Raw genomic sequence first — 230686 nt, forward strand, 5'->3', positions numbered from 1 at the left:
TATCTTTTGATACCGCAAGGTCTCATTTAAAAAATATTTACCTGAAGTTACATGTGAATTGTGGCAAACAGGCCATCTCTAAAGTGCTTACCGAGCATATTCTTTAATGTTTTTATACTACCCAAAGATGTGATTTCAGGGTCAGGTCAATTGCTGCAATTTTGAGGTAATTATTTGAAACTTAAATCCATTTTCTTATGAAGAATTTTAATTATTTTTTATTTGTGATTACCGCAGTTGCGGTAGTTTTTACCTCTTGCAGCAAAGATGGACCAATTGGCCCTGCCGGGCCAGCGGGTACAACGGGAGCTACGGGCGCAACTGGTGCGGTAGGTGCCACTGGAGCTGACGGTACTAAAATTTATTCGGGCACTGTTGTCCCTGCTGCAACACTTGGAGCTAATGGCGATTTTTATCTTAATACCGCCACGAGCATGCTCTATGGTCCCAAAACGGCTGCAGGCTGGGGTACAGCCACAAACCTTATTGGCGCAACTGGCGCAACTGGTGCTACGGGGGCTACGGGTGCTACCGGTGCAACTGGTGTCGCAGGGTCTAAAATTCTCAGTGGTACCGGTGTTCCGGCAGCATCTGTTGGAAGTAATGGCGATTATTACCTTGATCCGGCCAATTATTTGTTCTATGGGCCAAAAGCCGGTGGCGCATGGCCTGTGCCCATTAATCTTAAAGGTGCTAAAGGTGATCCTGGAACAGCAAATGTGATTTACTCCGACTGGGTAACCCCAAGTACTTACACTAAAACTACCGTTTTTGGAACTGTCTATTTTACTGCTGACATTGCAGCTTCAAAAGTTACTCAAGCCATATTAGATCAGGGTACAGTAATTGTTTACGGCAAACTGAATGGTTACAACCCCGTTATATGGCCAACAGATCAGGTGGCAAACCTGCCTATTTCCATCACTTATATGAGCGGTGCGGTCTCTAATATTGATGTTTGGTCTGCATTGAACACAGTGGGGAGCATCCGAATTAGTCTGACCAGTTCAACAAATGCCTATGGTTCCATATCTAATGCTCATCAGTTCAGGTATATCATTATCCCTGGAGGAGTGCATACATTGTCGAATGTTAATTCCAAAAACTATGATGAGGTTAAGCAGGTTTTGCATTTAAGAGATTAAATAAGGGAGAGCTCTTTTTATGGAGTTGAATTTTTTCGAAAAACCCTTGAACTCTACTTCAAGGCTAACGATATCAGGTGCGCGAAGAGCGCACAGATCTCTGAGGCCTTTCCGCAGAGTTCAAGGGTTTTTCGTAGAAAATTGCAGAGGGAAGGGTGGGGAATGCAGGGGGGCAGGAAGACTATATTATGATGCACAATCGTTTTCGTAATGGTGAATTTTGATGTTTAATATTTTGTGCTATTTAAATAGCCGCTCGAATGACTGATTCTGTTAGTTGTTAAAGTAAGTATTTGTAATAAATAGTTAATAATAAAGTTTTTGTTGTTGTTGTTTTTAAAAATAAGGAAATCTTTGCTTGATTATATAAAGTGTTTGTGTTGTAAATGAACAGGTTATCAAACGTTTGCGTTAAAGTAAACTTGCGAAAGAAAACGGGTTTTAGTAGATTCATTAATTGTCTCCGTTATACTGAAGCAGGGTAAGAAACTTGAAGCGTCAGCTTGAGAAACAGATGAGGAGTTAAGCTGGGTAGTGGAGCTATAGACACAAATAAATTTTTAGGTGAATAATGGAATATGCGGTTTGGCGGATGCTAACCGCATTTCTTTTTTGGTTAAACTTTTGAAACTATTATTTCCGTAATTGTCAATTTGATTTCTAATTTTGAAGCACCTTATGAAAATTTGTTGCTTATATTTTTCGCTCTAGACCTGCCTTTATGCTAAAAGATATTTACCGGGAAAAATCCCCGCTAACAGACAAAGACTGCTTTTTAGTCTTCGATCGTGTGAAATCATCGTTTACTTTTCCTGTACATATCCATCCTGAATATGAATTGAATTTTGTGGAGGGGGCTGCCGGGGCGCAGCGGATCGTTGGTGATTCTGTGGAAACAATTGGTGATAAAGACTTGGTTCTGATTGCCAATCCGGAATTAAAGCATGCCTGGAAAAATGGTGAATGTACGTCTGATTATATTCATGAAATTACGATTCAGTTTCATCCATCGCTGATTAATCAGTACCTGGGTAAAAATCAATTTCAAAGTATACAGGAGTTGTTTTCCCGGGCTTCTAAAGGTATAATTTTTGGTGCTGGTGCCATTGATAAAATTCTTCCTGTTCTGAGGTTACTTACCATGGAGAGAGATGGATTCTATTCTGTGATGAAGTTATTGATGCTGTTGTATGAATTGTCTAAATGCGAGGACATCAGGGAGCTCTCCAGCGCGGCGTCTCTGAATATGTCTCCAAATGAAATTTTGATCAATAAACTGCACGGTTATGTTTCCAGGAATATTTCTGAGGTAATTTGCTTAACAGATGCCGCCGAAGCTTTAAACATGAGCCGTTCTACCTTTGCCCGTTTTATTAAGAATAATACGAAAATGAACTTCAGTTCCTATTTGTTCGATTTCAGGATAAATATGGCTATGGAAAAACTTAAAAAAAATGCTTCTATTGCGGAAGTAGTTAGTGAATGCGGATTTAATAGTGTTTCTTATTTCTATCGCGTATTTAAAAAAGCGAAAGGTTTAACACCTGCTGAATTCAGAGATAGTCACCAGAAGGACCAGATCATTATCTGATTGTGGTTGATGAAACAGAGAAGAGCATATAGTTCAATAGGATTGAGCGATTTGTGCAATTTGTTTTGATCTGTTGTTTTGTTTAAGGTTTTGTTTTTCAGTTGATTGTGATTTTGTGGCGTTCGCCGAAAATCAGATTTATGCCTTGAATTTTATTGCTGATAATGAAATGATTAACGCGGTTTGGCGTCATTGATGGCATACATGGTTTGTTTTGAGCCAAAATAAAGAATCAAAAGTTCAATTCGATTGAGCAAATCCTGCAATTTTCCGGTTTGACGAATACATAGTTTTATCCCAATTAACTACTTCGATTTAACCAAATGTAATGAGTATGGACTTATTTGTGTTTAAATACACGCATTCTGCCGTATACGCTCTGAATTCTTCCTGCATCATTGCAAAAAAAGCCAAGCAACATTAAATGAGAACAAGTCTATTAATTTTATTTTTAGTCAGTTTATGCCTTTTCGCAAGTGCACAACAGGCTATTACTGTGAAAGGCACGATAAAGGACAATGCCAATAATCCTTTATCTGGTGCTACTATCGTGATCAAGGGGAATACCGGGGCTGCCGGTGGAACCACATCGGATCTCAACGGGAACTTTAGCATTCAGGCACCTGAAGGCGCGGTTCTTATATTTTCATACGTTGGGATGCAAAAAACAGAAGCTACTGTTGGAAAATCAAAGACCATGAACATCGTACTTTCGGACGGCGATCAGCTGAATGAAGTTGTGGTAGTGGGCTATGGTACAGTGAAGAAAAAAGACCTGACGGGTGCTGTGGCTTCCCTAACCGGAAAAGAGATGCAGACTGACGTCGCTAAAAGTGCAAGTGGTGCATTGCAAGGCCGGATTGCCGGCGTAAGCGTGGCCAGCGTGAGTGGTCAGCCGGGAGCTGGTATGAGCATTAACATTCGTGGTTTAAGTTCGCTGGGTTCCAACACACCTTTGTACGTTATTGACGGAGTATACGGCGATATCAATATGGTTGACCCTTCTGATATTGCCTCTTTGGATGTACTCAAAGATGCTTCTGCAGCGGCTATTTACGGCTCGCGAGCGGCCAATGGTGTAGTTCTGATTACCACAAAAGGGGGTAAGAAAAATACACGTGCTTCTATTAGTGCCAGTGTATATTCTGGGGTGCAAACTATTGCAAAGAAACTGGATGTACTGGATGCGCAACAATGGAAAACCATCATGGGCCAGTCTGGTTATTTGCCAAAAGAGGCTATAAATTTTCAAGGAACGGGTACAAACTGGCAGGATGAAGTTTACCGCACAGCTCCTTTGACCAAAGCAAATGTTGGCATTACCGGAGGTTCGGAAACAGCAACCTATAATGTATCTGCTGGTTACATCAACCAGGATGGTATTCTGATCAATTCGGGATATGAGGCTTACAATATCCGCAATAAAAATACTTTTTCTTTTTTCAATGATCATTTGCGCATCGGTAACACTTTATTGTTAACTACAGCGGAAAGACAGGATAATCATTTAACGATAACGGATCCCTTGCGTCAAAATCCCTTACTTGGGGTATTAGATCCTAATCAGCTTGGTGGCTATGCTGGTATTTTACCCTGGATGAAAAACATGGACAATCCGGTAGGTGCTTCGAGGTTGTTTGACAACAGATTAAACAAAACGGATATTTTATTGAATGCTTATGCGGAGGTAGACCTGGGTATAAAGGGGCTGAAATATAAGTTGAATTACGGTTACAATAGAAATAACGGACGCAATTATAATTATAATGCACCTTATAACTTTGGATCGGGGGCGGTTCAGTCTAAATTAAACGAGTCGGCTTATTTTAATAACCAGTGGCTGTTGGAACATACTTTACATTATGACAATACGATTGGTAAGCATACCATATCTGCTTTGTTAGGCTATTCATCGCAGGAGAATTCTAACAGGTCTTTTGGAGCAGGACGGAGTGATATCCCGTTTGGAACCAATTCTATCGGTGCAGGATCGACTACACAACAGACAACCTCTGGAGATTTGCAGGAATATTCGTTGATTTCTATGTTTTCACGGGCGATGTACAGCTATGATTCCAGATATATGATGTCGGTATCGGTTAGGCGTGATGGTTCGTCACGTTTTGCTGATGGTCATCGTTATGGTGTATTCCCTTCAGTTTCTGTGGGCTGGAACATCATGAACGAGAAATTCTTTGCCAGTGCAAAGGATGCCGTTAGTGAGTTGAAAATACGGGCAAGTTATGGTAAACTGGGTAACCAGGAGATTGGTAATTATGCTACGCAAAGCATCAGCAGCAGCGGGATCAATTATATAGAAGGTGGTAACTGGTGGATGGGCAGCAACACCGGGGTAACCTGGGTATCTCCAAAAGACCTGACCTGGGAAGAAACACATACCAAAAACTTAGGATTGGATGCCAGCTTCTTAAAAGGCAAATTATCTTTAACTGCAGATTATTATGTTCAGGAGACTAAAAATGTATTGTTGAGTATCTCTATGCCTGGTTCAACAGGATTGAAAGGCAGCCCGACTATGAATGCCGGAACGATTCAAAATAAGGGTTTTGAGATGCTGTTGAATTATAAAAACAGTATTGGAGAGGTTAATTATTCTATTGGAGTAAATGCTTCTACAGTTAAAAACAAAATCACGGCGATTACTGTAGGTAGTGAAAAACAGGAATTTGCTGGCTACAATCCTCAAGGTGAGGGAACCATTACCTGGGCTAAACTTGGGGATCCGATTGGTGCATTTTATCTGATCAGGACCAATGGTATCTTTCAATCTGACGCAGAAGCACAAGCTTATAAAACGCCTGCCGGAAAAGTGATTCAGCCTAATGCTAAGGCTGGTGATATCCGATTTGTTGATTTTAATGGCGATGGGCAAATTACAGATGATGACCGTCAGTATGCAGGTAGTCCTTTCCCGGATTTTAATTATGGTATCCGTGGTAGTGTAAACTATAAAGGTTTTGATCTGGGGATCTTTTTTGATGGTATGAAAGGTAATAAGATTTATAACTATACCAGAGCGCGTATGGAGTCTATGAATGAGTTCACCAATTTTGGGGCAAACGTGCTGAATGCCTGGACGGATCAAAACAGGAATACAGATGTTCCCCGTTTTACGCAACAGGATGAAAACAAAAACAGCCGCCGCGTGAGTGACCGCTGGTTGGAAGATGGTTCTTTTTTCCGCCTGAAAACATTAGAAATCGGTTATACTTTCGATAATGGCTGGGTAAATAAGGCCCGTATGAAAAATTTCAGGCTTTTTGTAGCAGCAGACAACTTGTTTATTGTAACCAAGTATAAAGGATACAGCCCGGACCTTGGACAGAATGATGATCAGAATGGTGGTGGTTCCAGCACCATGTCGAGAGGAACGGATCACGGACGTTTCCCTGCCGCTAGAACGATCACAGCAGGACTTCAGGCAAATTTCTAAGCATTAACAGGAACAACTAAAAGAATACATCATGAAAACAAATATATTGAAGCAACTGTCGGTGGTTGCTATACTCACGATCTCCATGGGGGGATGTAAAAAAGACTTTCTGGATCATGTCAATCCAAATCAGGCCGTAGAGCAAACTTTTTGGACTTCTGAAGCCAATGCTCAATCTGCTATGGCAACGGTTTATTCTCCGATCCGCGGGCAAATGTATGGCTATTTTGGTGGATATACCGGATGGCATACCATGAACCGTGCAGATGATGTGTGGTTTATTTTAGGGGAGGAACTGCAAAACTGGGAGCCGGCTACTTATTCCAACACAGCGAATACTGCCGGAAGTGATTTTGATCAGATTTACCAGTGTATTAACCGGGCTAACGTGGTGCTGAAGAATGTGAAAAATGTGCCAATGAGTACGGATAAGATTAATTCGTTAATTGCTGAGGCGAGTTTTCTGAGAGGTTTCTCGTATTTCCTTTTGGCCAGCAATTTTGGCGATGTGCCTTTGCGCCTGATTCCTGCTTCTGAAAGCACGGAAGAAATTATGAAACCATCTTCTCCTGAGGAACAGATTTGGAAGCAGGTTGTAGAAGATTTCAAAGTAGCTAAAGAATATTTGCCAATTGTACGTCCTGCTGCTGAAGCAGGAAGGGTTACCAAGGGAGCAGCTATTGCTTATTTGGGTAAAACCTACAACTACATGAAGAAATATGCAGAAGCTGAAGCAGAATTGAGCACGATTATGAAAGCTCCTTATACTTATGATCTGGTGAGTAAATTCGAAGATAACTTTACAGAGAATACAGAGCTGAACAAAGAATCTGTATTTGAAATCATGTACAATGGCAGCTTTGGACAGGGCTCATGGGGCTCTGAAGAGGCAACAAGTACTCAAGGTTTTGTGATACCGAATTTTGTTGGTCCTCAGGGAACTGGTGGCTGGTTTAAATGGATGCCTACGGCTTCTGTTGTAAATGATTTCATGGCAGAACAAAGACCGGCGGGTTCGGATACTAAATTTGACAAACGGATGTACACTAGTTTTTTCTGGAAGTATTCTGATTTTGAAAATACATTGGCCGATGGGGCTTGGTTTGGAAATCAGTCTTTTGATCAGATCTGGGAAGCGAGTGCAACCAAACGCTTGAGAGGTGAGCCGGATTTCTCTACTGTTAATGGTAAAAAAGGTCGTTTTTTGATTAAAAAGTTTACCAATTTTTATAAAAACGTTGCCGATGCAAACAGTATGTACGATCAGCAAAATCAAAACAACAACCTCAGGGTGATGCGTTTTGCCGAAGTTTTATTATTACACGCAGAGGCGGCCATGAAGACAGGTAAATTGAGTGATGCGGCTAATGACCTGACGCGTATCCGGGACCGGGCAGGGCTTGCTGCCAAAACCTGGAGCGGTGTTGATGATTTATGGAAAGAAGTGATTCACCAGAATGAACTGGAGTTTTTCTTTGAAGGCCATCGTTTCTTTGACTTGAAGCGTTTTTATACCTATGACCAAATGAAACAAATTCTGGTACAGAATAAGAAGCAGGGTGCGTCGAATTTTCTGCCGAAACATTTTTATCTGCCTATCCCGCAGACGGAGTTGAATACGAATACAGCTATTCAGCAACATCCGCTGTGGAGATAATTTTAAAGCGGGGCAGGACAGTATTGGTGATGCTGGTCCTGCCGCTACTGCTGCTGGTTGCCTGTAAAAAGGATAAGACAGCGGAATCTTCCAAAGAGGGAACCTATGAAGCTTCATTGGAAAGTATGACGGAAAAGGGAAACTTACTCTTAAATTATGTAAAGGGAGATAAAGTTTATACGTTTAATTTTGAAACAGGAGCGGTAGAGGTACCAGTACAATCTATTCTTTCTGTAGAAGATCATCCTGATCAGTGGGCAACTGTGGTGAATTTTGCGGATAAAAAGAGTCTTTCTGTTCCCTCTAAAGGAAATGCCTTGGATTTTATGGTGAAGAAAGTAACTTTAGATCCATCAGGGTATAATCCATTGGCTGCAACAGTTGAGGTTTTTATGCCGGCCAGAGGCAGAATAAAGGTGATTATACAAAGTAAAACAGGTAAGAATGGCACTATAGAACATCTGTTTACGGCTTCAAATAACAGACAAATTATTCCTGTGCTGGGATTGTATGCCAATTATAACAACCAGGTTGATCTGGTTTTTACAGATATGAATGGAAAGGAACGTGGGCGAACACAGGTTAGCATACAAACAGCTCCTCTGAAGGTGAGTGCTTTTCCAACGTTTGAAGTAATTACCGCTCAAAAGGATCGTATGGAACCGGGACTCGACCTGGTGAGTTATTCTGGACAAAGTGAACTAGATACTTCATGTCCCTATATGATAGATTCGGATGGGGAAATCCGTTGGATTTTGTTGCTGAAGCAATCGCCCGATCTTAAGCGGTTTACAGAAATGATTGGTTTTAAGCGTTTGAAGAATGGGAATTTCCTTTCTGGTGATAAGGACGCATCACGTATTGTGGAAGTTGATATGATGGGCAACCTGATTAAGCAATGGGATTTAAATAAATTGGGTTATACTTTTCACCATGAAGTGACTGAGGCAGCCAACGGGAATTTTCTGGTTACTGTTTCTAAATCTGATGCACGTTTAGTGAATGGAAAACCGAGGATCAATGACCATATTATTGAGTTGAATCCTACTTCTGGTACTCTTGTAAAAGAATGGGATCTGGCGACTATGCTGGATACCTCCCGTTATGAGATCCATACTGATGTTTTGCCTGGTGACAATGCACAGACTGCCAGTAACTGGGCCCATAACAATTCAATAGCCGAACTTGGGACTGATTTAATGGCAACGGTACGTTTTCAGGGGCTCATGTCTTTTAACAAGGATGGAAATGTAAAATGGATCATCTCGCCTCACAAAAACTGGGGTACTGCTTATCAAAAATATCTGTTGTCTCCTGTGGATGAATCTGGCAGGGCTGTAATTGATCCTAAAGTAATTTCTGGGGAAACCGGGGCCAGTGGATTTGATTGGGCATGGGGCCCGCATACGCCGGTTTTAATGCCCAATGGTCATATTCTGGTTTTTGATAATGGTTATTATCGTCATTTTCAGCCCAATTATATTAATGGTTCAAGCTATAGCCGTGTTGTTGAATATAAAGTGGATGAAGCGTTAAGAACCGTACAGCAGGTGTGGTCTTATGGACAAGAAAGAGGGGCGAATGGTTTTGCTTCGGCACGTTCTTCTGTACAATACTTAGCTCAAACAGGACATGTTTTATTTTGTCCTGGTGTTAACACCAAAACAAAGAATGGCTTTGGCGGGAGGATTGTTGAAATTAATCCTGGTACGAAGGAGGTGATTTTTGAGTTGGAAATAACTGATCCCAGTGCAAGCGCATTTCACCGGGTAACCAGGATGGAAATTTATCCGGGTAATCTTTGAAATAGCTAAGCGCTTTACCTCTGAATAGTTGGAAGTTTTGTTTGAATGGGCAGTCTTGGTTGGGCTGCCCTTTTTTTATAAAATCTTTTTAACTTATTTTTGATGAATAGCTGTTAAATATATTCTAATGAAAGAGAATAAATATGATGATCCGGCTTTTTTTGAGCAGTATGGAAAGATGAATCGTTCGCAAAAGGGACTTGAAGGCGCAGGAGAGTGGTATGTTTTGAAAACAATGCTTCCCGATCTTAGTGGAAAGGATGTGCTTGATTTGGGGTGCGGGTTTGGGTGGCATTGTAAATATGCAATTGAAAATGGGGCAAAATCTGTAGTTGGAATAGATATTTCTGAAAAGATGCTTGAAAAGGTAAAACAGATTAACAGCCGGGATGGAATTCAGTATGATAACGTAGCGCTTGAAGATGCTGTTTATTCACCGGAAACATTTGATGTCGTATTTAGCTCGTTGACCTTTCATTACATACAGTCATTTGAAAGGCTTATTCAAAATATTTATAAATTCCTTAAACCAGGAGGTTACCTGGTGTTCTCTGTGGAACATCCGGTTTTTACGGCTGAGGGGACGCAGGATTGGGCTTATAATGAAGCTGGTGAAAAGCTTTACTGGCCTGTGGATGATTATTTTAAGGAAGGAAAAAGAAATACTGAATTTTTGGGAGAAAAGGTATTGAAATACCACAGAACACTCTCTACTTACCTGAATGTACTATTAAAAGCAGGATTTAAAGTTACGGAAATTAAGGAACCGATATCGAGTGAGAAAATGTTGAAGGAAGTTCCTGAAATGAAAGAAGAACTCCGCAGACCAATGATGCTATTGATCTCGGTTCAGAAATAAGAAGTTTTGTTTTTGAATATGATTGTTCTAATTCTCCAGTAATAAGCTCAGTGTAACTGTTTCGCGCCAAAACACAAATAATAAACTAAATAATAAGCAATACCATAAAACATCGGTCCACCTTCTGGGCTTAAACCCGAACAGAATAATCATAAAAACAGGTAGGCCTATTGCATAAATTAAAAGGAAATTATAGATTTCGTTAAAGAAGTCGGAATAGTGGTCAGGGATTACTGCACAAATGATCAATTGTATTAGCCATGTTAGAAATGGTAATGAAATAGATAGTAAGGACTTATATAAGATTTTAATATCTGGAGAAAGAGGTTCCTTTGTTTTGTGGTTTTTTCTCAGTTTTATTACTATTGCAATGCAAAACAGAAGTAGGATTGCAAGGTGAAGGCCTTTAAATATTCTGGTTTGTTGTCTGGTATTGATACTTTTAGAAGAGGCTAATTTCGAAAATTTAAATTCTTCGATAAGCGTAGTTTCACCATTTTTGAAAGTCCTTTTGATGGAGGTATTCAGGGATGGATCAGTAAAAGTCCATACAGAATCCGCTATCCCATTTTTGAACTGGCCATCAATCAGGATTTGATCCTTACTTTTTCTTAAAAATTTACCATGCAAACGGCTTCCTTTGAATACCACATCATCCTCATAGTTATTGGTATGAATCTTTAGTTTGTTGATCTGATTGGGTGGGATAATTTTAGATTGGCCTGGCAGCTCCTTTAAAACTTTTTGGTCCAGATCTCTCAAATATAGGTTCTTGTTAAAATCATCATCTTTTACAGATTCTCTATTCAGTTCCATATAATCTATCTCAACGGCGAGCAGGTGATCAAATGGATGAAATTTAAAGCCCTGGTCTACGAAGTTGCTGTCAATTAAATGATCAGTTGAGTTAAAAAGGACATATTGTGGTTGTTCGAAACGTAGGAGTTGCCTTGGCATAGATGTGGCACAAAACGAAAAAAGTGTAATCAGTCCGGCAAGAGGTGCATTGAAATAGGTTTTTCTTTGAGCAATTGCATAGAGATACCAGCTGAATGGCAAGACCAAAAGTGCGAAGAGATCTGTAAGATCTATTGTTCTTTGGACAGGAAAAATATAACAACTAAACAAGTTGATGAACGTTTCGGAATAGCTGCTTTTCCAGTAAATAAAAAACAAACAAGTTAACAGGTAGATTGCGAATTTTCTTTTTGGAAACAGGACGGACCAAAATATAGGGAAAATAAACAATCCGCAAACGTCTGAGAGTTTCCCTGTTAATGAGTTGTGAAAAATTATTTTGAGATAAAGGTCATTTAAAAGCAGCAGAAATAAACAAACAAGAAAGGGAAAGGTGGTTAATGGTTTGAGATTTACTGACATACCTGTTTTTTTAACGTCTGTAATTAATACCCAAAAGAAAGTTTAGTAACCCCTTTTTGTGGGGAGTTTTACGATAGGCTATATTGTTTCGGCTTCAATCAGTAAGTATAATCTGGGCTGCCGGAGCGCTGGACGTATCCTGATTATGGTGAGTTGTTGCTGTTGAACTTTTATCCCGGCAGGCACTAGCAAAAAAGATGATTATGATCAGGTTAATAAGGTGCTTTGATTTTTTCATAGAGCTTTAAAGAGGTAAATCCTTCTCAGAAATCATTTGAAAATTGGTCTTGTATACTATGACCAAATTAACAAATGAAGCCAATTTATTAGCAATCATTATTTACCAGAATAGAGATACGCTTCATATTGCGAATAATTTATATGATGGTTATACGCAGGGGCTTAAGAAATCATGGAAATGGAAGTTACAGGCTTCCATTTCTATGGTTATTTCTCTGATATTATTTAGAGTTCCTTTCAAAGGCTAGTGTTTCTACTGAAAGGTATTGGGTCTTCAAAGCCACGAAATTGTCGACGTTCAATTTCTGGGTGTCGCCGATTTCCAGTGTATGATCGTCGGTAGATCCGCTTAGCTTTAAGTGGGCATGATCATGTAGAGAGGTGTATAGACCCTGAGTACTTGTGCGGAGATCAGCTTTGGCATTTCCTCTTAAGAATATCTGGAGGAATTTCGTCCTTAGCCAGCCTTCAGTTTTAACTATAGCATTGTCTTCTGCCTCAATTCTGTAGATGTCATTTACATAAATAAAGAGCTTGCTTGACTCTTGACTGTTACCGATAATTCGGAGTATGCCACCGTTCTTTATAACTTTTACACGACCTGTATTCTCATCGGTATAGGAAATGCTTTCAGGTAGCCCCTGAACCAAGATCACCTCAACATTTCCCTTGACGGAGATTTTTCGGATGGGAGTGGTATTGGAGGTTTTTATTGGGTTTTTATCTGTTGCGAAGACGCTTACTGGAAGGGTAGCTGTTATTAACAGCAGCGCTGTTAGTGCTCTTGTGATTTGGATTTTGATTGAGGTTTTCATGGTTATATTTAACTATTTGATGTCATATAGACCAAGCTTGTGCCAAATCGAAGTTATTTTTGTAAGTGTATGTTAATCAGTTTTTTATTTTTAGTTTTAATATTGTTATGTTCGTTAACGAACAGTTTATGAACGCGAACGAACAGTTGTGCAATGAGCTCTATTTGATAAAATGGTCATATGAATTTTCTGAATGATTGATCTGAAGATCTATTTTAATGTAACATCCAGATAAACAGAGTGACGCCCGTATGTTTCATAAAATGGTTTAAAAACTACGTCATCAATAGTGAATTCCAACTGCTGTGGATCACCCTTAATTGACTTACTGATATCCTGGGCATTTAAAGTTATTTTACGCCATTCTTTTCTTGCTTCTGGTTCCTGAGCCGCCAGTAAAACCGGTCCGTAAAACAGACTGGCTATGTTCTGCTGGTCCATAACCGGATCCAGGTGAAACTGGAACGGTATTTTCAATTCTATCCTATCGCCATCCTTCCAGTTTCGGCTTATTTTAAGATAAGTACCAGGATCGGCCTGGAATTTTTGTTCTATGCCATTGATCTTTACAAAAAATCCCCCGGTTGCCCAGCCCGGTACACGTACATTGACATCAAATTTTCCATTGCCGCGAATTGTCAGACTGGTATGGTCTTCATTTGGAAAACTTGTAGTTTGCTCTACTGTTATATTGCGTTCTGTCCATTTTAATGTAGACGGTATATATAGATTTACATAAAGCGCCTTGCCATCCTTACTTTTAAAGTAAATAGAATTTTGCAGTTTGGTGCTGCTCTCAATAGCCGTACCATTGCAACAGGTAAAACCTGTCATATCTTCATTACTAAATTGTTTAACAGATCCTGGTCTGAGGGGAACATGGTAGGTATTGGCGGGGCTGTCTTTAGCTACAGAGGCTAGAATATGGTTGTACAAACCACGCTCATAATAGTCCATTAACTCTGCACGCTGATCGAAGAGAAAAAGGTCGCTGGTCAATTTTAGCATATTGTATGTGGCGCAGGTTTCGTTCTGTCCTCCTGCGGAGAAGCCGTTTTCGTACAGTGTTGCGGGTTGACTGATGAAGCACTCCGCATTGGCTGGATTACGTGCACCTGCAACTCCTCCGATACTGTACATATAATCATTAACGGTCTTATACCAGAAGTTATCCGCAACCCTGTAATATTCCGGGCTATTGGAAACACGATACATTTCTATACTTCCTACAATCTGAGGTATATGTTGATTGGCATGCAGTCCACGAAAGGAATCAACATTTTTGGCCAGTCCTTGTGAATGTGCCGTATCGCCATAGAATACCTTAATGTTATCAAACAGTTGCGCTGTTTTTAGGTATTTCTTTTCACCGGTAATTCGGTACAGGCGGGCCATGGATTCATTCATACCTCCAAATTCTCCGGCAATGTACGTATTCCACATTTTGATAAGTCTCTCCTGAGGCAATTGACTTAAGCGTGCGTATACCCAATCGCTCATACCAGTAGCTGTTTCAAGCGCTTTTTTATTACCGCTCACTTCATATACGTCTATTAAGCCAGCCAGTATTTTATGTAAGGTGTAATAGGGGGCCCAAACCTGGTTTTTCTGCCCTCCGTACAAAGCTCCGTTTTCTAACATAATAAACTGATCGGGCGGATAGGCACTGATGAATCCTTTACCCCAGTTCCAATAATCGGTACGGATACCCTGATCACTAAGATCTGAATCAAAACCTGATTTTCCAGGGCCATATGGTACGGCTGTTGGGTCTGATACATATGTAGTGCCCGCATCTTTTGCCTTTCCTGATCGTTGTGATAACTGATAAAGAGTATTTACCATATACTCCATTTTCTCGGAGAAATTGGCCTGAAGTGCCTTATCATATCCTGTGCTGGCGTAGGCTTGTGCAATTGCCGTAAGATAATGCCCTGTAGCATGCCCTCTTAATTTGGTGTCCTGACTGTCCCATACGCCCAATGGTTTTGCGCCTTCTGGTTGCTTCTGACCAAATGCATGGCGGAACATATAAAGAAAGGAGTTAGGATCGGTCTTAGCTAATGTCCGTATAAATTTATCGCGATTTTCGATAAATTTGGTTTCGTGGTGGTGAGCATCGCTTTTCAAAGATACCTGATCCAAATTAAAGGTTTCCAATTTAGCCTCTGGTGTAGTCGATTTGCTGGATTCTTTTACTGTGACAAATGCTTTTGGTTGAAAATCTGTTCCGCTAACACGTCCGGTAACGGTATAGTGTCCAGGCTTAAGAACAGCGCTGTTTTCCGCAGGAGAGGGCCACAGGATACGTACTTTTGGACCTTTCATTTCATTCCGGTAGGTTCCCTGTAGATAACTTGGTAATCTGGGTAGATTTCCTACTTCAGTTTCCACTTCTACATCGGACACATGAACTAAATAAGTATTATACAACTGTGCCTCAGTTGGAGAAAAATGTGGCAGATCATCCTCACGCTTTCCGGTGTTTGCCGGACCTTCATGAACACCGCCCAGGGAATTGTTGTAAATTCCGGCAATTTGTCTTCTGCTTAAGGGAACACGATAAATACGGAAATCATGTATCAATGCATTAAGATTGGGATCTCCTGGCACCAGCGATTTTCCGATATAAAGTAGTTTTCTCTCTCCTGATTGCAGACCGAATACCTCTGTTAACTCTGTTGGAATATCTTTAGTTTCGCCTGCGGGCTTACCATTGACATAGGTGATCATAGACTTTGAAGGAACATCTATCACTATAACAAGATGAACCCATTTATTGACCTCAATTATGGGAGAAACCGCTCCATTTTTATTGCCCTTTTCTGCAGTTATTAGCGCCTGATAACCTTTTTGAGTATTTGTTCCAGCAGGGGCTGCAAAAAAATGTCTGCTGGCGTCTCTTCCGAAATCAAAAAAGCGTTGTCCAGGAAGATCTGAACGTAAGTATATCCATCCTGAAATGCTGAGCGATTCGATATCCTTTAGTGCTTCTCCCGGGATCGTAAGAAAACTGTTGTTATCTCCGGAGAGCGACAAAACTTTTCCAAACCGATTTTCATTGATGAATTTGACCCCGGTGCCCTGAAATTTAGCGTGTAAATTATTTCGGGACCAGTCTTTGACATCTCCGTCAAACACGTAGCGCGCAATCATTCCCGTCTCGCCGATTCCATCTAGTATCTGGTCTCCATTTTGTGCTTTCGCGATATTGTTACCCTGGATTAAAACAGCAATAAACAGGATGATACCCAAGAATTCTTTATACGTTTTCATCAGTATATAGTTTTATTTTTAGTGGTGATGAAGCTATCAGGATGGTTGGATAACTTTATCAGTTCCTTGTTCTTGTAAAACTATAAAGAATACGCAGGTACTATAGGTCTGTTTTTAACTAATAAATGCACAATATTAACCGCTTGTACGGTAAAGCTGTTAGTCACCACCAGCTTTTTGTTTAGCAAGCCCTTTATTCCGTTTATCACTTAAATATTTCCTTACAGGGATATCGTAAATTACCATGATGAGGTAAGCTGCTCCAGTAAGTAGTACGAGTGCGGTTATAATTATCAAAGATAGTTCCGTTGTGCCTACCTTATGACTTGTGTAGTAGTTACCGAACATCCATAGCACGGCATAATGCGTCATATACAATGGGTAAGAGATCTTTCCTGAAAAGACGCAAAACTTTTTCAAGCCAGGGGCTAAGGTAGCACCTGCACCCAAAGCGATCAGCAATGGAAAGTAAACAAGTACGACTAAAGGTTCCGATAACCAATTCCATTTTGAGGATGGCATTATAAACGCCAGGAATAATAATATAGCTAAGCCGATAAATCCCAGCTTGTTTTTGATGATCCAATTGGAACGGTAAATAAGTAGTCCGGCTAAAAAAGAATAGGATATCCTTGCGCTTCCGTCCCAAAAGGTTGGACCGCTCCAGCCGCCCAATAAATTGCCGGAGCGATAACTTACCAGGCAAATAGCTGCCGCGGCTAGTAGGGTTAAAATGATCAGCAAGCTGCGACGAATTCGATAAAGCACAAATGCGTAAACAATATTAGCAACATATTCCCAAAATAGAGACCATGCTGGCGCATTGAAACTGAATAGATTAAATCCGCGATCTTCTATTACGGGTAACGGTATAAGTAGTATCGAACACAAAAATGTAAGAATAATTTTACCGCTGCTGTACAATTCAAGATGACCCCCAAATGGGTCGAACAAAAATGCCAGAAGGCCTAATACAGATCCAGCTATAACCAGCGGGTGCAGTCGGATGACCCTCGATTTAAAGAACTCGAGCACGCCCATTTTTCCTATACGATCGTCATAAGCATATCCGATCACGAATCCCGAAAGACAAAAGAAGAAATCGACAGCTAAAAAACCGTGTCCGATAAAGTTCTGGCTGGAATCGGTGTAAGCCCATTCCATAAAATGAAATATGACAACGGCCCAGGCAGCAATGCCCCTTAATCCGTCAAGAATCTCAAAGTGTTGTTTTGTTTGCAGAATTGTCGTAGCAGTTTTGTTGGTCTCCATTTAAAATATATCGTATTGCGTAAAAACTAGTGAGGTAATCGCTCCTGATTTGTTGCTGCGCCAAGATATCCAGAATTAATAATCTAACCAAATTTATAAGTTAGCAAGGTAGACAGTTGATTGGGCAGTTGCCACGCTTTTTGGTAAAGAGTAGAGGTCTTGGAAGTAAAAATTTCAATAAATTCAGTAAAAATTTCTTTTGTACACTCCTTTTTGTCACATTTGAGAGGAAAGACCAAGCGGGTTACCAGATAGGAAATTAGTTTTGGCGTTTAAATACTCATGGATAGCATTTTTAAGGAAATACAAATACTAGGGGATATACCTTCATATTCCAAGCATGATAGGTTTGTTCAGGGCATTATTAATGCCGTCAACGGAAAGATCATTAATCAGAATGAAATGCTTCCAACAGTAAAGGTCATGATGAAGGAACTTGGCTTCTCCAGGCAAACAGTTATAAGGGCTTATAAAGAACTCATCGATAGGGGCATTGTAGAATCTAAAAACAGACAAGGGTATTTTGTAGGCGGCGGCAATACCGACAGGATAATGAATGTCGCATTGCTGATGTATAACCTGGATACCTTCGAGGAACAATTCTACCGGAGTTTTCGGCACGAGATTGGTCAGAAAGTTAGCCTGAATACCTATTTTCATCATGGTGACATCGAAATATTTGGTACCATTTTATCACAAATAAAAAGCAAATACGGGATGTATGTAATTGCGCCAATACCTCATCCTCAGACTAAAGAATTGCTGGAAATGATACCGCGGAACAAACTTTTAATTTTTGACCGTTTTGAGCCCCTGGATGGTATTTTTAACCATATTACACAAGAGTTTGGAAACTCTTCTTATGAAGTTTTCTCAAAGCTGGCACCCAGAATCCGGCAGTTCGATGAATTTATTTTTTATCACTCTCCAATCTCTTTGGATCCTAAAGAGATTGTTGGGTCATTTAAAAAATTCCTTAAAGATTTCAATATCAAAGGCCGTATCGAAAAGGAATATATCGCCGGAACAGTTGAAAAAGGGAAGGTGTATTTTACCTTGGATAACTTTGCACTATGGCAGATTATGAGAGATTGTATAGGCAAAAAACTTGAGCCTGGAAAAGACCTCGGGGTGCTCTCCTCCAATGATGAACCGGCGAAAGAAATTATAGGTATCACCACATTTTCTGCCGATTTTTCGAAAATGGGTATATTGGCCGGACGTGCAGTTTTAAAGCAACAAGATATACAGCTTACAGTACCGATGATCTTATTTGAAAGAACTACACTTTAAAGATCCATATGAATTGGATTATCGCCTCAAGTTTCTTGCTTTTTATTGGCTCAGTTGCCTTCATCTCATTGTATAACTCCAGGCGCAAAAAAGCGGATACTTTAAATCGTTTCTTTTTGGCCGACAGAAAACTTGCATTTTTCCAGGTTGGCTGCGGGTTACTCTTTACCAATATCAATACCTCTACCATCATAGGTGAAAATGAACTTGTTTATACCCATAATATGACGGTTATGGCATGGGGCGTCACCTCTGTTCTTGCCATGTTGCTGGTGTCTGAGTTTATTATGCCAATGTATATCCGGCTTGGTATTTCGACAACGCCCGATTTTCTCACCGCGAGGTATGACCGTAGTGTTGGGAAGATTGTATCGATGATATTTCTGTTCGGCTATATCATTAATCTGCTGCCATCCGTATTGTATAGTGGAGCTCTGGCCATGAACGGATTGTTCAACTTTTCAGCCGCATTTAATGTAGATTATAGCACCAGTATTTGGATATTGGTTTGGATACTGGGATCGGCTGGCTGTCTGTTTACTATGCTGGGCGGATTAAAAGCCACCACAATTTCAGAGATGTTATTGGGTATGGGCCTTTTTGCCGGGGGCCTGATGCTACCGGTTTTTGGGCTTAAATATCTTGGGCATGGCAGTATCCAACAAGGTATACATGTTTTGTTAACGAATCATAAAGATCATTTTAATAGTATAGGATCATCTTCTGACCCCATTCCATTTGGGACCCTTTTTACTGGTATGTTATTGGTGAATTTGTATTATTGGGGAACGGAACAGTACATTGTTCAACAGGCTCTGGCTTCAAAGAACCTCAAAACCTGTCAGAAAGGGATTGCGGTGGCCTGTTTAGGGAAACTGATCTCTCCTTTATTTTTGTGTGTGCCAGGCCTGATCGCAGTACATGTTTTCGCAGGCATGCAGAATCCGGCTGAAGTATTTCCTATGCTTAACCGCTTGGTGTCTCCACCTATTATTTCCGGATTTATTGCAGCGATAATTTTTGGTGCGGCCTTAACCACCTTTAATGCTGGTCTGAACAGTTCAAGTACCTTGTTTATACTCAATATATACAAACCCTGGCTGGAAAAGCGGTCGCAGATTGTTCCTGAAAAAAGACTGATCTGGAGCGCTAAGCTGTTTCAGATCATAGTTTGTTTAATTGCCATTATGATTGCGCCCTTGATTATTTTAGTTAAACACGGCTTTTATACCTATGTCCAAACCGTAAATGGTTTTTTTAATGTACCCATTTTCACCATCATGTTCATTGGTCTGGTTACCAGAAAAGTTCCACCCCTGGCAGCTAAAATAGGATTGACATTTTTCATTGTTTCTTATGGCTTGACTCAACTGGTCTTCAATATCCATATCCATTTTTTACATATTCTGGCAATTTTGTTTGTGATCACTTGTGGCATCATGCTCCTCATTGGCAAACTCTACCCCATGTCAGTGCCTTATCAACTCAAGACGAATAACTTAGTAGATCTTGAGCAATGGGAAAACAGACATTTCTATACCGGAATCCTGATCCTGTTGATGATATTGGTGTTTGTTGTTTTCTCTCCACTGGTTCTTGTAAAATAAAATTTGCAGATGCAAAAGTAATTATTTACTATTGTGATGTAGACCAGATTAGACCAGATGAACAAATTCTTTATTTGCTGCCCCAAAGGGGATGCGCGGATTGAACGTATACTGTATTTTGTTTCTTGCAGAGGCTTTTTGCTGGTGGTAGTTTTTACGAATGCAAATCAATTTCAATTCATATACTATGATTTTACGGCGATATAAATCGATCCTTTTGGTGTTTGTATTTTATGGATTTTCTTTTGCCTCGGCACAGGTCGGAAATGTAAATTTTAATTCCTCTGACAAAGACCTGGTACGTGCTTTTAACTGGGCCAAAGGCATGGCACTACATTATAAAGGAGCGGATGACCCAGTAGGCGCATGGTATGAAGCAGCACTCCCGTCGCGATATGCCTTCTGCATGCGTGATGCAGCACATCAGAGTATTGGTGCCGAGATACTCGGATTGGGCAGGGAAAATCTGAACATGTTTACTTTGTTTGCTAAAAATATTTCGGCCTCAAAAGATTGGTGTTCTTACTGGGAGATGAATAAATGGGGGAAGCCTGCACCCGAAGATTACAGGAGCGATAAAGAATTCTGGTACAATTTGCCAGCTAATTTTGATGTGCTTTTTGCGACATGGAGGCTCTATCATTGGACAGGGAATAAAGATTATATCAGCGATCCGGCCTTTGTACATTTTCAGGAAAAGACGGTTAAGGAATACATTGATACCTGGATGCTCTCTGCCGATTCTTTGTTAAAGAGACCAGCACATCTTCATACTCCGATTCCTTATGATGAGAAGGATTCTTTTCAGAGTTGTCGTGGGTTACCTTCCTACTCAGAGGGAATACCAAATCTGAGAACCGGAGTTGATCTTGTGGCTGCGCTTTATCGTGGGTTGCAAACCTATTCAGAGATACTTGCAGCGAAAGGAAAGCAGCAGGAGGCTAAATTGTATGCTCAGAAAGCCGAGCGCTACCGACTGCGGCTGGAGGCCGACTGGTGGAACAAAAGCCAGGCCTGTTATTTTGCCTATTACAGTAGCGAGGGACAATTCATCAATGATAATCCAGCCCCATTTCTGCTTTGGTTTGATGCCCTGAAAGATAGGTCGAGGGTTAAGGACCAGCTGGCACAAATTGCCGCAACAAAAGCCAATATTGAATGCACTTCCTATTATCCTTACTTGTTCTATAAGAACGGTGATTGGGACCAGGCAAGAAAATACATTCTTTACCTTTCAGATCCCGCTACGCCCAGAAGGGAATATCCGGAGGTTTCCTTCGGTGTGATCGATGGCATTGTACAAGGTTTTATGGGCATTAGTCCCGATGCCCAGGTAATGACAATAGGTAGTTTATTTAGAAGTAACAGCGGGGGCTTTGCTGCGGTCAATAATTTATCCGTGTTGCAAACCAAGATCAACCTTAGCCACAAGAATGGCCATCACTCGGCAATTTCCAATTTGGGAAACAAGTCTTTTAAATGGAAGGCTTCTTTCTCCGGAAATTACCGCTATGCAAATGTCAATGGAATTTTACTGACCACAAAGAAGCAGATCAGCAAAGATGGAAAAGTGATCAGTTGGGTGCAGGTGAACATACAGCCCGGAATGCACGTAGAAATTGATGCTAAATCCTAATACAATTTTTTAAACGATCAAAATAAACTCATGAAATCCCCGAAGAAGAAAGCCTTACTCACGTCTCTACTTTTAATTGTCAATTTGACAATATATAGCCAGGAAACAAACCTGCCAGAACAAAAGGACAGGTGGGTGATACAGCCAAATGGAAGTATAAACTGGCGTATAAATGAAAGACTGCCACATTCGGACCATATTGAGATGTCGGGTGAAAAGGTTTCTCTCTGGATTGCTTATCAAGTTGATCAGGCGGGCAGTATAAGATTAACCCGTAAGGTGGTTTTTCCAACCTTCCGGATGCTGCCCGATGAAACCAGGAGTCATATTACTTATACCTTTGAGGACAATGAATTGCCGAGGATGTACATCAACAACAAGCCGTTACCTGCATTAGTTACCAAAAACATTAACCATTCTGGTGTGATGCGGATCATGGCAGAAACCGGCAAACCGGATGGATTGAAAATTGAACACAGTCTGTTTCCTTCTGTGGATCAGCCTATGGTCATTGAAAAATTTGTTGTCACCAATACGGGAGACAAAACGATAACTCTGTCGATGGAGAAATTAAACCGTTCAGTGACAACTGATACACTGCGGAGCAAATCATCGCCGCATACGGTGGTGATGAAGACGCTGAATGAAGGTCGACGTGTTCTGGAACCTGGGCGGTCTACCATCTTTGCTGTTTGCTATTTCGCTACTGATCATCCCGAAAAGCCATTCTTTGCAGATTCAGATCTGGAGGAAAGTAACAGGGTTAAACGCATCACTGAGATCTTGAAACCCTTGCAACTGGAAACGCCGGATACAATTTTAAATACGGCTTTCGCTTTTGCGAAAATACGGGCCACTGAAAGCATTTTTAAGACCAAACGGGGATATCTTCATGGTCCGGGAGGGTTGGAATATTATGCTGCGATATGGGCAAATGATCAGGCTGAATATGTCAGTCCTTATTTTGCTTTTTCGGGAGATCGTATTGGCGTTCAGTCTGCGATGAACTGTTACCGATTATTTGCGACTTATATGAATCCGGAATACAAGCCTTTACCAAGTTCTATCGTGGCTGAGGGAGATGCGGTGTGGAAAGGGGCAGGTGATAGGGGAGATCAGGCTATGATTGCCTATGGTGCTTCCAGATTTGCACTTACCTATGGTAAGATCGACTCGGCAAAAGTTCTATGGCCACTGATCAGTTGGTGTCTGGAATATTGTAGCAGGCATATCAATGATCAGGGGGTGGTTGAATCGCAAAGCGACGAACTGGAAGGTCGCTTCCCTTCGGGAAAGGCCAATCTGTCTACCAACTGTCTATATTACGATGCCTTGGTTTCGGCATCGATGCTGGCCAGGCAATTGCACCTGCCTGAAAAGGAGGTTGAGGATTACAGGGCGCGTGCCAGCCGGCTTAAGCTGAATATCGAGAAGTATTTTGGCGCTTCTATAGGTGGTTTTGATACCTATAAATATTATGAAACGAATACGACGCTGCGGGCATGGATCAGTATGCCTCTTGCTATGGGAATTTACAATCGAAGTAAGGGAACCATTGCGGCTTTATTTTCGCCCCAGCTTTGGACCGCCGACGGTTTAGCGACAGAGGCAGGCAAAGAAACTTTCTGGGACCGATCCACTTTGTATGGGCTTCGTGGTGTACTGCAGGCGGGTGCAACAGACCAGGCTATGACGTTTCTTCGTTATTACTCGCGCCGAAGGCTTTTGGGTGAACATGTACCATATCCTGTTGAGGCCTATCCCGAAGGCAGTCAAAGACACCTTTCTGCAGAAAGTGGTTTGTATTGCAGGGTCTATATTGAGGGATTGTTTGGCATGAGACCTACAGGATTTAATAGTTTTAGCTGCACGCCAAGATTGCCTAAAGACTGGAAACAGATGTCATTAAAGAATATACATGCATTTAACACTGTTTTCGATCTGAGAATTGTACGGCAAAATAAGGATAAAATCGGGGTTATGGTAAGCAAAAAAGGAGATACGCATACTTACACCATCCCTGAGGGAGAAACGATTCAAATCAAATTATGAAGAATATATAAAACCAAATAAATAACCGAATTATGAACCTAAACAAAAAAATATGAACAGAAAGATACAAGTATAAAAAAATAGTCGGGTAACCCGTCCAATAAAAAGAGCCGGAAAGTGTTCCTAGCACCTCCCGGCAGATACTTGGGTTGCCATCAATTATTGAACAATCGACATTATTTTTTAACCCAAAGTTTTCAAAAATATGAAATTTAAATCAAAAGCCTGGCTTTTGCTATGGCCTTGTTCGCCCAAAATTTTACTCGGCCTGCCTCTTGCTGCACTGCTTGTTACCGTAGTTACAGGGCAGGTCAGCGCTAAATCCATTCTTAGTCCAATTCTGAGCTCCCCGGTAAATGCTGTTAAAATAAAAGGTAAAGTAACAGATGAAAAGGGATTGCCATTACCAGGTGTAAGTGTCCGGCTGAAAGGATCAACTAATGGTACAACAACAGATCCTAACGGTCATTACAGTATTACTGCACCAAACGACCAGGCCATATTGGTATTCAGTTACGTCGGCTTTATCAGTCAGGAGCAGAAAATAGGCAGTTCAACGACGTTAAATGTTGTTTTGGTTACCCAGAACTCCAACTTGAATGAGGTGGTGGTGGTGGGCTACGGTACCCAGAAAAAAGGAAGTGTTGTGGGTGCTGTCAGTACTGTAAAAGGGGAAGATGTGCTCCAAAATGCATCACCCTCTGTCTCTAACTCCTTAGCTGGACGTGTACCGGGATTGATCGTTAGCAACCGTTCAGGTGAACCGGGAAATGACGGTGCAAGTTTATTGATCAGGGGATTGAATTCCTTTGGTGGAGGTACGGGCCCCCTGGTTGTGGTTGACGGAATAGCCGACAGGGATCTGAATCGTCTTAACCCAGATGATATCGAATCTGTTACGGTTTTAAAAGATGCCTCAGCGGCAATCTATGGCGTCAGGTCGGCCAATGGTGTGATCCTGGTGACAACTAAAAGGGGTAAAACTGGTAAGGCCACCATTCATTATGATGGGTCATACAGCATCCAGCAATTGACCAGACTTACACATCGTGTGAATGCCTGGGAATATATGACTTATTTTAATGAGCTAAACCTTAATCAGGGGAACACTGCTCCTTATGCACAAAGTGAAATCGATAAATATAAAGCCGGCAACGATCCAAATTACACCAGTACAGACTGGATGGATGCTGTATTCAGAAAAAATGCGCCAATGAATAGTCATTCGCTTTCTGTCTCAGGCGGTGGCGAACAGGTGAAATATTATTTTTCTGCACAGACACTCGATCAGCAGAGTAATCTGAGAAATAGTGACCAGCGGTTTAAGCAATTCAACATCCGGTCGAATATCGATGCGACGATTTCACCGAACCTGAAAGTTAATCTCGACATCGCAGCCCGAAAAGAAAATAAGAATAACCCGGTGATGTCTTTGAGTCAAACCTTACATGAAGCGGTGAGCATGTATCCTTTCTTACCTGTGTACTGGCCAAATGGCTCTGCAAATGCCGGTGTGTCAAATGGTAGAAATCCGGTCATAATGACCTCTCCTTTAGCTGGCTATGACCATGCCAATTATTATACCGTAAATCCCACACTTGGATTTGACCTGAAACTACCCTATGTTGTTGAGGGTTTGTCGCTAAACGGTTATGCTGCTTTTGATTACAAATATGTGGAGGAGAAGACATTTCACCAACCCTGGGATGCCTATACTTACGATGCAACGACTAAAACTTATAGCAATCAGAGAGCCAGTACCAGTATTTTGAGCCTGGCACAGGATGCACAGCTCACCAATCAGAATACCTATTTCATCAAAATGGCTTATGACCACCAGTTTGGTAAGCATAGCATCAATGCTTTTGCCGGGTTTGAACAAACAACAACCAACTGGAATGATACCTATGCCTACCGTAGAGACTTGTTGAGTAATCAGTTGGATCAGCTGTTCACCGGAAGTGCAGTAGGACAGAATGCAACCGGTTCAGCCTCTCAGGATGGTCGCAAAAGTTATTTGGGAAGAGCGGCTTACGCTTATAATAATAAATACTTTGCTGAGGCTTCTTTCCGTTACAATGGTTCATTCAACTTTCCGGCCGATAAACGATGGGGTTTATTCCCGGCTATATCTCTGGGCTGGAAGATTTCTGAAGAAGATTTCTTCAAAGACAATATTAGAGGTGTAGACCAATTAAAATTTCGTGCTTCTTGGGGATTGATGGGTAATGATGCCGTTGCGCAGTATTTGTATGTAACCCGCTATCAGTTGGTACAGAATCCTGAGAATTATAGTTATTTTGGGGAGAACTACACGGAAGCAAAGAACCTGTACCTTTCTGCAACGCCTAACCCGAATATCACATGGGAAAAACAGGACACCAGGAACATTGGATTTGATGCCGCTTTCTTGTCCAATAAATTGACCGTTAGTTTTGATGCTTTCCGTTTTTTAAGGAGGGATATCCTGGCGCAACGTAACGCGTCAGTACCGCAATATACAGGTTTGTCGCTTCCACCGGAAAATATTGGCAAATCCCTTAACCGGGGTGTTGATTTTTCCATCAATTACAAGGAAACGAAAAACAATTTTAAGTATAATTTCGGGGCCAATTTTACCTACGCCAAGAGTAAGATCATCTTCCGTGATGAGTCACCGAATATCCCTGCCTGGCAAAAATCGACCGGTTATGCCATCGACTCCTGGTTAGTGTACCAGACAAAGGGAATTTACCATACACAGGCCGAGGTAGACAATTCTCCCCATATGTCGGGCGCAAAACCTGGTGATCTCTGGATCATGGATAAGAGTGGAGACGGGAATATCACCAGTGATGATATGGTCAGGATCCCTGAATCTGCTACACCAAAGATCATGTTTGGAGTTTTGATGGGTGCCGAGTACAAAGGAATCGGGCTTAACCTGGTCTGGTCGGGACAAGCAATGGCTAAACAAATGATTTTACCACAGTCGCAAGGTTCTTTGGTAGCACCTCCATATTATCTGTACAACGGACGCTGGACTCCAGACAATTCCAATGCAGAATATCCGAGGGCTTTTAATTCTACCGATCCACGAAACTCTGTATACGCTGATTTTTGGTTGAGAAATGCAGCATTTCTGCGTTTAAAATCAGTTGAGTTGTCCTACACCTTGCCGGCAAGCACTTTCGAAAAATATGGTATCGGTTCAGTGAAAATATTCGCCGGGGCCACCAATCTGTTTTCTTTTGACGGGATGAAGAAATATGGTGTCGATCCTGAAACCAACAACATCACAGGAATCAACTACCCGCAAACTAGAATTATCAGGTTCGGTTTAAATGTTAACTTATAAAAACGACATATATGAAAAATAAAATACTCATCTGTTGTTATATCCTATGTGTTATAATGACTTCCTGCAAAAAGGATGTCTTAGACAAAACACCACTTGATTCCTATACGGATCAATCTGTGTGGAACGATTTAAGTCTTGCAGAAGCTTTTACAAATAACCTGTACAATGTGTTGCCCAATGCAGAACACAACTGGGACAATACCACCAACAGGACATGGGCTTTATCTTCTGCCTGCGATGAAGCATTCAATAAATTTGATGATTATAATGCCTCAGTAATGAACTCCGGTTCTCTTACTCCCGACAACCTGGGTGTATTTGACATCTGGGGATCAACTTATAGTATCATTCAGAATTGCAATATCTTTTTATCCAAGATCGATAATGTTCCTGGCGATCCAGCACGACGGGACAGGTTAAAAGGCGAAGTGACTTATTTAAGGGCTTATGCTTATTTCAAATTGATCAGAGATTACGGTGGTGTTCCACTGATCACAAAGCCCTTTGATCTGAACAGTAATTTTGAAAGGAGCCGGAATACCTATGAGGATTGTTCAAGCTTTATCTCCGATGAGTTGGATAAAGCCGCAGGTCTTCTCCCTCTGCAACAAAGTTCCGCCAATTTAGGAAGGGCGACAAAAGCGGCTGCTCTTGCACTAAAATCGACGCTTTTGTTATATGCTGCCAGTCCGCAATGGAACGCAGCGAACGATATGGCGAAATGGAAAAAAGCTTCCGACGCGGCAAAAGCGGTGATCGATCTGAATGCATTTAGATTGTTCAGCGGTAATTATGCCGATTTGTTTACCACGCTAAATTCGGAATTGATTATGGTGAGGTTAACCAATAAACAGTATATGTGGAGCGCGTTCCAGGGGGTGGAGATGTTTTTATCGCCCAGCGGATTTCATGGATGGGCTTCATTTGCACCCAGTCAAAATCTGGTAGATGCCTATGGAACGGCAGATGGAAAAGACATTACCGATCCAACTTCGGGTTATGATCCACAGCATCCATATGCAAACCGTGATCCCCGCTTTTATCAGGATATTGTTTATGACGGAAGACCATATGGACAGCCTGCATTTTGCCAGGACAGATACGGCGTAGGAAGTACCAATGCAGCCGAGTTTTATGAGGGCGGATTGGATTCACCACAAGGCTGGGATAAATGGAACAATAGCGTAACTCGCTACACCTTTAGAAAATATTGTGATACGACCTATAACTTCAATGAAGAAACCCAAACCAATAAATTTTGGATCGTCAGCCGCTTAAGCGAAATCTATCTGAATTATGCAGAAGCCCAGTTTCGGCTTGGAAATAATGGTGCGGCCATCCAGTATCTTGATTTAATCAGGCAAAGGGCAGGCATCAAAAATCCACTTCCAAATAGCTTGTCGGGCACAGCACTTGAAAATAAGATCCGGAATGAAAGACAGGTAGAGTTGAGTCTGGAAGGACATCGTTACTATGATGTTCGCCGATGGAAAATTGCGGATGTTACCGAGAATAAACCACTAATGGGTGTGATTATAACCAAAAAAGCCAATGGTAGCAAGACTTACAATTACAGCCAGGTACAGACCAGGGTGTTTAAGCCTCAGCATTATCTGCTGCCTATTCCAAAAAGTGAAATTAACCGGACAAAGCTGGCTCAAAACCCGGGTTATTCAAATTAAACAAAAATGCGCAAATTAATAGTATTGGTACTCTGTATCTGGTGCTCTTTATCAAAGGCCCAAAAATTTGAAGAACTAGCCAAAAAACCACCTATGGGTTGGAATAGCTGGAACAAGTTTGAATGTAAAATTAACGAAACTATTGTAAAGGAAATTGCCGATGCTCTGGTAAAAACAGGTATGAAAAATGCCGGATATGAGTATGTCATTGTGGATGATTGCTGGCAGATCGGCCGGGATAGTTTAGGTAACATTATCCCTGATCCCGAACGATTTCCATCTGGAATAAAGAATCTTGTGGATTATGTTCATTCTAAGGGTTTAAAGTTCGGCATCTACTCAGATGCCGGTACCCAAACCTGCCAGGGTAGGCCGGGGAGTCGGGGATATGAATTCCAGGATGCAAGAGCTTATGCCAAATGGGGGGTTGACCTTTTAAAATATGATTGGTGCAATCATGGCAAACAAAATGCAGAAGCTTCATATGCCTTAATGAGAGATGCTATTTATAAAGCTGGTCGACCAATGGTGTTGAGTATCTGTGAATGGGGTACAAACAAACCCTGGGAATGGGGCGCGAGTGTAGGCCATACCTGGAGAACAACTGAAGACATCATCAACTGCTTTGATTGCAAGAATAACTGGGGAGGTCTGGGCGTATTGCAGATTATCGATGCTCAGGTTGAGATCGGAGGATATTCAGGACCTGGTCATTGGAATGACCCGGATATGCTTGAAATTGGAAATGGCGTTTTGACCACCAGTGAAGAGCGGTTGCATATGAGTATGTGGGCCATGTTTTCTGCCCCACTTATTGCAGGTAACGACATCAGGAACATGTCTGCTAAGACCAATGAGATACTGACCAATAAAGAAGTACTCGCTATAGACCAGGATAGTCTGGGAATTTCAGCAACCAGGTGGATGAAGTACGCTGACCTGGAAATATGGTTTAAACCATTAAGCGATAATAATTTTGCCTTCTGCCTTATAAACAGAAGCAATCAGCCCATAGTAATTAATCAGGATCTTAAAGCAACGATTAAGAATTATAAAGTTGATGGTTCTTACAAGGTCAGGGATGTGTGGAAGCGTCAAAACATAGGAACAACTACTGATAATATCAAAGGCACAATAGCTGCTCATGATGTACTGATGCTTAAATTAACAAAGAAATAGTTCTACTTAATTTGCCGATCTCAGAAAGCCCCGATTTTTTTTGGGGGCTTTCTGAGATTATGGTGTTTTAAACATTGGATTTCCTGAATGCATAAGTTAGAGCGACACTTAAAAGTAATGCTCCGGTGAAAGTCAGCGCAGCAGTCAGGGAAAAATGGTAAGCAATAAATCCGAGAAGTGCGGGCCCCGCGAGCTGGCCTGCATAACCCATAGTGCTTATTGCGGGAATAGCGGCTGAAGCGGGTATTCCTTTAAGCCTGCCGCCCTCGCTAAAGAAAACAGGTACTATGTTTGCTGCACCTACTCCCAGCAGTACAAAGCCTAAAAGGGTAGTGGGGATCCACGGGGTTGCCACGGCAATGAAAATCCCTGATGCAGCAATAAGGCCACCTGCAACCACTACTGTTTTTCCACTAAACCGCTCCACTATGCGATCCCCCAAAAGCCGCATGGCAGCCATTGAAATCGAAAATGTTGCATATCCAACTCCGGCAAGCTCTGCGTCTATTCCTCTGCTCTCTTTTAAAAACAGGGCACTCCAATCCAACATGGCTCCTTCAGACAAAAATATAGCAAAACATGCTGCTCCAAGAAAAATTACACTGGGACTAAACCATCCTGGTCTGGTCTTTGTTTTTTGTTCTTTATGTGTATTGTTCTCTGGTAAATTATCTTCGTAGTTTTTAGAAAACAGCGATTTATATTTTAATAGTAAAATGGCAATAAGCAGTGTCGATATTGAGATTGCGGCGGTTAACGGATTGAGCCCCGCTCTCATCAATAATCCCAGTCCCAAAGAGCCACATAGGCCACCAACGCTAAACAGACCGTGGAGAGATGACATTATCGGGCGTCCATACTGGTTTTGAACATGGATCCCATGAGAATTCATTGCTACATCAATAACGCCGATTCCTCCTCCAAAAATAAAGAGCGCAGCTCCCATCATCCAGGGGTTTGGCATTAATAACAACATAGGAAGGAAGGTGGCAGCGACCAATCCGGAAATTAATATAACTAGCCTTGTGCCATAACTCTTTGACAGATATCCACTCAGTGGCATCATCGAAATTGCCCCAGCCCCTAAAAGTAGTAACAATAGCCCAAGGTTCCCGTCATTAAGATGCAACCTTTCTTTTGCGAAGGGTACCATGGGTGCCCAGCTCGAGAGGGCCAACCCGCAAACCAGGAATATATATTGTGTGGCCTTTTTGGCTTTAATAGCTGTCTGATTATTATTCATATCGCAAATCAATGCAATAATTTGCAAAATTTCAAATTATTGCAAATAATAGGAATTGGAAAATACGTTTATTGCATCAATCAGATAAATCAGTAGTTGCGATTTAATTCCGAGTATTTTAATGATGTCGGGTTTCATGCAGTGACTGAAAGAATTATATTTGTAGGGAAATGATCAGAGAAAAACGGTTCGAGCATATAATCTCCAGTTTGAAGAATACAGGTACGGTGACCTATAGTGGGATGTCTGGAGACCTGTCAGTTTCCGAGGATACCATCCGCAGGGATATTGAATACCTGCACGAGAATGGCCTTTTGTCAAAAGTCAGAGGGGGAGCCATAGCACGAGATAAAAATCCTCTTTCCTTTCAGGACCGCAGTGATATTTACTCTACAGAAAAGGAAATAATCGGAATGAAAGTTCAGTCTTTACTGAGGACTGGGATGAGCGTTTTCATGGATGGAGGAACCACTATATGTGCGGTTGCAGAGTGTTTACCAACAAACACTTCATTGAGGGTTATAACAAATAACATAGCCCTGGTTCCTTTATTGTCACAGTTCCGGAGCATAGAGATCATTGTACTTGGCGGGAATTATGACAGGGATACGCAAACAAATACGGGAGCCAGAACATGTGATGAGGCCGCGGAGTTTGTTGTGGATCTTTATCTTATGGGCACCTGTGCGATCTCAAAGGATTTCGGTATAACATCGGCAATAAGAGAGGATGGGGCTGTAAAAAAAGCAATGTTAAAAGGTTCCAAAATGGTGGCTGTGCTCAGCAACAGCAAAAAAATAGGCAGCAATGAACCTTTTGTAGTCTGTGATCTCCAAAGAATTAATGCCTTGGTCACTGAACTTCCAAGTGATCATTCTAAACTAGATGAACTGCGCTTTAAGAATCTTAAGATTATTTAATTCTATACGATTCGATTATTAGCTTAGCCATTCATTGCAAATATGGCTTATTCTTTTTTTTGCGATTAATAGCAAATTTGCATATAATTGCACAAATGAAAAACCATTCCCATATTCTTAAATCAAAGCCACACTACCCAATTCTCGACGGGCTTCGCGGCATCGCAGCACTAGTTGTTGTCGGATTCCATATTTTTGAACCGAATGCAACCAGTTCTCTTGATCAGTTCATTAATCATGGATATCTAGCTGTTGATTTTTTCTTTATCCTTTCAGGTTTTGTAATTGGGTATGCTTATGATGACCGCTGGGACCGGATGACTTTATCTGGTTTTTTCAAGCGCCGCCTGGAGCGACTACAGCCAATGGTTGTTTTGGGTATGATTATAGGTGCTTGTCTGTTTTATTTTGCGGATTCACCAAAATGGCCCATGATCCACACCGTTCCCTTGTGGGCAGTTGTTCTAACGATGTTTGTAGGTTTTACCTTGATTCCTCTTCCTCCTTCAATGGATATCAGGGGATGGCAGGAAATGCATCCACTTAATGGCCCTGGTTGGTCTCTGTTTTATGAATATGTTGCAAATATCTTATATGCTATTGGTGTAAGGAAGTTCTCAAAAAGGGCTTTGGCTGCTCTTGTGATGGTTTCAGGTGGTTATTTGATCTATTATGCAGTGAATAGCAAAAGTGGAGACTTGATGGGGGGCTGGACATTGAATAGTGAACAGCTTATGATCGGATTTACCAGGTTGATGTATCCTTTCTTTGGGGGACTTTTGCTTTCGAGAATGATTGTCGTTTCAAAGATCAAGCATTCTTTCCTAATCAGCTCAATATTGATAGCATGTGTATTGTTTATGCCACGAATTGGAGGAGAAGATCACCGATGGATGAATGGACTTTACGAATCGTTCACCATCATATTCATCTTTCCTGCTATCATTTATATCGCTGCAAGCGGAACAGTGTCTAAAGGCATTGAATCTAGTTTATGCAGATTTATGGGTGAAATCTCTTACCCCGTTTATATCACACATTTTCCATTGATCTACGTATACTCTGCATGGCTGAGCAATCATCCTCAGGCAGATACGGGAATGAAAATTGTATACGGTTGCCTCACTTTTATTGGAGCTTTGCTTATTGGCTACCTTAGCTTAAGGTTTTATGACGAGCCTATTCGTAAATGGCTCCGAAAAAAACTTGGAAATGTATAAACTGTTACTGGCACTGACATAAGGTTGTCATCAGGCCATTCTATCTTTATATCAACAAATTCTTCTAATGCCTCAAAAAGGTAATTATTAGACATTTTAACAAAATAAAGAAAATATGAACCTTATTTCAATCAGAATTATTACCGAAGACATTAATCGTTTATTGGCATTTTACGAGTATGTAACCGAAACACAACTCACAAAGTATACGGAGGACTTTGCGGAGCTTCAAACTCCGTTTGGAACCTTAGCTATTGGCAGTACCAGAACTTTACATTTTTTTGGAGGTGATGATGTTGCAAAGGCAGCTCAGAACCGTACAGTGATCATTGAATTTAGAGTTACAGATGTGGATAAGGAATACGAAAGATTAGTTGACTTTCTTCAACCTTATGTGGTACAAAAGCCAACAACAATGCCCTGGGGGAATCGATCTCTTTTGTTTCGGGACCCAGATGGAAATCTAATCAATTTCTTTACGCCTGTTTCGCCCGAAGCGATCAGAAAATTTGAAGGCAAGGGTGTTGAGGTTTAAAACGATAGACGGGAATGGCTCGAGTCATTCCCGTCTATCGTTTTAAACCTCTTTTTTCCACTCGTGTTCAATATTTGTCATTAGCAAAGCATTATCAAATGTAAGAGACCCTTTAGGGAAAACTTTTTCGTTTTCGAAGAAACTTGATTTTACATTTAACACCTCCAGTGGCCTGACTTCCCAGTTATAGGTCTTTAATCTAAGCCCCTCATATTTATTTTTGTTGGGAGAATAACCAAGCTCGCCGCTTTTAAAGAAATTAGAAGCCTCTTGTAAAGTCTCAAAAATAGATTTGTTGCTAAATGTTTTGGTCTCAACAGCATCAATCAACGTTTCGGTGCCATCTGAACTTATAAAATCAATATGGTAATTTCCATTTCTCCCTGTTTTAGTTTTACCATTCTCATCCCACTCAACTGCAATTCTGTGCGCCCCATTTTCTGAGTTTATTCCCATAAATTCGGGTAAGCCCTTGGGCCTTATATTCTTAAGCCTGATGAGACAAATTCCTACAATAGCCCTTCCTTTATAGATAAGAGGTCTGAATGGGAAGGGGATAATTTTCTCAACAGCTGTTGGCTCAGCAGTAAAATTGATCAGGATTCGACGGTCTATATGACCATGTATAATTGGAATTTTCATATATTAAAAGCGAATTCAATTTAATCTTTGGCATAGCGAAAAGGACAAAATAGCCAAAATCAAATATAGACAAATTACGTGTGTACCTCAGTTCTTGAAGTAAGATTGGATAAGTGGTTGAACGTAGTGATACTCATCTATAGTAGATAATTATGTGTTAAATTTGTGTAGTTAATATCAGAGTAAAACAAACCATGGAAAAGGACTTAGATTTTTTTGAAATGATTTATTATCATTCTCTTCTTAAAAAAGAAGATTATAAAGAAATCTGTAATGCACATACTAAAGTAGAGTTTCAGCAAGGATCAATGCTTTTAGAGATAGGCAAAATCGCAAGGGAATTTTATATCATTGAAAAGGGGTTGTTCAGATCGTTTCTCTATGATTATAATGGCAATGAAACAACTACAGAATTTTATTGCCCAAAAGAAATACTAATTGAATCCCTTTCTTTATTTCAAAGAATGCCATCAAAAGAAAATTTTCAAACAATAACAGATGCCGTTGTTTGGAAAATCGAATATGATACCTTTCAAGAATTACTTCAGAACATCGAAGGATTTAGAGAATGGGGTAGGACCTGGGCCACGAGCCAGATCTTTATCCTAAAACAACGCTCAATTAATGTATTGACAATCAATGCTAAGGACAGATACTTGAACCTCATTAAAGAAAGGCCACAAATTATTAAACAATCTCCCTTAAAATACATCGCATCTTATTTAGGTATTACCGATACCTCATTAAGTAGAATCCGAAAGGAAATTTCTACCACATAGCTTTTCTTGTCATAGGACAAGTGCATTATTCTTTGCAACAATTAATTTTGACGTATCAAATCAATTTAAAAGCTAAAATAATGGAAAAAAATCACACCAATCCTGATAGCAGTGCAGTACGAACAGCTTTATGGAGGGCATTACACGTTCAAATTGATGCAAAGCCACCTATATTGGCAGATGAAATCGGTCTGAAATTGATAGACCCAACCGATGAATGGCAACAAAGGCCTGATATGAAGTTTACAAAACGTCTTCGCGCTTCTGTTGTCGCTCGCAGCCGGTTTATTGAAGATTTAATCATTGAACAGAGCACAGAAGGAACTAGTCAGTACGTTATTCTTGGTGCAGGACTTGATACGTTTGCATTCCGCAGACCAGACATTGCCTCCAAACTTCAGATATATGAAATTGACCAACCAGATACGCTGACTTGGAAACAACAAAGGCTAATTGAAATTGGTTTCGAAATCCCACAATACTTGCATTTTGTGCCGGTTAATTTTGAAGTCTCTTCCTGGTGGAAACAATTATTAAAAGCAGGATTTGACACCAGTAAACCCACTGTTATAGTTTCTACAGGGGTAACTCTATATCTAACAAAAGAAGCAATTATTGCATCACTAAAGGAAATGGCAGGGTTGGCATCGGGTTCAAAACTTGCTATGGCATTTTATTTGCCAATAGAACTTCTCGATGAAGAAGATAAATCTATGCAGGAAATAGCAGAAAAGGGGGCAAGAGCATCAGGAACTCCATTTGTAAGTTTCTTTGGCCAGGATGACATAATAACGATGTCTAAAAATGCAGGATTTAAACATTCAAGAACGATCTCAACAAAAGATATGGAACAACTATATTTTTCAGGCAGAACCGATAATTTAGCACCAGCGAGTGGGGAGGTATTTTTATTAGCAACAACTTAGATCTTGCTCATGGCCATCTACTTTTGATCGTTTCTGTTCTATGCAGCATTCCCCAATCAATCATTGAATCAATTACACTAGTTATACTCTTACCAGACTCTGTTAGAATATATTCTATGAGTACAGGAGTTTGATTGTAAACTTTACGTTCTACAATGCCATTAATTTCCAGTTCTTTCAATTCTTTTGACAACATCCTGGGTGTTATTTTATCGATATTGTCTTGTAAATCCTTAAAACGGGTTTTTCCGTGCAGCAGCGAGGCAATTATTGGGAGTTTCCATTTACCATTCATGACATTTAAAGTGTCGGTTAATGCCAGGACATAATGTCGTGGGCATTGCTGCACCTTATCTCTATCTATTAATTCCTTGAAATCACTCATAATAGTATTATATTTCTTAGTATACAAAAGTATAGTACTAATCTTTAATAACAAAGTATACTTAGTATATTAATATCACTAGGTTTACACCACAATAAAATTTAAAATATGATTTTAGTAACAGGGGCAACAGGTCAATTTGGCTCAAAAGTCATTGACCATTTATTGAAAAAGGGTGTTAGACCTTATGAAATTTCTGCTTTAGTAAGAAATGAAGTAAACGCAGACCATCTTAAAAGCATGGGAATTGAAGTGAAAGTTGGAGATTACACAGACTATGATTCATTGGTTAAGGCATTTCAGGGAGTAGAGAAACTGTTATTGGTTTCTAGTAACGATAGAGAAGCTGTCGAAAATAGGACTGTCCAGCACATAAACATCATAAGGGCCGCGAAAGAGGCCAATGTTAAATATGTTGTTTATACCTCTTTTGTGAGGAAAACAAATTTTGAGAATTCGTCAATAGCCGCCTTCCAGAATTCGCATGCACAAACAGAAGCGTATCTGATAAACAGTGGCATTGATTATACTATTCTTCAAAACGGCATTTACCTGGAAATGATACCAATTTTTGCCGGAGAAAAAGTAGTTGAAACCGGCGTCATATTATTTCCTGCCAGGGACGGTAAAGCAAGTTATGTTCTTCGTGAAGAGTTAGCAGAGGCTGCAGCACACGTATTAACAACAGAAGGACATCGAAAGCAAATTTACAGCTTAACGAATTCGACTTCTGTCTCATTTAGTGAGATCGCTACGGCCATAGCTATTCAGTTGGGAAAAGATATTAAATATCAATCTTTGGAAGTTGATGTATTTGAATCTAAACTGAAACAGCTTGGAGTTCCAGACTTGTATATTGGTATGTTTACTATGTGGGCTATAGCTCAGGCACAAGGAACAATGGATGTTGTGAATGATACATTAGAAAAATTCTTGGGTAGAAAACCTACCAGTATGTCTCAATTTATTGCTCAAGTTTATCAGACTTACATACCTCAAATAGCCCTGACTGTGACGGAAAAATGATTTTGTTAATACCCTCTTTACATTGTGAAGAGGGTTTCATCATCGGAAATAGTATGACTATCTTAAGTTATCCTTAGCCCATTGCAGAACTTCTATTGTCTCCATGTTCTGTTGTGCATTGAACGTTTTACTTAAACCTAAAACCCTGTTTCAGTTAATCGCTTATCTGATGCCCTAATTGTAAAAATCTTTTATAAATTAATTGAAATACTAAATTAATTAGTATTAATTTTGTTTACTTATTTTTATTACTAATAAAATGAGTAAATGTAAGGAGGGCGCTATGAATGCAAAACAAGAATTGGTTAACAAATTGCAAAAGGATATTCTTTTGTGGCAGGGCTTCAAGCCTCAGGGAATTGGAGCAGTAGATGCCATTGGTCTGGGAGAAATTGAAAAGGTCTTTCCAAACGGGGTTTTTCCAAAAAAGGCGATTCATGAATTTATTAGCCTGCTACCTGAACATTCAGCAGCCAGTGACGGCTTCATTGGAGGATTATTGTCAATCCTGATGAAGGACGGAGCAGCCTGTGTTTGGATCAGTACTGCGAGGAAGTTATTTCCCGTCTCACTTCGTTTATTCAATGTGGATCCTGAAAGGATTATTTTTATAGATGTCACAAGAGAAAAAGACGTGCTTTGGGTCATGGAGGAAGCTCTAAAATGCGAAAGCCTTGCGGCCGTAGTAGCGGAGTTAAATGATCTAAGTTTAATCGAATCCAGAAGACTACAGTTGGCTGTTGAGGAAAGTGGTGTGACAGGCTTTGTTTTGCGTAAAGATGCCCGAAAGTCAACCACTAATGTGGCAACTGCCCGCTGGAAGATCACTCCGGTTCCAAGTGAAACTGAGGATGGAATGCCTGGTGTAGGCTACCCGAGGTGGAACGTTGAACTAACTAAAGTTAGAAACGGCAATCCTGGAAGTTGGGTGTTGGAATGGGGAGGCGATAGATTTGTTGAGGTTACCAGGGTTCAGCAAACAAATACATGGTATAATAATGAGGAAAGACAAATTGGTTAAAAATGCAAAAACGATATGTTTCCATATGGTTCCGTCACTTGTTGACCGACTGGCAGCTTATACGTCAACCGGAACTGAAGGAAATACCTTTTGTTTTTGCTGCACCAGATCATGGTCGCAATATCATCACCGCTGTCAGCCCTCTGGCAATAGCACATGGCATTGAAGTTGGCATGCGTGCCGCAGATGCAAAAGCCCTTTGTCCGGAACTGCAGATGCTGGATGATAAACCTGGTCGGCCGGCTAAGTTGTTAAAAGGAATTGGTGAATGGTGTGTTAGGTATTCCCCAATAGTTATGATAGATGATTTCTCTGTTGATGGATTGATCATGGACGTGAGTGGCTGTCCCCATTTATGGGGTGGTGAGCGTGAATATCTTAAAGAAATTGTGTCCAGATTAAAAAGCAAGGGTTATACCGTACGTCTTTCCATGGCAGATACTGCCGGGACAGCCTGGGCAATATCGCGTTTCGGTACAGTTACACCGCTAATTGCTCCTGGAAAACATACCGATGCCTTACTTTCCCTGCCACCCGAAGCACTGCGCTTACCCGAAACTATTTTAACTAAATTACGTAAGCTTGGCTTTTACCAGATCAAAAGTTTTATTGGTATGCCGCGCTCGGTATTGCGAAGGCGTTTCGGAGAGGAATTCTTAGCCAGGCTTGGTCAGTCCCTTGGCACAGTCGAAGAAATCATTACCCCCATGCAAGTCCCAGTTCCTTTTCAGGAACGCCTGCATTCCCTGGAACCAATTAAAACCAGGAGCGGCATTGAAGTTGCAATCACCCGGTTACTCGGAAATTTATGCATGCGATTGAAAAATGAGGGAAAAGGACTGCGAACAGGAATATTGACTTGTTATCGCATTGATGGTAAAATTATACAGATTGATATCGGTACCAGCGGCGCTACACACAGTGTTCGTCATTTATTTAAACTTTTTGAACTTAAAATAGAACAAATACGCCCTGCTTTAGGTATCGAATTATTTGTAATGGATGCAACCAAAGTGGATGATGTAATACCCGGCCAGGAAGCACTTTGGGCGGGAAAACCAGGATTGAAAGAGGAGAGCGTTATCAGACTTTTAGATCGGGTGGCAAGCAAGGTTGGTGCAGAAGTAATTCACCGATATGTTCCTGCTATGCATTATTGGCCGGAGCGATCTGCAAAAAGATCTGCCTTGATTACTGAAATACTGGAAACAGATTGGCATGTCGATAAACCACGTCCTACCGAGCTACTTAAACAGCCTGATCCAATCGAAGTCATGGCATTGATACCTGATCATCCACCAAAATTTTTCATTTATAAGGGGATAAAACATTTGGTTGTAAAGGCAGATGGACCGGAGCGAATTGAGCGTGAATGGTGGCTGGACAAAGGTGAACATAGGGATTATTACCAGGTAGAAGACGAACAAGGGCAGCGATACTGGCTATTTCGTTCAGGTCACTATGGAGGTCAACAAAGATATCAATGGTTTATACATGGCTTTTTTGCATAGGAGGGATATATGGACTATAGCGAATTACAAGTGACTTCAAATTTTAGCTTCCTGCGGGGCGCATCACATCCGGATGAAATGGTTAATCAAGCCGCTGTATTTGGATATAAAAAGATTGCCATTACTGATCGAAATACCCTTGCAGGTATTGTACGGGCCCATGTCGCAGCTCAAGGAAAGAACATCCAGATCATTCCTGCCTGTCGCCTTGATTTATTGGATGGGCCAAGTTTACTCGCTTATCCAGTAGACAGAGAAGGATACAGTGAACTTTCTGCATTACTTACAAAGGGTAATCTCCGGGCAGAAAAAGGACAATGCCATTTGAATAAGACGGATGTTTATGAGCATGCCAAAGGTATTCTTTTTACTGTAGTTATGCCCAATCAGCTTAACCGCCACTTTAATTTTGAAGACTCGTTTGTTCAACACATTAGTGAATATAAACAGGCTTTAGATGGACAAGTTTATCTTTCTGCTACGCGCAGTTATTTAGGTAACGACGACAAATTGATTTTCAGGGTGGAGCAACTCTCCAATTGGTATAATATACCTGTTGTAGCCACCAACGATGTACATTACCATGAACCTTCGCGCAGGGAGCTACAAGATATTCTTACTTGTGTTCGGGAAAAGTGTACCATTCAGGAAGCTGGTTTCCGTTTACATCAAAATGCAGAGCGCTTTATGAAGCCTGTTGAAGAAATGCACAGATTATTTAGAAAATATCCTGAGGCGATTCGCAATACGATGGCTATATCTGAGGCATGTACATTTTCTCTCGATGAATTGAAATATGTTTACCCTGAGGAAATTAATCAAAGCGGTCGCAGTCCACAGGAGGAATTGGAATACCTGACCTGGAAAGGTGCCCATGAATTTTATGGAGAAGTGGTCCCTGAAAAAGTTGTAGGCATGATAAACTATGAAATGGATTTTGTAAAAAAAATGGACTATGCCAACTATTTCCTGTTTGTAGAGGATATTGTGCGGGAAGCACGTAGCAGAAATATACTTTGCCAGGGCCGTGGATCAGCAGCAAATTCAGCGATTTGTTTTTGTTTAGGGATCACCTCGGTAAATCCGATGAAGTTTGACATGCTGTTTGAACGCTTTATTTCCCCGGAAAGGAATGAACCGCCTGATATAGATGTTGACTTTGAACATGAAAGGCGTGAGGAGATCATCCAGTATGTCTACAATAAATATGGTCGTGACCGTGCTGCAATTGTTGCTACAGTTACACAGCTTCATCAAAAAGGTGCTATACGCGATGTTGGAAAGGCAATGGGACTATCGGTTGATACGATTAATCGCCTATCTGAACAGGGGGGGAGTCCACAAGATCCGCATTTGAAAAAGACACTGGAACTCACTTCTCTGATGATGGGTTTTCCCCGACAGCTTGGTCAGCATACGGGTGGATTTGTGGTTACTAATGGAAAGCTGACCGATCTCTGCCCCATATTAAATGCAAGGATGGAGGACCGGACAAATATCGAATGGAATAAGGACGATATTGATGCACTCGGCTTTTTGAAAGTTGATGTTCTGGCATTAGGGATGCTGACCTGTATCCGTAAAGGTTTTGATTTATGTAAACAACATTATGGGTTGAATTTGACTTTGGCCAATGTCCCGCAAGATGATTCTGCGGTTTACGATATGATCTGTTTAGCAGATACCTTAGGCGTTTTCCAGATTGAGAGTAGGGCACAGATGTCCATGCTTCCGCGGTTGAAGCCAAGGGATTTTTATGATCTTGTTATTGAAGTAGCGATTGTAAGACCAGGGCCGATACAAGGAGATATGGTTCATCCATATCTTCGCAGGCGAGATAAAAAGGAAACAGTTGAATATCCTTCGCCAGAACTGGAAGAAATCTTAAGCAGAACTTTAGGCGTACCACTGTTCCAGGAACAAGCCATGAAAATTGCTATTGTTGCTGCAGGGTTTACACCAGCAGAAGCTGATGGACTGCGGCGCAGTATGGCCACCTTCAAGTCTAAGGGCCTGGTCAATCAATATGAACGGAAACTTATTGATGGCATGATGAAAAAGGGATATACAGAAGAATTTGCCAAGCGGATATTCAAACAGCTGGAGGGGTTTGGTAGTTATGGTTTTCCAGAAAGCCATGCAGCAAGTTTTGCACTCCTGGTGTATGTGTCATGTTGGTTGAAGCATTATTACCCTGATGCGTTTGCAACGGCCTTACTCAATAGCATGCCTATGGGCTTTTATCAACCCGCACAAATCGTAATTGATGCGCAAAAACACAATGTAGAAGTTCGTCCTCCTGATATTAATTTTTCTACCTGGGATAATCTACTGGAAGAAAAATCTGGAGAATATTGTGCAATAAGATTAGGGTTTCGTCAGATCAAAGGCATTCGTGAAGAAGATATAGAGGTTTTGGTGAATTGCAGAGGAAAAGGTTTCCAAACAATTACTGGCCTAATGGATGCAGGCTTAACCATAACCTTACTGGAGCGTTTGGCCGATGCAGATGCATTCCGTTCTATCGGACTTGATCGTAGAAAGGCCCTTTGGGAAGTATCGGCATTGCAGGATAGACCAACTGAAATATTTAAAGGTCAGCCCTCAGAAAGTGTATTAGAAACACAGGTTGAATTGCCACTGATGACACCGGGCGAACATGTGGTTCAGGACTATGCTACAGTTGGACTGTCGTTAAAAGCACATCCGGTTAGCTTTGTTCGTCCGCAACTGGAAATGTTGCGTATTCTATCCACACATGCAACCAATAACGATGCGCAAAATGGGCAACTCGTTAAGGTGGCAGGTTTGGTATTGGTTAGGCAAAGGCCCGGAACAGCTGAGGGCGTCTGTTTCATCACCATAGAGGACGAAACCGGGTTCAGCAACCTTGTTGTATTTGAAAAACTATTTGAAAAATACCGCAAAGAAATCCTGCATTCCAAACTCCTTATGGTTGAAGGACGGTTACAACGCGAGGGATTGGTGGCTCATGTCATTGTTAGTAAATGCGTCGATCTGACCAAGTTGCTGGGGCGTTTAGTGCAAAGAGAACAGGAAGATCCTGATGATGTGTTTTATGGCGGAAGGAATTTTAAATAGTTCTTTGGAGAGTAAAGAAGAATGTTGACCCTTCACCAATGATACTTTCTACCCAGATATTTCCTCCGTTAGCACTAATAAATTCTTTACAGACCACCAGGCCAAGACTGGTTCCTTTTTCATTATTTGTACCCACTGTACTTACGTTATTCAAGCTAAATATAGCTTCTAAACGTGAAGGTTCTATCCCGATTCCACTGTCCCTGAACTGGAAAATGGCTTGATTGTTTTGATAGGCCTGTACCGATATATGGATAATCCCTCCAACAGTGGTAAATTTTATAGCGTTAGATAAAATATTGCGAACCAGAAAATCCAGATGATCTGCGTCACAAAAAACCTGCAGTCCTGGTTCAATATCCTGCTCAATAGAGATTGATTTCTGCGCAGCCATTTCCTTCAGCAGCAAAACATTGCGGCTGATTGCCTTTTCCGGACTGACATCACTCTGGTGGATCATAACCCCTTTTAGTTGCATTTGTCCCCAGCGTAAAATAAGATTTAGGGTATCCAGTGTAGTACCACACTGGGATTCCAGTTTTCTGAGCATAAGTGATTTTTCCTCCTCAGATAACCAGCCTCTGTTGACCAGTTCGAGAAAGCTAAGAATTGAACCTAGCGGACTTTTCAGGTCATGCCCAAGAATTGAAAACAGCTTGTCTTTTACATTATTCGACTGTATAAGGTCAGTATTGGCTTTGTTCATGCGTCGGTTCAAGTTCCTGATCTTAAAAAAGTAAGCACCCAGGATCAGTAGTAAGGCTATACTACCTGATATAATCCAGAACATGATTTTTTGTTCGAGCAATTGTTTACTATTTACAAACTTCAGCTGTTCAACCTTAGCCTGAGACTTGGTCAGCTCATACTGCGCCTGCAAATTGGATATTTTAATGGAAATATCCTTGAAGTAAAAACTGTCGGCGATGCTATATTGCTTGGTTCTTGCCAGATAGGCCGCTTTATAATCTCCTGATTTTTCAAGCAGAGCGGGAATATGTGACAAGGCTTCAAGAATCTGTTTATTGGCTTTCTTAGTTTGTCCTACGGTTAGTGCCTGCTGAAAATAATTTAGGGCTATAGCCGGTTTAGAAGGCTCGTAGCTTTCTGCAAGTGCCATCAGGCTCTGGAATTCCCGGAGGCTATTACTGATCTTTCTCGATTTCAGTAAGGCTCCTTTCTGAAGTTCAATGGCTTTTGCTATTGCTCCTGATTTTGCATATACCTGGGCCAGTCCAATGGTAAGGGAAATATTTAACCCCATCATTTCAGGATAATTGCTTTGGCTGATGCCCTTTTCAAAGTAGTAGATGGCTTTGGACATTTCACCCGTTTCCCTGTAGGCGGTTCCAAAGTTCAGACAGGTATTTAACTTCAGGCTTGAGAAGGGAAGGGTATTGCCGATTGCTTCAGCTTGCTTGTAATAAGAGATCGCACGTTGGTAATTATGGCGGAAAGCATACACTTCACCAAGAGTAATATACGACTCCATAATCCCGCTCTTATCCTTATGTTGCTCACTTATCTTTAATGCCTGAAGAAAATAGGGAATTGCTGCTGCCGAATTGCCTTTCCTGTTTTCCACAACGCCCAGGCGGATATTCTCTTTAACAATTCCTTTATAATTATTCAGGTGTTTGTAGATTTCGAGTGCTTCCAGGTAATGTTGCCTAGAGGATTCTGCATTACCGGAGTTATCATCGATCATGCCCATCTGGTTGTGCATCCTCGCTATACCTTCTTCATCTTTAGTCCTTTTTGCAAGATCCATCCCAAGATTCACAAAAAACAGAGCAGAATCCGGTTTATTATAGCGGTAATGAACGACTAACTTTTCATAGGCATTAATATCCAGCGCAGAAGGTTTTGACTTTACAGGTTTTTGGAAACCATAAAGTGTGTGAAAACAGCTTGGTAGAAAAAAGCAGATAAGGAACGTACGCAAAAATGACATAGCAGGATTACCAGGACAAGGTTGGCGCCAAAGATAATAGTTTGCTGTTAAAAGCAATGGTGTGAAATAGTTGAAAATATGATTTATGGTCTCTCTGAACCTTCCGCGAAGAGCTTCAGGTTCTGATGTTCGCACATTAAATCATATTTTCTTGGGTGCAGACCGGGTAGGGTGGTTAAAAGGAAAAGGAAAATTTTGATTTATGGTCTCTCTGGATCTTACAGGCCCTGATGTTCGCCCATTAAATCATATTTTCTTGGGTGTAGGCCGGATAGGGTGGTTAAAAGGAAAAGGATTATAATACCTGAGATGAATGAATCTTATTCAAAATACAGGTACATTTCTATCTCACTAAAAAGGCTTAAGTTTACAATAAGCCCATTGAAGGAAGGTCTGATAAAATTGATGGTCTGACTGGAGCCGACAGCCCAGTTGGATGTTAACCAATGCTCCCCACTTGCATTTTTAGCTATTAAAGAGATTAAATATCTTCTATCTTCCAGTAATTTTTTTTCCAAGACTATTTTGTCCTTTAGTACAAATCCGTAAGATTCTTTTCCTGAGTTGGATACGTTCTTGATTACAGGACTTGTGTAAATGACTTCCGCATTGGGTGGATATGCACCCTGAAATATTTCCTCTCCATTTTTTAGGAGCTGTATTTTAAGATAAACATCTGCATTTGCCGTTAATGGCCAGCTGGTATCTCTAAAGTTTGGATCCAAACTCCAATAAATCCTCTTTATGTTAATTTCTTTAAGCACCCTGTCCAACACCTTAACTTTTTTTGATACAGCGGTTTGTTTACCATTTTGTGCCTTTGCAGTTAAGGTAATAGTATAGGTGCCCGACTTAGGATAGGAAAGTACAAACTGATTGTTTTCAGATGTTCTGCCGTCGCCCAAATCCCAATGTACCGACGATGCGTTTTCTGCTGAACTGATCAGCATAGTAGTGTCAGTGGTAACCAAGGAAAATTCATTTGCCTGATTGTGGCTAAACGTAAAACTTGCAGTAGGTTGAAGTGTGTTGCTTTCTTTTTTGCATGCAGCAAACAAAGCGATTAGCGTCAGGGTAAATAAGAGCTTATTCATAGTTGTAAGAGTGTTTACTAATATAAAAGATATTCAAAATACATAGATTAACTTACTGTTATATAAGTGTTAATATCTTGAATAGGCATTAAAAAGAAAGAGGGCCAAGCTTGGAAACCTGGTCCTCATTTCTCATTAAATTAACGTTCTCTTCGTAAAAGAGAATAAATATTTCGATACTTTCACCTGAAATTTATACTTATGGAACATAAGGCGTTATCTATCAGGCCATTTATAGGGGCTGAGAATTTTGAGGTTTCTCGAAAGTTTTATACCGACCTGGGATTTGAAGAAACAGTGTTATCGGATAATATGTCTGTTTTTAAAAGTGGAATTACCAGTTTCTATTTACAGAACGCATATGTAAAAGAATGGATAGATAATACCATGGTTTTTATGGAAGTTGATGGGATTGAAAGATTTTGGGAAGAGCTTTTAGCATTAAACTTACCTGATAAGTACGAAAAAGTACGGTTAACACCTGTTAAGACTTTAGATTGGGGTAAGGAATGTTTTGTACACGACCCGTCTGGGATACTATGGCATTTTGGTGAATTCAGGGATAATAATTTTAAATTCAGTCCAGTCGCCGCTACTTTGTAAAGAAAATTTAAAATTGTGGTTATAGAGTATTTCTCTTGTTAACATCAGGCCAATACCCTGTCCATTTTTTGTGGTACTAAAGAAAGGAGAGAAGAGCTTAGAACTAACTTCATCTGAAATTCCTGGACCAGTATTGGCAATAGAAATCATTTTTGATGATGATGAAGTTTGAACACGTATGGTTCCCGATGGATTCACTGCTTCAATTGCATTCTTCAGAATATTAATAAAGACTTGTTCCAGTTGCTGATAATCTGCAGATACATGAAATGTTAACGCGTCTACTTCCCACAACCAGACCACTTCTTTTCTTTGAGCTCCTGTTTCCATCAGTAAGGCCACTGAACGTAGTAGTGAATTTAATTCAACCTGGTGAAAGATGGGTTCGGGAATCCGGATTACCCTTGCGAAACTGGACATTACCTCACTTAAACCTGTATTTCTACCGATTGAAATTTGCAACGCATTCTCGTAATCTTCCTGGTCTTCTTCATCCAATTGGTCTTTATAATTTAAGCAACTGTTTAAGAGGGAGTTTATTGCGCCTATGGAGTTGTTCACCTCGTGCGACATCATCTTGATTACTTTTTCGTAAGCATTCTTCTCCTTCAGGTAAATCTCCCGGGTCAGTTCCTCAATGGTAATAAAAGTTCTGGCATAGCCACGGTCTGTAAAGGTCGCTTTATGGCATTTATAAGACTTTATTCCATTCAGGTTGATTACTTTGGCTTCATTATTAGCTAAAAGCAGTAATTCTTGCGGAAGTTTGCCGTTGATCTGGTTTAGTGATTTTTCCAAAATCTCTGTTTGTGTCAAATCAAATATTTTCATAGCTGCCGGATTTACAGAGGCGATCATTTCATCAAATCCGAGTATGATGATCCCTGAAGGTGAAGCTTCAATCAATTTTCCCAGGAAAGAACTCTTTTCAACCTGCTGCAATCTTTCCTGTCTTAGCTGATCGATCATGAGGTTATACACATAAATCAGTTCATCCATTTCCGGATGACCTATAGTATTTAATTTTGCACTGAAGTCTTTATCCTTTAAAGATTCTATTCCCGAAGAGATGGTGTCAAAAGGCCGGCTTATCGCAGTGTATAATAAATAGGTTAGCCCCAATGAGATAAAAATTAAAGCTTCGCCGATCAGGAATGTCGTTCTGTTTACCGTATAAAACTCGGTAAGAAGATAAATAAATATTGTATGAATGGCAATTGCCCATAGCAAAACTTTAGTTTTGAGTTTCATAAGGGATATTGTACTTTTCCAGTTTGCGATATAATGTTCCTCTGCTTAAACCTAAAGCTTTAGCGACTCTGCTGATGTTGTTTTGATGGAAACTCATGGCATTTCTGATCATAGTAAGCTCCATTTCATCAATTGACAATGTGCCTACAGCCGGTAGTGTTAAAGCAGTATTGGACAGGCGCTGCTCTTCGAGGTGTTGTTCAAAGTCTTTTATTTTAAGTAGGTCTGTTTCACTAAGTAAAACAGTGCGTTCAATTAGGTTTTTAAGTTCACGGATGTTGCCAGGGAGGGGAAGTGATTTTAACCAGCTGAAGGTATTTTTATCAATTTGTAAGTTCGGCCTGTTGTAGATTTCCTTCAGGTTCTTCAGGAAGTAGTTAGCCAGAATTGGAATATCTTCGCTTCGTTCACGAAGTGGTGGTAATCGAATGATGATCAGATTGATGCGGTAGTACAAGTCTTCGCGAAACTTACTTTCTGTAATCATATCTCTTAAATCACGGTTGGTTGCACAGATTACACGGACATCAACTGCCCTTGTTCGGCTATCGCCCAGTACTTCGTATTTGCGATCTTGTAATACCCGTAAGAGTTTTACCTGGCTGTTTAGGTCCAAATCACCTATTTCATCTAAGAAGATGCTACCATTATCTGCAAGCCCAAACCTGCCAATCCTATCATTGCGTGCGTCGGTAAAAGCTCCACGTTTATGGCCAAACATTTCGCTTTCAAATAAGCTGGAAGAGATTCCTCCAAGGTTCACTTTTACAAATGCTTTATGTTTACGGGGACTGTTTTGGTGAATAGCTTCGGCAACAAGCTCTTTGCCTGTGCCACTCTCGCCGATAATGAGTACTGAAGCATCGGTACGGCTTACCCTTGCTATGGTTTGCAGCACTTCTAAGAGTTGCGGGTCTTCTCCTACGATGTTTTCAAAACCGTATAGTTCATTTAATTTCTTTCTGGTTAGTGCGCCTGGGGTATCTGGATCTGTAGATAGATCCAGAGCTGTTTTTAATGCATGCATCAAGTGAGCATTATCCCAGGGTTTGTTGATGAAATCTGAGGCGCCCGATTTCATTCCTTCGACTGCTAATTTTATGGTACCCCAGCCTGTCATTAAAATTACGGGTAGGGCTGGTCTGGACTCTTTAATTTGCCGAAGCATAGCCAACCCATCCTCACCGGTAGTTTCAAGGGAAAAATTCATGTCGAGCAGAACTGCCTCTATTGGCTTTTCTTTAAGGTGCTGTAGTGCTTCTTCAGGTCCATTGGCTTTAATGGATTTAAAGCCATTTTGTTTTAACAGGAGGCTCAATGAAGCACATACAGCCATATCGTCATCAATGATAAGAATCATAGGGAATAATTAAATAGATTTATTCTTCGTGTAAAGCCTCAGATGGGTTGAGCCTTGCGGCTTTTAAACTTGGATAAAAGGCACAGCTTAACATCAGCAGGTATAAAAATAAAGCAGCGCATGCTATACTTATACCTCCGTAATATCCGTTCATATAGGGTTCTAAATACTGCATAATTAACAATTGAACAGCGATCAATACGCCCGGTAAAATACCTAAGGTAGTAAGAACTATGGATTCCCCAAGAAATTGCTTCAATATATCAACTGGACTGGCTCCCATAGTTACTCTTAAGCCCACTTCTGCTTTTCGTTTAGACAGGTTGTAACTGAATACGCCGGAAATCCCCAGGAATACATTGATGACCAAAAATGCAAATACAATTAGCGTTACACTGAGTTGAATATAATCCATTTTCTGCGCATACTTTTTAACCAGTGTTAAGGATATATTTTGCTTAATCAGAATTTCTGTAACGCCAACCGAGGTAATGGCTTTCCTGATTTCGTCTTCCATCAACTGGAAATTATCAGTGTTTTTTGATTTAAGAAGGTATTTGTTGGCTGGTGTTTGTAATGGAAGAAAAAAACCAGGACTTAGATTAGCGGAGGTGTTTTCTCTGAAAATTTCCGAAATGCCAATGATAATGGAGGGCTTATTGTCTATCAAGATGGTTTTTCCAATAGGATTTTCATTTTTAAAATCCCGTTCAGCCAAATCTTCTGTAATTACGATTGGAATGGAGTTTAAAACGTAGTCTTTTGCCCCGAACCATCTTCCTTTTAATAGCTTAATATCCAGTACGTTTTGATAATACTCATCCACTTCGAATGCTAAAGCGTTGCTGACCTGTTGGTTGTATTTTATTTTTTCTTCTTTGCCCCACTGGTTAAATGGAATAACATGTGTGGAACTAACCAGTTCTATATCTTTAATAGACTGGAGTTTGTGCCTGATCAGGTCGTTATATTCCAGTTTCTTATTTTCTGGTATATTTTGAAAGTCGAGCTCTACCATCCAGGCATCTTCATAATTATAGCCTAATGGCCGGAAATAATTGCTTAACTTTTTCAAATTCAGTCCAAGGCAAAGAAATAGGGCTGTAAAGGTGATAAATAACTGAAGCAACAGAAAAAAATGCTTTTTCTTCTGGTTCATGATCATTTTAAATAGGTGCAAAATCATAAGGTGTTTCCTCCTTTCAAGGCGTAAATAACATTCATACGAGACATTTTCCAGGCTGGGTAAACTCCAGAGATAAGCCCCAGCAACAGACAGGAGAAAACACAGAAAGCAAATACCCGCCAGCTAATGATGAAGCTATCTGTTTGCATTTTGAATAAAGGGTCGAAAGTATTGATAAAATGTATGAGCAGCTGAGAGGCGTAAACAGATAGGCCGAGACCGATCAATCCGCCGATGAGGGTGATGATGATGTTTTCAATAACCAGTTGCCCAACCAGGTCGCCAGAGGTTGCGCCAAAGGATTTACGTATGCCGATTTCTTCGGCCCGTTCACCTATACGGGTGACATTGATGTTTACCAGGCTGATTGCTGGAATAAGCATGAAAAGTGTCAGGATAATGAGCACCACAATGGCGGTCTTCCCATATTCAGGTTCGTCATCATCAAAGGAACTGGTTTTAGAGAATTGTTCCAGAGCGGTAAAGGCCTGTACTTTTACAGAATCGGCGCCCGGAATTGTATTTTTTATTTTTAACCTGCTCCTTAATTCTGCACGTACTTTTCGTAAATCATCTGTTTTTGCCAAAAGCATTGCGCTGTATGTTCCTTCAACTGCTTTATCCGTGAGTTGAATATTGGCGTCGGTGCTATATGGAACATAAACATCCGAATAAATTTTGCTAAATGGAGTGGCCGATTTAACCACACCGATTACCTTATAGGACAGGCCTTGTATAGGAATAGTTTTGCCAATAGCGTCATTTTTATTAAAGAAATATGCTTTTGCTTTTTCGCTGATTACTGCAACCCGTGCACCTTTTTTTACCTCATTGCGATTGAAGGCTTTTCCTTCCAGGAATTTGAAATCTGTTATTTTCCAGAAGTTTTCATCGGTTAATTTGAGGGCATGTCCTGCGGTTTTCCCATTTAAAAAAGAAATAAACTCACGGGTTGTGAAATATGAAATCGTTTCGACACTTTCCAGGTTCCGTATGTTTTTTTGCAGAAAGGTTAGGCTTGGCATGGCATCGGTCCTTTTGTTGTTTTTATAAACCGATACCTTATCCAGTATCAGGGTTCTGTCACGCTTAACCTCGGGAGGATTTGCACTAACGATCTGATCAATAAAGGATGCGAATATAGTGATGATCATGACGGTGAGGCTAATGCCCAACAGCGTTAGTGCTGTATAATACTTCTTGCGAAGCATGACTTTAAAAGTGAGTTTTATATAGTTTTTCAACATAATATTTAAGTTTAGGTAGGTTAACTTATTTGCTGACCATCAAAGAAGTGGATAATTCGCTGTGTCTTTTTTGCCATGTGCTCATCATGGGTAACCATAACAATAGTTGTTTCGTCAATTTTATTCAGGTGTAGCATTAAATTCATTACCTCTTCGCCCATGGTGCTGTCCAGGTTCCCGGTTGGCTCATCGGCGAGCAGGATCTCTGGTTTTCCAATAATGGCGCGGGCAATGGCAACACGCTGGCGCTGGCCCCCGGAGAGTTGATTGGGATAGTGTTTGATACGGGCGCTTAAACCTACTTTTTCCAAAGCTTCAAAAGCTTTTTTACGTCGTTCTGTACTTGAAATGCCACTTCTGTAGAGTAATGGAAGCTCCACATTGTCTATGACCGAAAGATCATTGATCAGATGATAGCTTTGGAAAATAAACCCAAGTTTAAGATTTCTGAAAGCGGCCAGTTTTTTACGGCTAAATGAAGTAACCGATTGATTGTCCAGGCTTAGTGAACCGCTGGTTGGTGAATCCAGTAATCCCATGATATTTAACAGGGTACTTTTACCACAACCAGATGGTCCCATAATAGCCACAAATTCACCTTTATTAATTTTAATATTGATGTTGTTAAGCGCAGTAGTTTCGATGGTTTGTGTACGATAAATTTTTTCTATGTTTAATAATTGTATCATTTTGGTTTGGTTTAAAGATTAAAAATTACCATTAATTTTTTTATTTGTGACAAAATCATAAAGGGTCAGTACCCGAAGGTTGAAGTAGGCATTCCAAAAGCTTTTTAAAGAAAAAATATAATCCCGGCGCGCCTGGTCTTTCTCTTGTAAAGCGATGTTCAAATCAGTAATACTTAAATCGTTAAGCAGATATCTTTTTTTTGCGATTTCAAAACGTTCATTTGCAGTATGATTTGCCTCGGAATTGGTTTGCATTTGCTGTTTTATCATCTCCAACTGCCTCAGCGTGGTGTAAATTTCCTGTTCAAAATTTATTTCAGCTTGTTTAATTGTTGCCTCCACCAGTTTCCGGTTGGACTGTGCTGTTTTAATTCTCGAAGCTGAACGACCCCAATCCAGAATTGGGATTTGAAAACCCAGACGGATTTCCTGCTGGTCTTTGGCATTATTATAGATTCCGGGGAGTTGGTCGGCTACATTTGTTAATCCAAACGTCCCGTAGAGATTTACTTTTAGACCATTTTCTCCTTTTGCTTTTGCGATGTCTTTATCAGCTTCTAATAACGCCCGCTTAAATTCGATGGCTTTCTGCCTGTTATTTTTTGCTTGCTGAATGGCTACTTCTTTATCAACCTCAAAAGTCAATAAATTTTCTGGAAGGATGAGCTGAATTTGATTATTGGCCGCAAAACCAATAAAAGATTTCAATTGAAGGTCTGAGGTTTCAGCTTCTACATTAGCCTGGGCTACCGCTTTCTCTGCATTTAGAACGCCTAACTTCAACCGCAACAGCTCATCTTTTGATAGCCTTCCTAAAGCAGCTTTTCCTTCACCAATTTTGTAAATTGTTTGGTTATTTAACAGGTTTTTAGATGCGATGTCTTTGTTGATTTGAGCAATAAGTAAACTGAAGAACAGTTCCGATGCATCTCGCCCCACTAATTCTATGTCCTCGTTATATTTCCTTTGTGATTCTTCGTAGCGCAGTGGTTCAATTTTTTTATCCCAGGCCAGGGCGTTGAAAGCAAATAGGGGTTGGTTTAAACCAATGATTAGAGGATTTCCATTATAGCTGGTTTGTTTGCTGTTAAAATCTGAGAACCGGAGTACATTAGAACCCAGGAACAGTTGGCCGCCGGTTAATGCGATATTTTGTGTCAGCCCCAGATTTAGTTGTGAATTATCGTTGATCACAGGCTTAAACTGAACTGTTCCGTCTGGTTGGACCACAGGTATATTCGTTTTGCTAAATTGTGGAAGTGTTCCATCAAGCATGAGTTGAGGACTATAATTAGATTTAAAGGTTTTGTACTGCCAGTATTGATTTTCACGAATTGTGGCTGCCTGTACTGCTGCAGTTGAATGCGCTTTAGCTATCGTGATCACATCTTGCAGGTTTAGTTTTACAGTGTCGTTGAGACTCTGACTTTTTACCAATGCTGGCATAACAATCTGAGCAAGCAATATCATTGACTTAAGCATAGTTCTGTGTGTTGTTTAAGGTGGATTATTTGATCTTGACTTTGCTGAGGTGCATGAAATCCTGCATTTCTGATGTGATTACGGTTTCTCCAGCTTTTATACCAGATAGTATTTCTATATAATCTGAATTGCTTTCTCCGACTTTTACATTTCTTAATACAGCATTTTCGCCTTCCAGTACAAATAGTTTTTGTTCCTGGGATCCGTTAAAGGCCGGGCCATTTTTTACCCGTACGGTATGTTCTTTAAAGGAAGTAATTACAAAAACATCGGCCTTTAAATTAGAACGAAGTAGTTTTGAGTTTTTGTTGTTTAAGTTGATGGAGAACTTTACTGTGCCATTTTCAACTGCGGGTTGCACGTTGCTGATACTTCCCCTAAGATCGGTGTTGTTGATTCTTATTAAAGCCATTCTGCCAGCTTTGACTTCATCGGCATAGGTGTCGGAAATACTCGCTTCTACTTTAAAACTGCTCAGATCTGCAATGCGTACGAGTTCTTCGCCTTCATTAATTTCTGCACCAATTTTATTGTTAACCCAGGTGATCACCCCACTTCGGGGGGAAGAGATAGAGGCGTTTTTTAGTTTGTCGCTAAGACCCTGGATATCTTTTTCACGGATGTTGATTTCGTAGCCAAGACTTTTTAGGTCTGCCTGCATGGTTGCCTTTTGATTATCAATCTGATTTTTGATTTGTTTTAGTTCCAGTTGTGCTACATGGAGCGTTAACCGGGCTTGTTTTACGTTTTCGTCTGTACTTCCGCCAATATCTAAGAGGGATTGTTCATGAGATAATGCAGTTTCCAGGCTACTGATCTTCATTTGCTTTATAGCATATTGCGTTTTTAGTTCATCAAGGCTTTTCTGGAGTCCTAGAGATAACTGATCTATTTTATTGCGGTTTACGTGTTGTTCCTCATTTAATTTTTCATAGGCGAGTAAAGAGGCTTCTTTGTTTACCCGTAAAATGGATTGGCCTGCCTGGACTTTTTCTCCGGCATTAAATAATACTTGTTCTATTTTAGCAGTTACAGGAGAACTGATGGTTACCTCGTACTCGGGAGTAATAATTCCTGATGCAGGAACGGTTGCCTCGATAACACCTGTTTCTGCAATTGACGTGGTGAAGGTACTTCGCTTAACAGAAGGCTCTACTATGCTTTTAAATTTAATAAAACCAAAAGCGATAACAGCCAGGATAAGTATTGCAATGATGTATATTTTGTTTCTGCGCCGGGCTTGCTGTTTGGCTGAAATTTCACGATCCATAATTTAATTGTTTAGATCCTGTATTTCAATGAAAGTGCCAGAGATAAGTTCCTTGTATTTAGTGTGTTATGTTTTTGTGTTGGAGTTGAATTGTTTCATTGTGGACACTGTGTTTTAAATTGAAACAGTTAATACATCTTCAGTTAAATCTATTTAACCAAACGATTATCAAATCTTTAAATACAGCTTACGCAAACGGTTGTGTTCAGAATTGGTTTGTTATCCTGATAATTTATAATTAGAATTGTTTCTTATGGTATCTCCCGATGATTAATTAGTTTTATGATGAAGTCAAGAGATTTTGAAAGATTGTATTCCCTGTACTACGCTTCAGTACGTGATTTCATCAAAAAATATGCTTACTCAGCAACGCTGGCTGAAGACCTTACGCAAGAAGTTTTTATAAAAGTATGGGATCACCGGGATCAGCTTGAAGATGTGACCTATCTTAAAACTTATATATTCACTATGGCCAGGAACCATACCTTTACTGCATTGAAAACCATCAGCAGGTCTAAGGAATCCTTAAATAATATGGTATGTGAAATCCCGGTTTTGCAAACCTTTGCAGATGATGATCTGCAGGTCAAGGAATATATGGACTTTATCACCCAGGTTTTGGAGCGCATCCCATCCCGGTCGAGAACAATTTTTAAGCTCTGCAGGGAGGAAGGAAAGAGCTATGCAGAAGTAGCAGAAGACCTCGGAATCTCTAAAAATGCTATAAAAAACCATATGGTAGGCACCATGAAAATCCTGAAAAATGCAGTAGAGGATAGGTTTGGAATTCCACTCAGTGTATTCTTATATATTCTTTTAAAATAAATTTTTCTTTTTTGCTACCCTACCTTTCTTATTTATAGTCTAACCTGAAATGACTCATATGAGAGAAGCTGCATTATATAAAAAACTGGTTGAACGTTACATCGAGAAAAAACTTTCCTCCGAGGAACTGGAGGTGTTTTATCATCTGCTGGATGAGGGGAAACTGGATAATTATATTCTCGATGCTATGGATGAGGACATTGCAGTAATACCTGAAAAGCCCAAAGTCCAATTGCACAGATTCTCTTTAAGTAAAGTTATTAAAATTTCTGCTGCGGCCTGCATTCTTGTTGCAGTGGGTGTGGCATTTTTTATCAGGCAAACTAAAGTTTCCCATGAATCTTTTGTACAGATAGAAGACAAAGCACCAGGGGCTCAAAAAGCTACACTTGTACTTGGGTCGGGCGAAACCATCGACTTGAATAATGCCCCCGATGGTCAGATAAGGACATCTGAAAACGTGAGTATCGTTAAGGACCAGGACGGACGGATCAGTTATAAAGGAAAAAGGGATCCGTCTGGTGGAACGGATGCTTTCAATATGATAAAAGTACCTAAAGGAGGCCATTATGAAATTAGTCTGGCCGATGGTACTCGGGTATTTTTAAATGCTTTTTCGACACTCACCTTTCCAAGTGTGTTTACCGGGAAAGAGCGTCTGGTAAAGTTAACGGGAGAAGCTTATTTTGAAGTTACACCAAGTTTTAAAGCGGGGGGGAAGGCCTTTGTTGTAGAAACAGGGAATCAAAAAGTGCAGGTGGTGGGAACCAGCTTTAATATCAATGCTTACACCGATGAACCATATACCAAAACAACCTTGTTGAAGGGGAAAGTAAACGTTCTGACCTCTGCCGGAACCACTAAGCTGGTTCCTGGGCAGCAGTCCAGCATGGATTTTAAAGGTGTAACTACAGTGGCAAACGTTGATCCAGAAACCGCTTTAGACTGGAAGAACGGAGATTTCATTTTTGTGAATGAAAGTCTGAGAAGTGTAATGAGAAAATTAAGCCGCTGGTACGATATGGATGTTGTATACGAAAAAGGAATTTCAGACGAAACGCTAAGTGGTCAGATTTCAAGAAATAAAACGCTTTCGCAGGTGCTTCAATTGTTATCTCTGTCTGGCGATTTTAACTATAAGCTGGATCATAACCTGTTGCATCTGTATCCAAACACCAAAGCAGTCAAATAATCCAACTATAACAACCAAACAACAAAACAATATGAAAGAAGAATCAGGTTAATCAACAGACCTCAATACCATGCTACAGGTACTACCAATACCTCTGGCATAGGATACGGGACAACGAAACAAATTTGTGAAATCAATTTAATTAAACCCCAAGTTTAACAAATATGAATAATTTTTATTCTGAACAGCCAACAGGCTATAGTCTGTCTGTTGGGCATGTTATGGTATTGTCGCCCATGAAATGGACTGCAGTACCCAAACATTTTATTAAGGTCATTTTATACATGAAACTGATTATATTTTTTCTGGCGATTACATGTTTACAGGTTTCAGCCTCGGCATTGGCTCAGAAAATTACTTTATCCGAAAAGAAATCCCCCATGGAGGAGGTATTGAAAAAGATCAGAAAGCAGGGAAAGGTGGATTTTATCTTCAAAACGAAGAGGATGCAAATAACAACCCCAGTAACCATACAGGTGAAAGGGCAGGAGCTGGATGAGGTGTTAAAGCTAATTTTTAAGGATCAGCCAATAGATTATGTTTTTGAAAACAGCTGGATTGCAATCATTGATAAAATGCCTGTAAAAAAGGTATTAGAGGAAGTAAGTCCGGTAGAAGATCAGCAACATACTGTTTCTGGTCGGGTAACAGATGAGTCTGGTATCGGCATACCGGGGGCAAGTGTAACAATTAAAGGGACAAAAAACGGAACCTCCACGGACCCCGATGGAAACTTTAAGATCTCTGCCAAAAGTGAGGATGTATTGCTGATCAGTTTTACGGGGTATACCAGTCAGGAGATCCAGATCAGGAACCAATCGATGATCAATGTGCAGATGAAGGAGGAGCATAAAGTATTAAGCGAGGTCGTGGTTGTGGGTTATGGCTCGCAAAAAAAGCAAAACATAACGGGCTCCATTGCTATTGTGAAAGGCGAGGACCTCAAGAATGCCACATCTCCGAATGTGAGTAGTCTTTTACAGGGCAAAGTTGCAGGTTTGGAAGTTGCGAACAGCAGTGGTAAACCCGGTTCTACACCAACCGTTAAAATACGTGGAGTAAGTTCTATCAGTGCTTCCAAAGTGCCTATTTGGGTAGTAGATGGGGTTATACAGCATGACGTGCCCAACCTGAACCCATCGGATGTGGAGTCTATTTCTGTGTTAAAAGATGCGTCGTCTGCAGCATTATATGGTTCAAGAGGTGCAAATGGCGTTATCGTGGTCACAACCAAGGCGGCTAAAGAGGGAAAAACAGCCATAGTGTTCTCTAGTAAAACCGGAGTGTCGAATTTTAATATGGCCCAGTTTAAACTGATGGATGGACAACAGCTTTATGACTACTGGGGCAGTTTTGCCAATCAGAAGGATCTGCCAGACTGGTATAAAAGTAACTTGCTACAGACCAATACCGATTGGGTGAAACTGGGTACCCAGCATGGTCTTACGCAGGATTATAATTTATCGGTTTCTGGTGGGACAGAAAAAGCCAGGATTTATGCGGGGGGGAACTATTTTAAAGAAAATGGTTCTGTGAAAGGAATGAGTTTTGATCGTTATACCGGAAGGCTAAACCTGGATTACCAGATCTCGGATAAGATTACTTTTAGCCCTAAGCTCTATACAAGCTATAGTCAAACAGCCGACCGACAGCATAGTATAAATGCGATGTTTACTTACTTGCCTTGGGATAACCCTTATACGGCAGAGGGTAAGGTGGTGAATGCGCAGGCGGCCGGATCCAATTGGAGAGGCAGGGATCTTTCTAATTACCTGTATGATTTACAGTGGAATTATAGCAATAGCGGTCGTTTAAATGCGATGGCGAATGCAGATCTTAGTTATAAGATCCTCCCTTTTCTGGAATTTAAATCGACCAATAACATTACCTATTATTCTACCAAAGGGCTGGTTTATACAGATCCACAATCTATTGCAGGACTGGCAGACAATGGCCGCATACAGAATTCCAATGCCTACAGGACAACGCGGTTTACCAACCAGATGCTTACTTTTAATAAGGTTTTTGGGAAGCACAGCCTGAATGCTTTGGCGGCTTATGAATTCAACGATTATAAATACGAGGATAATTCAGCTACAGGAAAGGGTATTGTACCCGGTATTACGGTATTGTCGGCAGCTTCGACTGCCCTTGGTGTAACCGGGGTTAAAAACGATTACGCGTTCCAGTCCGTTTTAATGAATGCCAATTACAGTTATGCAGATCGTTACGTTCTCCAGGCTTCGTTTAGAAGGGATGGTTCGTCTCGTTTTGGATCAAATTCTAAGTATGGTAGTTTTTACTCTGTAAGCGGTGCCTGGAATATACACCAGGAGGCCTTTTTTAAATCGACCGCTGTGAACTATCTGCGTTTGAAAGCTGCCTATGGTGGGGTGGGTAATACGCCAGAGACACTTTATCCTCAGTATGAGTTATTTTCGGTGAACGCCCAGTATAATGGAAGGCCTACTGCATTTCCATCTGCGTTGGGAAACCGGAACCTGACCTGGGAAAAAACATATGCTACTAATATTGGCCTGGAGGCTGGGCTCTATAACCGGGTAAACTTTACTTTGGAATTGTATCACAAAAACACCTCTGGCTTACTGCACTTTATTCCTCTTCCATATATTTCCGGTTATAACGGCTACTGGGACAATATTGGCCGTGTGCTTAATAAAGGACTGGAGTTAACAGTTGATGCAAAAGTGATCAAAACAGAGGCGCTGACCTGGAATTTAAACTTTAATCTGGGTTTAAACAGGAACAAGGTGAAGGAATTGTATGGTGGGAAAAGACAAATTAACGGGAACCAGGTCATCGAAGAGGGGCAGGATATCAATACCTGGTATATGCGTAACTGGGCTGGTGTGAAGCCTGAAGACGGTACACCGCAATGGGAGATCTTGGATCCGAACACCGGCGCTAAAACGCTGACTGGAAACTATGCTCAGGCTTCATTGCAGCGCGCAGGAAATGCCACACCAAAATATTTTGGTGGTGTCAACACAGATCTGAATTATAAGAACTGGTCACTGTCTGCCAACCTGGCCTTTACACAGGGTATTCTGGTTTACAATGCAGGCCGGGAATTGTTTGACAGTGATGGTGCTTATGCAACCTATAACCAGATGCAGTTAAAGGACGGCTGGTCAAGATGGACACCTGAAAATCGCAATGCTACACATCCACAAGCATTCTACGGAGGTAATAATCGTTCGAACGGGGTTTCTACCCGCTATCTGGAAGATGGATCTTACCTGCGTTTAAGGAATGTTGCCTTGAGTTATAAAATAAATAACCGGCTTTTAGACCGGTTGAATGTAAAAGGGATTACAGCCAGCATTGCGTTAGATAATGTGTTCACAATCACCAAATATTCAGGATTAGACCCTGAGGCTGCAGCCAATGGTGACAACAATTCACCTTATCCTCTGCCTAAAAGGATAATGTTCGGTATTGATGTTAAATTTTAAATTTTCAAGACATGAAACCATTTATATACATATCATTCCTATCCCTGCTTTTGATGACTGCTTCCTGCAGTTTAAACAAAACGCCATATGATTCCCTGACACCCGATGGATTGAATAATTCTCCAGGGAGTTTAAGATCTGCTACCGACGGCAATTATGCGAGGCTTAAAACCATGGCTCTGGGCTGGTACCGCATACAGGAGTTTCCCGGTGATAACGTTTCTTTGAGTGGGGTAACAACGTCTCACCTCATCTATTTGTACAATTACCAGCGTATCCCAACCAATAGTTTCGCCAATTCCTTCTGGCAGAATTCTTATCAAGTCATTGTTGCGGCCAATAAGATCATTGAAACAGTTCCCGCAGGGCAATCGGCAACAAATGATCAGCTTTTAGGTGAAAACTACTATCTGAGGGCATTACTTCATTTTTCGCTCTGCAATGTTTTTGGTCGTCCTTACAGCCATGGAACGCAAAACCTTGGTGTACCTGTTAAAATTGATGCCGACCCGAATAATCATCCTATACGTTCTTCCGTAGGAGATGTTTATAAACAAGTGGTTGCGGATCTGAATAAAGCAATTGGCTTGATGAATACTTATAAGGGTAGTGTATATGCCTCCAAGGAAGCTGCCTGGGCATTGCTTTCCAGGATTTATCTGTATATGGAAGATAACCAAAAAGCCATTGAATATGCCGACAAGGTCATCTCTTCAGGACGCTATACTTTGTTGCCAACTGCAGATCTGGCCAATTATCCGGTTTTTAAACCAGAAGATAATAAGGAAACCATATTTGCAGTAAAATTTATTCCAGACCAGGACCTGGCAGATAACGGCTGGAGTAATATTGGTTCTATTTATTCAACGATCAGCGGGGTTGGATATGGAGAAATGTACGCATCGCAAAGCTTTTTGGAGCTGGTGCAGAGATATCCCCAGGATGTGCGCAATAGATTTATTTCACCACTATATTTAAATAATGGAAAGGAGTGGGCTATTTACTCCAATTCTGCTTCACAATATGTTAAGGTACCTCTTCTGAAAGAAAACGGCCTCTATTATTATACTGATCAGAACAACCAGAAACAAGCAGTGGAAAAGGAGAGCGGAGTTTCTGGCCTTCCTGTGTATTCGATCAAACTGGCCAATAACTCCAAAAAAGTAGTAAGGGTAGAACCAGAGGTAGATATGCGCAACGGATATCCTAAGTATTTTATCATAAAGTGTTCGCGTCAGGAAGGGCAGTCTCAACTGTGGTCACCAATTATTTCCAGGCTTGCAGAAATGTATCTGAACAGGGCAGAGGCCAATGCAAAGCTGGGCTTTAACGATGCGGCACTGGCAGATCTTAACTTGATACGCAAGCGGGCAGGGATTCCTGATCAAGGGGTGTATACGCTCCAAAATCTGCCATCGGGGCAATCCTTACTAGACGTTGTACTGGACGAGCGGCGCTTGGAGCTGGCCTGGGAAGGACACCGTAAGTTTGATATTTTTAGGAACAAAAGAAATCTGGACCATAATTTCCCTGGTGTGCATTTAACTGGAAACGGGGCAATAAGGGATGTGTCGTGGCAGAGCAATGCAATTGTAGAATATATTCCTGAATCTCAAATACTGGTGCATAAGGGGCTCCAGCAAAATCCATAACATCAACAGGTTAAAAATGCCGGAAATGCTACCAACATTTCCGGCCAAATACCTGGGACAACGAAAACAAATTTTGTGAAATCAATTCTATTAAACCCCAAGCAGTACCAAATATAGGAATAATCTATATTCAACAAAGCTGAAGAGACTATCGTTTACAATATTTAAAAAACAATCTAAATCTGATGAAAGAAAATTTATTAAAGGAGAACAGAAGAACATTTCTCAAAGGGGGGCTTGTTCTTGGCGGGCTCGCTTTGCTAAGCCCGGAAAAGGTAATTTCCAGCCCTGCCCATACACAAGATGATGAATTTAAGATTCTTACGGGACCTTACTTGCAGACTAACTTTGGGAACAGCATTTCTATTTTATGGATTACGAGTAAAAACAGTGCCAGTTGGGTAGAGTATGGTGAGGCAGCAGACAAAATGGACAAAAAAGCTTATGGGAGAAGCGAATTGGGCTTAAAGCCCGCAGGTCGTTTAAATTGCGTGAAGCTGGAAAACCTGCAGCCTGGTGCTACCTATTTTTACAAAATTGTCTCCAGGGAGATTAGCGATTTCCAGCCTTATAAGCTGACTTATGGAGATAGTATTTCTGGTGCTACCGAAAGTTTTGTCAATACAAATGTTGCAAAAGAGGAGATTTCGTTTGTCATGATCAATGATATTCACGACAGACCGAAGTCTATTCCTCAGCTGCTGGACCTCGATAAAGGGAATAAGCGCGATTTTATTTTCTTCAACGGCGATGTTTTTGATTACCAGACGGATGAAAAACAGATTATAGATCATATGCTTCAGCCCTGCGTGGACTATTTTGCGAAAACCACACCATTTGTTTATGTGAGGGGGAACCATGAAACCAGGGGGAAATTTGCCCGTGATTTTGCAGCATATTTTGACCATGTGGGCTATACTGCATTTACCTTGGGCCCTGTCCGTTTTGTGATCCTGGATACCGGAGAAGATAAAGAAGATACACATCCCGTATATGCTGGTATTGTAGATTTTGACCGGTATAGAGAAGAGCAGGCTGTTTGGCTTGAGCATGAAGTTAGCCGTAAAGAGTTTAAAAATGCACCTTTCCGTATTGTGATGATGCATATCCCCCCTCGTTATTCTGGTGATGCGCATGGGGCTGTTCATTGCACACAATTATTTGAGCCGATTATGAACCGTGCAAAAGTAGATTTGGTATTAAGCGGTCATACACATCAGTATAAAGTTCATGGGCCGGCTCCAAAGCTGAATAATTACCCGATCATTATTGGTGGTGGGCCGAGGGATGGTTTCAGGACTTTAACTAAGATTACTGCAAGCAGGAAACAGGTGCAGGTGAGTATGCTGGATGATTCTGGCAAGGAGGTCGGGGCATATACGGTAAGGCGTAAATAGGGTGTTTTTGTGAAACAGTACGATGAGTCGGATGCATTCAGCTCATCGTGCTGTTTCTTCTTATTCTTTTATCCAGTTGAAGCCAGAGGTAACCAGCGTAAAATCTTTTCTGGTTAGCTCAACACTTACAGAATCTTTATAGAATTTACCTCGTAAGCTTAGGTGATCTGGACTTGGAATGGTATAGCTGAAATGATGGGTAGAATTGTCGTTTGAAAAATTAATCTCTATCCTTTTCTTGAGGGTATCAACATGGATCTTTCCCCGTTCCATATCATCATTTCTATATCTGAGGCCAGACTCATATTCAGCGCCTATCAGTAAGAGCTTCCAGCCCAAGTCGGTGGGCGTTGTTTCGTCGTTTTTTGTAATAGAATCTATACGGTAGGCGCCATACAGCGGAGGTTTAGACATCATATTCGCGTAAGGTTCCTTCATATCATACATGTGGGCAATCCCTGTAGCTAGTGCCAGAATAATAAAGGCATATTTCAGCATATATTTAGCGTACAAAAGCCATTTCTTCTTGATGCCGGGTGCAGGCATGATTTTTAATGCGACAGCTTGTCCTTTAAAAAAGAACGCGATCAGGCGATTGAAATTTGGTATAAGCAGGAAAAGACAAAAAATAAAAAGTGCAGTGGAGAGCATTTTTACAGGTACATTATAAAAATAGTTTATTGCCATAATGTTTGCCGTTGTCATTAGTGATAGAAATGCTCCAATCGTTACTGTTTTTCTAAAAAACAGCAGGCAGGCAAATAACTCCGCAATTCCTATGAACAGATTATATCCTTTAGAAGCTCCAAAGAAGTTCCAGGCTAAGCCCATTGAGTTGGATTCACCATAATTTTGCGTAAGCTGTATAAGGCTGGGGAATGGAAATTGCGTTTTAGCGAATTTAACCAATCCATAGTTCAGGAGCATGGTGGCCAAATAGAAACGAATGGCTACGGTGAGCCAATAATAGAGTTGGTTATAATGAACAGCTTTCCGGTCAATTACAGTCCATATGATTGTTCCTATTATAGAAAATAAGGCCACCAACAGGAGGGACACATAATGAAATAATGTATCACCACTTCCACTATAATGCATGGATGCATCTTTAAGCAGGCCTAGATATTGTTTTGAAAACCATGGCACAAACTGTTGAAACAGTCCTAAAGGATACTTTAATGCTAATATTAATAAAGGGGAAACACCATTATTAAAAATAATTATAAAAAGAAAGAATGCTAGAAAGACGAATCTGAAGCTTATCTTTTGTATTCGGCTCCAATGGTTTTCCAGCTCTAAAGTATTGTCCATGTATGCGCAGTATTTCTTGAGGGTTAAACTAAAATGCAGTTAATATCACAGGTAGGCATATAGCCAGTGGTTTTGGATATAGATGGAAAGATAAATAATTTGCTTCTTTTGCCGGTGGTTCTTTTATAAGTTTTTATATATTCGTTTTTATAATCGTCAATAAGACGTTTAAATAACCAAATTATATGAGAAAACAGACTGCATGCAAAAGCTATAAGATCATCATTGTTGTTTTGTTTATAGCGTCATTTGGTACTGCTTTTGGGCAAACCAGCTTGCAGCCATTTAATTTAACCGCAGTCCGCTTGCTCGACGGGCCATTTAAGCAGGCACAGGAAACCGATAAAAAATATATGCTTTCGCTGGATCCGGATCGGCTTTTAGCACCATACTTAAGAGAGGCCGGCTTAAAACTAAAAGTGGCATCATACGGGAATTGGGAAAATACGGGGTTGGACGGGCATATTGCAGGGCACTATTTATCGGCCCTGGCTTTAATGTACGCCTCTACAGGTGATACAAAAATTAGGGACCGGATGGAATATATGATTGCCGAACTGGATAAATGCCAGGAAAAAAACGGCGATGGGTATTTGGCAGGTATTCCAGGGGGGAAAGAAATCTGGAAGGAGATTAAAGCCGGGAATATACACTCGAATAGTTTTTCGCTGAATGGAAAATGGGTGCCATTATATAATATCCATAAAATTTATGCAGGTCTTTACGATGCTTATGCGGTTGCCGGTAATGCAAAAGCAAAACAGATGCTTATTAAACTGACTGATTGGTGCATAGACCTGGTTTCCAATTTATCCGATCAACAGGTACAGGAACTTTTAAAAAGCGAACATGGTGGATTAAATGAAACTTTCGCACATGTTTATGCCATAACAGGTGATCAAAAATACCTTCAATTGGCCAGGCGGTTTTCGGATCGCTCTATTTTAAATCCACTGTTAAAGCATACAGATGCTTTGAATGGTTTGCATGCGAATACCCAGATTCCTAAAGTGATAGGTTTTGAACAGATTGCCTTGTTGGATAAAGATGCCGATTGGGCAAAGGCCGCTGCTTTCTTTTGGAAAACTGTAGTAGAGCACAGAACGGTAGCCATTGGCGGAAATAGTGTGAGGGAGCATTTTCATCCAGCCAATAACTTTTCTACGATGACCGAATCGCGGGAAGGCCCCGAAACCTGCAATTCTTACAATATGTTGAAACTGACCAAACAACTATTTTTGGCTGCGCCCTCTAACACTTACCTCGACTACTACGAACGTACACTCTACAATCACATCCTGTCTTCACAAAGACCGGAAGGTGGCTTTGTGTATTTTACGTCTATGCGACCTGGACATTACCGCACCTATTCCAGCCCACAGGAAAGCTTCTGGTGCTGTGTAGGCTCAGGGCTGGAGAACCACGGTAAATATGGAGAACTGATTTACGCGCGCAGCAAGAATGATGTGTACGTCAATCTTTTTATTCCTTCTATCTTAAACTGGAAAGAGAAAGGTATTCAGCTTACGCAGCAAACCCGTTTTCCGGAAGCTGAAAATACTTCCCTCAAATTCAACTTACAGAATAAAAAGCATTTTACTTTATATTTTCGGTGTCCACTTTGGGTAGAACAAGGAAAAATAACTGTTTTGGTGAACGGAAAAAAAATATCTACTACAAGCGATGCGAGAGGGTATGCCAGTATCGACCGTGTTTGGGCTACTGGTGATGTGGTTGATATTTCATTGCCGATGCATACGACTACGGAGTTTATGCCGGATGGCTCTGATTGGGTGGCCTTTCTCCGTGGGCCGATTGTACTTGCTGCGGCTATGGATACTTTAAGTCAGCCCAATTTAACGGCCGATGGCAGTAGGATGGGGCATATTGCTTCAGGGCCTCTGTTGCCGATCAGTGAGGCCCCGCTTGTTACCGGAGTTAAAAATACGCTGGCAGATGAAATTACATTGGCGGATCAGAACAGCTTGACTTTCAATGTTCAAAATGCCATTTATCAGCCCAAATATAAATCATTGAAGTTAGTTCCTTTTTATACTTTGGCCGAAAAACGGTATGTGGTGTATTTTCCTTACAGCAATCCGGAAACTTTACCTGAACGAGCCAAGGAGATTAAACTGGCGGAAGAAGAAAAAATGAAAATTGAACAGCAAACTGTCGATCTGGTGAATGTAGGAGAACAGCAACCGGAATCTGACCATAACTTTAAGGGCGAACAAACAGATAATGGAATTTATCAGGAAAGGCATTTTAGAAATGGAAAAGGGTGGTTTAGTTATGTGCTTAAAAATAAAGATCTATTAGCCAATAAGTTCGTCTTAATCTATTCTGGGAAAGAAAAAGATAGGGATTTCTCTATTTTGATCAATGGCGTTCCAATTGAAAATGTAAAATTAGATGGAGCCAAAGGCGATGTCTTTTATACGCAAGAATACCATATTCCAAAAGAACTATTAAAGACAAATGTAGAAGTGAAATTCGTTGCAGGTCAAGGATCGGCTATTGCGAATATATATGAGGTTAGATTGATGAAATAGAGGATAGTTCCTACTCTGGATAAAAGTGTTATCTCCTATAAATGGATAAGACACATTAAGCTATGGTACTGAAGCAATCATGTCACTAATGGCATTCTGGTTTTGAAGTTTAAAATAATTCGCTTTTAAATGCATGACTTGCTAACCACATTCTGATTTTATATAATACTTTTGCAGCCGAAAAGATCATATAGATCATGTTTAGCAAGAATTTGGTGAATTGGGATAATGTAAAAACCAGGCTGACCCGCTTGATTTATGGAGAGTATTTTACAGATGCATTGCGCAATACAGCATCGGTTGTACTGCCAGTTGTTCTGTTGTTTTTTAATCACCAGGCTCACGCTGCAATAGGGGTTGGGGTAGGTGCACTGCTGATTAGCTTAACTGATGTTCCCGGTAATAAAACGAATAAATTTAAAAGTGCTGTTGCCTGCATTATAACGTTCTCTTTAACTGCATTCATTATTTCTTCTTCACTCCATCATCCCTGGTTTACAGCCAGCGGTATTTTTCTGTTGTCGTTCATCTTCTCGATGCTCGCAATTTTTGGGTACAGGTTTGCATTAATGGGTACAATGGCATTGATATTGGCTATTTTTACACTTGGCCTGCATCCAGAAGACCCTTTGTTGTTTAGCTGGTATATTTTTCTCGGCGGATCCTGGTATTACCTGATCAGCTTGCTCCAGATCATCATCTGGCCTTACCGTTCACTCCACCAGGCCATTTTTGAGTGTATTACCAGTACAGCTGCTTTCCTGAAATCAAAAGCAAATTGTTATAATGCAGATGTTCCATTAGAGGAATGCTATCAGGAAAATATTGCTTTACACATCAAAGTCAGTGAAAAGCAGGAATTGATCAGAGAACTTCTGCTTAGTGATAAAACGGCTATGAAGCCGACCAATGAAAGAGGGCAGCAATTGTTGAGAACAGCCATAAGCGTAATTGATTTATATGAGCAGGTCACAGCCATACATTACGACTATGCTTTTGTGAGAACAGCTTTAAGTAAAACGGGTGCTTTAAGCCTGATCATAGAGTTGATTGAAATTCTTGCCGAAGAAATGAATGTACTGAGTGGTACTTTCCTTAGGCCATCCAGAAAAGCACAGCAATCGCTTCGTTTGATCAAGTTTGAACAGGTTAAAACCTCTTTAAGAAATTATGTAATAGCTGAAAATGAGACAAATGCATCTATTCTTCTGAAGGTTCTTAAAAACCTTGAAGATATTGCTTTGCATATACAGGTTATTAGAAAAGATCAACCTATATCGGCGATTCATCCTGATCTTAAATGGAATGATATTGCTTATGAAGATTTTTTACCTCCTCAGCTTCTAAAACCAGGTTCATTAAAACAACATTTCTCCTTTAGCTCTCCAATTTTTAGGTTTTCTTTAAGGTTGGCATTTCTGTGTTTAGGCGCTTATTTGATTACATTTCTATTTCCATATGGAAAATATAGCTACTGGATGCTGCTGACCATTGTCATTGTTGCAAAACCCAGGTTCGGACTGACATGGAAAAGAAATATTGAACGTTTATCGGGTACTTTTATTGGCGCAGTCCTTGGACTGGTTTTATTGCTGATCATCAGACAAGAATCCGTACTACTTAGCCTTTCCGCATTTTTTCTGCTTGGTTTTTTTACATTCAACCGCATTAAATATGTGGTCAGTGTAATCTGCATTACTGCAATGGTTATTCTTTGTCTAAGTATTTACATTGGTCATACCGATTATATTATTACTGAGCGTATTGGTTATACTATTGCAGGATGTGCGATGGCCTTTCTTGCTGCTTTTCTTTTTCCAATATGGGAGCTTAAGGGGCTTAAATCATTGATATCAAATATCCTTGATGCCAATATTAATTATTTAAATAAGGTGATTGCAGAGCTGTGGGGAGAAGGGATCGGAATTACAGAATCCAAGCTTGCCCGCAAAAGTGGCTATATCCAGCTGGCTAGGTTTTCTGAAGCGCTTCATTATATCCACCTGGAGCCTAAGGGTAAAAGTATTGATATTCAGGGTATCCATAAAATTCAAATTCTCAATTACAGGATCAATGCGATTATCGCTTCACTCTCCCTGTCGGCAAAGCAACAGGATCAGTTGGATTCTGATCGTCTTACCGTAGAACATGTTGTCAAAAACTTAGATTATTGTCTTAAAAAAAGTCTTTTATTAGATCTTAAAAGAATCAATACAGAGGTGCATTGGTCAGAAAATGAGATCAATAGCAGTAATGAAGGTACATTGCACCATCAACTCCATCTTTTGTTATCATTATCATCGGTACTGAAGACCCATTTCAGTTAATGTTATTTAAGTATACCCTTGTGTCAGAGGAATTTATTAAATTAGGCCTTAGAACTTATAACATAAAAACAAATGAAGAAATTAGTATTACTACTACTTGTGCTGCCATTTATGGGTATTGCACAGGAAAAAGGAACCCATTTTGAACATGGGGCAACCTGGCAACAGGTAAAAGAAAAAGCAAAAAAAGAAAATAAATACCTTTTGGTAGATTGTTTTACCACTTGGTGCGGTCCTTGTAAATATATGAGCAGCACTATTTTTCCGCAGGAAAAGGTGGGGGCATTTTTTAATAGGAACTTTGTGAATGTAAAGGTGCAGTTTGATAAAACAAATGGTGACAGCGAAGAGGTTAAAAGCTGGTATGCTGATGCTGATGCGATCAACAAGGCTTATAAGATTCAGGCTTATCCAACTTTTCTGATCTTTGCTCCAAATGGTGAACTGGTACATCGTATTGTTGGCGGTGGAGAAGCAGATCAGTTTATTGCTAAGGCCGAGAAAGCACTGCACCCGGAAACGCAATATTATACCCTGTTGAAAAAATACGAAACAGGAAACAAAACTCCGGAAACATTAAAACAACTTGCTTTTGCTGCAGAAGAGGCTTATGACAAGGAAAATGCAGGCAAACTGGCAGCAGCTTATCTGGATACACAGAAAGATTTGTACACCAAGGAGAACCTGGAATTTCTAAGCAAATTTACTGATAATAGTAAGAGTAAAGGTTTTCAGTTACTGCTTAAAGATCCTAAGAAGGTAGATGCTGTACTTGGAAAAGGTAAAGCTAATGCTGTGCTGGGCGGAATCATCCTTCAGGAAGAAGTTTACCGGTACCTTAGAAATCCCAAAGCAAACCTGGATTCTTTGATTGCTGTTGCAAAGACAAAATATCCTGCTGTAGATATGGGTCAGCAAACAGATCTTCTTCGGGTTCAGTTTTATCAGAACACAGGTAACTGGTCTAAATTCCAAGCTGCTGTATTAGCGTATATGGGTAAATATGGGAAAGAAACAAATGGACAGATGCTCAACAGTTTTGCATGGACAATTTTTGAAAATTGTAAAGATCCGGAATGTGTTGCACAGGCCCTTGCCTGGAGTAAACGAAGTGTAGATGAAACACAAAGCAAAGAACCTGCTTTTTTGGACACCTATGCTAATCTGCTATATAGAACCGGAAAAAAAGATGAAGCCATTGCTGTGCAGCAGAAAGCTATTGCATTAGTTCCGGAAAATGAGAAAGGAACTTATCAGACTACCCTTGATAAAATGCAAAAAGGTGAGAAAACCTGGGTAGAAAAGTAAGATAAATATATAACCTTTTACTGGGGGGCGTTGCATCTGACGCATATCTTGTTGGGGTCTTGTTGGGATAAGGGTACCTTTTACCCCAACAAGACTCCACCCAGACCCCAAGCAGATTTAGGGGGGGCTCTATTTAAGCCATAATCTGCTATAATTTCTATTATATCCTTCAAGAACCAAAAAATGACACTGATTTAAATTTATTTTCTTTGTTATGTTTGTTTAGTATATGTATTCTTTGTGTATTTTTACTATACTTTATTTGAGTTCCAAAATTGAAAGATAGAATGATGAAAAACGAAAACCGAAGATATTTTCTGCAAAAGCTGGCGCTTGGTGCATTGGTGGTTAGTCCGGTTCAAAAACTATTTGCCCAAACAGACCGTGTGCAAACTGTAATGAAATCAGGTAAAACAAAGATCAGGTTTGGTGTGATCACAGATTTGCACCATGATCTGATTTATGATGGCTTAGATCGCTTGTCTGCCTTTATAAGTGAAATGAACAAGGAAGTGCCTGATTTTATCATACAGATGGGAGACCTTTGTTTTCCTAAAAAAGAGAATCTCCCATTAATGGATGTCTGGGCTAAATTCAAAGGCCCCAGCTACCATGTGATTGGAAATCATGATACCGATGGGGGCTATACCCGTGATCAGGTTGTGGAATTCTGGAAAGCCAAAGCGAAGTATTATTCTTTTGATGCCAATGGATTTCATTTTATTGTTCTGGACGGTAATGAGCATAATCCATCACCAGACCGGCCAGCCGGCTATGCACGTTTTATTTCCAGAACACAATTGGATTGGCTAAAAAAAGATCTTGGCGAAACAACACTACCTACCATTGTATTTTGTCATCAAGGCTTGGATAATGATGCGGGTGGATTGGAAAATGGTACTTTGATGCGGTATACCTTGGAGCAGGCAAATCTAAAGAATAAACACAAAGTATTTATGGTGCTGAGCGGCCACCATCATCAGGATTACTATAACCATATTAATGGCATACATTATGTGCAGATTAACAGTGCATCCTATCAATGGCTGGGCGATAAATATAAAGAGATCCGGTACTCCGAGGCTGTGGATAAAGTTAAACCTATGTTGAAATATACGGTGCCTTATAAAGATCCTTTGTGGGCAATGGTAGAGATTGGTCAGGATGGAACTATTCGAATTGAAGGAAGGCGATCTGTTTTTGTGGGATCCTCTCCTGAAGCACTGGGTGTAGATTTGACAGATTATATTTATCCCATTGTGCCGTTTATTTCAAACAGAAGCCTTAAAGCATAAGTTCTGTAATCTTTTTTTGGAGGTTATTTATGTAGTGCTTACTTTTGGTAAATATTTACGTAAATACTTACCTATATGGCGCAAAACATTATCAATGAACTTGGCCCTTTAGCCATTGGTTCTAGAATGAGACGGCTTTATGACGTTTTATCTAAGGATGCAGCAAGGATATATGAAGATCATGAGTTGCAATTTGACATCAAATATTTCATTTTATTTTTTCTGATCAGTAAGAGAAAACAGATCGGAATAATGGATATTGCTGAAGAACTTAGCCTTACCCATCCTGCTATCATTCATTTAGCAAAAGACTTGGAAAAGAAGGGGTATATAGAATCTGTAAGTGCTCCGGGGGATAGCCGAAAACGGCTGCTTCAACTCTCTGCTAAAGGTAAAAGAAGTCTTCCGGCCTTTAAAAAGGTATGGGAAAAGCTGAATGATTTAAATGAACAGCTTTTTGCTCAGCAACACCAGTTGCTGCAAACGCTTGAGGCAATAGAAAAAACCCTGGAGGAAACATCTTACTATAAAAGATTTCAAAATGTTGGAACTCGATAATCCTACCTGGTATGCCTTAACCAGTACACATCAGCCTTTTGGTATCGGGACAAGCAAGGCTAAACGATATCCCGCAAATGTTTTGCCCTTTGTGGGCTTCGATACAGATGCGACTGACCCTTTGGAAACGCTTCAACAGGAGGTCAGGCCAGGGGAAGTTATTTACATTATCGGTGAACTCCCTAAACTTCCCCCTTCATGGGTGATATTGGGTGAGATTGATGGGGACCAAATGGTTTGCGAGAAATTGATTGATGTTAAATATGAGGATGGCATTGAACTGTTGAAATTAGGTGTGTCAGATATTCCGGAAATGTATGAGCTGATCAATAGTGTTCAGCCTGGTTTTTTTAAGGAAGATACAGCAAAAATTGGAACTTACTATGGCGTCAGGGTAGAAGGAAGGTTGGTTGCGATGGCCGGTGAAAGACTTAAAATGACGGGTCTAAGTGAGGTAAGTGCTGTATGTACACATCCGGATTATACAGGAAAGGGCTATGCCGGCCAATTGGTTTCGTTGGTGGTTAAACAGATGATTGCAGAGAATAAGATTCCTTTTTTGCATGTAGTGAGCAGTAATGAAAGGGCCATTAAGCTCTATGAGAGACTCGGTTTTGTGAAAAGAAGAGGCATTAGCTTTTGGAAGATTCAAGTTGGAAACCGGGAGTGACATTTCCTGAGCAAGGTATAGAGTAGCTCTGGATTGCAAATTTGCTTCCTGATTTAGGAGGCAAATTTTTGTTTACAGTTTAGGATGTGTTAAAAAAAACTGTAACTATTGAAAATTGTGATAAAACTATTCTATATTCGTAGTATGTTCGAACATATGAACAAACTATACTATTCGATTTAAAAATTATCAAATTATCAATGGAATCTATTCAAGCAGTACGAAAAACAACACAACCTTTATTACCTCTTACCAGTTCTTCTCCTTCTCTTCCATCTTATAATATAGTTCCAACTTTTAGTACGCAATATGCGGTGCAAGCCGGTTATGACACCCTGGCTCAAAGTTTGTTAAGTGAAAAAACCGTAATCATTGATGGTTTTGGTGGCGTATTATGGGATTCGTTCAGAATGAATTTACAACGCTGTTTTGATGGTTATGGCAAGAAAGTATTGTGGTACGATATAGATTCCTCTTTAAAAAGCCCCAAAGAAATCAATGCATTGATCAGTGCTCACTTAAATGGCAACGATCCGGTATTTGGAAATAAATACAGCGGTAACCTCATTGATTTTTTTGACAAAGAGAAATTGCCACTATTAACAACCAATGACAATATTGACCTTCACATTGTTTATGGAACAGGTGCTGCGTTGAGTAATTGGCAGGGACCAGTTATTTATTTAGATGTCCCTAAAAATGAAATCCAGTATCGTATGCGGGCTAAAAGCATTGCTAATCTCGGATCTGAAGAAGTACTTGAGAATACCCAGATGTATAAACGGTTCTATTTTGTAGACTGGCCAGTATTAAACAAACATAAAGAGGTGTTGCTTTCTAAGCTTGATTATATAGTTGATGAGCAGCGTATCGATGAAATTACCTGGATGAAAGGGGACGATTTCAGAAATACACTGGACTGTATGTTTGAACAACCTTTTAGGGCAAAGCCTTGGTTTGAGGCCGGCATATGGGGTGGAAATTGGATGAAGGAAAGATTTAAAGGACTACCTCAGGAGGAGATAAATTATGCCTGGTCTTTCGAATTAATTACACCCGAAAATGGAATTGTACTGGAAGGCAACAAACACTTGCTTGAAGTTTCTTTTGATTTCCTTTTATTCCGCAATAATTATAAAATGCTGGGAAAAGCTGCTGGCAGGTTTGGTAATGAATTTCCAATCCGTTTCGATTTTCTCGATACCTATGACGGAGGAAATCTTTCTATTCAGTGTCATCCAAGAACCAAATATATTCAAGAGCATTTCGGGGAAACGTTTACCCAGGATGAGACCTATTATATTTTGGATTGTGAGCCAGACGCCGATGTTTATTTAGGCTTCCAGGAGGACGTTAATCCGAATGAGTTTAAACAAGCACTGCTTGAAGCGCAGAACAATGGCGTTGAACTACCGATAGAAAAATATGTGCAAAAGCATAAGGCGCATAAGCATGATTTATTTCTCATTCCAAATGGAACTGTCCATGCTTCTGGTAAAAATAATATGGTGCTGGAAATTAGCAGTACACCCTATATTTTTACATTCAAAATGTACGATTGGCTCCGTTTGGATCTTAATGGAAACCCTCGGCCTATTAATATTGAGCATGCATTTAACAATTTACACTTTGAATACAAAGGGGATTATGTGCCTGCAAATCTGATCTCGCACCCTAAGTTAATGAAGGAATGGCCTGGAGGGAGAATGCTGAAATTACCTACTCATCCAGAACATTTCTATACGGTTGACCGCTATGAATTTGATCATGAAGTTATTATATATACGGATGGACAATGTCATATTTGTATGTTGGTTGAGGGGCAATCTGTTGAGGTGAAAGTTGGAACTGGAAATTCCGTATTTCAATATGCTGAGACATTTTTGATTCCTGCAGCTGTTGAACAATATACCGTTCGCAATTCTGGAACACAAAAAGCCTTCTTAGTGGTGGCTTATGTCAAAGAGATTTGCTGTTAAAATTGAACCCAAATAATATAACCAAATTAAACTATTATGGAAAGAACAGGCGCAAATTATTTTATTTTTCTCATTACATTAATTGCTGCATTAGGAGGTTTTTTATTCGGTTTTGATATGGCCGTGGTGAGCGGTATTATCGAGCCTTTAAAATTGCAGTATACCTTGTCATCTGCACAGGAGGGGTTGTTTGTTTCGTGTGCCTTATTAGGTTGTATTGGTGGTGTGGCTTTTTCGGGTTATCTCAGTGATAAAATCGGCAGAAGAAAAGTATTGTTCATTTCTGCAGTATTGTTCTTGATCAGTGCGGTTGGCTTTTCATTTTCAGAGGTATATCCGATGTTGATTTTCTTCCGTATTCTTGCAGGTATTGGGGTAGGTGTGGCTTCCAATGTCTCCCCGCTCTATATTTCAGAGGTAGCACCTTCGCAAAGAAGAGGTAGATTGGTTGTTTTTTACCAGCTTGCCATTACTGTTGGGATTTTGGCTGCTTATATCAGCAATTTATTTTTACAGGGTTATGCTACGGCCAATGCGGGAAGTGGTGAGGGGTTGTTTCACTGGTTCTTTGTGGAGAATGTTTGGCGGGGAATGTTTATTGTTGGGGTTATCCCGGCAGCTGGATTTTGCTTGTTGCTGCTCATCGTGCCCGAAAGTCCACGCTGGTTGGCGCAATATGGTAGAAATGAAGAAGCCCTGGCGATTCTTAGTAAAATAAATGGAGAACAAACGGCACGCGTAGAGCTGGATTCTATTAAAGAGATGGCGGGTCAAAAATCAGGTGGCTATAAAGAGTTACTGCGTTTGCCGCTAAGGAAATTGTTAACGTTGGCAGTAGTGCTTACAGCATTGTCGCAGTTCAGCGGGATCAACGGCGTAATTTTTTATGGACCTACCATTTTAAAGTCGGCAGGTATTGTGACCAGCGACGCCTTGTTTTATCAGGTTATCCTGGGGTCGGCCAATGTGATTTTTACCTTTATAGCCATTTCAAAAGTGGATACCTGGGGGCGTAGACCTTTATATATTGTTGGTTCCTTGTGTGCCGCCCTTGCTTTGGCATTAACAGGAGTGTGTTTCTTAATGAATGTCACAGGATGGTTCATGTTGTTTAGCATCATTTTGTTTCTTCTATTTTTTGCATTCTCTCTTGGACCATTAAAGTTTGTGATTTCAACAGAAATATTCCCCACACATATCAGAGGAACCGCTTTGTCCATGTGTATCATGACCATGTGGGTGTCTGATTGGGTGGTGAACCTGTTATTTCCTATGATGAGGGACGGCTTTGGTATTGCGACCACATTCTTTATATTTTCCTTCTTTTGTCTGCTTTCCTTCCTATACGCAAAAAAGAAATTGTTTGAAACAAAAGGTAAAAGCCTGGAAGAAATTGAGAAAGCCTGGAATTCAGAAGTAAAATAGATCATGAAGATACAATTCTATTACCCGAGATGGGGTTCCGAGGATATAGACTGGAACGATTTCTGCCGAAATGTAAAACAGGCAGGGTATGATGGTATTGAGGCTCCCGTTCCTGAAGATCCAAAAGAACAGGCGATCATTTTGGAAGCATTGAAAAATAATGGTTTGCAGTTGATTGGTCAGTATTATCAGTCTTTTGAAAAAGACTTTGAAGTTCATAAATCCAATTACATAAAGCAGTTATATATCCTCGCTTCTGTGAAGCCACTAAAAATTAATGCACAAACCGGTAAAGATTATTTCAGTTTTGAACAGAATGCCGAATTGTTTGCTGTTGCGGGTGCAATTACGAAGGAAACAGGTATCACAATTTGTCATGAAACACATCGCAATAAGGCTTTATTTGCAGCTCATATAGCACAAGTGTTTTTAAAAAGCTTACCTGACTTAAAAATAACGGCCGATTTTTCCCATTGGTGTAACGTAGCTGAAAGTTTACTCGAAGATCAGGAAGAGGCTCTTGCTCTTGCCTGCGAAAAAGTGGAACATGTTCATTCCAGGGTAGGGCATCAGCAAAGCGCACAAGTGATTGATCCACGCTTACCGAAATTTAGAAACGAATTGGAAGCACATTTGAAATGGTGGGATAAAATTGTAAAAGGATATCGGGACCGCGAGAAAGAAGAATTAACCATTACAACCGAGTTTGGTCCTGCTCCTTATATGATTCATTCGCCTCTTACAGATAAGCCTATAGCCAGTCAATGGGATATTAATGTATATATGATGCATTTGCTGAAAGAAAGATATGGTAAATAATAATTACTTTATAATAAGTTATCAAAATAGCGATTATGGGAAATTTAAACTTTTCTAAAGATTTAGCAGAATACAGTCATCCAATTAGTGCGTTGTTTGATCAGCCTAAGACTGCAAAGGAATGGGAGCCTTACATCTTGTCTGAGGAGCAAATTGCTTCTTTTAAAAAGGATGGGTTTGTAAAGGGGATCCAGGTTCTGTCAGAAGAACAAGTGGACCTGCTGAATATGGAGCTGGTTAAATTGCAATCTTTGAGCGATGAAGACAAAAAATTGTTTTATCACTACGAAAGTAATGAGTCTGAAGATCCGAATAAAGTGCTCTTTCATGCTATTGGTGCCTGGCGTTTGACCCCTGGATTTCACGATTTATTGTGGGCACCGGCATTTCGTATGGCTGCCTATCAGTTGTTAGGGCAATCTTTTAGAATTTTTCATGATCAGTTGTTTTGCAAACCAGCCAGACATGGAGGGGTGGTGGCCTGGCATCAGGACTTTTCCTATTGGACATTCACTAAACCGATGCACCATCTTACTTGCTGGATTGGCCTGGATGATGCCAATAAGGAAAATGGCTGCCTGTATTTTGTTCCGGGGAGCCATAAATGGGGACTGCTGCCTATTACAGGTTTAACGGGCGACATGGATGCGGTAAGGGCAATATTGAATACGGAACAATTGGACGCATTTGAAAAAAGAGTGCCAAATGAGTTGCCGAAAGGATTTGCCAGTTTTCATCATCCACTGACGATGCATGGTTCTTATGCGAATATTTCGGATCGCCCCAGAAGGGCAACCGTTCTTAACGCGATGAGTTATCATACATTAGGAAATACGGCAGAATATCACAGATTGAAGGCTCTGGAAACTTTTCCAGAGATGCCTCAGGATCAAGTTCTTGGTGGTAATTTTTTTCCACTGTTATTTGATGGTGATAAAGAATTAGAGGGCTTGGAAAAAGCTATTCCTAAAGTTGACTATAGGGAGTTGTATCATCAGATTTAAAATCGTTCTGACAATGCTGTTACCCGGAAATAAAATTACTAATCTATTTAAAAAATGAAACGTTTCATCTTTGGTTTACTTCTGCTTTTACCAGTCGGTACTCGTTTGTTTGCTCAAACAAATAACAATAAAGTAAAGGAAGTGATTGTGGTATTTAAAACCCATTTTGATATTGGTTACACCGATTGGTCGGAAAATGTTCGATACAATTATGCCAATTCTATGATTACAAGTGCTTTGAATACGGTGGAGAAATCAAAGTTTTTACCAAAAGATCAACAATTTAAATGGACAATTTCGGGTTGGCCAATGAAAGAGATTCTTTCAAAAGCGAAACCTGATGTCAAATTAAGAGTTGAACAGGCGATTAAAGATGGAAGCTTTTTTGTTCACGCCTTGCCCTTTTCTATGGAAACAGAGTCCAGCGATTTAGAGCCATTGGTACAGTCGTTGGGCTATGCTTCAAAGATCAGCAGGGAGGAGGGCTTACCGCTTCCGATAGATGCGAAAGAATCGGATGTTCCAAGTCATTCCTGGATTATGCCTACGATGTTGAGTAATGCTGGTATAAAGTTTCTGCACATTGGGTGTAATCCTGCATCAAGATCGCCGGAAGTTCCATTGTTGTTTTGGTGGGAAGGCCCGGATAAATCAAAATTGATGACTTTCTACTATGGAGAATATTATGGAACGAGCCCGGCGCCTCCAAAAGACTGGACGCACAAAACCTGGCTGGCTCTTATTCAAACCAATGACAACAGTGGGGCACCTAGTTTTGAAGATTACAGAGAAACCCTGAAAAATATTGAAAAACTGAATCCGGGGGCAATAGTTCGTGTGGGAAGTATGGCCGATTTCTACAATGCAATTAATAAGGAAAATCCAAAGTTGATTACCGTAAAAGGTGATATGCCGGATACCTGGATTCATGGCTACATGTCGATGCCACGCGAAATGAAATTAAGCAGAGCATTGAGTAAATCCACATTGAATTTGGAAGCTTTCAGTACGCTTTCTTCGATTTGGGGAAGGAAAGCTGAAGAGCCGATACAAGCTATTGTGGATCAGTCATTAGAGAATATTACGCTGTTTGACGAGCATACCTGGGGTCTGGCGATGAGCCACGGGCATTCGGGTTATTGGGCATATGGTAAAGAGTTTGAAAAATTGCGTGCCAAAGGATATTATGATATTATCGAATATTCCTGGAAAGAGAAAGGTGATTATGTGACGGGTTCAGAAAAATTAATTCTTCCAACCTTTAGCAGGGAAATGAAAAGACTGGCAGCTTCTGTAAATGTAGAAGGTGATCGCATTGTGGTTTATAATCCATTGCCATGGGAACGTAATGATATGGTAACTGTCCAAACAACTACAGCTTTCAAAAAAAACCTGAAAAATGTGGCAACTGGAGAAATTGTTCCGATCATTAAAAATAAAAATATTCTGCAATTCCAGGCCAATCACATTCCGGCAATGGGATACACTACTTTCGTTTCAACCGATGAGGAAGGAGTTACTCCTGCATCGAATCTTTCCTTCGATGCAGAGAATGCAATGATGGAGAATGATTTTTTTAAAATCATATTTGACAAAGAAAGTGGAACCATTAAATCTTTGATCGACAAGAAATCAAACAAAGAAATGGTCAATGCAAATTCTGATTTCAAATTTGGACAATATGTAAACGAACGTTTCGCCAAAACACAGACCGATAAATATGCAAAGGATTATATCAAAGCAGGTTGGAATTGGGCCTATGCAGAATTGGGACGCATCAATCTTGACGATACGCCTTACAAGAAGTCATCTGGTAAAAATGCAGTAATTGAATTTTCGAAAGATGCTTTATCGGTTACAGCGAGTATAACTTTTAAAGGAGATGCTGAGTTGAACCATAATTATTCAATGATTTTTACCTTATTTAAAAATAAGCCAAATGTAGAGGTAATTTGGAGTATCAATGGAAAACCTGCCGATCCTTGGCCAGAAGGCGGATGGATTAGTTTTCCTTTTAATATTGAAAATGCGAAGTTTAAATTGGGCCGTTTAGGTGCTGTTCTCGATCCAGCGAAAGATTTTGTAAAAGGTACAAATTTAGATTATGGTTTTATAAACACAGGGGTTGGCATATTGGATAAAAACAATCAGGGATTTGGTATTACTTCCCCTGATGTGCCTGGTGTAAGTTTAGATCGTCCGGGATTATGGAAGTATTCTACTGATTTTGTGCCACAAAAAGGAAATGTGTTTTTCAATTTGTACAACAACCAGTGGAGTACCAATTTTACAGAATGGGTAGAAGGTTCGTGGACTGCAAAATTCTATATCTGGAGCATTGGTCATTATACCGATGGTAGTTCAATTGTGGTTCCTTCGGAAGAGATCAGAAATCCATTGATCGTGAGTTATACAGGTGGAGCAGCGGGAAAACAAACGGCTTCTTCAACAGGAGTTTCTGTGTCTGAAAAAGGAGTTTTAGTCACTTTCTTTGGGAAAAACCGGGATGGAGAAGGAGATATCATTCGTTTGTGGGAACAGAATGGTAAAACAAGCCTTTGTACAGTTACACTCCCTGTTGGCAATACCTATAAATTGGTACAGCCTTGTAACCTGAGAGGAGAAAAAACAGGGAAGGAAATGTCTATCAAAAATAATGCGTTCGAGGTTAAGATGAATGCCAATCAGCCAGTTTCTTTCATTTTATTTTAAAGATCATAAACAACAACAATATGCCATCAAATACTATTTACTGTGCGGTTAAAAACGGGTTTTTAATGCTCATAGGCCTGTTGCTCTCCAATCAGGTACAGGCACAAAAAGAAGTTCCTTATTTTGGCAAGATCCAATGGGTTAACGGTTATGCCAAAGAGATTAAGGGAGAGAATATCAGTTATGATTCTGCTTTCCCGGATTATGCAACCATGGCTTTACTGACCAGATGTACCGATGGACAAAAGGTAATCGAATGGGAAACGGCTCCGGTTCCACAAAAAACAAAAGGGAAGTACGTTTACTTTAGTTGGGTTGCTGCACATTCATCGGGCAGCAGTGGAGGTGCACGAAATTTTGATTTATATCTGAATGATGAAAAATTACTGACTTTTACCACTTTGCCTGCTCATAAAACACCAGACTGGAAGTTTGCTGCCGCCGACAGCTCTGCCTTGGTTTTTCATCAAACTAAAAGAGACGGCGCAAATGATGCTCATGGATTGTCCTATCTTCGTTTGCCGACGAGCAAACTTAAACCCGGAATGCCAGTGAGACTTAAAATTGTTGGACAGGCACAAAACAGTAATGACTGGTATATGACTTTTAAATTCTCATTTGAAGAAAAAGCGGATATCTATCCCAGACCATTTTTATTAAAAGACGGAAAGCAAATCATTACAGTGACAACTTTGCATTTTGGCAAAGAGGAGCCGATGACCATTGATATTAAGGGCCAGGAATCACATACATTTCAACTTCATGATGGCGTAAATCAATTTGACATTCCTGTCAATCCGGTTTCGAAAGAGGACAGTGTAATGGTTAATATTGCAACCGGGAGCAAAGTATTGATCCATAAATTTATTGCGCTGAGACCTGTAAAGTACCGCGTTTTGCATTTTATACACCATTCACATACCGATATAGGTTATTCTCACCTTCAGCCGGAAGTATTAAAGATTCATATAAAGAATATTGATGATGCTTTGCGGATGATTGAGACGACAAAAAACCTTCCGGAAGAGGCCCGGTTCAAGTGGAACATTGAATCGTTATGGGTGGTTGAGAATTACATGAAACAAGCCAGTCCCTTACAAAAAGAAAAATTTATACATGCAGTAAAATCGGGAAGTATTTGCTTGTCAGCTTTGTATGCCAATATTCTGACAGGTCTTAGTGAGCCAGAAGAAATGTTTCATTATACGGATTATGCAAATCAGTTAAAGAAAGATTATGGATTGGTTATTAATAGTGCAATGATTTCCGATGTGCCTGGTTTTGCATGGACAACAGTAACCGCCTTGTCTAAAGGTGGGGTTCGGTATTTTTCGAGCGGTCCTAATTTTATGGGCGAAAATCATCCATACCTGGGAGACAGGGCCGGGTATTTTGTTAAAACCTGGGGAGATAAGCCGGTTTGGTGGGCTTCTCCTTCGGGCGAAGAAAAGGTTCTGTTCTGGACTGGTGCAAAAGGCTATTCATCATGGCATGGAACGGCTCCTGGAGGGATATTTAAAAGAGGCGCTGGTAAAATTGCGGCTTATCTGAATGAACTGGATAAGAATAATTATCCTTATGAAATGGTGCAATGGCGCTATAATGTGGTTGCAGATAACGGGCCAATTGATACGGCGATTTCTCGTTTTGTTGATCAATGGAATAAGAAATATTCCTCTCCGAAAATTGTATTGAATACAACGGATAAAATGTTTGAAGAATTTGAGCAGAAGTATGGATCTCAGCTTCAGGTGGTAAAAGGAGATATTACTCCATATTGGGAAGACGGGGCAGCTTCTACGGCCGCTGAAGAAGGGAAAAACAGAGTGAACAGCTTGCGTTTGCAACAGCTGACCACACTCTATTCCATGTTAAATCCAAAGCAATACAACCATGAAAGGTTTTATGAGGCCTGGAAAAATATCATTATGTTTCATGAACATACCTGGGGCGCCCATAATAGCATCACGGAGCCTGATGTTCCTTTTGTAACTGAACAATGGCGCATTAAGAAGCAATTTATGCTCGATGCGGATGAAGAAATTCATTCCCTGGAGAAGGATTTGTTGCAACCCTTCAACAATACCAAGTCAAGAAAAATCGCTGTCTTCAATACCTTGTCATGGAAGCGAAGCGGACCTGTTGTCCTGCCGGCTGACACTAAGGCCAATGCAGTCAAAGATGCATCCGGTAAATTACATCCGCTCCAAAAATTGAGCAATGGGAATTATGTATTTATTGCCCAGGATGTTCCTCCTTTGGGAACGGCAGTATATGAGCTATCAGATGCGGAAGCGCCAGGGGCACCTTCTAAACTTAAGTTAACAGATCAAACGCTTTCCAACGGGAATGTAAGTGTGCAATGGGATAAGACAAATGGCAGCTTGCTGAAACTAAAACTCGATAATGACTTTAATTATGCCGGTGTTTTTAACAGTCAGGGATTAAACAGTTATTGGTACGTAGCAGGTTTAAACCCTGCTGATGCGGCTACAAATGCTAATGTACAAGTAAAGGTAGTGGAAAATGGTCCGGTACTGAAGTCTGTCAGCATGGTTGCCCAAGCTCCAGGTACGAATAAACTTGAGCGAAGAATAAACTTGTACGCGGAAAGCGATGAAATTGAAGTTGAAAATCTAGTTGACAAAAAAGCGATCCGTGATAAAGAAGCTGTTCATTTCGGATTTCCTTTCCATGCATCTTTTGATCAAACCATAGTAGATGCCGGTTATGGTTCTATGCACTATCTAACCAATCAATTACCTGGCTCAAATATGGATTATTTATACGGGAGGAGATGGCTGGATGTAAATTCATCAGATAAAGGTGTCCAGTGGATGCTGCTTGAAGCGCCTCTGGTGGAACCGGGTGCTATGATCGATGAACGGCGTACTGTAGCTCCCGGTCATAAAGAATGGAAAAAAGAAGGTGCCCCAACTTCAAATTGGTTCAGTTACGTGATGAATAACTATTGGCATACCAATTACAAAGCTGATCAGGAGGGGATAGCCCGTTTCAGATATGCATTAAGGCCTCATGGTCAGTTTAGTTATTCTGAAACTGAAAAAATGGGAATGGCATTTACTCAGCCCTTATTGGCATTGCCGGTCAATGGACCTGTGTTCGTTAAAGGAGGGTTATTTGAACTGACCGATAATCATATCGTAGTGACCAGTGTAACACCTCAGCAGGATGGAGGTTTTATGATTCGACTTTACAATCCTGAAACACTACCTCAACAAACCAGAATTCAATGGCATAGTATAAAGCCATCGCAACTTGTGGATAAGAGCAGTGGAAAAGTATTTCAAGCGAATGAAACGATCACATTAAGTGGGATGGGAGTTATGGATCTGATGTTCAAAAAATAGTTGTAAACCAAAAGAATATGAAAAAAATTAGCTTTCTTTTTATCATCTTGATCCAATACCTCAGCGTTTCGGCACAAGAAATAGGCCTGAAGAGTGAAGGTCTGAACCTGAGTTTGTCTGCCAAAGGGCAACTTACTACATTGTCGAATCCTGTTTCGGGTAAAAATTATTTGGCAATGGGTGAGAAAGCCCCTTTGCTCAAAATCAGGGTAGGTGACAATTGGTATGAACCCACAGATGCGACTTTTAAGTCGGGAATTATTTATCTTATTTATTTGCCCGTAAAAATTACAGCTCAGGTAAAGGTGGTTCAGAAGAAAACACATTTAACTTTTGAACTGATTAAAATTGATGCAAATGATAAAGTGAATGCTGTTATATGGGGACCTTATCCAACGGTAATCAGCAAAACCATTGGAGAAGTTGTAGGTGTAGTTCGTGATGGTGAATACGCTATAGGCATCCAGGCCTTGAACCCAAAAACTCTTGGTGGTGTTTTGAAAAATTCTGAAGGATCTGTAGAAACGACGGGATCCCGTGGTTCTACAGCTGTGGCACAACCCTATGGAAGCAGTTTGCAGGCTTTTAGCTTGGATCGTTCGGAGGACAGAAAACTAACCGTTTGGGGGCGTCCGGAAATGCCTGTAAAGGCAATTTCCAATGAAACAACATTGGGTTCAAAAATTGCGCTCTTTGGCTGCGCTGAGCCACAGGTTTTATCGCGTATTGGTGCAATTGAATTGGCAGAAGGACTTCCTCATGCACTGATAAATGGTGTTTGGTTTAAACAGTCGCCTGAAACAGGAAGGGCGTACCTGATTTCTGATTTTGATGAAACGACGGTAGATGCGATGTTGGATTATACACAACAAGCGGGCCTGGCTTCACTTTACCATGAAGGGCCATTCCAATCCTGGGGCCATTTTATTTTGGATCCAAAGTCTTTTCCGAATGGCATTGCCGGTATGAAAACGTGTGTGGATAAGGCGACAAAAAAGGGCATTCGGATTGGGGTACATACCTTAAGTACCTTTATCAATACCAATGATCCTTATGTAACACCCATTCCTGATCAGCGCCTTTCGATGACCGGTTCATCAGTTCTGACCGAAAATATAAGTGCTACAGCAGGTGAAATACCAGTGGCTTCCGACCAATATTTTAGGGATATTAAATCCAGTACACTACATGCTGTAAAAATTGGAGATGAAATCATTCGTTTTAGAGCGGTTTCGGCACAAGCTCCTTATAAGTTATTGGATTGTCAGCGCGGGGTATTTGGTACAAAGGTGTCTGATCATTCTAAAGGGGAAAAGGCTGGGATGTTGTTCGATTATCCTTATAATACCCTTTTTCCAAATTTCGAATTGCAGCAGGAAATAGCGGGCAATCTGGGTCGTTTCTTTAACCAGACAGGTGTTTCGCAGATGGATTTCGATGGACATGAAGGTTGTTTGTCATCGGGAGAAGGGGATTACGGGATACAGATTTTTGCAGATAAGGTGATTAAAGATACTAAGCATACCCTGGTTAACGGTACCAGTCGGTCTAGTCATTATTATTGGCATCTTTGTCACTATTGGAATTGGGGCGAGCCGTGGTATGGGGGATTTCGTGAGTCTCAAGGTGATTTTCGTTTAGAAAACCAGCCCTTTCTGGAGCGCAATTATATGCCTAATATGTTAGGATGGTTTCTACTCTCTTCTACAACTACAGCAGAAGATATCGAATGGATGATGGCTCGTGCGGCTGGTTATAATGCTGGTTTTGCCTTGGTTGCCAGATATAAAAATCTTCAAAAAAATCCAAATACAAGCCAGTTACTGGCTTTAGTTAAGCTTTGGCAGGAGGCCTACAGATCAAAAATTTTCTCTGCCGACCAGATTGTCCGATTGAAAAATCCGGAAAATGATTTTCATCTGGAAAGAAATCAACAGGGATGGAAACTGTATCCATTTAAGAAATACAAGTTTGAGCATGAGAAAAAAGTCCTTCAACCAGGAGAACCAACTTTCTCGCAATGGGAGTTTGCAAATAATGATACTGAACAGCCGCTCAATTTTACCTTAACTTTTATGGGCAAAGAAGGAAGTATTAGTAATCCATGGATAGAAATTGACGGGTATTTCAAACTGGAATTACCAGGTGAATATGAAGCAGGAAATTCAGTTGTTTGTGATGGAACGCATATTAAACTCTACAACAAAAAAGGTGGTTTCGTGAGAGATATTGCTTTGAAACAAGCAATCCCAAGTCTTAAAACCGGAAAGCATGTCATAAAATTTGATTGCGAGTTTCCTGAAGAAAAGGAATTATCCAATCGGTTCATTGTTAAAACGCTTGGTAATGCAGAAACTATTTCAAAATAACAACATATAAACTTAGGATTCTGACATGCGAAATTTACTGTTTCTGTTTTTTGTGTTTGCAACTTTGAGTTCGCTGGCGCAAACTCCTGCTGCAACAAAATTATCCGAACGGGGTAAAGAATATCATGTATCAATAAGTGGCAATGATACAAACGACGGGAGCAAAGCAAAGCCATTTAAGACCATTTCAGCCGCCGCCAATATAGCGATGGCTGGTGATGTGATTACTGTTCATACAGGAGTTTATCGTGAGCAAATTACTCCTCCGCGTGGGGGCAATTCAGAAAATGAACGAATTGTTTACCAGACCGGAAAAGGAGAAAAGGTTGAAATTAAGGGCTCGGAGATTGTAAAAGGCTGGAAAAAGACAGAGAATGATACCTGGGTTGTGAAAATACCGAATAGTTTCTTCGGGAATTTTAACCCCTATAGTGATTTAATCCGGGGCGATTGGTACTGGCCACCTAAGGGCAGCAGGTTTCATACCGGAGCCGTGTATCTTAACGGCGATTGGTTGATGGAAGCCCTGTCGAAGGAAAAAGTAGATCAAACAGCTGAGGAAAAGAAACCCCTCTGGTGGGCAAATGTAGATGCAGAAAACACTACAATCTGGGCCCAGTTTAAGAATGTAGATCCGAACAAAGAAACTGTTGAGATCAATGTTCGTCAAAAGATTTTTTATCCTGAAAAGCCCTTTACCAATTTCATTACTGTTAGAGGCTTTACCATGGAACATGCAGCCACCAATTGGGCACCACCTACAGCAGAACAGATGGGCTTGATTGGTACGAATTGGAGCCGGGGCTGGATTATTGAAAATAATATTGTCCAATATTCAAAATGTGTGGGTATTGCATTAGGTAAACACGGAGATGCTTTCGATAATAAAGAAACCGAATCGGCAGAAGGCTATGTGGGTACCATCAACAGGGCCTTAAAATTTGGGTGGAACAAAGGAACAATTGGCGGACATCTGGTGCGCAACAATACGATAGCCTATTGTGAACAAACGGGAATTGTGGGAAGTATGGGTTGTGCATTCAGTATTGTAGAGGGGAATACCATTCATGATATTCATGTCAGAAAATTATTTGATGGTGCGGAAATGGCGGGCATAAAATTTCACGGTGCAATAGATGTGCAGATCCGCAACAATCATATCTATCATACCAATATGGGCATATGGCTGGATTGGATGGCACAGGGTGTGCAGGTGAAAAGCAATTTAATGCACGACAACGGGTTGGATATTTTTTTGGAAGTAGATCACGGGCCTATGCTGGTGAGCAATAATATTCTATTGTCTAAAACCAATTTGCTGATGAACTCCAGTGGTGCCGCATTTGTACATAATATCTTTGCCGGAAAAATGGATGTTATTTCTTATGATAGTCGTTTAACGCCTTATCATAAGCCCCATTCTACCTACGTTGTCGCATTGCATGATAACCCTGCTGGCGACATTCAGTTTGTGAACAATTTATTTGTGGATGGGGGGAACGCCGGTCAATACAAAAAGAACATCCTGCCGGTAACTTTTGATGGAAATGTATATGTAAAGGGTGCAATAAGGGCAATTTCGGGTAATAAACAAAGAAGTTTTGGTGAGATCAGTGCCGAGGCTAAAGAGAAGATGAAAAACGTAACAGATAAGGATGCGGAGGAAAAAAATTTTATTGCTGATGAAAATTTTGATGCAGGTACAAAACTGACAACAGAAGGTCATAACCTGTTTTTGGAAATCAGGTTGGATAAAAGCTGGCTAAGTCAACAAAAAAGGAAACTGGTTACCACAGCATTATTAGGTAAGGCAATTGTTCCCAATTTGTTGTTTGAAAATACAGATGGCTCAAAAATAAAAATTGACATGGATTTTCTGGGTAATCCAAGAAACCTGGCCAATCCTTCGCCAGGTCCTTTTGAGATTACAAAGAATGGAAAACAAAAGATAAATGTATGGCATGAGCAGAGGTGATTTTCTCACCGAACTTAAAATTTGAGTATTCCCAAAAGTTTAGATGACATAAAATTAGTGGAAGAAAAAGTATCAGAATAGGAGAAAAAACCATTCAAAAGATACTTTGCCTTCCACTAATTTTATGTCAAACCTGGAGCTGGAGATTTAATTCCATAGACTGGTTGGTTAGAGTAGCTAATTTTTTTCTAAATATAAATTAACTAAAAAATCAATTTCTATGACATTTAAAACAATTAACATCTCCTTGCTTGCAGTGATTGCGCTTGGGGCTGCAAGCTGCAAAAAGAATTCTGCAGAAGAGCTGATCTCAAAAGGACAGGGTCTTAAAATGTCTTCAAAGACATCAACAACGGCTGCTCTTGCGGGTGGCGCAGACATTACTTTGAACTGGGACCAAACCTACCAGCGTATTGATGGCTTTGGAGCATTTGGCGGCCGTATTGTCCCTTTTTTTGAATCTCCGAAACGGGATAGTATCATGGGTTACCTATGGGGGCAACAGGGTTTACAGCTAAACATTGTCCGCGGTAAAGTACTGCACACGTATGCTTTTAATAAGCAAACAGGTGTAGTCACTATTAAGCCTGCAGGGACAGATATCAATGTTGATGTAACCAGCAGTGCTTATACTTCTCTTACAGATGTTCAGAAAGAACAATTGGGGCAATTATGGATCCTGAAAAAAATAAAGGAACGGTACCAGGTTCCAATCACTATTGCCAGTACCTGGACTCCACCATTGTCGATGAAGACCAATACCAGTAGTGAAAGTGCTAAAGGGTTTAATGGATTAAATTTTAACACCAGTTCTACTGATTTTGCAAATTACCTGGCGGGTTTTGCAAAAGCGTTTCAAACTGAAGGCGTGAACTTTTATGGAATATCTCCTTGTAATGAGCCTGAGAATGTGTTTTCAGACTGGGATGCGTCTTATTGGAACTCCAGTCATCTCGGTCAATTTGTAACCAATAACCTCAGGCCGGCCTTGAATCAGCAAGGATTAAACGGCACAAAGATCATTTCATCAGAGAATGCAGCATGGGGGACGGCTAATTCTTTCCTTGCTGGTATGGATAAAAGTAATGTGGATATCCTGGCTGGACATGGTTACGTTGAAATGGGGGATCTGATTTTAGGTAAACGAGGCCTGAACCAGAACCCGGTAACCTGGAATTATGCAACAGGAAACAGACCGGTTTGGATGACAGAAACTTCTGATGATAGCGGTAATTATGATAACACGATTACAGGTGGGTTGAAATTTGCGACGAGTATGCATAAGTTTATGTCAGAATGCAATGTGAATGCCTTTATATACTGGCTGGGTATGTTGGCCATCAGAAACAATGAATCTCTTATTTGTACCAATGGTGACGGCTCTCTGGATTTTCCAAAGACCTATGATGTAATGGGGCAATTTTCCCGCTATGTGCATGCCGGATATTTTCGCTTCGGGGCAACGGTGCAGAACAATTCGGATCTCAAGGTCTCTGCTTACAAAGATCCGGCAACAGGTAAATTCAGCCTGGTCGCCATTAATCCTGGTACGCAAACCATAACGACCACCTTGCACCTTCAGGGATTTTCGGCCGGAACATTAAACAGCTATCAGACAACAGGGACCAGCAGCGCGCACTGGCAGCAAGGCAGCCCACTTACAGTAGCCTCAGATGGCAGCTTTACTTTGAGTATCCCTGCGCAGAGCGTGATTACTTTTACAGGTCAGAAAAACTGATTTAGAAAAACAGATTGCTCTCGTTAATAAAAGGCCGGTAAAACGAATCGTTTTGCCGGCCTTTTATTCCATAGGTTACCTTGATCTTTTGAATTAATCACTAAAATTTTAGTATTATTGAAATAAGCATCCTTTTATTTTAAAAGCGTATGATCTATTAAAATAAAGAAGACTTAAATTCTAACCTATGAAAAAAGACATCGAAAAATACCTTGCAGAACCTGGAACTAAGATATCCTTTAAAGACTATGCAACCAGTTATTCCGGAAAATTGGATAAGGAAGACGGACTAATGGAGCTTCAGGAGGCTAAAGACAAATTAGACGATTTTCAGGAAACGCTGTATGCGGCAAATTCCCGCTCCTTGCTTGTCATTTTCCAGGCAATGGATGCTGCAGGAAAGGACAGTGCTATAGAGCACGTGATGTCTGGATTAAATCCACAGGGTTGTCAGGTCTATAGTTTTAAAACGCCAAGTGCAGAAGAGTACAGTCATGATTTTTTATGGAGGCATTATAAAGCCTTGCCCCAAAGTGGGAAAATTGGCATTCATAACCGTTCTCATTATGAAAATGTACTGGTATGTAAAGTTCATCCCGAGTATATCCTTGCAGAGAATATTCCTGGTTATACCGATGTTAAGAATATAGATAAAGATTTCTGGCAGAAACGTTACGAAAGCATCAGGAATTTTGAACAACATCTCAGCAGGAATGGAACCGTGATATTGAAATTCTTCCTGTATGTTTCTAAAGACGAGCAGAAAGCTCGTTTTCTGGACAGGATTAAAGACCGTACAAAGAACTGGAAGTTTTCAGAGGGGGATATTGTAGAGCGTCAGTATTGGGATAAATATATGGAAGCTTATGAAGAGGCGATCCAGGAAACCTCTACAAAAGAAGCGCCCTGGTTCATTATTCCTGCAGATAAAAAGTGGTATACCCGTTTGGCCATCAGCCAGATCATTGTTGATACCCTGGAGAAAATGAAGCTTGAATTTCCAGTCTTGCCAAAAGACAAGACCGAGAAATTGAAAGACATAGAAAAACGCTTACTGGAAGAGGAATAAGCGATTTATTTTCTGCTCAGTTCATAGGCATAGATCATTTTGCCCAGGTTTTTCATGAAAGGATAACAGATGGTTTCATACTCGTATTTTCCATCGTTGAAGATGCCGTCTTCATTAGATTGAACCACTGCTGTCAAAAAGAATTCGACCTGGTGCCTGCTGTCTTTGAAATAAGCATTGTCAATGATGAAGCCGTAAGAATCGCCATATTTATTAAATATTTTGAGGTCAGGCAGTAGTGTTGCGTCTTTTTCCCGTCCGTAATACAGCATTTTAGCATAGGTTGGCCAAAATTCTTTCGGGTCATATTTTGGATAATCACTTTCTGTAGGCAGTTTACTCATATAGGTATAGATCAGCTTATAATCTGAAGGACTAAGGTGAAAACGTTCATTTGCCGGATAAGCTTCTGGTGCAATCAGCCTTTTCATTAAAGATTGCTGGTCGGGAACGGAGAAGGCGTTTTTGTTTTCGAGGCTGAAGGGCTTATTGACCAGATGTTCACTGCTGTCTAAATAGGCTTTTCCCATTAAGGTGTTGCTGAGCCGCAGCGGATATTCTTTAGGATCATATTGTGCTGGCTGACTGTAGACCAACTGCTCTCCATTATAGAACCGGATGGGATTGGTGTGCTTAGCAGGTTCTCCAGAATCTCCTATGGCCAGACGGTTTAATATCCGGCTGTTCCTTAAACTATATTTCTTTAATTTGGCATTGATTTCTGCTCTTCCAATAAATTCAAACAATCGGTTAAAGGCATCATTGTCACTGGTGAGCAGGATTTTTTTGATATAATGCTCCAAAGAGGGCAGCCCGTTTTCAGCCGTTAGATCTTGGTGTACCTTAGTTTGGCCCTGGAAACTGCTGTCTGTAAGCATCGTACTCCGTGCCGTCAGACCTTTTATCTTCAAATCGTTCAGTTTCTCTAATGCGAATATCACTGCGGCGAGTTTAACTGTACTGGCCGGATAGAAATAATGGTGCGCATTGAGATTGTAGCTGTAGGATTTAAATATAGGTTTGTTGTTTTTATCCCTATTGATCTGAGTATACAATACCTGAACTTCGTGCTTTTGCGGATGATCCAGAACAGTTGAAAACAATTCTGGTTTGGATTCCATCATTTTTTTTAAAAATACAGTGTCTGTTTGCTGTGCCATGGTATTCAGGCTGAATATGCCGAGTAAAAAGGTGATGTTTTTAAACATATTAAAGGTTTGTTGATCCTTTAAAGATAACAAAATGAGATTTATTTGCGAAGGCTCACAAATTTGATACCTTTGCAGCGCTTTTGGTTCCTGGTATTGTAGAATTTCAGGATTAAAAGGGAATATGGTGTAAATCCATAACTGTCCCGCAGCTGTAAGCTTCAAAACGGAGGTCTAATTCTTCGCCACTGTTTAAACATAGGTTTAAATGGGAAGGCAAGACCTCCGGAAGTAAGTCAGAAGACCTGCCACCAGCATTAGAATTTCATAGCTTTCGGGGATTGAAGCTAGGAGTGAGTGCTTTATTTATGTATTTCATTTCTTTAATCTAACTGTTTGCTGTGGGTAATACTCACAACAAAAATGATAAGAACCAGAATTGCCTTTAGGGGTGATAAATATTGTTTTTATGCTTTTTTGGCTATACTATGGTTTCATTGTATCCGGCCAGAGGCACTTTTTGCGCAAAGCGATTCGCTGAAGAAAGCCAACGAGCTGAAAGAAGTGAAGATACAAGCGATTAAGCTCAGCCGCAGGCAAACGTCTTCTACGCCTTTACAAATTCTGTCTGGTGCAGACCTGGAAAAGCTAAATAGTTTATCTGTTGCAGATGCCGTCAGGTTTTTCTCTGGTGTTCAATTGAAGGATTATGGAGGTATAGGTGGGCTAAAGACCATCAATGTGCGAAGCATGGGTACCAATCATACAGCTGTTTTTTACGATGGTGTTCCCATTACGAATGCCCAAAACGGACAGGTAGATCTAGGCAAATTCTCCCTGGATAACATTGAAGAAATAGAACTCTATAGCGGTCAGAAAAGTGAGATCCTCCAGTCGGCGAGAGGTTTTGCTTCTGCCAGTTCGATTTACCTGAATACCCGGCAGCCAAAGTTTGAAAAAGGGGAACAGGACCATTTAAAACTGGCACTGAAAACAGGTTCATTTGGGTTAATTAATCCGTCTTTATTGTGGCAGCACAGGTTGAATGACCGTGTTTCTGCGAACCTGAGTACTGAATATACCCAATCAAACGGAAGGTATAAATTCAGGTACACCAATGGCGTGTATGATACGACAGCGGTTCGCAACAATGGAGATGTGGAGCGGATGAGGGTAGAGGCCGGGCTGAATGGGATATTACCCGACAGCAGTACATGGAATGCAAAAGTCTATTTTTATAAGGATCAGATGGGTTTACCTGGGCCGATTATTGGGAACAGGTTTGATTATGATCAGAGAAGCTGGAGCAGGAACCTGTTTGTGCAATCTTCTTATGCAAAGAAGATCACGGAGGCCTATCGTTTGAAGGCGCTGGCCAAGTATTCCAATGATTATACCCGTTATCTTGATCCGGACTTTGTAAATCTGGATGGTCTGTTAAATAACCGTTTTCACCAGCATGAGTTTTATCTGTCTGTGGCCAATCAATATGAAATCAACTCCTGGTGGACCACAGTGCTGTCTGGCGACTATCAGCTGAATACACTGGATGCAAATCTGGATCATTTTCCTTTTCCTACAAGACATACATTTTTGTTGGCATTGGCCACCCAGTTTCATTTTGACAGGCTGGACGTTCAGGCCAGCTTACTTGGAACATTTGTGGACGATAAAGTGAAATATTATACCGCTGCGGGTAGTAAACAGGAATTTACGCCAACCCTGATGCTTTCCTGGCAGCCTTTTGAGCAGAAAGAATTCAGGATACGGTCTTTCTTTAAAAGCATTTTTAGAATGCCAACCTTTAATGACCTTTATTACACTTTGATTGGCCGTACCAGCCTTAAACCAGAATACACCAAACAATACGATCTTGGCTTTACCTATGCAAAACTGTTTGAGAATACGGTACTCCGTTCCTTCTCCCTGCAAACAGATGCCTATTTCAACCGGGTGAAGGATAAAATTATAGCAGTGCCAGGAAACAATGGCTTTAGATGGAGTATGAAGAATTTAAATCTGGTTGATATTAAAGGAATCGACGTCAATATGCAGTCCGGCTGGAGTGTAGACCAAGAACTTCAGCTCAATATGGGCTTAACCTACACTTATCAGCAGGCACAGGATGTCACACCAGGCACAGCTTATTACAAAAATCAAATTCCATATATTCCATTGCACAGCGGTTCCTTTATGGGAGGGGCACAATGGAGAAATTATAGTTTCAACTACAGTTATATCTATACCAGTGAGCGGTACAACCAGGCAGCTAATATCCCGGTTAACTATGTGAAACCCTGGTACACGCACGATATCGCTTTCCATTACAATACCCTTATCGGGAAAAATAAAATCAGGCTAACCGCAGAAGCTAACAATCTGTTCAATCAATATTATGATGTGGTGGAGAATTTTCCGATGCCTGGCCGCTCTTATCGTTTCACCTTATCCTATCAGCTATGAAATACATGAAATTTTTAAAATATGGTATGATCATTATCCTCATGGTAGTTTTTTCATCCTGCCGTAAAGATCCTCAGCCCATTCCTGAAGAAATTACCAATACGCTATTTCCTGCAGAGCCAAATGCTAGGGTAAAAGGGATGTATGTCGTCAATGAGGGAAATATGAATATGAACAAGGCCTCATTGGATTATGTCGACTTTACCCAGGGACTCTACCGTAAGAATATTTTCAATCAGGTGAACCCGGATGTCACAAAAGGCCTGGGGGATGTGGCAAATGATATTGGGGTTTATGGCGCCAAACTCTATGTCGTGGTTAATATTTCCAATAAGATCGAAGTAATGGATGTTAAAACGGCGAAACGGATTAAAATGATTGACCTGGTGAATTGTCGTTACGTAACCTTTCATGGCAACAAGGCCTATGTGAGTGCGTACTTAGGCAAAGTAGGCGATCCTAAAGCGCCTCAGGGTATTGTAGCCGAAATAGATACGGCAACGCTTCAGATTACGCGTAAAATTGAGGTTGGACGCCAACCGGAAGAAATGGCTGTTGTAGGCAACAAACTCTACGTGGCAAATTCAGGAGGCTATAGTCCACCTAATTATGAAAGAACGGTATCCGTAATTGATATGGATTCTTTCACAGAGATCAAAAGGATTGACGTGGCTGTTAACCTCCACAGGTTGAAAGCAGATCAGTACGGAGACCTCTATGTAACCTCCAGGGGTGATTATTATGATATTCCTTCTAAGCTGTTTGTCATTGATACCAAGACCGATCTGGTGAAAAAGACATTTAATGTTGCTGCAAGCAATTTGGCAATAGATGGTGATAAAGCCTATGTCTATAGTACAGAATATAGCTATATCACAGGAGAGAATACCATTTCTTATTCCATGATCAATGTGAAGGACGAGACCATTATTCCCGGCAGTTTTATCAGTGACGGAACAGATAAGAAAATCAAAATACCATATGGTATTGCTGTACATCCAATAACTAAGGATGTTTTTGTAAGTGATGCTACAGATTATGTTACCCCCGGCAGATTGTATTGTTTCGGTCCTGATGGAAGGCAGAAATGGTCTGTAGAAACCGGGGATATTCCTGCCAGTTTCGCTTTTGTATACAAAACCAACTAATTCATAATTAAACAAGCAAATTTCTATGAAACTAAACATTTACTTAAGAGTAGCCGTAATTGGCCTGATCATTTTTACAACATCCTGTAAAAAAGACAAAACAACTGTTTTTCCAGACTTCAAGATGAATGTCGAAAACAAAGAGGTTGTTGGCGAATTAAATAAACCCGTTACATTTTCCGTTTCAATTACAAACGGAGTTGTTTTTAGCAGCGAATGGAAGCTGGATGGTGTGAGTGTGGGCACAACAACCAATTATGTTTTTACAGCGGTAAAGTCTGGAACTTACACACTGGAATATACCTCTAATTTCGATGGTGGACAATACACTTACCTATATAATTTGACCATAAATGCACCTGAGGTTCCGGTTACGGAGAAAAGCAATCCCTATGTTACCCAGTTGTTTGAATTTATGCCAGCACCAGGACAGTTTATAAATACCTCCCTTGCCAATGAAAGTACTGGAAAAGCCATTCTTGGAGGTCAATCGAACATGATCTGCCTGGGGGCCTGGGGAGGATATGTGGTGCTTGGTTTTGACCATACCGTTATCAATCAACCAGGTAAGGAAGACATTATGGTATATGGTAATGCGTTTAATAATTTTGCGGAGCCAGGTGTAATTTGGGTGATGCAGGATGAAAACGGGAATGGAAAACCAGATGATACCTGGTATGAAGTAGCTGGAAGTGAATTCAATAAAACAGGTTACAAAAGAGCATATTCGGTAACTTATACCCGTCCAACGCCAGTTACAGCCGATGTGCCATGGAAGGATAACCTGGGCAACACCGGAGTAGTAAAAACCAATGTATTCCATAAACAATCTTATTTCCCCGAATGGATAAAAGGCAATGAGTATACGCTGACAGGAACTTTATTGCCAAGTACCAATATAAACGAGAGCAATCCTTCTTATATCACTAGTTCGCAGTTTGCATGGGGATATGCAGACAATACACCTGGAGGCGATAAAATTGATATTGCCAATGCCGTAGACAGTAAAGGAAATAAAGTGGTACTGAAAGGTATCGATTTTATCAAGATCCAGACAGGCATCCAGTATAATATGGGCTGGCTTGGGGAGCAATCTACCGAAGTTACAGGGGTAGCTGATCTAAGTTTGTTAAAGAATTAATACCTTTAAAACCAATCAACAAAATGAATATTAAAAATTACGTATTAATCGCATCAGGATTAACTTTTAGCCAGATGATGCTGGTGAATGATGCAAAAGCACAAAAAGAGATCAAGCTGGATTCAGTGGTCATTAGCACCACTAAAAATGATCAGAAACAGTCGCAAACCGGTAAAGTAGTAACGATTATTGGAAGTGATGTCTTAGATCGCAGCCATGGAAAGAATTTGACAGACTTGTTGAATGAACAGGCCGGTATTGTTGTTGGCGGAGCCACGGGAAATGCCGGATTGAATAAAAGCTTGTTTGTAAGAGGGGCGGGGAGCGCCTATGCAGTTGTACTCATTGATGGGATTTTGGTGAATAATCCTGCAGGTGCTGCTTTTGATCTGCGGATGATCTCCATTGATCAGGTAGAACGTATAGAGATCCTGAAAGGTGGTCAGTCTACCATTTATGGATCTGATGCCGTTGCAGGTGTGATCAATATCATTACTAAAAAAGGTGGTAAAAATGGAAACAGCGTTTATGGTGTAGCCAGTTACGGAAGTTACAAAACCTATAAAGGAACTGTTGGAATTAGCAGCAAAGTAGATGATTTCTCTTATAATGTGGCTTATACCCAAGGTAAAACCGATGGTATTTCTGAGGCGGCTACTCCAGAGGGCAGTACTTCGGTTTTTGACAAAGATGGCAACAAGACAGGTGCTGTAAATGCAAATTTCTCTTTGCAGGCAACCAAAAACCTAAGCATCAGTCCTTTTCTCCGTTATTTCTACGGTCACTATGATTTTGACTCGGGAGCTTTTAAAGACAGCCCGACGAATAACTTTAAATTGAAACATTTTAACGGTGGTTTCAACACCAAATATGAGTTTGCAACTGGAAAGATTAACTTAAATTACAGTTATGAAGATTCTCAACTGGATTCAAAAGGAGATTATGGAACCAGTCTTTCTGAGGGTAAATTGAATTTTATCGATTTGTTTTACAACCAGAAAATTGGCTCTAAGCTGGATGTGTTGGTTGGTTTAGACAACAGAGCAACTAAATTCAGACTGAATGCTAATCAGCAACCATCTACAAACCTGTTTAGTACTTACGCTTCGGTTTTTATGCACGACCTGAGCATCTTTAACCTGGAAGTTGGCGGACGTTATAACAAACACAAACAATATGGTGAGAACTCTACTTTTAACATTACTCCGTCTATCAAAATCATTAAAGCGTTAAAATTATTTGGAACTTATTCGACAGCTTTCAAAGCCCCAACGCTGGAAAACCTGTTTGGAGCCTATGGAGCTAACTTAAACCTGACTCCTGAAAAATCGAAAAACTATGAGGCTGGATTTAACCTGAGTTTTGCAGATGATCGATATTCGTTACGTGTAGCAGGCTTTAAGCGCGATTTGACCAATGCGATTGTTTATGGAAACGTAGGTTATATTAATCAGGCAAATCAAAAAGCAAAGGGAGTTGAAGTAGAACCGGCAGTTCAAATAGGCGTTTTGCATTTTAAAGGCTACTATGCTTATGTAGAGGGAACTGAGTTTAACTTTGTAACCAACGCAGTTTCTGATTACCTGTTGCGCAGACCAAAGAATATTGTGGGCGTGAATGCTGGTGTTCAGGCTACTACAGCCTTGTATGTAAGTGCTAACTTTAAGTATAATGGAAAACGTCAGGATGGGGATTTTACCAATTATAAGGTAGTGGATCTGGCTTCTTACAAACTGCTTGATTTTTATGCTGAGTATGCTGTTGCTAAAAACCGGGTGAAATTTTTCGCCGATCTGAAAAATATTTTAAACGAAAAGTATACCGAGTTCTACGGCTATAATAGCATGGGCTTTAATATGAATGCAGGTATAAGTTTTAATATTCATTAAGAATTGGTATTTTTACATCTTCAAAATATAAACCAATATGTCACTAGAAAAAATCAACATCAGAAATTCTATTCTCATTCTGATTATAGTTGCTGCGGCAGCTACCCGTTTTTTACACCTGGGTAGTTTCAGTTCGTGGACCAATTTTACACCACTTGGTGCAATGGCCATGTTTGGAGGCGCTTATTTTTCGGATAAGGTAAAGGCTTATGCGGTTCCGTTAATTACACTTTTTGTAAGTGACCTGGTGGTAAATTATGCCTATTATCAAAAGATTGTTTTGTTTTATGATGGTGCTTTTTGGGTTTACCTGAGTTTTATACTGATGGTACTTGTGGGTACATTTATTAAAAAAGCCAATTTTACCAATGTTCTGATCGCTTCTGTGGTAACTGTATTTATTCACTGGATCGTTTCTGATATAGGAGCTGTATTAATGGTGGATTCGATGTATCCCAGAAGTTTTGCAGGCTACCTTCAGGCGCTTATAGGGGCTATTCCTTTTGAACGGAACTTATTGGTGAGCAATTTGGTTTACGGATTGCTGATGTTTGGTGGTTTTGAATATGCAAAAACGAAATTCCCTGCTTTGAGTTTTAACAAACAACAAGCGGTACAACATTCATAAAAATAAAATTAAATGAGCGAAGCCCTTTTGCACCAGTTGCAAAAGGGCTTTTTTTATTAAATTTGTGGTATGATAAAAATAGTTTCCTTTTTACCGGCAGCCACTAAGATGATTTACGATATGGGGCTGGAAGAACATCTGTATGGCGTTACATTTGAGTGTCCAAAAGAAGCGGCAGATCTACCTAAGGTGGTTCGTTGTGTGTTGGAAGGAAAGAACTATTCAAGTATAGAAATAGACCGGATATTCTCGGCCTCCAAAGCCCAGGGGAAGAGCCTTTACTGGGTAGATGAAGATTTGCTGGAAGAAATCAGTCCGGATGTGATTTTTACCCAGGATACCTGTGAGGTTTGTCTGATTGACACTGCCTGCACACTTTCTTCCATTCAGCATCTGAGCAAGCAACCCGAACTGGTCCAGTTGAGTCCAAATAACCTCGATGATGTTTTTAATTGTGCGGTGACCGTTGCCCGGGCAATAGGAAAAGAGGAAGTTGCTTTCCAATATCTTGCAGGATTAAAATCTGTGATGAACGCAATCCTTGACCGGTTGAGAGGGGCCGGAGCACCTTTAAAAAGAGTTATGCTGATGGAATGGATAGAGCCCATTTACAATTGCGGGCATTGGATTCCTTTTCAAATTGCAGCTGCCGGAGGCGTAGATATGTTGTCAAACCCTGCCGGTGACTCTGTTGTGAACAAATGGGAAAAGATCCAAAAATACAACCCCGAAGTCCTGGTTATAGCACCTTGCGGTTTTGATATCCGCAGGAGTGAAGAGGAAATGCATCTGCTCACCTCTAAGCCAGGTTGGAACGAATTAGAGGCTGTTAAGAATAATGCCGTATATCTTGCAGATTTCGATCTGTTTACCCAACCCAGTATTGGAACTTTGGTTAAAGGCGTGGAAGTATTGTCTTGCTTGTTCCACCCGGAAATCTTCCAGGCGGATGAGGCCTTGTCAAAGTACTTTAAGAAGTTTCAGACAGAGCTGATTTTAAAATAAAGTTAGTCCGGCATTCCAACCGAACCATCCTCTTGTATGGTTGCTGATCTCTGTAGAGTAATCGGGTGCTATCTGTTGTTTATAGCCGTTGCCACTGGAGCCCGGTGGCGCGCTGGAGTTGTAAACGGAATAGGCCGGACCTCCGAAAATGCTGAGGTTCTTAAACAATTTGACCTGCAGGTTAACCTGGTAACGCGTTAGTACATTGGAATGATCCCAGTTTCCCAGGTACAGAAACTGGGAACAAATCTCTGCGGCTATTGAAAAACGCTTTCCCATCAGGAAGTCGTGTCCAAAACCAATTCCAAAAGCTTTCACTTTTGCCGTATCCGAAAAATTCTGACCCAGCATCAGGATAGAATAGAATTTATCATTACCAAGTTTAACACTGGTATTATACATCCCGGTTTCATTGGTGGAAAGGCTGACCTTATGATAGCCGTTTTTTACAATGTTGATCAAACCGATGCTATAGCCATCAGATTGATCGGCAATATTAAGCAAGCCTATTTGTATACCTTTTAGTCTTTTAGTATAATTGATCAGACCGGACAGCTGGACACCATTTACTTGCTGCGATGTCAGGTTTAGTAGTCCTGCAGCCTGAAAACCACTCATGTCCCCATTCACCAGGTTCATAATTCCGGCCATCTGAAACCCAACTGCGTGTTTGCGAACGTGATTGAATATCCCTGCAGCCTGCAGTGTCTTGCTGTTTCCGCTTACTTCGTTCATGATACCTGCCATTTGCAAGCCTTTACTATCTCCAATTACCGTATTTAATATACCTGCAGCTTGTAAACCATTGAAGCTGCCCCCAACTACATTGAACAGACCTGCCATTTGAAGATATTGTGCGTCTCCCTTGTTCATATTGAACAAACCAGCGGCTTCAAAGCCGTTCAGGCCTGCCGTATATCCTCCAAACAGGTTTAAAGAGGCTTTATTTACAATCTGGGAGCTCATCATGCCATGCGAGCTCAGACCTGGGGTAATGGAAACCTGGAAGGGGCTGTTGGCAATAAAATCCGGGATATTCATACTTTGGATTCTTTGCTTGGATGAAACTAAAAACCGGCCTATTCCCATACGTTCCACCAGGTTGTTATTTGGACCACCTTTTCGTCTTTTACCGGTAACAGGATCGGTATCATCTGCATATCCTTCTGGTTTTATGGTGATGTTGGAGAGAAAGACCAGTGTGGTATCCCGGTAACTTTCCTTGCTGGCTGTTAAGATCACTTCATTGTAATCTCCACGGAAACGCAGCTTGAAATAGCCTTCATTATCGGTAAGCGTAGATTGCAGCAACCTTTTCTCATATACACTGGCCTGTTTTATTTTCAGTCCGGTTTTGGTGTCTGTTACATAACCGCTGATGAGGTAAAGCTTTTCTGCAGTGGTGATGTTGTCGGGTTCTATGGTGAGGTGCAATGCTGCTGAGCGGAGTATGATATACTGGCCTTCTTCTCGATAATCTATTTTTCCGTTAAACAGTTTGTCCAATACCTCTCTTACCGGGAGGTTTTGGGCAGAAAGGTTGACCAGGCTATCGGTTTTGAACAGGGTTCCCTGATAAGAAAAATAGAAGTTGGACGAGGTACTGATCCGGTTTAAAATGGATCCGATACTTTCCTTTTCTACATGTATATTTACCCTTCTGGACAAATTTCCCCCAACTGTGGGCTGTTGGGCCTGTACTTTACAGATGATCAGGGAGAGCATCAGGATTGCAGTTAATTTTCCTTTCATCATTAGCGGTTAGACAACAGGATCTTGCCCTGACTGCTTGTTGTTTTCAGATTTAAAGATTTGCAAATGATCCCTAAATTATAATCCAGTGAATTGTCCAGCTTTAACGTAGTACTTAGTGTCAGTTGTTGAACTTTTGGATCTTCAATGACTACATTGGCCTGATAGGCATCGTTCAAAGTTGTTGCAACGGAAGAAAGCGGGGTATTTTGCAGGATAAACAATCTGCTTCGGTAGTAATTGTACAGCTGATCGGTATTTTGCTGTTTCGTCAGGGCACCATTTTCTTCTGATATACGTACTTTCTCTCCCGGATGTAGTTCCACCTGTTCATTTTTGTAACTGACCTTTACGATACCCGTTTCTACAATGACTTCGGTTTGTTTGCCTGAATGCTTTACATTAAATGAGGTGCCTACTACTTTTACAGATACTTTATTGGCTTCTATGATGAAAGGTTTTTTCTTATTTGGGGTCACACTGAAAAATACATCACCTTGCAGCAAATGAATGCTGCGGTGTTCTTTGAAGTTGCTGGCAAAACTCAATACAGAGCGTTTATTCAATGTAAGTACAGAGCCATCCGGCAAAGTTTTGACCAGGACTTGCTGCCCTGCTTCTACACTTACATAAGATCCTTGACCAAATAGGGCCCAGGTGCCCCAGGCACCGGCCGCCAATAAAAAAACAGCCGCAATTTTCAACCATCCATAAGTTTTCCTCTTTAAGGGGATCACCTTAACTTCTGGTTTTTCTGCGGTCGTTTTTGCCTTAAATTTCAGCCAGGCTGCTTCTTCATCCACAGTACTTGTCCGTTCCAGTTTTTTACTGGTTTCCCAGATTCTGGAAAAATGCTCAAAATACGATTTGTTGGCCGGATCCTGATCTATCCACTGTTGCACCTCCGTATTTTCCCGGGCGCTGGTTTCGTTTAATAAAAACTTTACTAAAAGTTCGTCCATCCTGCTCATCCTAGTTCAAAAAATCTTTATAAAATATGATCCCTATTAAAATAAGGGCTAAAAAATCTACTAATTTTAACCTCAAGATCCTTAAGGCTTTGCCCATTTGATTTTCTATCGTTTTAATTGACAGACCAAGCTGTTCTGCAATTTCTCTGTATTTCAGTTCTTCAAAACGACTCATTTGGAAAATGGTCCGGCACTGTTCAGGGAGATCCTTCAGTGCTTCCTGAAGCTTCCATTCCAACTCATTCAATTCTGCCTTATGCGAGGCAGGTTCGCTATAGTTCAGGCTGAAAGCCGCATGTTCCTGGTAACGGGCCTTGACCTTCTCGTGCTTCAGGTAGTTCAAGGTATCGTTATGTACGCATTTATATAAATAAGCTTTTACAGAAAGGTCAATATTCAACAATTCACGCTTTTCCCAAAACCTCATAAACATATTCTGTACAATTTCTTCTGCCATTTCATCGTCTCTGATCATGGTGTTGACATAGACGTGCAGGGCTTTGTAATGGTCTTTGAATAACTTTTCAAAGGCCTGGTCATCATACAGACTGGTAGCCGGCCGGCTGGTGCTTTTGGTTAATTCCACTTTTTTATTTGTTGTTCAAAGATATCAGAATTTCGGTGCTGCAGCAATTTGTACTGAGGTGTCTTTGAACTTGTTTTTATATATTAATCCTTTGTAAAATTTCATTTCCATTGCTGTTTTGAATGGGGATCAGGTCTATATAACGGATCATGGGGAACCAGCGATAATGTTCATCCATGCTCACAAAAACCCTTTTTAACAAATAATCCTGTCCCTCATCTTTGATATAGATTCTGTACTGATGATCGGTTACTGATTTTTTTAAATACAGAGGCAATTGTTTATAGGCAATCAGGCGGATTTCATACTCGCCATTTCCAATTGGTTTAGTCAACAAGCCATAAGCATACTTCCTTTCTACAGGACTCAGTTCCCTTCTTTTGCCAGTGTCAGAATACCTGGTTAGACTGCTCTTTACGGGTTCCTTACTGCAGAGGGTACCATCTGCATTGTAATTCAATTCGTAGATAATTGTACAAACATCGTTTTCCGGAGTAACTTTGCGCAGTTCCTTTGGATAGACTTGTTCAAGTACGGAAGTGCACATCAGGAGTGTCAGACCAATGATCTTGATGATGTCCTCCCAGACATTCCTTTGTTTTAAGGTTTGTTTTTTTCTATAGAGCTTGTCTCTGTTTGCTGTACAGAACAAGATGAATTTCATCAGGAGGTAGCCTATGCGCACTGATGTAAATCTAATGACTTTCTTCTCTTTTTTTTCTGTTCCTGATAACATAAGATCTCTAGGTTTAATTGGAAAAGCCAGACCTGCGATTAGAATAAGACCTGTACCCCAGCGATGTACCCGAGGTATAACCCGGTAAACCGGCTGTTGTTGCTGCTGTCCCATCGTCTTAGGTAGCTGTGAACCATGTCTCTGCCTTCTTCACTACCGGTATTGATCAGGTTCAGTGAAGGACCTCCAAAAAGCTCTATACAGGAACTGACTCTCCAGGCTGGAAGTACTCTGATCGAAGATTTAAAGGTTCCCTCGCTTTTAAAGCGTGTTAAACCTGTTGAGGCTAGTTCCAAGTTGAGTCGAAAGGTATTGTAATGTAGCAGATGTGCACCTAAGCCAGCCTCAAAGGCATAAACTTCCTTGTCATTTTTAACATTATAACCTACACCCAGTATGCCATAAAGGAATTTTCCACCCGAACGGAAGGAGAGCATCAAGGTTTGGTTGTCGTCTATGCTGGTACTGATGCTTTTTTCGCCGTTTTTAATCAGGTTTAAAAAGCCAATTGGATAGTCTGAGCTGTCGGCCACGTTCATAAAGGCAGAGATCTGGGCACCTTTAACCTTTTTGGCTATGTTCATAAATCCGGAGATTTGGGTAGAGGTATTACCTGCTTCGTTCATGAAACCAGCCAACTGGAAGCCTTCCATGTTTTTAGATAAATTTGCAAAACCAGCTATTTGTGCGCCTCTCATGTCACCGGATATATTTGCAAAGCCGGCTACAGCAACGCCCTTACCCGAACCATAAGCATTCAGGAAGCCAGATACTGTTGTGCCTTCGGCACGATTACGTACGTGGTTGGAAAATCCTGCAACCAGTATGCCTTTGGAGTGATCACGGACTATATTACTCAGGCCAGCAACAGCAAGGCCTTCTTCTGCCGCGGATAGCCCGGCAATCAGGTTCAGAGAAAGGTTATTGGTGTCCAGTCCGGCTTTACTGCCGTTACTGCTCACCGGATAGACCAGCCCGATATGTACCTTGGTGCGTTTTCTGTCTTGTGCTTGTAGTGAAAATACGGTTAATGAAATTATAATGCCGCTTGTTATGGTTTTGAAACGAAAGGATAGGGGGTGTTTTTTGTAAAGTAAAGATTTCATTTGTTCTATTTTTGAGATGTGACAACAAACTCAGGTTTTACCCCTACGTGGTTATGCTTTTAATTCTGAAAATGGAAAATTTCACCCTGCTGCTTAGGGGCAGACGATATCAGGCGGGCTGAAGAAGCCCGCAGATCTCTGAGGCCGCCTCACCAGCAGGGTGAAATTTTCTGTAGCGAATTGCAGATATCGACCGCTTTAATACCTTTGTAAAGGGTAGGTAATGGATGATTTTGAGAGAAAGCTAAGCAGAAAAGACTTCGCTGTGCATTGATGGTTTCTATGGTGAGTATTTTGCAGGTAAGCGAACCGTTTTTTCTGTACCATTGTTTACGCCGGGTTCCGAATTTCAAAATTTGGTTTGGAAGGAATTGGAACAAATTCCTTTCGGTACAGCCAAATCGTATAAAGACCAGGCCATTGCTATTCAAAAGCCGGATGCTGTGCGTGCTGTAGCTAACGCAAATGGAATGAATCGTATATCGATACTTATACCCTGCCATAGGGTTATTGGCTCTGACGGCAAGTTGACCGGATATTGGGGGTGGAATATGGCGTAAACAATGGCTACTGGATCTGGAGAAGCGGTCTTATTGATCTTCTCGTTTTGCGAACTTAGCGTTAAAGATTTTAAAAAAGCGTATTTTTGAGCCTGTACCAACATAAAACGCATGGCAGATTTCAGGTTAGAGGTTTTTTATACAGTAGCAAAACGGCTGAGCTTTACCAAGGCTGCTGCAGCTTTATTCATTACCCAACCAGCTGTAACCAAACATATCCATGAGCTGGAACAGCAATACCAGAATAAACTGTTTGAAAGAAAAGGCAATAACATACAACTTACGGCTGCAGGCCAATTGCTGTTGGAACATGCTGAAACGCTGTTTGCGATTTACAGGACCATTGACTTTGAGATGAACGCCCTGGTACATAAAAAAGAAGGGAGTCTGCATCTGGGCGCCAGCAGCACGATCGCGCAATATGTTATTGCACCTATGTTAGCCAAATTCAGAAAGAAATTCAGTGACATCCAGCTTAAGCTGATCAGTGGGAATACTGGGCAAATTGAAAAATACCTGCTCGATAAAGATATTGAGCTCGGGATTGTGGAAGGAAAATCAAAAAACCAGGAAATTCAATATACAGAATTTATTAAAGACGAAATTGTCCTGGTCTGTGGTAAATACCATCCCTTAGCCAAGCAAGGAGAACTGGAAGCTGCGCAGTTACAGCAATATGCCTTTGTCCTTCGAGAGCAGGGCTCTGGAACACTTGAAGTTATAGATCACGCATTGAAAACATTGGGTATTAAACTTGCAGATCTCCCGGTGGAAATAGAATTAGGTGGTACTGAGAGCATTAAGTCTTATCTCGTCCATTCTGGTGCACTGGCTTTTCTCTCAATACATTCTGTTTTGAAAGAATTACAGACAGGGGTATTGCGGGTTGTTGAGGTAAAAGATCTGGCTATAGAAAGGAACTTTTATTTTATTCACCTGAAAGGAAAAGCAGATGGATTAGCTGAGGTTTTTATGCGCTACTCCAGGCAGCTGCATAACTTTTAGTTATGGCTGATCAGTTATAGGAATATGCTTCCAATGCCTTACCAGGGTAATTTTGCTTCATCAAAAACAACAAAATGAAGCTTATACATCACCCATCGTTTCCAAAATTTCTATATTTCTGCTGTGCCATTGTCTGTTTACTTCCCTGGATGACTCCGCCACTGGCCTTATTGCTTGGGATTTTCTTTGCGCAAGCAGTGGATCATCCCTTACCAACTTTTAACCAGAAAGCAACACAGCTTTTGCTAAAGATCTCTGTAGTGGGATTAGGTTTTGGCATGAATGTATATACCGCTATGAAAGTGGGTATGGAAGGTTTTCTTTTTACCATTGTTTCTATAGTGAGTATTCTGGGGCTGGGCTATCTGCTGATGAAGCTCTTAAAAATTAATCCTAAAACTTCTTTTCTCATCTCTGCCGGTACGGCTATTTGTGGAGGAAGTGCCATTGCAGCACTTTCTCCGGTGATGAAAGCCAATGAGAAACAGATTTCTGTTGCCCTGGGGACAGTTTTTATACTGAATTCTGTGGCGCTATTTGTTTTTCCGGTAATTGGCCACATTTTTCATCTTTCCCAGACTCAATTTGGGATGTGGTGTGCCATTGCGATACATGATACCAGCTCTGTGGTAGGGGCGGCAAGTAAATATGGAAATGAAGCCCTTCAAATTGCGACTACAGTTAAGCTGGCCAGAGCTCTATGGATCATTCCTGTAGCATTAGGTACAGCAATGCTCTTTAAAACGGCGAAAGCTAAGATTCAAATCCCTTATTTTATAGGTTTATTTGTACTGGCTATGCTAGCTAATACTTATTTTACGCAGCTCCATCCCTGGACTCCTTATTTGCTGATGGTCTCTAAAGCTGGCCTTACGTTAACACTTTTCTTCATTGGCAGTGGTTTATCTTTTGCTGTGATCAGGTCTGTTGGTTTCAGGCCTTTGCTGCAGGGGATTTCCTTATGGCTATTTATATCCTTGGCTGCATTAGGTGCTATTCTAATTATATAAAAATACCACAACAGGATGTAAGTACGGGCAGTTTTGGGGTGGTATCTTTGTGGTATAAAATTTAAAATTATGTCTGAGCACGCATCTATACAAACTTTATCACTTCCTGTACTGGGTATGACCTGTGCTGGATGTGCCGTTAGCGTACAGTCTATTATTGCGGCATTGCCCGGTGTCACTGGAGCAGAAGTTAATTATGCTACCCAGCAGGTTAAAGTAAATTATCATCCCCAGGAAACGGAACCTAAAGCCTTTAAAGCCGCCGTCCAGTCTGTAGGCTACGACCTTATCCTGGATGTGGAGGGTGCAAAAGAGAAACAGGAAGCCTTGCAATCTGAAAACTATAGCGCGTTAAAGAAACGTACAATTGCAGCGGCTGTATTGGCCTTGCCTGTGGTCATTATTGGCATGTTTCTGATGGATATGCCGTATGCTAATTATATTATGCTGGTATTGTCGACACCTGTTCTTTTTGTGTTTGGCAAAAACTTCTTTGTCAATGCCTGGAAGCAGGCCAAACATGGAATGGCCAATATGGATACTCTGGTGGCTTTAAGTACAGGAATAGCCTGGTTGTTCAGTGTATTCAATACTTTTTACCCTGAATTCTGGCATTCGAGGGGATTGCACCCGCATGTTTATTTTGAGGCTGCCGCCGTGGTGATCGTCTTTATCATGCTGGGCAAATTATTAGAGGAAAATGCCAAATCCAATACTTCAACTGCGATTAAAAAACTGATTGGTTTACAGCCTAAAATAGTTCATTTGATTACGGAATCAGGTGAGCAGGAAGTACCTGTCGCTCAGGTTCGTCAAGAGGACAGACTTAGGGTGCGGCCTGGTGAAAAAATCCCGGTTGATGGTCTGCTGTATGAGGGCAGCTCTTATGTAGACGAAAGTATGATTACTGGAGAGCCTGTTGCAGTATTGAAAGAAGCAGGCGCAAGGGTTTTTGCCGGAACAATAAATCAGAAAGGTAGTTTTCTTTTTCAGGCAGAAAAGGTAGGTGAGGAAACCATGCTGGCGCAAATCATTAAACTGGTACAGGATGCTCAAGGCTCCAAAGCCCCGGTACAAAAACTGGTTGATCGTATTGCGGGCATATTCGTTCCTGTGGTCATCTTCATTGCAATTCTTACCCTTGGAGCCTGGATGATCTTTGGTGGCGCTACTGGTTTTACCCATGGTTTAATGGCTATGGTTACTGTCCTGGTCATCGCTTGTCCTTGTGCGCTTGGCCTTGCCACTCCAACGGCCATTATGGTAGGGATTGGTAAGGGTGCTGAAAATGGTATTTTAATTAAAGATGCAGAAGCCTTGGAATCTGCTTATAAAGTGAATGCTGTGCTGCTGGATAAAACAGGCACCATTACAGAGGGGAAACCTCAGGTTACGGGAATGGCCTGGTCATCTGATGCATTGGGTAAGCAGGCAGAACTGGAAAAGATCTTTCTTGCTTTAGAAAAGCAGTCTGAACATCCTTTAGCTGAAGCGGTTGTGCGATATCTGGATAAGGAGGTTCAGGGTAGCCTGGATTTAACCGGCTTTGAAAGCTTAACAGGAAAGGGAGTGCAAGCTCTATTTGGAGAACAAGCTTATTTTGCAGGAAGTCATCGTCTTTTATCTGAATTTAAACTCGAAGTTCCTTTTGATTTGGTGCAGAAAATCAAAGAATTAGGTGATGGTCATCAAACGATTATTTACTTTGGCGGAGCAGGTAAGGTTTATGCAATTATTTCTATTGCAGACCAGATAAAGGCAGGCTCAGCTGCTGCGGTAAAGACTTTACAGGAACAGGGGATTACCGTTTATATGCTTACGGGAGACAATGAACAGACGGCATCTGCTGTTGCCGCGCAGGCAGGGATTTCTCACTATCAGGCCGAAGTTTTGCCTTCGGAAAAAGCAGCCTTTGTAAAGCAATTGCAGAAAGAAGGTAAAGTGGTGGCTATGGTGGGAGACGGTATCAACGATAGCCAGGCGCTTGCCGAGGCAGATGTTTCTATTGCCATGGGAAAAGGTTCTGATATTGCTATTGATGTAGCTAAGATGACATTGATTTCCTCAGACCTACAGCAGATACCTAAAGCATTACGTTTGTCAAAACAAACGGTTAAAACCATCAGGCAGAATTTATTCTGGGCCTTTATTTACAATGTGATTGGTATCCCGCTGGCTGCTGGTGTACTGTTCCCTGTAAATGGCTTTTTACTGAATCCCATGATTGCCGGTGCTGCTATGGCGCTCAGCTCTGTGTCTGTGGTGAGTAATAGTATCCGTTTAAAACTAGCAAAATTGAATTAATCATTAACTTTATAAAAACATGGAAACATTAAAATTCAAAACCAATATAAAATGTGGTGGTTGTATAGCAACCGTAACCCCTTTTTTAAATGATCTCGAGACTGTCCAATCCTGGAAAGTAGATGTAGATAATGCAGATAAAGTATTAACTGTTGAAGGAAGTGCAAGTGCTCCTGAAGTAATTGGTGTGTTGAACAAGGCAGGTTACAAAGCAGAAAAGATTTAAATATGTTGTTACACGTTAAAAATATGGTTTGTGATCGCTGTATACTGATTGTTCGTCAACAGCTGGAGAACTTAAATTTTAAGGTAAAGGACATTAGTTTGGGTAAGGTAGATATTGAACCAGAACCCATGGAAGAGCAGGTGCAAAATATTGCATCTGCTTTGCAGGTTCTGGGCTTTGAATTGATCGACAAACAAAAGGACCAGCTTGTAGAGCAAATTAAAACCAAGGTCATCGAACTGGTGCATTATTCCGATCTGAATGCCATTCATCAAAGCCTGATGACCCTGATCGCAGAGCAACTCCATAAGGAGTATACTTATCTGAGCCGCTTGTTTTCAGATGCGGAGGGAATTACAATAGAAAAATATATCATTCAGCAAAAAATTGAAAAAGTGAAAGAACTGATTCAGTATGGAGAACTGAATTTGAACGAAATTGCCTTTAAAATGGGCTATAGCAGCAGCGCCCATTTATCTACGCAATTTAAGTCGGTAACCGGACAGTCGCCAAGCCAGTATAAAGCAGCAGCCGGTCAGCAAAGAAAGGCTTTGGACCAGGTTAAATAAACCGGTCATGATAGGCCTTTTCCAGTGTTTCACGGTGCATAGGGTGGGCCAGACTGATGAGTGCTTTTGCTCTTTGTTTCAGACTAAGGCCAAAAAGATTCACTTTTCCGTATTCTGTAACCACCCAGTTTACATGACCCCTGGTGGTCACTACGCCTGCGCCTTCTTTCAAAAAGGGAACGATTCTGGAGATACCCTTAGAAGTAACTGAGGGAAGGGCTATAATGGGCTTTCCGCCTTGTGACAGGGAAGCACCGTGAATAAAGTCCATTTGCCCGCCAATACCCGAATACTGGTATGTACCCATGGAATCTGCACATACCTGACCGGTAAGGTCTAGCTCAATAGCAGAATTGATGGCAGTAACTTTCGGGTTTTGACGGATAATACTCGTATCGTTGGCATATGAAATGTCCATTACACGAATGCTGGGGTTGTCATTTACAAAGTCATACAATTTTTTGGTGCCTATCATGAAACCGGTAATGGATTTACCCCTGTTGATCTTTTTAAGACTGTTGTTAATTACGCCACTCTGGATTAGAGGAATGACACCGTCGGACAACATTTCTGTATGAATGCCCAGGTTTTTATGTCCGCTCAAATTCTTTAATACCTGGTCTGGAATGCCGCCTATACCCAGTTGTAGGGTTGCTCCATCTTCCACCAGGGAGGCAATATGTTGCCCGATGATGACCATGGCTTCTGTGGTTTTTGCTGAATAATCAACTTCAGGTAGTGCAGATTCATGCCAGACCAGTGTGTTGATTTTATTGATGTGTATAAAGCCGTCGCCATGTGTACGTGGCATATTGGGGTTTACCTGTGCGATAACGTGTCTGGCGGTATCTACTGCCGCTCGAGCGATATCTACAGAAGTTCCCAGCGAACAGTATCCATGTACATCGGGTGGTGAAACTTGAACCATAGCGACATCAATAGGTAAAAAACCTTCTTTAAAGAGTTTGGGGATCTGGCTTAGAAAAACGGGTACGTAATCTCCGTAGGAACTGTTTACGATGGCGCGTGTATTTGCCGATACAAAAAGGGAATTAAAGAAGAAACTCTCTTTATAGGTAGAATGATTAAAATCTGCTTCTCCTAAGGTGGTGATGCTGACAAGTTCTACTTTTTTTAGCTCCTGATGTCTTTGTTGGAGGGCTTTGACCAGGTGTACTGGAGTGGCTGCACTGCCATGAATAAATACCCGGTTGCCGGATTGTATCACGCTGACAGCTTCTTCTGCGGTAGTATATGTCGTGTTGTTCATGATTGTTGTTCTTAGCTAAAGATGGGAAAAATTACTTTACTATGCCATGATGAAAGTCATTCGGAAGGTATGATCGCTGTCATTCGTCAGAAGCTTTCTTTATTTTTATAAAAAGGAATAGTTCTTAACTTAATTCTTTTTAACAAGATATTGGATCTTTTTCCTCATTTCGGTAAATAAGTTTTAATTTTAATCGTTACTCTGATTAAACAATTCTGATGTACTATGAATGATCTGGCAGATATCCATAAGAATTTTGATGAGGAAGGCGTTTTAAAAGCACTCAATGATAGCAGGAAGGAGCTGGAGTTTGCGGTGAATGCGGCAGAGCTGGCTACATGGGATCTCAACACAAAAACGTATAAATTTAGCGGTAACCAAAGGCTGAAGGAATGGTTTGGACTTGGTGGGAATGGTGAGGATATTGATCTGACAGAAGCCATTAGTGTGATCGCGGCAAAAGACAGGCAGAAGGTGAGTGATGCCATCCAAAATGCGTTGCATTTTTCTTCAGGAGGTCTTTATAACATATCTTATACAATTAACAATCCACTATCTGGTAAAGAACGAATTGTGCTGGCCAGAGGGAAAGCACTTTTTGATGAGGACAATCGTCCTACAAGGTTTAATGGGATCCTGCAAGATATTACTGAAGAAACCAAATCCCGTTCCTTACTGGAAGATGCTGAAGAAAGGGCAAGGCTTGCAGCAGATGCAGTGAAGTTAGGTACCTTTGATATGAACTTGTTTACCAGCAAGATGTCTACTTCAGATCGTTTCAATGCCATTTTTGGATTTGAGGCCACGGCGAGCAGGGCACAATTTGCTGCGGTAATCCATCCTGATGACAAGGCCATCAGAATTGACGCACACAGAAGAGCTGTTGAAACCGGACAACTTTTTTATGAAGTGAGGGTAATCTGGCCTGATCAATCTGTTCGCTGGATAAGAGTGGAAGGTAAAATTTATTATGACGGGGATGGGAAGGCAGTAAGAAATATTGGTACTGTACTGGACATCACAGATAAAAAAAATACAGAAAAAGAACTACTATCTATCAATAAGCGGCTTCAGGCAGCTTTGGAAGAGCAGAAGAATCTGCAGCGGCAGAAAGATGATTTTTTAGCTATTGCAAGTCATGAACTGAAAACCCCGGTAACGAGTTTAAAGGCTTATACCCAAGTTATGCAGAAGATTTTGTTACAAAAAGGAGATGTGAAGGAGGCCGAGATGATGCTGAAGATGGATGCGCAATTGAAGCGTTTAACTAATCTTATTGGTGATTTGTTGGATGTAACCAAGATGAATTCCGGCAGGCTTGAATTTAACTCTTCAGATTTTGACTTCAATGGGATGCTGAGGTTTGTGATTGAAGAATTACAGCGTACAACGGATAAGCATATCATCAGGGAGCATTTTAAGGAAGTAGGTATTATTACTGGTGATGAAGAGCGGATTGGCCAGGTGGTCATTAACTTGATTTCTAACGCCATTAAATATTCTCCGGTTGAAGGTGTGATCAACGTATCCAGCGAAATCAAAGACAATGAAATTGTGGTATGTGTGGAAGACAAGGGAATTGGTATTCCTGAAGATAAACTGGAGAAAGTATTTGAGCAGTTTTATAGGGTGACAGGTCATTTGCAGCATACTTTTCCTGGTTTAGGTCTTGGTCTTTTTATTTCTGCTGAAATTATTAAAAGAGAAGGCGGTAAACTGTGGGTAAATAGTGCAGAAGGAAAAGGATCTACTTTTTGTTTTTCGCTTCCGCTAAAGAAGCCGAATCAAATTTAATTTGCTAATTTTATGAAATAAACCCTTTTTATGCCGAAACTTAAAGCTGTATTGTTTGATCTTGACGGTACATTAATTGATTCAGAATATTTTCATTTCGAGTGCTGGAATGAAATCCTCAAAACATTTTCTTACGAGATGACCTATGCAGACTGGTTAAAAGGTTATGCTGGTTTTCCGCTTCCTGTAAACAGCAAAAATATTAAAGAACGCTACCAGCTTGATGTTCCTTTGCAAGAGTTGATGACCTGGAGAGAACGAATGAGTATGACCGGATTGGAGACCAGGACGATCAATTTGATGCCTTATGCAATGGAAACTTTAACATTTTTTAAAGAAGAAGGGTTAAAGCTGGGGTTGGTTACAGCCAGTCCACAGTTTGAGGTGGACCTGATCTTTAAGAGAAACAACCTGGCTGATTTTTTTGATGTGATGGTAACCAGATCGGATGTGGTCAATTCCAAACCTGATCCAGAGGGTTATAATTTATGTGTATCTAAGCTTGGTGTTGAGAAGGAGGAGTGTATTGCTTTTGAGGATACGATAAATGGTTTACGGGCAGCTAAGGCCGCTGGCTTGATTTGTTATGCTATTCAGCAGGATGAAACGCAACATGAGAAGCTTTCTGTTGCAGATTCTATATTCCTGGATTTGGAAGAGGGGCGCAAGAAAGCGCATCTGTCGTTAATGCTATAAATAAAAAAAATTGCCGACAATTTGATTTGAACGTTGTTATATGTTCATGAAATCATTTGATGCAATTGTAATTGGCGCAGGACAGGCTGGTGTACCATTAGCCAAAAAGCTGGCAGCTGCAGGTTGGAAAACGGTTCTAATCGAAAAACGGTGGATCGGAGGAACGTGTATTAACGATGGGTGTACACCCACAAAGACAATGGTTGCCTCTGCAAGGATGGTCTATCTGGCTGGAAAAAGTAAAGATCTTGGCGTTGATATTCCTGCTTACAGACTCAACTTCAAGGCGGTCATGCAGCGTAAAGATCATTTGGTCTCGCTGTTCAGGGAGGGCGCTGTTCGTGGTATAGAAAAGACTCCAAATTTAAGTGTCGTGTATGGAGAGGCTAAATTTATAGCTGATCACCAGGTACAGGTAATGAAGGAAGACAGGGCTGATCTTTTTGAAGCTAAACATATCTTTATCAATACAGGTGCCTTGCCGTTTATTCCGAAAATTCAAGGGCTTTCTGAAATTAAATTTCTTACTTCTACTTCTATCATGGAACTGGAGGAAGTTCCATCTCATTTGCTGATCGTGGGTGGAGGCTATATAGGAATGGAGTTTGGACAGATGTTTAAACGGTTTGGTGCAGAGGTGACCCTGCTGGAACAGGGTGACCGTTTACTGCCACATGAAGATGAGGATGTTTGCAGGGAGATGAGTACTGTTTTTCAGGAGGAGGGTATAAAGGTGCTGCTACAGACCAAAGCTGTTAAGTTTGAAAATTATGGAGATGCCAGAATTCGGGTGACTACTTTAACAGACGGAGAGGAGGTAAAGCATTTGTGCAGTCATGTATTAATGGCTTCTGGAAGGGATCCACAAACGAGGATGCTTGGATTGGAAAATACGAATATTATTTGTGATGACCGGGGTTACATTAAAGTTAATGATCATTTAGAAACCGGTGTAAAAGGTGTTTATGCACTTGGTGATGTGAAGGGTGGTCCTGCATTTACACATATCGCCTATAATGATCATCTGGTGTTGATTGATCATTTGTTACACGGAGAGAAAAAAGGGATTAAGGGACGGTTATTACCTTATTGTATGTTCACAGATCCTCAGTTGGGGAGGGTAGGCATCAATGAGTTGCAGGCTAAAGAACTTGGGCTTGATATTGTAGTGGCTAAAATTCCAATGAAAAATGTGGCCAGGGCGTTAGAAAATGGGGAAACCAGAGGGTTTATGAAAGCCATTGCAGATAAAAAAACAAAATTGCTGCTTGGTGCAGCAGTAATTGGTGAACAGGGCGGCGAAATTATGTCTATCTTACAGATGGCTATGGTGGGGAAGATTACCTATGATCAAATCAGGAAAATGATCTTTGCTCATCCCTTATATGCAGAATCTTTGAATAACCTTTTTATGTCACTAGATGATTAAAGTTGAAAACCTGAGTAAAAAGTTTGATGGTAAATTTGCTGTCGAACGGATCAATTTTGAAGTTGCGGCGGGAGAGACACTGATTCTTTTAGGAACCAGTGGATGTGGTAAAACAACTACTTTACGTATGATCAACCGGCTGATCGAGCCTGATTCTGGTGAAGTTTATATTGACGAGAAAAATGTAGCTGGGCAGCAGCCGGAATTATTGCGACGTCATATGGGGTATGTGCTGCAAAATCATGGGCTGTTTCCTCATTATACAGTTTTGGAAAACATGTCTCTTGTACCTAAATTGTTGAAATGGGATAAAGAAAAGATCAGAAACAGGAGTATGGAATTGCTGGATAAATTGAAGCTGGACAGTGCATTGGGGAAACAATATCCTTCGGCTTTAAGTGGTGGACAGCAGCAGCGTGTAGGACTAGCGAGAGCACTCATGGCAGATCCTCCAATTTTACTTATGGATGAACCATTTGGTGCTTTGGATAATATTACCCGGGCAGATATACGCAAGGAATTTACCGAATTGGATGAGCTGGTTAAAAAAACAATCATTCTGGTTACGCATGATATACAGGAAGCATTTGAGATGGGGGACAAGATTTGTTTGATGGATAAAGGTAAGGTAATGCAGTATGGCACACCTGAGGAACTGCTGTTTAAACCCCAAAGTGCATTTGTCGCGTCTTTTTTGAAGGAGCATAAACTACTTCTAGAACTGAAGTTTCTAAAAATGGGTGAGCATACTGCCTGGGAGTTACTGGAACAGCTTGAGCCAGGTAAATTGAAGGAAATCTTATTGACTTCGGAGGAATAAGGCCATGGAAGAATCTCAGAGTTTAGGGCAGTTTATGATGCAGCAGTCTGGTAAGCTGATGAGCCAGACCCTAACGCATATCAGTTTGACCTTACTGTCCATGGTATTGGCTATCGCAATAGCTGTACCTTTGGGTATTTGGATTGCCAGGAATAGAAGGTTTTCCGGGCCTGTACTTGGATTTGCAGGAATTCTTCAGACCATTCCTAGTATTGCTTTATTGGGAATTATGATCCCGTTTTTAGGGATTGGTCCAAAACCCGCTATTCTGGCCTTGTTTTTATATGCACTGCTGCCAGTGATCAGAAATACCTATACTGGAATTACGGGGGTAGATCCAGTTGTGACGGATGCAGCTAAAGGGATGGGAATGAGTAAGTGGCAGATTTTAATTAAAGTAGAGCTACCGCTTGCTTTTCCGGTGCTGATGGCGGGTATAAGGACGGCTACGGTAATCAATGTTGGTGTAGCCACTTTAGCGGCTTATATTGCTGCGGGTGGACTTGGTGAGTTTATTTTCGGCGGCATTGCGTTGAACAATTCAAATATGATCCTGGCCGGTGCTATTCCGGCAGCTTTACTTGCCGTTATTCTGGACTTTTTATTGTCTCGTGTACAGCGACTGAGTTTAAAGCGTGTGAGAATGACTTATCTTCTATTGCCTTTCCTGTTTGTTTTATTTTGCTCTTTTTACTTTTTGCCATCTAAGATAGGCGGGCGGATGCTTGCAGGTTTTACCCCAGAATTTATGGGTCGGCAGGATGGATATCTAGGTCTGAAAGAGGTGTATAAATTGCAAATGGAAACTGTAGTCATCAGTGATGCAGTGAAATATAAGGCTGCTTATGAAGGAAAGCTGGATGTGATCGATGGTTATAGCACTGATGGGAGGTTAAAGGCGTTTGATCTGATTACCCTTGAAGATGACCAGCATATTTTTCCACCTTATTATGCTGCGCTGGTTGTAAGGCAGGGGGTATTAAAGAAGTATCCTGAGTTGGAAATGGTTTTAAATAAGCTCTCCGGTTTACTGAATGATGAAGAGATGACCAGACTGAATTATAATGTGGATAAATTGAAACAGAGTCCGGAGAAAGTTGCTTCTGATTTTCTGTCTGCACATCATTTGTTACAGTCTGCTTTGCCGGGTGGAAAGGGCCTGATCAGAATCGGATCAAAGGTGTTTGGGGAACAGTATATTCTGGCCCAAATGTATAAATTGCTGATCAGGGGATATTCCCATCTTGACGTGGAAACTAAAACAGGGCTGGGAGGAACTCAAATTTGTTTCGATGCCCTTAAAAACGATCAGATAGATCTTTATCCTGAATATACAGGGACTGGGTTGCTGGTGATTTTACATCCCTCACTATCTGTGCTTAACGGGATTCCAAAAGATAAAGATGCGGTGTTTAGTTATGTAAAAAAAGAGTTCGACCGTCAATTTAATCTCACTTGGTTAAAACCTATTGGCTTTAATAATAGTTATGCTTTAATGATGAGACGGAAACAGGCTGCTGATTTAAATATTAAAAGCATAACAGATTTGGTCCATTATATAAAAAAGAACTAATATGTCATTTTTGAAACAGTATCTGGCCGTAAGGGCCATGACCACCAGTATCTGTTCCGATCTTGAAAAGGAAGATTATGTGGTACAGCCGATTGTCGATGTAAGCCCGCCTAAATGGCATCTTGGGCATACAACCTGGTTTTTTGAAACCTTTATCCTCGGGCCTTTTTTTACAGGTTATCAGGTGTATAATCCAGAGTTTAATTATGTGTTTAACAGTTATTATGAGACAATTGGAGCCAGGGTGATCAGGACGGATCGTGGCAATTTAAGCCGCCCCACGGTGGATGAGGTGTACAGGTATCGTGCATATGTGGATGAGGCGATGTCACATTTTCTTTCCCGTGAACCGGAAGAAGATCATTTAAAAGAGCTGATCCTGCTGGGTTTAAATCACGAGCAGCAACATCAGGAACTGCTCTGGTATGATATCAAATATATTTTAGGGCATAATCCTTTATTTCCTCCTTATAGAAGAGAGAGCATCGAGTATGGGTTCTCTGCTGCAGGATCGAAAACGGCAGATGTAGAGGAAGGTATTTATGAGATTGGTTATAAAGGCAGTGATTTTTGTTTTGATAATGAACTGAATGCCCATAAAGTTTATATTCAGGCTGTTTCTTTGTCTGCTGAACTGGTGACAAATGCAGAATATGAGGAATTTGTAGATCAGGGTGGGTACAGGGATTTTAATTTCTGGCATGCCGAAGGCTGGGACTGGGTTCGGGATAATCATATTTGTGCACCTTTATACTGGCATCTGATAGATGGAGCGTGGTATCGCTACGGTTTATCAGGCCTGAATCGTTTAAAACCTGAGGAGCCTGTATGCCATGTGAGTTTTTATGAGGCCGCGGCCTTTGCCCAGTGGAAAGGGAGGCGACTGCCAACAGAATTTGAGTGGGAAGTGGCTGCAGATCAATTAAAATGGGGGCAGCTCTGGGAGTGGACCGAAAGCGCCTATTTGCCTTATCCAGGTTTTTCCAAAGCTCCCGGAGCTATAGGCGAATATAATGGAAAGTTTATGGTGAACCAGAAGGTGCTCAGGGGTGCTTCGGTGGCAACATCAGCATCACACAGCCGTAAAACCTATCGTAATTTTTTTCATCCCCATTTGCGCTGGATGTTCAGTGGCATCAGGCTCGTAAAGTAATTCGTATGAAGCAATTTTTAAAAGATGTACTCCATGATCTTGGAGAAACACCCAAACGATTGAATTCTAAATATTTCTACGATCATGCAGGGGATGGGATTTTTCAGCAAATTATGAATTGCGAGGAATACTATCCAACGAATTGTGAACTGGAGATTTTTCAACATAAGACAGCAGAACTAGCTACAGTACTCAAAAACGGCTTTGATACTTTTGATCTGATTGAAATGGGTGCAGGAGACGCAACTAAATCCAGTTATCTATTAAAGGAGATGCTTAGGCAAAAGTTTGATTTTACTTATATGCCTATTGACATCTCCGCAGATATGATCGGACATTTGGAAAAGAAATTACCTAAGGAAATAGATGGATTAAAAGTGAAGGGTTTGAATGGGGAATATTTTGACATGCTTACCCATGCCAGCCAGATTTCACCTAAAAGAAAGGTTATTCTTTTCTTAGGAGGCACCATCGGGAATTTTGAAACAGATGCTGCTCTTGAGTTTTGCAAGGAACTGAGGTCTTATTTACAAAAAGGAGACGTCTTACTGATCGGCTTTGATTTGAAAAAGCATCCCGATGTGATCAGAAACGCGTATAATGATGCTCAAGGTTTTACTAAAGCCTTTAATCTAAACCTGCTGAATAGGATCAACCGCGAGTTGGGTGGCAATTTTGCATTGGAACAATTTGATCATTATCCTTCTTATGATCCTGCAACCGGAGCCTGCAGGAGTTACCTGATTAGCCTTGTGGAACAGGAAGTCTGTATTGAAGGGAGGGTATTTACTTTTAGAAAGGATGAGTATATTTCCATGGAAATTTCTCAGAAATACAGCGTTGAGGAGACCGAATTAATGGCTTTTAAATCTGGCTTTAAACCTGTTAATCATTTCTTTGATTCCAGGAATTGGTTTCTTGATACGGTATGGCAGTGCGAGTAATGATTGTTTAATTAATGCCCCGATTTGGGTAAAAATGGGATTTTTTTTCTCTGTGTAGCCCGCCGGATATGAGGACAGGGGATTAAATGTAGTTAAGTTTTGATTGGCTTGGAATTTGAAAAGCTTATTACAACACTTAATAATAATTTATCCTAAAATGCATCCTGCTGCAGACTCATTTCATATTGCCAAAATGTTTGAGGACATAGATGACTATGCCATCATTTTTTTGGATACAGAAGGAAATATTGACAGCTGGAATGCGGGTGCGGAAAAAATTAAAGGCTATACTTCAAATGAAGTTTTAGGTAAGAATTTCCGGATTTTTTACACCCAGGAAGATATCATTAGCCAGAAGCCTGAGAAGATGATCAACGAAGCCATAAGAAATGGTAAGGCATTAGACGAGGGTTGGAGGGTTTGTAAAAATGGTCTTCGGTTTTGGGGTAGTATTCGGATTACTGCACTCTATGATGACCATGGGGAATTGATTGGTTTTTCTAAAATAACCAGAGATCTCACAGAAAAATTCAATACCCAAACTGCGATTGAAAAATATATGCAAAAGCTGGAAATCCAGAATAAGGAGCTTGAACAGTTTGTTTATATCGCTTCCCATGATCTTCAGGAGCCATTATTGACTGTCAGTAGCTTTATTGATTTGCTGAAGGAAGAGTATTCCGGTACAATTGATCCTACGGGTGAAATGTACCTTGGCTTTATTGCTCAATCTACAGAGCGAATGAGAAGTCTGATTAAGGGCTTACTCGATTATGCGCGTTTGGGCAAGAAAAAGGAAGTGGGAATGGTGGATTGTAATGCATTGATTGAGGAAGTTAAAATTGATCTTTTTTCTGTAATTGAGCCGAGCGGGGCAAAAATAATTTGTGGCAATTTGCCTGTAGTTAAAGGTTTCGCAACAGAATTGAGATTGCTTTTTCAAAATTTAATCAGTAATTCGCTTAAATTCAGAAAAAAAGAAGTTTCTCCAGTGATTCGGATTTCTGCGCAACCGACCAGACAAGGCTGGCAGTTTTCTGTAACGGATAATGGAATTGGCATAGAAGATCGTTTTAAGGAAAGGATATTTGTAATCTTCCAACGACTTCACAACAGAACAGATTATGAAGGGAATGGGATAGGTTTAGCACATTGTAAAAAAATTACTGAACTGCATGGTGGAAAAATTTCTGTAGAATCTTCTCCGGGAAATGGAAGCTCTTTCCATTTTACTTTAAACTTGCTTTAATCTGTGTTTTAGTAGCCTTGAGCGAGAATTGAAATACAAAATAGAATGTGATAATTTCCTGAAATCCGGTGTTTCAGGGTTGAGATAAATAAGTAGAATGAAAAAATATAAGGATTTGGACCGTGTTTTATTGGTGGATGATGAAATGTCGACAAACTTTTTGCACCGTAAAATAGTACAAACCTCAAATATTGATGTTGATGTGAAGGCGATTTCTTCGGCTTTTGAAGCCTTGGAGTATTTGAAGTTTATGTATGAGGGAGAAGAGCCAGAGGCGGAGATAAAACCTGGGATTATATTTCTTGATATCAATATGCCTGGTATGAATGGCTGGGAATTTATGAAGGAATATAAAAAACTTGATCTTTATAAGCGGGCAAAAATAGTAGTGATTATGCTCACCACTTCTTTAAATCCGGATGATGAGGAACTGGCTGCAAAAGACAATGAGATTGTAACTTTTATGCATAAGCCTTTAACCAGGGATTCCTTTAGCAAAATAGCGAGTAAGTACTTCGAACTGGATTCTGAAGTTTAAAAAGGTTTGAATAAAAAAGAGAGGCTGGTTCGTTAGAACCAGCCTCTCTTTTTTATTCAAACGATTAAGGATTAATACAAAGTGAATTCAACCCTTCTGTTTTTCTGACGACCTGCAGCAGTTTTGTTTGTTGCAATTGGTTGGTTTGGACCGTATCCTGTTGCTTCAATTCTGGATGCATTTGCACCTTGTGCTACCAGGTAAGTTCTGATGGCTTCCGCTCTTTCTTTAGATAGACGTAGGTTAGTTGCCATTGAGCCAGTATTGTCGGTGTGACCAGCAAGTTTCAAGCTAAAGTTTTTCTCTACCAATAACGCTGCAACTTTATTTAGCGTAGGATAAGATTTTGCTCTGATGGTGGCTTTACCCAAATCAAATTCGAGGTTTTTAATCGCTTCGCTTACTACTTTACGGTCAGCTTCAGTTACGATTACTTTCTCTTTGATAATTTGTCTAGGAGTTACTAATGGACATCCTGCGCCATCTACAACTGTTCCAGTTGGAGTTCCAGGGCATTTGTCAAATTTGTTAGCTACACCATCACCGTCATCATCACCCATTTCCTGGTTGTATTTTGCAACCAATGCTTCTCTGTCTCTTCTAGCATTTTCTTCCTGAGTAGATAAAGCTCTTCTCAGATCAGCACTTTCTGCAGCACTTTCTTCACGTAAAGCAGCGATTGCACTGTAGTTTTGCAATTGAGAAGTACCTTTTTTACCCAAGGCAATCTCTACCCCAGCGTGTGCATAAGAGAATCTGTCGTTGGCTGCTCCATTGTATCCATCAAATGTTTTGGATTTCATGAAGTTTACGTCGTAACCTAAATCAATGTTTAGTCCTTTTGCTACTCCAATTTTAAAACCCGCACCTACTGGCACAAACCAATTTTCTTTGTAACCTTCGCTTTGAGCGGCGCCACTTGCTACACTATAGTCAACATTAGCACTTGAAGACATATATCCAGCACCCACAGTTAGATATGGTGAGAATACACTGCGTTTATGGTTCATGCTTAGATTCGCTATTGTAAAGTTACCTTTTAAAGCTGCAGACCAGTCAATACGCGTTACGAAGTGCGACGCATCACTTTGAGCTGTAGTTAAACTAGGGTCATTACTTCTCATTCCTTTTACTTTACCAGCTAAAAAGTCTGCCTGGATACCAAATCCCGGAGTAATTTGTTTCTTAATGTAACCTCCGTAACCCCAGGCTTCTTGTGGCGTTTTATAATCTCCATTACTTCTTCCGTTGAAAGGAGTGTAGTGGGTAAGCATACCACCGTTTAAACCAATTGACCAGGTGCGAAAGTCTTTTTTGGAGAAGCGCGAAGTGGAATCTGCTGGCGTGTCTTGCGCAAACAGACTTGTAGATAATCCTACTAAGGATAATATCATTGCCGATTTTGTAATTTTTGAGTTCATCTTTTTATAGTTAGATATTAATGATCCAATAATATACTGGATTGACTAACCATAAGTAATAACCCTGCCAAAAGCGATTTTAACTTAATTTTTAGCTAAATCGCTTAATTATCAGTGTGTTGGTTTGGAGATGCCGATTTTGGGGAATGGAGTTGAATTCCCCGCTTCGGTGAAAAAACTGTATAGTATTTGCTACAAAATACCTTTTTTAACTTGACAAATCGAAGGTCTGTCCCTTCTGGGGGATGACCACATGGTATCCCTCGGTCTCCAGGGCTTCAGATAAACTCGACAGACTTTTGTCTTCTCCATGAACAAGGAATACCGTGTTTAATTTTGCTGGATTCTGAGATTTAACTGTATTGACCAGGTCGTTATGGTCTCCATGTCCACTCAGCAGATCGGTTTGCTTGATACTGGCATAGACCATCAGGTCGCGGTTTCTTAAGCGGACAATTGGATCTCCCCGTAATAAACGATTTCCCAAAGTTCCTTTTGCGCAATAGCCAATGAACAATATGGTGCAATAGTAGTTCTGTATGTTGTGGTACAGGTGGTCCTGAATACGTCCGCCTTCAAGCATTCCTGCGGAGGAGATGATGATACAGGGTTCATGATAGTTGGATATCGAGATACTTTCTCTTTTTTCTTCGACATAAGAGAGTTCCTTGAATTTAAATTCGTCTCCATGGCTGGTGTAGAATTCTTTAGATTCTTCATTCACCAACTGATGGTGCTTCCGGTAGATATCTGTGGCTGTGATGGCGAGGGGACTATCGACAAATATCTTTACCGGTGGAAGTAAGCCCTTGGTGAATATCTTATTTAAGGTATACACAAGAGATTGTGTTCTGCCAATACTAAAAGCGGGTATAATGAGTCGGCCAGGAAATTTAACACAAGCTTCATTTATGGTTTCGGTCAATTTCTCTTCGAGCGTGGTACCTGTACTGTGTAGTTTCCCTCCGTATGTGGATTCTGAAACCAGATAGTCAACTTCTGGCAAAGGTTCGGGATCTACAAGTACAGGATAGTTTTTTCTGCCGATATCGCCAGTAAAGGCTATTCTCTTTGTTTTTCCATCTTCTTGTACGGTAAGTATAACTGCTGCAGCACCTAATAAGTGTCCAACGGGTATAAATTGAAGAGAGATTTGATCTGTAATTTTGAAGGTTTTATGGAATGCAATGGTAACGAAGCGTTCTACCGTTTCCATTACATGTTTTTGAAGATAGAGCGGTTTTGGACCTGAGCTCTGTTTTCTTCCTCTTTTTCGGTGTGTTCGTTGTTGCTTGCTTAAAAATACATTTACAGAATCAAGCAATAAAATTTCTGTAAGATCGGCAGTAGGTGGCGTGCAAAGTACTTGTCCCTGGAAGCCCATGCGTACCAGGGTTGGTAGATTACCAGAGTGGTCAATATGTGCGTGGGTTAAAATGACAACATCGATGTCTGACGGATCGAATGGAAAATATTCATTTTCTTCCTGAAAAGTGTCTTTTTCATAATCCAGCCCACAATCGATCAATATATTATAGTGTTCAGTTTGTAGAAGATGCATACTTCCAGTTACCTGTTGCGCAGCTCCCCAAATCGTTAATTTCATATGCGTTATATCCTAAAACAATCTCCAAGATATTAAATTAATTAGGATTATCCTTAAGCCATTTCATCCAATTGTTTACTTTATAGCTATACTCAAGAAAATTAGGGACTTGAATACTGGAAATAATTTTCCACTCCCTGAGTTCGTCAATGAATTCGGGAGCTTCAAGATTTAATGTTCGGGTTGCTTCTGTATAAAATGTTTGCTTTTCCGGATGATCTGGACCGCAGGCATTATATAGATGCCCAAATGCACCATTGTGAATGATGTGCAGTGTAAGACCGATACAGTCTGTTAAGTGGATTAAATTAATTGGTGCCTTTCCGTTGGGTATGTTTTTTTTTCCGGCAAAGAAGCGTCCAGGGAGCCTGCCAGGTCCGATAAGGCCACCGAAACGAATAATTGTGGTTTCGAAGAATGTTGTGCCTTTCAATAGTTGTTCTGCCTGGAGTATCTGTTTTGCGGATGAAGTTTCTGGTCTGGGAATGGTGTTTTCATCGACAATCTGATTCTCTTCCTGATAAACAGAAGTTGAACTGATGTACAAAATTTGCGCTGTTTTATATTGTGTAGCGAGATCAGCAATTTTTGATATTTTCTTGGTGTAGGATAGAAGTTGATCGGAGTTTCTTTTTGGCGGAAGACAAACAATCACCAGATCTGATTTGAAAAAATCTGATGCGTCTATGGAATTGCCCGGATCAAGATTCAACAAGTAAGCGCTAATACCCGATTCGGTCAGTAATGTTAATTTATCCTGACTTGTGGTTGAACCTTTGACATGATGGCCTAGGGCCTGTAGTGCTTTTGCCAGTGGAAGGCCGTACCATCCACAACCCAAAATACTAATTGTTTTTAATTGGGAGGTTTGCATATAAAAAAGGGGCAATGCATAAGCAAACCCCTGGATATTTTAAAATAGTATGACTATAGAACGGTTACGTTTGAGGCTTCAGGTCCTTTTTTGCCATCATTAAGTTCAAACTCTACACTATCTCCTTCGTTTAGTTCTCTGAAAGAATCTCCTGCAATAGCAGAAAAATGCACGAATATATCTTTGCCTCCTTCTTCTGGTGTGATAAAGCCGAAGCCCTTTGAAGAATTAAACCATTTCACTTTTCCTGTTTTACGCATATTAATTATTATATATAGTTTGATGTGAAAGTACTGAAATAAAAATGAATATCGCAATTTGGTTAAATTGCTTCGGCTGCTACTGAGGCAAACCTTTTGGTTATGTCAATTGTTTCTTTTGTATAATACAGTTTAGAATTGTATAGTATACAGGAAAAGGAGGTCGATTATGAAAAAGCAAAATTTGGCTCGGAAGAAAAATATAAAGCATACAATCGCTGGTCAGGAAGACGGCGAAGAGAACCTAGGATTAGATGCTGATCATTCTTCTAATCCCTTGTATCATAGCTTGAACAGTGATAATGACTGGATTTCTCACAATCCGGATGGAGAAGAAGATCGTATGGATAGGAGTGGTTTTGAAGAGGAAAATTCTATCATGAATAAGTAAAAAAAAAGGTTTGGCATTATTTTGTTACAATACCTAGTCTATTGTTAAACTAACACGCAAAACAATGAAAAGGATAATATCAATTGTATTACTTACTGCTGTGGTGATGGCATCTTGCAGTAATAAGCAGAAGGAAGAAGAGGCAAGACAGGTTGCTATTAAAATGGTAAAGGATAGTTTAAGGCTTGACAGTTTTAAGAAAGCCGAAGTAGCCAAAAAGCAAGAAGAGCAAAGGCTGGCTCAGGTCGCGGAAGAAAAAAGGGAAAAAAGAACCTTGCTGCTTTCTGAGCAAAGAGAGGCGTCCGCTTCAAATGGGGTCGCTTCAGGTTCATCTTCTAGCGGGCAAACCGTACATAAAAAGAAAGGGTGGAGTGATGCAGCTAAAGGTACACTCATAGGAGGGGTTGCCGGCGCTGTGGGTGGTGCTATAATCGACAAAAAGCATGGTAGAGGTGCATTGATTGGTGGTGCTGCCGGTGCAGGTGCAGGATATTTAATTGGCCGGGGAAAGGATAAGAAATCTGGCCGGGTTCCGTCAAATTAGATTACAGACGATATAAAATTTTAAAAAGTCATGCAGAAAAGCATGACTTTTTCTTTTTATGGCATTTTTTTATGAATTCTGTGATTGGGGAGATATGACCTCAGCTGATTTTAGAATATGGGGAAATTACTCACCTATATATAATATGCCTAGACAACTCAATACGCAAACCTTATTATATAAGATACAGAAAATTAGCTTCCTGGTTTTTAAAGTGATGATTGTTCAAATATTCTCCATACGATAATCATCTTGGCCTGATTTTTTTATGCTTTTTGTGTAAACAACGCCATATGAAAAAAAAATACTTATTATTATTTACTCTTCTTTTATGCCTTTTTAGCTGTAAAAAAGATGGACTTAATGATCCTTTATCTGGAGTAGTTTTTAATAAAGAGGGAGTGCTTCGTGTAGAGTGCAATCAGTGTGCTGTCAATTACACTATATATGATCAAAAATTTAGTGCCAATATCGACAGCGGGAGTAAGGACCTTTCATTTTCCTATCTAGATGATGTGCAGTTGAAAACCCAATTGCTTTCTAAAGAGGATCAAAAAGTAAGAATAGTAATTATCGATGCTTCTGGTAGGATAATTTCTAATGAATTGAAAAATTTAAATCAGGGTCAGGTTCAGGAAAATACATTTAACATTAAAGGAAATTAATACAAGAACTTGCTCTTTAGCCTCGACTTAATTTAGGCTTGATTAATTTTTTAACAAGGATGATAAATTGGTTAAATTGTAATAGATAAATTTGTTATGTTTACAGATAAAAGAGGTATTTTTAGCTTACGTAGTAAATATCTGATATTTACCGCTATCGTGGAAAAAGGGCATGAATTGTTAGCAAAGTCTCTTAATATTAAACAACCAAACATGGAGAGCATCAAAGAAAAGACCAGGAAAAGTATATTGATTGTCGACGATGAACTTAGTATACTTAAGTTACTAAGCTTTATATTATCCTCAGAATATGATCTGGTGATCAAAAAAAGTGGTATTGAAGCCATTGACTGGCTGGAAGAAGGAAACGATCCTGATTTAATCATTTCAGATTTGATGATGCCGTATTTTGATGGCAGTACGCTAATTCGTAACCTTAAAATTAGTGGTTTTTACAGAAATACTCCGGTTATTTTACTGTCTGGATCTGATAATTTGCAAGAAAAAGTAAAAGAAATGCCTTTTAAGATTGACCATTTCATGGAAAAACCCTTCAATCCAGCCGAATTAAAAAATCAAATCGCCCAACTTATACAATGATGACAATTTCTGCAATCGACAAGCCACAGATCAATGCCAAGATCGTATACTTTGGAAATCTGCTTCGAAATATTATTTCTGAGGAGTTTAATGCTCATATTGAGTATTTAGATGACCAGAAAAGCTTTAGGTACTATTTCGATAATCAATCTCTGCTAAGCATTCCAGATATTATTTTAATCGAGGTAGATGACAATCCTAATTGTTTTGAACAGGTAAGGTATATTAAAGAAAATCCTTTTTTTCAAGGACTGATTATCGTACTCTTAGGGGTTAAAGAAAATAAGGAATGGAGAAGGGAAGCGCTTGATTTAAAGGTGAATGATTATTATACCTACCCCTTTCCATTGGAGGATTTCTGTGAGCGACTTAATTTTCTCGTTAAATTTAAATTGATCAAGCCAAAACTGATGGAATTGGCCCAGCAAACAGAACAAGTATACCAGGTTCCTTTAAGCAAAAGGGTTTTTGATGTCATCGTTTCGGGTTTGGCATTATTCTTTCTTTTGCCTTTGTTCTTAGTGGTTGCTTTACTCATCCGGTTGGAGTCTAAAGGTAAAGTGATTTATAAAAGTAAAAGAGTGGGAGCAGGTTATAAAATATTTGATTTTTACAAATTCAGGTCTATGAGACAGGATGCCGACCAGATGTTGAGTTCCATGGCAGATTTGAACCAATATGCATCAGAAGGTGACAACAAAACCGGAAAGACCGCTTTTGTCAAATTTAAGAATGATCCTCGCATAACAAAGTTTGGTTCTTTCTTAAGAAAAACCAGTATTGACGAACTGCCTCAACTCATGAACGTGTTTGTTGGTGACATGTCATTAGTAGGTAACAGGCCTTTGCCTTTATATGAGGCGGAGCAGCTCACCACAAATGAATGGTCTACCCGGTTTTTGGGCCCGGCAGGTTTAACAGGCCTGTGGCAGATTAGTAAACGCGGACAGAAGGAAATGTCCGAACGGGAACGGAAGGAGCTTGATAATTATTATGCAAATAATTATTCAGTTCTTTTAGACTTAAAGATAATATTAAAAACCATTCCTGCCCTGATCCAAAAGGAGAAGGTTTAACTTATAATTATTTAGTTAAGGAAATATTAAATACCTAAAAGATATAAAAACATGAAAACACTCTTTAAAATTACTTTAGGATCTCTCCTCTTCGCCAGCATCGGTAGCTATGCTCAAGAGTCAATTATAGGTGAGGTAAAGTCATCTGACCTGGATAAATATATTCAACTGGCCCTAGAGAACTATCCGAAGGTCAAAGTAATGGATGAAAGTGTCAAAAAAGCAAAGACCGATGTTTCCAGTAGCGCTATATCTTACCTTGACCTGTTTAATGCGTCTTATTTTTACAGACCGCAATCCAAGACGGTTTTGGATCCTGTTAACCCTTATAATGTGAATGGATTTCAGTTTAGTGTAAACTTGAATCTCGGAAATTTTCTTCAAAAACCTTATGCTGCAAAAAAGGCAAAATCTGATTATAAAATTGCACAATTACAAGCGCAGGATTTTAGATTAACTCTGGCTACAGAGGTTAAGAAAAGATATTATGCCTATATCCAGCAGCTAAATCAGCTTAAAATTTATACACAAAGCGTGCAGGATAACAAAAATGTAGCCGATAATATGAAGTATAAATTTGAAAAAGGTGAAGTACCCCTAGATACCTATAACCAATCCAGAATAAACTTAACCAGTGCGAGCACAGAAAAGATTCAAACGGAAGTAGCCTTACTTACTGCTAAAGATGCATTAGAAGAGATTATTGGAATGAAGCTTTCTGAGGTTAAATAATAATTAATAAAATCTTATATTTGTAGATGGACATTAAAGCATTTTTAAAACTTCTTAATAAGTATAAATGGATTTTAGTCTTGGTTCCACTCACGGCAGCCGTAATCACCTATTTTCTGGTTCGCAAACTTCCTAAAGAATATGCTTCTGAAGCACAGATCGCTACAGGTATTGTAGATCAGTCTAAACAAGTTGTTGTCGGATCAAATCAAAATGCTGATTACTTTAAAGTAAACCAGCAGTTTGCCAACATTATTGAAAGAATGAAAATGCAGAGGATCATGAGTATCCTGTCTTATCATTTAATTCTGCACGATCTGGAAAATCCGAAAACGGCTTTTAAATCTTACAGCAAAATTATAGACTCTTTGGGATCTGCTAATTTGCAGGAGGTTATAAGGATATATAGGGAGAAGCTCTTAAAAAAAGAGGTTCTTGCCGTAGGAGATAATCAAAATAAATTTAAACTTTATGATATCGTAAGCTCTATGGGCTATGATGGCGAGAGTATCCAAAAGAAGCTGAATATATACAGGCCAGACAATAGTGACTTTATAAATGTATATTTCGCGTCTGTAAATCCCCAGTTGTCTTCTTTTGTTGTCAATACTTTATCTGCGGAATTTATTAATAATTATGGACAGGATGTTAATGCTAACCAAAATAATTCTATAGAGTTACTTGATTCTTTATTGAAAAAGAAAGAAGTAGCTATGAACCAAAAAACGGCGGCTCTAAAGGAATTTAAGATGAAGAATGGGGTGTTGAATCTCGATAAGCAATCGGAGATGGTTTATTCCCAAATTTCGCAGAATGAGGAGCGTAAAGCTCAGGCCATCCGTGATATCCAGTCTAACCAAAGAGCTATAGCGGATATCAATGCTAAATTACGGGGCAATGGCGATGCATTTATGGGAGGGAATACAACAGGTGATAATAAAACTATTGTTAGTCTTAAAAACCAATTGAAGATTGCAAATGATGCTTATATAGATGGTAATTTTAAATTGAGTGACAAAAAGAAAATAGACTCAATTAGTAGATTGATTGACCGGGTAAGTGCTCGTATATCAGACAATAATGTTACTGATCCACAGGCTTCTAAGCAAGGGTTGATTCAGCAGAAATTGGCTTTGGAGACTACGGTTAGCCAGGCACAAGGTAGTATCAGATCTATTGATAATGAACTGTCTATGCTTAAAGCGAAATATAATACGATGGTACCCTTTGATGCGGGGATTCAAAATTATGAACGGGACGCAGAATTGGCCACTAAGGATTATATGACTTCCCTGGATACTTATAATCAAAATAAAACGCAGCAAAATGTTGCCCTGAAATTGCAGATCGCTCAGGTTGGTCTCCCCGGATTGGCTTTGTCTTCGAAGAAGGTAATGTACATTGCATTGGCTGGAATTTCGAGTTTCTTTATTTGCTTCTTTTCTGTGTTTATTCTTTTCCTTTTGGACCACACGATTAATAACAGACATCAATTGGCTTCTGCGACTAAATCACCTGTTTTAGGGCATTTGAATTATATAGAAAATACAGACCGGAATATCAGAAATATCTGGAAAGACAATAAAGATGAGGAGTACTCTACTTTTAAAGACCTGCTGAGATCGTTGAGATTTGAGGTGGCTGAGGCTTTTGCGAAGGATGGTAAAAAAATATTAGGTGTAACCAGTCTGGAGGAAAATGAGGGAAAGTCTTTTATTGCCGGAAGTTTGGTTTATTCCTTTGCTATGATGGGTAATAAGGTATTGCTGATTGGCGGAGAAACAAAAGTTCCCATGTCAGATTCTAAAGAGATTGCTATGCGACAGGATTTTCAAAGTTTTTTGGTAAAAAGAGAAATCCAGATCGAAGACCTGATTACTGTTTTGAATAAAAATGATGCTAGCTCTTCTTTGCTTGAAATGCAGAATGTAAACAGTTTGAAAAAAGGGTTTGAGGTTTTAAAGGAGCAGTTTGATGTTATTGTAATTGATGTGGATAGCCTTAAGGAAATTAATAAAGCGAAGGAATGGCTATTGTTCACTGAGGTAAATATTGCTGTATTTGAAGCTGGCAGGGCCGTAGCAGATGAAGAAAAAGAACTGATCAAATATATCCGGGAAAAACCAGGTTTTATAGGTTGGGTTTTGAACAAAGCTAAGTTAGCTTAGGCAAGCTGCTTCATTGAGGTTAAACGGAAAATAAAAAAATATCAATGATCCAGTTTTTATCTTCCTTATCGCAAACTAAGCGTATATGGGTTTTGTCCATCATAGGACTGATCATTTCTGTTGTGGTCAGTATATTAACCTATGTTAATCCTGTGGCACCTGTGGTGCTTATGCTTGTTGTATTTGTTATTGCCTATATTATCTTTTTATTTAGAGATCCATCCATAGGCTTGGTCGCATTGATTATTTATTGCTTTACTTTTGGAATATTTGGTAGAGAAGTGGGGGGATTGCCTTTTGGGATTGGAATAGAAGTGTTTTTATTGTTAGCCTGGTTTGCAATTGGAATTTTAAATAGAAAATATAATTGGAAGATACTGGACAATTCGCTGAACAAGCTCATGCTGGCCTGGTTCTTAATCAGTGTGGCAGAGATTGCCAACCCTGCCGGTGCCAGTATTATGGGCTGGCTCCAGGAAATTAGAAGTACAGCCCTTTTCCCACTACTATGTACGCCTTTGGTTTTTCTTCTTTTTAATTCAAAAAAGAAGATGGATATGGTTCTGATCTTATTCATTTGCTTGTCTTTACTCGCTACACTAAATGGGATTAAGCAGCTTAAAATTGGTCTTTCCCCTGGAGAACAGAAATTTTTAGATGATGGCGGAGCATTGACCCATTTGATCTGGGGACAACTAAGGGTGTTTTCATTTTATAGTGATGCTGGACAGTTTGGTGCATCTCAGGCTTCATTTGTATTGTTAACTGCGGTGTTGGCCTTAGGTCCGTTTAAAAAATGGAAAAGAGCATTGTTGGGTTTGGCTGCATTGTTGACTTTTTATGGAATGCTGATTTCCGGAACCAGGGGAGCATTGTTTGCTTTAGTTGTGGGAGCTTTTTTTGCTGTGTTCCTGACTAAAAATATTAGAGTGCTGCTGATTGGATCTGTTGTCCTTTTATCTTTTTTATTTGTATTAAAGTATACAAACATAGGGAACGGAAATTATCAGATTATGAGGCTGCGTACAGCAGTGGATCCAAAAGATGCTTCTCTGAATGTTCGTTTTATGAACCAGCAGGTTATTGGTGAATATTTAAAAACAAGACCATTTGGAGGTGGTTTGGGCGTTATAGGGAATTGGGGAAAGATCTACAATGGAGACAAATTTTTGTCTACAATAGAGCCCGACAGTTACTGGGTGAAGATTTGGGCGATGTACGGAATCGTGGGATTTATTCTTTGGTTTTGTATGATCATGTTCATAATGGGAAAATGCAGTGGGATTATCTGGAAGATTGAAGACAAGGGCTTGAGATATAAAAACATTGCGATGCTGGCAACCGCTGCTGGCTTGTTTTTTTGTAGTTATGGAAATGAGGTTATGAACTCTATGCCTTCCGCACTCGTTACCACCGTTTGTTTTGCTTTTATTTATCTAAGCCCTGGACTTGATTTACAGAAAAAAACAGAAGAAATGAGTAATATAGAAAGCAATACAGAAGAAGAGAATATTTATTCAAAAGTAAAGGAGGTAGGCAATGCCATTTGAACTTTTTATAATTCCTGGCCTGGTTTGTTTTGCAATTGCTTTTTTTAAAGAAATCAAGAATAAGTAGATGGAGTTACTTGTAACTGCTGGCGTGTTCTTGTGAATGAAATTTAATTTATAAATGACTAATGCTAGCATATGTCCTTAAAAGATAAGATAAAGTCGAATCCGAAATTAAAGAAAATAGCCCACTGGTTGTTGATTCCAAATAATGATCATCGGCCGCGCTTATGGGTAAGATTGTTTATCAATCCTTTTAAGCATAAGAAGGGGCCGGGCAGTATCATAAGGTGTAGTAGCAGAATGGATGTTTTTCCTTTTAATGACTTTCGACTTGGAGCAAAGTCAACGATTGAGGATTTTGCAACAATTAACAATGGCGTGGGGGATGTTCTTATTGGAGAGGGTAGTATGATCGGAATCGGAAGTGTTGTTATTGGCCCGGTAGATATAGGCAATAATGTAATGTTAGCTCAAAACATTGTAGTTTCGGGACTAAATCATGGTTATGAGGATGTAACACTACCTCCAAGTCTTCAAAAGGAGATTCGAAAGCAGATTATAATTTCAGATAATGTTTGGATTGGAGCCAACAGTGTGATTACCGCAGGCATCACGATAGGGAGGCATTCGGTTATAGGAGCGGGTAGTGTGGTGACCAAAAACATACCAGATTACTGTGTCGCTGTTGGAAATCCTGCTAAAATCATTAAAAGATATTCCGCAGAAACTGGAACATGGGAATCTGTAAAAAATTAAGTTAAATAATTACCTCCAGATAAATTGATAATTGTACTTTATGCATAACAGAGACTTCATAATTATTGGACAACAAGCCTGGGATACCACAATTGGTAGCAATTGTAAAAATATTGCATTGGAGCTTTCGCGGCACAATAGGGTACTCTATATCAACTCTCCATTAGACCGGGTTACATTGTATAGGGACCGGGCGAATCCTAAAGTAAAAAAACGTCTGGAAGCGATTAGGAATAAAAGAAATGAATTGGTTCATGTCCAAGACAATTTATGGAATCTTTATCCAGACTGTTTGGTAGAATCTATAAATTGGATTGGCAATAGTTCCTTCTTTGATTTTTTCAATAAAAGGAATAATTCCAAATTTGCGGAATCTATCAAAGAGGCCATTGAACAACTTGGGTTTAAGGATTATATTTTGTTCAATGATAATGAAATGTTTAAAGGGTTTTATCTGAAAGAGTTACTTCGCCCTTGTTTAAGTATTTATTATTCCAGAGACTATATGCTTGCCGTGGATTACTGGAAAAGACACGGAGCTAAACTTGAACCTTTATTGATTGCTAAGAGTGATATTTGTTTGGCCAATTCGCTTTATTTGGCAGAGTATTGTAAAACTTATAATGAACACTCGTTCTATATAGGCCAAGGCTGTGAACTGGAACTTTTTAAGATCAACGAAAATGCAATATCGCCAAAAGAACTTAAAAATATAAGTAAACCTGTTATCGGTTATGTTGGTGCATTGGAGCACATTCGACTGGATATTGAATTGATAAAACATATTGCGTTGAGTCGCCCTGATTGGACCATTGTATTGGTTGGCAGAGAGGATGAAGCTTTTGTGAGCAGCGATCTGCATCAGATAAAGAATATCATCTTTACAGGAATAAAACCTGTTGCTGAACTGCCGCTATACATACAGTTTTTTGATGTATGTATTAATCCCCAGTTGGTTAATGAGGTCACAATTGGGAACTATCCACGGAAAGTGGATGAATATCTCGCAATGGGTAAATCCACTGTCGCTACCGCAACAAAGGCTATGGAAATTTTTAATTCGCATGTTTATCTGGCAAATGGAAAAGAGGAATATGTTCAGCTCATTGAAAAAGCCATTGCTGAGGATTCGCCTCGCTTACAGACTGAACGGACTCACTTTGCTTCTACACATACCTGGGAAAATTGCATCAAAGAAATTTATAAAACAATTGAACTGATTACCGATAAAAAATAATATGAATTTGTTATACTGTGTTTTTTTTGCTGTTCAGATATTGGTAGGAATACATTTTCTTATGCCTTTGTTCTTCTATATTATAAGTCTACTTAAGAAAAAAAGGACTAATGTCGAGGTGGGTGGCGAAGCCGATTACGCAGTTATTGTTACCGCTTATCTGCAAGTTACGCAAGTTTCTTTTGCTGTAAATTCCATTTTGAAAGCCAGTTACAGCAATTATATCATTTATGTTGTTGCTGATAATTGCGATGTGAACGGCTTGCATTTTGAAGATCAGAGGGTAGTGGTCTTGCGGCCTGAAGAGGTTTTGGCGAGTAACACTAAATCACATTTTTATGCCATAAATAGGTTTAAAAGACCTCATGAGAGGTTAACTATTATAGATAGTGACAATCTTGTACATCAGGAATACTTCAATGAGTTGAACAAAGTATTTGACCAGGGGTATGAGGCAGTACAAGGCGTTAGGGCGGCTAAAAATCTCGATACCACCTATGCCTGTTTAGATGAGGCGGGTGATATTTATTATAGGCTTGTAGATAGAAAACTGATGTTCGAAGCGGGTTCGTCAGCAGCTTTGTCTGGTTCTGGAATGGCTTTTACCACTGCCTTGTATAGAAATTGCCTTGAAACAACGGAGATTCTCGGTGCGGGTTTTGATAAAATACTCCAGTATGAAATCATAAGCCGGGGTAAAAGGATCGCTTTTGCTGAATATGCGGTGGTTTATGATGAAAAGACAAGTAAAACAGATCAATTGGTCAATCAGCGCTCAAGGTGGATAAATACCTGGTTCAAATACCTTTTTCTCGGCGCTAAAATGATGATACGATCTATTGGGGGGCTGGATTGGAATCAGTTCCTGTTTAGTACAATGCTGTTAAGGCCACCATTGTTTATGCTCATTATGATTTCTTTTTTGTTTTTTATCCTTGACCTTTTTATAATGCCGGTTTTCGCTCTCTATTGGGTGCTTTGTGTTCTCTTGTTCATTGCAGCTGTTTTTTCTGCTTTATCTTATTTTCAGGCCGATGGGAGGATCTATAAATCTTTAAAAAACGCCCCTAAATTTATATATTTTCAAATTTTGGCATTATTAAAAGCCCGGAGAGCAAACCAAATATCAATAGCAACGGAACATTATCATGAAGAGAAGATAGATGATTCAAATAAAGTATAATTGAACCTGTAATTTCAATGGACAACTCTAAAAAAGAAATTAACAAGAATGAAAAGAAAGCTTAGGATAGGAATTGAGGTGCAACGTCTTTTTAGGGCAAAGAAGCACGGTATGGAAGTTGTTGCCCTGGAATTGATACGTGAAATACAAAAACTAGATCAATACAATGAGTATATTCTATATGCGAGGAACGATGTTGATGATCATTGCGTAGAAGAAACAGCTAATTTTAAAATCAAAAGACTTGAGGCAAAGTCTTATCCAGCCTGGGAACAGTTTACTCTTCCAAATGAGGTGAAAAAAGATAAGCTTGATTTTCTTCATTCTACCTGCAATACTTCGGCCCTTCGTTTATCTGTACCATTGCTGCTAACGCTACACGATATTATTTATCTGGAGAAAACGGACTTTAAAGGTACTTCATACCAGAACTTTGGCAATTTATACAGGCGGTTCGTTGTCCCAAGAGTTGTTAAAAAGAGTCAGTTGGTCATTACGGTATCCAATTATGAACGAGAGGTTATCTTAAATAAATTAAGATTATCCGATGATAAGGTAAAAGTGATTTACAATGCGGTAAGTCCGAAATTTAACGTTTCTTATTCAAAAGAACAATTAGAAGCCTTTCGTACAGCCCATGGTTTACCAAATGAATTTATTCTTTTTCTCGGAAATACTGCACCTAAAAAGAACACTGTAAATGTCATTAAGGCTTATGCAGAATATAAGTCAAATGTCCCGAATGGTCTTCCATTGGTTATTTTGGATTATGACAGGACGCTGGTTAATGAATTGCTGGCTAAATTAGGAAGGGATACCCTGGCATCAGATTTTATTTTCCCTGGGTATATACCATCTGAAGAGATGCCCTTACTTTATAATATTTCAAAGCTATTCTTATATCCCTCATTAAGAGAAAGTTTTGGACTGCCTATTTTGGAGGCTATGGCTTGTGGGGTACCGGTAATTACTTCGAATACGTCCTCCATGCCAGAAGTGGCATCAGATGCAGCAGTGTATGTTAATCCCATGAATTACCTTGAGATTAAAGATAAGATAGAAGAAGTTCTTGGCAATGGAGAACTACAGGTAGAAATGAAAAGAAAGGGATTAGTACGTGCTTCGGATTTTACGTGGAAAGCGGCTGCAGAGCAATTGCTGGCAATATACAGTAACATTGATTTAAAACAATAGTTTGTGGATATGTTTTTGACGCAGGATTTTTAAGAAAGATATGAATAGGAAAAAGGCCATTTTTAGGATATTTGGAGTATTCGTACTTGCATTTAGCGGAACTACTATATGGAAATTTTTTCAACTTAATAAAGTACCAGATTTAAAAAATTTGGAGAAGAATAGAAAATTGATCGCTGAAATTGCAGAGACGATTATCCCGTCGGGTGATAGCCCCGGTGCTAAAGATGTGCAGGTGGAAGATTTTATTATAAAAATGGTTAAGGATTGTACAGAAACGAGGTCGCAAAATAGCTTTATGTATGGGCTGGAGGAATTGAAGGAATATACAACTGAAAATTTTGGTAAATCTTTTCTGCAGTGTAACGAAAAGCAAAGAATAATTGCATTAACTCATTTCGAAAATAAGGACGATGCTGATCATTTTGTCCGTAAAATTAGGAAGAAAGTTATGGGGGACAGTTTTTTGATGACGATAAAGAACTATACCGTTATAGGATATTGTAGCTCGGAGTTGGGTGCAACCCACGGGCTTGCTTATGATTATATTCCTTCTAATTTTGAAGCTTGTGTGCCACTGAAGGCCGGCCAGAGATCTTGGGCAACCAAATAAACTTAAAAGATGAATTACATTAACAAAAAACAGGATTCTTATGATGCGATTGTCATCGGCTCAGGTATAACCGGAGGATGGGCTGCGAAGGAATTGTGTCAGAAGGGGCTAAAAACACTTCTTTTGGAGAGAGGCCGTGATGTTGTTCATATTAAGGATTATCCAACAGCGAATCTTAATCCCTGGGATTTTAATTACCGGTTAAATAATACCACTAAAGAAAAAGAAAGAAATCCGGTAAGAAGTGCTATTGCTGGCGAAGCAGATCGTCTATTTTTTGCCAGTGATGAAGAACACCCTTATTTACAGGAGAAGCCTTTTTTCTGGTCAAGGGGCTATCAAATAGGAGGAAAGTCTTTGGTTTGGGGGCGACAATGTTACAGGCTCAGTGATCTTGATTTTGAATCAAATTTAAAAAATGGCGTAGCTGTTGACTGGCCTATTCGCTATAAAGATCTGTCAGGATGGTATGATTATGTAGAGAAATACATAGGCGTAAGTGGACAATGTGAACATTTGGATCACTTGCCAGACGGCCATTATTTACCGCCTATGGAACTAAATTGTATTGAAAAACATCTTGCGGAATCGATTAAAAAGAACGACGAGCAACGCTTACTAACCATTGCCAGGGTTGCGAACTTAACCCGGGGATGGGACAATAGAGGGCCATGTCAAAACAGGAACTTATGTACCAGAGGATGTCCTTTCGGAGGGTATTTCAGTAGTAACAGTTCTACGTTACCGGCTGCAACCGCCACAGGCAACTTAACCATTAGACCTTTTTCTTTGGTGAGGGAAATTATTTATGATGAGAAACTTCAGAAATCTACAGGAGTTAGGATCGTAGACAGCAATACATATGAAGAATTTGAATTTTATTCGAAGATCATTTTTGTTAATGCCTCAACTATAGATACAACTTCTATTCTTCTGAATTCTATTTCCAAGCGCTTTCCCGATGGTTTTGGAAATGATAGTGGCCAGCTAGGACATAATTTAATGGACCATCACTCTTCTTCTGGTGCTTATGGAATTCATCAAGGATTTAAAGATCAATATTATAAAGGCAGAAGACCTTGTGGATTTTTAATACCGAGATACCGGAACCTTCATTCTTCAGATAAACATGATTTTATAGGTGGATACAATTTGCAGGGACATGGAGAGCGTCAGGAATGGAAAGACAGATCTATAGGATTAAAGGGCTTTGGTTCCAGTTTTAAAGAGCAATTGACCACTCCAGGTCCTTGGGCAGTTTGGATGGCTGGTTGGGGAGAGTGCCTTCCTTATTATGAAAATAAAGTCTCTCTTTCTACAGACCAAAAGGATAAATGGGGGCTTCCACTGATTAAAATCGATTTCTCCTTCATGGAAAATGAAAGGATAATGATGAAAGATATTCGTGAGAGTGCTGCCCGGATGTTGGATGATGCAGGATTTTCGGAGGTGGAACCATTTGCGTATCATAATCCAGGCGGCTCTACGGTACATGAAATGGGAACCGCTAGAATGGGAAAGGATCCTAAGACATCCGTACTTAATCAATTTAATCAGGTACACGCTGCAAAAAACGTCTTTATTACCGATGGAAGCTGCATGACGTCATCTGCCTGTCAAAACCCTTCGTTGACATACATGGCTTTAACGGCGCGGGCCTGTGCCTATGCGGTTAGTGAAATGAAAAGAGGGAACCTATAAAGAAACTAGATAGAATTAATTATTTTTACAAAGCTAATTCAAATTAAATGTCCATTAGACCATTAAGAGTTCCATCCTATATCATAGTTCAACAACATGAAGCTAAGTGGTTCTTAGATCACGTAGGAGACATTTTTAACGATTTACAGCGGTTTCACCACGAAAGCCCTGATGTGACAGTAATTATACCTGCTTATAATGAAGAAGAATCTTTATTAAGAACTTTATCTTCCTTATCAAAGACGATTACAAGCCAAAAGGTAGAGATTTTAGTGGTCAACAATAATTCTACCGACAGTACCCAAAGATTAATAGAGTTGGCGGGCGTTCGGTCTATTATAGAATATAAACAAGGTGTAAAACATGCGAGAAATGCCGGATTATTGGCGGCAAAAGGAAAGGTTATCATCAATGCAGATGCGGACTCTGTGTATAGTCCTTACTGGGTTGATTTATTGAGTCTTCCATTGCAGGATGAATCTATTGCCTGTGCTTATGGCAAATTTGCTTTTTTACCTTATACAGCATCCAAACGGATTTCCTATTTTTTATATGAAACCATGGGGGATGTATTTAAACGGGTCATCCAAAGGGACAAAGATGAGGCCATGTATGTTTATGGCTGCAGTTCTGCCTATAGAAAATCGCAGGGGCTTTCCGTTAATGGTTATGAGCATCCTCCTGGTTCAAATGAGGACGGTTATTTAGCACTTAAGTTGAGAGATAAGTATGGTCGTCTTCATCAAATTACTGATAATCGTTCATTAGTCTGGACATCCGATAGAAGACTTATGGAACAAGGGGGCTTGTTAAAAGCCTTTAGTGCCAGAGTTAGCTCCACATTAAAATAAATTAGTTAGACTGCTATTTAAGCTGGTACATTGATTATGAAATCAAAAATCGCATTTATATATAATATATTCAAGAGTAAACATTTTTTGTCATTGACAAGCAATGGTGTAAATGCTTTAATCGGCGTTGTCACTATCGGCATTCTCTTTCGTTATTTAACAAAAGAGGATATGGGAAACTGGGGCTTTTTTCTTACGGTTCTACTGTTAGTGGATACATTTAGGTCTGGATTTTTATCCACCTCTTTTGTGAAATTTTATGCTGGTTCAACTCAGGAAAGACAGTATGAGATTATAGGTTCGACATGGTATATAGGAATTATCATTACTATGATTTTTGTCATCATCAATATACCAGCTTATTTCGTTTCCCTCTATATCAAAGATACCAGTATAACCTTATTTTTAAGATTCTTTAGTATCAATTACCTTTTATCTCTTCCGTTCTTTATCTCCAATTGTATTTTACAGGGGAAACAGCGGTTTGATCGTCTGCTCATTCTTAATTTTACAAATCAAGGTTCCTTTTTAGGTTTGTTGTTAATAACCATCTTCCTTAAAAAGATAGATATTCATACGGTTCTCTACTGTTATCTTTCTGCAAATCTAATATCCAGTTTATTATCTCTGCTATTGGGTTGGGCAGATATTAAAAAAATAAAATACAAAACGAAAACCGGAATCAGGGAAATCTATAATTTCGGAAAATTCAGTGTAGGAACCAATCTGAGTGCAACATTGCTAAGTTCTACGGATTCTTTTATTATAAAATTGTTTCTAGGCCCTGCTTCACTGGCTGTTTATGGTGCTGGTATTAAGCTGATCGCTTTTATAGAGATTCCCTTAAGAAGCTTTGTATTTACGGCGATGCCGGGATTGTCGTCCCATTTTAATTCCGGGGCAAAATCAGACGTTCTCCAGGTGATGAAAAAATATATTGGGATGATTACCTTTGCCCTAATGCCACTCAGTATACTGGTGATTATTTTTGCCGACTATGCCATACTGATCTTAGGTGGGGCAAAATATGTAAACACGGAAGCACCTAACATTTTAAGGATATTTATGATCATTTCATTACTCTATCCGGCAGACCGTTTTTTTGGGCTGACATTAGACATAATCCATCTACCTAAAATAAACTTCCAAAAGGTGGTGTTAATGGTGATTGTTACTGTGGTAACCGATTGGCTGGCAATAAAGTTTACAGGTAGCATTTATGGTGTTGCAGCAGCTTCCATATTTTGCACACTTACAGGATTAATCATTGGTTTTTATGCTCTAAATCGTTACTATCAAAAGTTTACTTTTTTGGATATTTATAGTAATGGTTATAAAGAACTTATTCTCTTACTGAAAGACAATTATACCCGATTTTTCAAAAAAGCTAAAACTTAGTTTGTCTGAACGAAAATTGGTGTTTCCGTAACCCTTAGGAGGAGTTGCTGATTGTCGGTTTTTACCTTTTTTGATAACATTTCATTTGCTCCTGCTGTTGGTGTATAAATTGTCGCCTCTTTGATTTCTTTGTCCAATTTAAGTGTATAATCTTTTACGGTGCCTTTTTGGTCAGGAATAGTCAGAACATATATTTTTTTATGATCGGAAACGTATAAATCAACGATAGGGTCCATTGACAATGAACGCTGATAAATAAAATCCCCCATGAGTTTTCTGGTCTGAAATATATAATCTCCAGAGGCTCTTCTTTTTGTGTTTTCTATAAGTCCAGAGGAAGAATACTGAGTGGCATCCTGAAGATTTACATCATTTAGCATATAAAAAAAAGTGCGTTTAATGCCTTTTCTTGCATATAGCAGTGCTGTTCTCAAAATCCAGTCAGCCTGTGTATCATAAGTAGTTTTATTGCCTATAGCGAGAGCCCGTTGTGGGCTTTTATTATTCACGTCGAATCCGCATTCCGTTACCCATACAGGTCGGTTATCTGCATAATCTTTACTTAATTTAATAAACCTTGAGGCTACATCTCCAATATTTGACAGCTCAGGCGCTTTCCCCGATTTCCAGTTATCGTTAGCATATTGGTGGTAATTGATGACATCAAAACATAAAGTGTATTTCCCATCTTTTATACGGTTAATTCTGCACCAATCAATAATCCTTTTTACAAATTCCGGGTTAGGGTCTGCAATACCTGCCATAACTACTTTCATCTTTGGATCTGCAGTTTTTACGCCGGCATCTTTGCCAAGAGTTCCCATATGTCCATCATAAAATGCGGAAAGCTGGGCGGCATATTGTTCCGGAGATTGTTGTGCCTGAGGACCTTTCCAGTTTTTATCGGGCTCATTGCTGCATTCTATATAATCTAGCACGTTCAAGCCTATTTTTGGAGAACTTTCATAAGAGGGATGTTTAATCAGGTTCGGATCAATATCGGAGTTTGCTCCATATCGCGCTGCAAGTTGATACCCTGCCTTAGCCATAGATACATAGGATACAGGCATTGCTTTGTCACTTCCTTGTGGAACGGGTGTGTAGTCCCTTAAACTGCTGTAAGGATCTGAGGGGTTGTAATCTGAATAGGTCTTTCTCATCCAGCCTGGCATGATTTGAAGACAAATTAAAGACTGTATACCAAGCTCTTTGTTTTTTTGATAAATCTGGTCGTAGAAATTGAGGTTAAATACTCCTTCCTTTGGCTCTATTTTCTCCCAATCAAGGTAATGTCTAAACCCAGAGAAAGTACTGATTAATCCAACTTTGTCATTGTCAAGCTGATTTGAGCCATTGCCTTTAATATATTCCCATTCAAAGCCATTTATACCAAGCATATTCTTAAATGGAGCGGCGGCTTTAATTAGCTCCGCCTCATTTAAATCCAGGTTTGTTTTGTCTTCAATAGTTGCAGATATTGTTGAAGTTTTCTTACAACAGGAGCTATTTAATCCTAAATATAGAATAAGACCTAAAATATAAGGAGTCTTCATGCGGCTTTATTTGTTTATGATAAAGTAACGGTTTTTACTGAAGACTTAAAATTTAATTCTGATATCTTTATTCAACAGCACCTATTGAAGGTGAAGTTAAGCTCCTGGCTTTACCGTAATAATCGAAGTTAATGGCATTATTAGTCGCAGCGGCCAGGCTTGAACTAGAACTTTTGCCAGATAGTGAGGTTCCTGATTTTTTTGCAGAAGAGTTACTCGTCAAATAGAATGTCTGATCATTTTCTATACCAGCATCCTGATAAGTTTTGAAATACTTATTATTTGTACCTGAACCTTTAGTAGAAGATAGCTCATTCCAAAAATAATTAGTGTTGTTGTTACCAACCAATGTAAGCTGATATGAAAGGTTGTTGTAAATAGTACATGTCCCGCCATAAAGATTATAAAGATCCAGCACTTGTGCAGGAAAGGTTCCATATTTAGGAAGCAAATTCCCACAAGTGTTGTTAAACACTTGTGCATTACAGTAAGTGGTCTTGCCTGAAATCATATTCCTGTCAAAGGATTGTATCTCAAAGGCACCGTATTCTCTTGAGTTGGCAACAATATTGTTGAATATTAAGATGTCTTTGGGTGTTGTGCCTATACTATAAGCCCAAGCTCTGATGGCATTACCTTGATGATCTTTGACGTAGTTGTTATAAAATTTTCCATTTCCCTGTAAATAGAAAACACCATTATGATTGCTATTATCTTGGTTAATGTTTTGTACCTTATTGTTATGGATATCATAACTATCGGCGTTTTCTATAACTACAACACTACCAACTGTTCTGGAGTTTTTATAATTAATGTAGGCAATTTCTACATTTTTCATTAATCCGCTAACCACATTGCTTTCAGCAGATCCTCTAAACCTTATCAAGGTGCCAGTATTGTCACAATCTAAGTTCAGGAACTTTAAATTATTGGAATAAGAATTTGCAGATCCATCAAAGACCTTTTGCGAATTGTACTGAATTACGCCATACGTATTCAAGTTGGAGAACGAAATGTATTTTAAAGTAAAGTTGTTAATATCACCGTTGAGTTGTATAGAAGCTCCATCTGTAGTTCTATTTTTAAAAATGAACCCTTTATCTATGCCTTGGGTACCACTGCCACTGATAATTACATTTTTAAGATTAGAAATCCTCATTTGAACATTACCGTTTAACTCTACCAATCCATCGTTTTGGATGGTTGTAGTAAAATTATCATTGGAAATGTTGGAGATTTGTATATCTGCATAAGCGCCGCCCTTTATTTTAATAATGGTAGTCGAGGTGAGCTTTAAGGATTTTCCATCAATGACCAGATTCCCACTTCCGGTTCCCAAATTCAGAATTTTAGCATTAGAAGGGGTTGTCGTGCTGTCTTTCGGAGGAACAGGAACTGGTTTTTCCACAGGAGGAATTGGTACCAAAACCACATCCGGACTTTTTTTGCAGGAGGAACCGACAAGAATTAACGCTAAAGCAATAAAATACATTTTTGGGCTATCTTTCATATAAATTCTAAATATAATGGCTTCCAATGCCGCAATTGTAATAAAATTCATACAATAAATTGTAGCAAATACTTTTTCTCAAATTGTAAACCAGAGTGCGTAGATCAGTGTAATGGCTTAATTATTGAGTTGGGGAATGTTTTTCCCGGTTTTTGTGGATTGGGGAAGATGAAAATTATTTATCTTTATGACATTAATATTACAAATATATCCTGAATCAGCGTTATTTGGCTTTAAATAATGATATTGTTCAACTTATTTTTTAAGTTAAATAATTACACATTTTGTAGGTGTGTATATTTTTCTACATTATTCCCCAATTTTAAATTAGTGTTAAATTCTAATGATCTAAATGGTTAATAATTTTTGATTCTATGGTGATATCGAATTTCCTCGCAAACAACATTCCCGAGTTTTTAATAGCATATAAATCTTCTTCAAGAAGGATTTTTGGGTGAGCCTTTCCTTCAGACCAATCAATATATCTAAGGTTATTGTTGATGGTTTTTTCTTTAAAATCTGAGCCCATTATCAGGCTAGCTACTATAAACTCATCCGGAGACCAAGTATATTTCAGGAAAGAAATAAGGGAACGATTGTTTATTAATAATTCCGTTAAGTAGCTTGCGCAAGCTCCACTGATTGTCCACCAGGTAGAATTGCTACCACCGTATAGTTTTAATGGAATTGGAAACCTTCTTTTAGAACTGAAGGTATTTAATACGCTTTGGAGAACATATTTCCCCTTTAATCTGAAATCTGTAAAGTGAAATTTTTCATATCTGGAATTCGCATGTTTCCACCATTCAGATACGCTTGAATCGTCAAATGAAATAAAATTTATCCCTTTATGCTGGCTAAAGTATTCGAAGATATCTGAATTAGATTTTATAGGATAGTCCTGTCCACTTAGTAAATTGATAAAATCATAAGGTATGGAAGTAGAGAGAACTTCATTTAGAGAATGAAAAATAGCGTTTAAAAAGCTATATCCTCCCCAATTGCAGATCTGTCTGTTTTTTATGAAACGAACATTGTCTTCCTCGCTGATCATTTGAAAATGGCTTAAAGCAACTTTTTTATCAATATGAATGTATATATCGAATTGAGGGTGCTGTAATCTTTTAACCAGCCTCATAAGCTGTTCTGGATTTTTGTGTGCCATTATAATATGAGCGATGCGCATTCGTAAATAGTATAAAATTTAAGGTAATTTAAATGCTTTTCTGGCTATGGACTTAACAAATCTCCAAAAATCAGTCAGAATAAACAAAGGTTTTTGAGGGAAAAGTAACAGATGTATAGAAAGAACCAATAATACATTGGCATCTATCAAAGAGGCAGTAACAAGTAAAGATACAGGAAAGAAGACTTGATAATAGTCTGCCATGAGTATATGGAAAGACCTGTTTTCAGGAGAAAGGATAATTACGGCCTTATATTTAAATAATATACTGCGGAGCAAAGCCAGAATCACATAAATAAGCAAAAAAATTACAGGTAAAACTTGACCAATTACAAATAACATAAATGTAAGGGCTGCGAGCTCTAAAAGAAAGATCATGATCTCCATTTTTTTTAGTCGCTTTGGTTCCAGTCGGCTTGCATAGGTTTTAGTGTCTGTAAGAAGGTCGTTTTTCCTGTCCAGGTATTGGTGCCATAAAATTCCTCTTATGCCATAACATAAGGCCCATATGGCTGTGCTTGTAAACCAAATCCAGTCAACATTCGAATGAGCAATAAAACTGATACTACTGATGACTAAGAGACTGGTGAAGATATGGGATCCGGAGGCATCCGCAAAGACGCCCAAAAGACCTCTGTCCTTTAATCTTATCGGTTTAAAAGAATATAGCGAAAAACTGATCCAGGGAATTGAATACAAAAATATAGACCGAATATCGGGCAGGAGGTATAAAGTGCACATATAGCCGGCCAGTATACATAGGATCGGAAGTAACCAATGTAAATAGGAAGGCATGCTGGCCATTTTATTCTTTTTGCCACTGGCTTGGTCAATTTCTATGTCTGTAATATCATTAATGATGCTGACATAAATCGCTCCAATAATGATTGAAAATAATATAAATAGGAGGTGGGGCATTAAAGACAGGAAAGGTTCCTGAGTTTTAAGTGCCGTTGCATAACCAATGGCAAGTAGAGGTGGTAATTTGTACTCCCACCAATCAGCTGACCTTATGATTTTTTTTATCTCCAATTTATTGTTTCCTTTTTAGTTTGTCAGTTAAAAGTCTGACTTTTCGGTCGATTCCTGTCATGAAAATATGGGGTATGGTCCTTAGCGTGTAAGGTACACTTATAGAAAATGATTGCTTGAGTAGTCCAATTGAATTGGGAATATTTAAGTCCCGGATCAGTTTATGCTTCGACAACTCTATCAAACTGGCCATATATCTTTTTTGCATTTGACTCAATTCATTTTTCCTGAGCAAATGCTGGAATTTTTCCATTTTGATCTTTAGGTCTGCAATGTAAAGAAATTCAAGTACTTCGCTCCACTTTCTGCCATCATAGATATTTATTTCATCAATTCTCTTTTTCCAAAGCCTTTCAAGTGTAAAAGCAGCTTTACATGTACTGTTGGATAAAATCATTTCCAAATAGAGGCACCAATCATCTCCAATACGGATATCTTCATCCCAGCCAGAAACAATGGAAGATTTACGCATTACAACCGATGAGGAAGGGGAAGGGCAAGCTTTAACATACAGGTCGCGTAATTCTTCATTGTCCAGATTGATCCAGTGGTCATTTATTTTATGAAAGTAGGGTTTTAAGTAAGGGTCGTTATCTAAAAAGCTCCAGCTATTTCCTACTTTAGCTTCCTGTTCCCAATTTGCAAAAACAAAATCGAGTTGTTCGTTTTCCAGCTTTTCTACACAGAGTTTTAGAAAATCGGGAAACCAAATATCATCGGAATCAAGAGAGGCGATGATTGAGCCTTTTGTCTTTTTTAAACCAGAGTTTCTGGCAGCAGCCTGACCTTGGTTCTTTTGCCAATAGTATTCTATCTCCGGGTATGCTGCAACCAATTCTCTGGTATTGTCCACCGATCCATCATCAATAACAATGATTTGAATATTTTTATAAGTTTGACTAATGGCACTATTAATGGCCTCAGACAACTTATCTTCTCTGTTATATGTAGGAATAATTATGGAAACTAGGGGATTAGCGCTCATTGAGTAGTTGGGTTAAATCATTAGCGAAGTCTGTTTCAGGAGAAACAGGAAAATTTTCGGCAATATATAAGGAAGCTTTTTTTCCAATATCATTCCACTGATCGCGCATTTCCCATGCACGATCCATTGCCAATTCAAAACTCGTCTCGGTAGATTCGGAAATGAATCCGTTCCATCCATCCCGGATAATTTCAGCATTTCCGCCTGCATTGCTAACAATAACAGTCCGTCCGGCAGCCATGGCTTCTATCATAGACAATGGCAATCCTTCGCTTCTGGAGGGCAGCAACAGAGCATGATGCTTTTCCCATAAAGCATTGATGTTATTCTGATATCCGATAAACTTTACGTTGCTTACATGCAGGAGTTTTGCCATGTCCATTAAGCCTTGTTCATCGAGCCCGGTACCAATTAAAGAAATGGTTATTGGCCGTTGTTTCCATTTGTCTTTTGCCATAATCCGCAGAAGAAGATCCTGGCCTTTGTCTATTATAAAAAGTCTGGCAACACAAGCCAAGTGGTAACCATTTTCTGTGGAAGGGAAAGGTATAGGATTAACTGTCGTTTTAACTGGGTTAAAAACAATTTTGCTATTTGGGAGACGTTGACCAAACTGTTCTTCTGTCAATCTTCGATTTTGTGCAGAGACAAAAAAGATTTTTTCAGCTTTTAACAGTGTTTCTTTCATGTAAGTGCGGTCTGTTGGATATGGCCAGTAAAATTCTACCGCCTTCTGCGCAATAATAACATAAGGTATATTAAGCTGAATACATGGATAGGCATATTTTAACCCGTCAAAATTGATCCCCTGCGCTATAATTACAAGATCTGGTTTAGTAGATTTTATACTACGATAGAACATATTTATAGCATGGTCATCTAAATGCCTGTTAGTCGCTATCTTGAGGATTAGTTGACTGATTTTTCTAAATGATTTTTTAACAAATGAAATCTCTGGTTGAAGTTCCACCAGTTTAACACCAGAGGTCTTAAGTTTTATAAATTCCTGATGCTGTTGGTTGATTCTGGATTTATAAACTGTAACTGAAACATCTTTAAGCATAGGGATACTTTTTGCCCAAAGTTCCTCACTTCCTCCCCAATCATCTATGCAGCAAGTAAACAGCGATATTCGTTTTTTGATCTTCATTATATTCGACTGGAATTTAAACTTTCTTCTTTAAATAGTCTTGCATAATCTCCTTCCTGTGCCAATAATTCTTGGTCTGTTCCATGCTGAGATATTCTACCTCCAGATAAGACATAGATATAATCTGCATGCTTAACTGCGGAGTGTCTGTGGCTGATAATCAGTGCGGATCGCTTGTTAATCCGCTTTCTAAACGTGTCAAACAATTCCTTTTCTGCGATAGAATCAAGTGCACTTGTCGCTTCGTCGAATATTAAGAGATTTGCGTTGCTATATAAACTTCTCGCAATAGCCAACTTTTGCCATTGGCCGATACTTACTTCGTGACCGTCATCAAAGAGCCTCCCCATCATCGTATTGTACCCCTCTGGGAAATTTTTAATAAAATGGTGTGCTCCAGAATTTTGAGCAGCATTTATTATTTCCTCTTTGTCATAGGGTTTATCTAAATCCCCGAACTTAATGTTGTCTTCTGCCGAAACATTATATTTAACGAAATCTTGAAAAACAACACTGATGTGTTTTCGATAGGATAAGAGGTCAAATTCATTGGCGTTTACGTTATTAAGCATGATCCGGCCAGAGTTTGGCTCATATAATCTGCACAGCAATTTGATCAGCGTGGATTTTCCGGCACCGTTAAGGCCAACAATAGCAACGATCTTTCCAGATGGGACACTCAGATTAATGTTGTTCAGGGTGGGGCTGCTGGCATGTGGATAAGTAAAACAGACCTCCTTAAGTTCAATATTCGTGTCTAAAGACGAGTGTTTAACTTTGGTCTCCTGAAATTGCTCTTTTTGCAGGTCAAACAGCTCAAAGAGGCTGTTTATGAAGATATTATTGGCATATAGAATGGATATTCCTGAGGCAATATTTTGCATCAGGGTATAAGCTTGCGGAAAGGCCATCAGGAATAAAACAATATCACCGATACTTGTTTTTCCACTTACAGTACCAAGAGAGATATAACCTATACAGGTAAAAAAACCAATACTTGCAATAGAAGTTGTCAGGATTTCATTTAATGTACGGCGATAGCTGATCTTTAATTTTTGATCGGAAACTTCAAGCCTGATTTTTCTGTACAAATCCTTAAAATAATAGCCAAGGTTAAAGCTCCTGATTTCTTTTGCAGCCTGGTCGGATGTAATCAGATTGCTAAGATAAGCCGATTTACGTTCAAGCGCTGTATGTCTGATGCGCCATGTATTTTGTTTATCTGCAAAATAAATCCTGACAAATAAGGTGGGTAGTATGAATAACACTAATAGGGGTAAGAGCAACCAGTTAATCGTAACAAATAAAGATCCTACAGCACAAAGATTAAGGATGTTTTTAATAATTTCAATCATAGTGGTTACCACGAGATTGGGTCGGTCTGCACCAGCATCTTTTGCTCTTTTAAGAATATCAAAATATTCAGGACTTTCGTAATAGGAAAGATCCATTTGTATGGCTGTGTGATGAATCTTTTCATCTATATAATTGGCTACTTTAGTTGCCTGTACTTCAGTGGTATGTACGGACATTGCCCTTGCAATAGCATACAGGACAGCTATAGCTCCAGCTATGATAACATATTTCAGAATTACAAATTCGTGGTCTTTATTTAACAGATCGGTCTTGGAAATTTTATCAATTAGAATCTTCAGGGCATAAAAAGAACCCAAAAAGAGTATAGTTTCAGCAAGGATCATAACTAAAGAGATAATCATCCAGCTTTTTGCCGCAGACCAAACCAATGTTAGGGTTCTTTTAATATTAAGATTGGTTCTGAGAATTCTAATTTTTTGAATAATTGTTTGAACCATAGATATAAGACTGAGGCCGGCGTTTAGGGAAGCAATTGATGGCTAGTCATCAATATTGCATAATACGCAAATTTATAAAAAAAATATTCTATTCTCTCTTAAAACAATTTTTGGGAGATTTAGTTTAACTTAAGTTCCTTCTGCAATAAGAAAATCGCTGGTATTCTTTCCCTACAAAATATTATATTAGCATGATATTTGAATATTGGAACAAGCATGAAGAAAAAAAATACGCTTATTACCGGGGCAATTATTACCCTGGTCATTCTTTTTGTTGGCTGTGTTCAGGACAAAAAAGATTCGCTACATATTGAACAACTTCGAACCAAACAAACCAAGATAAAGGATATGTTTGGGGTCAATGGTTTTGAATGGGATTTTTATGATTCTAAATATAACTTTGATACGGCTAAATTTAATCTGATAAAGAATTTTAGTGGTTTTCGGCACTTTTTAGATTGGGACCGGATTGAGCCCGAAAAAGATGTATTCAGGTTCAACCATAAGCCTGAAGGCGGCTGGAGTTACGATGAGGTGTATCAAAGATGCCATCAGGATAGTATTTTGGTGCTGGTGGACTTGCAAACCACAGCAAGTTGGCTTGTGAATACCTACCCGGCTAGTAAAAGACAACGGGATGTCATGCCTATGGCTTATGGTGTGAATAGAAGTCAACCCTCTTCCTATATAGAAATTGCAAAAGCCGGTTTTCAGTTTGCTGCAAGATATGGAACGAATTCAAAAATTGATAAAAACCTGATTAAAGTGCCAAAAGAAGCAGAGCATCCGGTAATTGGATTAGGATATGTTCAATATATAGAAAGTGGGAATGAGCCGGATAAATGGTGGAAAGGCAAGGAAAGTGAGGAATCTCCTGAGGAGCATGCAGCACAGTTATCTGCGTTTTACGATGGTCATAAGGGAACTTTAGGGAAAGGAGTTGGAGTAAAGACTGCTGATCCAAACATGAAGGTTGTAATGGGTGGAATAGCCAAACCAAATGTGGAATTTGTTGCACGAATGGTGGAATGGTGTAAACAGAATAGGGGGTATAAAAAAGATGGCTCGATAGATTTATGTTTTGACGTGATCAATTATCATATGTATTCTAATGACTATACTGGTTGGTTTGCTAAATTTAAGAGTAAAAAGAGGGGTGTTGCGCCTGAAACGAATGATATGACAAAAATTGCCAATACTTTTACCGACCTCAGATCTAAGTTAGGTATAAATATTCCAATATGGTCCACGGAAACCGGCTACGATCTTAGTGATAAAAGCGTGCAAAGGGCAATCCCTATAGGTGCCAAAACTCAGGAAATAACACAAGCAGATTGGTTGATCCGTTTGGGGTTATTATATGCCAGACTGGGTATAGACAGAGTTTTTTATTATCAGCTCTATGACAATAACGATCCTGGTACAGATAATGGCACACCATTCGGATTTTCTGGTCTGGTAGAAAAAAATGGTAAACGCAGAGCCGCTGCAGACTATATTCATCAGATTACGGCCCTGATGGGGGACTATTATTATTTTAATACTATTAATCAAGATCCTATTGTTGATGTTTATCAAAAAGGGAAAAAAAGGATGTTTATATTAGTAGTGCCAGACGAAATAGACAGGAAAGAAAAATATCAATTAGATTTAAATCAAGCAAAAACGGCAATTATTCACCGATTGAAGCCCGGGTTTAATCAGATGACCAGCGAAGAAGTAAATACCAGTAACGGTATATTAGAAATAGAAGTAACTGAAACGCCTGTTTTTGTAGAAGCAAAATAAATTTTTTAAACATTCTCTTTAGCTCCGGCAAAAAACAACTACTTTCATAAATAAATGATTACAACTTCTATTATTACCGTCAATTTTAATCAATTACAGGTCACTATTGATTTCCTTAATTCAGTAAAAAAAAATACGATTACAGAACAGGTTGAGCTGATTTTGGTCGATAACGGAAGTGTACATGACTATGGTGATGAATTTAAAGCAGCCTACCCTGGATTAATTTATATCCGATCAGACGAGAATCTTGGTTTTGCTGGAGGAAATAATCTTGCCATTGATATTGCCAGAGGAAAATACCTCTTATTCTTAAATAATGATACTGAGATTACGGACAATCTTATCGATCAATTGACATCAGAATTGGAGAATAACCCGGATATTGGTTTGATTTCTCCATTAATTCTATACTATGAAAACCCTGAGATTATCCAGTATGCTGGTTTTACGGCAATGAATTACCTAACCTGTCGCAACAAAGGTATAGGAAGTATGGATCCAGATCGTGGGCAGTATAATCAGGACAGCAGGGAAACAGCCTATTGCCATGGAGCAGCTATGATGTGCCGCCGAAGTGACCTGAAAGACGTAGGTTTAATGGCTGAACAATTTTTTTTATATTATGAAGAACTGGACTGGTGTGAACGTTTTAGAAAAGCAGGAAAAAAGATCTGGTTTACCGGACGTGCCAAAATATATCATAAAGAATCTATGAGTGTTGGGAAAGAAAGTAGCATTAAAACCTATTTTATGACCCGCAACAGATTTCTTTTTATCCGGAGAAATACCAATTGGATGAATACTGTTTTATTTAGCGTTTATTATATTATCCTGGCCTGCCCCAAGCAAATTTATACTTATTTAAAAAAAGGAAGGAAAGACTTGGTGAAATGGGTGATTAAGGGGCTGGCCTGGAATTTTTCGAATAGAGCCGACAGCAATAAATTAGGTTACAAAATTTAAAAAAACAAATGATAATAATTTTCTGGGTCAGTTTATTCCTGATTTTTTACACATTTGCCGGATATGGCTTGGTGCTTTTTGTATTGATCAGAATTAAAAGGCTATTTAAAAAAACTGCAATTTATGAAACAACAACGCTCATGCCTACGGTTACAGTACTTGTTGCAGCTTACAATGAAGAAGATCTGATAGAAGAGAAAGTATTAAACACCATCAACCTGGACTATCCTAAGGAAAAGGTGCAGTTTATATTTATTACAGATGGTTCTACGGATAGAACCGCAGAACGAATCAGAAAATACAACGGCATAACGGTTTTACATGAAGACCAGCGTTCTGGAAAGATGGCTGCTATAAAGAGAGCCATTCCTTTTATAACCGGAGAGATTACCGTGTTTACAGACGCGAATACTTTTTTAAACAAGGAGGCACTGCTTGAGCTGATCAAACATTACCAAAATCCAAAAGTTGGTGCGGTTGCCGGGGAAAAAAGGATCATGGTGGGGGAAAAGGCTGATGCGAGTTCCGCAGGTGAAGGTTTCTACTGGAAGTACGAATCCATCCTAAAGAAATGGGATTATGAATTGTATTCCAATGTAGGGGCAGCAGGAGAATTATTTAGCATTCGCACGGCATTGTACCAACCGGTAGAATCAGATACAATTATCGACGATCATATGATAGCTATGCGGATTGCAGAAAATGGTTACATCATTGCTTACGAGCCTAAGGCTTATGCTATGGAAACGGCCTCTGCCGATGTCAAGGAGGAATTAAAGAGGAAGATTCGTATTGCGGCCGGAGGTATTCAGTCTATCTTGCGTTTAAAGAAAGCAGCCAATCCATTTCATTATCCATTATTTACATTTCAATACATCAGCCATAGAGTATTGAGATGGACAATTACCCCGTTTTTGCTCATCCTGGTTTTTATATTAAATGCATCACTTGCCTTTACAGGAGCAGGTACCGGGTATTTGCTGCTTTTTATTGCGCAGATAATTTTCTATTGTCTTGCCCTGACGGGTTATTTCTTTGAGAAGAATAACATCAGGATCAAGGTGCTTTTTATACCTTATTATTTCTGTGTTATGAATTATGCGGTACTTGCAGGTTTGATTAGGTATCTCCGAAAATCACAGAGTGCAGCATGGGAGAAATCACGCAGAAAATAATATCATATAGCTACTTTTTGATTCTGTCATCAATCGCGGACTGAAATACTTCCGCAAATTTCTGATCGTTTGGTGGAAAAAGAAAAGTCTTGTGATCACCGGTAACTTCATGGACTTTTAAACCTTTTTTTGCGTATTTACTCCAGCCCAAATAGGAAGGATCATCTAAGAAATATATACGCTTTTTAACTTTGAACAGATCAATCTTGATATCTAAGGGCTTCATAATATAATTGGAGAAGGCTTGATCATATTTCTTTGATACTTCTTTCTGGTAAGGAAATTCTTCTGGATGTTCTTTAATCGCATTTTTGTTAAGTTTCAATTTTATTATCTTAATTTGATACTGATATAGGTCTTTTGGATTTTTAATAAAGAGCTTCGAAAAGAAGAGTAATTTTTTAAATTGTCTGAACACCTTTTTTGAAAGTTCTTTAACTATAGTAGTATAGGAATACCGATCGCCAACATAAGTATCCAAAATCGCCAGCATTTTCACGTCTTTTCCAATTTCTAGAAAACCTTTTGCCATTTCATAAGCCAATATACCACCTGAAGAATAACCAGCAAGGAGGTAGGGACCTATGGGATCATTACGGAGGATTTCATCCTTATAATGCTTCGCAATACCTTCAATAGTATGATGTGGGTTTTTCTCTCCATTTAGGCCGAGTGCCTGTATTCCATATAAAGGCTGTTGCGCATTAATATACTTAGCAAGTGGATTAAAGACAAGTATATTCAAACCACTTCCATGTACAATATATATGGCCGGTTTTGTTCCGGATTTTTTGATATTTACCAAACAGCTCCAGTTTGGAGTACTTTTGATGTCTTTCAATAACCGGGCAAATTGTTCAATAGTAGGATTTTCAAACAGTGACGAAATTGGAAGACGTTTTCCGGTTTCTTGTTCTACCATTGATACCATGGTTAAAGCAGTTAATGAATCACCTCCAGAGTCAAAAAAATCAGTATCTGGCCCTAAGTCCTTTATTTTTAAAACTATTTCCCATATTGAAATCAGTGTTTTTTCAATTGAATTTTGTGTCGAAAGATCGATGATAGGTGATTTTTCCTGATCCATTGGTTCACTAATTATTTAGCGTAAAATAAATATTATATGATTATCTCTTTATGCTGTAGATGTTAAATTTAAGAATAATCCCAATATTGGAATTTGGTGCTCTCATTTGTACCTGAAACACTCATTATATGATGCTGATCAATTTTAAAGCTTTTTATATAATAATTGGTTTGATTTCTCATAACCGTTGAAGAAAGTGAGCAATCCAATTGATTTAAGTGATCGGTTAACCCTTCTCCTGTAGCTTTTAGAAGCGACTCCTTTCTTGTCCAAAGAAGATAGAATCTAATTCTCTCCTCATTTTTTTTCATGATAAATTGTTTCTCTTTCACAGAGAAACAATCATCCAGGAGGTTATCAAAATTAAAGTCTTCTCTTATATACTCCAAGTCTATACCAATTGGTCCGGGAGCTATTGCGATGACAATGTAAGCACCACTGTGACTTATATTGAATTCAACCCCATCTACCATTGGTTTTTTATTAGCAGACAGATGGAATTGAATTTCTGAGGGGGAAGTCAATAAGTAGCATGCTAATATAGAGCGTGAAGCAAACCTGCTCAACAGATATCTTGCGCTGTCTTCATTCCTTGCGAATTTCTTGGCCTTTAGCAATTCTTCCTCAGAAAGCACTTTAATATATTCTTCCTGGAATTTTAGATGATTCTGATTGATCCGGATTTTAAATACATGTATTTCTTTTTGATCTAGAACATCATAATTACTAAATGTCCTCCAATTCTGTTGCGGATTTAACAATCGCTCTATCATGATTTGTCCGTAAAAAAATTAGCTTTTCTTGTTAAGTGCTTCTTGAAATATTCTTGCAAATTCTTCATCATTAGGCGCATCTAAAAATGTTTTATGATCTCCGGGTACTTCATGTACAACCACAGCTTTTGCATATTCCTTCCAACCCATGTAGATAGGGTCGTCCAGAAAATATATTCTTCTTTTTACCCTGAATAAATCTACCTGAATATTTGCAGCTTCCATAATATAGTTATTATAAGCAATTTCATAACTTCTATATATTTCGTCGTCATAGTTGGACTCGTTTTCGAAAACCTCTTTTCCAAAGTTAAGGAGGTTCTTTAACTTTCGTTTTAGAACAATACATTGATAATCAAAAGTATCTTTAGGATTGGATAAAAATGCCTTTCCAAAAAAGTGGATTTTTCTGAATTGTCTAATAATTTTTCTTGCAAATTTATCTGCTTTAGTATCATTACGATCCCTTCCCCCCGCATACGTATCCAATATTCCTAACATCTTAATCTCTTTACCCATTTTTAGAAGTTTTTTAGCCATTTCGAAAGCCAACAGACCTCCAAAAGAATAACCCGCTAAAACATAGGGACCGTTAGGGTCATTGCTCAAAATTTCTGCTGTATACTTATCTGCAAGTTCCTCCATGGTGTAAACCAATTTAGACCCTTCCCTCAAACCCAAGCCCTGCATACCATAGAGAGGCTGGGCCTTGTCCATATATTTACCTAGAGGTGTAAAGATAAAGACATTCAGGCCACCACCATGTACCATATAGATTGGCGGATTACTGCCAGTACTTTTTATTGGAACTAAGGAATCCCAGTTCTGTACAGGTTCTTCCTTAGAAAGTAGGCGCGCAAGCTTTTCTATTGTAGAGTTTTCAAATAATGTGGTTAGTGGAAGTCTCTTACCCGTTTCCTTTTCTATGGCAACCATTACTTTTACTGCCAGTAACGAGTGTCCGCCCGCTTCAAAAAAGTCATCATTTACCTTAATATCTTCCAGTCCAAGCAGCTCAGACCAGATATCTGCAATGAGCTGCTCATTCGAAGTTTTTGGACGCCAGTTTCTTTCTGGGGTCAGAGACTTGGATTGAGCCTGAGGTTTTGGAAATGCATTTTTATCTATTTTGGCATTTGGAGTAAGGGGATAATTTTTTAATGCAATAAAGTCTTCAGGAACCATGTAAGATGGTAATATCTTATATAGATGTTCTTTCCATTTTTGAATAGTTTCCTTTGATAAGGGGATTTCATTTTTTGAATAAGGTTGCCGCACAAACTTTGTGATGGATGTGGGAGCAGAGTTGTCTTTGAAAGGATTTTGTGGTATGGTGTTGGTCAGGGATGTCGGAATAAAGACAACATTGTACAACCCGTCAGTTCCATCAGTTGTCCACCTGATATGTGCATTGTAATTGTTTTCCTCTGCCAGTTTCCAGATCTGATCGGGGTATATTCCTCCGTTCGCTTCTTCGATTTTAAGCTTAATGTCCTTTAGGGAAAGATCTTGGTCTGCATGATGCAACAATTGAAGTAACTGATAGTCCTTTGCAGTTCTTGCATTAAAAATATTCTTAACTTCTACAACAGAGTTGTTTTTTAAAAGCGTGGCTATTCCATCTGCAGAGTCCTTTTGCTGCCAATCTAATGTGATATCAGCCTGAACCTCTGAAAGAGGAGTCTCAATATAGATCCAAACATCATAGTGGTATTTTGTGGTTTCATTTAAAGACTGACCTTTTCTAAGTTGGATATTTACATGGCTTATCCGAGGGATAATTGAGGGTAAGTTGTAAAAAAAGCCGGGGTCTGCAACAAGTTCGTCTTCAATCCTTACTCTATTAAGAACAACCTCTTTAAAAGCGCTTAATTTGTTTCTATCTGCAGAATTGGGCAAATGGTCCATTGCATGACACATTTCAAGTGAATTTTTCCCTTGCATATCACCTATAAAGATGCAGCCACTATCTTTAATAGATGCAGCTGATTTCTTGATCACATCAATCAGGTATTCGATCCCTGGAAAATATTGCGCTACACTATGGATCAGTACCAAATCAAAGGATTGATTATCAGCAAAACTAAAGTCATTTGCTTCAGCAGCAGCAGCCTTAATATGCTTCCACTTTTCCGGCGATGCCAGAAGTTTTTCATTTAGTTTATCAATTGCAGTCTGAGCATAATCGGTTGCTAAATAATATGTTGTCTGTGGAGCAAGTTCAAATAATAATTGTCCTGCACCACTTCCAATTTCATAAATATTTTTGGATCTCAATGCTTTGATCCTTTCTACCGATGACTTTAGCCATTCTGATGATTGGAGTGCCAAGTCAGAACTGTTTCTATAATGTTCCAATAAGGTGTCATCCAGATTCTGCTCCGCAATATTTTGATCCTTATGCGCTTCAGCTCCGATATTATATAATGTATCCCATCTTTCTTTCCAGGAAAGATTTTCTTGTTCTGTCAGTTTTTCTTCCAGAAGCACATAAGCCGTTAGTTTTTTGTCAGTTGGCTGATCTTCCCTGGCAATTACTACAGCTTGTTTTATTCCGTCCTGAGCAGAGATTACAGCTTCAATTTCACCAAGTTCAATTCGATGTCCCCGTATTTTTACCTGCTGATCAATCCGGCCCAGACATAGGAACTCACCATTAGAAAGTTTTTTGCCCAGATCACCAGTGCGGTAAAAGGTTGTTCCATTGAACTTAGCGCCAGGTAGATGTGTAAATTTCTCCGCTGTGAGTTCAACTCTGTTTAAATAACCTTCAGCCACACCATCTCCACCAATATATATTTCGCCAACTGTTTCATCCGGTAATTGCTGTCTTTGTTCATCAAGGATATGGATTTGAGTGTTGTTGATAGGTAATCCAATGGTTATCGTCTGATCTTTTGATGAAATGCGTTTGATAGAAGACCATATTGTGGTTTCTGTGGGGCCATACATATTCCAGAGTTGTATACAACGGTCCAAAAGCTGGTTTGCAAGGTCTGCAGATAATGGCTCTCCACCAGATAATACTTTTAAATCATACATTTTCTGCCATCCGGAATCAATAAGCATTTGAAGTGTAGAAGGCGTGGCTTGGAGAATACTTATACCCTTTCTTTCCAAAAGCGGTAAAAGTAGGCGGCCATCCTTAATCGATTCAGAACTTGCTATAACAATTCTTGCACCAGTGATAAGTGGGAGAAAGAGTTCCAGCCCGGCAATATCGAATGAAATTGTGGTGATGGCGAGTATACAGTCCGATGGGGTAATACCCGGTGCGGTTTGCATGCTGGTTAGGAAATTAACCAGGTTTTTATGCATGATTTTAACACCTTTTGGTTTTCCTGTAGAACCGGAAGTGTACAAAACATAGGCAAGGTCATGTTCGCCGATATACTTTTGCCTGAAGGTTTTTTGGGTGTTAAGGTGATTCCATATCTCTTCAATAACAAATGGCTGGGCTCCGGTTTTGTATTTTTTATAGTATTCTTGAGAGATAAGAATGAATTTTGCAGATGAATCTTCCAGCATAAACTCAATTCTCTCCTTAGGATACTCCGGGTCAAGGGGCAGATAAGCTGCGCCGGATTTTAAAATGGCAAGTAGAGAAATAACCATTTCCAAAGAGCGATTAATGGCTACCCCAATAATATCGCCACTTTGAACACCATGGTCTATTAAATAGGAGGCCAGCTGATCTGACTTAGCCATCAGCTCTTTATAGTTTAATATTTGGTCTTCAAAATCCAGGGCTATATGTTCGGGATATTTCTCTGCAGCAAGGTAAATCTGCTGTATAAGGTTAATGTTACCAGGTACAGGAGCAATTGCAATAGATACTTTTTCATTAGAATATAATTCATTCTTAACGGGAACCAAGCTATCATTCTGCGTGTTTTCTGATAACATCGCTGCATGGAGAGGGAGTTCAGGCAGCGCAGCTACATTTTTTAAAAGTTGTTCAAACTCATTACTCATGGATTGAATACTAGAAGCTTTGAATAGCTGGGTATTATAGGTCCATTCTAATGAAAAAGTGCCTCGGGAACCAGTTGCATTAAGAAAGATTTCAAAAGTTTCGTAAGCTCTTGGATTTGAAAACAGATGATATTCTATATTTTCAAAAAACACCTGATTGTCCATCCCCATATCGATATTAAATACGACTGGGACAAGGGGGACCCTGGAAACATCTCTCTTAAGATGAAGTTCTTTGACAAGCTGACCAAAACTGAATTGCTGGTGGTCATAAGCATCAAAGAAGGCAAGTTTTCTTTCTTTTAAATAATTATGGAATGAAATTTCAGGGTCAATCTTACTTCTGATGGGCAACAAGTTTACGCAATGGCCTACAAGATCAAGATTTCCTGTGGCAGACTGACCTGACGCCGGAAGACCTACAATAATATCTTTTTGGCCACTTTTATGGTAAAGAAATACTTCAAATGCACTTAATAAGGTGTTTACGAAACTACTGCCTGCTTTATTTCCAGTAGCTTTTAGCTGATCCGTTAACTCTTTTGGCAGTGGGTGGTCTATTCTATGCGCTTTATATGTACGTGTAGACGGGCGTTTGAAATCGATAGGTAAATCCAGAACTGGAACATTGTTTTTGTAAAGATCCAGCCAGTAAGCTTCTGTTTCTTTGAAAAGATCGCTTCTTAGAAATTCAGCTTGTTCTAAAGCGTAACCACTAATTTGTGAACCTTTGCTTAAAATAGTTGGTTGCCCCTTTATATAAGCATTATATAGCTTACTGATGTCTTCTAAAATGATACCGATAGACCATCCGTCACCAATAAGATGGTGAATAACCAATGTGAAATAATGATGATGAGTTCCCAATTGATGAACATATGCTCTAAACAAAGGTCGATCTTCCAAACGGAAGGGGGTGGTCATTTGAATGTTTACAAATTCATCCAGGATCGCCTTCTGGTAGCTGGACTCTTTATCAGACAAGTCTTGAAAATGAAGGTCCGCAGTAAGTTCTTTATAAATCAGGAGGTGCTCTCCATTTGCACTGAGGGAGGAGCGGAGGGCTTCATGCTTTTGTACTACTTTCTGAAAAGCCTGATTGAAATAATCAAAGTTAAATTCCCCGTGTAAATCCAGTGATACAGATTCATTGTAGGCGAGGTTGGCATGGTCTCCTCCTATAAGGCAGGAAAGCCATATTTCCCTTTGTGATTCGTTTAGAAGGATTGTCTTATCCAATTCTTCGGCATTTGCAAATGGATTGTAATTTATCTCGTTAAAACTAATATTTGATCTTTTATCCATCATCTCCCTAATTAAATTCAAGTTTAAGAAACTTTCCTTCTTGATTAGGATCTGTAATAAACCAGGCTGGGTTACCAATCTCATCCTTACCAAGTTTTGCTCCTTTAACAGGAGGTTCATCTGCGTTAACGACTACCTTGTCCTGATCGAATTCTTCTTTTGAGAAATTTGGATAGGAAAAGAAACCACCCTGAATCATTTCATCCATACTTTCTGTAAAGCATTTAATGATCTTTTTTATATCATCATCAGACATAGCCTCAGTTATAAAGCAAGGAAATCCATCCAGGATGTGAATGCCTTTTTCTCTCATCAAGGTAAACATCAGTTCACTATAAGGGACCTCTTCATGGAATTTAACCTTCCATAAAGAACCATAATTTGCTATGAAAAAGGGAAGGTGCCTTTTCTCAATTTCCTTGTTTAAAGCTGCGGAGAGATCTTCACCTTTTTTGTTTAAGCCCGATTGTAGTTCCGGTCCTTTTTCTCTTAGGTAGGTTAAAGAAGCTTTTGCTGCAGCAAGTGCCAAAGGGTGACGCACAAAAGTTCCTGCAAAGTAAGTGACGCCAACCTCTGGATAAGACTGGTCTCCGTAATTCCAGGCACCTCCATCAAGCGCGTCCATAAACTGTTTTTTTCCTGCAATGACACCAATAGGGATACCCGCACCAACTACTTTGCCATAAGATGCCAGATCTGCGCGAATATCAAATATCGCTTGTGCACCTCCCGGGTGCATTCTGAACCCTGTAATTACTTCATCAAAAATAAGTGCTGCACCCGAAGAGGCGGTTACTGCACGCAACTCCTTTAAGAAATCAAGGGGAACAAACTCTGGTCTCCTGCTTTGTATAGGCTCTACCAAAACAGCTGCAATTTCATGCGCACGTTCTTTAATGATGGCAAGCGATTCTTCTGTGCCGTAATCAAGTACAAGGATATTTTGTACAGCTTCCGGCATAATTCCAGCTGCAGCAGGAAATGATTTCAGTTTTTTAGTCCCTCTAACCAGTACTTCATCAATGATACCATGATAAGAACCAGTGAAAGCAACAATAAGTGAACGCCCGGTAATGGTTCTTGCAATTCGGATGCAGCCTAAAACGGCTTCTGAGCCTGTGCTGCATAGGGCCGAACGATCAAAGCCTGTAAATTCACATACCAGTTTACTCACTTCTGCAGCAAGTTCATGCTGAGGGCCAACCTCATAACCTTTCTCTACCTGATCATGCATAGCTTCGCGGATAACATCAGGTTGATAGCCAAGTAAATTGGATCCAAATCCATTTAAAGTATCTATATATTCATTGCCATCCAAATCCCAAAGACGGCTGCCCCTTGATCTATTGATCACAATAGGGTAGATCAATTCTTTTGTTAGGGGCTTAAATCCAGATACGACCCTAGGATCTGCCATATAGGAACGGCTTTCTTGCGCGTAATTTTTACTTTTTATAGTTTTTTTGGTGTAACGTTCGGTTAGATCAGCCAGGAATTTCCGTTGATCCTGGTTTAACTCAGCAGACTGACGATCAATTTTTGGAGTAGCGCCAAAAGGTTTTTGTATCTCTACTTGTTCCTGCGCACTTAGATCCTGTTCCTCTGCAGATTTTTTAGGTGCTCCATGAGCAGCTGGCTGAACTGCAATGATTGGGGAGACAGAAGCAGCTACTACGGGTTGTCCATGCATGAGCATGACCTGTTTAGACAAGATCTCTAATTGCTGAGCAATAAGACCAAGTGCGGTATCATTTACTGGATTTGAATTGGAGTACTGCATATTCACAACAGGCTGAACGACAGTGGGTGATGGGGGCTGGTTATTCGCAGGGCTTTCAAATGCCTCTGGAGCCGTGTTTTGACCGATATAATCTGCCAGAAGATCTATGGAAGAATATTCTTCATTTAATTTTCTAAATGTAATGGGCAGGTTGAACTCTTTTTTTAAAGAAATGGCGACCTGTGTGAGCAGAAGAGAGTCTAATCCAATTTCCAGGAAATTTCTGTCAGATCCAATATTTTCCATTTCAATACCAGAAGCATCTTCCAGTACTTGTCTGATTTTTAATTTAAGGTTTTCGTGTCTCATTGTAAGAGAATTAATCGTTTCTATAGGTTTTTCTTGTGGTATTAGGGTAGTATTAACTGATGGTGTTGTGTGTATTTGTTTGATATCCAACCAATAGCGCTTCCGGTCAAACTGATAAGTTGGGAGATTTAAAATTACCCTCTTCTGATCTGCATAGTAATTATCCCAGTTGGGATTTAACCCGCAATTCCAAAGTTGTCCAAGCGTATTTAACAAGCTTGGGTAATCCTGATCTTTACCAGACAAACTCGGCAATACTGTTAAAGATGCCGAACGCTTTCCTGCTATTTGTTTTATGAGCGTGGTCATTGTTGTTCCGGGCCCGGCTTCCAGAAAAAGTGGAGAATCAAAGGTTAATATGGTCTCAATAGCTTTAGAAAATTGTACCGTATTTCTTAAATGATTAGCCCAATAATTTGCATCCTGCGCTTGTTCATCTGTCAAAAGTTTACCTGTTACGGTAGATACGATAGGTATCCTCGGTTTCGACAGTGGTATCTCGGCAACCACCCTTCTAAAATCTTCGACAATAGGGTCCATCATGGCAGAATGGAAGGCATGGCTTGTAAAGAGTGGTTTACTGATGATGTCTTTCGACTGCAGTAATTCACTCAATGCCTGAATCTGCTGATCTGGGCCAGCCACTACGCAAAGATAGGGGCTGTTTACAGCTGCTAATGATAGATCTCCACTCAATAATGGAGATATTGAGTCTGATGAGCTTCTTATGGATAGCATAGATCCCGAAGGAAGGCTATTTACCATAGCACCCCGGGTAGCAATTAACTTTAATCCTTCTTCCAGCGTAAAAACACCAGCTAAATGCGCAGCTACGTATTCACCAATACTGTGACCGCAAAGCATTGTAGGCACAATGCCCCAATGCATCCACAATTTAGCTAATGCATATTCTGCGACAAAAAGGGCAGGCTGTGTAAATCTGGTTTCACGGAGCAGGTCATTCGCTGCCTCAGTAATCTCTGGCGGAAAAATAATTTGACGAATATCCCTTTCCAGATATTCCTGTAACAACAACGCACATTGGTCTACCGCATTTCTGTAAACCGTCTCGTTTTTATAAAGGTCAGCGGCCATATTGAGGTATTGTGCACCCTGACCCGGAAAGGCAAATACAATTTCTCCCGGTAAACTTTCAAGTCTGTTCAGTTCTTGAGATAGAGGTTGATTCAGTTCCAATGAACGGATAGCCGAAGCGGTATCATTTGAGACCATAAACCTCCTGCAGCGAAAAGCCTCTCTTGACTTTTGCAGCGTATACGCCACATCGGCAAGAGGAACATTTTGATGCTTTTGAAGGTATTCAAGCAGGGCTGGGGCATAAGCATTCCTGCTGTTTTCTGATTTTGCAGACCAGTTCAGGAGTTCATAAGGCCTGCCGGGAGTGGAAATAGGTGCTGGTGCTTCGTCCAGATACTCTTCCATGACTACATGAACATTTGTGCCGCCAACCCCAAAAGAACTTATACCAGCAAATCTTTTGGCTGTTGACGTCCAGTTCGAAAATTCAGTCTGTACGAAAAAAGGACTGTTTGGGAAATCAATGTTTTTATTTGGCGATTGATAACCTAAAGAGGGAAGTAGTTTCTTATGGTAAAGGGATAAACATGTCTTGATTAGGCCGGTAACCCCTGCTGCTTGTGTTAAATGTCCAAAATTACTTTTTACAGAACCTATAGCACAGAATTGCCTATGCTCTTGAGGGCCAAATGCTTTCAGGAGACCTTCAAATTCAATAGGGTCGCCAATCGGAGTTCCCGTTCCGTGAGTTTCAATATAGGTGATTTCTGCTGGTGAAATGCCCGCATCTCTTATTGCCGAACGTATAGCTTCCGCTTGTCCATCGGTACTTGGTGCGGTAAAACTTCCCTTCCCGGCACCATCGTTAGTTGCGCCAACACCTTTGATGAGACCAAAAATCCGATCGCCATCCCTTTGTGCATCTTCCAGTCTCTTCAGCAAAACCGCACCTGCACCATCGCTAAACACGGTACCAGTTGCTTCATTATCAAAAGGACGGCAGTGTCCATTGGCGCTTAACATACTGCCTTCCTGATAAATATGTCCGCTGTATATAGGAGAAGTAACGCTCGAACCACCAGCAATAGCCATATAGCATTGACCGGCACGTAAGCTATTGACGGCTTCAGCTACGGCCAGTAAAGATGTGGAACATGCTGAGTTGACACTTACAGCAGGACCTTGCAGATTAAGATGGTAAGCTGTTCTTGAAGCCAGGTAGTCTTTTTCGTTAACCGTAAGTACTTGTAAATTGCCCTGACTTTCTATTTTTTCGGGATATTGTAATATATTGTTTACAAAGTAAGTGTTTGAGCCACTGCCCGCAAAGACTCCAGTTTTAGTGTGGCGTTTTGAGGAAAAATTTCCCGTTTTCTCCAATAATTCCCAGCAAATCTCCAGGAAGACCCGAAGTTGTGGATCCATCAGTTCCGCAAGTTTTATGTTCAATCCAAAAAATGCAGGGTCAAACTGATCTGCACCTTGAATGATCCCTCTTGCTTTTACATAGGCTGGATCATTTTTGATTGAATCAGGGATACTACTATCTATTTCCGTTTCATTAAAAAAGGTTGTCGTTTCTCTGCCCTCTGATAATATGGACCACAGTTCTTCAATACTGTTCGCTCCAGGAAATCTTCCTGCCATACCTATGACCGCGATATCTCCTGATAGAGCCGTTTTTAGCGCGGTGGGGTTGAGATCTTCCTCTTCAATCTGTTTAGAGCCAAGGAAGTCAGCTATACCCTTAATAAAAGGATATTGATACAGCTTGGTAATTGGTAATTCATAACTGAATTCATATTTGAGCGCTGCCACCGTTTTTTGGGCAAGCAGAGAATTTCCTCCCAAATCAAAGAAATTATCATAAACGCCAATCCGGTCATACCTGAACAGCTCCATCCAAACACTGGTAATATCTTTTTCCATCTGACTGCGTGGAGCCTGATAAATGACGCTTAAGTCGGGTCTAAGTAATTCAGGTGCAGGCAATTTAAGTCTGTCTACTTTTCCGCTGGTGGTTTTTGGGAGCTCATCCATCCAAACTACGCTAGAAGGAACCATGTAATCAGGAAGTAAATTCGAAAGCTGATTTTTTAGATAAAGACCATCTTTGTTGTCATTTTGTCCAACCACATAAGCAACAAGAGACTTTCTTCCAGGTTGATCCTCTCTCAATGCCACAGCAGCTTGACTAATATTTGCCTGCTGCATAATAGCTATCTCAATCTCACCAATTTCAACTCTATTGCCTCTTATTTTTACCTGACCATCTTTTCTTCCGAGAAATTCTATCTCCTTATTGTCCAGTAGTTTCCCCAAATCTCCCGTACGGTAGAGTCTTATGGAGCCTATTGACGGATGAGGCCAGTCAATAAACCGCTCGGCGGTCATTTCAGGCTGATGCAGATAGCCATTGGCCAGCCCGGGACCTGAAATAAATATTTCGCCTATTTCCCCATCTTTAACTAATTGTAAAGACTCGTTAAGAAAGTAGATAGATGAATTCGCCATCACACTACCGATAGTTGGAATAGAAGGCCACTCTAAAGCGTTTCCCGAAAGCTTTAATTCTGTAACCCATATCGTAGTTTCCGTTGGACCATAAACATTAACTAAAACACTGTCTGGTAACGAATTAAAGAAAGTTCTGATGGTAGGTGTAATCTTCAGTAATTCCCCGCCTGTAATGACTTCTTTTAGTTTTGAGGGAAAAAGGTGCTCTGCAACAGCCGCTTCAGTTAAATATTGTAAAGTGACATAAGGGAGAAAAGCTTTGTTTATCTCATGTTTGATCATGAATTTCAACAATTGCCCGGCATCCAGGCGAATATCTTCTTTTAGAAGAAACAAAGTACCCCCACTTGTCAGGGTTACAAAAATTTCTTGAAACGAAGCATCAAAACTTAAATGGCAGAATTGCAGCGACTTTAGGTTATCTCCTGCAAGCGCGTATTTATGCTGCCAAAATAGGAAATTGACGAGTCCCTTGTGCCCCAGAGATACCCCTTTTGGCTTTCCTGTAGAGCCAGATGTGTATAGAACACAGGTATTTATAGATTGAAAAGGTGCATGGGCAACCGGCCCTTGCTGCGCATCATCTGAAATTATGGTTTCGAGGTTTAAGTCTTGATAAACCGCTTTATTCTTCGATAGACTCAGGCAGGTTTTCAGACCCGAATCAGTTGCTATTTGTTGAAGTCTATGTTCAGGATAGCTAGGATCTAACGGCAAATAAGCTTTTCCTGCTTTTAAAATGGCCAATACTGAAATCACCATTTCCAGACACTTTGTGGTGTCTACGCCTATAATTTCCTGATCTCTCGCTCCGTTTAAAATACGATAAGATAATTGATCAGCTTGTGTATTTAATTCCACATAGGATAGAGATTCCTCTCCATATACCACAGCAACATTGCTGGGGTGGATATGAGCTGAAATTTCAAAAAGCTGATGAACAGTTTTTTCGTTTTCAGGATCTAACAATAGGATTTGATCTGTAGGCATGGCAGGAGAGTGGTGTTATCTTAAGGTTAAAGTATTTGGCTGAAAAAATATATCAATATTTCAATTAATATATTTTGTTGTTAATTTATTAATACAAAATATAAGCCAAATCGAAGTTCTCCCAATATGGAGTTTCTTTTTACAGAAAATCATATTCTTCAATCAGTATTAGTTCTACTCTGAATCAACCAAATTACTTTGACAAGAGATAAAATGCATAAAGGCCCTTTTGGGGGCCTTTATGCATTAAATATCATCATGAATTCATTTACCTATAATCAAGGAAATGAAAATAAACTAAAGATTACCTTTTTTCAGGAGGTGTGGACACGATTTCTCCAAATTCGTTTACATAAGCCATCATACTTTCCAGATCTCCACCTGCAGAATTTTGCTGGCGTTCCAGTTTACGTTGTTCTTTGTCCTCTTTCTTCTTTTGTCTATTTTTTTCCAATTGTTTTTTCATGAATGTAGCTTGCGACTTAGCCATATATTATAAATTGTTTAAGTAAGAAAATAACTTTTCTCTGGTGTTCCTTGTTCCGCCAATCTAAAAAGCAGGCTTTTTAAGAGCAAATTGACTTTGTGAAGAGTAAATTTCCCGGATGACAACGGATTAGAGATCCGGGATGGAGTTAAACCCAATCTTGGTGATGATGATTGGCAAGTATGTGTAGAGAATAGCTTAATAGTATTCCGTTCTATGCAAATATAAGAAATTTAACTGGAATATGGAAAGGCAGAAAGCAATAACTACCGCCCTACAGTAATCTGATATTGGATCACAGCTTTTGCCGCCATTATTTTTGTATTTTTTCTTCTCGCTTCTCCGGTAACCAAATAAGTAACATTTGAATTTAAGGTAGACTTGAGATCACCAGTATTGGTAACCGGAATACTAAGTCCTGTAGAATACAAATCAGGATTGTTGTTTAAAACGCCAACGGGAATCACATTGCCAGTTGCAGAGGATAGGCCTAAGGCAAGTGTCGAGTATACCCTTAGGTTGTTGTAGTTCGTTTGACTGGTGTCGGGTTTACTCAGTTTGATTTTGAAGCCGATAATATGCGCAGTCCGAAGATCAGCAATACTGAACTGCTCATTTGTTTGTGTTTTGATAATGTTATCCAAAGAAACAGTTGTACTGATGGAGGCGAGGTTCTGGCTGGTGCTAATGGTGTCTGTAACCACAGGGAAAGTGAAACTGATGGAGTCCGTCTCAATGTTGATGTCACGCTGGATACTTTCCTTTGTTCCACAAGACAAAATAAGGCTAACCAAAAGGGAGGAAAAGATAAATAGATATATGGATTTCATCAATGTTATTTTAATTTTTAAAGGTATCTTTTTAAAATCAAAAAAACGGATTCCAGGCATAATCTATAAAATCAGAATAAAATTTGGCGCTTTTAATGGACAGAATCATATTTTGTCATTGTATTTAAAATTTTGATAAACAAATAAGTTAGATCTATTTATGTGTATATAAACTTTATTTGAATCAGTTTTTTTTGTTAAATTTTAATCTAAAATACAAAATATAATTCTGTTTTACTTTTTAAGTATTTTATTTTCAGTGTTTTAAGTGTTTTTTATGAGCTAGTATTGCTGTCTATTGTAGGCTGCTGTAAAATCTGTCCTCATCAGCTTAAATCGTTCTACAACGGTAGCGATAAATACGTCGTCCAGTATCTGAAATATCTCATTTGCTCCCCCTCCACTAAGGTCAAGTTCGGATAATTTGTAACTCTGTTCCAGGGTTCCCTGTTCAAATTTTACAATGTATTTTTGGTTCATGTTAAACAAGGTGATTTTACAATCAGGATGTGGTAGTTCTGCAAGTACTCTCATTTTTTTATTGAATTAATAAGGCTTTTGCCTGGTCACACCAGGCAAAAGCGATTTGTGTTTTATTATAGTTTTACGCCCATTTCCTTAACCAGAAAATCAGCATGGTCAATTTTTTTGGCTACCCAAAGTACATAACGAATGTCTACCCCTATAGAGCGGCTATAGCTTTCGTTCCAGGCGTAATCATTAATAGTAGCTCCATAAGCACGATCAAAATTAACTCCGATCAGTTCTCCGTTTGCATTCATGATAGGAGAGCCGGAATTGCCTCCAGTGGTATCCATGTTGTATAAGAAAGAAACCGGAACATCATTTAGATCCTTTTTCTCAAAAGGCCCAAAGTCCTTATTGGTCCAGAGCGTTTTGATTGCGGCAGGATATCCAAAATCAGGATCACCCGAAGCACCTTTTTCGAGGATACCTTTAATCGATGTGTAAGGTTTCATGTAAGTAGCGTCGGCAGGAGCGTAACCTCTTACGTAGCCATAGGTCAAGCGTAAAGTGCTGTTTGCATCTGGGATAAAGTCTTTCTTTAAGAATTTCTCCTTAACATTCACGTAGTCACCCATTAATTTATTGAGTAAACCTTCTCTTCTGTCTTTTTCAGGCTTAAGCTCTGCAATCTGTTTGCCTAGATCTTTTTCCAGTAAAAGGAGGCCGTCATTGTAGGTGCTCAAAGCTTTTGGCGATTTAAGAAGCGTATTCAACACATAATCCTGATCCTTTAACTTACTTAGTTCAAAAGTATCCTTAAGATACCTGTTGATCGTTGTTTCGTCATTTGAGCCTTTACCTGTAACCTTATTTACAGCTTCCACCTTCTGATTTGGAGAGAACTTTGCGGCATCATTAAACATCCGGTTTAAAATATGTTTATCTACATCCAGATCATAAGCCTCATAAGTTCCGGCCAGGGATTTTTTGACCTGCTCTATATTCAGATCAAAAAAGGCCTGCTTTTGTGCAACTGGTTGTCCTTCGAGCGCGTCTTTAAAGCTATTTATAGTTCTGGATACCGACAACAAACTGGTTGAGGTGTAGATTTGTTGCAGCCAGAGATCGCGTTGCGCATCTCCATTGATGAGTTTGTATAAGTTGTCAATATCGCCCATTAAACTGCCGTATTTGGCTTTTAGGTCTACATTGCCGTTGATGAACTGAGCCATTGCGGCGTCTTCCTGTTTTTTCTGGCCAATCAGGTCAATTTCTCTCAGGCCCTGCAGTTTGCCTCTATAGTTCTTCAGTACGTTTGCATTACGTTTAATGCGGGTGGCCAGTTTAATTTCCGTGGCCTTGTCTTTCTTGCCTGCTTCCTCCATTGTCTTGTTCTGGAAATCATACAGTTCAGATACATAAGGAAGTACGAACTTTTGCTGGTATTCAATAAACTCCGAAGGGCGGTGGCGGAAAGTGCGGCCGGGATAACCTAAAATAAACACGAAATCCTCTTCCTTGGTGCCGCTGGCATTTACTTTCAGGAACTTTTTCGGAGAATAAGGGACATTGTCTTTTGAATACTTTGCCGGCTTACCGTCTTTAGAAACATAAGCCCGCATAAATGAAAAATCACCTGTATGGCGTGGCCAAACCCAATTGTCTGTTTCTCCTCCAAATTCCCCAATCTGGCGATTTGGAACATACACCAAACGGACATCCTGGATCGTTTTATAGCGGAACAATACGTAGGTTTTGCCAATAAACATTTCCGAAACCTCGGCCTTGATGCTGGGGTCTTTTTGTTCTGCTTCGGCCACAATATTCTTCATCGTATTGTTGATCAGCTGGAGTCTGCTTGCAGGGTCTGTCACTTGGGCGACAGCTCCTAAAATCCGGTCAGAAACATCTTCATAACTATCAGTTATACGGCATGTTAATCCTTTTGCTTCAATTTCCTCTTCATGTGACCTGGCCACAAATCCATTGTTCAAATAATCGTGTTCTGGCGTACTGGCTAGTTGCACTGCGCTAAACGCACAGTGGTGATTGGTGATGATCAGTCCTTCGTTAGAAATAAAAGATCCCGTGCAGCCGCCCACGTTAACCAGCGCATCGACCAGACTTGTTCCATTTGGGTTGTAGATCTCTTTCTGGTCAATTTTTAATCCGGCTTTCTTCAAGTCCAGTTTGTGGATCTCGCTTAGTGGGAACATCCCTTCATCGGGTGGTGTATAGCCCGATTGGACAATCCCAATGGCTAAAAGGGAGGTGAATAGTAGAGTTTTTTTATTCATGTGTCAGATACTAATGGTGATAATTTTCAAATCTAGTAAAATTTAGCCTTTTACATCCTGAAGACAAGCTTTAGCAGGGGAAATACCTAACTTTGATCTAAGAATTAAAACCTATGGCCGAAGATTTAAAAATTACAAGCAGTACAAATAAAAAAGACCAGTATGAATCCATATTGCCTCAGATTGAAGCCTTAATCAGCGGCGAAAATGATCTGATCGCAAACCTCGCCAATATCGCGGCTGCCCTGAAGGAACAATTCAATTGGTTCTGGGTGGGGTTTTATCTGGTTAAAGAAAATGAATTGGTACTCGGCCCATTTCAAGGACCGGTGGCCTGTACCAGGATTCAAAAGGGCAGAGGTGTTTGTGGGGCTTCCTGGGCCAAATCAGAGGTGCTGATTGTGCCAGATGTGGAGCTGTTTCCGGGACATATTGCCTGTAGTTCGGCCTCCAGATCTGAAATTGTCCTGCCCGTTTATCAAGGAAAGGAAATTATTGGTGTGCTCGATGTTGATAGTGAATATCTATCTCATTTTGATGATATTGATGAATTATATCTAAAGAAAATAGTGAGTTTTATACATGCATAAACTTCCCTTCTCTTTTTATCAGGACCATAACGTACTGCTCCTGGCGCAGCAACTTTTAGGAAAGCAGTTGTTCACCTTTAAAGAAGGCCAGCTCACCGGTGGTACGATTGTGGAAACCGAGGCTTATCATGGTGTAACCGATAAGGCATCTCATGCCTATGGAGGTCGGTTCACAAACAGGACCCAGACCATGTACCAGGCGGGAGGAATTTCTTATGTATACCTCTGTTATGGGATCCATTCACTTTTCAATGTCGTTACGGCAAGTCAAGATACACCACACGCAATTCTGATCCGGGGAATAGAGCCTGTAACTGGAATAGATATCATGCTGCAAAGACGAAAGATGCTAAAATTAAAGCCGAATCTCACAGCGGGCCCTGGAGCGCTTTCTCAGGCCTTAGGTATAGATAGATCTCTGAACGCTAAAGATCTTACGGGAGAGGAGCTCTGGATGGCTGATAATGGAATTTCTTTTCCGGCTGATCAGGTTGTTTCAGGGCCAAGAATAGGTGTGGACTATGCCGGAGATCACGCCTTATTACCCTGGAGATTTTATGTAAAAGGAAACCCATATGTCAGTAAACCACATATCTAGTATCTATTTAGTAAACTAATTTTAAACGTTTTATAATCATTGTTATATAAATAATAATTATAACCTAAATATAAAAAGAACAAACTGAACAGCCCTGTTTTATGGCGAAGCCTGTTACAATTACTAATTTGTAGTAGTAAAAAGGGCAAATATGATAAAAGTAGGAATCATCGATGTAAATCAACAGCGCAGAGGCATGATGCGCGTTCTCCTTGATGACGGTCATCAGCACGATTTAAAAGTTACATTTGAAGTGGGATCTATGGTCGAATGTAAAAACATCATTGCTGCCCAGGAGCCTAATGTTACCTTAGTGGATATTGAAGAGAACGGTATTGATGTCATTATTGAAATCTATCGCAAATTTCCTAATACCAATGTGGTTGTCTACAGTAATATTCAGGATCATAACACTGTAATATCTTGTGTAAAGGCAGGGGCAATGGGTTATCTTACAAAGGACACCTGCTTAAATGAAGTCATTTCCACAATCGTGACCACTTATAACGGGGGGTCAGTTTTCAGCCCGTCAATTTCAAGAAACTTCATTCAGCAAGTACAACAAGCTGTAGATCATCAGAACAATCTGAGTTTGAGGGAGCGTCAGATTGTAGAGGGCTTGAGAAACGGTTTAAGTTACAAACTGATCGGGTATAAATATGGAATCTCACTGGATACTGTAAGGCAGTATATCAAAAGGACATATAAAAAACTGAACATTAACAGTAAAGGTGAATTGCTTGCTCAGTTTAGGTAATCGTTTTGGTCATAAACGGGCAAGTGACATCAGAATAATCTTTTGGTGTTTGCTTATTTTCTCCCAGGTAACTGCCTATAAAGCCCTGGCTCAAATCAAGTATGACTTTGTGAAGGACACACTTGAGCTTAGAGGAGGTGAAACATTTTCTAATTTTCTTAAAATAAGCAATCCTTATAAGGAAAATGTTGCCCTGGTGCAAGATCCCGGATCGAAACAACTCAGCAGAGGTCTGTTGTCCTTGCCTGATACTTTGCTGCTGAAAGCAGGAGAGAGCAAAATCTTTCCGTTGAAGTATCTTGCAGACAGACAAACGATCAATAGTAATAACCAGGTTTTTACAGTTAAACTGTTGGCGCTGAATCCGAATATTCAGGTGCAGCCTTCAGCAGCTTTTAAGACCATACTGACCGATGTCAATGGACTTACCATTGGCACTGAGGAAGATGAAATCTATCTCAGCGAGATGAGCAATCAGGCGCAGGTTGTTGTGCGCTGCGCGAACAATGGTTTCATTCCGCTGACCTTCAGGATATTGTTGACAGGAATCCCGGATGGCCTGGAGTTTACGGGGCAAACAACAAATCTGACGTTGCAGCCGGGCTCACAACTGTTGCTGCCTTTTCTGGCCAGAAATAAATCAGCAAATGCCGCTGTAGATTTTACGGTTACCATGCAGGCTATGGACGAAAGTAACCATCAGCTCGCTGTAAAGGTGATCAGAATTCTGAATGTGAGCAGTGCGAGAAGAATGTCGAGTTCTGGTAACCAGCCGGGGGGAGTACTTCCAAATACCATTTCTCTTCATTACGCAAGTCTAAACCGTGGGTCTTCTTATTACCAGTTACAGGCGAACGGAAAATTGAATATGGGTCAAAGTTCTTCGCTTGAATACCGTTTGAATGCAGATGACTACCATCAGCCGGGCGCAAACGGAATTAACCTATACAACAGTTATTTGGATTACCAAACTAAAAGATGGGGTTTAAGAATAGGGAATATTTATGATAACCTGGATTTCCAGCTGGCCGGCAAGGGAGTTAAAGCCAGTGCAAAGCTAGAAGATCAAAGTGTACTTTCATTTTATGGAATACAGAACAATTACTTCATATACAATGGTCTAAACAACACTGTACCTGGAGGAAAGATTTATGCTTTGGATTATAGTCTGGAAAAAACAGCAACGACAAAACGGTTTACTTTTCTGCACAGCAGAGATCCTTTAACAGGATTAGATGCCAACCAGTTGAGTATAAAATCGTCTTTTAAGCTTAGTAAAAATGAGACTTTTGGATTTGAAGGCGGTTATTCCCTCGAGAATCAGAGTGATGGCAGCTCTTCGGCAAAACAAGGTTTTTCCGCCGGACTGAATTATGTACTGAATACGAAGGAGGTCCAGATTTCGGGAAACGGGTACTATAGTAATCCATATTTTACCGGTTTAAGGCGTGGGCTGTTCTTAATCGATTTCCGTGTTTCCACCCCGATAAGTGAGACGGGCAGTTTAACCGCACATGTAAATACGCAGGCAAATAATCCTAAATACCAATCCAGGTTAACCTCTATTTTTGACCTCGGGATCAACAAAAATTCCATCAATATTTATGAACTGGCTTATAATCTCCGGGCTGGTAAGCTATATTTTAATGTCGGGCCTTACTATATGGACCAGCACCTGGTTTCGAAAGGATTCTCTGAATTTGTGCCCATGCCAGCAGACTGGACCTCCAGATCATTCCGTATGGCAGCAAATATAGGATATAGCGGAGCTATAAACAGCTTCTCGCTCACTGCCGATTACGGTTATACCTTTCTGAATACTTCTGAAAAACCACCCGCTCCCTTTCAATCTCTAAAGATCACAGGAAGTTATACTATGCCCATTTTTGGGCTAACCGGTTATGCACAGTTCAATCCATATTATTTATCAGATGCACTTTCCTCTACCGAAAACCATCGTTACCGGCTGTATTCCATTGGACCCAACCTGCATTTCAATACACTTAAGAACAGTTTGACCTTTCAATTTGGCGGAATGTATAATTACTATGGTTTTACGAGCAGTAATAATTATTCGGCAAATGGTAGTTTTAGGTATCTGATGAAAGGGCATTGGGCGATTACCGGTGATGTACAGTATATCCTCACCAAACAGAATATATTGCCACTATTTTACAATCCCGAATTGAACATAGCCAACACCCTCGACCGGCAGTCTTATGACAACCGTCAGTTAAGGTTAGGTTTAGAAAAACAATTTGGCAGGCAAGGCAACGGCAGTTCAAAAAAACTAACGCTCGTTTATTATGAAGACAGGAACAGTAATGGACAGCGTGACCCCGGTGAAGCACTTGTAGCGGGTGTGCTGGTAAAAATAAACAACGACGCGGCATTAACGAACAGCAAAGGAGAGGTAACCTTCAGTGATATGAAGAAAGAGGCCTATGTAGCATCTGTGACCAATACCAAAGGATGGAGTTTGCAGGAGCCTACATCGGTATTCCTGGACAAGAATAAACGGCTGGAAGTGCCCTTAGTTAAAACACAGGCATTGAACGGCTGCGTTAAACCCCTTGCCTCAAAATATCTCAATGCACAGTTTGCACTGGCAGGGATTCGGGTAACAGCTGTTGATGCAGGAGGCCGTAAATATCAAACACTGACAGATGACCGTGGTGGATTCTGTTTTTACCTGCCCAGAAACAATTATACGGTCTACATAGACACCGAAGGAATGCCCTTTTCTATAGAGAATGGCAAAGAAGAAGTTTCCCTGACGGGAAAGCCAGTTGCACTTTTAACCTTTCTGTACAAAGACGAACATCGGAAAGTCGGAATAACAAGATTTTAATTAAGGGGCTACGATGGTGAAGGTGACTGTAGCATTGTAAGTTCCCGCAGGTTTATTCAGGAGGTTAGTGGTTTGTGTATTGGGCACCCGGAACTGCAGATTAATTGCCCGGTCGATGACAGGGTCTGCGCTGCTAAACAGGTTCTGGGCTGTAGTAGAGAGGATAATAGGGGTAATGCCGGTTTGGGTAGCAGTTCCTTCCACAATCATAACACTTGCAGGAATAGAATTGGCGCCTGAAATGAAGTTTCCGCTTGTCTTCACTGTAACACCATAGGGAACCGTTGCGCTCACTGTAATCGGATTGGGCATCGCTGTGGTTACTCCCTGGTTATAAGCTGTTGCAGTAGTAAAATTGAGGTTTACCGTGCTGACAGGAATGGTCAATTCAGACATTTTAGCAACTGTTAGCTGAACAGAGCTGTTGGTTGTGATGGAAGCCAGAGTAAGGGGGTAAGCTGAACTTTTCTTGGCTATCGTATAAACAATGGGCAGCGTATAGGTACCAGCCTGCATAAAATTAGCTTTAAGATCTGCGGCGCTGACACTTAATGTGTTGCTTAGGCTATTTTTATTGGTGACAACTACAGGTATACTACTTGAAGCAGAAATGGCCTGTGCAGTCGTAGAAATGTTAATTGCCGACCCTGCATAAGCTCCCGAAAGCAGTGAAGTCAGTTTTCCCGCTGGTACAACAGGAGTCGAATTGAAGAGTTGTGTGGTCGAGAAAGAAAAGGTACTGCTGGTTGAATTCAGAGACACATCTGTAGGTACAGTAGAAAAATAATCAAAAGTATTGGTGGCAGATACCCCACCACCTGTTCTGAAAGCAGATAGGGCATTGACGCTCATTGTGGTTGGCGTAGCAACGGCAGTATTGAGCGTAAGCAATGCAGGAACAACAATACTCAAGTCCTGGGTGGCCGGGCTGACATTCGTAAATGTAACAGGAGTCTTATAAGTTCCCGCCAGCCAGGCATTACCAGCGATGCCGATCCTGTAATTTACAGTTAAGGCTCCCCCGGTCGTTAAAACCGGGGCCGTGAAGATAGCCTGTGGCGTTTGGGAGAGTATAACTTCTGTAGCAGACCCAAGCAGGTTTAAGGCGGCTATAGAATTCACCTTGGGATTTACAACGTTGAGTGCCAGCGGTGCCGATGTACCTGTGGTAGTTGCTGGAAAATTTGCAGTAGTGGATTGGATTTTAATGGTCCCACCAAGAGCCAGCAGGCTGGCTGTGCCATTAGAACCTGTAGCGGTATAATCGTTCTGACCGGTGATGTTAATCGCCGGAATGGTCACAATTACCTGTGCATAGCTGCCTGCCACTGCAAAACAGCAGAGCAATATACTAAGGGCTATATGTAATCTCTTTTTCAGCAACTTTCAAATCATAAGTAGAACCTGCATCTAATAAACCTACTGCCAGGAATTTCCCTTTCAGGTTTGCCGGAATTTTCATCAATACCCATTGCGTAGCATCAGGTAGCATCGCAATAATTTGCGGGGCCACTTTTATTTCTTCCCCCGTTTCTTTATTGGTCAGTTCGAATTTTACCGTGGCATCCTTGTTAATGTCACCTCTGTTATGGATCTTCAGCGCTAATGTCCGTATTTTTACGCCATTCTGCTCTGTAATTCCATGATCGTCAAAAGCAAGGAATTCGAAATCCCCTGAATTTAAACCTTTTGGCGTATAATAAACCTGTACACCTACTTCCATCAGGATGTTTATTCCTATCGAAGTCCCCCTGGTCTGTGCAGCTTGCTGCTGTTTAACCTGGGTAAAAAATATCATACTGTGTGTTAATGTTTTCGCATCTTGGGGAATATTCAGCGAAACAATCACCTGCTTTGTTTCCCCCGGCTGGATTTCCACTGAATTTGAAGAAAGATTGATCCATTTTGCATTGGATTGCGGTGTTGTACCGCCATCATAATAGGATTTATTACCCAGAGAGTCCCGGTCCCAGTCCTGGATCCGGTTAATAAAAGACAGGACGGTAGAGGAATTATTGCTAAAGGTAATGGACTGACTAACCGTTTCGCCAGGACTGCCGCTAAAAACGAGGCGTGAAGGGGATACGGAAAAGCCTTGTCCCTTTGCATCAGTTAAAAGCGCAGAAACAAGGCTTAAGATAAAGATAAAGCTTAATCTCATTCAGGCAATTTATGGCTGTGTTACCGTATAAACTACGTTGGTTGTATAAGTACCTGCCGACATCGCCAGTAATGGTGCTGCTGTAGGAATTGCATAGTTGATATTGTAAGCTGTGCCGATTGTCGGACTGGCAGCACTTGCGATACTTTGATTGGTTGTGCTGAGCGTCGCAGTTGTATAAGTTGCTCCTGTGATCGTACTTGCATCTACAGAAATTTGCACAGCGCTCAATGGGGGCGTCGTGGTAGAAATCGTGTTAAAAACAGAATTTGCTTTTACGGCTACACTATAAGGTTTGTTGCTGATCACGGTGAAATGATTGGTCTTTGCAACGGTTTTACTAGAAGCGTAATCAGCAGCAGATGCATAAGTAAAAGTAACATCAGGAGTTGGCCCCAGTACAATTGAAAAGGCATCCGAAAGAATAAGGTTTACCGCCACAGTACCAGAAACTGCCTGCGCATTTGCTTTAGTGTTGGCGAAAGTGAGAGCGGCTAAAAGCGCACCAAACGTAAGTATTTTCTTTGTCATAAAATGTTTGTTTATCTACTTCAAAGCTAAGAATAAGAAAACCAGAAAGGTTCTCTGTAAAGACACATATTGATGTTACAATTCATAGTAAATGCTGTAAAAACATAGTTTGAAAAGTTCTCAAAAAAGGAAAATATTGGCTATGTTTGGGGCAATGAATTCCAACTACCATCTTCAGGCTGAAAATTAAGACTACACATGACTGATTGTAAATCACTTTCAGACGCTCAGCTGATCAAACTTTTGAAAGAAGGTAACCATAGTTCGTTTACGGAAATTTATAACAGATATAATACTTTATTATATATATACGCTTACAAGAAACTTCAGGATACAGAAAGCGCAAAAGATATCATTCAGGAAGTCTATGTGTATTTATGGAATTCGAGAGAAAGCCTGGAGATTCAAACCACCCTTTCCGGATATTTATACAAAGCAGTTTTAAACCGGATACTGAATGTATTTAGACATGTTGCCATTACACAGGAGCATGTAGCATCTTTTAAAGAAACCATTGATCAGGCTCCGGTGGGTACTGATTACCGCATCAGGGAAAAAGATCTGGCCGCGCTAATTGAAAAAGAGATCAATAACTTACCAGAAAAAATGCGGGAGATTTTTCAGTTAAGACGCCAGGAGTATCTTTCCAATAAAGAAATTGCTGAGCGTTTGGACATCTCAGAACATACCGTTCATACCCAAATCAAAAGAGCTTTAAAAGTGTTGAGAGGAAAGCTTGGACTAATGCTTTATATATATGCACTTTTAACAGGCCTGTTGAGATAACTTTCGTTGCTAGCTTTTGTCAGATGCTATTTTAACATTTAAGGTTTGATGGACAGCAGGAACTGACATATTCTTTAATCAGTAGACATAAAATATCAAATTCGTAAGCAGCTTGTAAATTTTTTGTCAAGTCCATTTGCATGATCTCATAAGCAAAGGACAGTACAGAGGTATATTGATCTTCAGTTTCAATTGACTTTAACATAATATATGAATAGGGACTTAAAGATATGTATTATCATTTTAAACTCATCAGGATGAAATATATTTAACAAAACCTCGATACCTTCTTGTCCCACCAGGTTTTTAAAGTTGTTGGGCAACCGAATTTGCCAACCACACCCTGGTTAATGAATAATTTAATTATCTGATTATCAGTGTTAAATAAAATATTTGAAATTTTTTTCACTTTCTTGTACCCGATTACATTTTTTGAAGTGTCTTTGTTGTGATTATCTTGATATAGATAATTAGAAAAAGATGAACGAACAACAGTCAAAAGATGTATTAGAAAGATTTCAGGCAGGGACAGACTCCCCGCAGGAAAATCAGCAAGTGCGCTATTGGCTGCATCATCTTCACGAAGATCAGTCTTCTGGTCTGTCAGAAACGCTTCTTAGAGATACCCACGATGAAATGTGGTCATCTATTCTTCTCCAAACTCAACCAACAACTACAGTTAAAACCACAAGGCTGCCTTTGCGCATTGTACTTGCAGCAGCATCAGTGGTCACTATACTTGGCATTTGTATATATTTTTTCACTAAAGAACCTTCGGACAATAGGTTTGCCAACAACATTCTTCCCGGAACTGATAAAGCCATGCTTATTTTAAGCAATGGCGATAAAATTAGTTTAAATGAAGCGAAGAATGGTGTGCTGGCCCTACAATCTACCATGAAAGTAATCAAGTCCGAAGGCGGAGAAATTATCTACACCTCTCGACCTGACCCGGCCCCGTACACCAACGGGGCCCGGAACCAGGAATCAGAAACAAAAAATGTAAACACCATGATTACACCCCGTGGTGGACAATATAAGCTCTCGTTGCCAGACGGCACGAAAGTATGGCTCAACGCTGCTTCAACTTTAACCTACCCCGTTTCTTTCGCCGGACGTAAAGAACGTAGAATTGAGTTGAAGGGCGAGGCCTACTTCGAGGTAGCAAAAGATAAAATGCATCCCTTTTTGGTGCAAAGCAAAACCCAGGTGGTAAAAGTACTGGGTACGCATTTCAATATTAGTAGTTATCCAGATGATACCAGTACGCAAACAACTTTAGCAGAAGGAAGCGTGTTGGTTAATATGGTTGCACTTAAACCCGGACAACAGGCTGTCAACTCAGGCTCCCTGATCAAAGTAAGGTCTGTTGATCCGGATGGTGTCATTGCCTGGAAAAATGGGGAGTTTTCTTTTAGAAATCAACCATTGGAGCAGATCATGAAACAATTGTCGAGATGGTATGACGTAGATGTTATATATCAGAACCAACAAACGGGAAGTCAGTTATTTGGTGGTACCATTTCTAAGTACAAAGACATTTCCCAAGTACTGCACATGCTGGAGTTGACCGGCGATGTTAAATTCAAAATGGAGGGAAGAAAAGTTTTTGTACAATAAAATCTTTATTCCTGTTTACCAGAATCATCAAAATTATGTAATTTGCAACAAAAAATGGGCTTATTGAAAAATAGGTCTTTTCCTATTTTGTTGATACATGCGCATACTTACTTCTATTATTTTTACTTTGTTATTGTTAACCGGTGTATCTGCTTTTGCCCAGAAAATAACCTATGTTAAAAAAGAAGTAACCCTTGCACAGCTTTTCAAAGAGATTAAAAAACAAACCGGGTTTAATGTGATCTGGAACGAAGAAAAGCTCAACGCAGAAAAAAGTATAAGCGTAAACTTCCACGACGCCTCTTTAAATGAGGTCATGAGCAAAGCCCTGACCAATCCTTCACTCAGCTTCACCATTACCGATAAAACCATAGTTGTTACCCAAAAGGAAGTTTCTTTTCTGGATAGGATCATGAGCCCGTTCCGGGAAATTAATGTCAGCGGCGTAGTGCGGGATGAAAATAACAAACCACTTTGGGCAGCTACCATAAAAGTTAAAAATAAGAACAAGTATGTCCATACAGACAGTCTGGGCAGGTTTACTTTAGAAGGAGTACGACCTGATGCTGCGTTGGTTGTTTCCTATCTTGGTTATCAATCCAGAGAAATCCGTGCGCAAACAGATGTAGGTACCTTAAAACTGATGATGATCAGTGGAAACCTGGAAGAAGTTCAGATTGTATCTACAGGTTACCAGACTTTGCCCAAAGAAAGAGCCACTGGTTCTTTTGTTCGGATAGACAAAGATCTATTGGACCGTTCCGTTTCTACAGGCATACTTGATCGCCTGGATGGGGTAACCAGCGGTTTGATCTTTACTTCGCCGGTAACCCGGCAGGTTGGACAGAGCGCTATAGAGATTCATGGGCGTTCCACCTTATTTGGCAATGCCGATCCATTGATTGTTCTGGATAACTTTCCTTATGATGGAGATCTGAACAACATCAACCCGAATGACATAGAAACCATTACGATCTTAAAGGATGCAGCGGCAGCTTCTGCCTGGGGTACACGTTCTGGAAATGGGGTGATTGTGATCACGACAAAGAAAGGAAGCTTAAACACCGCACCGAAGATTGGCTTCAATGCCAATGTAACCTTTGGTCAAAAGCCAAATCTATATTACAATCCTCAACCCAGTACTTCAGAAGTGATAGATGCGCAGCAATATTTATACAAACAAGGAGCATATAATGTTGACATTGGGAGCGGTTATAGGGCGCTTCCTCCAGCTGTAGAACTCTTCCGAAACCCTTCTGCTCCGGATTATGAAGCGAAATTGAATGCTTTACGAAACAACTATGTCAGGAATCAACTTTCTAAATATTTTTACCAGACGAGTATCGCCCAGCAATACCAAGCCAGTGTGAGTGGGGGAGGTAAACACCAGAAATATGCACTTTCGGCCGGATATGACCATAACCTGAGCAGTACAGTAGGAAATAGCTATAACCGAATGACCTTAAACGCCAGCAATAGTTTTTACTTTTTCAAAGACAAATTAGAGCTTTCTTCTAACCTAAGGTATACTGGTAGTAAAAACAAAACTATTCCATCCCCGTTTGTATCCTATCCTTATGACCAATTGGCCGATAGTAATGGTGATCCTGTTGCTGTCGCATATATTTTGAGTTTGCCTTATACTCAAACGGCAGGGAATGGAAAATTACTCAATTGGCTGTATAAACCTCTGGAAGAATTGCAAAACAGGTATAACACGATCAAAACTAATGTAGACAATTATAGAATTAACCTGGCCTTAAGCTACAAGGTGGTTGCGGGTTTAAAACTTTCAGCGGTGTACAACTATGAAAAAGGAAAATCTGATCGAAGTACACTATATGAACAAGCGTCTTACTACACCCGAAACCTGATCAATACTTATAGCCAAATTGATCCGGTAACTGGAAAGCTAATCCGCCCTATACCTCTTGGAGATATTTATGATGGTCAGCTTACGGATAGCAAATCTAAGAGTGGGAGGCTTCAGATTGATGAAGAAGTGCATTTTGGAAAACATGCACTGAATGCTATTGCAGGGGTGGAGATTAGGGAATTGAGTACGAGCGACAGCCAAAATATATTTTATGGCTATAACTCGCAAACTGGTGCGAATCTGAATTCCAGTTTGAATTTTACAGAGGACTATCCGCTTTTCTATGGCCCAGTTGGAAAAATACCCTCTAATTATAGTTCATATGGAACAGATAATCGTTTCTTTTCTTATTATTTTAATGGTGCATATACCTATGCTGACAAGTATATAGTTTCCTTGAGCGCAAGACAGGACGAATCCAATTTATTTGGCGTGAGTACCAATCAAAAAGGCGTTCCACTTTGGAGCGCAGGATTATCCTGGGTATTGAACAAGGAGCGCTTCTATGCCATAGACTGGCTGCCTTATTTGAAATTAAGGGCCACTTATGGTTATACCGGCAATGTAGACAACAACTTGTCGGCATATTTAACCACCCAGGCTGGCTCTATGAATACAAATCCTTACAATGCTCCCTACGCAATTGTGGTCAACCCTCCAAATCCTTCTCTTCGTTGGGAAAAGGTTAAAAACACAAATTTTGGCCTCGACTTCATGACTAAAAATGGCCGGATTAGCGGAAGTGTAGACATATGGCAGAAAAATGGCATGGACCTGATTGGAAATACGAGTGTTGCTCCACAAACCGGGATATCTATGTATATTGGGAATTCAGCCAATACCCTAACTAAAGGAATGGATTTTCAAATCAGTAGCAGAAACCTAATGGGGGCCGTACAATGGAATACCACTTTATTGTATAATCATGTAACCAGTAAGGTAACTTCTTATAAGGTCTCTAACGGATCAAACTTTAATGTGATTTCTGAAAATTATAAGAATCCGCTTGAAGGATTCCCTTTTTATTCTGTGTTTAGCTTTAAATATGCAGGTTTAAATAAGAATGGTGACCCTCAGGGTTATTTGAACGGCGTGCCGACTACAAACTATGCAGATATGTTTGGTTCTACCAACCGAAAAGAACTGGTATACAATGGTTCCGCAACACCAACCAGTTTTGGTAACCTAATGAATACATTTAATTACAAAGGAGTTGGCCTTTCCTTTAACATCTCTTATAGATTAGGTTATTATTTCCGAAGAAATTCATTCACGAGCACAGGAATAGCAGGTACGGACTATTCTTATGGTGACTATGAAGCTCGCTGGCAGAAACCTGGTGATGAAAACCACACTACAGTTCCTGCTCTGGTTTATCCATCTGCGGATAAAAGAGAGGATTTTTATCGATATTCAGATATCCTTGTTGAAAAAGCAGATAACATCTGTTTAAAAGATATTCGTTTAGATTATACCTTTCTTCAAAAGTCCAGGTTGCCATTTAAATATTTAAATGTCTTTACCTATATAGATAATGTTGGGATACTTTGGCGGGCCAATCACTATCACTTAAATCCGGATTATCCCAAACGTATTCCAGAAGTAAGAACAATCGCATTTGGACTCAGAGCAGGCTTATAATAAATGAATTTAAATTATTTAATGATGAGAAAACTTAAAAATTTGATTTGTATAGCGGTACTGCTCTCCATTTGCATTGCTTGTAAAAAGTCAGATTTTCTGAATAAAAAACCAAGTAGCGACATTACTGAACCGACAACTTTAACAGATTTCCAGCTTTTGCTGGACAATACAACAGTGATGAATTCGACTGGTGGTCTGGCGCAGGCTTCTGCGGATGATCAGATCGTCAGCTATCCAACTTACCAGGCTGCTACAGCTACCGAAAGAAACGCTTATATATGGAACAAAGATGTATACGGAGGTGATACGGGAATCTCAGATTGGAATTATCCATACCAAACTGTTTTCTACACGAATATTGTACTGGAAGGCCTGGTGAAATCAGATAGTGTATCCTCTACAAAAGCCCAGTTTTTAAAAGGATGGGCATTATTTTCCAGAGCTTTTGCTTTTTATAACTTGACCCGAACTTTTTGCAAAGCTTATGATGCGGCTTCAGCTGGCACTGATCTTGGTATTCCTCTAAGGTTATCCTCTGCGGTTGATTATGTGAAGCCAAGAGCGACATTAAGGCAAAGCTTCGATCAGATCTTTGCAGACCTAAACGAAAGCATAAATTTATTGCCTGCAGAACGGCCTTCCACTAATTTAAATAGACCCTCAAAAATAGCAGCTTATGCGTTATTGGCCAGAATCTCCCTGGACATGAGAAATTATACCGCTGCGGAGCAATATGCAGATCAAGCATTAACGCTATACAGCAAACTTATAGACTACAATACCGTTAGTCAATCTTCTGACTCCCCATTTTCCAAAACCAATGATGAATTGATCTGCAACTATGGGCAAGCACCTGTTTATTCCTATCTCACCGGAAGCCATTCTAGAGCTTTAAATAGAGTATCACCTCTTTTGATCAGTCTTTATGCAGCAGATGACCTTAGACTAAGAATCTTTTATGGTCAAAGCGTAGATGTTAGTTTTTACAAAAAAAGGGGCTATAATGGAAATGGTCTATATCCTTTTACGGGGTTGGCAACCGATGAGTTGTACCTGATCAAAGCCGAATGCCTGGCCAGAAGAAACGAAACACAATCCGCAATGGACAAGTTGAACCAGCTACTGATACTTCGTTTTGATAAAAGTAAAACCTATCGTGCTGTAACGGCCTCTTCACCTGCCGATGCTTTAACCAAAGTACTATTGGAAAGAAGAAAAGAATTGGTCTGGAGAGGATTGCGGTGGCATGACCTCAAAAGATTGAATAAAGAAGGCGCCAATATTACTCTATCGCGTACATTGAATGGTTCAACCTATACTTTACCACCCAATGATCCCCGTTATGTGTTTCCCATCCCCAATGATGAGATTGCTTTAAGCGGAATAGCACAAAATCCCCGCTAATTTAAAAGAGGGTGTATCCTCTCCAGCCTGTACTGAATTTATTTCAGGACCCCGCACTCGCTAGAAGCACGTGATACACCCCCTGTATTTAATTATTGCACATACAAACCTTTATATGACGATTGAACCGAAGGTGCTGCAGGAATAGCATCAACCGAAAAAGAATTGCCCTGATTGGAGCTATAACCCAAATAACACTTATTTTCAGCAGTACCTTCACAGTTATCCTGAACTGGAATGAAATTCACTCTTTGATAAGTTGAACCATCAACAAGCACATAATAAACAATCGTAAATTTCTTTTTAGGCGTAAAAGTGGTAAAAGCACTCATGCTTAATGCAACGCCAGCTGCAAAAAGACCAAATAATAATCTTTTCATAATAAGGGGTATAAAAAATGTTGGTTAAAACTTGCTGCATTTCTTTAAACAGGGCGCAACATTTCCCTGTATCTCTCACGAAATGTCCTATTTACTTGTGTAACCGAAGCCCGGCAATGGCAAGTACAATAAATCCAAGATTGAAGAAAATATGCTGCTTCCAGCTCAGCAAGCTGATCACACCCCCGCACATGCAAGGCAATGTCGCTCCTGAATTGATCATATAGATCAAATATACCGTAAACACAAGCATCAATGCAAGTGAAAGAATAAGCCCAAGTCTTTTGGTCCTATTCACCAAGAGCAAACCACTTAAAATGGTCTCTACTGCCGGAATCAGATAGGATAGGAGCACATGAAACGGACCAAGCAATGGCGATCTCCCTAATACCTTCATAAAGCTTTCATGTGTCATCAACTTATTCGACGCGGTATATACAAAAAGCATTATAAATATAAAGGTAATCACATCGAAAATGATTTCCTTTTTTTTTGTGGAGAGCGATAAGGCCGGTTTTTTATTAAATGTTGTTTCCATATCTTTAATATCAGGACTCAATTTAGTTTAAAATTCCATAAATAAATTTGGAATAAATGTATCATTTCAAACATCAAATAAGATTTTATTTAACAAAAGATAACATTAGCAGACTTAAAAATATCGAAAGGATAAGCCATGGAAAGCCTGGGTATAAGTTGTAGGAGCAGCGTTGTTGTCTAATTCCAGTTTTAAATTATCGAAATTGGCGAAGAACCGTTCCTCCTTAAATAATCATATTGTGCCTCATAATTGAGCTGACTATGTCCCGTTTGAAAACTTGGCTTAAAAACAGGGCTAATAATGAAGGGTTAATAGCAAAAAACAAATATATATTTGCCATAATGCAACAAATAAATGGAGTCTTAGTCTTATTAACGATATGTACTCAACCGACATCTTCATGATAACCAAGCCAAAAGCCCTGACTCTTTTTATATTACCGATTGTATCTTTCCTGGTTAACATCAACGCCATAAAAGCGCAGGTGCCCATAGATAGTATAAAAAAGGTCATCCAAAACGAGGTAGCTGGAAAAAGAAGCAAAAGCATCACAGTAGGAATTGTGAACATGGGAGGTAAACAGGTCTTTGCAGAAGGCATTAAAAGCGATGCAGATCCATCACTCCCTGATGGCAATACGATTTATGAAATAGGCTCCATCACAAAGGTGTTCACCTCATTGGTACTGTCCAAGTTGAGTTTAAGGCACGAGCTCAACCTGAATGATCCCATTTCCAAATATTTGCCTGCAGATGTAAAAAGCCCTTCCAAAAACGGTAAGGAGATTTCTTTACTTAGCCTTTCCACCCATAGATCCGGTATGCCACGCTTCCCATACAATGTTGACCCGAAGAATCTAGATCAGACCTATCAGGATTACACTGTAAAAGAACTTTATCAGTACCTATCAACTTTTAAACCACCCTATGAAATCGATAGCAGGTGGCGGTATTCAAACGTGGGCTACGGGATACTGGGAAATATGCTCTCAGTCATCGAAGAAAAAGACTTTGAAACGTTGATCCGAGACGAAATCACTATCCCCTTGCATCTAAATAATACCCTTATAACCCTATCAAAAAAACAAAAGGCTAACCTGGCCATTGGCCACGCAGAAACAGGAACCCCAGTAGGGCTTACAGAACTTGGCGCGATTGCACCAGGAGGCGCACTGTGTTCAAGCGTTGATGACTTGCTTGAATTCGCAGCAGCAAACCTGGCCCTTAAACAAACGGACCTTCTTCCCGCAATGGAACTAACTCATAAACTGCAGGCTAAAAAGGATGGAGATAATACCTATACCACAATGGGCTGGACACTTGTAGATAGCACAGGAAATGTTCTGTTCAAAGACGGAGGAATGCCAGGATACACAACTTTTATCGGAATAGATAAAAAGAACAAAATCGGCGTGGTGGTACTCTCCAATTCCAACAACACGGTGACTGATATCGGTAGATACATCCTGGAGCCAGGCCGTAAAATCAATCCATACCAATACAGCTGGTCACTTTTGGATACTTTGAGGTCAACCTACAAAAACAAAGGCATAGATGCCACACTTAGCTTGTATGGAAAGCTCAAAGTAAAAAAAGATAGCGGGCTCACTTTTAATGAAAACCAATTAAACTACCTGGGAAACGAACTTAGGACGAACAAAAAAATAAAAGAAGCCATAAAAATATACCAACTCAACCTCAAAGAGTATCCAAACAGTCTGTTGGCACTTGAAAGCCTTGGCGAGGCCTACAGACGAACTGGGGAGCTGCAAAATGCAAAAAACTGTTTTGAAAAGGCACTCTCCTTAGAACCACAGAATGAACACTGGATCTTCATACTAGGAAAACTCGACAGCAAAAAAATAAATAAGAGTTGAATTTATTCATAGGTTGTATGTTTTTTAACCTGGCTGATGTTCAGATTCTTCAGGTATTGTACAGCAACCCTAGTTGTTTTTGACATTTAAAAAATAAACGTGCGGAGCTAAACCCAAAACAGATCAAGTTACACTCCTGTTATTTGCTTGATTCAGTGGAGTTAATATCAAATATTGACATTAAATCACTGTCCAAATAAAGAGCAGTTTCTTTTACCGTTGGGATATCTCTGATCTCATTTCGTTTATATATGGCCATTGGTATTTCGACCGGCGCGTATTGATCTCTAATTTTAAAACTGATACCGCTAACTATTACCATATAACTCTTATTTTTCACCTCAACAGATACGTACGCATGCATTGGAGCTTTGAGTGTGCTGGTAATACCTTCCAGTTTAGCTCCTTCTTTCACTTTTACATAGTGGTCAGATAATTCACCCGTCAACCTCCCATCAGACAAAGTATCTATAATCTTGAAATTCTTTACGGAACTCAGAAACCGGTTTAGTTCTTTGCCAAGCTGATCTTCGTTCAACTTTGATTTATACATTTTCCTAAAAAAGAGCTTGGCATCTTTTAAATATATAGAGGTACCGTAATAGTTCAATTCTTGGGATTTTGTTCTTTGAGCATACGATGAGAAAGGCAGTAAAATGATTAAGAGCAGAATATATTTCATAACGAGCTTTTTTCCAAAGTTAAATGGTTAATTGTAAAAGTGTATGATAATTGTAAAAGAAGTTTATAGACTATTAGGAGAAGAAGCCAACAGTCATCAACATTTGGTGACCCTAGGTAGCCATTAGATTGATGTTGTAAAAATTATTTATCTGTAAATCAGTATTGTGTGTTGTTTTAGGCTCTTTTTTGTTGAGAAAAATCGCAATATTTGGCCCTAGGGCGCTGACAGTTGTGGTCCAAGTTGAGGCTTATTGCGATGTTTTTAATAATGTAATAATGGGTACTAAATATTAGGATTTTTTGGGGATGACAAATACAGAAATAAAATGAAAAATAAAGCACAAATTATTATTTTAGGGATAGGTTTCGCCTTCTTTATTGGATGGAACTTCTTTATGCTGAAAAAAAATAATAAAGAGAATTTGTCTTACAAATTTAACGGTATAGTCGAAAGCGTAAACTATGATGTAAAAGGCATTCCTAGTGTTGTAATTCAGGGAGATGAGTATTATTTAAGTGGCGGCTGGAATTTTGAGCATCTTATAGAAAAAAGAGATTCTTTGCAGAAGAAGGAGGGCGAAATGGTCGTGAAGTTGATAAAAAGAGACCGGAAAATTTATATTTTCAAAGATTGAAGGCTTTTTCTATTGTATTCATTTCACTCAATAGTGAAATAAACTGAAGCAAATGAAATTAGTAGTTGTGTGCGAATTGCAAATTATGTTTAAAATGAATTAATTGAATACGTATGTTGAAAGAGAATGAACGACAAGGTTTAGATATAGATACGTTTAGATACCATACAGGCAAATTTAAGTTGTCTGGAGATGGCGCCACAATAGTTGGAGGAGGATCGATTGTTGGAAGTTAATCTGTAGATGATATTCATAATCTGACATATCAAATTTTTGGTATGGGGTTGGCTATGGTGCGAAATATACAGGTGGTTATTCACAAACTCATACACAAACATCTCCATTTCTTATATTTGTAAATATGATTGGACTGGTACTTACCTCAGATTTTGGTGGATATAAACGGAATCGTTATCAAAAAGTATATAGATAGTGGTCAGCATTCTTGTCCCCCAGGATTGACCACCCCAAGCCGTAAAATATCACAAACTAACCAAAAAGAACATAATGGAACAAACAATTGACATTCAGAAACCAACCGAAAAAATTTACAAAGACAGAGCAATTTGGCTTGGGACATTTTTAGGTGGACCTCTAGTTGCCGGTTATTTCATTGCCGAAAACTTTAAAGTTTTTGGCGAATATGATAAAGCAAAAAAAACTTGGATTTACACAGTTATTGCAACAATAATACTTTTCGGAGGGATATTTTTAATCCCAGACAATGTAAAAATTCCAAATCAAATTATTCCGTTAATTTATACTGGTATTGCCTCCTATTTACTTAAACACTTTCAAGGGCAAAATATTGAAATTTATATAAATTCAGGTGGGGAATTTTTCAGCTGGTGGCGGACAGTTGGTATCGGACTAATCGGTCTTGTAATAACATTTGTATTGATTTTTGGTTTTGCTTTATTGTCAGACACAACTTCGACCGTTGGGACAAACACCCATACTTATGGAATAATGAAGCACGAAATAGCCTTTGACAAAAATAATATTTCAGAAAGCGAGGTAAATAAAATTGCTGACGGATTAATTAAGACAACTTTTTTTGACGATGCCGTAACAAAATATGTTTATGCTAAAAAAGTGAATAACAACTTTGAACTCTCAATTTCGTGTGATAAATCTGTAACAAGTAGTTCAGCTACATTAGCCCCCTTTATACAATTAAGAAATAATTTACAAACTCTATTTCCTGACAACAAAATAGTTTTTAATCTTGTGGTTGATAAGCTTGATAATGTTGTAAAACGACTTGAATAATAAATAAGAGTTATTAATACATTCCTCTTTTCATCTATCTTTATTATGATTTAAAGCAGCCCTTTTTCTTTCTTTTACATCTTCTGAAACCCCGAATGAAGTATCACCATCACTCTTATCCTCCAAAAATAAAAGTACAATCAGAGAAATTACTGGTATAAGGAATGAAATAAAAAACCAGAACCAAAAACTTCGTCCCTGAGTTCTTGCAAAAATACCTGCGATGGTTTGGGGCAATAGAAGAACAAGTAAGATCAGTATTTCAGCCATAGCAGTTTGATTAATATGTTTGTTTATATGGATGAACAAAAATATTAATCAAATCCAAATCCTTTCAATATTTGTATAATATTATTGTGTGGTGTAACCACCATTAGGAAAAACTTCTATTAATGAACACTACGGCAACAACAAAGAAGAAGGTTCTGCAATATTTGATTTGCTTTGTACCGGAGACAAGGGTGAAAAGTTTCTGATAGAAGTGCAAAATGGCAAGCCAGGTAATTTTTTCTTGGGTGCAGAGCCGAGTAGGTGTGGGCTTGGGTTCCCATGCCAGACTAATCAAAACCATTCAATTTCTTTTCAATTCTATTCAAAACCATTCAGGGCTTATTGGGTGGTAGGTTCTTGTTTTTTAGGTATTTACATTTGGTTTATGGGGTTTGTTTTACGCTTTAAAATTTAAATTATCGGAACGTATAAAAAAGGAATTCCTGGCTTTTTTCCGGCCTACAGCAGATGGCTACCAGCTAGGTATTGGATAGGGGTTAGATTCGTATTGTATTCGATGAAATGGCTATTTATCCTTAAGGAAATGTCCATAAGGGCACATTGCCGCAGTAATCTGGCTATAGAAACGCTATAAAGGCCGTTTTAAAACTAAATCTTTTACTAATAAATAAGAATATCATGGCAAAAATATCTAAAGGTATTTTGGGGTATTTTTATTTGAAATTTACTTCAAAATATTTATTTACAGATTTTATGAAATTTTTTATTTGGAAAAATTATCGCTATTTCTTCTTGATTAATGGATTGCTAGATTTATTTTAAAATACAACCTGTAGTTGTTGTGGTAATAAAAAAATAGATTGAAGTTTAAGTTGATAAAGAAATTGCTCAGTTTTTCGGATGTTAAGTCTGATGCTTTATACGTTATTATGCTATGTGGAAAAAAAATGGGTTAATTATTTTTATTTATTAATTTAAACTTTAATTATTAACACTCTACATGAAAATAAATTTTTTAATGCTCATTCATCACAATAGTTATTGTGATGGCTATTGTGATAATAGCAGGTTTCTAATTCAGTCTTTTGTGTCAATTCTATGAATAATATTCAATTCGATAGAGGACGAAATCCAGAAGCTGTTTTTTTTCCGGGGAAAAGGGAAAAGATCATAATTGTTGGCTGCAATGACGATCAGAACCTTGCTGTTATTTTTAATAATTTGAGGAGAAATCCATGTTACGAGCATTTTATAATTTCTGCCACAAGAGTTTCAGATCTTGTTTCCAGTATAAAATCACAAAATCCAGATTTGGTTATTCTTTCTTTCGATAATAATCAACTTGTACTAAATCGGTTGTATGGATCGGAAAAAGCAATGGCTATACCGTTCTTGTGTTTAACTAAAGATCAGGAACATCTGTCATTGTATTGGTCGGCCAACCAGATTGTATTTACCTATCCTTTTGAATGTTTAGGAAATAAAGACTTTCTGAGCCCCAGGATCAACTCCATTTTTCTTCAGAGAGAAGAACAAGTATCGGCCATGTTGAGTCGGTCACTTGCCTCGACGGTGATCCAGCAAGAGCAAACATCGTATCATCAAAGAGATTTAAGTCGGTATACCTTAGAGTTGAATCAAAAGGTAGATACATTACTAAGAATAAAGAACCGGATTACGGCGCTTTATCCAGATGTAGATGATAAGACGAGAAACGAATTGAGTTCAATTGTCAGTTCAATAAAAATTACAACAAACGATCATAAAATATGGGACGATTTTAAGTTGTATTTCGAGCATACAAACCCTAACTTTTTATTAATCCTGCAAAGAAAATATCCAACCCTTACCTCAATCGATTTAAAGTATTGTTGTTATTTGAAAATGAACATGTCCAATGACGATATCAAAAATCTTTTAGGAATTAATCAGGAAAGTGTTCGTACACATAAGTATCGATTAAAACGAAAGATGTCACTTTCAAAAGATCAGGATTTGTGTTGTTACCTAAAGACTATCGAATCCTAAATCAAAGAATACTTCATGTCTACGATTTGTGCATGCTTTGGCTGATGGCTTGTGTATGAATGGTATACACCTGAATTTAGGATGTCCAAGCCCTTATCTATAGATTTACTTATTGCCTGTTACACAGGTGGTTTGAGTGAAAACTATTGGATGATCAGCATCAATATATTTAATTAAAGCGCATGAGTCAAAATACAGTTGCAGAAATAAAACCGGTCGAGGTTCCGGGACTTTCTCTACCAAAAGGCGGAGGGGCCATCAAGGGAGTCGGCGATACTTTTAAATCCAATATGTTTTCAGGAGCCGGAAATTACAGCATTCCTTTGCCGGTTTCCTCCGCCCGTGGGTATGAACCCGAATTGGCGGTGAATTACAGCTCTGGCGCGGGCAATGGAATTTTTGGATTGGGTTTTGAGCTTTCCTTACTGAAAATAAGTGTTAGGACGGATACGGGAATTCCTGCATACCAAGGCGAAGATAATTATCTTGTTGGTCCTGAAAAGCTGGTGAGGAAAGACATTGCTCCTTATATTTCAGGCTCTTTTACTGTGTATGAATACCTGCCCCTTGTGGAGGGAAATTTTGCGCTGATCAAACAACTGGTCAAAACAGACAAAAGTGAAAGTTACTGGGAACTCATTTCCGCGGAGAACGAGCTCAAAGTATTTGGAAAGAGTGCAGCTGCCAGAATCTCGGATCCTGACGACCCGTCCAGAATATCCGAGTGGTTGATGGAAACATCCCTTGATGCTAAAGGAAATATCATAAACTATTATTATAAATCTGAGAATGAAGAAAATGTAGGAAACGAAATATGGGATAAAAATCATTTTTTTAATAATAAATATATCGCATCGATTGAGTACGGTAATTATCTGGATGCGGCAAAAGTTGTTCGATTTGGCTTTGAGATCATCTTCGATTACGGACAATACGATATTTCTGGTTTAGCACTGGGGAATAAAAATCCTTACCTGCCTGTAAAAGAATGGGACTGCAGACCAGATCCATTTTCTTCCTTTAGGAGTGGCTTTGAAATACGGACTTGCCGGCTTTGCCAGAATATACTGATATTTCACCATTTTGAGAAGGAACTGGGCGCTGCGCTATTGGTGAACTCGCTTTCTTTTGAATATAACAACACCGGTAGTTACGGGAGCGCTTTACCTGGCATTTCGATACTGAACAAGGTGATACAAAAGGGCTATAGCCGGGCGGGAAAAGAGGCTGAAGCAGTTTACCAGGAACAGCACATTCCGGAGCTCGAGTTCGGTTTTTCCGAATTCAATCCCCCACGGATACCTGAATTTAAAACCCTGACGGTAGAGGGGCAGGGGATACCGGGGAAGTTGAATGCCGGTATTTACCAGTCTGTTGATCTTTATACAGAAGGCATTCCTGGCATACTTTACCACGATGATGTCTCGCTTCTGTATTTTGAACCTCTGGGCGATGGGAGGTATGCTGCGCCGCAATCTCCAGGGCTGTTTCCTATAAACCGTGACTTGTATGGGGGATCAACCTCACTTTCGGACCTTGATGGTAACGGAGAACTGTCGCTTGTGGTCCGTAATCGTCAGCAGGCGGGGTTCTATAAAAAAACTCCTGCTGGTGCCTGGAAAAATTATCAGCCGTTCGAACGTTTTCCTGAAGGCATTTCTGAGCTTACGGAAATCGTAGGATTGAACAGTGACGGGAAGCATGATCTGGTACTCAAAGAAACCAAAGATCTGTTGCTGTATAAATCTCTGGGAGAAAGGGGATATGCCAATCCGCGAAGGGTCCCTATACAAGAATCCTTCCCAACGGTTATCGCTGGCGACAGGCAAACCTATGTGGGATATGCCGATTTATTTGGAGACGGATTGTCTCACCGGGTGAAAATCACTAACGGAAATCTGGAGTGCTGGCCAAATCTTGGATACGGAAGGTTCGGAAAGAAGATCACTTTTGGCAATGCACCTCAATTTAATGCGGGGTTTGATACTTCCGCTTTGTTGTTTGCTGACGTTGATGGTTCGGGAACCATAGATATTGCTTACACCTATTCGGACCGGGTGGAACTGTTTCTCAATCAAAGTGGGAATTGCTTTTGTGACCCTATAACTGTACATCTTCCAGAACTGTTTACGGATATTGATTCTATTTATTTTGCAGATGTATTAGGGAATGGGACGTCTTGCCTGGTTTTTACAAAGATGGGCCCCGTTCCTGTGCACTATTACTACGAATTTGCCGGTGAAATCATGCTCGATGGACAATTGGTCAAAAGTATGAAGCCTTATTTGCTCAAGGAAATAAACAATAATCTTGGAACTGTTACGCAAGTCTTTTATTCAAGTGCTGTTAAATTTTACCTGGAGGACAAGAAGGCTGGAGATCAATGGGCCACCAGGCTTCCCTTTCCTGTACAGGTAGTAGAAAAGACAGTAACGCTCGATCGTATTTCCGGAAGCAGATATACCAAGGTTTATAAATATCATGAAGGGTATTATGATTTTGCTGCGAAGACTTTTAATGGGTTTGGCTATGTCGAGTCCTGGGACACCGAAAATTATCAGGATTACGAAAACAATTCGCGTATAAACGGACTGGAAGTAATTGACCGCACCTGCTACGTCCCGCCGGTTTATACACGTACCTGGAGCCTGACGGGAGCCTATTTTGACTATGGTATTGTCTCAAAACAATACAAACAGGGTTATTACAAGGGAGACAGCAAGGCTTATGATTTTCCTGACCCGGTTATTGATCCGGCAATTTATGCCTGTGATGTAGAAACAGTACAGCAGGCCTACTCTTCATTGAAGTCGCAGGTTATCAGAACAGAGGTATATGCGCTGGACGGTACACCCGAATCGGTGAATCCTTATACTGTAGAAGAGTCTAACGCCCTGGTGAAACTTTTTCAGAAAAAGGGTGACAGGAAATATGCTGTGTTTATGGTCCAGGGCCGGGAAAGTATCTCCTACCAATATGAGCGGAATCCAAACGATCCCAAAATAGAGCAACAATTTACGCTGCAGTCTGATGCTTTTGGAAATACTCTGCAAAGCTGCAAGGTGTTTTTGCCCCGCCGTGCGCAAACAGCTGAGGGAGTTGTGATATATCCAGAGCAGCGTTGCTTAAGCGGGATACTTAGCCTCAATGCATTCGTAACACCTGTGCCGGTTGTAAATGGCAATCAGGTCAACTGGTTTAAACTGCCCTGGGACCAGCAAAGCCTGGAGTTGAATGGACTTGACCTGAACAACAACATGTATTTTTCCTTTGCTACCATCTATGAGGAGGCAGAAACTGCTCTTAAACACACCATTGCTTATGGTGAGCCCTTTGGGACAGGTTTGCAGGCCCGCACGCTGAAATGGAACAGGAGTTATTTCTGGGATGAAGGACAGCAGCAGTCGAAATCTTTTTTGCCAGGAGGACAGACGGGTTTGCATGCGCTTAAACACCATGCTGAAGTCGCTGAATTTACGCCTGCATTTTTAAAAGCTGTGTACGCAGGCAAGCTTACAGATGAGTTCGTATTTGCCTCCGGCGGGTATTTTTTTGATGAGAATTCAGGATACTGGTGGAATAAAGGGCTGGTCCAGTATTACTATGGACTGGAACCAGAAGAGGAAACGAACTTTTACCTGTCCTATAAATTTGAAAATACTTTTGCAGCCGATACACAGGGTAAGGCCACCCCTCAGGACAGTTCACTGTGCTCGGAAACTTCGCTGCAGTATGACGAATATTACCTGAATGCTGTAGAAACGATACAGTTGGGCAACGGAGGGGTCACTTTTGTAAACCAGGTAAAAATTGATTACAGCGTAGGCGCCCCGTGGGAATTAAAGGATATTAACAATAACATCAGTCAGGCCCTGTTCGATCCTCTGGGACAGGTGGTTGTTACTACGTTGTATGGTATGCAGGAAGGGGTGTTAACAGGTGGAATGACACTTTATCCGGATGGGGCAACACCTTCAGAATATAAGTGGCTGGAGCATGCATCATTCGATAAGATACTGGCTGAGCCGGAAAAATACTTGCAAGGTGCTACCAGTTATTTTTACTATGATATGAATGCCTGGAAGGATAAACAGCAGCCGGCTAGTTCGGTGAATCTCCTCCGGAATAATTATTATCATTCTGAGCGCCCGCAGACCGGTCCTTACTGTCAAATCCAGATCAGCTATACCGATGGTCTGGGAAGAGTTGCAGAGAAAAAGTTGAAAGCAGGAACTCCTGAAGGATGGCTGGCCGACAGCAGGATCGTATATAACAACAAAGCGGAACCGCTGGAAAAATACCTTCCTTATTTTACGGATATTCCATATTATGTAGCGATTGGTGAACTTGATGTACTTCCGCCAACGGTCATGCATTATGACCCTTTAAACAGAGTGATCCGCACAGACAACTCCAAGGGTTTTTTCAGTAAGGTGAAATTTACGGCTTGGGAGGAAAGACACTATGATGAAGACGATACCGTAAAGGATTCGCAATATTATATCAACTTTTTTAACAATTATCCAGAAAATCCGACGCAGCAGCAGAAAGATGAAAAAGATGCACTTGATAAGGCTGCTGTTTTTTTTAACACACCAAATGTTAAAATCAGCGATAATCATGGGGCGATCTTTCGCGATATCCAGATTCAAAGTACAGGTGAAGAACTGGTTTCTTTTTATCAAACTGATATACAAGGACGAAATATCCTGGCAATAGACCCCAGACTGTTTGCCGCTAATCTAAATGAAGGGACAGATTATTACAATTTCCGGTACATCTATTCCATGAACTCGCTGGAAGATGATGATGAAAATGCGGCACACAAACCGGTTTACATTAACGGCGCAGATGGGGGCATTCAGATGCATTTTGGCAACATTTTTGGCGCGCAGTTAATTTCCTGGAGTGCACGGAACTATTGTCAGTTGATTACTTATGACAGGTTACAGCGAAAAAAATCACTGAGCATTAAAAAGCCTTCGGAAAATGCAGAGGTTTTCAATACCGTGGAAGTTTTTACTTACGGTGATGACCTGGTTTCAGAGGGATGGACCCAAAAGGCACTGCAAGACAATAACCTCATCGGTGAGCTTTACCAGCTGAATGATCTTTCCGGAATTGTAAAAAATGCCTCTTATAGTCTGCAAAAGGAAATACTTGAGGTGTCCAGGCAAATGACCAGGGTCTATGATCAACCGGTCAACTGGAACCCAGGTTCTAAACCTGACCTGGAGGCCGAGATATATGTCATCAAATCAACCTACAACTCGGTGAAACAGCTGATGGTGGAGACCGTTCCTGATGGTTCTTTGATCACCAATACCTATAACCCGACCGGACAGCTGCAGGCTATACTCTTGCAAAAAGCAGGGGAAGCGCAGCAACCGGTTATCACAGATATGGTATACAATGCAAATGGTCAGAAAACGATTGTTCATTACGGGAATGGCATTCGCACGGTTTACGATTACGATGAACATTTATTTTACCTGACCAATATCAAAAGCACGCGAATTGCCACAGACGGAAAACAGGAGGTGGTACAGCACTTAAACTATACCTGTGATCCGGCGGGGAATGTAACCAGAGTTTGGGATTATACGACTGAAATGGTTTTTAACAACAACCAAAAAGTTGATCCAATGACCGACTATCTTTACGATGCCCTGTACCGTCTGATCAGGGCGAATGGGAGGCAGCACGAAGGTATTACTGAAAATACCTTTCGGAACAACCTCGCAGAGGGGGATTTTATGCAGTCTAAATTCAGTCAGCTACCCTCTTTAAATGATGCTGATAAGCTGGAGAACTACCAGGAGATTTATACCTACGATAATTCTGGTAATCTTATCCGGAAACAGCATATAGCCGCTTCTGCCAGCTGGACGAGAAATACGGAAGTTGAAAAAAACTGTAACCGCCTGATTAATCAGGACTATGACGAGTCTGGAAACATGCGGTCCCTCCAAATAAATAATGCGGTGAGCCTGTCATTCAATTGTTGTGAAAATTTGGTGAAAGCCGCTGTAATTGAACGGCCGGACGAACCCGACGACTGCGATTATTATCTTTATGATAGCCAGGAGCAGCGCACCAGGAAGGTGTCTCAGCGTATGGCATATGGTGGGAATGTTTCCTTTATTGAAGAGAAAACATACTTTGGGAATTACGAGATAAAACGCAAATACAAGACAGATGATCCATCTGCATCTTATTTCTACAGGCAGTCCATCAAGATAAATAACGGGGATGTTACTGTCCTGATTGTTGAAACCGTTACCAAGGACAGCCAGCACTCCGAAAATGAAGGTCATACGCAATACAGGTACCAGCTGAGCGACCGTTTGGGCTCGATTTCTATGGAGCTGGATATTCTGGCGAAGATGATCAGCTACGAAGAATATTTTCCATATGGGGGAACGGCAATTATCGCGGGAGAAAACCAGGCTGAAGTGAGTGCGAAGGAATACCGTTATTCTGGAAAAGAATGTGATGACAGTACCGGGCTTTATTATTATGGGGCCAGGTATTATGTTTCCTGGCTGGGCAGATGGCTGAACCCCGATCCCGCAGGAACCGTTGACGGAATGAATCTGTATGCTTTTGTGAAGAACAACCCGGTTACACATGCTGATTTTGAGGGGAAATGGATTTTTGTGCCGGCGGTGATAGGAGGTGGTACTACGGCCTATATGAGCTATAAGATTGCCTCGGAGAAAGGCTATACGGGCATGGAATTAGCCAAGTTGACACTGGCGGGTGGGATTTTTGGTGCTGCAACCGGGCATGCAGGAGGAGCGATTGCCGCTTCATCAAAGTTTATGGCTCAAACTGCCTCAATGGCTTTTACCTCGACAGTTACTTCCGGGGCGCTTTCTTATGCGAGTTCGGGGAAAGTGGATACGGTGACCAGCCTGGGTGGCATTTCCATTAACTGGGCGAATAAATCGGTTAGTTATCCCTTTAAGCCAGGCAATTCAACAATGGATAATCTTTCCTTGCTTGCCGGGCTCTCCGCGAATGCTACTGACGTGGTTTCGTTGTATAAAGGCGGAATGAATGTTAAGTTGGTAACCGAATTTGATGCCAAGGCAACAGCTTCCGGTAATGTCGATCTGATAGGGCATTCTGCGATTGTCAGCAGCAAGGGCGGGATAAACATTTCCGTTGGCCCGCAGACACCTTTTTTTCATAAAGGGCTTCCAATTTCCCAGCAGTTTTCGGAGCTCTTTACTTCGAAAGGAGGAAAACTCTGGCCGAATTATTATGGAACTAAAGCCGGCTGGACAGTACCCGTTTACAATGTAAATAAGGAGATACTCTCTAAAATCTCGGCGAATATAGCCAGTGGCAAAGATGCCCTGGGTTCTTCGCTTCTTTACTCGGGAATAACCAACAGTTGTGTGGGGCACACTTCAGATGCCTTGATGAGGGTAGGCGTAGCACCTTTCATGAGCATGGGCTTACATCCTTTTACTTTACATGCATTTATAGTGGCCCGGCATATGGGTATAATTTACAATCCGTACCAGCAGGTGAGGTCAAATCAACAACATGATGCGCTAAAATGATAAAATGAAATCCTAAAATTATGACAAATAATGTAAAACTTAAAGCAGTTCAATTTAGGCAATTATATCTTGAACATCCTGATTTCAATATTCTTGAATTCAATTTTCAAGATAAAAATGCAGGTCGAAAGTTGAAAAGTTACCGCAAGGGACATGCCCTCGAAACACTGAAAACCTATCAGCGATTGATGCGGCTGTACCCAAATGAGCGGTTTGCGAAAGTGTTGTCAGATGACGGGATTATTTCTGCGAATCACTTAGCTGCGATGCGGGAAGATGAATTTATAGACCGGTTTGAAAAGAAACTCAAGCTTTCTGACGACCAGTTGAAAGAGATCTATAGTAATGCTGTGGACGTTAAGGCACGAACTATGTTTTTATGGGGAAATGCTGCGGCAAATGAGGCGCCTTTAAGCAGAGCACTGGCAGGCCGTGCGATTGGGGCGGAGGGAACCACCTATTTTCAGAACTTGCCGGGATATCAGGATATGTTTGGGAGCCTTGATTATTGTGGGTGTAAGGACTGCAAATCTGTATTGGGTCCTGCGGCTTATTTTGTAGATCTGATGAGAATCACCGACAGGTATATTACACAGCCCGATAAAGGTACGATTCCCCAGAACCTTAATTTGAAAGACCGCAGGCCCGACTTGTTTCGCCTGCCGTTAACCTGTGAGAATACCAATGACCTGACACCTTACCTTCAGATCGTAAATGAGGTGCTTGGGGAGCAGGTCATTAAAGCCCTTAAGACCCAGGATCCTGAATATGCTGTAGGTCTGGCAAGTTATCCGTTTAACCTTCCGGTAAACCTTCCACAGAAAAAAATAAGCAATTACCTGCAGGAGCTGAAAACAAGTTTTTCTGCGGTATATCAAGCGTTAAAGATCAGTGCTGAAGGATGGGCCAAGGCTACCCTCGGGGTTTCGCAGGAATGGTTTACTCTTGTAACAACTGTTATTGCCGATGAGGCAAAACTGAAGAGGTATTATGGGATGGATAATGCCGGTGATGGCTGGAAAACGGAGCTGTCTGTTCAGAAGAAATTTCTTTTTCAGACCGGGATCGGCTACAATCAGATGATACAACTTCTGAATGCTGATCTTTCTAAGGAGGAGATCGTCGCAAAATTCCAGCATTTATTTTTCATCAATAAATCTTTGCCAGATAATGGGTTTGTGAGCCGCTCTGTGAATGAGGAAGATCCATCTGCCAGTATACTTAACAATCTTGCAAACATCTCTGTGCTAGACGATGTTAACCGTTTTGTACGTTTGGCGGGTCAGCTGGCATGGACTTTTTCGCAACTGTACTGTGCCCTGCGCTCATTGGGTGCAAATGTGATTACTGCCGAAGTATTTTCGGGTTTGGTGGTCATTAAGTCCTTGTCTGAAAAAGAGAGTCTGACACTCGAGTCTTTGTTTGCGTGCGTGGCGGATATGAACACTTTTGGACGTGGTGATGGTCCGGTGCCCCTTGATCTTTTTGACCAGGTCTACAACAATCCTTTTGTGGCGCAGGGGCAGCCTTCCTATCATCCTGAATATGCGGAAAATACGTTATACAAAGATGTGGTTCAGGATTGGAAAATAAACGATCAGACGGTTGTAGTTAATTTCTTTGGCGCAAACAGGTTGGCTGCAGCCTTAAAATTAACAAATAACGAGTTGACGGCAGTTGGCGTTAACATTTGGGGGGATAAAGCCACGGTTAAATTAAATGTGCCGAACTTATCGCTGCTCTTTCGTCATTCCTTGCTTTTAAAAAAACTAGGGATGTCGGTTAATGACTATTTTACCCTGCTTGGGCTTGCCGGTCTGCCAAAAGATGCGGTTTTTACGACCAGTCAGCTGACCCATATTTTCGAACAGGCTTTCTGGCTGCAGCAAGCTGGTCTTACGCCATTACAGGTAAATTTCATCCTCTCGGGAAAGGCAAATGAACAGGTCCATTATTCTTTTACCACAGAAAGTGTAAGGTCCTTTATGAAGCCCTTCTGGGGGATGGCTGCAAGTACGCTGATCAATAACACCAGTTTTGGTAACGGGACTTCTGTATCACAGGAAAATTCGGTCAAGACGTATACTTATTTTGTAGAGAAGAAGCTTATCCTGGAACTTACCCCGCAGTTTGAAGTCTTTTTGGAACAAAGGATACCTAATCAGATCGGGCTGGTGACCAGGATGCCGACCGAGGCGGAAATTACTGAACTGAATACAAAGATTACTCCTCCGGACCCGGCAGCTTTTGATGACTATGTAAAGCTGGTACTGACTAAGACAATGCAAGCACAGCAGACCTTGCTTGCCCAGCAGGCCGGTGCTTTTATCGGCACTTCTCCCCAAATGGCGGCGGTCATTCTGGACTGGGCGACTACTGCACAAAACCCCAACAGTCTGAAGCTTTTATATACTCCGCTGGTGGATAACGCTTCTGCCGTTTGGGAAGATATCACGGCATATTTTCAGTTTGCCGCCCGGTATAATATGCTGGTAACTATATTGCGGATGGATCCGCTTAGCATAACCGGTATCGTATCCAAACCCCTGGCTTACAACATCGCCGATCTGAGTAAACCAAGTTTTGATAACATTCGCAGTATTTATGAGTTGCAGCGGTTTGTAAAGTATTACAATAAAGCCGAACAGATTGCAGCTTATTTTGCAATGCCTTCAGATACAGCATGCTCCGGTGGTGAAAAAGCAGCGCTGCTGGCTCAGATTACCCAATGGCCCCAGGTACAGATATGCAGTCTTGTGAGCTATTTCGGCGGGAGTCCGACCTATTACGATGATCTTGCAGGCGTGCTTTCTTTGAAAGCTGTTTTCAACATCGCGCTCAATACAGGGACCGATGTTATGGTGATCACAGGGCTGTCCGATCTTAACGGACTGCCGGTAGACGGTAGCACTAAAGTGGGGACCGCTACGGTTACAAACTGGTCGGTCTGGAAATCCTCGGAAGAGCGGATGCTGCAATCCATAAAATCACAGTATACCGATGTGGCCTGGGCAGCTGCCAGCAGGGAAATCAGCTGCGACGTGTTGCCGATTACACGTGATGCTTTCCTTAAACTGGTTACCTGGTATCTGCACCAAACGTATGTGGATATTGCTTACGCCCAAAATATTTCTGAATACCTCTTGATGGATGTAGAGACTTCGGGATGTTCCGACGTTTCTTACGTGAAACAGGGATTGCTTGCCCTTCAGATGTACCTGCAAAGGTGCCGGATGGGAATAGAAATTGGTGCCAGTACAAAACTCATTCCCGATATTTGGTGGGAATGGATGATGAATTACCGCTTGTGGGAAGCTAACCGCAAGGTCTTCCTGTATCCTGAGAATTATATTGATCCGGGTTTACGGCTTAATCAGTCTGCAACTTATAAAGATTTTAAGGATTCGCTTCTGCAATCAGATATTACTTCTGAAAATGTACGCAGGTCGTACGTGAAATATTTCACCGCTTTTTCGGATCTGGCAAATCTTGTGGACGCAGGAAATTATCGGTGTACGATGGCCGATGAAGATACGCCTGAGCCGACGGATACGATTTTCTTTTTTGGCAGAACAAATACGAAGCCATACCTGTACTATTACCGCAAATGCATCGATCCGACGGCGGAAAATCCAACCTGGACCTATTGGCGAAAAATTGATGCTAAAGTTACTTCTGATTACATTTCTCCGCTTTTTGCCTTTAACAAACTTTTTATCTTTTGGGTGGAGATGCAAACAATAGACCGTTCTGAGGTGAAGGAGAATAACACGGTTAACAACACTCTATTCCAGTCCAGGCTTTATTATTCTTATTATAATTTTAGCAAAGAATGGATCCATGAACAGTCCCTTAATGATAACTATACTATTTTTAGCTGGCCGGATCCTTATATTTCGACGCTGACAGAGTGGATAAATACGCTTGGAATTGATTTTTCGAAAGAAAAGCTTTACTGGAAGAAGGCCTATCCTATGGCACTCCGCGATACCAATAACAAGGATTGTATCTTAATCACTTATGGTGATATTTTTAATCTGCCTGTGGGTACGCCCACTAATCCGCCTGAACCGACGGGCTCAAATAGTGCCGAACAGGCTGAATTTAACCAGAATTTGTACGATGCTATTGTCCGGGGTAATAATGCGGCAACTGCTGGTATGACGGGCTATAATGTGCTTACACCAGGGGTGATGATAAAACAGGATCTTGAATTGGACGAGACATCGGTTATTCTCCAGAATACGTTGGTGAACACGCCTTACCCTTACAGGGCAGAAATTGATGTGGCCAGTGCGAAGCTCAGAATGATTGAATCGCAGAACGTAATCGTGGATAATTATTATGGTGATATGGGGAACAATTTCGGGCGGTATGGAACTGTTGCCGTAAACCTGCTTGATAAGATCACAACTAAAAACTCTAATGTGACTACGCTGAAAAATCAGGTTGGGAGTTTTGTGTTCCGAAGTGGCCCTGAGGCATTTTTGTCGCTGTCACAGCAGAAGGTCAAGCCGATCTCGGAGATACTGAAAGTTAATATTGACCTGGCGGGGGTAAATGAAACAGACTTGCTTACTCTTTCCTATACAGATGAACCCAAACCGCTCCAGGATATCAAGTTTAGGTTTTTGCGTGTTTCGGATGCCTCGATCCAGTCATTGAGTAACCGCCTTTTTATAGGTGGGATAGATGCACTTCTGGCGATCAGTGCGCAATCACCTCATAATACACCTTTATTGCCGTTTAGCAGGTTTGAGCCTACTTCAAATGTGATTCAGCCAGCTGTGTCTGACGGAGCCCAGGTGGATTTCAACGGTTCTTTTGGCCCTTATTATAAGGAAGTGTTCTTTCATATCCCTTTCCTGATCGCGAAAAACCTAACCGCAAACCGTCAATTCGCTGAAGCGCAAAAATGGTACGAATACATTTTTAATCCGACCAAACCTGTTAGTGAAGGATTGCCGCCCGGTGTACCTGAACAGAACAAGTACTGGTACTTTTATCCTTTTCGTATTCAGAAGTCTATTGCGGATATGCAGGCTGATCTTACTAACGAGGCTCAAATAAGGGAGTACAACAATCACCCGTTCGATCCTCATGCTATTGCAAACCTGAGAATAGGTGCCTACGAAAAGAGCATCGTAATGAGTTACGTTGAAAATGTACTGGATTGGGCAGACGATCTGTTCTCAAGAGATACCTGGGAAAGTATTACACAAGCAACCACCCTATATTTCCTCGCCTTTGATCTGTTGGGAAGTAAGCCTGTTAAAGTGTCAGAATGTGCCTCAGAGGACGAGGTGGTTACTTTTCAGAAGATACAGGATGCTTATGCCGGAAAGGAGATTCCGCAGTTCCTAATTGAGCTGGAGTCAGCATTGCCGGTCAATTCTACAGGAATGAAGCTTACCTCTACACCGATTAATGATCTTGATGCGGTGTTCTGCGTGCCTGAAAATGATCACCTCCTTAAATTGTGGGACAAAATAGAAGGACAGCTATACAAGATCAGGAATTGTATGAATATCGATGGACAGGTGAGGCAGCTGGCATTGTTTGAACCACCGATTGATGTATTTGCCCTGGTGAATGCTTTTGCAACCTCAGGTGGCAAAAGCCCATTGAAACTTTTACAACAACTGAAAGGAAATGGATCACAGTACCGTTTTGCTTACCAGATAGCCAAGGCAAAACAGACAGTAGGCACGGTTATGGACTTTGGTTCAAAGTTGTTAACCGTACTTGAAAAAGGAGATGCAGAAGCATTGGCGTTGCTGCAGTCGGCTAACCAGCTGGTATTACTGAATATGCTTACCATTAATAAGCAAAACCAGATCCTGGTCGCTCAGGATACATTGGAATCGCTGAAGGTAAGCCTGAAAACTGCTAATGAACGCTATAACAAGTATACGAGCTGGATTCAGGTAGGCTTGATACCTAATGAATCGGCCAATCTTACTGCCCTTGATGTTGCCTTTGGCTTTAACATTGCAGCGACCATTGCTAAAACGGCTTCTGCTATACTTTACTCCATCCCACAGGTAGGTTCGCCTTTTGCAATGACTTATGGGGGGATCCAGTTGGGTAATGTTTCTGATGCGATAGGCGCAGTAGCAGATTTGGGTGCAACGGCCGCCAATTATGTAGCCACTACCAATCAAATAAAAGGTGGATATAAAAGACGCGAGCAGGAATGGGAGTTACAGGCCAATCTTGCCTTGGGAGAAGCTGATCAGATTACCCAGCAGATCGCGGCTCAGCAGGTTCAGCTGCAGATTGCCCAGCAGGAACTTAATATTCATGAACAGCAGATCGATCAGGAACAGGAAGTAAAGGACTTTTATTCAGATAAATTCACCAATGAATCGCTTTATCAATGGATGGCTGCCCGGTTGAGCACCTTGTATTACCAGGTGTACCAGCTGGCACTGGAAACCGCCATTGGCGCACAGCAGGCTTTCCAGTATGAGCTGAATATGAAAGATGACTACCTTAATTTCGGTTACTGGGACAGCCTCAAAAAAGGATTGCTGGCAGGGGAGGGTTTAATGCTTGCTCTTGACCAGATGGATAAGGCATACAGCGACAGAAATAACAGGCGTCTTGAAATTCAAAAAACGGTTTCGCTTATGGAACTGGCCCCGTATGAGCTCATTAATTTGAAAACTAAGGGTTCTTGTAATTTTTCTTTTGTGGAGAAGCTGTTTGACGAGGATTATCCTGGACAGTACTGCAGGAGAATTAAAAGCATCTCAATAACGATTCCGGCAGTGGTAGGACCTTACCAAAATATCAAAGCTACATTGACCCAAAAGTCCAATAAAATTGTGCTTGAGCCTTCTATTAAAACCGTAAAATATCTGCTGACAGGTGAAGATGCGCCGGAAGCAGGGGTGCTCATTACCAACTGGAGACCTAATCAATGTATAGCCTTGTCTGGAGGGGTAAACGATACGGGTGTTTTTGAATTGAATTTTCAGGACGAACGTTACCTGCCATTTGAGGGTACTGGAGCTATTTCCGATTGGGAGTTGCTGATGCCGATAGCAGCCAACAGGATCAACTATGAAAGCATCAGTGATGTCCTTATCAAAATTAACTATACTGCACTCAATGGTGGCAGGGATTTCTATAGTCAGGTGACCAGCCTGGCGGCGCTGCAGAAAGCAAACAATTCGGTTTATTTTAATTGTGAACAGAATTTCTCCGCCCAGTGGTTCCAGTTTTTAAATAGCCCGCCAGTAAGCCAGCACCAGGCACTGATGTTCAGTCCTGGTAAATCACTAATCGTTCCGCATATTAACAACATGGTTGTCGACCTGGTGTATCTGCAGCTGGATGTGCCCGAAAATACGGACTTGTCAACTGTCAGTCCTTTTTTATCGCTGAATATTGGTAGTAAAAAGCAGGAAATCACCCTAACAAAAAATTATGCCTGCGTTCGTTTAGATCCGGCGATAGCCGAAGCGGATTATCTCGCTGTATGGGAAATTTCTGTAGATGTACAGAAGGCACCTGCTTCTATTCTGAAGAATGGACAGCTTAATCCGGAAGTGCTCTTAAATATAGAGCTTATTGTTTCTTGTACCGGTCAGGTAAACTGGAACAATGAAGCTCCAAAGGTTTTTCCATGCAAAATTTAAACCATGAATAAATTTAACCCTTAAAAAATAGAGATTATGAGTACACCTATGTGTTCCGCTGCACATTGTAGCGGCGTTTCTACCCACATCAATGACACCTGCAAGGCAAACCAATGGCCTGTAGGTCACCTGGTTCTAATATGCGATCCAAATACTGGTGATTGTTGTAACTGTACATGTTCCTGCTTTGCATGGGGAACTGAAATTCTTATCCCGGACAACAAATTTAAAGTTATCCAGGATTTTAAGATTGGTGATCCGGTAATGGCCTGTGGGCCAGATCTGAAATGGGAAACCAGAATAGTTGAGTATAGCCATGGTACAGACCAGTACGGGCGCCAGCCTCTCATGTTGCATATGGTATACGGTAAAGAGGGGAAAGAAATTATTGTTACGATGGATCACCTTTTCCTGGTACCTGAAGGTAAATTAAAACGGGCTGACAAACTTATTGTAGGTCAGGATTTTCTGATTTCTCCCGAAGGTAAGGAAATTCAAATTATTTCTATAGAGGTTGGAGCATACGAAGGAGGCGTTCACCACATCGCTACATCGATAGAGGTACCAAAAAGTCTTGATGGGCATTTACTAGCTTCGGAAGGTATTGTAAGTGCCGATTTTGCTGTTCAGACACACTATCAGCATGGTGAACTCGATCCTGAAAAGTTCTTGGTCAAAGGGCATGAGAGCCTTCCACAAGTTCAGCACCTGGATACAAAACATAGTAAGTCAGAAAGAGTTAACCAAAGTAAATTTGCGGAGAGCTTTACGCCGCAGTCAGAATTGAGGATAGATATCCCAGACCATGCCAAAACCTTTTTTACTGAACTGCAGGCAAAAGAACTTGGAAAAAAAGCACCATTGTACCCTGCGGGTTATTCTGTCAATCATCAGGCTGTTGAATATCTGTTTACCATTTTCAGGGCATTTTATCCTAAAATTCATTTCGCGGCAGACCATTTTGCAAGTGATTTTAATGCTTATTCGTGGAAAAATGAAGATGAAAAAATGTTCATTGTGGTATCAGGCGGACTGATGCGTGTAATCAGTCTGGAACTTGCAGGATTTGCTCTGGTTATTGGCCATGAGGTTGGTCATTTACTTGGGGAACCTGATGAAGACGGACATGTATGCGAGGGTACTGCAGATTTTTATTCGGTAGCATATGCCCTTCGTAAAGTATTTTTCCAAAGCCTGTACGCGGAGATTTACTCTGAACTGCTTCCGCAGATCAAAGAAACTTTCGGTTATATTACCAGTAAAGGTAAAGACAAATCATGCCATAATCTCAATCTGGATTGCAGGTATAAGGTTTACGCAGCTGCCGGCGCATTAATGAATTTACCTGAATGTGCAGGAGGACCGGAAGCATTAGCTCTTGACACAGCAGAAAACACAGAGGATGGGGTAGTACTTACTTTCAATACGGCGCTGAATGCAGGGACTGCCCAAACCATCAAAAATTATCAGGTTGAAGGATTGAATAATGAACTGATTAATCCGGTAGTAACCAATGCGATTTATACGGAGAGTAAACCGAAAGAAGTGTTGTTAAAGGTTGAGGGGCTCGAAACGGACGATACTTATAAGGTGACGGTCGACAACCTGATTTCTGCTGAGGGAGAGGATCTCAATCCACAAAAGAAAACTGCGGATTTTACGGCTTAATCTGCCTTATGGTTAAATGTGCGGGAAGATGTTAGGTCTTCCCGCATTTATGGTAAATAATTCTAAAATTATGAGAAAAATAGAAGAGTCGGGACTGGATAAGTCCTTAATACAAAAAATTATAAATCAGGCAGGGCAAATCGATAAGGATTCGGTGGTTATTGTAAACGGAGAATCTCTATCTATATCAAAACAGCAGGTACAGGCAGCAGACGGTGATCCGAATGACTGCTCATCGGGCAAGTGTGATGAAGTTAGGCATCAGATCAACGAAATCTGTAAATCCAATAACTGGCCTCCGCAACATCCTATTCTGGTTTGTGACCCCGCGACCGGTTCATGCTGCTATTGCCACTGTTATTAATTTAAATCAAATTACATTATGGAATCAAAAGAAGTTTTAAATCTGATGGATATGCCCATTGCAAACCATATCAGAGAGAAAATTATCAGGCAGGCTAACTTTGCGGGAATTGATCAGAACTTGAAAACAGGAGATCTGGTTACCTTTCAACTTGGTGATCAGATTTGCCAGTTTACTTTTAACCGTGAGTATGCGATTGAACAAAATACAGCTCCTGACTGCGCCGCTGCAATGCAAAAGAAGGATTATTTTTTTTCAAATAAGGCGGAGCTGACTGCCTTGCTGGGGTTGATGCGACCTGTTACCGAAGCTGTTTTTTTAAAGGCGTTAAATGACAGGACGTACTTTCATAATTTATTAAGCTCAATAGGGACACCGTTTTTAGAGGTCTATTTAAATAGCGCGAACAATACCCGCACCGAAAAACAGGCAGCTGAAGTGCTACCAAAGCGAGATAGCCTCAAAACGGAGAAAATACTTTTGGGATTCGCCAAATCGATGCTCAAATGGGGGAAATCCGGATTTGCGAAAGTTGATGAAGAAACTTATAATAAAAGATTGAAAGCGTGTGCCGGATGTAGCTTATTGACGGAGGTATCAAATAAAGGGCTTTATAAATTGGTTGATGGCAGCAGTGGTATGTGTGCTTCCTGTGGCTGTGTTGTCTCGAAAAAAGCGCTGCTGGCTACAGATACTTGCCCCGAAGTTTCTCCTGACAATCCCAGGTTGAATAGATGGAATGAGCTACATACCCGTGGAAAAACTGCATCTTAGAAGTTTATGGATTTTTTGCTTTACTAGAAGACGACATTCATTGTGTTATTTTTCTAAAAATAATACAATGAATGTTGTGCCAAGATCTGCTGGCACATATACTTTGCAGGTACCGGCAAGTTTCGCTGACGATGATGTGCACTGCTACATCAGTTTCAATTCTTTAAAACACAAAGAGTTGGTGTCTGTGAGTACGCATCTGGGATTTACTACTTAATTCTGGCCAGTCAGACGGCCATTTCGGAAGTAATAATAACTTCTATGGCTGTCGGAACCATACATCCATTGTTCTTGCGTTCCTGACCTGTATTCAGAATAGTTGACCTCATCCGGTTCTCCGAGACTTAATTTGACTTGTTGAGTTGTCATTCCGATCTTTGCTTCCTGATTTGCAATTAATTTCCATATTTGTGGGGGGAACTTGTATTTAGCTTTCGGGTTGTACGTCCAGAAGGTGTTGTGAAAAGAATAAAACTGACGATAATTATAGGATAGGTTACTTCCACTCATATTAACATCTCGATAACCTATCTTTCCACTGGCAGTTTTTAAAATGAATCGAACCGGTGCTTGCTCTTCCGTTCCAACTGCAATTTCTTCTACAGTGACCCTTGTCAACCTAACATTATGGATTTGACCTGTTTCACCTGAGCGTTCATCGTAAGTATTTAATGAATGATCTTTGACCCATAATGACTTATGCAGAAATAATTCTTCGGCTTCTTTCAAATCTCTCATTGGAGCGAGATCGTTAAATTGACCATTAGAGACTGTGCTGGTATATTTGTTCCCAAGAGAGTCTTGGAACACACCATTCCGGCCTTTAATTTGAGCCAAACTTAAAACCAGTCCTACGCCATCATTGTAAGATAAGTGATCAGTTAAACTTTTCGAATTCTCTCTGTAAATGTCCTGATAGCCGTATCTTTGAACTGATTTACTCTTTGGCATTACTATAAATTTTTCACCAATCATCTCTCCCAATTCACGAAAATCTACTGGGCCGTAAAGTTTTTTGCTGGCTGGTTGAGTCTTTGCAACTGTTCCAATGTTACCTGATTTCAGAAATTTACTTTGACTGAAAGCAATATTTGAGGTAAGGATGATAAAAATCGAGAGGAAAAATTTGTTCATATAAGCGTTTAATTCAACGAAGGTAAAAAATATCCCGATTTTTAAGTCTATGGTCATCACTTTTATTATACAAACTTGATCTTTCTAGCGCGGGGTTCTGAAACGAGTTCAGAATGACGGCAGGGTGGTAATAGCGATCGCTTTAAGGTGGTTTTCTAAAGCAGTTTTGTAGACTCAGCAACTTGGTGTTAATTTTTAAAATTAGGAATAAAGAAAACTTTTCCATTTAGGTCTTGTTCCATCTATACATCAATCTTTATAAAAATGGAAAACAAAACAGTAAACACCGAAGTGCTGAATGACCTGATCGAAATCAACAACGATAGGATTGTCGGCTATCAGAAAGCATCTGAAGAATTATCACCAGAGGATAATGATCTTAAATCTGTATTCGCAGAAATGATCAGACAAAGTCAGCAAAACAAATCTGAATTGACTCAGGAAGTGCAGGTTCTGGGAGAGGAGCCAGAAAAAGGAACTACAAATTCAGGTAAGATTTACCGTGCATGGATGGATCTGAAAGCTGTTTTTACAGGGCATGACCGTCATACCGTTCTTGAAAATTGTGAGTTTGGAGAAGATTCAGCTAAAAAAGCTTATAAAGCGGCTCTGGAAACAGAAGGCCTGTCCGCACATCTGCATACGCTCATTGCTGATCAGCAGGTGAGCTTAAAACAATCACACGATAAAATAAAAAGCTTACGTGATCAATACGTTGAAAGATAGACTTTAGTTATACAAAAAGAGCAGATAACCTTAGTTTATCTGCTCTTTTTGTGTCTTAAATTAGATTTTAAGGTATCCGCTAAAATTCTGTGTTTTACAAAATGGTTTTTAGTTCAATTAAATTGAATCTTTCGTCATTCTTTATAAAGTCCTTCATCATAGCAGCATGCCCTGTACCCACTAAAATAACAATATTTTTAGTGTTTTGATCCAATTGACTTTGGATGTTCGCATACATTACTAAATTTCTTTTATACCAATCCGAAACCAAATTAGCCCCAAAGTAGTTTTCGTTTACCCCTATTCTGTTAAAAAACGAAATATAAGTCCCTTTATTTTCATTTAGTGCAGCGTCTGTATTTAGGCTTTTAAAAACATCTTTCAAATCTTTTTGTGCCAAACAATCATTACTCCTTTTGGTTAATGTTGAAAGTTTCTCTTCAAAAATTTGCTTGTCTTTTGGATTTGATTTTACCATTTTTTGTAACAGATCAAATCGCATTTCAATTAAGCTATCAATGGGATAAACCTCTTTATTGTTTGATTTTTTTCCCAAACGAAAAGCAAGTTGATAAGTTTCGCCTTCTGTATAAAATTTTCTAAGGCGGGCATTCTTTATTGTGTCTGTATATGACGAAAATTTGCCGGCAAGATAGAGCTGGTATTGATCATTAAGCTCCTTTTTTTTATTGTAATTACTTTCTACAAAAATCTGGTCGGGCCTGTATTTTTTTACAATTAAATCTGTTATTTGTTCTAAGCCAAGTTGATTTTCTTTAGATAGGATGTCTCTGTTAATTGATTTGATAGCGTCATTTCCAGGGTTATTAAAGTGATACGTGCCAATTAAAACAACGTTTACTTTGTTTTGTGAAAAGGAATTCAGGAAGAAAAGTAGAAAAACGGATAAAATAAGTGATTTTTGAAAGGAAAATTTTAGCATGTAATTTTTTTAATATTACCTCTATTTAAGCAATAGAGGTAGCGTGTCTTTTTAATTAAACGCAAATTTACTAAATCTAAATGTATGCTCAAAAACGAAGAATATAAAAGTGATATGGAAACAATTTTCATTTATCTACCTTTATAGTCTAATTTTGAATTACAGGAGTTTTGAATTTTCTTTCATTTTTCGAAAATCTATCTTGGTTGGAATGGATTATTTTCAGCTTGATATCTAATACATTTTTGTATTTGTTTTCGATTGGATTTTACATTTTTATTGATAAAACCTGTCCGAAAAAAAAGATTCAAAGCACTGATCATCCTTTTCTAAAATCTGATTTGTATGTAAGTCTGCTGACGTTATTTCTCAATAGCCTTGTGATGTTGATTGGTGTTTATTCCTGGAAATCGGGATGGATTGTATTAAACGAATCTAAAACTGTTTTAACAATTCTTATTGAAATTGCAGCCATTATCCTGGTGATGGATCTGTTGATGTATATTTTCCATTACCTGGCGCATCATCCTTTTATTTATAAAATTTTACACCGCAAACATCACGAACATATCAGTACTAATTTCCTGAGCCTTTTTGTGTTGCACCCGTTTGAAACTTTGGGATTCGGATTAATGATGATCTTTGTTTTTATGTTGCATGAGTTTTCTGTTTTTTCCATTACCATTTATCTATTCATAAATTTGATTTGGGGAACCATTGGTCATCTAAACCGGGAGTTTTTTCCAAAATGGACAGAACAATTGTTTTTAGGAACTACAAAATTTCATAATCAACATCATTTAAACGAACAAAAAAACTTCGGTTTTTATACCTCTATTTGGGACCGAATGTTTGGAACGTATAAAGCTAGTGTAATTTCAGAAGCTCTTGATAGGGGCCACCCTTTAAATTAATAGACCAGCCATCAAGATAAAAATAAATAAAAAGGTAGCTACCGTGATCGCTTTATATCCATAATTTTAAGATCAACCCAATCACTGCCGAAATCAGGATCAAATGCGGTTCTTTTGCCTTTTTAATATAAATCAGGGTCAGCATGGAAAGTATAGCGATCAATGCAGTTGGTATATCAATAATCGAACGCATGGCAATAATAATGACTGCGCCAACTAATGCACCAATAACCACAGCAGTAATCCCATCAACAAAAGCTTTGATGCTTTGGTTTTTGGCTATCTTTTTAAAGGACGGCGCAAAAGCAACCGTAAAGATATAACAAGGAAGAAAGGTAGCCAGTGCAGCTATACAGGCACCAGGGAAACCGGCCACCAGATAACCAATAAAAGCAACAGTGATGACCACAGGGCCAGGAGAAACCATTGCCACCGCGACAGCATCTACAAACTGTTTTTCGTTGAGCCAGCCAAATTCATTGACTACCCCGCCATGAAGAAAAGGAACAATGGCTAGTCCGCTGCCAAATACAAAAGTGCCTGCTTTAAGAAAGAACCACCAGATTTCTTGTGCTGTTTTTCCCTTATACTCCCAAAAGCCGGTACCCATTAACAGCACTGAAGGAATTACCGATGGCCTTTTAAGCCATTTAGGTGGCGCCTTAACGATCATATAGATTAATCCACAGGCAACAAACAATAAGATGCTTTCCTGTTGTGTGATCACCGTTACCCCAATACCTGCCAGGTAGAATAGCCACAATAACCAATTGGATTTTACAGCTTCTAGCTTTAAGCTACTCACAGATTTTAGGGTCAATTTATAAGCACTGATCGCAATAATTCCAATTACTGCAGCACTTACGCCGTAAAATACAGCCTGCATACCAGGTAAACCGCTATACAGTTTATAAATCATACCGAGCAATACGACCATAATAAATGAAGGTAAAACAAAAGCCAGTCCAGCCAGAGTAGCACCCCAAAAGCTATAATGAACAAAGCCTATGTAGATACCTAATTGGGCGGCTAATGGACCAGGTGCCAACTGTGCAAGGGCAAGACCTTCTTTATACTCCTCTTCCGTGATCCATTTCTTGTTTTCAACAAGATCACGGTACATATAACCCACTAAGGCTACAGGGCCACCAAAACCCCATGTCCCTAATTTTAAAAAATACAAGGTCATATCGCTCAGCTTATATATCGGTTTCTCTTTCATAAATTTATGCTTATTTTAAAAGCCTACACCAAACTGAAAACCTATTCCATAAGTACTTGCTGCATTATTTCCAAAACGAGCCGGAAGGGGAACAGCTACAAAGAAATTGCTTCCCTTGTTTTTCTTAACGATCTTATTGAAAACCGGGGTAAAACCATACCTTCCTGAGGTTTCAAAAGCCAACCGACCTGCAAAAGTAAAACCATCGCCAAGTGCAACTAAAACTCCTGGATGGAAAAGTACATTGTTGACTTTGCTTCCAGAACTGTTGGCTTTGATAAAAGGGACAATCTCCGTACTAAAGCCAATTTTAGGATTTTTCCAGATGTTGATACCTATAGGCATTCCAACAACATAACTGTCTTTAAAATTCGTATGGGTTCCATCCGAACTAAAAGTAACAATGGGATGGACAATCCCAACATAGCCTGCTATTTTTGGAAAAGTTTGTATAGGCATTTGTTGTGTATAGCCAGTAAATGAAATCAAGAGGCCGCCGATAAATAAGATAGTGAAGCGGTTTTTATAGATTGTGGTTTGCATAGCACAAGGCTACGGACGTTATGGAAGATAAAATAGAATGGTTTTAACTATTAGGACGTATTTTACCTTTTTAAGTGTTTCTTTTTATATGCCGACGGGGTTAAACCGGTTTCGATTTTAAAAATACGGGCAAAATGACTCTGGTCAGAAAAGCCGGTCAGATAAGCGATTTCAGAAAAGGAATAACCAGAGGTTTCAATAAATGCGATTGCCTTATCTATCCTAAGTTTTCGGATGTATTCCCCGAATGATAGATTGTCAAAATATTTAGAAAACTCTCTTGAAACATAGGCAGGATTTACATTTAATTCCTGTGAAATGCCTGTTAGGCTTAACGCGAGGTTGGTATCAACTTGATCTTGTATAATCGTCTTTAATTCAATTGCCCAGGTTGGTATTTTTTCTTTAGTTCCTTTTTTTAGAAACTTTTGGTAAACATCAACCAGTAACTGTTCTACAGGGCTTTCTGTGTGTTTTATGTTTTGTAGATGCTTTGCCCAGGTGTATAAGGCATCATAAATAATTGTTCCCGCCTGGAGTAGTTCTACGTCATCTTTAATGTTGTAAGCCATACCAGCAGCAATTGCCCATAACCCGGCACATTGGTTAGACAAATGGTGCTGGTCAGTATCCGCACCTCTAACAATTGGTGCCATTGCATTCAGCGCGGGGTCATTTAACTTATATTTCTTAATTAGTGCATCAAAAGTACATTGATCTTTTTGGTGTGTAAGTTCAACACCTGGAACATCAAAAGGTGTAGCATTTAATTCGTTTGCTTTTTCGATAACCTGGTCGAAGGGAACATAGAAAAACTGCGCATCCTTATCGATAAACTTTTTGATTAGCCAGGGACAAGCAATGCGGTCTATTTTTGGTCTTTCACGGGTGATCCAATTCATTTTTCCTCAGTATATAGCAAACTTAAGGTTATTTTAATTCCATTTTAAAAAAATCAATTGTTCTTTTCCATGCCAGCTCCGCTGAAACTTTGTCGTAACGAGGCGTGGTATCATTATGAAAACCATGATTGGTTTTAGGATATATATTGGCTTTGTATTTTTTATCGCTTGCTTTTAACGCGGTTTCGTAAGCTGGCCATCCTGCATTATAGGCGGTATCTAATTCAGCGTAATGCAGCATAAGGGATGCTTGAATTTTAGGTACATCTTCTACAGCTGGCTGCCCACCGTAAAAAGCTACTGCTGCTGATAAATCAGGAATTTGCACAGCCATAAGATTTGCAATTGTTCCTCCAAAACAAAAGCCTACAACACCAATTTTACCATTGCAGTTTTCATGATTTTTTAGATATTCATATGCCGTAATAAAAACTTCAAGCATTTCACCAGGGTCACGTTTATCATGCATCTGCCTGCCTGCATCGTCATTACCGGGATAACCGCCAAGGGGTGTTAGGGCATCGGGCGCAATAGTAATAAAACCAGCCAATGCAGCCCTTCTTGCCACATCTTCGATATGTGGGTTAAGCCCCCGGTTTTCATGCACAACAACAAGTCCGCTGAATTGATTATTTATAACAGCTGGCATTGACAATAATGCGTTTATGTTCCCGCCGCCTTTGGGAGAATTATAGTTGATGTGCTCAGAATTCAGCCGTGGATCGTTTTGTTTTACCTGTACTGTACTATTGTAATTGGGCATAATGAAGCTCAACAGGGCAGAAACGGTTAAGCCGTTTACGGCGTATGCCGCAAGCTTTTGCTCAAATTCTGCTCTGTTTAAACGGCTGTGCACATAATCATCATAAAGGTCAAAAACTCCTTGTTTGATGTCTTCTTTCTTAATTTCTTTCATGTTATACTGAATGTCGGGTTTTAACAGTTGTAAATTTTTACTGTTTTTCACAAAACAGCGGAGCAGATTTTCTTACTTTTTGTGGTTTGACGTGCTAAATATTCTGATCCAGAACATAGTTTTTAAGAACAAAATCTTCTTTAAAACCGAGTTTACTGTACAGTCCCTTTCCCATTACTGAAGCTTGCAAGGTAACATGGGATGCACCCAATATGGTTGCACGGTTAAGTACGAACTCCATAATTTCTTCTGCAAAACCTTGCCTTCTTTGATCAGGGATTATCCCAATGCCATGAATGCCAACAATATTGCCAGTTTGATAAACTATTGCTGTTCCAACTGGTTCCTCCTCATAGGTGGTTAAATAAAATTCTATGTTACCCCATGATTTTTTAACAATCTCTTCGCTTATTCTATATCCAAATGCTTTAGTGTATACCTCTGTCCATAATTCAGCCTGATCTGCATTAACCACCTTGTTAAAATTTAACCGAAGCTGTTTTTTTGGCCAGTCTTTTAATTTAAGCGACATCCCTATCTGTACTGATTTTTCTTTAAATCCGGCTTCCTTTAATAGGTTATAAGAAGTACTGTCATAAATATTCCAGCAAGAGACTGTTAGGGGGGATGGTGTTGAAAATAGCTTTTCCTTGACCTCGTTGATGATGCTTTCGGTGATGTCTCCGTTAAACCATAGCTTATTAGGCCAGTCTGAATTTTCTATATAGCAGTAATTAAAATCATCTGACATATAGTATGAATCAAATAATTCTGCTGCTTGCTTCCAGATCGAAGTCAGGTTGGTGAGATTGGCCTGTATGATATTGTAATTTTCTTTCATTTTATTTTAATAAGTAGTATACCTGCCAGCAAACAAACAATACCTAATAGCTTCTTTGTGGTTAGAGGTTCTATTTGCATATTTAACCAACCAAAATGACTTGCTGCTACTGCGAAAATTAATTGACCGGATAAGCCTAAGGAAATCATTGTAGAGAAGCCTAATTTGGGGATAGTAAAGTAGTATAAGCTTATACCCAGAACACTAAAAAGTCCTCCGGTAAACCACAGATAGGCCGGAACCTGTTTAACCGTTGTTAAACTGGGCTGCGTTTTAAAGCTCAATGTAGCAATAACGAGGGCAAATACCATACCGCTGGCATTTTGTGCGAGCGATGCTAAAATCGGTTTTTTCAATATAACACCCAAATTAGCGTTTAAGCTTGCCTGGACGGCCAAGAATGCACCGCCGATAAACGCTAAACAAGAAAGCAAAAGTTTATTCATGATGCAAAGGTAAATTGGAGAATTTACAATGCTCTTTACATATGTTGACTTTGCTCTTTTTTTAAATCTTTTCTGATCCTGCTCAACTGAGTGGGTGTAATGCCCAAATGCGAGGCAATGTGCTGCAAAGGGATTCTTTTATCCACGTTGGGATATTGTTCAATAAATTTTAAATAACGGATGGTTGCGTTCTCTAAAACTATGGATACTTCTCTTTTTTCTTTTTCAATGATCCAGTTGCGTTCAAGGTAGGCAATGTAAAAGTTTTTAAGGTCGTCATTACTGAAAATGAGCTCCTGGTATTTATTGTAATTAATGCTGATCAATACTGAATCTTCCAATGCTTCAAGGGTAAATGTTGAAGGTGTTTTTTGAATGGCTGATACCTTTGAACCAGCGAAATTTCCTTCCAGGAAAAGATTTTTATTATAACTGTTGCCGTTAATATCTGTGCAAAAGGCTCTTACTGCACCTTTGCAGACAAAGTAAGTTTTACGGGAGATTTGACCTTCCTTAAGTATGATTTCATCTTTTTTAACCGTTTGGAATTTGATGTTTTCTTCAATAAGTGACCATGACTTATCCGAAATTGGGAAGTAGCTGTTAAATTTTGATTTTAAATCTGATATGTAGGTTTCTTGGTTTATCAAATGCTAATGGGTTAATGAATTTTTTTATAGCTAAAATAACAAAAAATGATTCATTAAACTGCAATGGCTTTCAAAGTCAAGCGACCTGGCCAGAGTTATTTCTGGTGCTTCCAAAACCGGCCCTTGCCTTCTGAAATCCATTCCAGCGCCTCGGCTATCCTTTTTTGCCGGGTCTGATCGGTTTTGGCATCGCTGATCCAGATGATGTATTCCTTGCGGAAAGAATTTGACTTACTTTCGAAAACCTCTTTTGCCTTTGGATTCCCTTCCAGCTCCTCCTGAAAATAGTCAGGCGTTTCTAATACCTTCGGCTTTTCTTCTATAGGCTTTTCCCTTTGGACCTTTACACCCTTTTCATTCAGCTGTACCGCTTCTTTAATCATGGCAATAAATTCCTGATCAGGGAGCAGGTCGCTAAACTGCGTAATTTTGCCCATCAGCCGATGAACAGGTTTGAGGTCTTTGGCTGCTTTTAATCGCGGATCGGTCATGAGCTGGCCTTTTAAGAAGGTAAAAGAGCAGTGGGCCTTATGTGCCGCCATTACGGACATGTGGTCTCCCTTATAATCAAAATGTGGAATACCCCATTTTATAGCCTCTTCCACATCTGGGCAATTTTGATGGACGAGGCTACGCCAATGTTCAAGGATGGGCTTGGCAAAATCTTCTGCCTTAGCAATGTAGGTATCTATAGCTGGATCGTACTTCGTGTTATCTTTCCTTGACATAAAATTAAATTGGTCATGCAAATAAAAGCAGATTTGGACAAAAAAGATCGGTTAAATTCTTGGATTTACAGGTCAATTTAATTACTTGTGCTGTTTGCGGAACGCAGAAGGGGAAACCCCCACATGTTTTTTAAAGAACTTTCCAAAATTTGTCGGGTCAGAAAAATCCAGCTGGTAAGCGATCACAGAGATCTCCATATCGGTATAACGGACAAGTAATCTAGCCTCATTAACGACCCGTTCTGTAATAAAACTCAAAGCATTACGCCCTGAAGCCTGTTTAACAGACTGAGAAAGGTAATTGGCTGTAACTGAAAGCAGGTCTGCGTACTCCTTGACACTGCGCTTATGGATATAGTTGCTTTCGATCAGCTGGATAAAATCCCGCATCAATAGCTGCTGCCTACCAGCGGGTAGCGTATTTTGGTTGCTTTCCAGGGTAAATCCCTCCAGATGGCAAAGCAGCCCCAGCAGCTTCAGCCGTGCTTCCAGATGAGCATCTTTGCCGGACTGTTCATAAGCAGAAAAAACAGCTTCAAAATGCGGAACCAATTGAATAAAGGTTGCATGATCGAATCTGAACAGATTGGTGCGGAGCCGGTCAAACAGCGTAAATTGCTGGTGGAACCCGGGCCTGAAGAAAGAAAAGGCCTCAGGTTTAAAATAGATAATATAGCCCTCCAGCTCATTACTGTGCGAGAAACTATAGACCAGGTTGGGCGAATGGAACACCAGATAGGAATCCGGATCTTCTACGATCTCTTCACCATAACTGACATTCACCTTTCCCGAATTGAACAGCAGTGCAAAAAAATAAAAGGCACGCTTGAACGGTGGCCGATATACCGAGATCTGCGGTTCATCCAGCGGCTTTAACCTCAGACAGTAAAAATCAGGGTTGTCTGTTCTGCAAGGCCAGGGAATCGAGGCCAGAAAATCATTGATCTCGGTGTAAAAGGGAAGTACTGGTTTCATTTTTTCCATAATCTGTACAAAACGACTGGTCGAAAATAGCTTTTTTAAGCAAAGAAATAACTATGATTTTCTTTCTTGCAGATTATATTGAATCGTGGAGAAGAGGAACAAACAACATTCTCGAAAGGGCTGTTGGTCGACCTTCTAATGATTTGTTGCGATATTATGAAAAGAAGCCAGGGATCACTCTCTTTTGTTAAAGAGAAACTGCATAAATAAGCTAATTGGAAGGAGTGGTAAAATGATGATTATAATAGGTGGAACACAATTGTAATCGCCTTCTTTTGTGGTATGCATCATTGGTAATACCTGCAGGAATATGGTGTAAGCTATAGTAAGAATTGTAGTAAATACATAGGTGAGGAAAGCTGGTTGAATCTTACTTTTTTTGAAAAGAAAAGACATGAGCCATGGCATGATTATATACGGACTCAGGAAAACTATTATTATAATGGCTATCATAAACCTTAATACTTATTCCATAAAAAAGTAACCAATTAGATGTGCATTAATAGAGTCTAATAAGGATCGGTTTAAATCTTATGTAATGATTATTCCTAAGAATTTTCCTGTTCTTTATTTTAAAAAAAGAACGAATAATTATAATTATTTTTTGTTTTAGTGGGAATATATGCCATTATTAGCCAAATTAATTTCAGGAAAATACAGGTGGAATATGGAGATAGTTTTAGCTATTACGGTTATAATTGGATTATTATTAATACTATTCATAGGTAATTATTTAATATATAAATGGATAGCTGGCAGGGCCATTAGAAAGATCATTAAGCCCTATTTTTCGAAAATTGGATATAAAATAGAGGGAACTAGATTTGTTGGGCTTTTTAAAACGGGTGATTTTAAATGGAAGGGGTTTCCTTTTCGTCCATTTATGCATAGTGGTTATCTGATGCAATCGGTATATATTTATGTTCAATTAAATAAAAGGGAGACGGATACTTCAATTAGAATCACAGCAAAAATTTCTACCTTGTTTTTATTTATTAGGAAAGTGGAGTATAGTAAGACACTTAGTTGAGCAATCTTTACAGAAGATAAGTTTAACTGGCAACTATTTTGGAATAAATATGAATTGGTATTATTATTTAAATTTTCGGATTTATAGATTTTATAAAAAAAGAGACAATATTCCCGGATTTTACTCTTTTCTTGTTACTAGTAGCTTAATGTGCTTAAACGTGATTTCGATAATAGCAATAATTGGATTTGAGTGGGGCAGTCTCAGGCGATTCATGAATAAAGAAAATGCACTATTGTTGTTTTTATTTGCGGGTGGGGTAAATTATTTCCTATTATATAATGGGAATCGTTATAGGGACGTTTTTGACGAGTTTGATTTGCATTCAAGTCGGTACAAGAATTGGACTTTAGGGGTGAAATTATATTTAATCATTTCCATTTGTCTATTGCTGGGGGTATTGGTTATTGCCGATCTTCGAAATCATGTGCGTTTATAAATATTTAAGCTTAATAATGACTTTTTATGGTTGGAAATGAGAAATAGAATAAATTAGGTGGCATTTTTGTTTTACAAGATAGCCCGAAATCTAATCAATTTAGGGATAATTACACCCGAATAATATGAAATTTCAATTACAAAAGACAGTGAATTCAGAATTTGAAGCAGTACGCGAAAGAGCGATCGACGTCTTTAAAAGCTCAAATTATTTAGAAATTGAAGTTTTGGATAACGTCATCGCTTTTAGATTTGGGGGCAATGACTGGGAAATTGTATCCCGTTCAGAATCCTATAAAAAAATAAAGAGAGGTAAATTGGAAATAACTAGATCGGAAATTAATTTCTCATTGAAATTAATCTATTTTGTTTCCCTCTTAACAGAAATAATTATAATTCTTTTGTTTTTAATTGGCGGGATTTTCATTAGTCATAATATCTTATTTTTAGCCTTGTTTATGTTTTTTATCTTGGTAGACAAACTCTATACTTCAAGAAAATATGCTGAAAAAATGCTTATTGATATTACATTCGATGAAATTAAGTAATTCAGCATACTTATAAATTGAATAGCCTGATTAATGGCCAGTAATAAGCCAAATATAAGGTCGATCATTTCTTTCTTTAGCAGCTTTAATCAGGAAATATATTTAACAGATCAAAAGCAGTCTATACTCACCATCATTTTCTACTGGTGCTCTGTGAACACAGGGTAATACTTTTTGCCCAGGATGATCTACAGCTAATCTCCAAAGATGGCCTAATCCTAGATTTATGGTCTTAGCATAAGGTTTAGGCTGATAATGTAAATCAAAATAATGTTCGCTCAAAAAGGTTTCAAACTCCGCTTCTGGACCCTCATGTAGTTCCTTAAGCTTTTCCCGGATTTGTGGAATTAAAATTTTCTGTTCAACCTGATCATTGGGCAGGATATCGCTTGCAGCACCATAATAAGTACATAAAAAAGTATCCGCCGCGATAGGGGACCGGTCCACATGGTAAGAATATACGTCTGTTGAAATGAAATCCAGCTCCTCGTCCCGCTGGTAACTTTTGATCAGATTGAGCGAAGGAGAGGCCCCAAAATCAGCCAGCAAGTGCAAATCACTTAAAATAACTTCCCTGGCAATATGTCCCTTTTCGGATAGCTTGAGCGCTAAAAGAGTCTCTGGTGTCACTTCTGTGATATTTTGCTCCAATTGAAGTTTAGACACAATTTCCTTAAAATCTCCAGCCAAATTTCTGTGCCAACAAATCGCATTTACAGTGCCTAGAAAAGAGGTGTTTACAAGGTCAGAAAAAGTAGAGACCAATCCAATGTGATTGCTGTCCGAAAATTTATGGTTCATGTACTTAAGAAATAGCTAATTATTGATTTTCTACAAAACTAATTTTCTATTATCCATTTTATACCAACCACCAGCATAATAATTACTGCTAATAGATATTTCCATTTAATAACCTGGCGTTT

At 39.9% G+C, this 230686-nt stretch carries 172 protein-coding genes and 1 riboswitch (2 of these 173 only partly in view); of the genes, 109 read left to right on the forward strand and 63 right to left on the reverse strand.

The features are described 5' to 3' along the window. The 7 genes from R2S08_RS20265 to R2S08_RS20295 all read left to right on the forward strand — a co-directional run. On the forward strand, positions 1-107 hold the final stretch of the coding sequence (locus R2S08_RS20265) for a response regulator transcription factor (RefSeq protein WP_316836841.1). 523 nt of this gene lie to the left of the window's left edge; the window shows 107 of its 630 coding nt (coding positions 524-630); the start codon falls outside the window, past its left edge; it ends in the stop codon at positions 105-107. 90 nt (positions 108-197) lie between these two features. Further along, a complete protein-coding gene (locus R2S08_RS20270; RefSeq protein WP_316836842.1) occupies positions 198-1145 on the forward strand; it encodes a hypothetical protein in 948 nt (315 codons plus the stop codon). Between the two features lie 721 nt (positions 1146-1866). Next, on the forward strand, positions 1867-2736 hold the full coding sequence (locus tag R2S08_RS20275; RefSeq protein ID WP_316836843.1) for an AraC family transcriptional regulator: 870 nt from the start codon (positions 1867-1869) through the stop codon (positions 2734-2736). Between the two features lie 424 nt (positions 2737-3160). Continuing rightward, positions 3161-6190: a TonB-dependent receptor gene (locus tag R2S08_RS20280; RefSeq protein WP_316836844.1), complete on the forward strand. Its 3030-nt coding sequence runs from the start codon at positions 3161-3163 to the stop codon at positions 6188-6190. A 31-nt stretch (positions 6191-6221) separates the two neighbouring features. Beyond that, positions 6222-7847 (forward strand): RagB/SusD family nutrient uptake outer membrane protein, encoded by a 1626-nt coding sequence (locus R2S08_RS20285; protein ID WP_316836845.1) that lies wholly within the window; start codon positions 6222-6224, stop codon positions 7845-7847. Next, positions 7838-9652 carry an aryl-sulfate sulfotransferase gene (locus tag R2S08_RS20290; RefSeq protein WP_316836846.1) on the forward strand — a complete coding sequence of 605 codons (1815 nt, stop codon included), beginning with the start codon at positions 7838-7840 and terminating at the stop codon, positions 9650-9652. Before R2S08_RS20285 ends, R2S08_RS20290 begins: the two co-directional genes overlap by 10 nt. Before the next feature lie 127 nt (positions 9653-9779). Then, positions 9780-10511 carry a class I SAM-dependent methyltransferase gene (locus tag R2S08_RS20295; protein ID WP_316836847.1) on the forward strand — a complete coding sequence of 244 codons (732 nt, stop codon included), beginning with the start codon at positions 9780-9782 and terminating at the stop codon, positions 10509-10511. Between the two features lie 27 nt (positions 10512-10538). Here R2S08_RS20295 and R2S08_RS20300 read toward each other — a convergent pair whose 3' ends face one another. Further along, on the reverse strand, positions 10539-11687 hold the full coding sequence (locus tag R2S08_RS20300; RefSeq protein ID WP_316836848.1) for a hypothetical protein: 1149 nt from the start codon (positions 11685-11687) through the stop codon (positions 10539-10541). Positions 11688-12187: 500 nt separating this feature from the next. Between R2S08_RS20300 and R2S08_RS20305 the strand changes: the two genes are divergently transcribed. Further along, positions 12188-12379, forward strand: a complete 192-nt coding sequence (locus tag R2S08_RS20305) for a hypothetical protein (RefSeq protein WP_316836849.1) — start codon at positions 12188-12190, stop codon at positions 12377-12379. Here the strand turns inward: R2S08_RS20305 and R2S08_RS20310 are convergent. From R2S08_RS20310 to R2S08_RS20320, 3 genes are all read right to left on the reverse strand, one after another. Continuing rightward, a complete protein-coding gene (locus tag R2S08_RS20310; protein WP_316836850.1) occupies positions 12353-12946 on the reverse strand; it encodes a GIN domain-containing protein in 594 nt (197 codons plus the stop codon). The two genes, R2S08_RS20305 and R2S08_RS20310, sit on opposite strands and share 27 nt — an antisense overlap. A gap of 210 nt (positions 12947-13156) precedes the next feature. Next, positions 13157-16222, reverse strand: coding sequence for a beta-L-arabinofuranosidase domain-containing protein (locus R2S08_RS20315; RefSeq protein WP_316836851.1), 3066 nt, complete (start codon positions 16220-16222; stop codon positions 13157-13159). 159 nt (positions 16223-16381) lie between these two features. Beyond that, complete coding sequence (locus R2S08_RS20320) at positions 16382-17494, reverse strand: acyltransferase (protein WP_316836852.1); 1113 nt, start codon at positions 17492-17494, stop codon at positions 16382-16384. A gap of 282 nt (positions 17495-17776) precedes the next feature. Between R2S08_RS20320 and R2S08_RS20325 the strand changes: the two genes are divergently transcribed. From R2S08_RS20325 to R2S08_RS20355, 7 genes are all read left to right on the forward strand, one after another. Further along, positions 17777-18787, forward strand: a complete 1011-nt coding sequence (locus R2S08_RS20325; protein WP_316836853.1) for a winged helix-turn-helix domain-containing protein — start codon at positions 17777-17779, stop codon at positions 18785-18787. 8 nt (positions 18788-18795) lie between these two features. Continuing rightward, positions 18796-20394: a solute:sodium symporter family transporter gene (locus R2S08_RS20330; RefSeq protein ID WP_316836854.1), complete on the forward strand. Its 1599-nt coding sequence runs from the start codon at positions 18796-18798 to the stop codon at positions 20392-20394. A gap of 187 nt (positions 20395-20581) precedes the next feature. Continuing rightward, positions 20582-22030 (forward strand): trehalase family glycosidase, encoded by a 1449-nt coding sequence (locus tag R2S08_RS20335; protein WP_316836855.1) that lies wholly within the window; start codon positions 20582-20584, stop codon positions 22028-22030. 30 nt (positions 22031-22060) lie between these two features. Then, on the forward strand, positions 22061-24082 hold the full coding sequence (locus R2S08_RS20340) for a hypothetical protein (RefSeq protein WP_316836856.1): 2022 nt from the start codon (positions 22061-22063) through the stop codon (positions 24080-24082). Positions 24083-24287: 205 nt separating this feature from the next. Further along, positions 24288-27419 (forward strand): TonB-dependent receptor, encoded by a 3132-nt coding sequence (locus R2S08_RS20345; RefSeq protein WP_316836857.1) that lies wholly within the window; start codon positions 24288-24290, stop codon positions 27417-27419. A gap of 11 nt (positions 27420-27430) precedes the next feature. Next, positions 27431-29104, forward strand: coding sequence for a RagB/SusD family nutrient uptake outer membrane protein (locus R2S08_RS20350; RefSeq protein WP_316836858.1), 1674 nt, complete (start codon positions 27431-27433; stop codon positions 29102-29104). A gap of 6 nt (positions 29105-29110) precedes the next feature. Then, entirely contained in the window at positions 29111-30283 is a 1173-nt protein-coding gene (locus R2S08_RS20355; RefSeq protein WP_316836859.1) for a glycoside hydrolase family 27 protein, read from the forward strand. Between the two features lie 67 nt (positions 30284-30350). On the opposite strand, the gene R2S08_RS20360 is transcribed toward R2S08_RS20355, so the two are convergent. Beyond that, positions 30351-31553, reverse strand: coding sequence for an MFS transporter (locus tag R2S08_RS20360; RefSeq protein ID WP_316836860.1), 1203 nt, complete (start codon positions 31551-31553; stop codon positions 30351-30353). Positions 31554-31696: 143 nt separating this feature from the next. Between R2S08_RS20360 and R2S08_RS20365 the strand changes: the two genes are divergently transcribed. The 3 genes from R2S08_RS20365 (at position 31697) to R2S08_RS20375 (ending at position 34201) form a co-directional block, all read left to right on the forward strand. Beyond that, a complete protein-coding gene (locus R2S08_RS20365; protein WP_316836861.1) occupies positions 31697-32446 on the forward strand; it encodes a DeoR/GlpR family DNA-binding transcription regulator in 750 nt (249 codons plus the stop codon). 95 nt (positions 32447-32541) lie between these two features. Next, positions 32542-33666: an acyltransferase gene (locus R2S08_RS20370; RefSeq protein ID WP_316836862.1), complete on the forward strand. Its 1125-nt coding sequence runs from the start codon at positions 32542-32544 to the stop codon at positions 33664-33666. 115 nt (positions 33667-33781) lie between these two features. Next, positions 33782-34201, forward strand: coding sequence for a VOC family protein (locus R2S08_RS20375; protein WP_316836863.1), 420 nt, complete (start codon positions 33782-33784; stop codon positions 34199-34201). Between the two features lie 42 nt (positions 34202-34243). Here the strand turns inward: R2S08_RS20375 and R2S08_RS20380 are convergent, their stop codons facing one another. Further along, positions 34244-34843, reverse strand: coding sequence for a hypothetical protein (locus R2S08_RS20380; protein WP_316836864.1), 600 nt, complete (start codon positions 34841-34843; stop codon positions 34244-34246). 194 nt (positions 34844-35037) lie between these two features. Between R2S08_RS20380 and R2S08_RS20385 the strand changes: the two genes are divergently transcribed. Both R2S08_RS20385 and R2S08_RS20390 read left to right on the forward strand, forming a co-directional pair. Continuing rightward, a complete protein-coding gene (locus tag R2S08_RS20385) occupies positions 35038-35622 on the forward strand; it encodes a Crp/Fnr family transcriptional regulator (protein ID WP_316836865.1) in 585 nt (194 codons plus the stop codon). Between the two features lie 80 nt (positions 35623-35702). Beyond that, entirely contained in the window at positions 35703-36548 is an 846-nt protein-coding gene (locus R2S08_RS20390) for a class I SAM-dependent methyltransferase (RefSeq protein WP_316836866.1), read from the forward strand. A 7-nt stretch (positions 36549-36555) separates the two neighbouring features. Here the strand turns inward: R2S08_RS20390 and R2S08_RS20395 are convergent, their stop codons facing one another. Then, complete coding sequence (locus R2S08_RS20395) at positions 36556-36933, reverse strand: winged helix-turn-helix transcriptional regulator (RefSeq protein WP_133780975.1); 378 nt, start codon at positions 36931-36933, stop codon at positions 36556-36558. 108 nt (positions 36934-37041) lie between these two features. Here R2S08_RS20395 and R2S08_RS20400 point away from each other — a divergent pair, with 108 nt between their 5' ends. The 4 genes from R2S08_RS20400 (at position 37042) to R2S08_RS20415 (ending at position 43593) form a co-directional block, all read left to right on the forward strand. After that, positions 37042-37959, forward strand: coding sequence for an SDR family oxidoreductase (locus R2S08_RS20400; RefSeq protein ID WP_316836867.1), 918 nt, complete (start codon positions 37042-37044; stop codon positions 37957-37959). A 259-nt stretch (positions 37960-38218) separates the two neighbouring features. Then, a complete protein-coding gene (locus R2S08_RS20405) occupies positions 38219-38980 on the forward strand; it encodes an Error-prone repair protein ImuA (RefSeq protein ID WP_316836868.1) in 762 nt (253 codons plus the stop codon). 2 nt (positions 38981-38982) lie between these two features. After that, positions 38983-40491, forward strand: coding sequence for a DNA polymerase Y family protein (locus R2S08_RS20410; protein WP_316836869.1), 1509 nt, complete (start codon positions 38983-38985; stop codon positions 40489-40491). 9 nt (positions 40492-40500) lie between these two features. Then, a complete protein-coding gene (locus R2S08_RS20415) occupies positions 40501-43593 on the forward strand; it encodes an error-prone DNA polymerase (RefSeq protein WP_316836870.1) in 3093 nt (1030 codons plus the stop codon). On the opposite strand, the gene R2S08_RS20420 is transcribed toward R2S08_RS20415, so the two are convergent. Both R2S08_RS20420 and R2S08_RS20425 read right to left on the reverse strand, forming a co-directional pair. Beyond that, on the reverse strand, positions 43586-45682 hold the full coding sequence (locus R2S08_RS20420; protein ID WP_316836871.1) for a tetratricopeptide repeat-containing sensor histidine kinase: 2097 nt from the start codon (positions 45680-45682) through the stop codon (positions 43586-43588). The two genes, R2S08_RS20415 and R2S08_RS20420, sit on opposite strands and share 8 nt — an antisense overlap. 185 nt (positions 45683-45867) lie before the next feature. Further along, on the reverse strand, positions 45868-46641 hold the full coding sequence (locus tag R2S08_RS20425) for a PKD domain-containing protein (protein WP_316836872.1): 774 nt from the start codon (positions 46639-46641) through the stop codon (positions 45868-45870). Positions 46642-46842: 201 nt separating this feature from the next. Here R2S08_RS20425 and R2S08_RS20430 point away from each other — a divergent pair, with 201 nt between their 5' ends. After that, a complete protein-coding gene (locus R2S08_RS20430) occupies positions 46843-47244 on the forward strand; it encodes a glyoxalase (protein WP_316836873.1) in 402 nt (133 codons plus the stop codon). On the opposite strand, the gene R2S08_RS20435 is transcribed toward R2S08_RS20430, so the two are convergent. From R2S08_RS20435 to R2S08_RS20465, 7 genes are read right to left on the reverse strand one after another with little or no spacing between them, the layout of a single operon-like run. Beyond that, the gene (locus tag R2S08_RS20435) at positions 47179-48495 is read right to left on the reverse strand and encodes a sensor histidine kinase (protein WP_316836874.1); all 1317 of its coding nucleotides are present in this window, start codon (positions 48493-48495) and stop codon (positions 47179-47181) included. The genes R2S08_RS20430 and R2S08_RS20435 overlap by 66 nt on opposite strands. Beyond that, a complete protein-coding gene (locus R2S08_RS20440) occupies positions 48479-49855 on the reverse strand; it encodes a sigma-54 dependent transcriptional regulator (protein ID WP_316836875.1) in 1377 nt (458 codons plus the stop codon). Before R2S08_RS20440 ends, R2S08_RS20435 begins: the two co-directional genes overlap by 17 nt. 19 nt (positions 49856-49874) lie before the next feature. After that, complete coding sequence (locus tag R2S08_RS20445; protein WP_166644061.1) at positions 49875-51014, reverse strand: ABC transporter permease; 1140 nt, start codon at positions 51012-51014, stop codon at positions 49875-49877. A 23-nt stretch (positions 51015-51037) separates the two neighbouring features. Then, complete coding sequence (locus tag R2S08_RS20450; protein ID WP_316836876.1) at positions 51038-52288, reverse strand: ABC transporter permease; 1251 nt, start codon at positions 52286-52288, stop codon at positions 51038-51040. Positions 52289-52308: 20 nt separating this feature from the next. After that, positions 52309-52977, reverse strand: a complete 669-nt coding sequence (locus R2S08_RS20455) for an ABC transporter ATP-binding protein (protein ID WP_133780999.1) — start codon at positions 52975-52977, stop codon at positions 52309-52311. Between the two features lie 18 nt (positions 52978-52995). Next, the gene (locus R2S08_RS20460) at positions 52996-54459 is read right to left on the reverse strand and encodes a TolC family protein (RefSeq protein ID WP_316836877.1); all 1464 of its coding nucleotides are present in this window, start codon (positions 54457-54459) and stop codon (positions 52996-52998) included. Positions 54460-54484: 25 nt separating this feature from the next. Beyond that, complete coding sequence (locus R2S08_RS20465) at positions 54485-55729, reverse strand: efflux RND transporter periplasmic adaptor subunit (RefSeq protein ID WP_316836878.1); 1245 nt, start codon at positions 55727-55729, stop codon at positions 54485-54487. Between the two features lie 282 nt (positions 55730-56011). On the opposite strand from R2S08_RS20465, the gene R2S08_RS20470 reads away from it, so the two are divergent. The 5 genes from R2S08_RS20470 to R2S08_RS20490 all read left to right on the forward strand — a co-directional run bounded on the left by R2S08_RS20470 (position 56012) and on the right by R2S08_RS20490 (position 64271). Continuing rightward, a complete protein-coding gene (locus R2S08_RS20470; protein ID WP_316836879.1) occupies positions 56012-56554 on the forward strand; it encodes an RNA polymerase sigma-70 factor in 543 nt (180 codons plus the stop codon). 58 nt (positions 56555-56612) lie between these two features. Beyond that, positions 56613-57746 carry a FecR family protein gene (locus R2S08_RS20475; protein ID WP_316836880.1) on the forward strand — a complete coding sequence of 378 codons (1134 nt, stop codon included), beginning with the start codon at positions 56613-56615 and terminating at the stop codon, positions 57744-57746. Positions 57747-57910: 164 nt separating this feature from the next. Then, positions 57911-61222, forward strand: a complete 3312-nt coding sequence (locus tag R2S08_RS20480) for a TonB-dependent receptor (RefSeq protein ID WP_316836881.1) — start codon at positions 57911-57913, stop codon at positions 61220-61222. Positions 61223-61233: 11 nt separating this feature from the next. Next, positions 61234-62874 carry a RagB/SusD family nutrient uptake outer membrane protein gene (locus tag R2S08_RS20485; protein ID WP_316836882.1) on the forward strand — a complete coding sequence of 547 codons (1641 nt, stop codon included), beginning with the start codon at positions 61234-61236 and terminating at the stop codon, positions 62872-62874. 185 nt (positions 62875-63059) lie between these two features. Next, positions 63060-64271: an FN3 domain-containing metallophosphoesterase family protein gene (locus R2S08_RS20490; RefSeq protein ID WP_316836883.1), complete on the forward strand. Its 1212-nt coding sequence runs from the start codon at positions 63060-63062 to the stop codon at positions 64269-64271. 60 nt (positions 64272-64331) lie between these two features. On the opposite strand, the gene R2S08_RS20495 is transcribed toward R2S08_RS20490, so the two are convergent. Further along, positions 64332-65369, reverse strand: a complete 1038-nt coding sequence (locus R2S08_RS20495; RefSeq protein ID WP_316836884.1) for a hypothetical protein — start codon at positions 65367-65369, stop codon at positions 64332-64334. 398 nt (positions 65370-65767) lie between these two features. Here R2S08_RS20495 and R2S08_RS20500 point away from each other — a divergent pair, with 398 nt between their 5' ends. The 16 genes from R2S08_RS20500 to R2S08_RS20575 all read left to right on the forward strand — a co-directional run bounded on the left by R2S08_RS20500 (position 65768) and on the right by R2S08_RS20575 (position 92756). Further along, the gene (locus tag R2S08_RS20500) at positions 65768-68137 is read left to right on the forward strand and encodes a beta-L-arabinofuranosidase domain-containing protein (protein ID WP_316836885.1); all 2370 of its coding nucleotides are present in this window, start codon (positions 65768-65770) and stop codon (positions 68135-68137) included. A 197-nt stretch (positions 68138-68334) separates the two neighbouring features. Beyond that, the gene (locus R2S08_RS20505) at positions 68335-70464 is read left to right on the forward strand and encodes an FUSC family protein (RefSeq protein WP_316836886.1); all 2130 of its coding nucleotides are present in this window, start codon (positions 68335-68337) and stop codon (positions 70462-70464) included. Between the two features lie 72 nt (positions 70465-70536). Next, complete coding sequence (locus tag R2S08_RS20510) at positions 70537-71772, forward strand: thioredoxin family protein (RefSeq protein WP_316836887.1); 1236 nt, start codon at positions 70537-70539, stop codon at positions 71770-71772. A 287-nt stretch (positions 71773-72059) separates the two neighbouring features. Beyond that, positions 72060-73067: a metallophosphoesterase family protein gene (locus tag R2S08_RS20515; protein WP_316836888.1), complete on the forward strand. Its 1008-nt coding sequence runs from the start codon at positions 72060-72062 to the stop codon at positions 73065-73067. 75 nt (positions 73068-73142) lie between these two features. After that, complete coding sequence (locus tag R2S08_RS20520) at positions 73143-73625, forward strand: MarR family winged helix-turn-helix transcriptional regulator (protein ID WP_316836889.1); 483 nt, start codon at positions 73143-73145, stop codon at positions 73623-73625. After that, positions 73609-74295 (forward strand): GNAT family N-acetyltransferase, encoded by a 687-nt coding sequence (locus tag R2S08_RS20525; protein WP_316836890.1) that lies wholly within the window; start codon positions 73609-73611, stop codon positions 74293-74295. The genes R2S08_RS20520 and R2S08_RS20525 overlap by 17 nt, the downstream gene beginning before the upstream one ends. 200 nt (positions 74296-74495) lie before the next feature. Then, positions 74496-76274 (forward strand): class I mannose-6-phosphate isomerase, encoded by a 1779-nt coding sequence (locus R2S08_RS20530; RefSeq protein ID WP_316836891.1) that lies wholly within the window; start codon positions 74496-74498, stop codon positions 76272-76274. Between the two features lie 36 nt (positions 76275-76310). Next, positions 76311-77699, forward strand: coding sequence for a sugar porter family MFS transporter (locus tag R2S08_RS20535; RefSeq protein ID WP_316836892.1), 1389 nt, complete (start codon positions 76311-76313; stop codon positions 77697-77699). Positions 77700-77702: 3 nt separating this feature from the next. Further along, positions 77703-78518, forward strand: a complete 816-nt coding sequence (locus tag R2S08_RS20540; protein ID WP_316836893.1) for a sugar phosphate isomerase/epimerase — start codon at positions 77703-77705, stop codon at positions 78516-78518. A gap of 35 nt (positions 78519-78553) precedes the next feature. Further along, entirely contained in the window at positions 78554-79522 is a 969-nt protein-coding gene (locus R2S08_RS20545; protein ID WP_316836894.1) for a phytanoyl-CoA dioxygenase family protein, read from the forward strand. A 54-nt stretch (positions 79523-79576) separates the two neighbouring features. After that, a complete protein-coding gene (locus tag R2S08_RS20550; RefSeq protein ID WP_316836895.1) occupies positions 79577-82234 on the forward strand; it encodes a glycoside hydrolase family 38 C-terminal domain-containing protein in 2658 nt (885 codons plus the stop codon). Positions 82235-82254: 20 nt separating this feature from the next. After that, positions 82255-85605: a glycoside hydrolase family 38 C-terminal domain-containing protein gene (locus R2S08_RS20555; protein ID WP_316836896.1), complete on the forward strand. Its 3351-nt coding sequence runs from the start codon at positions 82255-82257 to the stop codon at positions 85603-85605. Positions 85606-85622: 17 nt separating this feature from the next. Then, complete coding sequence (locus R2S08_RS20560) at positions 85623-87974, forward strand: hypothetical protein (RefSeq protein ID WP_316836897.1); 2352 nt, start codon at positions 85623-85625, stop codon at positions 87972-87974. 25 nt (positions 87975-87999) lie between these two features. After that, the gene (locus tag R2S08_RS20565) at positions 88000-89949 is read left to right on the forward strand and encodes a DUF1565 domain-containing protein (RefSeq protein WP_316836898.1); all 1950 of its coding nucleotides are present in this window, start codon (positions 88000-88002) and stop codon (positions 89947-89949) included. A gap of 220 nt (positions 89950-90169) precedes the next feature. Next, positions 90170-91687 carry a glycoside hydrolase gene (locus tag R2S08_RS20570; protein ID WP_316836899.1) on the forward strand — a complete coding sequence of 506 codons (1518 nt, stop codon included), beginning with the start codon at positions 90170-90172 and terminating at the stop codon, positions 91685-91687. Between the two features lie 187 nt (positions 91688-91874). Beyond that, the gene (locus tag R2S08_RS20575; RefSeq protein WP_316836900.1) at positions 91875-92756 is read left to right on the forward strand and encodes a polyphosphate kinase 2 family protein; all 882 of its coding nucleotides are present in this window, start codon (positions 91875-91877) and stop codon (positions 92754-92756) included. 5 nt (positions 92757-92761) lie between these two features. Here R2S08_RS20575 and R2S08_RS20580 read toward each other — a convergent pair whose 3' ends face one another. Next, positions 92762-93964: a serine hydrolase gene (locus R2S08_RS20580; RefSeq protein WP_316836901.1), complete on the reverse strand. Its 1203-nt coding sequence runs from the start codon at positions 93962-93964 to the stop codon at positions 92762-92764. Positions 93965-94031: 67 nt separating this feature from the next. After that, positions 94032-94232: riboswitch (cobalamin riboswitch) on the forward strand. Positions 94233-94327: 95 nt separating this feature from the next. Between R2S08_RS20580 and R2S08_RS20585 the strand changes: the two genes are divergently transcribed. The 6 genes from R2S08_RS20585 (at position 94328) to R2S08_RS20610 (ending at position 102178) form a co-directional block, all read left to right on the forward strand. Then, the gene (locus R2S08_RS20585) at positions 94328-96367 is read left to right on the forward strand and encodes a TonB-dependent receptor (protein WP_316836902.1); all 2040 of its coding nucleotides are present in this window, start codon (positions 94328-94330) and stop codon (positions 96365-96367) included. After that, the gene (locus tag R2S08_RS20590; protein WP_316836903.1) at positions 96364-97515 is read left to right on the forward strand and encodes a YncE family protein; all 1152 of its coding nucleotides are present in this window, start codon (positions 96364-96366) and stop codon (positions 97513-97515) included. Before R2S08_RS20585 ends, R2S08_RS20590 begins: the two co-directional genes overlap by 4 nt. A 25-nt stretch (positions 97516-97540) precedes the next feature. Further along, positions 97541-98656, forward strand: coding sequence for a cell surface protein (locus R2S08_RS20595; protein ID WP_316836904.1), 1116 nt, complete (start codon positions 97541-97543; stop codon positions 98654-98656). A 23-nt stretch (positions 98657-98679) separates the two neighbouring features. Then, positions 98680-100545: a TonB-dependent receptor plug domain-containing protein gene (locus R2S08_RS20600; RefSeq protein WP_316836905.1), complete on the forward strand. Its 1866-nt coding sequence runs from the start codon at positions 98680-98682 to the stop codon at positions 100543-100545. Between the two features lie 37 nt (positions 100546-100582). Continuing rightward, complete coding sequence (locus R2S08_RS20605) at positions 100583-101173, forward strand: DUF6580 family putative transport protein (RefSeq protein ID WP_316836906.1); 591 nt, start codon at positions 100583-100585, stop codon at positions 101171-101173. 69 nt (positions 101174-101242) lie between these two features. After that, entirely contained in the window at positions 101243-102178 is a 936-nt protein-coding gene (locus R2S08_RS20610; RefSeq protein ID WP_316836907.1) for an ABC transporter substrate-binding protein, read from the forward strand. Here the strand turns inward: R2S08_RS20610 and R2S08_RS20615 are convergent. From R2S08_RS20615 to R2S08_RS20635, 5 genes are all read right to left on the reverse strand, one after another. Continuing rightward, positions 102170-103933: a hypothetical protein gene (locus R2S08_RS20615; RefSeq protein ID WP_316836908.1), complete on the reverse strand. Its 1764-nt coding sequence runs from the start codon at positions 103931-103933 to the stop codon at positions 102170-102172. The genes R2S08_RS20610 and R2S08_RS20615 overlap by 9 nt on opposite strands. Next, positions 103933-104892, reverse strand: coding sequence for a FecR family protein (locus tag R2S08_RS20620; protein WP_316836909.1), 960 nt, complete (start codon positions 104890-104892; stop codon positions 103933-103935). Before R2S08_RS20620 ends, R2S08_RS20615 begins: the two co-directional genes overlap by 1 nt. 10 nt (positions 104893-104902) lie before the next feature. Continuing rightward, entirely contained in the window at positions 104903-105487 is a 585-nt protein-coding gene (locus R2S08_RS20625; protein ID WP_316836910.1) for an RNA polymerase sigma-70 factor, read from the reverse strand. Positions 105488-105563: 76 nt separating this feature from the next. Next, positions 105564-106223 (reverse strand): DUF4833 domain-containing protein, encoded by a 660-nt coding sequence (locus R2S08_RS20630; RefSeq protein ID WP_316836911.1) that lies wholly within the window; start codon positions 106221-106223, stop codon positions 105564-105566. A gap of 38 nt (positions 106224-106261) precedes the next feature. After that, positions 106262-107329, reverse strand: coding sequence for a hypothetical protein (locus tag R2S08_RS20635; RefSeq protein WP_316836912.1), 1068 nt, complete (start codon positions 107327-107329; stop codon positions 106262-106264). 356 nt (positions 107330-107685) lie between these two features. Here R2S08_RS20635 and R2S08_RS20640 point away from each other — a divergent pair, with 356 nt between their 5' ends. The 6 genes from R2S08_RS20640 to R2S08_RS20665 all read left to right on the forward strand — a co-directional run bounded on the left by R2S08_RS20640 (position 107686) and on the right by R2S08_RS20665 (position 113003). After that, the gene (locus R2S08_RS20640; protein ID WP_316836913.1) at positions 107686-107889 is read left to right on the forward strand and encodes a methylated-DNA--[protein]-cysteine S-methyltransferase; all 204 of its coding nucleotides are present in this window, start codon (positions 107686-107688) and stop codon (positions 107887-107889) included. Positions 107890-108000: 111 nt separating this feature from the next. Continuing rightward, entirely contained in the window at positions 108001-108894 is an 894-nt protein-coding gene (locus R2S08_RS20645) for a LysR family transcriptional regulator (protein ID WP_316836914.1), read from the forward strand. Between the two features lie 74 nt (positions 108895-108968). After that, positions 108969-109904: a YeiH family protein gene (locus R2S08_RS20650; RefSeq protein WP_316836915.1), complete on the forward strand. Its 936-nt coding sequence runs from the start codon at positions 108969-108971 to the stop codon at positions 109902-109904. A 69-nt stretch (positions 109905-109973) separates the two neighbouring features. After that, positions 109974-112208, forward strand: a complete 2235-nt coding sequence (locus R2S08_RS20655) for a heavy metal translocating P-type ATPase (protein ID WP_316836916.1) — start codon at positions 109974-109976, stop codon at positions 112206-112208. Between the two features lie 19 nt (positions 112209-112227). Then, positions 112228-112434, forward strand: a complete 207-nt coding sequence (locus R2S08_RS20660) for a heavy-metal-associated domain-containing protein (RefSeq protein WP_316836917.1) — start codon at positions 112228-112230, stop codon at positions 112432-112434. Between the two features lie 2 nt (positions 112435-112436). Further along, positions 112437-113003: an AraC family transcriptional regulator gene (locus tag R2S08_RS20665; RefSeq protein WP_316836918.1), complete on the forward strand. Its 567-nt coding sequence runs from the start codon at positions 112437-112439 to the stop codon at positions 113001-113003. Here the strand turns inward: R2S08_RS20665 and R2S08_RS20670 are convergent. Continuing rightward, on the reverse strand, positions 112996-114273 hold the full coding sequence (locus R2S08_RS20670) for an acetyl-CoA hydrolase/transferase family protein (RefSeq protein WP_316836919.1): 1278 nt from the start codon (positions 114271-114273) through the stop codon (positions 112996-112998). The genes R2S08_RS20665 and R2S08_RS20670 overlap by 8 nt on opposite strands. Positions 114274-114498: 225 nt before the next feature. Here R2S08_RS20670 and R2S08_RS20675 point away from each other — a divergent pair, with 225 nt between their 5' ends. The 9 genes from R2S08_RS20675 to R2S08_RS20715 all read left to right on the forward strand — a co-directional run bounded on the left by R2S08_RS20675 (position 114499) and on the right by R2S08_RS20715 (position 124469). After that, positions 114499-116067, forward strand: a complete 1569-nt coding sequence (locus R2S08_RS20675) for a PAS domain-containing sensor histidine kinase (protein ID WP_316836920.1) — start codon at positions 114499-114501, stop codon at positions 116065-116067. Between the two features lie 30 nt (positions 116068-116097). Next, a complete protein-coding gene (locus R2S08_RS20680) occupies positions 116098-116763 on the forward strand; it encodes an HAD family phosphatase (RefSeq protein ID WP_316836921.1) in 666 nt (221 codons plus the stop codon). Between the two features lie 46 nt (positions 116764-116809). After that, positions 116810-118192, forward strand: coding sequence for a mercuric reductase (locus R2S08_RS20685; protein ID WP_316836922.1), 1383 nt, complete (start codon positions 116810-116812; stop codon positions 118190-118192). After that, positions 118185-119012 (forward strand): ABC transporter ATP-binding protein, encoded by an 828-nt coding sequence (locus tag R2S08_RS20690; protein ID WP_316836923.1) that lies wholly within the window; start codon positions 118185-118187, stop codon positions 119010-119012. Before R2S08_RS20685 ends, R2S08_RS20690 begins: the two co-directional genes overlap by 8 nt. Before the next feature lie 4 nt (positions 119013-119016). After that, entirely contained in the window at positions 119017-120585 is a 1569-nt protein-coding gene (locus R2S08_RS20695; RefSeq protein WP_316836924.1) for an ABC transporter permease/substrate-binding protein, read from the forward strand. Position 120586: 1 nt separating this feature from the next. Next, entirely contained in the window at positions 120587-121738 is a 1152-nt protein-coding gene (egtB, locus tag R2S08_RS20700) for an ergothioneine biosynthesis protein EgtB (RefSeq protein ID WP_316836925.1), read from the forward strand. A 5-nt stretch (positions 121739-121743) separates the two neighbouring features. Then, entirely contained in the window at positions 121744-122682 is a 939-nt protein-coding gene (locus R2S08_RS20705; protein WP_316836926.1) for an L-histidine N(alpha)-methyltransferase, read from the forward strand. A 157-nt stretch (positions 122683-122839) separates the two neighbouring features. After that, positions 122840-123931: a sensor histidine kinase gene (locus R2S08_RS20710; protein WP_316836927.1), complete on the forward strand. Its 1092-nt coding sequence runs from the start codon at positions 122840-122842 to the stop codon at positions 123929-123931. Positions 123932-124028: 97 nt separating this feature from the next. After that, complete coding sequence (locus tag R2S08_RS20715; protein ID WP_133781077.1) at positions 124029-124469, forward strand: response regulator; 441 nt, start codon at positions 124029-124031, stop codon at positions 124467-124469. A gap of 71 nt (positions 124470-124540) precedes the next feature. On the opposite strand, the gene R2S08_RS20720 is transcribed toward R2S08_RS20715, so the two are convergent. The 4 genes from R2S08_RS20720 to R2S08_RS20735 form a co-directional block, all read right to left on the reverse strand. Next, entirely contained in the window at positions 124541-125890 is a 1350-nt protein-coding gene (locus R2S08_RS20720) for an OmpA family protein (RefSeq protein ID WP_133781079.1), read from the reverse strand. 208 nt (positions 125891-126098) lie between these two features. Continuing rightward, positions 126099-127496 (reverse strand): MBL fold metallo-hydrolase, encoded by a 1398-nt coding sequence (locus R2S08_RS20725; protein WP_316836928.1) that lies wholly within the window; start codon positions 127494-127496, stop codon positions 126099-126101. 37 nt (positions 127497-127533) lie between these two features. After that, positions 127534-128370: an SDR family oxidoreductase gene (locus tag R2S08_RS20730; RefSeq protein WP_316836929.1), complete on the reverse strand. Its 837-nt coding sequence runs from the start codon at positions 128368-128370 to the stop codon at positions 127534-127536. Between the two features lie 53 nt (positions 128371-128423). After that, the gene (locus tag R2S08_RS20735) at positions 128424-128630 is read right to left on the reverse strand and encodes a cold-shock protein (RefSeq protein ID WP_108550585.1); all 207 of its coding nucleotides are present in this window, start codon (positions 128628-128630) and stop codon (positions 128424-128426) included. A 169-nt stretch (positions 128631-128799) separates the two neighbouring features. Between R2S08_RS20735 and R2S08_RS20740 the strand changes: the two genes are divergently transcribed. From R2S08_RS20740 to R2S08_RS20815, 16 genes are all read left to right on the forward strand, one after another. Further along, the gene (locus R2S08_RS20740) at positions 128800-129021 is read left to right on the forward strand and encodes a hypothetical protein (RefSeq protein WP_316836930.1); all 222 of its coding nucleotides are present in this window, start codon (positions 128800-128802) and stop codon (positions 129019-129021) included. A 64-nt stretch (positions 129022-129085) separates the two neighbouring features. Beyond that, on the forward strand, positions 129086-129565 hold the full coding sequence (locus R2S08_RS20745; protein WP_316836931.1) for a YMGG-like glycine zipper-containing protein: 480 nt from the start codon (positions 129086-129088) through the stop codon (positions 129563-129565). Between the two features lie 293 nt (positions 129566-129858). Beyond that, positions 129859-130230: a hypothetical protein gene (locus R2S08_RS20750; protein WP_316836932.1), complete on the forward strand. Its 372-nt coding sequence runs from the start codon at positions 129859-129861 to the stop codon at positions 130228-130230. A 96-nt stretch (positions 130231-130326) separates the two neighbouring features. Continuing rightward, on the forward strand, positions 130327-130830 hold the full coding sequence (locus R2S08_RS20755; protein ID WP_316836933.1) for a response regulator: 504 nt from the start codon (positions 130327-130329) through the stop codon (positions 130828-130830). Beyond that, positions 130827-131906 (forward strand): sugar transferase, encoded by a 1080-nt coding sequence (locus R2S08_RS20760; protein WP_316836934.1) that lies wholly within the window; start codon positions 130827-130829, stop codon positions 131904-131906. The genes R2S08_RS20755 and R2S08_RS20760 overlap by 4 nt, the downstream gene beginning before the upstream one ends. Positions 131907-131957: 51 nt before the next feature. After that, complete coding sequence (locus R2S08_RS20765; protein ID WP_316836935.1) at positions 131958-132638, forward strand: TolC family protein; 681 nt, start codon at positions 131958-131960, stop codon at positions 132636-132638. Between the two features lie 26 nt (positions 132639-132664). Then, positions 132665-134806 carry a lipopolysaccharide biosynthesis protein gene (locus R2S08_RS20770; protein WP_316836936.1) on the forward strand — a complete coding sequence of 714 codons (2142 nt, stop codon included), beginning with the start codon at positions 132665-132667 and terminating at the stop codon, positions 134804-134806. 44 nt (positions 134807-134850) lie between these two features. Continuing rightward, positions 134851-136356: an O-antigen ligase family protein gene (locus R2S08_RS20775; protein WP_316836937.1), complete on the forward strand. Its 1506-nt coding sequence runs from the start codon at positions 134851-134853 to the stop codon at positions 136354-136356. Between the two features lie 138 nt (positions 136357-136494). Beyond that, positions 136495-137115: an acyltransferase gene (locus R2S08_RS20780; protein ID WP_316836938.1), complete on the forward strand. Its 621-nt coding sequence runs from the start codon at positions 136495-136497 to the stop codon at positions 137113-137115. Between the two features lie 40 nt (positions 137116-137155). Beyond that, the gene (locus tag R2S08_RS20785; protein WP_316836939.1) at positions 137156-138352 is read left to right on the forward strand and encodes a glycosyltransferase; all 1197 of its coding nucleotides are present in this window, start codon (positions 137156-137158) and stop codon (positions 138350-138352) included. Between the two features lie 61 nt (positions 138353-138413). Beyond that, positions 138414-139535 (forward strand): glycosyltransferase, encoded by a 1122-nt coding sequence (locus R2S08_RS20790; RefSeq protein WP_316836940.1) that lies wholly within the window; start codon positions 138414-138416, stop codon positions 139533-139535. Positions 139536-139583: 48 nt separating this feature from the next. Further along, positions 139584-140729: a glycosyltransferase family 1 protein gene (locus R2S08_RS20795; RefSeq protein ID WP_316836941.1), complete on the forward strand. Its 1146-nt coding sequence runs from the start codon at positions 139584-139586 to the stop codon at positions 140727-140729. A 40-nt stretch (positions 140730-140769) separates the two neighbouring features. Continuing rightward, positions 140770-141342 carry a gluconate 2-dehydrogenase subunit 3 family protein gene (locus R2S08_RS20800; RefSeq protein WP_316836942.1) on the forward strand — a complete coding sequence of 191 codons (573 nt, stop codon included), beginning with the start codon at positions 140770-140772 and terminating at the stop codon, positions 141340-141342. A gap of 9 nt (positions 141343-141351) precedes the next feature. Continuing rightward, complete coding sequence (locus R2S08_RS20805) at positions 141352-143043, forward strand: GMC family oxidoreductase (RefSeq protein ID WP_316836943.1); 1692 nt, start codon at positions 141352-141354, stop codon at positions 143041-143043. Positions 143044-143090: 47 nt separating this feature from the next. Further along, a complete protein-coding gene (locus R2S08_RS20810; protein ID WP_316836944.1) occupies positions 143091-143894 on the forward strand; it encodes a glycosyltransferase family A protein in 804 nt (267 codons plus the stop codon). Positions 143895-143930: 36 nt separating this feature from the next. Beyond that, entirely contained in the window at positions 143931-145292 is a 1362-nt protein-coding gene (locus R2S08_RS20815; RefSeq protein WP_316836945.1) for a lipopolysaccharide biosynthesis protein, read from the forward strand. Here the strand turns inward: R2S08_RS20815 and R2S08_RS20820 are convergent. The 7 genes from R2S08_RS20820 to R2S08_RS20850 form a co-directional block, all read right to left on the reverse strand. Next, positions 145289-146845, reverse strand: a complete 1557-nt coding sequence (locus R2S08_RS20820; RefSeq protein ID WP_316836946.1) for a beta-galactosidase — start codon at positions 146843-146845, stop codon at positions 145289-145291. The genes R2S08_RS20815 and R2S08_RS20820 overlap by 4 nt on opposite strands. A gap of 67 nt (positions 146846-146912) precedes the next feature. Beyond that, a complete protein-coding gene (locus R2S08_RS20825) occupies positions 146913-148406 on the reverse strand; it encodes a hypothetical protein (RefSeq protein WP_316836947.1) in 1494 nt (497 codons plus the stop codon). Between the two features lie 289 nt (positions 148407-148695). Next, complete coding sequence (locus tag R2S08_RS20830) at positions 148696-149541, reverse strand: beta-1,6-N-acetylglucosaminyltransferase (RefSeq protein WP_316836948.1); 846 nt, start codon at positions 149539-149541, stop codon at positions 148696-148698. A gap of 18 nt (positions 149542-149559) precedes the next feature. Then, entirely contained in the window at positions 149560-150573 is a 1014-nt protein-coding gene (locus R2S08_RS20835) for a UbiA family prenyltransferase (protein WP_316836949.1), read from the reverse strand. Between the two features lies 1 nt (position 150574). Next, positions 150575-151558: a glycosyltransferase family 2 protein gene (locus R2S08_RS20840; protein WP_316836950.1), complete on the reverse strand. Its 984-nt coding sequence runs from the start codon at positions 151556-151558 to the stop codon at positions 150575-150577. Further along, positions 151548-152708: a glycosyltransferase family 4 protein gene (locus tag R2S08_RS20845; protein ID WP_316836951.1), complete on the reverse strand. Its 1161-nt coding sequence runs from the start codon at positions 152706-152708 to the stop codon at positions 151548-151550. Before R2S08_RS20845 ends, R2S08_RS20840 begins: the two co-directional genes overlap by 11 nt. Then, positions 152708-154522, reverse strand: a complete 1815-nt coding sequence (locus R2S08_RS20850) for an ABC transporter ATP-binding protein (RefSeq protein ID WP_316836952.1) — start codon at positions 154520-154522, stop codon at positions 152708-152710. Before R2S08_RS20850 ends, R2S08_RS20845 begins: the two co-directional genes overlap by 1 nt. 216 nt (positions 154523-154738) lie before the next feature. On the opposite strand from R2S08_RS20850, the gene R2S08_RS20855 reads away from it, so the two are divergent. The 3 genes from R2S08_RS20855 to R2S08_RS20865 are packed head-to-tail and all read left to right on the forward strand — an operon-like array spanning position 154739 to position 158451. Beyond that, complete coding sequence (locus tag R2S08_RS20855) at positions 154739-156310, forward strand: hypothetical protein (RefSeq protein WP_316836953.1); 1572 nt, start codon at positions 154739-154741, stop codon at positions 156308-156310. A 54-nt stretch (positions 156311-156364) separates the two neighbouring features. Further along, entirely contained in the window at positions 156365-157276 is a 912-nt protein-coding gene (locus tag R2S08_RS20860) for a glycosyltransferase family 2 protein (protein WP_316836954.1), read from the forward strand. A gap of 8 nt (positions 157277-157284) precedes the next feature. Further along, positions 157285-158451: a glycosyltransferase family 2 protein gene (locus tag R2S08_RS20865; protein ID WP_316836955.1), complete on the forward strand. Its 1167-nt coding sequence runs from the start codon at positions 157285-157287 to the stop codon at positions 158449-158451. A 10-nt stretch (positions 158452-158461) separates the two neighbouring features. Here the strand turns inward: R2S08_RS20865 and R2S08_RS20870 are convergent, their stop codons facing one another. The 8 genes from R2S08_RS20870 to R2S08_RS20905 form a co-directional block, all read right to left on the reverse strand. Continuing rightward, positions 158462-159538 carry a thioesterase domain-containing protein gene (locus R2S08_RS20870; RefSeq protein WP_316836956.1) on the reverse strand — a complete coding sequence of 359 codons (1077 nt, stop codon included), beginning with the start codon at positions 159536-159538 and terminating at the stop codon, positions 158462-158464. 68 nt (positions 159539-159606) lie between these two features. Further along, on the reverse strand, positions 159607-160311 hold the full coding sequence (locus R2S08_RS20875) for a 4'-phosphopantetheinyl transferase family protein (RefSeq protein ID WP_316836957.1): 705 nt from the start codon (positions 160309-160311) through the stop codon (positions 159607-159609). A gap of 18 nt (positions 160312-160329) precedes the next feature. Continuing rightward, on the reverse strand, positions 160330-165675 hold the full coding sequence (locus tag R2S08_RS20880; protein ID WP_316836958.1) for a non-ribosomal peptide synthetase: 5346 nt from the start codon (positions 165673-165675) through the stop codon (positions 160330-160332). After that, positions 165599-172225, reverse strand: coding sequence for a polyketide synthase (locus tag R2S08_RS20885; protein ID WP_316836959.1), 6627 nt, complete (start codon positions 172223-172225; stop codon positions 165599-165601). Before R2S08_RS20885 ends, R2S08_RS20880 begins: the two co-directional genes overlap by 77 nt. Positions 172226-172529: 304 nt before the next feature. Continuing rightward, a complete protein-coding gene (locus R2S08_RS20890; protein ID WP_133781144.1) occupies positions 172530-172715 on the reverse strand; it encodes a hypothetical protein in 186 nt (61 codons plus the stop codon). Between the two features lie 263 nt (positions 172716-172978). Further along, complete coding sequence (locus R2S08_RS20895; RefSeq protein ID WP_316836960.1) at positions 172979-173542, reverse strand: hypothetical protein; 564 nt, start codon at positions 173540-173542, stop codon at positions 172979-172981. A gap of 282 nt (positions 173543-173824) precedes the next feature. Next, positions 173825-174076 carry a hypothetical protein gene (locus R2S08_RS20900; RefSeq protein WP_316836961.1) on the reverse strand — a complete coding sequence of 84 codons (252 nt, stop codon included), beginning with the start codon at positions 174074-174076 and terminating at the stop codon, positions 173825-173827. Positions 174077-174138: 62 nt separating this feature from the next. Further along, a complete protein-coding gene (locus R2S08_RS20905) occupies positions 174139-176307 on the reverse strand; it encodes a S46 family peptidase (protein ID WP_316836962.1) in 2169 nt (722 codons plus the stop codon). A gap of 113 nt (positions 176308-176420) precedes the next feature. On the opposite strand from R2S08_RS20905, the gene R2S08_RS20910 reads away from it, so the two are divergent. From R2S08_RS20910 to R2S08_RS20925, 4 genes are all read left to right on the forward strand, one after another. Continuing rightward, positions 176421-176897, forward strand: a complete 477-nt coding sequence (locus tag R2S08_RS20910) for a GAF domain-containing protein (protein WP_316836963.1) — start codon at positions 176421-176423, stop codon at positions 176895-176897. Beyond that, positions 176890-177495, forward strand: coding sequence for a DNA-3-methyladenine glycosylase (locus R2S08_RS20915; RefSeq protein ID WP_316836964.1), 606 nt, complete (start codon positions 176890-176892; stop codon positions 177493-177495). Before R2S08_RS20910 ends, R2S08_RS20915 begins: the two co-directional genes overlap by 8 nt. Before the next feature lie 151 nt (positions 177496-177646). After that, on the forward strand, positions 177647-178252 hold the full coding sequence (locus tag R2S08_RS20920) for a response regulator transcription factor (protein WP_316836965.1): 606 nt from the start codon (positions 177647-177649) through the stop codon (positions 178250-178252). A gap of 49 nt (positions 178253-178301) precedes the next feature. Then, positions 178302-181103: a hypothetical protein gene (locus R2S08_RS20925; RefSeq protein WP_316836966.1), complete on the forward strand. Its 2802-nt coding sequence runs from the start codon at positions 178302-178304 to the stop codon at positions 181101-181103. Here R2S08_RS20925 and R2S08_RS20930 read toward each other — a convergent pair whose 3' ends face one another. From R2S08_RS20930 to R2S08_RS20940, 3 genes are read right to left on the reverse strand one after another with little or no spacing between them, the layout of a single operon-like run. Then, entirely contained in the window at positions 181104-182486 is a 1383-nt protein-coding gene (locus tag R2S08_RS20930) for a hypothetical protein (RefSeq protein WP_316836967.1), read from the reverse strand. Then, positions 182455-183264, reverse strand: coding sequence for a hypothetical protein (locus R2S08_RS20935; protein WP_316836968.1), 810 nt, complete (start codon positions 183262-183264; stop codon positions 182455-182457). The genes R2S08_RS20930 and R2S08_RS20935 overlap by 32 nt, the downstream gene beginning before the upstream one ends. Positions 183265-183273: 9 nt before the next feature. After that, the gene (locus R2S08_RS20940) at positions 183274-183795 is read right to left on the reverse strand and encodes a hypothetical protein (RefSeq protein WP_133781164.1); all 522 of its coding nucleotides are present in this window, start codon (positions 183793-183795) and stop codon (positions 183274-183276) included. Positions 183796-183993: 198 nt separating this feature from the next. Between R2S08_RS20940 and R2S08_RS20945 the strand changes: the two genes are divergently transcribed. The 4 genes from R2S08_RS20945 to R2S08_RS20960 all read left to right on the forward strand — a co-directional run bounded on the left by R2S08_RS20945 (position 183994) and on the right by R2S08_RS20960 (position 191125). Continuing rightward, positions 183994-184581 (forward strand): RNA polymerase sigma-70 factor, encoded by a 588-nt coding sequence (locus R2S08_RS20945; protein ID WP_316836969.1) that lies wholly within the window; start codon positions 183994-183996, stop codon positions 184579-184581. A 480-nt stretch (positions 184582-185061) separates the two neighbouring features. Next, a complete protein-coding gene (locus R2S08_RS20950) occupies positions 185062-186201 on the forward strand; it encodes a FecR family protein (protein WP_316836970.1) in 1140 nt (379 codons plus the stop codon). Positions 186202-186298: 97 nt separating this feature from the next. After that, positions 186299-189718 (forward strand): SusC/RagA family TonB-linked outer membrane protein, encoded by a 3420-nt coding sequence (locus R2S08_RS20955; RefSeq protein WP_316836971.1) that lies wholly within the window; start codon positions 186299-186301, stop codon positions 189716-189718. Between the two features lie 21 nt (positions 189719-189739). Then, entirely contained in the window at positions 189740-191125 is a 1386-nt protein-coding gene (locus R2S08_RS20960; protein WP_316836972.1) for a RagB/SusD family nutrient uptake outer membrane protein, read from the forward strand. A gap of 92 nt (positions 191126-191217) precedes the next feature. Here R2S08_RS20960 and R2S08_RS20965 read toward each other — a convergent pair whose 3' ends face one another. Both R2S08_RS20965 and R2S08_RS20970 read right to left on the reverse strand, forming a co-directional pair. Then, on the reverse strand, positions 191218-191505 hold the full coding sequence (locus R2S08_RS20965; RefSeq protein ID WP_316836973.1) for a hypothetical protein: 288 nt from the start codon (positions 191503-191505) through the stop codon (positions 191218-191220). Between the two features lie 91 nt (positions 191506-191596). Next, complete coding sequence (locus R2S08_RS20970; RefSeq protein WP_316836974.1) at positions 191597-192043, reverse strand: MauE/DoxX family redox-associated membrane protein; 447 nt, start codon at positions 192041-192043, stop codon at positions 191597-191599. A gap of 403 nt (positions 192044-192446) precedes the next feature. On the opposite strand from R2S08_RS20970, the gene R2S08_RS20975 reads away from it, so the two are divergent. Then, positions 192447-193922 (forward strand): serine hydrolase, encoded by a 1476-nt coding sequence (locus R2S08_RS20975; RefSeq protein WP_316836975.1) that lies wholly within the window; start codon positions 192447-192449, stop codon positions 193920-193922. A 139-nt stretch (positions 193923-194061) separates the two neighbouring features. Here the strand turns inward: R2S08_RS20975 and R2S08_RS20980 are convergent, their stop codons facing one another. Continuing rightward, entirely contained in the window at positions 194062-194604 is a 543-nt protein-coding gene (locus R2S08_RS20980; RefSeq protein ID WP_316836976.1) for a hypothetical protein, read from the reverse strand. Positions 194605-194932: 328 nt separating this feature from the next. Here R2S08_RS20980 and R2S08_RS20985 point away from each other — a divergent pair, with 328 nt between their 5' ends. Further along, positions 194933-195241 (forward strand): hypothetical protein, encoded by a 309-nt coding sequence (locus R2S08_RS20985; protein WP_316836977.1) that lies wholly within the window; start codon positions 194933-194935, stop codon positions 195239-195241. A 507-nt stretch (positions 195242-195748) separates the two neighbouring features. Further along, entirely contained in the window at positions 195749-196513 is a 765-nt protein-coding gene (locus tag R2S08_RS20990) for a hypothetical protein (RefSeq protein WP_316836978.1), read from the forward strand. 30 nt (positions 196514-196543) lie between these two features. Here the strand turns inward: R2S08_RS20990 and R2S08_RS20995 are convergent, their stop codons facing one another. Continuing rightward, positions 196544-196783: a hypothetical protein gene (locus tag R2S08_RS20995; RefSeq protein ID WP_316836979.1), complete on the reverse strand. Its 240-nt coding sequence runs from the start codon at positions 196781-196783 to the stop codon at positions 196544-196546. Positions 196784-196901: 118 nt separating this feature from the next. Here R2S08_RS20995 and R2S08_RS21000 point away from each other — a divergent pair, with 118 nt between their 5' ends. The 8 genes from R2S08_RS21000 (at position 196902) to R2S08_RS21035 (ending at position 217015) form a co-directional block, all read left to right on the forward strand. Then, positions 196902-197198: a PD-(D/E)XK nuclease family transposase gene (locus R2S08_RS21000; RefSeq protein ID WP_316837056.1), complete on the forward strand. Its 297-nt coding sequence runs from the start codon at positions 196902-196904 to the stop codon at positions 197196-197198. A gap of 644 nt (positions 197199-197842) precedes the next feature. Continuing rightward, complete coding sequence (locus R2S08_RS21005; protein ID WP_316836980.1) at positions 197843-198772, forward strand: hypothetical protein; 930 nt, start codon at positions 197843-197845, stop codon at positions 198770-198772. A 182-nt stretch (positions 198773-198954) separates the two neighbouring features. Then, complete coding sequence (locus R2S08_RS21010) at positions 198955-206346, forward strand: SpvB/TcaC N-terminal domain-containing protein (protein WP_316836981.1); 7392 nt, start codon at positions 198955-198957, stop codon at positions 206344-206346. A gap of 20 nt (positions 206347-206366) precedes the next feature. Next, positions 206367-213992 carry a neuraminidase-like domain-containing protein gene (locus tag R2S08_RS21015; protein WP_316836982.1) on the forward strand — a complete coding sequence of 2542 codons (7626 nt, stop codon included), beginning with the start codon at positions 206367-206369 and terminating at the stop codon, positions 213990-213992. Positions 213993-214028: 36 nt separating this feature from the next. Continuing rightward, positions 214029-215660 (forward strand): hypothetical protein, encoded by a 1632-nt coding sequence (locus R2S08_RS21020; protein WP_316836983.1) that lies wholly within the window; start codon positions 214029-214031, stop codon positions 215658-215660. A 70-nt stretch (positions 215661-215730) separates the two neighbouring features. Next, the gene (locus tag R2S08_RS21025) at positions 215731-216024 is read left to right on the forward strand and encodes a hypothetical protein (RefSeq protein ID WP_316836984.1); all 294 of its coding nucleotides are present in this window, start codon (positions 215731-215733) and stop codon (positions 216022-216024) included. A gap of 18 nt (positions 216025-216042) precedes the next feature. Next, positions 216043-216798, forward strand: a complete 756-nt coding sequence (locus tag R2S08_RS21030) for a hypothetical protein (protein ID WP_316836985.1) — start codon at positions 216043-216045, stop codon at positions 216796-216798. Between the two features lie 67 nt (positions 216799-216865). After that, positions 216866-217015, forward strand: coding sequence for a DUF6266 family protein (locus R2S08_RS21035; RefSeq protein ID WP_166643960.1), 150 nt, complete (start codon positions 216866-216868; stop codon positions 217013-217015). On the opposite strand, the gene R2S08_RS21040 is transcribed toward R2S08_RS21035, so the two are convergent. Continuing rightward, positions 217012-217989, reverse strand: coding sequence for a hypothetical protein (locus R2S08_RS21040; protein ID WP_316836986.1), 978 nt, complete (start codon positions 217987-217989; stop codon positions 217012-217014). The genes R2S08_RS21035 and R2S08_RS21040 overlap by 4 nt on opposite strands. Positions 217990-218196: 207 nt before the next feature. Here R2S08_RS21040 and R2S08_RS21045 point away from each other — a divergent pair, with 207 nt between their 5' ends. Continuing rightward, on the forward strand, positions 218197-218658 hold the full coding sequence (locus tag R2S08_RS21045) for a ferritin-like domain-containing protein (RefSeq protein ID WP_133778549.1): 462 nt from the start codon (positions 218197-218199) through the stop codon (positions 218656-218658). Positions 218659-218752: 94 nt separating this feature from the next. Here R2S08_RS21045 and R2S08_RS21050 read toward each other — a convergent pair whose 3' ends face one another. Beyond that, positions 218753-219601: a DUF5694 domain-containing protein gene (locus tag R2S08_RS21050; RefSeq protein ID WP_316836987.1), complete on the reverse strand. Its 849-nt coding sequence runs from the start codon at positions 219599-219601 to the stop codon at positions 218753-218755. Between the two features lie 383 nt (positions 219602-219984). Here R2S08_RS21050 and R2S08_RS21055 point away from each other — a divergent pair, with 383 nt between their 5' ends. Continuing rightward, positions 219985-220515 carry a sterol desaturase family protein gene (locus tag R2S08_RS21055; RefSeq protein WP_316836988.1) on the forward strand — a complete coding sequence of 177 codons (531 nt, stop codon included), beginning with the start codon at positions 219985-219987 and terminating at the stop codon, positions 220513-220515. A gap of 52 nt (positions 220516-220567) precedes the next feature. Here R2S08_RS21055 and R2S08_RS21060 read toward each other — a convergent pair whose 3' ends face one another. The 9 genes from R2S08_RS21060 to R2S08_RS21100 form a co-directional block, all read right to left on the reverse strand. Continuing rightward, positions 220568-221737, reverse strand: a complete 1170-nt coding sequence (locus R2S08_RS21060) for a chromate transporter (protein WP_316836989.1) — start codon at positions 221735-221737, stop codon at positions 220568-220570. A 15-nt stretch (positions 221738-221752) separates the two neighbouring features. Further along, the gene (locus tag R2S08_RS21065) at positions 221753-222280 is read right to left on the reverse strand and encodes a hypothetical protein (RefSeq protein WP_316836990.1); all 528 of its coding nucleotides are present in this window, start codon (positions 222278-222280) and stop codon (positions 221753-221755) included. Between the two features lie 62 nt (positions 222281-222342). Next, positions 222343-223182 carry a chromate resistance protein ChrB domain-containing protein gene (locus tag R2S08_RS21070; RefSeq protein ID WP_316836991.1) on the reverse strand — a complete coding sequence of 280 codons (840 nt, stop codon included), beginning with the start codon at positions 223180-223182 and terminating at the stop codon, positions 222343-222345. A 28-nt stretch (positions 223183-223210) separates the two neighbouring features. Next, complete coding sequence (locus tag R2S08_RS21075) at positions 223211-224098, reverse strand: dienelactone hydrolase family protein (protein WP_316836992.1); 888 nt, start codon at positions 224096-224098, stop codon at positions 223211-223213. 94 nt (positions 224099-224192) lie between these two features. Beyond that, positions 224193-224939 carry a GNAT family N-acetyltransferase gene (locus tag R2S08_RS21080; RefSeq protein ID WP_316836993.1) on the reverse strand — a complete coding sequence of 249 codons (747 nt, stop codon included), beginning with the start codon at positions 224937-224939 and terminating at the stop codon, positions 224193-224195. Further along, positions 224936-225385, reverse strand: coding sequence for a DMT family transporter (locus R2S08_RS21085; protein ID WP_316836994.1), 450 nt, complete (start codon positions 225383-225385; stop codon positions 224936-224938). Before R2S08_RS21085 ends, R2S08_RS21080 begins: the two co-directional genes overlap by 4 nt. A 35-nt stretch (positions 225386-225420) precedes the next feature. After that, positions 225421-226035, reverse strand: coding sequence for a Crp/Fnr family transcriptional regulator (locus R2S08_RS21090; RefSeq protein ID WP_316836995.1), 615 nt, complete (start codon positions 226033-226035; stop codon positions 225421-225423). 95 nt (positions 226036-226130) lie between these two features. Next, on the reverse strand, positions 226131-226763 hold the full coding sequence (locus R2S08_RS21095; protein ID WP_316836996.1) for a YdeI/OmpD-associated family protein: 633 nt from the start codon (positions 226761-226763) through the stop codon (positions 226131-226133). A gap of 81 nt (positions 226764-226844) precedes the next feature. Then, positions 226845-227738, reverse strand: a complete 894-nt coding sequence (locus R2S08_RS21100) for a helix-turn-helix domain-containing protein (protein WP_316836997.1) — start codon at positions 227736-227738, stop codon at positions 226845-226847. Between the two features lie 631 nt (positions 227739-228369). Here R2S08_RS21100 and R2S08_RS21105 point away from each other — a divergent pair. Together R2S08_RS21105 and R2S08_RS21110 are read left to right on the forward strand one after the other, a co-directional pair. Next, on the forward strand, positions 228370-228777 hold the full coding sequence (locus tag R2S08_RS21105) for a hypothetical protein (protein ID WP_316836998.1): 408 nt from the start codon (positions 228370-228372) through the stop codon (positions 228775-228777). Between the two features lie 563 nt (positions 228778-229340). Further along, positions 229341-229763 carry a hypothetical protein gene (locus tag R2S08_RS21110; RefSeq protein ID WP_316836999.1) on the forward strand — a complete coding sequence of 141 codons (423 nt, stop codon included), beginning with the start codon at positions 229341-229343 and terminating at the stop codon, positions 229761-229763. 102 nt (positions 229764-229865) lie between these two features. Here the strand turns inward: R2S08_RS21110 and R2S08_RS21115 are convergent, their stop codons facing one another. Both R2S08_RS21115 and R2S08_RS21120 read right to left on the reverse strand, forming a co-directional pair. After that, positions 229866-230564: a DUF1826 domain-containing protein gene (locus R2S08_RS21115; protein ID WP_316837000.1), complete on the reverse strand. Its 699-nt coding sequence runs from the start codon at positions 230562-230564 to the stop codon at positions 229866-229868. Positions 230565-230602: 38 nt separating this feature from the next. Next, positions 230603-230686, reverse strand: the 3' end of a protein-coding gene (locus R2S08_RS21120) for a hypothetical protein (RefSeq protein WP_316837001.1). The gene runs 96 nt beyond the window's last position; 84 of the gene's 180 nt are visible here — the last part of the coding sequence; the start codon falls outside the window, past its right edge — the gene reads right to left on this strand; it ends in the stop codon at positions 230603-230605.

Source organism: Pedobacter nutrimenti (genome assembly GCF_032678445.1).
GTDB classification, from domain to species: domain Bacteria; phylum Bacteroidota; class Bacteroidia; order Sphingobacteriales; family Sphingobacteriaceae; genus Pedobacter; species Pedobacter nutrimenti_A.

Coding starts and splice junctions, on each gene's coding strand:
- R2S08_RS20270 (WP_316836842.1), top strand. CDS start 198: ATGAAGAATTTTAATTATTTTTTATTTGTGATTACCGCAGTTGCGGTA.
- R2S08_RS20275 (WP_316836843.1), top strand. CDS start 1,867: ATGCTAAAAGATATTTACCGGGAAAAATCCCCGCTAACAGACAAAGAC.
- R2S08_RS20280 (WP_316836844.1), top strand. CDS start 3,161: ATGAGAACAAGTCTATTAATTTTATTTTTAGTCAGTTTATGCCTTTTC.
- R2S08_RS20285 (WP_316836845.1), top strand. CDS start 6,222: ATGAAAACAAATATATTGAAGCAACTGTCGGTGGTTGCTATACTCACG.
- R2S08_RS20295 (WP_316836847.1), top strand. CDS start 9,780: ATGAAAGAGAATAAATATGATGATCCGGCTTTTTTTGAGCAGTATGGA.
- R2S08_RS20305 (WP_316836849.1), top strand. CDS start 12,188: ATGACCAAATTAACAAATGAAGCCAATTTATTAGCAATCATTATTTAC.
- R2S08_RS20310 (WP_316836850.1), bottom strand. CDS start 12,946: ATGAAAACCTCAATCAAAATCCAAATCACAAGAGCACTAACAGCGCTG.
- R2S08_RS20315 (WP_316836851.1), bottom strand. CDS start 16,222: ATGAAAACGTATAAAGAATTCTTGGGTATCATCCTGTTTATTGCTGTT.
- R2S08_RS20320 (WP_316836852.1), bottom strand. CDS start 17,494: ATGGAGACCAACAAAACTGCTACGACAATTCTGCAAACAAAACAACAC.
- R2S08_RS20325 (WP_316836853.1), top strand. CDS start 17,777: ATGGATAGCATTTTTAAGGAAATACAAATACTAGGGGATATACCTTCA.
- R2S08_RS20330 (WP_316836854.1), top strand. CDS start 18,796: ATGAATTGGATTATCGCCTCAAGTTTCTTGCTTTTTATTGGCTCAGTT.
- R2S08_RS20335 (WP_316836855.1), top strand. CDS start 20,582: ATGATTTTACGGCGATATAAATCGATCCTTTTGGTGTTTGTATTTTAT.
- R2S08_RS20340 (WP_316836856.1), top strand. CDS start 22,061: ATGAAATCCCCGAAGAAGAAAGCCTTACTCACGTCTCTACTTTTAATT.
- R2S08_RS20345 (WP_316836857.1), top strand. CDS start 24,288: ATGAAATTTAAATCAAAAGCCTGGCTTTTGCTATGGCCTTGTTCGCCC.
- R2S08_RS20350 (WP_316836858.1), top strand. CDS start 27,431: ATGAAAAATAAAATACTCATCTGTTGTTATATCCTATGTGTTATAATG.
- R2S08_RS20355 (WP_316836859.1), top strand. CDS start 29,111: ATGCGCAAATTAATAGTATTGGTACTCTGTATCTGGTGCTCTTTATCA.
- R2S08_RS20365 (WP_316836861.1), top strand. CDS start 31,697: ATGATCAGAGAAAAACGGTTCGAGCATATAATCTCCAGTTTGAAGAAT.
- R2S08_RS20370 (WP_316836862.1), top strand. CDS start 32,542: ATGAAAAACCATTCCCATATTCTTAAATCAAAGCCACACTACCCAATT.
- R2S08_RS20375 (WP_316836863.1), top strand. CDS start 33,782: ATGAACCTTATTTCAATCAGAATTATTACCGAAGACATTAATCGTTTA.
- R2S08_RS20380 (WP_316836864.1), bottom strand. CDS start 34,843: ATGAAAATTCCAATTATACATGGTCATATAGACCGTCGAATCCTGATC.
- R2S08_RS20385 (WP_316836865.1), top strand. CDS start 35,038: ATGGAAAAGGACTTAGATTTTTTTGAAATGATTTATTATCATTCTCTT.
- R2S08_RS20390 (WP_316836866.1), top strand. CDS start 35,703: ATGGAAAAAAATCACACCAATCCTGATAGCAGTGCAGTACGAACAGCT.
- R2S08_RS20395 (WP_133780975.1), bottom strand. CDS start 36,933: ATGAGTGATTTCAAGGAATTAATAGATAGAGATAAGGTGCAGCAATGC.
- R2S08_RS20400 (WP_316836867.1), top strand. CDS start 37,042: ATGATTTTAGTAACAGGGGCAACAGGTCAATTTGGCTCAAAAGTCATT.
- R2S08_RS20405 (WP_316836868.1), top strand. CDS start 38,219: ATGAGTAAATGTAAGGAGGGCGCTATGAATGCAAAACAAGAATTGGTT.
- R2S08_RS20410 (WP_316836869.1), top strand. CDS start 38,983: ATGCAAAAACGATATGTTTCCATATGGTTCCGTCACTTGTTGACCGAC.
- R2S08_RS20415 (WP_316836870.1), top strand. CDS start 40,501: ATGGACTATAGCGAATTACAAGTGACTTCAAATTTTAGCTTCCTGCGG.
- R2S08_RS20425 (WP_316836872.1), bottom strand. CDS start 46,641: ATGAATAAGCTCTTATTTACCCTGACGCTAATCGCTTTGTTTGCTGCA.
- R2S08_RS20430 (WP_316836873.1), top strand. CDS start 46,843: ATGGAACATAAGGCGTTATCTATCAGGCCATTTATAGGGGCTGAGAAT.
- R2S08_RS20435 (WP_316836874.1), bottom strand. CDS start 48,495: ATGAAACTCAAAACTAAAGTTTTGCTATGGGCAATTGCCATTCATACA.
- R2S08_RS20440 (WP_316836875.1), bottom strand. CDS start 49,855: ATGATTCTTATCATTGATGACGATATGGCTGTATGTGCTTCATTGAGC.
- R2S08_RS20445 (WP_166644061.1), bottom strand. CDS start 51,014: ATGAACCAGAAGAAAAAGCATTTTTTTCTGTTGCTTCAGTTATTTATC.
- R2S08_RS20450 (WP_316836876.1), bottom strand. CDS start 52,288: ATGTTGAAAAACTATATAAAACTCACTTTTAAAGTCATGCTTCGCAAG.
- R2S08_RS20455 (WP_133780999.1), bottom strand. CDS start 52,977: ATGATACAATTATTAAACATAGAAAAAATTTATCGTACACAAACCATC.
- R2S08_RS20460 (WP_316836877.1), bottom strand. CDS start 54,459: ATGCTTAAGTCAATGATATTGCTTGCTCAGATTGTTATGCCAGCATTG.
- R2S08_RS20465 (WP_316836878.1), bottom strand. CDS start 55,729: ATGGATCGTGAAATTTCAGCCAAACAGCAAGCCCGGCGCAGAAACAAA.
- R2S08_RS20470 (WP_316836879.1), top strand. CDS start 56,012: ATGATGAAGTCAAGAGATTTTGAAAGATTGTATTCCCTGTACTACGCT.
- R2S08_RS20475 (WP_316836880.1), top strand. CDS start 56,613: ATGAGAGAAGCTGCATTATATAAAAAACTGGTTGAACGTTACATCGAG.
- R2S08_RS20480 (WP_316836881.1), top strand. CDS start 57,911: ATGAATAATTTTTATTCTGAACAGCCAACAGGCTATAGTCTGTCTGTT.
- R2S08_RS20485 (WP_316836882.1), top strand. CDS start 61,234: ATGAAACCATTTATATACATATCATTCCTATCCCTGCTTTTGATGACT.
- R2S08_RS20490 (WP_316836883.1), top strand. CDS start 63,060: ATGAAAGAAAATTTATTAAAGGAGAACAGAAGAACATTTCTCAAAGGG.
- R2S08_RS20495 (WP_316836884.1), bottom strand. CDS start 65,369: ATGCATTATAGTGGAAGTGGTGATACATTATTTCATTATGTGTCCCTC.
- R2S08_RS20500 (WP_316836885.1), top strand. CDS start 65,768: ATGAGAAAACAGACTGCATGCAAAAGCTATAAGATCATCATTGTTGTT.
- R2S08_RS20505 (WP_316836886.1), top strand. CDS start 68,335: ATGTTTAGCAAGAATTTGGTGAATTGGGATAATGTAAAAACCAGGCTG.
- R2S08_RS20510 (WP_316836887.1), top strand. CDS start 70,537: ATGAAGAAATTAGTATTACTACTACTTGTGCTGCCATTTATGGGTATT.
- R2S08_RS20515 (WP_316836888.1), top strand. CDS start 72,060: ATGATGAAAAACGAAAACCGAAGATATTTTCTGCAAAAGCTGGCGCTT.
- R2S08_RS20520 (WP_316836889.1), top strand. CDS start 73,143: ATGGCGCAAAACATTATCAATGAACTTGGCCCTTTAGCCATTGGTTCT.
- R2S08_RS20525 (WP_316836890.1), top strand. CDS start 73,609: ATGTTGGAACTCGATAATCCTACCTGGTATGCCTTAACCAGTACACAT.
- R2S08_RS20530 (WP_316836891.1), top strand. CDS start 74,496: ATGGAATCTATTCAAGCAGTACGAAAAACAACACAACCTTTATTACCT.
- R2S08_RS20535 (WP_316836892.1), top strand. CDS start 76,311: ATGGAAAGAACAGGCGCAAATTATTTTATTTTTCTCATTACATTAATT.
- R2S08_RS20540 (WP_316836893.1), top strand. CDS start 77,703: ATGAAGATACAATTCTATTACCCGAGATGGGGTTCCGAGGATATAGAC.
- R2S08_RS20545 (WP_316836894.1), top strand. CDS start 78,554: ATGGGAAATTTAAACTTTTCTAAAGATTTAGCAGAATACAGTCATCCA.
- R2S08_RS20550 (WP_316836895.1), top strand. CDS start 79,577: ATGAAACGTTTCATCTTTGGTTTACTTCTGCTTTTACCAGTCGGTACT.
- R2S08_RS20555 (WP_316836896.1), top strand. CDS start 82,255: ATGCCATCAAATACTATTTACTGTGCGGTTAAAAACGGGTTTTTAATG.
- R2S08_RS20560 (WP_316836897.1), top strand. CDS start 85,623: ATGAAAAAAATTAGCTTTCTTTTTATCATCTTGATCCAATACCTCAGC.
- R2S08_RS20565 (WP_316836898.1), top strand. CDS start 88,000: ATGCGAAATTTACTGTTTCTGTTTTTTGTGTTTGCAACTTTGAGTTCG.
- R2S08_RS20570 (WP_316836899.1), top strand. CDS start 90,170: ATGACATTTAAAACAATTAACATCTCCTTGCTTGCAGTGATTGCGCTT.
- R2S08_RS20575 (WP_316836900.1), top strand. CDS start 91,875: ATGAAAAAAGACATCGAAAAATACCTTGCAGAACCTGGAACTAAGATA.
- R2S08_RS20580 (WP_316836901.1), bottom strand. CDS start 93,964: ATGTTTAAAAACATCACCTTTTTACTCGGCATATTCAGCCTGAATACC.
- R2S08_RS20585 (WP_316836902.1), top strand. CDS start 94,328: ATGATAAGAACCAGAATTGCCTTTAGGGGTGATAAATATTGTTTTTAT.
- R2S08_RS20590 (WP_316836903.1), top strand. CDS start 96,364: ATGAAATACATGAAATTTTTAAAATATGGTATGATCATTATCCTCATG.
- R2S08_RS20595 (WP_316836904.1), top strand. CDS start 97,541: ATGAAACTAAACATTTACTTAAGAGTAGCCGTAATTGGCCTGATCATT.
- R2S08_RS20600 (WP_316836905.1), top strand. CDS start 98,680: ATGAATATTAAAAATTACGTATTAATCGCATCAGGATTAACTTTTAGC.
- R2S08_RS20605 (WP_316836906.1), top strand. CDS start 100,583: ATGTCACTAGAAAAAATCAACATCAGAAATTCTATTCTCATTCTGATT.
- R2S08_RS20610 (WP_316836907.1), top strand. CDS start 101,243: ATGATAAAAATAGTTTCCTTTTTACCGGCAGCCACTAAGATGATTTAC.
- R2S08_RS20615 (WP_316836908.1), bottom strand. CDS start 103,933: ATGATGAAAGGAAAATTAACTGCAATCCTGATGCTCTCCCTGATCATC.
- R2S08_RS20620 (WP_316836909.1), bottom strand. CDS start 104,892: ATGGACGAACTTTTAGTAAAGTTTTTATTAAACGAAACCAGCGCCCGG.
- R2S08_RS20630 (WP_316836911.1), bottom strand. CDS start 106,223: ATGTTATCAGGAACAGAAAAAAAAGAGAAGAAAGTCATTAGATTTACA.
- R2S08_RS20635 (WP_316836912.1), bottom strand. CDS start 107,329: ATGAAATCTTTACTTTACAAAAAACACCCCCTATCCTTTCGTTTCAAA.
- R2S08_RS20645 (WP_316836914.1), top strand. CDS start 108,001: ATGGCAGATTTCAGGTTAGAGGTTTTTTATACAGTAGCAAAACGGCTG.
- R2S08_RS20650 (WP_316836915.1), top strand. CDS start 108,969: ATGAAGCTTATACATCACCCATCGTTTCCAAAATTTCTATATTTCTGC.
- R2S08_RS20655 (WP_316836916.1), top strand. CDS start 109,974: ATGTCTGAGCACGCATCTATACAAACTTTATCACTTCCTGTACTGGGT.
- R2S08_RS20660 (WP_316836917.1), top strand. CDS start 112,228: ATGGAAACATTAAAATTCAAAACCAATATAAAATGTGGTGGTTGTATA.
- R2S08_RS20665 (WP_316836918.1), top strand. CDS start 112,437: ATGTTGTTACACGTTAAAAATATGGTTTGTGATCGCTGTATACTGATT.
- R2S08_RS20670 (WP_316836919.1), bottom strand. CDS start 114,273: ATGAACAACACGACATATACTACCGCAGAAGAAGCTGTCAGCGTGATA.
- R2S08_RS20675 (WP_316836920.1), top strand. CDS start 114,499: ATGAATGATCTGGCAGATATCCATAAGAATTTTGATGAGGAAGGCGTT.
- R2S08_RS20680 (WP_316836921.1), top strand. CDS start 116,098: ATGCCGAAACTTAAAGCTGTATTGTTTGATCTTGACGGTACATTAATT.
- R2S08_RS20685 (WP_316836922.1), top strand. CDS start 116,810: ATGAAATCATTTGATGCAATTGTAATTGGCGCAGGACAGGCTGGTGTA.
- R2S08_RS20690 (WP_316836923.1), top strand. CDS start 118,185: ATGATTAAAGTTGAAAACCTGAGTAAAAAGTTTGATGGTAAATTTGCT.
- R2S08_RS20695 (WP_316836924.1), top strand. CDS start 119,017: ATGGAAGAATCTCAGAGTTTAGGGCAGTTTATGATGCAGCAGTCTGGT.
- egtB (WP_316836925.1), top strand. CDS start 120,587: ATGTCATTTTTGAAACAGTATCTGGCCGTAAGGGCCATGACCACCAGT.
- R2S08_RS20705 (WP_316836926.1), top strand. CDS start 121,744: ATGAAGCAATTTTTAAAAGATGTACTCCATGATCTTGGAGAAACACCC.
- R2S08_RS20710 (WP_316836927.1), top strand. CDS start 122,840: ATGCATCCTGCTGCAGACTCATTTCATATTGCCAAAATGTTTGAGGAC.
- R2S08_RS20715 (WP_133781077.1), top strand. CDS start 124,029: ATGAAAAAATATAAGGATTTGGACCGTGTTTTATTGGTGGATGATGAA.
- R2S08_RS20720 (WP_133781079.1), bottom strand. CDS start 125,890: ATGAACTCAAAAATTACAAAATCGGCAATGATATTATCCTTAGTAGGA.
- R2S08_RS20725 (WP_316836928.1), bottom strand. CDS start 127,496: ATGAAATTAACGATTTGGGGAGCTGCGCAACAGGTAACTGGAAGTATG.
- R2S08_RS20730 (WP_316836929.1), bottom strand. CDS start 128,370: ATGCAAACCTCCCAATTAAAAACAATTAGTATTTTGGGTTGTGGATGG.
- R2S08_RS20735 (WP_108550585.1), bottom strand. CDS start 128,630: ATGCGTAAAACAGGAAAAGTGAAATGGTTTAATTCTTCAAAGGGCTTC.
- R2S08_RS20740 (WP_316836930.1), top strand. CDS start 128,800: ATGAAAAAGCAAAATTTGGCTCGGAAGAAAAATATAAAGCATACAATC.
- R2S08_RS20745 (WP_316836931.1), top strand. CDS start 129,086: ATGAAAAGGATAATATCAATTGTATTACTTACTGCTGTGGTGATGGCA.
- R2S08_RS20750 (WP_316836932.1), top strand. CDS start 129,859: ATGAAAAAAAAATACTTATTATTATTTACTCTTCTTTTATGCCTTTTT.
- R2S08_RS20755 (WP_316836933.1), top strand. CDS start 130,327: ATGTTTACAGATAAAAGAGGTATTTTTAGCTTACGTAGTAAATATCTG.
- R2S08_RS20760 (WP_316836934.1), top strand. CDS start 130,827: ATGATGACAATTTCTGCAATCGACAAGCCACAGATCAATGCCAAGATC.
- R2S08_RS20765 (WP_316836935.1), top strand. CDS start 131,958: ATGAAAACACTCTTTAAAATTACTTTAGGATCTCTCCTCTTCGCCAGC.
- R2S08_RS20770 (WP_316836936.1), top strand. CDS start 132,665: ATGGACATTAAAGCATTTTTAAAACTTCTTAATAAGTATAAATGGATT.
- R2S08_RS20775 (WP_316836937.1), top strand. CDS start 134,851: ATGATCCAGTTTTTATCTTCCTTATCGCAAACTAAGCGTATATGGGTT.
- R2S08_RS20780 (WP_316836938.1), top strand. CDS start 136,495: ATGTCCTTAAAAGATAAGATAAAGTCGAATCCGAAATTAAAGAAAATA.
- R2S08_RS20785 (WP_316836939.1), top strand. CDS start 137,156: ATGCATAACAGAGACTTCATAATTATTGGACAACAAGCCTGGGATACC.
- R2S08_RS20790 (WP_316836940.1), top strand. CDS start 138,414: ATGCCTTTGTTCTTCTATATTATAAGTCTACTTAAGAAAAAAAGGACT.
- R2S08_RS20795 (WP_316836941.1), top strand. CDS start 139,584: ATGAAAAGAAAGCTTAGGATAGGAATTGAGGTGCAACGTCTTTTTAGG.
- R2S08_RS20800 (WP_316836942.1), top strand. CDS start 140,770: ATGAATAGGAAAAAGGCCATTTTTAGGATATTTGGAGTATTCGTACTT.
- R2S08_RS20805 (WP_316836943.1), top strand. CDS start 141,352: ATGAATTACATTAACAAAAAACAGGATTCTTATGATGCGATTGTCATC.
- R2S08_RS20810 (WP_316836944.1), top strand. CDS start 143,091: ATGTCCATTAGACCATTAAGAGTTCCATCCTATATCATAGTTCAACAA.
- R2S08_RS20815 (WP_316836945.1), top strand. CDS start 143,931: ATGAAATCAAAAATCGCATTTATATATAATATATTCAAGAGTAAACAT.
- R2S08_RS20820 (WP_316836946.1), bottom strand. CDS start 146,845: ATGAAGACTCCTTATATTTTAGGTCTTATTCTATATTTAGGATTAAAT.
- R2S08_RS20825 (WP_316836947.1), bottom strand. CDS start 148,406: ATGAATTTTATTACAATTGCGGCATTGGAAGCCATTATATTTAGAATT.
- R2S08_RS20830 (WP_316836948.1), bottom strand. CDS start 149,541: ATGCGCATCGCTCATATTATAATGGCACACAAAAATCCAGAACAGCTT.
- R2S08_RS20840 (WP_316836950.1), bottom strand. CDS start 151,558: ATGAGCGCTAATCCCCTAGTTTCCATAATTATTCCTACATATAACAGA.
- R2S08_RS20845 (WP_316836951.1), bottom strand. CDS start 152,708: ATGAAGATCAAAAAACGAATATCGCTGTTTACTTGCTGCATAGATGAT.
- R2S08_RS20850 (WP_316836952.1), bottom strand. CDS start 154,522: ATGGTTCAAACAATTATTCAAAAAATTAGAATTCTCAGAACCAATCTT.
- R2S08_RS20855 (WP_316836953.1), top strand. CDS start 154,739: ATGAAGAAAAAAAATACGCTTATTACCGGGGCAATTATTACCCTGGTC.
- R2S08_RS20860 (WP_316836954.1), top strand. CDS start 156,365: ATGATTACAACTTCTATTATTACCGTCAATTTTAATCAATTACAGGTC.
- R2S08_RS20865 (WP_316836955.1), top strand. CDS start 157,285: ATGATAATAATTTTCTGGGTCAGTTTATTCCTGATTTTTTACACATTT.
- R2S08_RS20870 (WP_316836956.1), bottom strand. CDS start 159,538: ATGGATCAGGAAAAATCACCTATCATCGATCTTTCGACACAAAATTCA.
- R2S08_RS20875 (WP_316836957.1), bottom strand. CDS start 160,311: ATGATAGAGCGATTGTTAAATCCGCAACAGAATTGGAGGACATTTAGT.
- R2S08_RS20880 (WP_316836958.1), bottom strand. CDS start 165,675: ATGAGATTGGTAACCCAGCCTGGTTTATTACAGATCCTAATCAAGAAG.
- R2S08_RS20885 (WP_316836959.1), bottom strand. CDS start 172,225: ATGCCTACAGATCAAATCCTATTGTTAGATCCTGAAAACGAAAAAACT.
- R2S08_RS20890 (WP_133781144.1), bottom strand. CDS start 172,715: ATGGCTAAGTCGCAAGCTACATTCATGAAAAAACAATTGGAAAAAAAT.
- R2S08_RS20895 (WP_316836960.1), bottom strand. CDS start 173,542: ATGAAATCCATATATCTATTTATCTTTTCCTCCCTTTTGGTTAGCCTT.
- R2S08_RS20900 (WP_316836961.1), bottom strand. CDS start 174,076: ATGAGAGTACTTGCAGAACTACCACATCCTGATTGTAAAATCACCTTG.
- R2S08_RS20905 (WP_316836962.1), bottom strand. CDS start 176,307: ATGAATAAAAAAACTCTACTATTCACCTCCCTTTTAGCCATTGGGATT.
- R2S08_RS20910 (WP_316836963.1), top strand. CDS start 176,421: ATGGCCGAAGATTTAAAAATTACAAGCAGTACAAATAAAAAAGACCAG.
- R2S08_RS20915 (WP_316836964.1), top strand. CDS start 176,890: ATGCATAAACTTCCCTTCTCTTTTTATCAGGACCATAACGTACTGCTC.
- R2S08_RS20920 (WP_316836965.1), top strand. CDS start 177,647: ATGATAAAAGTAGGAATCATCGATGTAAATCAACAGCGCAGAGGCATG.
- R2S08_RS20935 (WP_316836968.1), bottom strand. CDS start 183,264: ATGAGATTAAGCTTTATCTTTATCTTAAGCCTTGTTTCTGCGCTTTTA.
- R2S08_RS20940 (WP_133781164.1), bottom strand. CDS start 183,795: ATGACAAAGAAAATACTTACGTTTGGTGCGCTTTTAGCCGCTCTCACT.
- R2S08_RS20945 (WP_316836969.1), top strand. CDS start 183,994: ATGACTGATTGTAAATCACTTTCAGACGCTCAGCTGATCAAACTTTTG.
- R2S08_RS20950 (WP_316836970.1), top strand. CDS start 185,062: ATGAACGAACAACAGTCAAAAGATGTATTAGAAAGATTTCAGGCAGGG.
- R2S08_RS20955 (WP_316836971.1), top strand. CDS start 186,299: ATGCGCATACTTACTTCTATTATTTTTACTTTGTTATTGTTAACCGGT.
- R2S08_RS20960 (WP_316836972.1), top strand. CDS start 189,740: ATGATGAGAAAACTTAAAAATTTGATTTGTATAGCGGTACTGCTCTCC.
- R2S08_RS20965 (WP_316836973.1), bottom strand. CDS start 191,505: ATGAAAAGATTATTATTTGGTCTTTTTGCAGCTGGCGTTGCATTAAGC.
- R2S08_RS20970 (WP_316836974.1), bottom strand. CDS start 192,043: ATGGAAACAACATTTAATAAAAAACCGGCCTTATCGCTCTCCACAAAA.
- R2S08_RS20975 (WP_316836975.1), top strand. CDS start 192,447: ATGATAACCAAGCCAAAAGCCCTGACTCTTTTTATATTACCGATTGTA.
- R2S08_RS20980 (WP_316836976.1), bottom strand. CDS start 194,604: ATGAAATATATTCTGCTCTTAATCATTTTACTGCCTTTCTCATCGTAT.
- R2S08_RS20985 (WP_316836977.1), top strand. CDS start 194,933: ATGAAAAATAAAGCACAAATTATTATTTTAGGGATAGGTTTCGCCTTC.
- R2S08_RS20990 (WP_316836978.1), top strand. CDS start 195,749: ATGGAACAAACAATTGACATTCAGAAACCAACCGAAAAAATTTACAAA.
- R2S08_RS20995 (WP_316836979.1), bottom strand. CDS start 196,783: ATGGCTGAAATACTGATCTTACTTGTTCTTCTATTGCCCCAAACCATC.
- R2S08_RS21005 (WP_316836980.1), top strand. CDS start 197,843: ATGAATAATATTCAATTCGATAGAGGACGAAATCCAGAAGCTGTTTTT.
- R2S08_RS21010 (WP_316836981.1), top strand. CDS start 198,955: ATGAGTCAAAATACAGTTGCAGAAATAAAACCGGTCGAGGTTCCGGGA.
- R2S08_RS21015 (WP_316836982.1), top strand. CDS start 206,367: ATGACAAATAATGTAAAACTTAAAGCAGTTCAATTTAGGCAATTATAT.
- R2S08_RS21020 (WP_316836983.1), top strand. CDS start 214,029: ATGAGTACACCTATGTGTTCCGCTGCACATTGTAGCGGCGTTTCTACC.
- R2S08_RS21025 (WP_316836984.1), top strand. CDS start 215,731: ATGAGAAAAATAGAAGAGTCGGGACTGGATAAGTCCTTAATACAAAAA.
- R2S08_RS21030 (WP_316836985.1), top strand. CDS start 216,043: ATGGAATCAAAAGAAGTTTTAAATCTGATGGATATGCCCATTGCAAAC.
- R2S08_RS21035 (WP_166643960.1), top strand. CDS start 216,866: ATGAATGTTGTGCCAAGATCTGCTGGCACATATACTTTGCAGGTACCG.
- R2S08_RS21040 (WP_316836986.1), bottom strand. CDS start 217,989: ATGACCATAGACTTAAAAATCGGGATATTTTTTACCTTCGTTGAATTA.
- R2S08_RS21045 (WP_133778549.1), top strand. CDS start 218,197: ATGGAAAACAAAACAGTAAACACCGAAGTGCTGAATGACCTGATCGAA.
- R2S08_RS21050 (WP_316836987.1), bottom strand. CDS start 219,601: ATGCTAAAATTTTCCTTTCAAAAATCACTTATTTTATCCGTTTTTCTA.
- R2S08_RS21055 (WP_316836988.1), top strand. CDS start 219,985: ATGTTGATTGGTGTTTATTCCTGGAAATCGGGATGGATTGTATTAAAC.
- R2S08_RS21060 (WP_316836989.1), bottom strand. CDS start 221,737: ATGAAAGAGAAACCGATATATAAGCTGAGCGATATGACCTTGTATTTT.
- R2S08_RS21065 (WP_316836990.1), bottom strand. CDS start 222,280: ATGCAAACCACAATCTATAAAAACCGCTTCACTATCTTATTTATCGGC.
- R2S08_RS21070 (WP_316836991.1), bottom strand. CDS start 223,182: ATGAATTGGATCACCCGTGAAAGACCAAAAATAGACCGCATTGCTTGT.
- R2S08_RS21075 (WP_316836992.1), bottom strand. CDS start 224,098: ATGAAAGAAATTAAGAAAGAAGACATCAAACAAGGAGTTTTTGACCTT.
- R2S08_RS21080 (WP_316836993.1), bottom strand. CDS start 224,939: ATGAAAGAAAATTACAATATCATACAGGCCAATCTCACCAACCTGACT.
- R2S08_RS21085 (WP_316836994.1), bottom strand. CDS start 225,385: ATGAATAAACTTTTGCTTTCTTGTTTAGCGTTTATCGGCGGTGCATTC.
- R2S08_RS21095 (WP_316836996.1), bottom strand. CDS start 226,763: ATGTCAAGGAAAGATAACACGAAGTACGATCCAGCTATAGATACCTAC.
- R2S08_RS21100 (WP_316836997.1), bottom strand. CDS start 227,738: ATGAAACCAGTACTTCCCTTTTACACCGAGATCAATGATTTTCTGGCC.
- R2S08_RS21105 (WP_316836998.1), top strand. CDS start 228,370: ATGCCATTATTAGCCAAATTAATTTCAGGAAAATACAGGTGGAATATG.
- R2S08_RS21110 (WP_316836999.1), top strand. CDS start 229,341: ATGAAATTTCAATTACAAAAGACAGTGAATTCAGAATTTGAAGCAGTA.
- R2S08_RS21115 (WP_316837000.1), bottom strand. CDS start 230,564: ATGAACCATAAATTTTCGGACAGCAATCACATTGGATTGGTCTCTACT.